The sequence below is a fragment of the Intestinibacillus massiliensis genome (genome assembly GCF_900155735.1).
Taxonomy (GTDB): domain Bacteria; phylum Bacillota; class Clostridia; order Oscillospirales; family Butyricicoccaceae; genus Intestinibacillus; species Intestinibacillus massiliensis.
Genome location: NZ_LT707050.1, coordinates 1 through 173465 on the forward strand (window position 1 = coordinate 1; position 173465 = coordinate 173465).

Genomic DNA, 173465 nt, shown 5'->3' on the forward strand with positions numbered 1-173465 from the left:
TTTTGGTTTGCTTTGCTTTACGTTGTTTAATTTACAAGGTGCAATCTTTTTCAGCCTTTCCAGCGCTTTTCTTCACCGGAGCAGCTTATTTAGTATAGCACTCAGCAGGCCGCTTGTCAAGGGCTTTTTTCAAGGCCTTTTCCACTTGCCGGCTGGCGCCGCGCCGCCTCACCGAAGCAGCTTGATTAGTATACCACCCGACCCAAGCTTTGTCAACAACTTTTGACCTTATCTTTCAGGTTCACAAGCGATGCCCTTCCGGGCGCCACTGTTCCCCCTTGCAGGTGGTGTTTTTATATTTTATCCGCTTTCCGCCCGTTTGTCAACCTCTTTTTCCTTTCTCCTTGCCCCTTTTTCCCTTCTGTGCTATAATAATCGGGCAAATGACACCGATTAAAGGAAGGGGGCTATCCCATTGCCTATTAAAATTGCCAACAGCCTGCCTGCGCGCGCCGTCCTTGAAAGCGAAAACATCTTCGTTATGACCGAATACCGCGCCCTCCACCAGGACATACGGCCGCTGCGCCTCGCCATGCTCAACCTCATGCCCACCAAGATCGTCACCGAGACCCAGATCCTCCGCTGCCTGTCCAACACCCCCCTGCAGATCGAGGTCGACCTCATCCAGACCTCCAGCTACACATCCACCCACACGCCGGAGGACCACCTGCTTACCTTTTATAAGACCTTTGACGAGATCCGGGGCAATAAGTACGACGGCTTCATTATCACCGGCGCGCCGGTCGAAAAGATGGCCTTCGAGGACGTCGACTACTGGGCCGAGCTTTGCAGCATCATGGACTGGACCCGCACCAACGTCCATTCCACCCTGCACATCTGCTGGGGCGCGCAGGCCGCGCTTTACCACCATTACGGCATCCCCAAGTACCTGCTCCCCGAAAAAATCTCCGGCGTATTCGGCCACCGCGTCCTGAAGCCCCGCGAAAACCTGTTCCGCGGCTTTGACGACGTGTTCCGCGCGCCGCATTCCCGCCACACCGAGACCCGCGCCGACGACGTGCGCGCCAACCCCGAACTCACCGTGCTCGCCGAGTCCGACGAGGCCGGCCTTTACATCGCCGAGGCGCGGCAAGGGCGGCAGATCTTCGTCATGGGGCACAGCGAGTATGACGCCGATACCCTCAAATCCGAGTATTTCCGCGACCTGGGCAAGGGTATGGACCCCCATATCCCAAGCCATTACTTTACCGACGACGACCCTATGAAGCCACCTGTCGTCTCCTGGCGCTCCCATGGCCAGCTGCTTTATACCAATTGGCTTAACCATTACGTGTACCAGACAACCCCCTACGATTTGGCGCGGATGTAAGTGGAATCAGCCTAGTTTTACGCCATTTTCCCTATTTTATCTGCTTTAATGATCAAAATTATTCCGTTTTTCACATCATTGATCATCTGGTTGAAAACCTTGTGAAAACCGTATCTTACCGTAATTTACCGCTGTTTATCACAAAAATGGTGTACTAATTGGAGTACGGGCATTTATAATTGGAGTACAGAACGATGGTGCTTTAATGATGCATATTGCGCTCGTGCATAGAAAAGACAGGCTGAAGGGCGACCCTAATAGTTTGGAAGTTTGGCGGCAACCGCATGATACAAAAAGTATCATGCGGTTGTTTTTTACGCGTACTCGGGTGACAAGTCGATTTCTCCGATAATTATAGATCAATACGTTGGGCGCGACAGCCGCTACATTTGTCAGGACACAGCTAACTATTGAAACACCTCCTATGCGAAAATGTTCTCATACTAAGATACATTTTACGCTTATTCGGCTTTTACTTGGCTTATTGAGGAAGAAAAATGGGACAACTTTTTACACTGCCCTATTTTTAAATTATAAGAATAATGCAACAGCACAATATACAAGTAAAAGCGCCATAGCTAAATTAACAGCTTTCGTATGTTTAGAGAAATATTTGCAAAAAAATGAACCAAATAAAGCCCAGATAAATGAACCTGACGCGCCGATGACAGCCAGCAATAATGTGAAACCAACTATTGCAACTGTTGAGTGGAAAACAGGAAGGATATAAAGCGTCATGGCGGTGATTGCATAAATATATATTTTCGGATTGACAAATTGTAGGAGCAATCCTGATAAAAAGCTGGCTTCCTTCCCACTGTCTGCGTTTATATGTACAGAGCTTTTCCAAACTTTCCAGGCTAGGTACAGCATATAGACGGCTCCAAGGCTATGCATTATAATTTTAACTTTTGGCAGAGCTGCATACAGCGTCGCACTGAATATTGCACAGATAGACATGACGATGATAAACCCGGCCAGAATACCCATGTTGAAACGCATGCTGCGCCGAAATCCAAGCCGTGCCGCATTGCTCATTGACAGTAAGTTATTTGCCCCAGGTGTATAGGCTGTTATAAAACAGTAAATTAAAAAATCAAATAAATGAAACAATATGATCTCTCCTAATCTAAACGAACGATTGACTATTTTAAAAAAGAAACATGGCGGCTTATAAAGATAATCAGGATAATAATTGGGGGGCTTGCTTATGTATTTCCTTGAAAAATTGGGGGGTAAGACATTCCTTTGCTCAAAATGTTTTTTAATAAAAATTATCCCCTTCCGACCTATAGAATAGAAGAAAAATGTTCTTGTTTCTTTTTGCGGTACTCTCTTTCTTTCTTAAAATGCCCCTCCGGGTATAGTTCAAAGTCAATATTGTGCAACATGCTAACTACCAGAATCATTTTTAATCGCACTTCTCTTTACAAATCCGAGTTCAAACCGTATAATAATACAAAACGAACGTTATATCGCACTGTGCGATATAATAATACATCCTGTTCGTTATATTGTCAATAGAGGGAGGAGAATATTTTTGGATTCGATGAATCAGACTGTTGCAAAAAATATCAGACGGCTTCGAGAAAAGAATAGGCTAAGTATGGATGAACTTTCAAAGCTAAGCGGTGTCAGTAAAAGTATGCTTGCACAAATTGAACGCGGAGAAGGAAACCCCACCATTTCAACCCTGTGGAAAATATCTAACGGAATGAAAGTCCCTTTTGACGCGTTAACCGTTCGAGATAAAATTCCATATGAGATCGTCAAAATATCAGAGTTGCAGCCGTTGTTAGAAGATAAGGGTAAGGTCAAAAACTACTCTATTTTTCCGGATGATGAAAACCGGCGCTTTGCAATTTATTATTTAGAATTAAGCGAAGGCAGCTATTGGGAGTCCGAACCTCACTTAAGTGGAACAACCGAGTTTATAACAATATTTTCTGGAACAATAGAAATTAATGTGGATGGAAATCAATTTATAGTAGGGGTAAGTGATAGCATACGTTTTAAGGCTGACACTGTCCATTCTTATAAAAATATTGGAACTGAAACTGCGGTTCTGCATATGATTTTGTCTAATCCATAAATAGAATATAGAAAATGAGTAGCTGATAACATGGATAATCATCTGTTGGATTTCCCAAGCCTGTCATAAGCCTCGAAAATCAGCAAGCAATCAAACTCGCTGAACAAATTCATACGCTTCCCCAAACCAATTTTAATTTCTTGCATGATGCATGGAAAAATATTGTCGGTTCGGATTACTCTTGGATACATGATTACGGAAGCATTATTGCTGGAATGCCAAAGGTGGCATCTTTTGATAACCATAGCCGTATTACGTTGTGGGTGCATAATGCTTCACGCTGAGCCAACTGTGGATGGGTACTAATTTTGAGCACTCCGCTTATATATAGTTAAGCAAGGCTGACTGTGTAAAGCTTATTTTGGTGGTGTATACCTTTTTGGGGAACCTAAGCCAGGAAAATCTTGCACTATAAATAACTTATCCCCTTACTTATGCCATTAAGAGAAGTGATGGGATAAGATTGACCGTATTTTTAACAGGATAGGCGTTCGACTGTGGAATTTATTTTGCCGCATTCGATGAATGCGCCGGGATACTGGGTGATATATCCCACAAACTTTTGGTGGTTTGCAACGCCATGCCAGCCTCATACGGTCAAGCAGCATACCGTACAGTAACTTAGCATCTGTGGAAACACGATTAAATTTCAGATTTATTATGACTTTAAGTAAATATTTTTAAATTTAAGGTCTTGGTCTTTATCAGGAGCCGCCTACCGCCTATCCCTGTTCCATATTTGTGGGAATGGAAAAGCTAAATAAAGCAAAGATGCTGACATTCCATCATAAGCCATCCCAGCATGAAGAAGTGGCTTTTATTTATGCACCGGGCACTTGTAGCATTTCAGCACCACAAATGGCTGGATAACCATGCTTGTATTAGGTTTTCTGGATAAATACAAGGGGCAGGGTATTGCTAACACCCTGCCCCTGAACCTTTATATTATTATGTGTTCCTACTATTAATTATTTATTCGCGGTAACTACTGTCACACAGCCGGTCTTACCATCCACCATCTTAACACTGTTGCCGTCAGTATTCGCAGGAGTACCAGAAATCACAACATCTTTTAGCGCGCTTTCAGTAACGCTGCCATCCGCGCTGTTTACAAGCAGGACATTGCCTTTGCCAACCTTCCTGTCGGCGGAAAGCGTAACGTTGTATTCAGCAGAGTCATCGCCCGCAACCGGCGTCACGTTACCGGTCTTTCCGTCTACCATCAGGATGCTTCCCGCAGGTGTATTTGTAGCGTCACCAGGGATAACAATCGTATCTGTTGCCACTGCAGCAAAAGCCGGGACAGCCGATACGGCGGCGATCATCAGGGAAGCGAGCGTGGTTTTAATCATTTTGTTCATAATATTTTTCCTCTCTTAACTTACATTTCTTTGTTCATTGTTTCAATTGCCAAACGGCTTTTACCGTAACGTGTCGTGTAAAACGCATGGGGCTTTTGTCGGTATAACGAACCCGCTGTGCGTCCTGCGCATTCCTTTTAAAGCCTCCTTTCCTTGTTTCTATTAACAGTATAGCAAGCCCTTAATAAAGAACTGGTTAAGAAATACGCATTTTTTGAATTTTTAGCTGAAAAAAATCCACGTAGCTGCGGCTACGTGGATTTTGTAAACCATGAGGGAACCGTATCCATCGGGATTACCGGCAGCGTTACCGTAAAGGCCGTTTCCCCATTGCAGCTGCGGGCAGAAACACTGCCCCCATGCCTATGGACAATTTCAGAAACGATAGCCAGACCGAGCCCTGCGCCTTCCGCCCCTGCACGGGAACCGTCCACACGGTAAAAGGGCTTAAAAATATCATCCAGCTTATCAGTTGGTATGCCAATACCGTTGTCCCGGATGGTAACGGCATATCGTTTCCCATCAGACTGTGCAGATATATCAATTGTCCCACCCGTAATACTATATTTCACCGCGTTTTCAACCAGATTGGAAAAAGCGCGGGTTAGCATCACACTATTTGCGACAGTGCGGAAACCGCATGGATGATGGATCGCTACCAGGCCTTTTTCGTGGATACGGGATGCCAGTTCCGCGATGATCCCAGCAAACATTTTGTCAAAATCCACGGTATCGTTAAAGTCGTAACCGCGCTGCGCCGTCATTGCAAAAAGGTTGTCTACCAGCTTGGCCATGCGCCTCGTCTGACGCTCCATCACGCAAATTGTTTTTTCATAAGCTTCCTGGCCGGGGCATGCGTCAAGGCGTAACACATCGAGATTTGTTTTCATAACTGCAAGCGGTGTTTTCAGTTCATGCGCGGCGTCGGAAGAAAACCTCTTTTGGTCGGAAAAAGCTTTATCGAGCCGCGCCAGCATGCGGTTAAAGGAAACCGCCAAACTGCCGATCTCGTCATGGGGGAAAGAGCCCTCAATCCGTTGGGAAAGCTCGTTCTCTGTCATCCCATCGATTTCATTGCTAAAAATACGAAGCGGTTTCAGCGCCCGGCCAAGCAAAAAATAGGTTGAAAACCCGCCTCCGCAAATAACCGCAGCCATCATCCAGAGGCTAAGGGCATTAAAATCTGCGCGAGCCTTGGCGACTAATACGGAACCTGCATCGCCGTCAGGAAATGTGTCCGGCACCATATACAGTTCAGGCGCGCTATTGGATGAGTCAGTCGTTTTCCCCTCCCCGTTTGGTAAATTGCTTGTGAGCGGGATCACAAAAGCCTGGTTGGCATTAAAAATGGCCAGTGCAGTCAGTAGCGTACAGACACAGGTGAGCAATATAACAACATAAAGCGTTAAACGGACGCGGATCGGAAGCCGGTTCAAGATTTGACCCCGCTTTGGCTGGATGCGCGTTGTTCTTGTGTTTGGATACAATACCCAGCGCCCCGCACATTTATAATAATTTCCTGCCTGCTGAACGCCCCCAGTTTTTTCCGCAACGCGCTTACATGCACTTTAACGGCATTGGAAAAAAAGCTATCGTCACTGTCCCATACATGTTCGATAAGCTCTTCTGTGCTAACCACCCTGCCACGATTGAGCAGCAAGTATTCAAGTATCGCAAATTCCTTCGGCGTCAGGGCAATGGGATCGTTTTGCTCTGTGCAAACAGTATGCTTCAATGTATCAAATCGGAAGCAGCCAAAACACAGGATGGTATTATTCTGCATGAACTCCCGGCGCAGCAAAGAACGGATCCGGGCTTCCAGTTCGCCAAAGTCAAAGGGCTTTACAAGGTAATCGTTTGCGCCCAAATCCAGCCCCTCTATCCGTTGCCCATAGTCGCTGCGGGCAGACAGGATCAATACTTTTTGCTGGAGGTCATGTTCGCGTATTTTTTTAAGCAAAGCGAGCCCATCCATGCCAGGCAAATTTAAATCCAGCAGTATCAGGTCGTAATGGTTGACAAACGCAAGTTCATATCCTTCGTTGCCGTCTGATGCCGCATCTATTAAATAGCCTTTTTTCGTGAGCCCCTCGCAAAGTGCGTTGCGCAGGTCGCCCTCGTCTTCAACAATCAATAACTTCATAAATGACCCCTTCTTCGCATCCAATGTAGCGGTGGCTGTGTATTAAAAAGTATTATATGCAATTTTGCGGGAAAGTTCAAATCCGCACTATTGTTATCATATCGATAGGCCAAATCTGGGCATAGTTGCCCATCTAGCGGGATACTTTTATTCTGCTGGCAGCACCAGTATGAAAGCGTATGTCTCTCCATCCGACTTCAAGGATATTAATAACCGTTCTCCTTCCTTTAACTCGTTTAAGCGGTACTCATTTCCCAACATATCGCCAATGTCCAAATCATCAGGGATCGTGAGCGTCCTGCTTTCTCCCGTATATTCAAAATCGATATCAGGTAGCTTGATGGATGCCTCGTCACTAGGGGATGGCACATCGCCATGCCCTGTTTCCGCCTCGTCTTTTTCGGTATCTTCTAGAAATACAATCTCAGGTGACGGCTGCCCTGCATTAGATTCCCCCGGATTTTCCGCCTCAAGATAATACTGCGGTGTTTTAGAGATGTTGAGCGTCAGCTGATTGCCCTCCACAGCGGCTACGCTTCCAAAAATCAAGGCGTCATCGGGAGATGTCATATCCTTGAGCTGCCTTTCATGCGCAGGGGCAGAACCGGCGGCGCACGCTGCGAGGGATGCTACGAGCAAGCCCGCGAGGATGGTTACTATCGGCTTTTTCATGAGATGTAATTCCTTTCTTTGATGAAACTTGGGTTGATGCATATTGTATAGGCTTAGTCATCATTATAGTATCAATGAAATTAAGATACGGTTAAGATGAATTTCTGCATCCTAAAATGAAACACCCTGCTAAAGCAAAAACAGCCCCTCCAGCCTATGATGGCCGGAGGGGCTGTTAATGTATATACGGAAACAGATAGACCCGATGAGCGGCAATATCTCGAGCGGAAAGACTTCCCATCCAGCTAGGCCGCAGCCGGTGCCGACCCAGCGCGTGACGATGCACTACAGTATGTGGCCAGGATCGGCGGCAGGACGAAGGCTGTCTGGCGACGTGAGGATGGGACTTGGTTTGTGGAGATGAGAGAATTACTAACATCTGCCCGTGCAAATAGCTCCTGGAGTAAGGTGGAATTACTTAAAGCAAATTCAAAACCTATTTCAAGGTCATTCGACAGCCATATATCAAAAGCGCCTGGTGCATTTAATGCTGTTTCAACCAATGCTTATCTTTGAGGATCAGCTTGTCTGCAATCCGGTCTTCTTTGAGTTGGTTTTGAATGACTCTGCTATTGTTTTCGCATTCTTATCCGCAGTATCAACGTAGTACCTCCCCCCCCCCCCCGGCACCAAAATTGCCGGTTTCCATATTTGTAGTTTTAGTTCGCATGCCGCACGAAAATGATCAAGCTGCTTTTTCCTTTAAGAACTCCAACGAAACTGGAAACGCTCATTTTGAGTGGAATTTCCGAGAGCATGTGAATGTGATCCAGGCATACTTCTTCCTCTATCATGGTGATTTGCTTCCAATTGTATAGTTCCCCCGCAATATCTTTCCTATCTCTGATCTGTTTTCCCCATAAAATACCTTACCGTGGTACTTCGAGGCAAAGACGATATGATATTTGCAGTTCCAACTTGTATGTGCTAAACTATTTGTGTCATTGGTATTCACGTCTGATGTCCTCCTTTTGATACTTTAGTGCAGTTGGCAGACCGCATCTTTATTGTATCAAAAGGAGCTTTTTCATATGGAACGCTAAAGCTTTTGGGAACTCCCCGGCACAGCCGGGCGTTTTCAAGTACAAAAAGCCACGGGATATCTCGGTATCCTGTGGCTTTTCTGTTTGCTACCTGTCGCAGATGGGTGAAGTACGTATTAGGATTTGCCTTTAACCCAGCGTCCGCGCTTTTGCCTTCGCTTTTCTGAATTCGGCAGGGATATCTTCCTCGGACAGGGTATCATGGATGCTGCAAGATCCCGCTTCCTTGGCGGTTTCATAATACCAGCATTTATAGTCCAACATCGCGAGCGTTTCCTGCATTTGGGCAATTTGTTCCTGTACAATTGCCCTCTGCTTTTTTATAAGCTCCAGGCGCAGGTCAATCGTGCCGTCACCCTGCATACACCAATCCATAAACAGTTTGATTTCCTTGATCGGCAGGCCTGCTTTTTTTAGGCACTCAATAATAGACAGCCAAGAAAAGTCTTTTTCCTGAAACATACGAATGCCGCCGCTGGAACGCTCCACAAAAGGCAAAAGGCCTTCCTTATCATAATATCGCAATGTAGATGGCGCCACGTGAAGTTTCTCGGCCATTTCCCCCACAGTATAAAACATGATGATCCCCATCCTAAATTTTTTCAGTTTAGGCATTGACTTAAACCTAACTTCAAGTTGTATAGTTTAATTAAGCTTATAAGGAAGTCTAGCATGCGAAAAAAACAAAGTCAATATGGAGGATACAAAATGGATTTTAATGTGTACCTGCCCACACGGGTTTTATTTGGTGCAGGACGGTTAAACGGCCTGCATACGCAAAGCCTGCCCGGGCACAAGGCAATGGTGGTCATTTCAGACGGCAAATCTGCCCGCGCAAACGGTGCGCTGACGCGCACGGAAGAACAACTGCATATGGCGGGTGTGGAAACGGTACTATTTGACAAAGTGGGCGCGAACCCGCTTAAAACGGTTGTCGAAGAAGGCGCTGCTTTCGCACGGGCAAACGCCTGTGATTTTGTAGTTGCATTGGGCGGCGGAAGTGTAATGGACGCTGCCAAGGTTATGGCCATGTATGCGCCGCAGCCCGGCGAGCTATGGGATTATGTGGCGGGTGCAACAGGAAAAAACAAGCCCCTTGCCCACGCCCCCCTACCGGTCGTTGCGATTACCACCACAGCAGGGACCGGATCGGAAGTCGACCAATGGGGTGTTGTTACCAATCCGGAAACCCATGAGAAAATCGGTTGCGGGGGCATGGACAGCCTGTTCCCGGTGCTGGCTGTGGTCGATGCGGAACTGATGACGACCGTGCCTCCTAAGCTTACGGCTTATCAAGGTTTTGATACGCTGTTCCATGCGGTGGAAGGTTATATTTCTGCTTTTGCAAACCCTATGAGCGATATGGTGCAAGCCGCCTCCATCACACGGGTGGGCAAGTATTTGGCGCGCGCCGTGCACAAAGGGGATGACATGGAAGCACGCGAGAATATGGCGTTTGCAAATACGTTATCCGGCTGGTCGATGGTGACCGGCTCCTGCACCAGCGAGCATTCCATGGAACACGCCCTGAGCGCTTATCATCCCGGGCTTCCCCATGGCGCCGGCCTGATTATGATTTCAAAAGCGTACTTTACCCATTTTATTAACAAACACGCCTGCGATGGCCGGTTCGTGGAGTTGGCGCAAATGCTCGGTATGACGGAGGCCAAAGAGCCGATGGACTTCATCAAGGCGCTGGGCAAGCTGCAAAAAGACTGTGGTGTGGACAACTTGAAGATGAGCGATTACGGCATCAAAAAGGAAGAATGTATGCTGCTGGCGCAGAATGCCCGCGCAACTATGGGAGGCTTGTTTGCCTGCGACCGCGTGCCGCTGACGGATGAGGAATGTGCGGCAATCTATGAAAAATCCTATTGCTAAGGAGATGGAATTGTGAAAACCCTAGTACTCTATTATTCCTATGGCGGAAACACGCGTAGCGTTGCCCAGCGTATTGGGCAGGCTCTTGGCTGCGATATAGCTGAAATTCTAACGGCAACACCTTATACCGGCAGTTACGACGCAATTGTAAGCCAGGGGCAACGAGAAGTGGATACTGGATATGAGCCGCCCATCCAAATGCTGAACAAAAACGTAAAAGATTATGATACGGTAATTTTAGGAACGCCTGTGTGGTGGTATACCTCTGCGCCGGCTGTAAAAACAGCCTTATCCACTTATGACTGGCATGGTAAGACGGTCTATCCTTTTGCCACCAACGGCGGGTGGATCGGCCACACGTTCCGGGATATTGAGAAAGCCTGTACAGGGGCAACGGTCAAAAAAGGATTGGATATCCGCTTCAGCGAAGATCAAATGCTGACGCCGGCGGCAGATATTGACCGCTGGGTCCAGCGGGTCAAGGAGGATTGAAGCATGGAAAGGCCTTATATCTTTTGCCATATGATGACCTCGCTGGACGGGAAAATCATGGGGAATTATATGGACGCACCGGAAAGCGGCTCTGCCGGGGATGCCTTCTACAATATCGCCTTTGGCAAAGAACAGAACTATCATCATCAGGGCTGGCTGTCCGGTAGGGTAACCACGGATGATAATTTTACACTATATCGCAAGCCTGCATTGGATGGGAACGCACCCAGTGTGCCCGATGGCGATTTTGTCGCGGAAAAAGCGCCCATGTACTATGTTTCGATTGACCCATCCGGCAGGCTTGGATGGGAAAGCAATTCCCTGACCTATGTCGATACCACCGCCCATGTGCTGGAAGTGTTATCGGGGCAGGCGTCCAATGCATACAAAGCGTTTTTGCGCAAGCTAGGGATTTCCTATATCATCGCCGGAACGGAAACTTTGGACTATAGCGTAGCGCTTTCCAAGCTCAAAAAGCTATTTGGCATTGAAACTTTGATGCTGGGCGGGGGCGGGGTGCTGAACTGGTCTTTTATCCAAGCGGGGATGTGTGACGAAGTGAGCGTTGTGGTTGCGCCGTGTGCGGATGGTTCCACTGAAACGCCTACATTATTTCAGGCAAAAGACGGATTAAGTACAGATACGCCGGTCGGATTCACGTTAAAAAGCGCGGATGTACTGGATGGAAGTGCGGTGTGGCTGCGTTATCTGGTCAAGTGACCGCCGTGAAATATATAGGAGGATATAAGATGGATAAACAGACAGCGGGCAAGGATGCCTTAGGGGGATTCGCCCCTGAATTCGCAGCGCTTAATGATGACGTGCTGTTTGGAGAGGTTTGGAGCCGCGAAGTTCAACTTTCGCTACGTGACCGGAGCCTGATTACCGTAACGGCACTTATGAGCATGGGGCTTGTGGATTCCTCGTTCCAGTATCACCTGGCAACCGCCAAAAAGAATGGGGTCACAAAATCGGAGATCGCAGAGGCCTTGACACACCTTGCCTTTTACGCCGGATGGCCCAAGGCGTGGGCAGCCTTCCGCATGGCAAAAGAGGTTTGGTTGGAAGAAGGCAATACTGGGACTAGTGACAAAGCAGAATACGAAAAGGGGCTGCCCTTCCCTATCGGGCAACCGAACGACGCGTTTGCACAGTATTTTGTTGGGCAAAGTTACTTGGCGCCGCTTTCCACCTCCCAGGTGGGGATTTTTAACGTGACCTTCGAACCGGGGTGCCGCAACAATTGGCATACGCACCACGCAAAGAGCGGAGGCGGCCAGATTCTAGCCTGTATCGGTGGACGCGGTTATTATCAGGAATGGGGCAAACCTGCGCGGGTGCTAACCCCCGGTGATATTGTTAATATCCCAGCAGGAGTCAAGCACTGGCATGGAGCGGCACCGGATAGCTGGTTTTCCCATCTCGCGGTCGAAGTTCCTGGTGAAGCGGCCACAAATGAGTGGCAGGAACCGGTAACAGATGAAGAATACCAAAATCTATAACTGATACAAAACCTATGCAGGGAAAAAACGCCGCCAAAGGGAAACATTCTTCTTGGCGGCGTTCCTTATTAACCTTCGTACAACTCCTTAACCGCTACAATGAATCTTTTGGTAGCGGCGGTCGGCGCATTTGCATAAATCAGCCCATATGGCATCGTGTAGTTTGTTTCCAGCGGGATCGTCACAAGGTTGGTGTGGATGTCAGCATAGACGAGCTGGATAATCAGCACATAAGGATTGAGTGTATACAGCGTAAAGGTATCCACCCCATAATACCCGGAATCAACAATTTGCGCGGTCGGATATTTCGCCGTCACCTTTGCTTGGAACGCATCTATTTCAGCAGATACGTTTTGAATGGGCATAACAATGTAAAGCGCGTCATGGTGGAAGCCGTCCGGTGGGGTAAAAAAGTCGCGCATATCATTTCCATCTCCCCCGGCATAATTGTGACGCCGTTGGCTCTTGACGATTTTAACGGTCCGCGTGAGAATTTCTATAAGAATATGTTCGCAAAATGTCCTGCAGGACGTCCTTGTACGGCTGACGAGGTGGCAAACGTCGCGGAACTACTGATGGGCGGCAAAGGCGCTTTTATTACAGGGGCAGATTTTCTGATCGATGGCGGTGCAACCGCAAGTTTCTTTTACGGTTCGCTGAAACCGTAGGAATTAAATGCTAGGAAGATTGATATACCTCGATGCTTGACGCCCTACGCCGGGAGTCGGACTAACTTAGCGCTTTCATCAAACAAAGCCATGTTTACAAAGGTTTCAACCTATGAATGTAAGCAGCACCGTACAACTGCGATATAAATTATTAGCTGCTGTTTGGCCACCCTTTGCTATTCAAAATTAAAGAAGCCGCCCCATAAACAGGGCGGCAACTCCATAAAAGGTGTGTCAATGACATTGTAGCGCAAGGCAACTGCATATCTTGTCGTATCCGGTCGTATTTGCTTTCTTTAAATCACTGTTTATAGCACATCAGCCTCCAACCGGTCGCACAAGGTATCGGCAAAACGGACGGTATGCCAAAGGCTGCGATCCCCAATTACGGCCAGCCGGTATTTTGCACGTGTGACCGCGACGTTTAATATATTTGGCTTTTGGCCAACCCAGTCGGCAGCCAGCTTGCCTTGCCCTCCATCGCATCCCAGCACCAAAATCACTTCGTCCGCTTCTTTCCCTTGGAACGTATGCACCGTCCCGCAAGAAGCATCCAACCATGCGTGCACGTCTTTTTCCTGCCCCTCCGGCAGCAACGGTTTCAGGCAGGCTGTAAGCTGTGCTTTCAAGGAACGGATTACCGTTTTAAACGGTGAAATCACAAACACATCCGGGAGCCTGCCCGTCCGTGTCACTGCATTGGCGATGATTTCACACACTTTGTCATTTTGCGCCTGTACGGTATGGTCTTTGCCCCCGTTTTCCGCCCCTCTAATATCAAGCCAGACGGAATGCTGGAACAACAGGCCGTCCGCCGTTTCCGGCGCCCTGGATTTGCAGAACATCCGGTTGTTATAAGCGATCTCGTTGGAGATGGAGAACATCGGGTCAATACACCTGCGGTGCATCACCAGCGGGCATCCAAGCCATAAGGCTTCCCCGTTGCAGATGCGCTCCCCGCCATACGGATTGATGGCGTCAGCGAGGTTCTGCACCGAGAGCGATGGCACGCGGTACGCCCCAGGGATCTCATACTCGTCGGCAAAACGCTTCGCCAGTTCCCGTGGGATCGTGACCACAGGCTCCACTTGCAGCGGGTCGCCGACGACAACGGCGCGCTGCGTACGGAGTACCGCCCCCAGCGCGGATTGCGGCACCGCCTGCCCCGCTTCATCAATGATGAGCAAGCCGAGTTCACGCGGAGAAACGCCTTCCAGAAAGGCCTGCACCGAAGCAAAGGTCGTCGAAATGACAGGCACAATCAAAAACAGCGTGTTGAGCAGCGCCGCATAGCTTGCTGCCTTGTCGCGCAGGGTAAACTTCCCGTCCCAAAGGCTGTTCAGGCGGTACAAGTTCTTTTCTACCGGTTCGCAGTTCAGGACAAACGCTTTATGGAGCTGCAGCGCCTGATAAAAAAGCGCTTCGCGCAGCGCGTCGTATTCGCGGTTTGTCCAGGGGCAGGCTTCCTGGGAGGCTGCGTTGCCCGCAATCCCCTCCCAAAAAGCTTCATCCGCATAATTTTCCCCAAACAGCACGCGGTCTTCTTCCAGCGCCTGCCGTTTCTCCGTCCAATCCAGCTCCGTGCGGACCGCCTCGGCTTCCAATGTTTGCAGCTTATGCGTTTCCTGTTCCAACGCAGCCGTTTCCTTTGCGAAAGCGACTTTATGATCCGACAGCGCCATGGATAGCTTCTGTACTTCTTCCCGCGCCTGTTTCAAGCGCGCCAGGACGGGGTCTTTCGGGAAAAGAGCCGGAAGCAGCCGTTTCAGCCATGACAGGGATTTTTTCAGCACCCCGATACTGTCCGTTTGCGCTGCCAGCAAACGTTCCGTGTGCAAACAGTCCTGTTCCGCCCTACGGTAGCTCTCCTGCCGCTGTTCCAGGCAGCTTTGCTGCGCCTGCACCGCCGCCTTGGCCTGCAGGTATGCGCGTTCCACCGGCTCGTATTGCGCCCGGCGCGCCTGCGCTTCCTGAATCTTATTCCGGTAATCTGCAACTGCGCCATATGCTGCTGAAAAATCGCGCCTTGCCTGCTCCCAGGAGGGCTTTGCGCCGCTGAAATGCGTGTGCAAATTGCAGCCCTTATTCCAAAATGCCGCTTCTTTAAAACCCTTGAGGTTGCCCTGTTTGCCAAGCCTTGCCGAAATAAGCCCCCATGCAGGTTCGCCAAGCAACCCGGACGCAACATCAGAGAAATACAGTTCCTTCCCCTTTTGCAGCCCGAATAAGCCGGTCAGCCCGTCGCCGACCGGTTTTGGCAGTTCCTGTGAAATATTCTCCACCGCGCCGTTATTGTTGGACGCGACCAAAATACCGAAACGCGACAAAGCAGGGTCGGGCGCATAAAAATACTTCGAAAACTCATCCGGCGGGTCGGAAAAATCCGTCTTTCGAAATGCGTTTTCCGGTTTTTCATAAGTCGAAAGCAGCGCGGCGCGTTCTACGATATTCGCTGCAATGATTTCCTTAAGCAGCGTGGTCTTCCCGGTGCCCGGCGGGCCGTTTACGGAAAAAACGTCCTGATTGCCGAGCGCGAGGTTAATCGCCAATTGCTGCATCAGCGAAGGGCTGTGCACAGACGGCCACTTCCCCATAGGGAAACGCTCGGCCGTAAGCCAGCTTTTCATGCGCGGCACGTCGACGTCTATGTGTACGCGCGCCGCATCCCCCTCGTTTTGCATTGCCTGCGCAAACCGCGCCACATGCGGCGCGTCCGCCTCCATCACCCGGGCAATATCTTTTAAGTAAAAGCTGCCGAACAGTTCCGTCGACGGGTCGATGGACGGCTCCGGTTCGCCCGGGCGGCGTTTGTAGCGTTTGCGCCGCGCCCAGTAGCAGGGGCGGTGCAACATGCCGTTGTCAAGCCCCAGCTTTTTCATGATCCGCTCCAGGACGCTCGCCAGCGAGCTGATGGAATCAATCGTGCCGCGTTCCATCAGCTCCGTGTCCGCAAGCTCCTGAAAGGTCTTCCATTCGGAAACCGGGAGTGCCACACGGAAATCGCCCTCCGCGAGCATCCGGCACAGCGCCCATACGAACGTGGATACGGCGAACGAACCGGGCACATATGCGCCGTCCTCATCCAGCTTGACCGCGCAAACGCAGGTAAAGGAAGTATCCTTTTCAATCTCGTCCGGCGTGTCAAGCTGCAGCTTCCCGATCAGCGTTTCAATGAGTTCCTGGCAAGAAAGCCGTCCCAGATAGATATCGTAATAGGTTTTATATTGCGGGTCGGGCGGCGTACGCCCCCAAGGCACGCCCCCCTTGGATAAATCAATATCCGTTTTCATATCGACCGGCCACGCCGGGCTGAAAAACTCCAATTGGTACCAATATTGCAGCAGTTTGCGATACATGGCTGATTCCCCTCATACTTTGCGAAAATCGGCTGCCCGGCCGGCGGCAAACCGGCCATATACAGCATGCTTTGACATTATATCACAAATTATAATGCTTTCCCACCTCTTTACCCTTGATTTGCAGATAAGAATATAAAAAGACACGGCACATTGTGCCGTGTCTTTTTATGGAGGTACCACCCAGAATCGAACTGGGGATCAGGGAGTTGCAGTCCCACGCCTTACCGCTTGGCTATGGTACCATATGGAGCGGCTGACGAGGCTCGAACTCGCTACCTCCACCTTGGCAAGGTGGCGCTCTACCAGATGAGCTACAGCCGCATATTGTATGCCGTCCAGCAACGGGAATCACAAAAGGAAATGGTGCCTCCGGGCGGAATCGAACCACCGACACGGGGATTTTCAGTCCCCTGCTCTACCGACTGAGCTACAGAGGCAAATGGTGCATGGCAGGTGTATCGCCTACTGAAATCACTCTCAGCGACGAATGTTATTATATAACAACACCTGCCATATTGTCAAGGCCTTTTCCAATCTTTTTTCCAGCCGCCTAACCAATCTTACAAACCAGGTTGATCAGGACCGGCACGAACGCGGAACACAGCATGCCGTTGATGACCGCGATAAGCGCCACATCCTCACCGCCATACCGGATCAGGACAGGCAGCGTGGTATCCTCGCTCGTCGCCCCTGCAAGCGCGATTGCCGCAAAGGCGTTGGTACGGCGCATAAGGAGGGGGATCAGGCAAAACGCCAGCACCTCGCGCAGCAGGCTGGACAAGAACGCAACCGTCCCGGCCGGCGCGCCCAGCAGTTCCGTCACCATAATCCCGCTTAAACTGTACCAGCCCATCCCGCCCGCAATGGCGGCGCCGGTCTGCAGACTGTGCCCTAGGATCGGCGCGCATGCGAACCCGCCAAGCAGGGAGCCGATGGTGACGCCGATCGGGATTGCAACAACCCTGATATTATACTGCTTGATTTTGCGCAGCATCAGCTTATTTGCACCCACGCTGATGCCGACGGAAAACATCAGGGCATATAAAAGCAGGTCAGACGCAGCGGAGACGCTTTCAGACGCCCCGGCCGGAAGCAACAGCGCGCCGCATAAAATCCCCAGGATCAGTGCGGCGATCGCGGCAATGATCATTGTTTTTTCTCCCCCAAAAAGATTTTAGACAATATGTAAACGGCCAGCACGGCGCCCGCGCCCGGTATGACGGCATACAGGAAGCTGGAAACCCCTGCCGTGCGCAAATCCTGCAAAAACGACGGCCGTGCGCCAAACGATACGCCCATCGTAAAGAGCAGCAGCACCGTAATGGTAATTTGCAGGATGGTGTTGGCGCGCAGCCATTTTACGGGCAGCAGCTTCGCCCCTACCAGCATCCCGAGCAGCATTATGACGGTATAACTCATGCCTGTCCCCAAAAATCTATTGAAGTACCGCGTAAAATCATGTAGAATAGGTTTATTATAGCGGTCTAATTTAATAGTATAATAGATTTTTGCTCCGCTGACAAGAGGCATCTAGTGGGAGGTATTTATGGATACCCTTCTGGCATTGGATCACGCGATCCTATCCTATATCGCACTCCATTTTCAAAACGGCCTATTAACGGCCGTCATGCGTTTCTGTTCCGCGCTCGGTAACCTGGGCGCTGTTTGGATTGTCCTGACGCTTTTCCTGCTGGCGCGCCGCAAAACACGCCGCTGCGGGATCATCATGGCGGCCGCCCTCCTGGCCGGCGTACTGCTCGGCGAGGGGCTGCTCAAGCATCTGATCAGCCGTCCGCGCCCGTTCTTGCAATTTGACGACCTGACGCCGCTCATCCCGCCGCCGCAAAGCTTTTCCTTCCCTTCTGGGCATTCGCTTTCCAGCTTTGCCGCGGCTACGGCGCTTTTTTCCTTTTACCGGAAGCCCGGTATTTGCGCGTTTGCGCTGGCGGCTGCCATCGCATTTTCCCGCCTGTACCTCTGCGTACACTTCCCGACAGACGTATTCGCCGGCCTTATCCTCGGGATTACCGTCGGTTTGGCCGCCTATTTCATCGGGAACCGTGTCCTCGACCGGCTGCATTACGCCAGGCTTCGCTAATTCAGGTATCGCAAAAGGAGATTCTCTATGAATCCGTATAAAAAACTGATGTCCAATACCGCAATCTTCGCAATTGGTACGTTCAGCTCCAAATTACTCGTATTTTTCATGACACGGTATTATACCGCCGTGCTCACCGCGGACGATTTCGGCCTCAGCAATACGATTACCATGGCCAGCAATATCCTGCTGCCGATCGCGTCCGTTACGATTACAGACGCCGTAATCCGTTTCGGCCTGGACAAAAGCAACAATAAGCACGAGGTATTTTCGACCGGGCTTTTCGCGATCCTGATCGGTTTTGTCATAACGCTGCCGTTTGCCCCCCTTGTCAATATGGTCGGGTATTTGGGCGACTACACCGCCCTGATGTACGCCTACGTGTTTGCGGCAAACCTGCAGTCCCTGTGCGGCCAGTGCGTGCGTACGCGCGGCCATGTCAAACTATATGCTTTTGACGGGATTTTCCGCACCATATCGACCATTATATTAAATATCATTTTCCTATCCGCATTCCATCTGGGTATTACGGGCTATGTACTATCCGTCATTTGCGCCAACTTCTTGTCCATCCTGTTCCTGACGGCGATCGACGGACTGTACCGTTTTATCCATATCCGCGCGCTGAACCGCTCCACGATTGTAAATATGCTGCGGTACAGCATCCCCTTGATCCCCAGCAAAATCTGCGTTTATATCTACAGCTCCGCGGACAGTTTTTTTATCCTGTATATGGTCGGCAAGCGCGCCAACGGCCTTTATAACACGGCACATAAAATACCGACGCTGTTAATCCTGGTATCCGGTATTTTTATCGAAGCGATGCAGATATCCGCCTTCAGCAGCGACAACCGCAAGGAACAGGAGAAGTTTTTCACCCGCGTCGGCAACGTCTATCAGGCGCTGATCTTTATGTTTGCATCCGGGATTATTATGACCTCTAAACTCTCCATGTCCATCATCGCCGCCCCCTCTTATTATGAAGGCTGGCGCTTTATCCCCTTGCTGATCTTTGCGTCCGCATTCGCCTGTTTGTCGAACTTCCAGAATATCATCTATGGCGTCGTCAAAAAGAGCGTCAGCTCGCTGACGACGACCCTCTTTGGCGCCGGGATGAATATCTTACTAAACTTCATTTTTGTGCCTAAGTGGGGTGCGAACGGCGCCGCTTTTGCCACCTTGATCTCCTATATCGCCATGTTCCTTGTCCGCGCGGTGCATACAAGGCGCTATCTGGCCGTCCACTGGAATATCCCGCGCTTTTTCGGGACATTCCTCCTTTTATGCCTGCAAAGTGCCCTGATGCTTCATGAAGGCACATTCTGGATCCCGGTGCAGATCCTTTTATTCTTGCTGATTACCCTCATCGGCGCAAAGGATATCCTTGCCGGACTTAGTAAAGTATTGAAAAGAGGATAATTTTTTATTGACATTAACCTCCCCATATGATATTCTAATTGGGCGAGGTAAATCCGGGTGTAGCGCAGTTGGTAGCGTGCTTGACTGGGGGTCAAGAGGCCGCAGGTTCAAGTCCTGTCACTCGGACCAAAAATAGAAAGACCGTCGACTTTTGTCGGCGGTCTTTTGCTATGACTGTATTCATATAGGTTTCCTTCGTTTACATTTTACCAAGCACTATTATTTGGATTTACAGTAAAAACGAGGTGCAATTTTGGATTTTTACCACACAATTATTATGATATAAAAGAAAAGAGGGATTTATTTGTTAGATAATCTCGTTCTTGCATACCGTAGTGAATTTTACGATTGGAACTTAAAAGAAACTGTTCAATTTTATAAGAGGAATAAAAAATTTCTTTGCGGATTCATTGTTTTCATACTCATTACTATACCTACAATAATATACAGCCTAATAAACAGAACTATTGTACCAACGCTTGCTCTTATATTCATAGAACTAATTCTAGGTATCGCTAGTGACCGGTTGATGGTAAAGCATCATCGGCAAATCATTTCTAAAAAGAAAGAACATATAAAAACTGTAAAACTTTTTTTGAAAACTGCAATTCCTGATAAAGATTTGTATTCTAAAAAGCAAGTCGAGGAATTGATAGGCCGGTTATCAATTCGTATAGATACTGGTGCTCCATTCAATAAGTTCAAATCGAATCTCATTAGTTTTGCAAAGGTTATCGTTTTCCCAATTATTACATATATTGCAGGGATGTATTCTACAAATATCCGTGAACATGAATTTACTGCGGTTATTGCTTGGACTATTAATATCATTCTTATCATTGGATTGGTCTATATAGCATGTGGTATGCTATCTCAGGCAGTACAAAAAATCACTTGCCGGAATTATGATGCGGCAATAGCGTTGAGAGAAGATTTGCTAGACATTAAGCTTCTATTTTTTGAACAATAAGTAGCATTAAAACCCGTCTTCCATTTATTACAAACCATCAATATAATTGGCTTTCTCCAAGCCCTATAAATTCAATCGGCCAAAATAAAAAGACCGTCGACAAAAGTCGTCGGTCTTTTGTTATTCCTTGCTTCATGCAAAATTTTGACCTCAAAGATTTAAACGCCCATAACAAACATAAAATCTTACTTTCAATTCATTATTCAAAATGTGGCATGTGCAGCGAAAGAAAATGCTGCCCATCCCGCCGCTCTCGCCTTCGCCCCCCTGTTATGTAATCCATTCCTCCATGGGTTTTACCGTCTCGCTACAGACATGCCCACACGCATCTTCCCCCTTTCCGGCATCCATGCTATAATTTTTATAGCATTTTCAAATTTGTATGGCGGGCATCCCGGATCGCTTGTACGATTCCCAACATGGCCTGTCATAGTGAATGCTGTCAAATTAACATAGAGGGAGGGCGTGCAGCATGCCGCGAATATTTTTGGTTGAAGACGACCAGGCAATCGCCAAAAACCTTGTACTCTTGCTCCGCGCAGAGAAATTCACCGTCACCCATGCCGCTACGCGGGGCGAAGCCCTTGCCGCGCTTGACGGGAACCAATTTGACCTCGCGCTGGTCGATATCGCATTACCCGACGGGAACGGCTTTACCGTATGTACGGAAATCAAGGAATCATGCAAGATCCCCGTGATTTTCCTGACTGCTTCCGGCGATGAGGCGAGCATTGTCACTGGCCTGAACATCGGCGCGGACGACTATATCACAAAGCCGTTCCGCTCGCGTGAATTAATTGCGCGGATTAATGCCGCCCTGCGGAAAAGCGGCCGCGCCCCATCGGCGTTTACCGTTGCCGGCCTTACGGTCGATACAGCCAGCGGCGTTGTGAAAAAACACGGTCGCGAGGTGTTCCTATCTGCTTTGGAATACCGCTTGCTGTTGACGTTTCTTAATAACCCCAAAAGCATCCTCACACGCGGGAAGCTACTTGACGAGCTGTGGGATGCGGCCGGCGAGTTTGTCAATGACAATACGCTCACCGTGTATATCAAACGCCTGCGGGAAAAGATAGAGGACGAACCCGCACGCCCGAAGATCATATTGACCGTACGCGGCACCGGATACCGACTGGGGGATGGAAATGCTCCGGAATAAGGAATTTCGCCTATTTGCAATCATATTTGGACTACTTGCAGCCGTCTCCACTGCGCTCGGTTTTGCGCTCAGCGCGGAAGCCGGTATCCTCTGCCTTGCTTCCGCCGCTGCCTATGGCGCAGCCTTTGTGGTTTTTACCGCTGCGCGGTATCAAAACATTGCAAAGCTTTCGCATCAAATCGACCTTGTCCTTCACGATGAAAACCGCCTGTCTATCGACGGGCTGGATGAGGGCGAGCTTTCCATCCTACACAGCGAAATCACCAAGCTGATGCTGCGCATCCGCGAACAGAACGACGCGCTGAAACAGGATAAAGTGCACCTGGCAGACTCCTTGGCCGATATCGCCCACCAATTGCGTACGCCGCTCACGTCCGCAAACCTCATCCTATCGTTTCTGGAAAACGGCCTAGATGAAGATAAGCGCAAAGCCTTCGTGCGCGAAACAGAAGGACTGCTGATGCGGATGGACTGGCTGATCACTTCCCTGCTCAAGCTGTCCCGCCTGGACGCCGGGGTCATCACGTTTCAGACCGAGCCCATCCCGGCGGACGACCTTATCCATACTGCCCTGCGCCCGCTTCTGATCCCAATGGAGCTGCACAACATCAGCTTGCAAATAAACGCACCGCAAGGGATCCATCTCTTGTGTGATCCCGGCTGGCTTTCGGAAGCACTGCAAAATATTTTGAAAAACTGCATGGAAAGCGCGGGAGATAACGGCTCGATCCAAATTGCATGTACGCAAAACCCGCTTTTCACCGAAATACGCATTACGGACAATGGATCGGGCTTCCGGGAAGAAGAGTTGCCCTGCCTCTTCGACCGGTTTTACCGTGGCAACAGCGCAAATGCGACGGGCTATGGGATCGGGCTTGCGCTCAGCAAGACCATCATCACAAGGCAGGGCGGTACGGTCACCGCGAAAAACCACCCGCAGGGCGGTGCGGTATTCGCCATCCGTTTCCCAAAGTGACGGATCTCTCACCTGAAAGTCACCGTGCTGTATGGTTTAAGGCTCTATTATAATAAGTAGCCGGCCAACGCAAAAGGAGGACTACAAAATGGAGCTATTGAGAATTGAAAACCTATGTAAGGTATACGGCAAGGGTGAGAGCCAAGTGACCGCGCTCGACCATGTTTCGCTGGCCATCGAAAAGGGCGAGTTCACCGCGATCATCGGCTCTTCCGGTTCCGGTAAATCCACGTTGCTGCACATAATCGGCGGCGTGGACATTCCGACCAGCGGCAAGGTCTATCTGGACGGGCAAGACGTTTACGCGCAGGGCAACGAAAAGCTGGCGATTTTCCGCCGGCGGCAGGTCGGGCTGATTTATCAGTTCCATAACCTCATCCCCACGCTGGATGTGGTGGAAAACATAACCTTGCCGATCCTGATGGACAAGCGGAAAGTCAACGAGGAACGGTTAAACGAACTGCTGGAGCTGCTCGGCTTGCAAGACCGCAGGACGCATCTGCCCAACCAGCTTTCGGGCGGGCAGCAGCAGCGCGTTTCCATCGGCCGCGCACTAATGAACGCCCCGGCCGTCATGCTGGCCGATGAACCCACAGGGAGCCTGGATAGCCGGAACGGGCATGAAATCGTCAACCTGCTCAAACGCAGCAACAAAAAATACGGGCAGACGCTAATCGTTGTGACGCATGATGAAAACATCGCCCTGCAGGCCGACCGTATCATCGGCATCGCGGACGGCAAGGTGGTGCGGGACGACCGGGTGGTGCGGCCATGAATATTTTTCACAAAGTCGCGCTGCAAAGCTTGCGGAAAAACCGTACCCGCACGGCTGTCACAATCGTCGGCGTGATCCTGTCGGCCGCTATGATTACGGCCGTCATCACCTTCGGGGTTTCCCTGCTGCACTATATGGCGCAGGGCGCGGCGCAGAAATACGGCGATTGGCACGTCGCGTTTTTGGATGCCGATCCCGCTTTCGCACAGGAACAGGCGGACAACGAGGCGGTAGCCGGCACGGCAACCTTTGAGAACATAGGCTATGCGCCGCTTTCAGACGGAGACGCCCCTGACAAGCCCTATCTCTTTATCGCCGGGTTTCATGAAAAAACCTTTGATACCCTGCCCATCACGCTGCTTTCCGGCAGGCTCCCTGAAAACAGCGGGGAGCTTCTTGTCTCAGGACGCGCCGCAGCGGAAGGCGGCGTGTCCTACGCAGTGGGCGATACGGTTTCCTTTTCCGTGGGCGACCGTGTATACGGGGACAGGGAACTTGGCCAAGGCGACCCGTACACCCCTGGGGTGGAAACATTTGTGCCGCAAGAGGTGAAGGCATACACAATTGTGGGGATTTGCGCGACGCCGGTTTTTGAAGGGGACGCCGCCCCTGGGTATACCATGATTACAAGGTCGGACGGCGCAGCCGCCATGGACAGCCTCAGCGTATTCGTTACGCTGAAAAACCCGCGCAGGGTCCATGCTTACGCGATGAGCGCGGCAGGCGCCCATGCGTACCTGCTGAACCATGACGTCCTGCGTATCATGGGGCTATCCGACGATCCCGCCGACAAGGTATTCAATGCGCTTTTATATGCGTTCGGCGGCATTGTCATCGCCATTATCATGATCGGGTCTATTCTTCTGATCTATAATTCGTTCAGCATCTCGCTAAACGAACGGATGCGGCAAATCGGCCTCCTTGCATCCGTAGGCGCCACGGCAAAGCAGTTGCGGAACTCCGTGCTCTTTGAAGGGCTTTGCATCGGTATCGTCGGCATCCCGTTCGGCGTGCTTGCGGGCCTCGGCAGTATCGGGCTTGTAATCGCCTTTGCGGCCAACAACTTCAGTACGATCTTCCATTTCGGCGTTCCCTTAACCTTGCACCTATCCGTTTCTGCCATTTTAGGCGCGGCGGTGATCAGCTTGGTTACGATCCTGATTTCCGCTTATATCCCCGCCAAGAAAGCTGCCGGCACGCCGGTGATGGAATGTATCCGCCAGACAAATGCAATAAAGGTGGAACCCAAAGCCATTAAAACGCCGCGGCTGGCACAGCGCATTTACGGCCTGGAAGGGGTTCTTGCGCTGAAAAACTTTAAGCGGGACAAAAAACGGTATCGCAACATTATCCTTTCGCTTATTTTAAGCATCGTACTGTTTCTCTCTACCAGCGCCCTGGTCATGGATTTAAAGCGCATGTCGGAACAGGCGGACGTGGTCACCGATTATGACATCGGGTTCGGCGTGCAGGATATGGACAACGGTGAAATGCTGGCGCTGTACAACCGGCTCAAAACCGTGGAGGGCGTCACCCAAAGCTCATACCAGGCCGATCTGGAGTATACCTGCGCCGTGCCCGCGGATGCGCTTTCAAACGCCTACTGGGAAACCGCAGGGACACGCCAGGCGGACGTGGCAGAACTGTCCATGGTAGCCCAATTCCTCGACGATAACACCTATCTGGGAATCCTTGGCGGGCTTGGCCTTCCTGCCGAGGAGTATACGGGACAAAACGCAAAAATAATCGCCGTTGCCAAAATCCAAGACCGCGCAAACCAGGCGGAAGGGATGCATGGGCTTCCCGACTTGTTTGCCAACAATTCTGCGGATGTAACCCTCATCCCCCACACAAACGGGGAACTGAATATGGCGGCGGCGCAAAACGCAAATATCACCTGTGTTGAAACGGTCCCGCCTGATACGCCCCCATCTACGGCAAACGTCCCCCAGCAGCCATACTTTTTACAGGTAATGCTCCCTTATTCACGCATAGGGGAGTTCATCCCTCCAAACGGGCTGGTAGATACCAGGGTCAAGGGGTTCACCTTCCAGTCAAGCGACCCACCGCAGTCGATGGCTGCCATCAAAACAGTTATTCAGGACGCAGGGGTCTCCTCTGCCTATTTGCTGCTCAACACCTCCGAACTGCTCGAGGAAAACCGCAGTTATATCTTCGTTGCAAACCTGTTTGCCTATACGTTTATCCTAATGATCTCGCTGATTGCAGTCGCCAATGTATTTAATACGATCTCTACGAATATCAAGCTGCGCCGCCGCGAACTCGCCATGCTCCGTTCGGTAGGGATGTCCGACCGCGATTTTAACAAAATGATGTGCTTTGAGTGTGTATTCTACGGCGTCAAGGCATTGCTTTACGGGCTTCCCCTGGCCGTGGTTTGCGCTTGGTTTATCCACAGCAGTATGGTCACTGGCCAGGTCGGTTTTACGCTGCCGTGGGGCAGCATCGGTATCAGCATACTCGGTGTGTTCCTGGTGATATTCATTACGATGCTGTACGCCGTCGGCAAAATTCGTAAGGAAAACATTATCGACGCGCTGCGCGACGATATGGCCTAAGCCCTATGATCCCGGTATTTTTATCTTATCTCCCCAAGCCCCGCTCCGGCGGGGCTTTTTGCTGTTTCCTGGATTTTATCGTGAACCATCCAAGTTCATGTGATAAAATAAAGATATCGTATGGGGGGCGCCTGCAAATTTGCACCAGCCCGCAACATGTGCACCAGGCAGGAGGGAAAATATGCAATATATCAATCATTATGCATCGCCGCTTGGCGGCATTACGCTGGGGAGCGACGGTGAAGCGCTGCTCGGGCTGTGGTTTGACGGCCAGAAATATTTCCCGGACATACTGCCAAAGGAATGGAAAAGCGCAGAACTCCCCATATTCCAACAAACAAAACGCTGGTTGGATATCTATTTCGGAGGGGATATCCCAAGGTTTACGCCGCCCTTGCGCATGCATGGTTCTGCCTTACGGCAATGCGTCTGGAAAGCCCTGCTGGAAATCCCCTACGGGCAAACCGTGACCTATGGCGAAATTGCAGGCCGCGTGGCCAAGGGATACGGCCTTGGAAGCATATCAGCACAGGCCGTCGGGGGTGCTGTGGGGCACAATGCAATTTCCATCATCATCCCCTGCCATAGGGTCGTTGGCGCCAATGGCAGCTTGACCGGTTATGCCGGCGGCATCACAAAGAAAGTAGGGCTGCTAAAGCTGGAAAAGGCAAATATGGACAAGCTTTTTGTGCCAAAGGAAGGCACTGCGTTATAAAATCCTGGTGGGCAAAAGTATACAGCAAAACGTCTCCTGGGGCTGTATTAATCTGATTTATATATGTTTTCCAAGAAGAAGCCTCCCGGGTCATGGCATATTCGGGAGGCTTCCTTTTATCCTTGCCAGCCACGCTGATATGTACGCTGCCGGAGGAAAAGGCGGCGCCCCGTTGGCTCACCGGTAAACCGCTTCCCATTATCCATCACTTACAGCGCGCCTGATCGCAGCCAGCAACCTTTGGCGCGCTTCCGCCGCATCTTGCACGGCTTCTTCACCAGCTAGGTAGCGTAACGCATCGTTCCATTCCGCCAAAGACGCGTCTTGGTATGCAATGGCCTCCAAGGCTCGCACCAGGAGCAACGGTTCCTGCGCCTTCATGTGCCTGAGGTCGGACAGGTAACTGCAGCCCGTCCTATAGGCCAGCACATCGAGCAAAGACAATTTTACCAGCAAAGCAATATCCCTCCCATTTTACCGTAGTAGTCAAAATCAACATTTTGTATACAGCCGCATTGCACAAAATAACTTAACTGCACGGTAAAATGGTTGCCTTACCAGACTTATATGTAGGTTTTAAGCATATGCGCGCACCAATCCAAGGCCGCTGAAAAACGCTTCCGCCCGGCCTTGGATTGGTGCGCCGTAATTTAGGAAACAGCTTGTTTTCCAGCGCGGCACATGCTATAATTTTTACAGAATATGTAGACACAAGCGCCATATCTTCGCGGCTTTTGCGTCGAAATGTTGATTTTGTCTACGATATAAGCCCCAGCTGATCAAGCTGCTGCGCCTGTTCTTTGAATGACGTAATGAGATAAATGCGGGTGGTCTCGATCGAAGAATGCCCCAGGACATCTGCAAGCCGCGCGATATCCCTGCACGCCCGGTAATAGGATACGGCAAACAAATGGCGCAGGTTGTGCGGAAAAACCTTGGACAGGCCGACGCCCGCATATTTGCACAGCCGTTTCATTTCCGTCCAAATCTGCCGCCGTGACAAGCCGTTTCCGCTCCTGGTGAGAAAAATCCCGCCGGGGGCGATTTTATTTTGCTTCACATATTTCAGCAGCTTTCGGCACAGCTTGGCGGGTAGGATAATCGTGCGCACCTTTCCTTTCAGCGAGATTTCCGCACGTCCCCTTTGTGCCGCTTCCACGGTGATATATTTTACCTCGCTCACCCGGATGCCGGTCGCGCAAATGGTTTCCATGAGCAGCGCAAGCCTGTCCTGTCCGCGTTTCCGCGCGGTCGCGAGCAACAGGCTGTATTCCTCACGGGTCAGCTCCTGCTTTGCGTCGCGGAACAAGCGCCGCTGCACGCGCAGATACTTGACGTTGCATTCTTTCCAGCCGGCATATGCAAAAAAGCAGTGCACCGCAGCAAGCATGGAATTGACCGTTACCGGCGCATATCCCTTGTCGCATAGAGCTGCTTTCCATTCCGTTACAGCGGCTTTGTCAACGCCCTTCCCGCAAAGCCACGCAGCAAAAGCTTTTACATCCCGCAGGTATTTTTCAATGGTACCCTCGCTTCGCTCCTCCGCCCGCAAGAAAGTTTCAAAGCCTGCAATTTGACTGCGCGTGATTATCTGGTATTCCATCCAACGCCCTCCATCTCGTAAATTCATAGCATTATTTTACCGTATGCACGGCCTGTCCATACATCCGGGCCGTTTCATGGATGCGTAAATTTATATCGCGCAGCCGGAGCCTGTACGCAGGGAGATGTATGTGGTGCAAACAAAGGAACACCCGCCTGCAAGCGTTGCCTTGCAGGCGGGTGCCTATTTGGGTAGGGGAATATCTGAAAAGGAGGGGGAACAACTGCTCCTTGTATGTAGCCAGTATAACAAAACGGCCATGGGCTGTTGTAAACAAGCTTTCAACAAATGGTGAATATTGCGTAAAATACCTAGCCGTCCCCGCACGTCCCGCCGTCTTTTGCATTGCCGGGGGTTTTGGAGATGCCCAAAATATCACGGAGGGACAAAACCGCATGCGTCTGCCCCTCCGCAATGCCAAAAGCCGCCCTGCGTTCCGGATGCGCCCGGAGCAGGAGCTCGATCCCGCGCCCGACATTTTGCAGCATCTGTGCACTGTAAGCCTCCCACTGTGCCTGATCCATCAGCAGGTTCCCATCGTAATCCCTTACCGGCACGACCGTGCCGTCCGGCAGCTCCATCGCGCTGCATCCCCGCAACGGCGTTTTTCCCATAAGCTCACCCCCTGCAGCAAACTTATGCGCCCATGGCTGTCCGTTATTGATGCAGCCGCCGTATCCACGGTATAATTTTTTAAAGCGGAAATTATTAATATTTATGAACGCTGTCCCATATGCCTTGCATTTCCCCTCTCGGCATATTAAAATAGCAGAAACCACTTTTATTCAGATATGGAGGACCCTGCTTGTGAATGTCCGCCCCCGTTTTAAATTCCAACACGCCGCGGGTTCCTATGCCGCCGTTTTTGTAATCGGGCTGTTTGCCGGCCTGATCACAAGGCTTACAGACCTCCTCCCTTCTGACACCATATGGGGATGGGGCTCCATTGCAACGCTTTTTGGCTTTTGGATTGTATCCGCAACCCTGCTTACTTACTTCAGTTCTTCCAACCGGAACGCCGGGCTGAACGTGTCCCTTTATTTATTCTCCATGAGCCTCAGCTTTTATGTATTGCAATACGCATTCGGCCTATTTTCCGCCCGGTTTGATAACGGCGGGTTCAAAACCAACCTATTTATCCTGTATGCCGCCTTATCCGCCGTCTGCGGGCTGGTTTGCTATGTTTTATATGCGTGGAATAACGGCAAACGGTATAGCAGCGTGCTGTACGCGCTTCCGGCAGGCGGGCTGGCCGCAGAAACGTTAGGCGTCGGTGTCTACTTGGCAAACCAAAAAACTTTTTTGTTCCAGTTCCTGTTTGACCTTATCAGTTTGCTTTTGATTGGCCTGTGGTTCGGCCACAAAGCCCGTCATCGTGCGGTTTACGGTGTCACGTTGGTTTTGTCCGCTGTGCTCGAATATCTGTTTTTCTATCGACCATTTTTATAAACGAAGCAACGCAGGGGAAAGCCCCCGGCCGGTGTGATGCCGGCCGGGGGCTTCCCCTTGCTTTATTTTATGCCGGGCGTCCGTATCCCCGGCTCGGATGCAGCGGCTGCTTAACGCATTTTGATATCGTCCGGTTGCCGACCCTGCCAATAATACCGAAGCGCCTCCCCGATAAACCTTGACGCCCCCGCCCCATACCGCGCATCCATGGCTTTTATTATATCCGCGTTATGGAGATACCCGTCGGTCAGTACCGTCCAGTAGTTTTCGCCTATTTTCATGGCCGGGCGGTCCTGATCATCAAGCAGGTGCATCATTTCATCAATAATCCCCTGTATTTCCTGTGAATGGGCGTCCTTTGAAACATCCTGCAGCAATTCTTCCATCAGCTCCTGGTTCTTTTCGACATACCCCTTCTCTTTGATCCGTTCCATCTTTTCAATATTTTCTGAAAAATGGCTCAGATTTTCCTTCATATCCGCAACATATTGCTCGACGCTCCCGTGGTAACGGATCGCAGACTCTATCAGCGTGTCCTCGTGATCCTTCATCCGCCGGAGGAGCGCATCGAACGCCTCCAAACTGCCCCATTGTTTGATGACGGCCTCCGCATTCTCATTTTTAAACTGTTCCATGATCTGATAATACCCGTCCAAATTAAACGCCTGAAAGCCCATGCAGGCCTCGCCCCTTTCCAGTTTACCAAGCAAATCCAGCAGCCTGTCCAGCCTGTCACGCTTTGCCGTCAGCAAAGCCTTTTGCTCCTTAAAGGCTTGCAATTTGTCAAATCCCGGATCTTCCATGATCCTTTTGATGTCCTTAAGCGGAAAATCCAGCTCTTTAAAAAACAGCACCTGCTGCAGGACATACAAAGACGCGTCATCATATAGCCGGTATCCCGCGTCTGTGACCTTGGTCGGTTTAAACACCCCGATCTCATCATAATACTGTAATGTGCGCACGCTGATCCCTGTCAGCCCTGCGACCTCTTTGATTGTCCTCAACCCATCCGCCTCCATTTTCTGTCCGCTATCACATGCAGCGCTTTGCCTTGTCCGCCTATCTTTATCTTACAATATCACGCAGCGTGAGGGTCAACTGGTTTCTGCCGGAAACTATCATCAATTTTATGAAGCCGCTATGCTGCCGGCAGACGCGCGGAGTGCAAAAAGAGCCGCCCCGCCGGGACGGCTCTTTGCGGTTATTGCGTATCCGTACCTTGCTGCACAGGACGGTAGAACAGCAGCTCACGCAGCGGGATCGCCGGGCTATACAGGTACCCCTGGAATACCGTGCAACCTAATTCCAGCAAGGTACTGCGGAGCGCTTCGTTCTCTACGCACTCTGCAATGACCGTAAACCCAAGGTTGCGCCCCAGCGAGATAATAGACCCCGCAATATCATAGGAGCGCCTGTTTTCCTGTACCTGGCGCACCAGGCTCCCATCCAGCTTGACGTAATGGAACCGGTTGCTGCGCAGGTAGTTCAGAGAGGTCTGTCCCATGCTGAAATCGTCGATTGCCAGACGGATACCATCCCCGTTCAGGCGGTCGATATTTGCTGTAATATTGGGCAGGTTGGTCAGCGAAGTTTCTTCCGTCACTTCAAGCACGAGGTTTTCACACACATCGTACCCTTTGGCAAGCTGGATCAAGCGTTCCGTCCAATCCGGATCGTTGAGCTGTTGGGCGACAATGTTTGCGGCAATATGGATTTGGGGATCTATTTGCTGCCGGATGGCCAAAATATCCCGGCAGACCGTGTCCAGAATGCACCATGTCAGCTTTTCATAGCACCCATCTTCCTGTGCCAGGGAAATAACCAGCGGGGGGTAAAGCGTTTTTTGGTCGTACTGCCAGCGCAGCAGGGCTTCAGCCCCGTTTACCTTGCCGTTTATATCCACCTGGGGCTGGTAAAACACCGGTATCCGGCCTGCGCTTATATCCGTGCGAAGTTGGCCGACCACACCTTTGGCGATAATGCCGAGGCTATCGTTCCGATCCAGATAACGCGGACGCTGTGCATTTTGCTCATGCCGGCGGAAATGCTCCGTCAGTTCCTGGAGTAAAAAATCCTCCCGTCCTTCCTGCAAGCGCTCCGACAAACGGACAAATGGGATATAGAGCAGCGTGCCCAAAACCACAGCGGCCAATTGTACGATGACGCCTTTCCAAGAACCGGTCGCCAGATACCCGCTGAAAAATACCGGCGTCGTCCAGTTTACCGATTGCTGCACAACAGGCATCCAACCTGCCGCAACCGCCCCGTATGCCAAAAGCATGGACATCACCGGCGTCAGGATAAACGGCACGATATAGACCGGGTTCAACACGATCGGGAGGCCAAAGACCAGGATTTCGTTAATATTAAAAAGCGCCAGCGGCGCCGCGGAATAGGCAAGCTGCCGGTTGTTCTTCTGGCGCGACACCAGCAGCAGCGCCAGGAGCAGGCACAGCGTGGAACCGCTGCCGCCGATTACCGCAAAATTGTCCAAAAAGGACTTCGTAATCACCGTTGAAGAGGCACCGCCGGCAAAAACCGTCTGCGCTACTGGGTCGAGCGCATTGCCGCCGTGGATACCAAACACCCACAAAAAATCGAGCAGTACTAGGAAGACAATGCCGTTTTCAGGCTCATGCTGCAGGCCGCCGAATGCACGGAACAGCACGCCGCTGATCAGGTCGTTCAGGTTACCGACATGGAAGGCCTGCTGCAACAGAAGGTTCGCCACTGCAAACAGCGTTACACAGACCGCCATTGGGAAAATAGCAGTGATAGAGCTGCGGAAATGGATATCGTTCCCGGCGGCATAGGAACGGTACCGCCGGTAAATAAACAAATCAAGCAGGAAAAACAGGCGCGTTGCCAGGATGGAGCATACGATTGCGGTAAACACGCCGATCGTCCCGAAACAGGATAGCGTCAACGCCCCTCCCTCTCCGCCGAAGGAAGCGATAAAGCAGGCGCACGCCGCGACCATAGACATCATCCGCAGGGACAAATTCTTCCCCGCAAAGGATGCGGAATAAAAATAGCTGATTGAGAGGGTCAGGTAAAGGGAAATAAAACCCGTGGTCGAGTCGATCATAAACGTCAGTAGCCGGGACAGCATACCTCCGGAAAATGCAGCAAGGAAGCCCTGGTATGCGGGCACGGGGAAATTCAGCAAGAGCAGCGCAAAGGAGCCTGTCAGCACCACCGGGATGACAAGCAGGAACCCCTTTTTAATCGCGCTAAGCATCGCGTTATTTTCCATTGCGTAAAGCAGTTTGCGGATATGGACAAGCATGGCCGCACCTCCCCCAGTTACATACCATTGTAACACGATATGCTATCAGAAAAAAGGGAATCTACAATATTTCTGCTAGTATATGGCTGGATTAACTTGGTAAACCGTGACGGCGGATCGGCGCCGGAAGGCCGGGCAGGGGAGCCCCCCTGCCCGGCCTTCCAATGGGTTATATTGAAAATACCTGCATCTGCTTCGCCATCATTCGATTTCGCCATAAACCCCATATATATAGGGTGCCGATGGGTCGGTGGTAACCTCTCCGGTCAGCCGGGGGCCTTGGCGGCCTTCTTCATAACTGACGGCCAGCTTGCCGGTTTTGAGGTGCAGGGTCTGCGTCTGCGTCGTGTCGTCGGTAAAGGTAACCGTGACGGTCATGGTTGCGCCGTCAAATTGATCGATTTGCCCATGCCATGCGGCCTGCATATCGTCCGACGGGTTCTGCCCTGTTTTGGCCGGCGCCCATAGCCCGTAGCTTATGTCCGGGTCATATGCTTCTGTAAAACTGCTTTCCAGCTTAAAGCACAGGTCTGCATACCAGGTATCCACCTCTTCCGACGGGCCGTCCCCGTATACCATAACCTGCGATGCGCCTTCCGTCCTGGAATCGGTGCGGCCAAGCATGGCTGTAATATCTTTTTCCGCAATGGGAATTGTACTGGCACGGTACAGCCCGCCCTTGTCGATGGAAGCGCTGACCGACTTGATGTTGTCGCCGGTAATACGGAACAGGCAGCCGGAAAAGAAACCATTTTCCGGATCGTCTGAACCCGCGCCGCTGTCGAACACAATGCGGCTGCCCTGCGGCTCGATCATTTCCCTGGTCTCCGCCGCGTAGGCGACCAAGCCGAATGAATGCGCAAGCGCATCCACCGGGGAGCGCGTATCCGTCCCCTCCGGCGAAAGCAGCTTCACGCCGCCAAGCACCACGGCCAGCGCGCAGGCGGCTGCCAGCGACCGCCGCACCCACGAAAACCTATGGCGCGGCGCAGGCCTTTTTTGCGATCCTCCGGCTTCCCCTTCCTGCCGCAGCGCCCGCGCGGCGGCAAGCGTCCGTTCCTTCCATTCAGAAGGCGCCTTTACGTCCTGCAGCTTCTGAAAATCTTTCCGGTTGTTCATCGTCGTTTCCCTCCAACTCGAGTTTCAAATGTTTGCGTGCGCGGTACAGCCTCGTACGCACGGTCGCCGCACGGCAGCCGACCATCCCGGCAATCTCCCCGGTCGTATAGCCTTCTACATAATGCAGATAGACCGGGGCGCGCAGGTCGTCCGGCAGCGCCGCAACCGCGTTCCACAACTCGGCACACGCGTCATTTTCCGGCATCGCGGCCTCTGGCAGCCCTTCCAGCGGCGCCGTCCGCTTATACCATGCGCTCCGCCGCAAGTCCCTGCACCGGCTGAGCGTTACGCGTAGCAGCCAGGCCTTTAAATGCCCGCCACTGGTGAAATCGGTCGTATCGCGAAGCAGCCGGAGAAAGACTTCCTGGAACACATCCTCCGCGTCCGCGTGCGACCGCATCTGGCACATGGCAAGGCGGAATACCGCATCGCCAAAGCGCTCCATCGCGTCGCACAAAAACGCATCCGAGCGAAGTGTGTGATTCACAGTGACCATCTCCTTTCATAGATAACACGATACGGCAAGCCGGATTGTTCTGGGAATAACGAAAATTTATTGCAAAAATGCCTTACGAATGGGAAGGCGGTCATTTGGGGGCGATCGCGAACAGCTTCCGCAGCACGGGAACCCTTCTCGCGGCTTCATAGCTTAAGAGCGTCAGTATAAAACCCAGCGGCAAGATCAGTGCAAGCTGCCCGGCAACGCTGCGGACACGCGGGCCGATATAGAAGGCCAGCAATACGATCCACGGCAGGTGGAAAATATAGATCGGAAAGGACGCTTTTATGAAATAAGCACTAAGCGCGTTATAAAAATCCAGGTACCGCCTGCCAAGCCCTAACAGCGCCAGTATCCCAAACCAGCCCGCCATCTGGAACAGCCCGTCATGGATCAGCCCCGCCGGCGAAGCGCACAGCAGCAGCGTTGCCGCGCCCCACAGCACGCACAATTGCCGCCGTTTCGCTTCCAGCCCCTGCTGCACCGTTTCACTCGACAGTACCGTCGCCCCCAGGGTAAAAAGGGCGAAATACCTGCCCAGGCTTTTACCGTTCAAATTCAGGATAGCATCCGCCAGCCAGACGGCGGCAAACAGCAGATACACCGGTAAAAGGCCGCGGAAGGCCTTCCCCCGCCTTTTCCTCCATACAAGCACCAAGGGAAGCGCCGCAAGGGAAATCACAAACAGGTAGGCCAGGAACCAGAGGTGCACCGGGGTAAAGCCCCCATGATATCCCACCAAGTCCGTTATCGTAAAGAACAGGCGGTACTGCGCAAAATAGCCGCCCGTATAGCCGTTGTGAAAGCGTTCTGCAAAATACGTCAGGGACGGCGCCACCAGGACAATGCCCGCCAGCAGCGGTATAAGCAGTTTGGAAACCCGTTCCTTCACATACTGTGCCGGCGTGCGCTTTTCCAGCGAATAGACCATACTGATTCCCGCGAGGGCAAACAGCAGCGGCATAAACCATGGCTGGCATATCTTCACCAGCAGGCTAAGCGGTCCCGATTCCGCAAGACGGACATAATAGTCCTCCCCCCAGTTATTATATAGCGTAAATGTGTGATACGGAAATAACAGCAAAATCCCCATCCACCTCAGGTTGTCGATATCGTTCCTTCTCGCCATGCCAGTACCCTCCTCTGCAATAATTGAACTGTTCATTTAATTTTGCTGCAAAAAGATACGGGGACTGCGCCCCGTATGCTTTACCCGTTTCGCCGGTATGCGCTGAGCAGGTTGTCCAGACAGACCTCTTTGGCGGCATCCAGCGGGATATCCTTTTGTACTTCAAACGCATCGTGCATCGCATGCATGCCCCACCAGGCCAATGTTTCTATCATAAGCTGTGTAGTCAGTTCCGGATATTTGATTGCCCGGATCTCCCCAAGGGTTTCATACAGCCTGATATACGCCAGCATTTGTCCGAAAAACTTTTTTCGGTATTCCTGATAATACGCGCCAAGCTTGCCCATGTCCCCGATGTTCTTCTCCAGGATCAGGCAGCCTGTTCCATAGCGCGCAATCGTGTCAAATGCATCAGAGACCATTTGACAAAATGGATAGCCCCGCGCCTGCCTCTCCAGCGGCGCGCCAAAGCCGCGGCAGCTTTCCTCCAAAACCGCTATTACCTCGTCTTCCAATCCCCAAAACAGTTCCTCCGTAATCGGATATGAAAAATCGCGGCCGATAAATTCGCGGTCGATCGTGCCTTTCAGTATAAAATCCAACAGCTCTTTTTTGCCTTTAAAATACACGTAAAGCATTCCGGTGGAAAGGCCGATTTGCTTCGCAATGTCCTTCATCTGCGTCCTGACATAGCCTTTATTGATGAACAACGCGCTTGCGGCGTCAAAAATCATATGCAGCCGGTTTTCCATGCAACCGCCCTCCCTGACTGAACCATTCATTTAATCCTATTATACCGGATTCACAGCATCCGTCAAGGAAAATATTATTGAAAGGGACGACCGCCCCCCAATGACAGGCCCCCGCCTTCCGTGCGGGAAGGCGGGGGCCTGTGTAGCGTTTCTTATGGGCTCCCGTTAGGACGCGCCGAGGTATTCTTCCAAGCAAATCCCCTTTTCCATGATTTCCTGCGCCGCTTCCCGCCCGACAAACCGGTAATGCCAAGGCTCGAAGCCGACGCCGGTCAGTTCGCTTTTATCCGTAGGGTACCGCAGGATAAATCCATATTCCGCGCAGTGCGCCATCAGCCATTTCTGAACCGCGGTATGCTGTTGCGCTTCATCCAGGAGCTGGTAATCCTCCGCAACGATATCCACGGCGAGTCCGGACTGGTGTTCGCTTGTGCCCGGCCGCGCTACCCATTGTGCGGCCTGTTCCTCCGCAGCCTGCCTGCCGTAACCTTCCGCAAGATAGGACCGTACCTTCTTTTCATACAGGGCGGCCTGTTTTTCCGCCGGCCGGAACGACGAGCAGATCAGCGGCTTTAATCCCTCTTCCCGGGCGGCGTCCATCATCTTCTGCAGCGCCGGATATACCCGGCTGTCGATGTGTTGTCCATTGCGCAGCTTGGTCAATTCCGGCTCCGCAAAACCATCAGGCAGCGGGTGGCGTCCATTGACCAGCAGCAGTTTCCAATCCCCGGTATCCGGTTTTGCAGAAGCTTGCACCGGTGCCGTGAATGCGTGTACGTTGGATACAGGCGCCGGCGTCCATGACCGGCCGGCGAGAAAACCGCCGGCCAGCAGCGTCGCAGACAGCAAAATTATCAATACGGGAAAGGGGCTGCGTTTTTTCTTCTGCGGGCGCGAAGCCGCAGTAAATCCGGTATAGGCCATAGGGTCACTTCCTTTTCCTTGTTTTCCTATCCCTAATGGTATACTGCAATTCCATCAATCCCGCTGCATTTTTGCATCAAACCAGCATCTTTTTTTATTGCTACCTAACCTTAACAGCGTTAGTCGCCGCGGTATTGTTACTCCATACACTATCCGGCAGGATCAGCAGCATATGCATCATATCTTCTGTATAGGTCAGGGAATACCACACCGGCGGCTCGCCGGAGAGCTGGTACCATAGGCTATTGCCGGCTTCTTGCACAACAGCCGGTTCTGCAGGTTCAAACCCAAGGGATGCAAAGTATTTTTCGCCGGCCTGTTGCAGCGGGAGCGCATATTTGCCCATATGCGGGTCCATAAACACAAACTGGCAGACCTTTCCTGTCTTTTCATCAACCATACACCAAAAATTCGATTTCCCATTCCCATATATGCAGGAAATGTTTAAGAAACTGGCCCCGCTCCCCGTCGCGCCGTCCTGATAGATGACACGCTCTGCTGCGCTGACCGCCCAGCCGTTTTCCAGCAACTCCCGCGGTAAAACGCCGGCATCCGTCAAATTGGCAATTGCCGCCTCCATGGCCTCATGGGGGTTGGCCTCGCCCGTGCCCGGCCTTATTTCCTGTACGGCGGTAACCACCGTTGACTCCGGATACCAGCTACGGCATATCAGGGCGATGCGGTTTTGCAAATCGGTATCCATCCCGGGGAACCCGCTGTCAACAAGCAGTTCGTCCGCATGCACCTGGCTGAACAGCGCCTGGTCGCGAAGGTGGGAAACCTGTTGCGGGAACACGGCGGCCGACAAGGCCAGCAGGCAGGTCAGCACAGGAAGCAGCCATTTATTGATCCGTTTCATCCGCTGCTTCCCCCTTCAAAAATACACTGACCCGTGTCCCCTTGCCCAGCTCGCTGGCAAAGCGGAGTTGTCCGCCGTGAATTGCAACGATACGGCGGCACACCGCAAGCCCCAGCCCTGCGCCGCCTTGTGCCCGGGATCGGGATTTGTCAACCATATAAAAGGCGTCCGTAATACGGTCCAGCTCCTCCGGCGGGATACCCTTGCCGTTGTCGATGACGCTGATACAGTAGCCGCCCGGCTGCAGCTTCCCCTCAAGCAGGATGACGCCGCCGGTTTCCATCGCTTTCCGCGCGTTATCCAGCAGGTTGAGGCACACGGTTTCAATTAAATCCGGCTCTATCGGGATTGCCGCGGGTTCCGCCCGGAGCAGCAGGCGGATATTTTGCCCGCCCAGCACAGGCTTCATCGCCCCGGCCACACGGGTCAAAAAGCCTTCCATGGGCACAGCATGCAGTACAAAATCCTGCTTTTCCAGCACAATCATATCCATCAGCTTGCGGGAGAGCGCCTCCAGGCGCCGCCCCTCGCTAAAAATATAATCCGCGCTCTGCTGCACCTGTTCCGGCATGACCGCGCGGGAGCGCAGCAGGTCTGCATACCCGATGATCGAGGTCAGCGGCGTTTTGGTCTCATGCGCAAAACTGTTTAAAAATTCCTCCTGCCGCTGCGCCGCTTCCCGAAGCTGGTATACCTGCGCTTCCAGTTGCTCCGTCATCGTATTGAAGTCGGCGGACAGGTGGCCAAGCTCGTCATCGCTATCTACGCGGACGCGCTGATGAAGCTGCCCTGCGGCCATGCGGCGGCTAGCATTGGATAAGCGACGCAAAGGGCGCAGCATCAGGGCAGTCAGCAGCAGCGATGTCAGCGCCGTGGCGAGGATCAGCCCTCCCATCAGATATAGGAAAGTGCGGTACTGCTCTTGCCGCATGACGAACAAAGAGGATACGTCCCGGCAATTTTCCAGATATAGCGTTCCCGATGTCAGGACAAGCGGGCTGACCGCGTGCAGGTAAAAGCGCCCCTGGATTGGCACCAGTTCCCAGCCCTTTTTCCCATCCGGCAGTTTACCGACCGCCGAGGCGTCTACGGGGATTACGCCGCTGCCGGAAACGCGCTCGCCATTGCCGCCGCTTAGGCGGAAAGCAATCACGCCGTGTCCGGTTGTAATTTTAAGGTTGTCCGCCGCGCGGGTAATCTCGCCCTGGTCCAGCAAATATTTATTCGCCAGTTCCCGGCCGAGCGTATATCGAAGCAAATCGTTTTCTTCATATACCGCCGTAACCTCACGCTCCAAGCCCGTGCGGAATTGCGAGTCGATCAGGTAAAAGCCGCCCGCCCCGCAGGCCAGCGAGGTGATGACCACCGTGCTGCAAAACAGCTTCCAGAACAGGCGCACAATTATACCTCCAGTCGGTATCCCACTTTGTATACCGCAACCAGCCTGTTTTCCAGCCCCAATTTTTTGCGCATACGCTGGATATGCAGGTCGACGGTACGGCTGTCGCCCATATACGCATCGCCCCACACCCGCTCGTAAATGCGGTCGCGATACAGCGCGATGTTTTTGTTTTGCGCGAACAACAGCAGCAGGTCGTATTCCTTTGCCGTCAAGGCCACCGGCGCGCCCGCCCGCTTTACGACATGGGACGCGGTATCAATTTCAATATCGGGCGGCAGGCTGATGATCCGCCCCGTTTTCCCGCACCTGCGCAGCACGGTTTCCACCCGCGCCAGCAGCTCCATCAGTTCAAACGGTTTTGTGATGTAATCCTCCGCACCGAGCCGCAGGCCGCGTACCCGATCCTCCAAACCGCCCTTGGCCGTAAGGAAAATGACCGGCACATCCAGCGTGCGGCAGTATTCCAACAGCTCGTAGCCGTCGGCTTGTGGAAGCATAATATCCAGTAGCGCAAGGTCGAACGGCTGGGACTCCAGCAGGTCTGCAGCATGTGCGCCGTCCTGCGCCCAGGTGCAGCGGTATCCGGCGCCGGACAGCGCCGTTTGCAGCAGGTTCGCGATCGGCGCCTCGTCTTCTGCAATGAGAATATGGTTCATGTACTTCCCTCCGCTGCCATTATGCATCCGTTCCCCATCATTTTTGCATCATGCCTGGGCGCAGCCGTCCTCGGCCTTGCATAGTTTTTTCAATTGTAACATACGCCGTATAATCCGACAACCGGAACCGCTTCCCTGCATAAAAGTGCCAGCCCCGTAGCGCCACCCTTATGGGGAGGAAATTTTACAGGCGTTTTTGCAAAATCATCAGGATAACGAATTGACATCCCCTGTCCGCAGGATTACACTGATACCGCAAGTTACTTTGACGTAAAGGAGATTGGAAATGGATATCGGCATCAGGGAATATACGGATCAGGATATCCCGGAGGCAATCCGGATTTGGAACAGCGTTGTGGAGGATGGGGTGGCGTTCCCGCAAATGGATGTATTATCGCCGCAGTCTGGGGAACAGTTCTTTTCCGGGCAGTCCTACACCGGCGTCGCGTTTGACCAGGCGGGTGGCGAAATCGTCGGCATGTATATCCTACATCCCAATAACGTCGGCCGGTGCGGGCATATCTGCAACGCCAGTTACGCGGTCAAGCCCGGCCTGCGCGGCCAGCGGATCGGTGAAAAGCTGGTGCGGCACTGCATGCAGACCGCCAAGGGGCTGGGGTTTAAAATCCTGCAGTTCAACGCAGTCGTCAAAACCAACGCCCCCGCTTTGCGTCTCTACAAAAAGCTCGGTTTTATCCAGCTCGGCGTAATCCCCAACGGCTTCCTGATGAAAGACGGCCATTACGAGGACATCATCCCGCATTACCGCGCCTTATAACACAAAAGCCCCGCCGTAGGTTCACGGCGGGGCTTGTCTGTATTTTTACGGCGCATTGCGCCCACCGGCCATGCCTGTGTTTTCGCTGGCCGGGAACCGCTTACCCGTTAGTGGTCTGCGTCTAAAAACCTTTGGATTTCCTGCAGCATCGCCGGGATGTTGAGCGGTTTTGCCAGGTGGCTATCCATACCGGCCGCCCTGGCCGCCTTAATATCCTCCGCAAACGCATCCGCCGTCATAGCGAAGATGGGGATTTGCGCCGCGTCCGGCCGCGGCAGGCGCCTGATCCTGCGCGTTGCTTCATAACCGTCCATCACGGGCATATGGACGTCCATCAGGATGAGGTCAAAATAGCCCGGTGCGGCGTGCGCAAACCGGCCGACGCATTCTTGCCCGTTGCCAGCCACTTCGACCTGGGCGCCGACGTTCTCCAGGAGTTCCTTAGCAATCTCCTGGTTCAGCGCGTTATCCTCCGCTATTAAAATCCGTTTCCCGGCAAGGTTGACCGTACGATCCTGTTCTTCCGTGGGCAAGGCGTCATGCAGGACATATTGCCGCATGCACTGGTACAGCGTCGACCGGAAGAACGGTTTTGCCAGGAACCCGTCCGCCCCCGCCCCTACTGCTTTGGGCGCAATCCGCGCCCAGTCATAGGTGGCGACAATGAGGGCTGGCGGCTTTTCCCCGCCTTGCGCGCGGAACGCCTGCAGTGCTTGCAAGCCGTCCATGTCCGGCAGCTCCCAATCTGTCAGGATCGCGTCATATCGCTGCCCGTTTTGTACAGCTGCCGCTAGCATCCGTATCGCATCCGCGCCACAGCAGGCTATATCCGCATACGCTCCCAGGGAGTTTAAAAATCCTGCTGCCGAGCGGCAGGTCGCGGTGTCGTCACACACGACTAAAATACGCATCGGCGGCAGCGATAGCGCCTGGGGCGCTCCATCCGGCGCGAGCTGGAGGTCAAGATCCACGGTAAAGGCCGTGCCCTTGGAAGGCTCGCTTTCCACGGCAACCGTCCCTTCCATCATATCGACGATCATTTTTGTAATCGCCATACCAAGCCCCGTGCCCTCGGTCTTGTTGACCCGGCTGTCCTGCTCGCGGGTAAAGGCATGAAAAATATCTTTAAGGAACTCCGGCTGCATCCCGATACCGTTGTCCTCCACGCGGAAGGTAAAGTGCGCATACCCTTCGCGGGTGGATGCGCTTTCGGTAATGTCTGCGTTGATGGCACCGCCCTCCGGCGTGTATTTCACGGCGTTCGACAGCAGGTTGAGCAGCACCTGATTGAGACGGAGCATGTCAAAGCAAAGCGTCTCGTGCTCCACATCGTGCAGGCGGATTGTAAAACGCTGCCCTTTTTGCCACGCGGCCGGTTGGATGATATTGGATATTTCTGTCGTGAGTGTAACGAGGGAATTGGCCTCGTTGCACAGCGTCATTTTGCCGCTTTCAATCTTGGACATGTCCAGGATGTCGTTGATCAGCCCTACGAGAAGCTGGCTGGATAAGCCTATGTTCTTCAGATACCCCCGCACCTTTTCCGGTTCGTTAGCATGGTCGGCAGCCAGCTTGGTCATCCCGATAATTGCGTTCATGGGCGTGCGGATATCATGGGACATGTTGGAAAGGAAACGGCTCTTGGCGATATTTGCGCTTTCGGCCGCTTTCCGCGCCTCCTCTTCCGCCCAAAGCACACGGCGCATGGAACGCCGGTACACCAGGACAAAAGCCGTCAGCACGAAGACGCTGGCTAAAATACAAACCATCATCGCCCGTGAATGCTGCACAATGTCATTCGCCTGCTCCATGATCACGCAGTTTGGGATAATGGACACGACATACCAGCCGGCTGCGTTTTCCAGCGGCACATAACAAAATACATAATCTTCGTTTTGATACCGGAAACGAGCCACCCCCCGCTTGCCGGTTTGAAGCGCTTCCCGGAAAGTATCGACCTGGCGGGCGTCGTTCCCCTGCAAATCGATGATATCAAACAGGTTTTGGAACGTCCGGTTGCTGTTGCGGTGCTGGGAGCGGATCAGGATATCGCCCGCCTGGTCCACGACATAGGAAAAGCCGGTGTTGTTATAAAACGACAGTGAAAAACGGTCGGCAAGCTCCGCAAGCGGCTGTGTTTTCTGTACATAGCCCTGTTTCCCGTCGGCAAAGGAAAAGCGCTCATAACAGCCTATCGTCCATACGCCCGAACGGCCATCTAAAAACGGTTGACGCATGCCTTTGCCTTCCAGCTTACGGAAAATATCAAGCTGTTCCGCCCCGAGCGCGTGCCCTTTGTCCAGCAAATTGGTGTAAACGATACCGTCGTCCAAATCCACGCAAATATAGGACGCCCCATTTTTGTCATATTGCCGTATCCTCTCGTGCAGCACCTCCCTGTCCTGGGAGCTTTCCTCGCCCAAGTCGGCGGAGAGCAAATGCAGCGTTTCCATATCCTTTTCCATGTAGGTATCCAGCGCATGGCGTCCCTGCGCGGTGACCTCCAGGATATCCAGTACCGTGCGGTTCCACAGCGCGTCCTGCACGCTGCTAATATAATACAGCCCCCCTGCCAGGATGACGGCCGCCGACAGGAGCACCGGGAGGATCACTTTCCACTTTCGCTTGAAATTCATTGGATGTTCCCCTCAATCTCCGCGGACTTCCACGCACTTAGCAAGCCTCGCATCTGAGAGACCGCCGCTTGCGTACCGTCGCCCTCCAGCATCCCGACAATGCATTGCCGCGTAATATCCCAAATCGGATATTTTAAATTATCATCCGACCCAAGCACGCTGCGCCCGTTTGTCAAATACGGGCCGATCGACTGGATCGCCCGGTCCCCCGCCAACCGGTTTTCCTTCAATGGGCTGAAGGAGCTTTGGCTCTCCACAAATTCCCACATAACGTCTTTGTGGGTCATGTATTCCACAAACTGCTTTGCTTCCTCAAGGTGCGGGCTGTCTGCATTGACGCTTACCCGGGTATCCACATTGATGACCAGTACGCTGCCATCCTCAAAAATCGGATAAGGGCGTACCTCAAACGCAAACGCCGGCTGCAAGTCCCGCAGGCGCGTTACCGCCCATGCCCCGGTCAGCATGAATGGTTGTCCCCCTTCAGCAAACTGCACGAGGTCGTCTTTTGTTTTTTCCGTATTTAATGCCGTCCCCGGATCGACCCAGCCGCGCTTTACCATCTGTTCTACCAGCGCAAACCCCGGCCGGAGCGCCTCTGCCAAATCCGAGCTGCCGTCGTTAAACGCCCCGATCCTTTCCGCCGCATCCCCCTCCCGGTAAATCGGGAACAGCGCCCTGGCGATCGCGACGGTCTTGAGGGAAATATCGTTATTGGCGACGATCGGCGTAATCCCTTCGGACACGAAATAATTGCAAACCGCCTCGAGCTCTTCCAAATTTTCCGGCACCTTTTGATGGTGCGCCTTTAAAAGGTCCGTGTTGCAGTACAGGCCGAAGGCGGAAATCGAAGTGGGTACATAATCGACCGTCCCGTCTGCATACATCTGGCTTTTCGCCAGGTCGCTGAAATCATCCAGCGTGGACAGCCCGGAGAGGTCCGCCAGCTTCCCCTGCCGGCCAAGCTCCAATACCCGTTCATGGTCTACCATGAAAATATCGTCGCCGTTGCCTGTCGCAATCCTTTTTTCCAGCACCGAAAAATATTCCGTTCCCTTGATCCCATCATACGATATCGAAACCCCCGGGTACGCATCCATATAGCTGTGGAGCGTATCCTCGATCGCCGCGACGTTGAGCGCCTCATACTTATAGCCGAACATCGTCAGCCTGATTTCCGGTTCATGCTCTTCCGTGTTATTGTCAAATACGATATTTTGCGCAGAACCGCACCCGGCCAGTACTGCAAGGAGCAGGGAGCATGCAGCAAAAGCCGTCCACCGCTTTTTTCGTCGTTCCATTCCCTTCCCCCTTTACGCATTAAACATATCCCCCTGCTTAAAACCACGCATCCGCTGCGCCAACCCGTTTTCATGCTTTATTTATTATAGCATGATCGACCAAGAATACAAGCGACATAAAAGGCTTGATCCTACCGCCTACGTCATAAAAACCAGTTTATCAGCAACAAACATGCACATATGGCAAAAAGCCCTGCAGCAGTAGCAACTGCTGCAGGGCCCCGTTACAGGCATAAGGTGCGTGTCCACGCTGGATAGGTTACCGCTTGTATCAATTTTAAATCCACTAAGCCGCATGCCGGCCGGTAAACCTCCTTGGGAATTACAGTTTTTCGATCTGCTCAATCACCCTTTGGCTGATGATCATGTCCGCGGGTGTCATCGTATCCTTAAGCTGGCGCAGGTTCGACGAGCCGATCACCGCGTAGCCGTCTACGGCGTTATTCGCAATATAAGCCACACAAAGCGCCGCCGCCGAGCTGCCCAGCTCCTTGTAGGTTTCCGTTACCCTTTCGCGGCGGCGTTGCCAGTTTCCCTCTGCCAGGCCGCGCTCCATGTAGGCCGCCCTTGCGGGCGGCTTTTGTCATTCTGCAAGCGTTATGAATCTCGTGCCGTTGTAGTCGATCCAACTACAGCCGTCTTCGGACTCAAACTTGCGGACGCCGAACAGCGAATTAAAGGTTTTCGTGTTCAGCATCACCGCGTCGTAACTGACGTCCGCTACGATCCCCTGCGCCTGCATCTGCGCAAGACGCTGCTGCATCCTGCACAGTTCCTCAATGATGTCCATGCTTTCACCTCCTTTCGGAAGTAGCATGCCGCAGGAGAAGAATTTGCATCCGCCGGAAATGCGGATACAATCACAGCAAGCCCAAACCGTTAACAAAGATTTACAGGGTTTGCCTGGTTGTGGTATAATGATACGGACTAAATTTTTAACAGGGATAGAAGGAAATCATGATGAAACAAAAAAGATTGCTGGCCGCCGCCTTGGCGGGTATCCTGGCCTTATCGCTGGCCGCGTGCGGCTCATCCCCGGCGCCTGATGAGGGCACGGCCTCGCCTGCCGATACAGCGGATACAAACGAACCGGCGCACGGCGCAGACAGCGCCGCCGTCCCCATCGGCTCCTCCCCCGTCTGGGAAACCACAGTGTACGAGGACGAATACCTCCGGTATGAAATCCCCGCAAACTGGGTCAAGGACGCCAATAACTCCAATGACGAGCATTTATTCGCCTTTTTTACCCCGGCCGACCCTGCAACCGACCGGCCGTCCAATGTCAATCTTGCAATAAACAGCCTGGAGAACAAGAGTAAAGATTTTGACTATAGCGACCCCGCCGTACAGTCCGATTTTCACGAGTATTTGAACTCCGAAGCGGGTTCCGGCCTCCCGGATGAGGCGGCCGACGGCAATTTTACGGTTTACAAGTCTGATAAAGGCTATGCCTATGCGCTGGGCTTCGACCGTATGGCCGATGAAAACACCAAAGTGCACCAGACGCTTTACAGCGTGATGGGGCTTGATTACGCCATCACCATCTGGGCGACCGACTGGGACGATGGCTGTTCCCCGACAGTCGAAGAGGTCGCGCAGCACATTTGCGCAACGATCGAGCTGAAATGACCCGCTTGATGATAACGCGCGACAAAAGCCCGCTGACCGGCAGATACCGGCCAGCGGGCTTTTCATATGATATTACGCGTCCCCTTTCCCATGCTTTTTTCGGAAGGGGCTTCATCCATCCCCTTTGCAAGCCATTCAGGAAACCGGCCATACCTCTATCCACAGCAAACACAAATCAGTTACAAATATTTGATAGTTTTGTCAGTTGCATTCATTCTTGAAACCGTTTAAAATAATTTTAATAGGGTGCGCATAGGCTGGGGATCATGCGCACAAATAAAACGCTGCTCTGAAGCAGGGGGAAATAACTATGCTCCGACATAAAACGGTACCGCTTATATTTCTGCTGGCATGCCTAACCATGGTATGCGTACACGCGGAAGACGCGTCCGAATGGGATTTGTCAAATGGCGATTGCGTCATAGACTCCGGCGGCACGTACCGCGTGTGGCAGTCATCTGGCAGTACAGAACATACCATTTCAGTCGACACAACCGACGCGGTGACGCTGATTTTGGATGGCGTGTATATCTCGTCTTCCGACGCCAGCCCCATCTCCACCACGGGCGGTGATCTGGAATTACAACTCATCGGGGAAAACCGGCTTGCCGTGGAAGGTTCCTCTACCCAATCGGTTTATGGGATATACATCCCGGAAGACCGGGCGTCGGCGCTATCGGTTGTGCCCGCCGAAACAGGCGCATCCCTGCAAATCGATGTTTTATCCAACCGCGCGTCTGCCGGCGAGCCGGTCTGCGCGGGCATCTTCTGCCGCAATTTTAGCAATTCTGCCGACCTCAGCATTACCGTTACCGGCAGTGCGTCGAGCAGCAGCGAATTATCCGGTATTTGCTGTAACGGCGGCGATTTTACTTCCTTTTACAACGAAGGAACCCTGTCCATCATGGTACGTTCTGACCCGACAAGATATGCGTTTAAGTACGCGGCCGGTGTGGCGGGACAATTTGCATCCTTTATTAACGAGGGGACGCTTCGCGTCACCGCATGGAACGCCAACAAAGACGCCTATGGGCTATCCTGCACAATGCAGGATGACGGCTCTTTTTCCAACCGCGGCCGGATTGACATAGACGTCACAGCGTTAGGCGGTACCGGTGCAGAATATATGGGAAGCGACGGTTTCTCCAATAACGCTACCGGGATCGACTTAGGCTGCAACGGCGCTGTAACGCTTGAAAATACAGGCAACATGCACATAGTCACAACCAACCATGGGGATGGGGAAAATAATCACCTCGAATATGCCAGCGCGATCTCGCTGGTGGGAGGCGATGAACCGGCTTTTATTATAAATGACGGGACCATGGACTTAAGCGCCACCTGCGGCTATAGCTATGGTATTTATGCGGAAAATTTCAATGCACCGGCAATCGTCCAAAACAATGGCATTATGGATATTTATGTGACGACACGCGGCCAGTATAATGGCAATAAGCAAGAGCCGCATGATGACTGGGATCTTGCCACCGGCATTGGCATCCTGCTGGCTTTCCCAAATTATGACCAACCGCTGCTGATTTTGGGCGACGGTTCCACCCTCAATATTACCGCCGAACCGGAGGCTGGCTGTACCATCGACCCCAGCCATGTGCGGGCCGTGGTCGCGAAGCAATACTATTCGGATAATCCGATTACCGCCCCCATGCAGATTGAGCTTGCAGATACCTTGTCTGTTCGCCGCGGCGGGGCGCTTCTGCAGCAGTTTCCAACGGAACCAGATGATTTTGGCTGCTATTATTTGACAACTTTTAGTGAGGATGGCGAGCGCTATGCGCCTTCGTTGCAGGTGGCAGCCCCCTATACCAGCATCACGCTCATGTTGGACGGCCACCCCTACACAAAGCAGCAGGTAGCCTTGGATGCCGCCCCGGACGCTGGCTCCCCAGCGCTTGCAATCCCCGAGGCAAAGGGGTTATACCGCGCCCTTGTCCAACCCGGCACGTATTATATCTACGTAAACGGCGACTGCGTCAATCCGGACGCCCCGCTGGCCGTCCCACTGGCCGGGGCGGATGCGGTCATCCAATACTACACCGTATCCTTTGACTTAAACGGTGCGGAAGGCACGGCTCCGGGGAAACAGGTTGTACTGAGCGGCCGCCCCGCTGCAATGCCGCCCGCGCCCAGCCGCAGCGGATACCGCTTCCTCGGCTGGAAAACTGCGGCGTCCGGCGGCAACGATTTTGCCTTTAACCGCGGCGTTACTGGCACGTCCACAGCATACGCCGCTTGGGAAAAAGAGGGCGGCGCACCACCAAGCGATTCCCAAATCGGCGGTTCCAGCGGAGGAGGCTCCGGCGGGGGCGCGCCCAGCAACATCCAAACCGAAACTACCAAAAACCCGGACGGTTCCACCACCACGGTTACCACGGATCAGAAAACCGGCGCAATAACCGTGACCACCAAAACGCCGGACGGCACGACAAAGAAGGTGGAAACATCCAAGGACGGCACAAAGACTGTCACAGAGGAACGCAAGGACGGGACAAAGGTCAAATCTGTCGTCACCCCGGACAGCACCACCGTATCGGTCTCCGTACCGCAAGGCACGGCGTCCGCCAAGGTCACCCTCCCTGCCGACAACATAACCCCAGGCACCGTCGCTGTGCTGATCAAGGAAGACGGCACCCGGGAAATCATAAAGGGCTGCCTGCCGGCTGCGGACGGTGTCGCCGTAACCCTGTCCGGCAATGCGACGCTTGAGGTCATCGACAATAGCAAAAGCTTTGTAGACGTGGAGCAAGACGCATGGTACGCACCGGCCGTCCAGTTCACCGCTGCGCGTGAAATCCTGCAAGGCACCGATCAGGACACCTTTACCCCCGCCCTGCCGACGACCCGTTCCATGGTCGTCACGATGCTCCACCGCCTTGCGGGCGAGCCGGACGCCGCCGGCGTCCAGTTCGCCGATGTCGCCGCGCAGGACTGGTATGCCGGTGCAGTTGCGTGGGCGACAGAGCGCGGTGTTGTAACCGGCGTCAACGAAAAGGAATTTGCGCCGGAACAGCCTGTATCCCGCCAAGAACTTGCCGTCATGCTGTATCGCTATGGCAACTTAAACCAAACGGATGGCGGTATCACAGCCCCCGCCGACCTTTCCGGTTTCCTGGATGCCGCACAAGTTGACGCATATGCCCGACCGGCGATTGAATGGGCAATCTCCCATAAGATCTTGAACGGCCAGCCTGACGGCTCCTTGTCCCCGCACGCGCCCGCCAGCCGTGCGGAGGTCGCAACCATGCTTATGCGTTTTATGGAGAATGCCAACGGATAAAAGACGCCCCCGACCAGCTTCCTGCCGGCCGGGGGCGCCCTTTATTCCCGCTTCACGATCCACCACGTATGCTCGTGCGCGACCTGTTTGCCCTTCATATACCGCCATGCAGCTTCAGAAGATGGAAATTTCCTCGCATAATCCGGTAAAAATAAAGCAACGCGGTAGTTATACAGATACTTAACCGTCCCGTTGACGTCCAGTTGGATGTAATACATAGATTAACACCTCCGGATATAATATAAATCTGAAGGTAGGAAATCTGACAAAATTTTAACTATTTCAATATTTTGTGTCTGCGCACTTTTCCCATGCGGCATAGGCTGCAATTGGCTGTGATACACCCCCCAGCAATCCTGGTAAATTGTTACCAGATCAGCATTTACTTCACTCTATCTGTATGTTATAGTGAAAAAAAGTTGATGCGCAAATACGGATCAAAATTCAAATCTTCCACCTTCGGCCGTGCAGGGAGGTGCCCTCATGAAACGTCTTCCACAAGCGTGTGTGTTTCTCTTTCTCAGCTTTGTCCTGTATCTTTGCGCCATCCCGCTGCTTCACCACATCGGGCCGCTTGACCTCGGACGCATGGAAGCCGAACTGGCTGCGAAGCCGGTAGACTACACACCGAAGCAGGCGCTCGCTGACCGCTACTGCGTTGTCACGAGACAAAACGACCAATATCACGTTGCAAATGAAGCCCTGTTATACCGGTTTATCGAAAAAACCCAGAATGGTGATCCCGCCGTCCTGAAGCAGGCGCATTTTTATGATGATGCAGCCACCCTTACCTATTGCCACTATGACGGCGAATGGTATTATTTATCGATCCGCGATCTTTACCCATTAGATGGGACCTCCCGCTGCCAAAACCGCAAATATAAAAACCTATTTGTTCTTGAAGAACCCGGAAAATCTTTCCGCGTCATCTTATGCAGCGAAGACGAGCTAACGATTGAAAAATTACGGCGCAGCAGCGCCAGCAGTTCCCTCAAAGATAAATTCAGTTTTTATCCCTTATATTTTGTTTTCGGTTCTTAAAAGGGCGCGGGATTACCGCGCCCTTTTCCCTGCCTACCCAAGCGCGACATCCATAACCATCATCAGCAGGAACCCGCCCATAACGCCCAGCGTACCGATGTTAGAGTGTTCCCCCAGATGCGCTTCCGGGATCAGTTCCTCGACAACCACATACATCATCGCGCCGGCGGCAAAAGAAAGAAGCCACGGCATCAGCGGCTGTATCTGTGAGGCGGCAAGCACCGTCAAAATGCCAAACACCGGCTCTACCAGCCCCGACAGGCTGCCGCAGATAAACGCCTTTGCCCTGCCCATCCCCTCTTCCCGCAGCGGCAGCGAAATTGCCGCCCCTTCGGGGAAGTTTTGGATGCCGATACCGATCGCGAGCGCCAACGCGGCAGAATAAAGCGCCGGGTCGTTCCCATGCTGCGCGGCAAGGGCGAACGACAGCCCGACCGCCATCCCCTCCGGGATATTGTGCAGCGTTACGGCAAACACCAGCAGCGTCGTGCGTTTTACGTGTGCTTTCAGACCTTCTGTTTTCTGCGCCCCCGGATGCAGGTGCGGCAGCAGGCCGTCCATCGCAATTAAGAAGCCCACGCCCAGGACAAACCCACCGGCCGCGGGGATCCATCCCGCCATGCCCGCAGCCTCCGCCTCTTCAATCGCGGGCATGAGTAGCGACCAGATGGATGCGGCAATCATCACGCCTGCCGCAAACCCCAAAAAGATATGTTGCGCCAAGGCAGTCGCCTTTTTCCGGAAGAAAAAGACCACCGCCGCGCCCAGCGTCGTCATCAGGAACGTAAACCCTGTGCCGCCGGCTGCCCATAAAACAGGTTGCATTTATAACCGCCTTTCCCATCCACAAAATGCGGATATTTGAAAATCCTGCACCGCCATTTGTTTGCATATGCTAACTTCAAGTTTACTACATCCGCCATCCCCTGTCAATCCCCCTGCACGCGGCGCTGTCCCGGCAATGGTCGGACGCCCTTTTGTTCACGGCAGGTATTGCTGTGGGCTTTCGTGCCCATACCTTAAAAAGGCCGGTTTGCATCGGCAAACCGGCCTTTTCCCCTTATATTTTACGCAGTCAATCCTGCTGTGCCAGCGCGATTTCACGCAGCTTGTAATGCATCAGCTTGCCCGTCGCAGTATGCGGCAGTTCCTTGACAAATTGATAGGAACGCGGGCGCTTGTAGGAAGAAAGCATTGGATGGTGCGCGCAATATTCCTTCAGTTCTTCCGCCGTCAGGCTATCGTCCGAAGCCACGATATAGGCCGCCACGCTCTCGCCGCGCAGGCGGTCGGGGATGCCGATCACGCCGCTCTCCGTCACCTTGGGATGCTCGTTCAAAATGGCTTCGATCTGCGTCGGATAGATATTTTCGCCCGCCGACACGATCATATCGTCCTTACGGCCGGCAACGGTGATGAATTCATTTTCATCCCAGGTGCCGAGATCGCCCGTGTATAGGTAACCCTTATAAAACTTTTGCGCGGTCATTTCCGGATTGTTGAAGTAGCAATAAGCGGACTTCGCCGGGGACTTGATGATAATTTCGCCAACTGCCTCGTTGTCCTTCGCCACCAGCTCGTCCGGCTCGGCATGGCCGTCCTCGCAGGCGCGCACGACGCGGACTTCGTCGTCCGTGCAGGACTGTCCCGCGCTGCCCGCCATCTCCGGCAGGTTGTAGGGGCGCAGGAAGGTGTTCCAAAAGCTCTCCGTTGTGCCGTAGCCGTTAAAAATATTGGGGGTCAGCAGCTTGAGGTACTTCTCACACGCGGCCTTTTCAAACGGCGCGCCCATGGTAACAATGCCGCGAAGCGCCGACAGGTCGGCCGGGCTTCCCTCCTGGGCGCGCGCCAGCATGGCGATAATGGTCGGCACGCCGATCAGGAAAGTGACCTTGTACTCCTCCGCATACTGCAGCGCGCGGCGCGGGCTGAAATCGCGCAGGATAATAAGCTCGCCGCCCGCGTACAGCGTCGGGTTCGGGCCGCCCGAATGCAGGCCGCCGCGGTGGAACCACGGCGTCATATTCATCGTGCGGTCGGTCGAATTCAGCGGGAAATGCATCATGACGTCGTGCGCGGACAGCACCTCGTTGACGTTATTCATAGGGACGCCCTTCGGGCGGTTGGTCGTGCCGGAGGTATAGAGGCGCGTCACCTCGTCATAGATATGGGGCTTGTCCGCACGCACCGGATCCGTATCCGGCATGCCCGCGATATAGTCGCGGTACGCGGTCTCGCCTTCGCCCGCGACCGCCTCATCGTGCAGGTCGACGACAATAATGCGCTCGGGCTTGTATGTGGCAAGATCCAGCGCCTGCCGCGCCATTTCGCCGAACTCCGCATCATATACAAAAACCTTCGGATGGCTGTCGTCAATGATCAGCGCAAGCTCGCCGGGCGCCTGCCGGTAGTTGACCGGGCAGTTCACCGCGCCCACCTTCTGTGCCGCCAAATAGCTGAACACAAATTCCGCGGAATTGAGCAGCATATACATGATCACGTCGTTCTTTTTCACGCCGTCCCCCTGCAATGCATGCGCCAGACGGTTTACGTCCGCATTCAGGCTGCGGTAGGTCCAGCGGCGCCCGGTCAGCGGGCAAAGCATCGCCGGGTGCCCCGCGAAGCGCGCAACATTGCGCATAAAGCCGTTTAAATAGGTGAACTCATGCTCAAAGGTCTCTTTGAACATCGTGACGTCATACGTGTAATCCAATGCTATTCTCCTCTCCTGTGCCCGTTTACTGCTATTTTTTCCTACGGGCTATCCTTTATACGTTGAAACGATAATGCTGGAATTTTGGCCGCCAAAGCCCAGGGAATTGGACATTGCAGCGGAAATATCCGCATGGCGCGCCTGATTCGGCACATAATCCAGGTCACACAGCGGGTCGGGCGTTTCCAGGTGCAGCGTCGGCGGAAGGATATGCTCCCGCAGCGCCTGGATGCAGGCGATCACTTCCGTGATGCCGCCGGCGCCCATCAGGTGCCCCGTTGAGCTCTTGGTGGCGCTGACCGGGGGCGCGTCCTTCGCTTCCCCAAAAACGCTCTTGACCGCTTGGGTCTCCGCACGGTCGCCGAGCAGGGTCGACGTGCCATGCGCGTTGATATATCCGATTTCCGAGGGTTCCATGCCCGCGCGTTGCAGGGCGCGGCGCATACAGGCCGCGGCGCCCTGGCCGTTCGGTTCCGGCGCGGTGACATGGTACCCGTCGTTTGTGTTGGCATAGCCCGCCAGCACGGCCTTGATCGCCGCGCCGCGCGCCAGCGCGTGTTCCTCGGTCTCGATGAGCAGCGCGCCGCCGCCCTCGCCAATGACAAACCCGTCGCGATCCGCGTCAAACGGCCTGCATGCTCCCTCCGGGTCGTCGTTCCGGCGGGACAGCGCCTTGGCCTGCGCCAGCCCTGCGACCACGACCGGGCACAGGATCGACTCGCCGCCGACCGCGAGCACTGCATCGGCCTCCCCCGAGCGAAGCAGCATCGCCGCCGTCATAATCGCGTCGCCGCCCGCCGAGCACGCCGTGTTGAGCGTAAGGCTAGGCCCGTGGATGCCATGCGCTATGGCGATCTGCGCCGCCGCGACGTTGCCGATGACCATCGGCACAAAGCGCGGGCCGACCCGGCGGGGGCCGCCCGTGCTGAACTGTTCCTGCGTATGCGCGACGGTCGTGATGCCGTCCATTGCGGTGCCCATCACGATGCCGATGCGCGCCGCCTCCGGTTCAATGTTGAGGCCGCTGTCGCGCAGCGCCTCTTCCGCCGCCACATACGAATATTGCATGAACGGGTCGGTCGAACGCACCAGGGACTTGGGCATATACGCCGCCGGGTCAAAATCCCGCACCTCCGCGGCGATCTGCACCGGCAGGCCGGACGCGTCGAACCGCGTGATCCTGCCAACGCCGCATACGCCGTTTACAAGGCTGTCCCAATATGCCTGTACGCCGATACCGACCGGCGTTACCGCACCCATTCCGGTAATTACCAGTTTCTTATCCTGCATTTCCTAGTACCCCAATTCTTAAATAAAGAAACAAAAGTCTCCATTGTTTATTGTATAATGTTGGCCGTGTTCTGTCAACTCCGCCGCCGTGTTTTTTCGCCCGTCAGCCGTGCAAACCGCAGAATAAACCGTCAATTTAACGCCTTATTGGTGCTTTTCCGACAGATAAAGGCCCTCCAGGTTTCCCTGGAGGGCCTTAACTTTTATTGCGGCTTACGCATGGATTCCAGGATACCGTCCACCAGCGTATCCATATCCGGCGCATTGTTTTCATTCATTGCGGAGGCAAGCGAAACCTTTTCGTCCAGCACCTCCATATCGCGCATCCCCTCGACAAATTCGCGCATCAGCGCGCCCGAACGGCATGCCCAGGAGCCGTTTTCGATGATGGCAAACGTGCGCTTTTGCAGGTTGAGCGCCTTCATATCCATCAGGTAGCTGTGCATCGGCGGATAAATCCCGAGGTTATACGTCACGGACGCCAGCACGACATGGCTTAGCCGAAAGGTTTCGGAGATCAGCTGTGAAACATGCGTGCTCGACACGTCGTACATCACGACATTCGTCATCCCCCGCTCGCACAGCTTGGAGGCGAGCAGCGCCGCTGCGGCTTCCGTGTTGCCGTACATCGAGGCGTAGGCGATCATGACGCCTTGCTCCTCCGGCTCATACCTGCTCCACTTATCGTATTTATCGAGGAAATACCCCAGGCCGCTGCGCCAAACCGGGCCGTGCAGCGGGCAGATCATTTTGATCTGATCCAGGATGCCGCCGGCCTTTTTCAGCAGGGACTGCACATGCGGGCCGTATTTCCCGACGATATTGGTATAATACCGGCGCGCGTCGTCGATCCAGTCCCGGTCAAAATTGACCTCGTCGTTAAACAGCTTGCCGTCCAGCGCGCCGAAGGAGCCGAAGGCGTCGGCAGAAAACAGCACGCCGTTTGTCGTATCAAACGTGACCATCGCTTCCGGCCAGTGCACCATCGGCGCGGCGATAAACGTCACCGTGTGCTTGCCGAAGCAGCGCGTGTCTCCTTCGGCGACCTGCTCGATATGCCCGTCGACCGTAAAGCCGAACTGCCGCATAAACAGGAACGCTTTTTCCGTGCTGATGATTTTTACCTCGGGGTAACGCAGGATGATTTCCTCGATGGACGCGCCGTGGTCAGGCTCCATATGGTTGACGACAAGATAGTCCAGCGGGCGGCCGGCCAGCAGCGTTTCCACGTTTTCGATAAATTGCCGGCCGATAGACCAGTCCACCGTGTCGAACAGCACGGTCTTTTCGTCGAGTAGCAAATAGGCGTTATAGCTGACCCCGCGCGGGATCGGATGGATATTTTCAAACAGGGCAAGCCTGTGGTCGTTTCCGCCCACCCAATAGAGGTCGTCGGTCACCTTTCTTACGCAATACATATTATATCCTCCTTATCATCAAGAAGCCGTTAAACCTCTATAAACTGCGCCTTTTCCTCGCCGCAGTCCGGGCAGATCCACTCGTCCGGCAGCTTTTCAAACAGCGTGCCCGGGACGATTTCCCCCTCCGGGTCGCCCTCCGCGGGATCGTATTCATAGCCGCAGCCACTGCATACATAACGCGGGTAGCTGGGCTTCGGCGGCTTGGCACGCTTCATCTTCTTCATCGGCGGGGCGGGCTGCTTGGGCTCGCCGTTATCGAGCGCCTTGGTGAGCAGGGGCAGGATCTCCATCAGGTCGCCAACGATGCCGTAATCACAGTTCTTGAAAATCGGCGCGTTGGGGTTATTATTGATCGCGACGATCGTCGTCGCGTCGCGGATGCCCTTAAGATGCTGCCCTGCACCGGAAATGCCGCAGGCGATGTAAAGGTTCCCGTTAAATTTTTGCCCCGACATGCCCACGTACCGGTTCAGCGGGACATATTTAAGCGTTTCCGCCACAGGGCGGGACGAACCGACCGCCGCCCCTGCCTGGACGGCCAGCGCCTCGATCAGCTTCATGTTTTTCTTTTCGCCGATACCCTTGCCCGCGCTGACGACGCGTTCCGCCTGGGTAATCGGCGTGTCAAGCGGGATGCCGACGGTGAAGTCGTAGCCGTCCTTCTTGAGCGCCTCCACAAGCGCGTCCACGCGCTCCTGCGCCGAACCTTCCTTAAGGACCTGCTTTTTGCGCGCGCCGGTGATCGGGCCGGCCTTACGCGGCGCTGCGCTTTCCTTCGGCGGCTTGCCGATGATGTGCGCGGCAATTACGACGCGCTGGATTTCGTTCGTACCTTCATAGATTGTGCAAATTTTTGCATCGCGATACGCACGCTCGACTTCCATGCCCTTCAGGTAGCCGTTGCCGCCAAAGATCTGGAGCGCCTCATTGACAATTTCCAGGCAAATGTCCGACGTATACTGCTTTGCCATCGCCGCCTCCATGGAATACGGCTCGTGGTGCTCCTTCAGTTCGGCGGCGCTGTATACCAGCATGCGCGCGGCGCGCAGCTTGGTCGCCATGTCCGCCAGCTTGAACGAAATCACCTGCTGGAACGCAATCGGCTTGCCGAACTGTTCGCGTTCCTTGGCGTATTCCAGCGCGTGCTCATATGCTCCCTGCGCGATCCCGAGTGCCTGGGAAGCAATCCCGATCCGCCCGCCGTCGAGCGTCGCCATAGCGATTTTAAAGCCGTCGCCCTCCTTGCCGAGCAGGTTCTCCTTGGGCACTTTAACGTCGTTAAAGATCAGCTCTGCCGTCGCCGAAGAACGTATGCCCATTTTATCGTAATGGTCGCCGAACGTGAACCCGTCCCAGCCCTTTTCAACGATAAAGGCGCTGATCCCGCGCGTGCCGATCCCCGGCGTCGTCACCGCGAATACCACGTATGTATCCGCAACGCCGCCGTTTGTAATAAAGATTTTGCCGCCGTTGAGCAGGTAGTGATCCCCTTTGTCCTCGGCTACCGTTTCGGTGCCGCCCGCGTCAGAGCCTGCGTTCGGCTCGGTCAGGCCAAACGCGCCGATCTTTTCCCCCTTTGCAAGCGGTACCAGGTATTTCTTTTTCTGCTCCTCCGTACCGAACGCGGCGATCGGGTAGCTGCCCAGAGACACATGCGCCGACAAGATAACGCCAGTACCGCCGTCCACGCGGGACAGCTCTTCCACGGCAATCGCATAACTCAGCACATCAAGCCCTGCGCCGCCATATTCCTTTGGATATGGGATCCCCATCATCCCCATTGCGGCAAGCTTCTGTACAGCCTCCGCCGGGAACTGGTTCTCCTGATCCAGCAAAAACGCAATCGGCTTCACCTCGGTTTCCGCAAACTCGCGGATTTTCGCACGCAGCGCTTCATGGGCTTCCGTCGTCTGATAATACATGAAATTGCCTCCTTTATCTATTTTGAGCTGTAAAATTTGTTGTCATACCGCCCCGCCATTTAACCGAGGCGTGCCGGTGCAATCGCTATAAGAACCGTTCCTTTTATCGATATTTAAAGTATACTATTTTAGTATTGTTAAGTCAAACACCTTTCCCCATCCGCAATGGAGAAAACCACGCCCCGATTTTGCGCACTATCCCTAAAAACGATCCATTTAAAAATTTATTCTGCCAGGCTACAGGCAATTCCATACCCAGGCAGCCGCATAAGGCCTGTATATTTTCCTTTCCCTCCCTGCATCTGCAAAATTTCTTAAAAAGATGTTGACTTTTTACCTAAAATCCGATATACTAAAAAAGCTGCAAGTCAAGGCAGCCAGGAAAAATCCATATTCCGAGGTGTGGCTCAGCTTGGTAGAGCGCTTCGTTCGGGACGAAGAGGCCGCAGGTTCAAATCCTGTCACCTCGACCATGATCAAGGCCGTCGTATTTGACGGCCTTGATCTTTTTTCTTTTCTTTTCATCCATTTACTCACTTATGCTGCCCCATCTGATAGGAAAGTCCTATAACGCCACTCGCGTTCAAGGTGCGGATAATAAAACTTCTTGATCCCACTCAACCTTCCCGATATATTATAAAACAATTCAATTTTCTGACGATATGGCTCCACGCTCCCGCCTGCCGGCATTTAATTGCAGTACCCCCGTAATTTTATTACGGCATTTGTTGACTTGACTCTCCAATATGGGTATAATACTAGTGAAAGCAGGTGAACACAATGTTAAAGCTGTTCGAGGTCACGGGCTTTAAAAATTTTGAAAATACCATTCATTTGGACTTTTCCGACATCCGTGATTACAAATTCAACAATTCCTGTATCGCCAATGGATTGCTCAGCAAGCTGATCATTTATGGTAAAAACTCTGCTGGCAAGTCCAATCTGGGCCTGGCCCTTTTTGATATTGTCTCACACCTGACGACAAACAATGTGACGCCGGGCTTGTATGACTATTATTTGAATGTCAACAACAAGACTGGTTACGCGGAGTTTCATTATGTTTTCACGTTTGACAGCGGCGAGGTGGATTACCGATACCGTAAAAATGACAAGCAGACGCTTGTTTACGAATCCGTCGCCATTAACGGCAAGCGTCTCTTCACTTACGATTACGAGGACAAGCGCGGTGATTTAGCTGGCCTTGAGACATTGACCACGACGTTGAATCTCACCTTTCGCGGTACGGATTCTATTCTGAAATACGCCATCGCCAATTCGGCCCTGTCGGAGAATCATCCGCTTTATCAGATGCAGCGGTTTGTATCCCATATGCTCTGGTTCCGCAGCTTGGATGAGAATCGCTACATTGGCTATAAGTCAAACAGCAAAGATTATACCGATTTTATCTTTGAAGGCGATATGGTGAAAGAGCTGGAGTCTTTTCTGCACAAAGCTGGAATTCAGGAAAATTTGATTGCGAAAAAAGATGTTGATGGAACAAAACGTTTATATTTTGATACAAAAACACCGTTGCCGTTTTTTAAGGTGGCATCCAGCGGCACGAAAGCCCTTTACACTTTTTTTTATTGGAGCAAGACTGCTGCAGACGTCTCCTTGATGTTTATTGATGAATTTGACGCTTTTTATCATTATGAACTGGCTGAAACGCTTGTTGAACTTTTAGAGCACCAGCCCGGTTTCCAGGCCGTGCTCACTTCCCATAATACAAACCTGCTCTCCAATCGCATCATGCGTCCGGACTGTTACTTCATTCTGACCGGGGATGGACTCACGTCATTTGCCAATGCCACGGATCGGGAGCTCCGAGAAGGACACAATCTGGAGAAACTCTATATGAGCGGTGAATTCAATGGCTGAAGAGAAGCGGAAGATTTTTGTGTTGGTGGAGGGAGCAAAGACAGACGTTGCTTTGATGGAGCGATTGCTCTCTATTTATCAGATTGATTTCAAATATGAGATTGTCTCCTACTGTACGAATATCTACACGCTTTATAAGGAGATGTTCGAGGACAACGATCCTGATGATATGGATTTGCTCCAGCTGCTAAAATCACGTGAATCTGATTTGGTGAAAAAGAAGTTATTTGACGCATCCTACTCTGATATTTTTCTGATTTTTGATCTTGACCCGCATGATTCTGGGTTTACCCCAGAGAAGATCAGTCGCATGGCAATGTACTTTGTGGAATCTTCTGATGTGGGAAAGCTGTACATCAATTACCCAATGGTGGAGGCATTTTATCACATGACATCCATTCCGGATCCGAACTTTGACACTTACTATGCGACCCTGAATGAACTGCTTGCGGGAACATATAAGGCGCGTGTAAATCAGGAAAACCGAAATCACGATTATCGTAAATTTGCCGCAACAAAAGAAGAGTGCAATATTGTTATCGGGCAAAACATAAGCAAGGCGCGGTGGCTTGCCGGCAGTGATTCAGGGGCCGGCTTGCTTCCCTCTCAGGCTGGAATACTCGCTGCCCAATTAAATTCCCTTCAAAACGACAGACGTATTGCCGTGCTCAGCACATGCGTATTTTTTATTCCGGAGTATAATCCAAAATTAATACACTAATTTAGAATACATAAAGCAGCGGCTGGGCTCAAACTTATTGTTTGGGCTTAGCCTTTTTCGATTTTAAAGGATTGCCTTTGGGGTGGAAATGCTGTTGTCCTCATCATGGGGGTTGTCGCTTTTGGAAATGCGGCAGTAAAGCGCGGTAATTTGAGTGTATGTCATATGATCTCATTCTTTCAAAGGTGCTCTCATTGTACAGGAAGAATGGGATGTATGCGTATCCAATATTGAAATCAACATGCCATTTGTGAATGAGCACAATAACACCAAGTAGCTGTTTTGGTGTAAATACCGCTTGCTGAATACCCACAAACCATTGATATTACTTGGTTTCATGCGTAAATCCTATAAGACCACTCGCACCATAAAAACATAAAAAGGCCGCTGACTTCCGTCAGCGGCCTTTTTATGCCTGTATATAATCTTGCAATGATTTTAAGAGGGGCGCCGGCAAAAGCCGGCGCCCCTTTGGCGTTCTCGATCGATATCTTGATCCAGCCTTAAATAAACAGGTTGGTGTCCGACTGTTCCGCTGCGCCGAGGAATGTAGCAACGCCGCCGACCTCCACGCCGTCGATCAATTCTTCCTGCCGAATGCCCATCACGTCCATCGACATTTGGCACGCGATTACGCGTACGCCGTTCTGGATGGCCTGCTGCATCAGTTCTTCGAGCGACTGTACGTTTTTCTTGCGCATGACGGAGCGGATCATTTTCGCGCCCATGCCGCCCATGTTCATCCGGGAGAGCCCCAGCTTACGGCTGCCGCGCGGCATCATCTTGCCAAACATCTTCTCAATTAAATTCTTTTCCGTGCGTACTTTTTCGCCGCGGCGCAGGATGTTGAGACCCCAGAAGGTAAAGAACAGCGTCACCTTCCGCCCCATTGCCGCCGCGCCGTTTGCAATAATAAACGTCGCGATCGCCTTATCCAGATCCCCGCTGAAAACGACCATAGTCTTATCGTTCCCGCCGCTGTTTTGCGGCACGGCGCAGCTATCGCCCTTCTGCATCATAACCGTATAGACGCCCTTGTCCCGCTGCTTACCCACTACCCGGTTGCCGGTGCGCTCGCACCAAGCCCCCGCATCCGATACAAAAGCCGGGTCGGTCGCACGCACGCACAAGCAGTCCCCTGTTTTCAGCTTTGCCATCGCTTCGGATACCTTCATGATCGGCCCCGGGCATTGCAGCCCGCAGGCGTCTACTTCAATGGCCACCTTTATTTCCTGACTTACAGCCGGTTTTGGCACGCCAATGCAATCCGTTTTGGCACAAGGCTGTTCCCGCACGGGTTCTTCGTGTACCATGCGGTAAGTCTTATAGCCGCCGCTCAGATTATACGCCTCGTACCCGCGTTGGAGCAAAATACGCTGCGCAACATATCCCCGCTGACCCACGGAGCAGTAAACGTAGACCGGCTTCCCCTGCGGCACCTCAGCCAGCCTGCCGCGCAGTTCATCCAGCGGGATATGGACGGAGCCGGGCAGTTCCCCGGTCATCCGCTCTTCCGCCGTCCGGATGTCGAGCAGCGTCACAGCCTTGCGGTCAAGCGCGTCGACGTCCTCGGCATACACCACCGGCATGTCGCCGCGCAGGATATTGGCCGCGGTGAAACCCAGCATGTTGACCGGATCCTTTGCGGACGAGAACGGCGGCGCATAGCCCAGTTCCAGTTCTTCCAGGTCGTAAACCGTGCCGCCGAGCCGGATAGCCGCCGCCAGCACGTCGATGCGCTTATCGGCCCCTTCACTGCCGACCGCCTGCGCGCCCAGCAGCTTGCCGTCCGGCGCAAAGAGCAGCTTCATACTGAGCGGCGTGGCACCGGGATAGTACGAGGCATGGCTGGATGGGTGGATATAAGTTTTATGGTATGGCAGGCCAAGCTGCTTGAGCTGCTTTTCATTCAGGCCAGTTGCCGCCGCAGCCAGGTCAAACACCTTGAGCACGGCGCTACCCTGTACGCCCTTGAAGCGTACAGGGGTACCCCCCAGCATGTTTTCCGCGGCGATCCGCCCCTGTTTGCTGGCAGGGCCGGCCAGCGGGAGCAAAGTCTCCTGGCCGCTGACGATATGGCGCACGCTGACTGCGTCACCCACCGCGTAGATATCCGGGTCGCTGGTCGCCAGCGTATCGTCGACCTGGATGCTGCCGCCCAGCCCAAGCATCAGACCTGCATCCTTCGCAAGCTTGCTTTCCGGCGCGACGCCGATGCTCAGCAGCACCAGATCCGCAGGGAGCGCGCTGCCGTCCGACAGGCAGACGTGCAGTACGTCCCCGCGCCGTTCAAACCGCTCTACGCCAACGCCAAGCCGCAGATTCACGCCGTTTTCCGTCAGGTGCCCATGCAGGATTGCAGCCATTTCCGGATCAAGCGGCGCGACGACCTGCTTTAAAAACTCGACAACAGTGACCTCTATCCCACGTTCCCGCAGGTTTTCCGCCATCTCCACGCCGATGAAGCCCCCGCCAACTACCACCGCGCGCTGGGGCGACTGTTCACCGATATACCGGTCGATCGCAAGGGTGTCCGGCACGGTACGCAGGGTGTAGATTTCCGGCGCGTCCACGCCGTTCAGGCGCGGGTGCTTGGGTTCCGCCCCGGGCGATAGCAAAAGCTTATCGTAGCCTTCTTCGTAGGTGTGCCCAGCTTCAAGATCGCGCACCGTTACGACCTTGCGCGACCGGTCGATCCCGACCACTTCGCTTTTTGTGCGCACGTCAATGGCAAAACGGGCGCGCAGCAGCTCCGGTTTCGTCACAACGAGTTGTTCCTGATCCCGGATTGTGCGGCCAATATAGTAGGGTAAACCGCAGTTTGCATAGGAAATAAACGGCCCCTTTTCAAAAAGGATGATTTCTGCCTGTTCGTCCAGGCGGCGCAGCCTGGTGGCCGCGCTCGCGCCGCCCGCCACCCCGCCGACAATCAATACTTTCATGCTGTTCCCTGCTTTCTCTTAGGATATTTTTATGATACGCCCCTTTCCCCGCCCCGTCTGTGTGAAAGTCACATTCGGCACGCCGCCCTCCTTGCAGCCTTTTGTGCTTGCGCCCGGCATGCAAACATGTTATGCTGTAAACAGGGCTGTAATGGCAGCCAAATTGCACAAAAAAGGAGTGAAAAAAGTGGACGCTTGCGGACGAAGTACGAAAACAGGCAGCGATATCCCTTTGCAGGGCGGAAACCGCAAGGCGGCGCTTATTTTCGCCTGCAGCTAAAAACCCCCGCGGCGCTTGCCCGCATCCGGATATCCTGCATGGAGGCCTCAAGGGGCTTCCATGCACTTTTTGGCCTGTTTACGTCTTCCCGGCTGTACCCAAAAAGACAGGAGGGATGACCCATGGAACAGGAATACAATTATGAGACACTGCTCACGCTGCTCGAAAACCGTTCATACGGCGAGTTACGTCGCCTTTTGGCCGAGGAAAACGAGGTCGATATCGCCGATTTCATCGAGCGCGTGCCGCGGCATCTGGCCGTCGTGGCCTTCCGCACCCTGCCCAAGGAATTAGGTGCCGAGGTATTTTCCAACCTGCCGCCCGATACGCAGCAGCTTATCATTGGCGCAATTACGGACGCAGAACTGTCCCAAATTGTCGAAGATCTGTTCGTGGACGATGCGGTCGACATGCTGGAAGAACTCCCGGCGAACGTGGTCAAGCGCGTCCTCAAAAACGCGCACCCGGAGACCCGGCGGCGGATCAACCAGTTTTTGCATTACCCCGAAAACTCCGCGGGCAGCATTATGACGGCGGAATTCATCGACCTGCGCAAAAGCATGACCGTGCGCGAGGCCATCGCCCGCATCCGCCGGATCGCGGAGGACTGCGAGCAGATCTACACCTGTTATGTGATCGACGACTGCCGCGTGCTGGAGGGCGTCATCACGCTCAAGGAGCTTCTGCTGGCACGCGACGACGCCGAGCTTGAAACCATGATGGAGCGGGACGTTATCACCGCCCTCACAACCGAGGACCGTGAAGAGGCCGTACAGGCCATCATGAAGTATGACCTGCTCGCACTGCCGGTCGTCGATCACGAAAACCGGCTCGTCGGCATCGTGACCGCGGACGACGTAATGGACGTTATGGAGGAAGAGGCGACCGAGGACTTTGAAAAGATGGCGGCGATGTCCCCCTCGGAGCGCCCCTATCTCAAAACAGGCGTGTTCACGCTTGCGCGCAAACGCATCGTGTGGCTGCTGGTGCTCATGGTTTCCGGCATGGTGACCGGCGGCATCCTTGGCCGGTACGAGGCTGCTTTTGCCACGATGCCGCTGCTCGTCACCTTTATCCCCATGCTGACCGATACGGGCGGCAACGCCGGCAGCCAGAGCAGCACCCTGGTGATCCGCGGCATGGCGGTTGGCGAAATCGCGTCCGCCGATTTCCTGCGGGTATTTTGGAAAGAGCTGCGGGTCAGCCTGCTGGTCGGCGCAGTGCTCAGTGCGGTCAATTTTATCCGCCTGATCCTGACGTACCCCGGCAACGAACTGATCGCCCTCACGGTTGCTTGCGCCCTCTTTGCAACGGTCGCGATGGCCAAAACGATTGGCGGCATCCTGCCGATGGTTGCCAAAGTGCTCCATGCCGACCCGGCTATTATGGCGGCGCCGCTCATTACCACCATTGTGGATGCATTTTCACTCGTCATTTATTTTTCCGTGGCACAGTCGCTGCTCCATTTTTAACAGGAAAGAAGGCCGCCGCGTCCCTGCAGGGACGCGGCGGCCTTTTGCATTCCCAATTATAGCTGCCCATTTTGAATCTGGGCATAAAAATCTTCAATCCCATACAAATCCACAAGCTGCGGCAGGATGGAGTCCCGGAACTTGCCCATATCCTGCTCGAGCAGCGCATTGATTATTTCAAAATGCATCTGCGACTGCTTTTCACAGGCGTCCCCGTCCCGGTAGCGCTCCGCCAGGACAAGCCCCGCCTGCAAAAACAGCTTGCGCAGGAACGGCATCATGACGCTGTTTTTGCCGATCGCCGCCATTTCCATGTAAAACCGTGTGTTTGCGCCGATGCGGGTTTCCAGGTCGTCGCTGCGCATGTCGGCCCGGCATTCCTGTGCAAGCTTTTGCAGCGCCAGGAATTCCGCCGCCGAGCCGTTGTGCATGGCCAGTTTGGCCGTGATCCATCCAAACAAAAGCTGCAATTCCCCGATCTGATGGACGGACTCCTCCGTCAGGGTGACGACCTCTACCCCTTTATTGGGGACGATGCTGACGATCCCATCCAGTTCGAGCTGCTTGAGCGCCTGGTGGACAGGCGTCCGGCTCGTCCCGCAGGCCTCCGCGATCTGCATTTCATTGATCCGCTCGCCCTGCGCCAGCCTGCCGGAAAAAATCTGCTGGACGATATAGCGGTAGACCGGTTCGCTCCGGCCGCTGAGCACCTTGCTTCTTGGCATATCTACACCTCACTCCTCGGATACCTACACCTCATAGCTTTGCATCCCGCCCGAACCCGCTCTAAACACGGAACAGATGGAAGAAATTCGGCGGATACTCCTGATCCAGCTTGTAAAACTGGAAGAAATGCTCCTCAATCAGTGTGTAGATGGACGCCAGGTTGCGTTCTTTCAAATATTTCACAAGCTGCCGGTGGTACTCCACCAGCCGCTGGTTTTCCTCATCTGAAAATGTGGAATTCACCTGGATCAGACGGATCCGGAGGCAAAGTTCCCGCTGGAATTTATACAGCAAGGGGTTTTTTGTGCATTTGGTAAAAGACAGATGGAACTCGGCGTCGGTCTCGATCTGGCGGAACACATCGCCTGACCGCTGCGCCTCTTCGCAGGCGTCTGCAAGCTTTGCGAGCTTGTTAAAGTCGGCCATACTGCCATGGTAGAGCGCAAGCTTTGCCGACATCATTTCCAGCGCGATGCGCATCTCGCCCATATGGCGCACATCGTCCTCCGAAAACAGCATAACCTCCGAATACCGCTGCGGGTAAATCCGCACCAGCCCGTCGTTTGCCAGCTGGTTGATCGCCTCTTTGATCGGGGTGCGGCTGATATGAAGCACGTCCGCCAGCTTTTGTTCCGCGATGCGGTCGCCCGGCTTCATTTCACCCGATAAAATCAGGTTTTTTAAATATTCGTAAACAGGCTGGCTGGCGTTAAAGCCCTGTTTGCCTTTCAATCCACATTCCCCTCTCCGATGGAAATCATAGTAAGTATATATTTTACACCTCAAAGCCTTGAAGGGCAACACTTTTTAGGCGGGCACCCAAAGAAGCAGGCACAAATGCACACATTTCCCGAAGTGCATTTGTGCCTGGCCCGCATCCATATACCGTTATTTCACATCAGGCAGCAGATCCGGATGGATCAGCGCGGGCTGTGTCGCAACGTCGGAAATATTGCCCGTCTGGCGCGTCGGCGGATAGAGTTTAAACCGCAGGTACGATTCCGACAGATACAGCGCCTGCACAGGGTTATGCCCCAGCACGCGGTCCTTCACCACAAGGTACGTGACGGGCAGGTTGCAGTTCTTGAGGAATAACGTATCGTGCCCGACGCACAGCCCCATGACGACAGCAAGCTCGCAGCCTGCGTTTTCCAGGAACTTGGCCTGCCCGATCGGGTTGCACGAGCCTTCCCACTCCTTATTGATCTGGTACTGCTCGTGCCCCAGCTCCTTTTTGGAGAATGTCCCGGCCTTGCAGCTCACCGTGTCCACCTTAAAACCGTTTGCCGTAAAAATCTTATAAGCGATACCCGCCTCCTGCTTAAGCCCAATACAGTGCGCGATGCCGATATGGTGGATGCCAAGGTTGGTGGCGAACTCCATAATCTCTTCCACGCGGGTGCGTTTGCAATAGCCTTCATATTCGGTCTGCACCGCGGCGTCGGCGATCTTTTTGTCCTCGCCAACGTACTGCGCCTTCGACCATTCCACCATATCGGTCTCCCTGCAAGGGCAATTATTCGGCAGCCCGGCCTGCTTTTCCGTGTTGCACGGGGTCTTTTTTGTACATAAACCGCAGCAATATGACATAATAAGCCTCCTATTTTTTCAGTGATGTTTGCAATTCCCGCCTTACGCGCGCTTCTTTTTAAAAAGGCGTTCCAGCGTTTTGTCCTTTTTCAGCGCGTCCACATAGACCGCGAATAAGATGATCAGCCCTTTGACAACGAGCTGCCAGTAATAGGACAGGTGCATCAGGTTCATGCCGTTATTGAGCACGCCGATGATGAGCGCGCCGATGATGGTGCCGCCAATCCTGCCCACGCCGCCGCTCATGCTTGTGCCGCCGAGTACGACCGCCGCAATCGCGTCCAGCTCCTGGCCGTCGCCCGCGGTCGGCTGCGCGCCGGAAAGGCGCGACGCCATGATAATGCCGGACACCGCCGCCAGCAGGCCGCAGATCGTGTAAACCGCGATTTCAACCTTGGCGATCTTGATGCCGGAAAACTTCGCCGCCTGCCGGTTACCGCCGACGCCGTATACATGCCTGCCGAACATGGTTTTGTTCAGCAGCACCGAGCACAGCACCATGGTGACCAGCATGATGATGACTGGGATCGGGATAATCCCTACATAGCCGTTGCCGATCTGGTTGAAGGCCTCCGCGTCAAACCGCGTCGGCTTGCCGCCGGTAAAGATATACGCAATGCCCCGGCCGATCGTCATCATCGCCAGCGTAACGATGAAGGGCGGCAGCTTGGCCATCGCCACAATCGTACCTGTGATAAAGCCAAAGAGCGCGCCGACCGCGAGGCCGACCAGGACGCCCAGCCAGAGCGGGCAGCCGTTCACAATGAGGATGACGCTGGAACAGCCGGACACCGCAATGATCGAGCCTACCGACAGGTCGATGCCGCCTAGCAGGATGACCAGCGTCATGCCAAACGCCACGATCGCGTTCATGGAGATCTGGCGCAGCACGTTGATCATGTTGACCCGGGTCAGGAACGCCGGGGAATTGATGGTGAAAATCACGCACAGCACGAGTAGCGCGATCAGGATGCCGGAGTTTTCACGCAAGTACTGTATTGCCGTGGCCTGCCGCCATCCGGCCTTTTTTGGTTCAAGATGCATCGTCTTTCCTCCCGCCTGTCGCCAGGATAATAATATTTTCCTGCGTCATTTCGTGGCCCGCAAGCTGTCCCGCAATGCGCCCCTCGTACATGACCATAATACGGTTGGACATGTTGATTACCTCGGGCAGTTCGGAGGAAATCATGATGATGGACACCCCCTCGGACGCCAGCATACTCATAATGTCGTATATCTCTTTCTTTGCGCCGACGTCGATCCCCCTCGTCGGCTCGTCCAGGATCAAAACGTCCGGCTTTGTCGCAAGGGCTTTCGCCAGCACCACCTTTTGCTGGTTGCCGCCGGACAGGTTCTGTACGGCCTGCTCCGCCGACGGGGTCTTGATGCGCAGTTTGCGGATGTACTCCGCAACCGTGCCCCGCTCCTGCTTTTTATCGTGCCGCAGGCCGCGGTACAGCTTGTCCAGGACGCCGAACACGATGTTGAAGCCCACGCTCTGGATCAGCACCAAGCCCTGCACCTTGCGGTCCTCCGGCACCAGGTTGATGCCGTATGAGAGCGCGCTTTGCACATTCGGGACGGTGATTTTGCTTCCGCGGTAATAGATTTCGCCGCTTTGCATGCGGTCCACGCCGAAGATCGTGCGCATCAGCTCCGTCCGCCCCGAGCCTACCAGGCCGTAAAAGCCGAGGATTTCCCCCTTGCGCAGATGGAAGCTGCAATCGACAACCTGTTTTCCGCAGTTGATATTCCGCGCCTCGAGGAGCGTTTCTCCCACCTCGTTATCCAGCGCCGCAAACATGTCGTTCATTTCACGCCCGATCAGCATTGTGACTAGGTCGTGGTAATTGGCTTCCCGCACCGGCAGCGACCCGATAAACTGCCCGTCCCGGAGCACCGTGATGGTATCCGCAATTTCAAAAATCTCCTCCATGCGGTGCGAGATGTAGATGATGCCGACGCCTTTGTCCCGCAGCGTGCGGATGGCTTCAAACAGCTTCTGGATTTCCCGGTCGGTCAGCGTGTCCGTCGGCTCGTCCATGACGATGATCCGGGCGTCCGCAGACAGCGCCTTGGCAAGCTCTACCATCTGCTGCTGCGCCACGGTCAGGCCGCCCAGCGAATCCCGCGCGCCGATTTGGATGCCGAACGTCGACAGCAGGCGGTCGGCCTCGTCGTTCATTTCCTTATCGTTGCAAAACAGCGCTTTTTTCTTTTCCTGCCCCAGGAAAATATTCTGCGCCACGGTCATGTTGTCGCAAAGGCACAGCTCCTGATGTACAATGCTGATCCCTTCCCGCTTGGAATTGTCGACGCTGGAAATATCCGCGGGCTTGCCGTCAATCCATACCTCGCCGGAATCCGCCACGTAAATCCCGCCCAGGATTTTGATGAGCGTGGATTTGCCCGCGCCGTTTTCGCCCAGCAGCGCGTGCACCTCGCCCCTCCGGACGGTGATCCCCACATGGTCCAGCGCTTTCACGCCCGGAAAGGTCTTGCAGATATCCTTCATTTCAAGCAGTGCAGCGTCCATACGCTACCCCCTTTCCATGTGATCCTTTTTCAGGCGGCACGGGCGCGCCCGGCGCCGCCTTCCCTCGTCCGTATGTCGCTTATTCCATATATTCGTCCGCGATATCCTGGTCGATGAACAGGCTTTCGATCAGGATTTCCTTGTCGACCTTTTCACCGGACAGCAGCTTGCACGCGGTCTCGCCCGCAATTTCTCCCATCTTTACCGGGAATTGCGCGGACGTGCCGACGATCTTGCCTTCGCTGGCCAGCCGGATGCCGTCCGCCGAGCCGTCGATGCCGTAAATGCGGATATCGTCCCGCCCTGCGCCGACGCATGCGTTATAGGCGCCTTGCGCCGTCAGGTCGTTGTAGCAGAAAATATCGGTGATCTCCGGGTTGGACTGCAGATAGTTCTCTACCAGCGGGAGCGCGTCCTCCACGGTCGGCAGGCAGTCTTCGCGGATGACGACCTTCATGTCGGGCTTTTCGTCCACAACGGAGAAGAAGCCTTCCATCCTCTTGCGCACCGCCTCGGAAACCGACAGGTCGATAACCGCGACAGTGGCCTTACCGCCGGTCTCTTCCACCATTTTGTCCGCAAGCAGCTTGCCGGCGGAGAAGTTGTCGGTCGCCACGGTGCAAGTGACAAGGTCTGCGTCCTCCGCGGGGATATCCAGGATGAACGCGGGGATATTGGCGTCCTTACATGCGAGCAGCGCGGTCTTGATACCCTTGCTGTCGACCGGCGCGATCATAATGACGTCGCATCCCTGCGCAATCATATCCTCCACATCGCTGATCTGCTTGCTGCCGTCATTCTGCGCGTCGATTTCCACAAGCGTATGCCCAAGGGGTTCGAGCGCGTTCCGCAGCCCCTCCCCCCAGTTGACAAAGTGTGGGTTGTTGGAATCCATATTGCTGTAGCCGATGGTATACTTTGGCGCGCCGGGGTCGCCCGCCGCGCTGTCGCCCTTACCGCAGGCGGTGAAAAGCACCATACATACCAGTACCAGCGCGGATAATCTAACCAGTTTCTTATTCATTGTTTTTCCTCCATTATTGCCTCACGTTTCAGTGGGCGGTTCGTCAGCTGGAGTGTGGGGACGGATTGCGCCGGCCTGCCCGCTTACCAGGCCTTCTTATAAAGGGCTACATAATCCGCATGGGTCGGGATGCGCGGGTTATTAAAGGTATTGCCGTCCTTGAGCGCAAGCTCCGCATACTCGGACAGCTTGGATTCATCCATGCCCTTGATTTCGGATAGGCGCGGGATGCCAATGTCCTTGGACAGGCGCGCGACGGCGGCGCAAACCTTATCGGCTATTTCCACCGTGCTAAGGCCGTCGGTATAGATGCCCATCGCCTTGGCAAGCATCGGGTACTTTTCAAGGCGCGCCACCATGTTGTACTCCATCACATACGGCAGCATCATCGCGTTGCCGACCCCGTGCGGGACATTGAGTTGGCCGCCGAGGATATGGGACAGCGCATGCGCCGCGCCAAGCCCGACCTGCTGGAAGCCCCAGCCCGCGATCACGTTGCCGAGCAGCACCGCACCGCGCGCCTCTAGGTTGCCGCCGTTCGCCACCGACTGGCGCAGGTTCCCGTAAATCAGTTCCACCGCCTTGATATTGATGAGGTCTGAAAAAATATTGGCGTTTTTGCTCAGGATGCCCTCGATCGCGTGCGTCAGCGCGTCCATACCGGTCGCCGCGGCCAGGCTGCCCGGCATGCTGGCCGTCATCACCGGGTCGACCAGCGCGACCTTTGCGAACGTGCCGGTGCCGGCGTCGCACAGGCTCATCTTCCAGTGGCGCTCCGTATCGGTGATGACCGCATAGGGCGTGACCGAGCTGCCGGTGCCGGCCGTCGTCGGGATCGTAATCAGCGGATCCATCGGGATCGGCGCAGGGTGCGTATTTTCACGATCTTGGTCATATTCCCGCACATGGCCGCCGTTTTTGAGCACCATGCCGATAGCCTTTGCGCTGTCGATGGAGCTGCCGCCGCCGACCGCGATAAAAGAGTCGCAGTGCGCCGCCTGATAGCGGTCGATGCCCTCGTGCACGATGACGTCCGTCGGGTTCCCTACGATTTTGTCATAAACTTCGTAGGAAAAGCCTTCCGCTGCCAGGCTGTCCGTAATCGTTTCAAGCAGGCCAGCGCCAATCACGCCTTTATCCGTAACAATGAATGGCTTGCTGCACTGCAGCTTCCGCAGTTCCTTGCCGACGCCCCTCGCGGCCCCCACGCCGTATTCTACCCGTACCGGCATTACATAGCTGAAACTCTTTAACATACCTTGCTCACGCTCACTTTCTATACCATTTTTAAGATACCTGACAAAACATTTACGGATTCCGTTTTGCTTGCGGTTGCGGAAACACGTGATCCCCCATATGCTTTGGCTTGCCGGATTTCATTATTACTTTTCATTTATAATAATCTATTTAATTTTATAATGCAATCTTATTTTAATAATATTTCTGCACAAATTTCATCAAAATATTTTGTAATATCCATTAATCAGCAGTATTTCAGAACTTTTTAAAGCCCTATCCTTCAATCTCTGCGTATATCCGTGAAATCTTTCACAATTCGCGGTGATTTGCATTATACTTTTATTAATTAAATTATATATTTTATTATTGCATTATAAAATGATTTGCAGTATACTGCAGTCAAACAAAGCACCGCCCCTCAGCATGGCCATAGCATCCCGGCAGCCGGACGCATCATTATTTACTTTATCCCCTTTCCCCGACAACCTGCTTTTAATAATGGAGGTATTTAGGACAATGAAAATGATCATCAATGGAAAGCGTGTCGACGCGGCCAGCGGCGAAACCGTAGAAGTATTGAACCCGGCCACCGGCGAGGTGCTGGATACCGTCCCGGTCGCCACCCAGGCCGACATTGAAGCCGCGCTTGACGCCGCCCGGCAGGGGCAAAAGGTATGGGCCAAGGTGCCGATATATGAACGCATCGCCATTCTCAAGCGGTTCCGCGCCTTGCTGGAGCGGGACGCGCTGGCGGTCAGCACCATGCTCACCCGCGAACTGGGCAAGCCGCTCACCCAAAGCACCAGTGAAACCGCATGCACCCTCAATATCATCGACAATTTCTGCGAATGCGCCCGCACGCTCGGCGGCGAAACCTACGTGCCGAATAACTTTTCGCACAGTACGGGTGGCGACCTTGTAATGACCGTGCGCGAGCCGATTGGCGTGGTCGCCTGTATCCTGCCCTTTAACTACCCGATCGAACTGTTCGTGCAGAAGGTCGTACCCGCCCTGTTGATGGGCAACGCTGTCGTAATCAAACCGGCGACCGATACCCCGCTTGCCAACATCCGGATGGCGGAACTGCTCCTGGAGGCCGGCGTTGCGCCCGAGGCGGTGCAGCTCGTGACCGGCAGCGGCGCCCGGATCGGCAAATGGCTATGCGAAAGCCCCAAGATCGACTGTATCAGCCTGACGGGCAGCACCGCCGTCGGTATCGAAACCGCGCGCAATGCGGCGGCCCATTTGCACGAAGTCGGCCTGGAACTCGGCGGCAACGACCCGCTTATCATTTTCGATGACTGCGACCTCGACCAGGCCGTGGCGGAAGCTGTCGGCGGACGCTTTGCAAATTCCGGCCAGACCTGCTGCGCCTCCAAGCGTTTTATCGTCCAGAACTCCATCAAGGAAGCTTTTACAGAAAAGCTGGTACAGGCGGTCTCTCAGCTCGTCGTAGGCGACCCCTTTGATGAAAAAACCTCTTACGGCCCCATGGTCAACCCGCGCGCGCTGCAGGACGTCATGGCACAGATCAAGCTGACCGTCGAACAGGGCGCAAAGCTGCTCTGCGGCGGCGAGGTTGTCAACAACGGCGTGAGCGTTGCGCCGACGGTGCTGGGCGACGTGACCCGCGAAATGAGCATCGCCAATGAGATGGAGATCTTCGGGCCTGTCTGGCCTGTGATTGGGTTTGACACCGAGGAGGAAGCCGTCGAGCTGGCCAACCATACGCCGTACGGCCTGTCCAGCGGCATCATCACGAAGGACATTTTCCGTGCGCTCCGCATGGCGCGCCAGATCGACGCAGGCGGCGTAGTGCTGAACGGCGCGGGGCTTTACCGCACGCCGGAACAGCCCTTCGGCGGGTATAAGTCCACCGGCATCGGCCAGGAGGGCGGCGCGCATACGCTGCTGTCCATGTCGCTCAACAAGACCCTCATCCTAAAGGGTGCTTTCTCATAACGTTCCCCTTCTTCTCTCCTTACAGCCGGGCGGGCGGTGCGTAACACTGCCGTCCGCCCGCAAACCAAACAACTTTTACAGCGCAATAAAAGCGACTATGATTTAAAATATCGGTACAAGCAATTAAAAACAGCGGCAAGCCAGGGAGGCTGCCGCTGTTTTCCTATGGCCGTCATCCATATCCGGATGGGTGTGATATCCTTTTCCCCCTTTGGGCGGTCGGCCGCCCCCTATGTGAGGGATTAATTTATAAACTGGCTAAATGCGCCGGCATGATATTTAACGGAACAAAAAGGCTGATGCACCGTAATATGAAACTGTGACATGCAATGCACGGGCTGGCTCTTGCGCGCGCAGATAGGGGAATATAAAAGCCCTTATCGGTATTCGCCCGCTTGCGAAGGGCAACGCTACTTGCCTTACAAAAAATGCACCTTGACTGCCTCCCCCCGCATATGTTAGAGTATAGATATCTCTTTGCACTGCATCGCGCCCTTTGGGGCGCGGATAATAGCGGTACAAACTGAGCAGGCGATGGGCTTAGTGATTAAGGCTCGTGAGGCCGGGCCGTTTTTGGCAGCGGATGCTGTGCATCCGCGGGACAGTATGTGTGTTCCGCGGGTGTATTTTTTTACACTTTGGCGGGGCACACACGCTGGAATGGAGTGCCATAGAGCTATCTCAGAATACTGGAGGTAACGAGTATGGAACAACATACCAACGAACAAATAGCAATGCGTGTATCTCTAATCACAGTTGTCCAGAACATGGTATTAAGCATATTCAAACTGGCCGCCGGCCTGCTTGCCCATTCAGGCGCCATGATTTCAGATGCGGTCCACTCGGCATCCGATGTGATGACCACATTCGTAGTCATGGCGGGGGTCAAGCTGGCAAACAAGGCATCCGATAAGGAACATCCATTTGGCCACGAACGTCTGGAGTGTGTGGCGGCAATCATCCTGTCCGTTATGTTAGGGCTGACCGGCCTAGCCATTGGATGGACCGGGATCGGGAAGATCCGGGCGGGCGGATCTTCCCTGGCGGTGCCTGGCGGCCTGGCGCTGGTTGCCGCCATCGTTTCCATCATTGTAAAAGAAACCATGTATTGGTATACCCGTGCGGCCGCAAAGAAAACAGGGTCTGGCGCGCTCATGGCGGACGCTTGGCACCACCGCTCCGATGCACTATCTTCCGTTGGCAGCTTTATCGGGATTTTGGGCGCCCGTATGGGCTTGCCGATCCTCGACCCCATCGCCAGCGTGGTAATATGCATCTTCATCGTCAAGGCGGCCGTAGATATCTTTCGGGATGCCATTTCCAAGATGACCGACCGTTCCTGCGATGATGCGACGATACAGGCGCTGCGGGATACCGTGCTCGCAAATGAGCAGGTATTGCGTATCGACCGTCTGAACACCCGTATCTTTGGGGACAAATTTTATGTGGAATTGGAAATTGGGATCTATGCCAACCTATCACTCTCAGAGGCCCACGATATTGCCGAGCATGTCCACGATGCGGTGGAACAGGATTTCCCAAAAGTCAAACACTGTATGGTTCATGTGAATCCTGCTGAGGAACATGTTGAAGCGATGACATAATACAAATTGGTTCTGCGCATCTTAAGTGGTGTCAGGCGCGATACAAATTGCCGCCGGAAGGAGACTGAAAAGCATGTCGAAAAAGAGCAAAGCCATTGCCTTCATCCTGCTCTCTGCATTCGGCTTTGCGCTGATGAACGCATTTGTCCGGCTGGCCGGGGATCTGCCCTTCACGCAAAAATCTTTTTTCCGGAATTGTATTGCAATGATTGCAGCCGCGATCGTACTGAAGCGCGAAGGCGTGGGCTTCCGCTGGCAGAAGGGCAATTTGCCCCTGCTCCTGATGCGCTCGGCCTGCGGTACGCTTGGCATCTTTTGCAACTTTTACGCGATCGACCATCTGCTGCTTGCGGACGCCAACATATTAAATAAGATGTCGCCGTTTTTCGCCATCCTGTTTTCACTTTTCCTGCTCAAGGAACGCGCCAATTTGGTACAGTATGCCGCCGTGCTGCTCGCGTTTGGCGGCAGTATGCTGATCATCAAGCCGGGCTTTTCCGCCGCTGTCTTCCCCGCGCTGGTGGGGCTGCTGGGCGGCGTTGCGGCGGGCGCGGCCTATACGGCGGTGCGCGCGCTGAGCAAGAAGAATGAATCCGGCGCGCGCATCGTATTCTTTTTCTCCGCGTTTTCCACGCTGGTGACGCTGCCCTTCCTGCTGTTTGATTTCCATCCCATGACGGCCGGGCAGGTGCTCTGCCTGCTGGCCGCCGGGCTTTCCGCCACGCTCGGTCAGTTTGGCGTCACCCTAGCGTACGCGCATGCGCCGGCGAAGGAAATTTCCGTATTCGACTATTCGCAGACGCTGTTTGCCGCGCTTTTGGGGTTTATGCTTTTCGGGCAGGTGCCCGACTGGATGAGCGTTGCCGGGTATATCGTGATCTGCGGTATTTCCGTCGCCATGTTCTTCTACAACCGCTCGCTGGAAAGCCGTGAACAGGTACAGGAGCAGCTTTGAGACGAAAAAACAGGCCGTGCCTATGTGGCACGGCCTGTTTTTTTATCCTGGCAGGACGCGTTGCAGCTCGTCCAGGGTCGCCATGACCGCGCCCTTTTTCTGCACGGTCAGGGAGGCGTAATACGCGGAAAATTGTAAGTACGATGCCAGTTGTTCGCGGGACAGCGCTTCCAGGCCGTCCGCGCGCACGCCGTCGCGTGTGAGCTGGTACAGGAAGGAGCCGATAAACGAGTCCCCGGCGCCCGTCGTATCCACGACCGGGACGGGCACGGGATCGGCAAACGCTTCGGCATGCGGCGTATAGACCGCCGACCCCGCCGCGCCTTTCGTAACGAGCAGCATCCGGCAACGCCCCCGGAACAGCAGGCTTGCGGCTTCGCGCTCGTCCGTACATCCGGTAACAAAGGCCAATTCGTCGTCCGACAGCTTCACAAGGTCGGCTTCGGGCAGGAACGCGCGGATCGCCGCCTGGCAATCCTCCGGGCGCTCCCAGAGCGGCAGGCGCACGTTGGGATCAAACGAGACCAGCGCGCCCGCCTGCTGCGCCAATGCGATCGCGCGCCGGTGCGCTGCCCGTACCGGCCAGTCGACCAGGTCGACCGAACAGAAGTGCAGCGCCGCGCAGCCGTCAAACATCCCCGGCACGATCTGCGACTCCTCCAGAAAAAGGTCGGCCGACGGATTGCGAAAAAAGGAGAACTCCCGGTTGCCGGTTGCATCCAGGGACACGAACGCAAGGCCGGTATTCGCGCGCCCGGTACGGAATACATAGGACGTGTCCACGCCGTTATCCCGCAGCACATGCAGGATGTGCGTCCCAAACGCGTCCTCGCCTACCTGGGAGACCATTGCGGCCTGCCCGCCCAGCCGCGCCACCGCAGCGGCGACGTTTGCCGGCGCGCCGCCCGCGACGCGCTCGAAATGGGTCACCTCGTCCAGCCGGCAGCCCTTTTGCTGCGGTACGAAGTCTATTAACAGTTCGCCGATCGCGACGACCTTCTTCATCGTGTCCCCTCCAAAATATACCTTTCAATCGCGCGCGCCACGCCGCAGGCCGTATAGCCGTCCGTCACGGCGTCTGCCGCCGCGCGGATGTGCGCGGCCGCGTCCCCCATGGCGACGCCCAGCCCGGCCATTTGCAGCATCGTCAAATCGTTGTCGCTGTCGCCGACCGCCATCACTTCATCCAGACCCATGCCAAGCTGCGCGGCCAGCGCCGCCAGCGCGCGCCCCTTGTGCACGCCTTTCCGGTTGACCTCCACGTTTTTAAGCGCCCCGCCGTACATGACGGACGGCGCAAGCTCAAATAGCCCCGTCTGCGCCAGCGCATCCTGCATCCGGTCGACCATATCAGGGTCGCTGTGGTACAGGATCGCCTTGATGAACGGTTCCGGCTCGCGCCCCAGCAGCGCCTGCCACGCCGCCGGCGCGCCGATAAACAGCCCCGGGTCGCACAGGGCTTCATCGACCGGATGGCCGCGCCCGCGCAGGGATGCGACAAACTTCCGGAACTCCCACCCATAATACAGCTTGTCCGCCGTATACAGGCACGGGTCGGCCTCAAAATCGCTGCAAATTTGCAAAATCGTATCGCATTGCGTGCGTTCGAGCGGCGCGGTATACACCGGCGCGCCACCGTCAAGCGGCCGCACATCCGCGCCGTTCGCCGTCACCGCCCAATCGGCCGGGGCGGCCAGCATGGCGCTGAAACGCCGTGCATCGGCCGCGTTCCGCCCCGTGCAAAGCGCGACCTGTACGCCCAGCCCCTGCGCCGTGCGCACGGCGCGGGCGTTTTCCTCCGGCACGCGGCTGTTTTCATCCAGCAGCGTGCCGTCCAGGTCAAGGGCGAGCAATTTATACTTTGGCATCGATATCCCTACTTTATCTTTGGATTTTGAGCGCGTCCAGTTCCCACAGCGCCGTTTCCCCGCCGCCCGTGACGGCGACGCCGCGCGCCGCTAAATCCGGATAGTACCGCGTGGACAGTACGGCTTCGCCGCCGTTAACAAAGACCTCCAGCGACGAGGTATCGGCCAGTATGCGGAGCGCGCGCACGTCCCCCACATTTGCAGTGCGGACGGTACGCCCCGCGCCGCCACGCGGCAACGACAAGGCCAGCCGCCCTTTTCCCCATTCTATCACGGCGCTGTCCCGGATGACAAGCCTGCCGTCGCCCTTTGGCCGGTGCTCCAAATCAAAGCAGCAGGCTTCCTCCGGCTCGGCAGGCCGCACACGCAGCGCTTCCAGCTCACGCGCCGGGTTGCGCAGCAGCTTTTCCCCGCGCCGCGTCAGCTCGCACGGCACGGTCAGCCCATGCTGCCAGCCGAAAGGGACGGTCGGGTTTTCGTAATCCGCGTCCGGCATGCCCATCCAGCCAAGCATCAGGCGGCGCGTGCCGTCCAGGAAGGTCTGCGGGGCGTAGAAATCAAAACCGCAGTCCAATTCGGTATAGCCGCCGAGGGCGTATTCGCCCCAGAAGTCGCCGTACAGCGGGAAATACCCACAGGAATAGACGTTTTGGAAGCGGTCCCCCTGCCGTGCAACGCCCTGCGGCGAACAAACCAGGAACCACTGCCCCTCCAGGCAGAACAAGTCGGGGCACTCCCACATGTAACCGAACGGTTCCGGCGTGGCCAGCGTGTTAATATGCGTCCAGCGGCGCTTATCCGGCGATGCAAAGACCAAAAGCTCGCCCCGGCCGTTCAGCGTGCGTGCGCCCTGTACCATATAATATGCCCCATCCTGCGCCCATACCTTGGGGTCGCGCACATGGCAGGTCAGGCCGGGCGGGTAATCGGCATTCGTCATGAGCAGCTCATTGCTCTCCACCGTCACGCCGTCGCGCGATATAGCGAGTGCCGTATTGTGCCCGCGCCCGGTTTTGATATAGTCGTGCGCGCCCGGCTGTTTGACGTTGCCGGTGTAGTACAGGTAGAGGACGCCGTCTTCCACCAGCGCGGAACCGGAATATACGCCGTGCACGTCCCACGGCTGATCCGGGTAGAGCATCGGCGGCAACTGTTCCCAGCACAGCAGGTCGCGGCTGCGGTAATGCCCCCAGCATTTGACCCCGCCGGTGGGGTCAAACGGGCCGTACTGATAGAACACGTGATACCATCCGCCGCATTTACACAGGCCGTTCGGGTCGTTCATCCAGCCGGCCGGCGGCATCAGATGGAAGCGGAGGCGGTAGGGGTCCTCCGCCGCGCGGCTATGCCGCTCCGCCTGCTCCACCAGCCGCGCCAAGTCGCGGTGCATTGCGTTCATTGCTTCTTCCTCCCTGCCCGTTCAGCGTGTCAGCGTCAGCAGCGCGCCCTGTCCGGCTTCCACCGCGCCGGACACGCCCTGTATCCCAGCAAAATCGTCCGGATTGGTCACGATTACGGGCGTGATGGCCTTGTAACCCGCCTGTTCGATCGCGGCAATATCAAATTCCAGCAACAGGTCGCCGGGTTTCACGCGTTGCCCCTCGGCGGCGTGGCCGGTATAGTGTTTGCCGCCCAGGTTCACCGTGTCGATGCCGACATGGATCAGCAGTTCCGCGCCGTTGTCGCACAGGAGGCCGACCGCGTGCCCCATGACGACGGTGACCGTGGCCTCGCACGGCGCGACGACCTTCCCTTCGCGCGGCCGCACGGCCACGCCTTTGCCGAGCACCTCGCCCGAGAACGCATCGTCCCCCGTTTCCGACAGCGGCACGGCCTCGCCGCTGACCGGCGACGGCACCACAAGGCCGCCGGAGGGCAGCGGCGCAGGCTCCGGATCTTCCGCAGGCGCGTCAGGCTTTGCCGGCTGTTCCTCCGGGATCCCCATGACCCATGCCAAGGCAAACGAAACGCCGAGCGCAATCAGCATGGCGATGATATACTGTACCGGGCGGTGCAGGTGCAGCAGAATACCGAAAATACCGGTTACGCCCGTGCCGGTCGCGCCAAGGTGCACAATCGAGGCATACAGCGCGCCGCACGCGCCGCCGAGCGAACCCGCAATAAACGGACGCAAAAACCGCAGGTTGACGCCAAAAATCGCAGGCTCCGTGATACCCATAAAGGCGGAAAGCGAAGCGGGCAGCGCCATGCTTTTGAGCTTCCTGTTGCGGGTCTTGAGCGCGACCGCCAGCGCCGCGCCGCCCTGCCCGACATTCGCCGCCGAGGCGAGCGGCAGCCAGAAGGTCAGCCCGTATGCGCCAAGCTGCCCGAGGTCGATGACCGTATACATATGGTGGATGCCGGACACCACCGTGGTGGCGTAAACGCTGCCCACAATGAAGGTGCCGATGCCGAACGGGATGGCGAGCAGCCACTGGATCCCGTTAATGATATTGTTTTCCACAAAGGTAAACACCGGACCGATGGCGGCCAGCGTCAGGTAGCCGGTGACGAACACCGAAACGAGCGGCGTAACAAACAGGTCAAGCATGGCGGGCACGACCTTGTGCAGCCGTTTTTCGATCTGGCACATGACCCACACCGCGATAATCACCGGGATGACATGCCCCTGGTATGCGACCAGCGGCACGTCGTACAGGCCGAAGAATACCGACTGCATGTTGTGCACGCCTTCGGTCGCCACCGTCCACGCATTCTGCAAATCAGGATGCAGCATGATCATGCCGATGACCGCGCCGAGAAACGGGTTGCCGCCGAAGACCTTGGCCGCCGAAAAGGCGATCAGGATCGGCAGGAACACATAGGCCACGTTGGAAAACAGCTTGGCGAATACAAACAGCGAACTGCCTGTATCCAGCGCAAGGTAGCCGTTGTTTACCATAAAATTGAGCGCTTCCATAATCCCCATCAGGAAGCCGGAAGCCACAATCGCCGGGATGATCGGTACAAAGATGTCGCCCAGGGTTTTGATGGCGCGCTGGAACCAGTTGCCCTTGCGGGCGGCCTGCGCCTTCGCTTCATCCTTGCTGACCGCCGCCGCGCCCGACAGCGCAATAAACGCGTCGTACACCTTGTTGACCGTGCCCGTGCCAAAGATCACCTGCAGCTGCCCCTGCGCTTCAAACACGCCCTGCACGCCGCCGGCATCCTCAAGCGCGTGCTTGTCCACCTTGCCATTATCCGCGATGACAAGCCGCAGGCGCGTGGCGCAATGCGCCGCCGAAACCACATTATCCTTGCCGCCGATGCAGCGAAGCACCTCGGCCGCCGTTTTCTGATAATCCATGCCCTTTACCGCCTCTCCTGAAACTTCAATGACTTATTTTATGAAATCGATTTCATTTTTTACGATCTTATTATAAGCTTTTGTCAAACGAATGTAAATCCACATACCTCAACAAAGTTCAGCGCCTGTTTTTGCGCATATCACCCAATAGGCGGGTTTAGTATGCCCAGGAAAACGAAAAAAAGCCGCCCGCTTTTGAAAGCGGACGGCTTTGCCTATTTTCAAACGGAATCACGTTTGCAGATTTCGTACCCCAGCATCAGTTGCTTTGTGCGGTCGATCCCCTGCGTGATGATCTCGAGCAGGGCGCGCGCCGCCTCCTCGCCGCTGGTCTGATAATAATAGTGCGCCGTGGTCAGGCGCGGACGCACCAGCTCGCTCAGGCGCGAGTGGCCGATCCCGACGATGGCCACGTCCTCCGGCACGCGACGGCCCAATGCCTCCAGACGGTTCAGTGCGCCGATCGCAATGGAATCGGTTGCACAAAACAGCGCGTCGATCGACGGCTCGCGCGCCAACAGGCGGCCTGCCGCCGCATATCCGCCTTCTATGGAAAAATCGCTCTGCTCCATCCAGCCATCCACGGCGGTCAGGCCCGCCTGCGCAAGCGCTTCCTGGTACCCCGCGCGCCGCGCCGCGCCCGCCGCCTTGTCGCGCGGCGTAACGCCGATATAGCCGACCGTGCGCCGGCCGCTTTCCAGCAGCAGCGCGGTCATTGCGCGCGCCGCGCCGCAATCGTTGTGATAGACGCAAGTCACGCCGTCCATCTGCTGGCCTGCCAGCACCACAGGCACGCTGCATGCGCGCAGCGCCTTCCGATGCGCGGCGGATAAAATTGTCGCGACCAGGATCACCCCGTCGACATTGCCCGTGCGGAACACCTCCAGGTATTCCAGTTCCTTTTCCACGCGGTTATCAGTGGTCGCGAGCAAAAGGCGGTAGCCCTGCTCTTCCAGCACCAAGGATATCCCCGCAACCACACGGCTGATAGACTCGGAATCAATGCGCGGCACGATCACGCCGATCGTGCGGCTTTTTCCCGTACGCAGCGTCTGCGCCTGCTGGGATGGCACATAGCCGGTCTCCTCGATCACGCGGCGGATGGCTTCCCGTTTTTCCGACGACACATACCCGTTGTTTAAATACCGCGAGACCGCCGCTTTGGATACCTTGGCACGCGCCGCGATTTCTGCAATCGTCATAACCATTTCCACCTTCCGCTTTGTTTTTCCCATTTTAACACGCGAAAGCGCCCTGCGTCAACCGTGCGATCCCGTTCTATTTTCAAGGATTGCTTCCCTTAGCCAAATCAGCCTGTCCCGCTTCTTCCTCCTCGTACGGCGCGCCCGCGCGTCGTCCCGTCAAAAGGAGCCCGGCGCACAGGGCGGTAAACGGCGCTACCGTTACAAGGCCAAAGGAACCGATGACGGTGTGAATCAGCTCGGCCGCGACGTATTTATAGTTTAGAATATTGTACAGCGGCGTACCCTGCGCCATAAACACCATTAGCAGCGCAATATAGCCGCCGGAATAGGCTAGCAGCAGCGTAGTCGTCATCGTGCCCATGGCGGCGCGGCCAACATTCAGGCCGCTCTTTACCGCTTCCCACGGCTTTATCCCGGGCTTTTTATCCACCACCTCCTGCACCGCGGAGGTGATATCCACGGACAAATCCATCACCGCGCCGGAAGCGCCCAGGAAAATCGACGCCATGAATATCCGGGTCAGGTTCAGATCCTGATAGCCGGCGTACAGCAGGCTTTCGGAATAGGACATCACCGCCCCGTGGATTTGGAACAGGTCGGTAAACAGCGCCCCCAAAATGCAGGTGACCAGGATCCCCAGGAAGGAGCCTGACACGGCGGCCGCGCACCGGCGGTCAAAACCGTACACTAGGGCGATAATCAGGAACGTCAGCAAAAGCGCCACGGCCAGCCCTACCCAGATGGGGTTCCACCCCTTGAGGTACAGCGGAATGAGGAGCTTCCACAAAGCAAGCACCGTCAGGGCAAAGGAAACGATCGCCCTGACCCCTGTGCGCCCGGCAAAGAGGATCAGGAACGCCATGAAACCGATGGCCATCACCACTTCCCAGTGCAGGCGGTAATGGTCGGTCATGGTCACATTGGTGATGGAGCCCCCACTGTAACTGACGACCACCATCGCCTTGTCGCCTACGGCAAATACCTTGTCCTGTTCCAGCGAGCCGTTGAGCATGTTGACTCCCGTCACGGTCTGGCCTTTGAATTTACCGCCCAGCAGTTCCAGAGTACAGGCCTGTTCCCCGGAGCGCACAAGCCCGGTGTCTATAATCGCAGAATCGTCCACCGCTAACACCAAAGCGGAACAGCGGTCTGCTTCCCGGTACTGTACCGCATCCTCATAGCCGGTAGGCAGCGCCAGAAGGATGCCGATCAGCACTGCGCAGACCAGCACCGGGGCGAAATACGCCAATTGTTGCCGGGTGAAAATTTGTCTCATGGATGAATCGCTCCTTTAAAAAAGTGGATAACGCAAGCCGCCCCCGGCCGTTTGGCGCAGGGGCGGCGCTCGTATGCTATATTCCCGGTCGAAGGATGCAGAATTACTTGACGTTCAGCATCTTTGCCAGCTTATTGTAGATCTCCGTATTGTCGTAGTACCCATTAAACATCCCGGCATTGACGCCCTCCGCCAATACGGCTACCGGCAGGCCGGTATGGGAGTACGAAGTGAAGCTGATACCGGACTTATTGTTCAGGATATGCGTGATCGTAACAGTCAGCGGCTCATACGTACCGTAGAGCACATATTCCTGCTGTTCGTACTTGCTTGCCGCGGTGCCGTTGATGCTCTTTTCATACGCGGCCTTGAGCTGCGACAGTTCATAGTCGGTAAGCACCAGCTTGTCGTCCGCCGCGCCTTGCTTTTTAAGGCCGAACAGTTTCTCGACGTCCTTCAGCACGTTTTCAAAAGAGGTCTTTTTCTCCTTATACGCAGCGACATAATCACTGTCGAACTTTGCAAAGGAAATCGTCTGGTTTTTGAGCAGGGTTAAATAGGTGTCATAGTCCGTGCCCGCAAAGCCGATGGTTAGGCCGCCGGTTTCATGGTCGCCGGTCACAAGGATGAGGGTTTCGTCTGCATGCTCCTTGGCAAAGTCGATCGCCACCTGTACGGCGTCGGCCAGCGCCTGGGTGTCATGGATGGAGGATGCCGCGTCGTTGGCGTGGCAAGCCCAGTCGATCTTGCCGCCCTCGCACATCATGAAAAACCCCTTGTCGTTGTCCAGCACATCGATGCCCTTTTCGACGTAATCGGCCAGGGACCACATCCCCTCCGTACGATCCAACTCGTACGCCATCGCGTCCGCATCGGCCAGGTTTTCGTCGATCAGGATGACCTTGCCGTCCGCAGCGGATACCTTCTCGGCCTCAGCCTGGGTGGTAACCACCTTATAGTTTGCCTTGCTTGCGAGATCGTACAGGTTCTCCTTGTCCCCGTCCGCGCCGGTGGGCTTCAAGAGGCCGCCGCCGGCAAAGTACTCAAAGCCGGAATTGACAAGCTCCTGGCCGATTTCATAGTAATTGGAACGGCTGGCCTGATGGGCATAAAAAGCGGCCGGGGTTGCGTGGTTGAGGTTGACCGAGGAAATAACGCCCACCTTCATCCCCAACTGCTTATGGATCTTTTCGGAAATGGCCTCATAAGGCACCGCACCGGTCTCGTCCACATTGATGGAACCGGAATAGGTCTTGTGGCCGGTGGAAATCGAGGTCGCGGTCGAGGCGGAATCCGGCGCAAAGGAATTGGAATCATAGGTTACTGCGGAACCGGCCACCTCAAAATTCATAAAGTTAAGGTAGCTGGGGCCGTCCAGCTTCGCGCCCTTGTTATCATCCAGGCTGGGTTGCGCCTGGAAATAGTCATTGTCCTTCAGCGCGCCTAAATAGTCGGCTGTAGACTGGATTTGGGGATAACTCATACCGTCGCCAATGAAAAGGAACACATACTTCGGCGCCTTCACCGCGCCTGTGGCAGCGGCCGTGTTGGATGCGAGGACGGCGCTGCTCGCCTGGGTGGCCGCCCCGCTATCTGCATTACCCGTGGAGCAGCCGGCAAATAGCGGTACCGCCATTGCCAATGCCAAAACTGATGCCAAAACCTTTTTCATACCTTTTTTCCTCCTGATAATTTGCGTTCTTAATCCTGAACAACTTTCATTTTATCGTGCAATTATCAAGTCTGTTACCGATGTTTTGAAAAAACGATGTAAAATGATTGCCATTTAAAAAGGCGCCATATAAAGAAACAGCCGCCCCAAAGGGACGGCAGGACAAACGGTTGCAGCGCCTACATGCTTCAAGAGGGCATGAAAAATCCAAAGGGGAAGGGCGATCACGCTTTTCCCCACCTTGTGCGGTTTTAAGCAAAAAAATAACCCGGACCCCTTTCCAATCGGAAAAGGGTCCGAGTTATTGAACTCTGGTGGAGACACGCGGGCTCGAACCGCGGACCTCTCGCGTGTGAGGCGAACGCTCTGACCAGCTGAGCTATGTCTCCGTGTGTTACTTTATTATTGTAACACATTTTTCCCAATTTGCAAGAGGTAATTTTGGATCATTTGCTGCATCCATCAGGAGCGTTTAATAATCACAAACGGCGTCGCGCCGCGGCTCTTGACCTGATGGTTGTACGCAATCGCAATCAGGATTCCCGCGACAAAGCCCGCCACGCCGGCCAGCGCCGCCACGCCTTCCCCCTGCCCCAGCACACGCGCGGCTGCGTAGAGCGCGATGAACAGGATCAGCGGGACTGCGTATACCATGATGGCGGCACGGAATACCGCCTTATTATCGCCCTCGATCGTAACCGTTTCCCCGACCTGCGCCCCTGCACGGTTGACCGCGCTGGCCTGGATGCGCTCTGTCGGCGCGCCGCAGCCGCCGCAGGAGGCGCAGTCGTGCCCGCAAGCGCTCTGGCGCTGGACTTCGATTTCGGCAAGGCCGCCCGGCAGCAGCTTCTTAACCACAGCTTTTTGCGTCATATCTATTTATCTACCTTTCTCTGCTCTAAAACGGTGCAAATTCACTCATAATGCGGTGTGCCACGCGGATACCGTCCACCGCGGCGGACATGATGCCGCCTGCATAGCCCGCGCCCTCGCCGCACGGCAGTAGCCCCGGCATGCTGACGCTGCCCAGATCCTCGCCGCGCTTTATGCGAACCGGGGAGGATGTCCGTGTTTCCGGTGCCGTAAGCACCGCGTCGGCTGCGGCAAAGCCGTGCATCCGCCGGTCGAACGCGCGCAAGCCTGTCCGCATTTTTTCCGTGATGAACGCAGGCAGGCATGGGTCGATCCTGCCCGGCACAACGCCGCGCGGATAAGTCGGCAGCACCCCGCCCAGCCGTGTGGTCGGACGGCCTTCCAGGAAATCCCCGACACGCTGGCACGGCGCGCCCGCGCCGCCTGCCAGGCGGTATGCCGCGCCTTCAATCCCTCGCTGGAAAGCGATGCCCGCGAGCGCCCCGCCTTCCGCAAAGTCTGCGGGGTCAACCGAGACCACAATTGCCGCATTGGCATTGCGCCCGTCGCGCGCATGGTAGCTCATGCCGTTCGTTACGGCGGTATCCGGCTCGCTCTGCGCGGCGACCACATGCCCGCCCGGGCACATGCAGAAGGAATAGCACGCCCGTCCGCCCTCGCGGTAAGACAGGGTGTATTCCGCGGGCGGCAACGCCGGATGGCCGGCAAATTTGCCGTACAGCATCCGGTCGACATCAGCCTGGAGGTGCTCGATGCGCGCGCCGACGGAAAAGGGCTTCGGCTCCAAATACACGCCCGCATCCCGCAGCATAAAAAACGTATCGCGGGCGCTGTGCCCAATCGCAAGGACGGCGCGCTCGCATGCGATATGCTGCCCATCTACAAATATCCCGGCAAGGGCGCCGTTACGCCCAGCCTCGATTGCCGTCAAGGGCGCGCGGAACCGGACGTCGCCGCCAAGGGCGGTGATCCGCCCCCGCATGGAGCGCACCACGTCCTTGAGGATATCCGTGCCGATATGGGGCTTTGCCTGCCGCAGGATCTCCGCCGGCGCGCCATGCCCCACAAACGTCTGCAGCACGGTTTCACACAGCGGGTCGTTGATGCGCGTGGTCAGCTTGCCATCGGAATACGCGCCCGCGCCGCCCTCGCCAAACTGGATGTTGCTCTCCGGGTCGAGCGCACCGCCGGCAAAGAATGCCTGCACCGCGCCGTCGCGCACGCCGATTTCGTCCCCACGCTCAAAAACCAGGGGATTGTAGCCGTATTGCGCGAGCGTATAGGCGGCAAACAGCCCGGCAGGCCCTGTGCCGATCACCACCGGGCGGTGCGGCAGGGGTCTGTCCCCGAATACCGGGGCGGCCTCCTGCGGCGCTTTCCAGCGCACGGACGGCGATGCGATCTGCGCCACCAACGCCTCTTCCCCGTCAATCCCATCCACACAGATGGTGTAGACCTTCGTGACCTTGCCATGCCGCGCGTCGATGGACTGCCGGTAAATCGCAGCTTCGCCGCCCTGCAGCCCATATTGGGAACGCGCCAGGCCGATGGCCTCGCTTTCCAGCCTGTCAAATGGCAACCGGATGCCTGAAATCAAAATACTCACGTTTCCGGTTCCCCCGCCTGTGCATCGCTGCCGTTATCCCCGCCGTCGGTGGTATCCGTCTCCGCTGGGGCAGAGATCGTTACCGCGGCCTGCAGCGAGTCTTCGCCGATCACCGTTATGCCGGAATTCTCCGGCAGCTCCACCTGCACGGGCATCATATGCGTGCCAATCCCATAGACCGAGGAGTCATAGGTAATGCTGACCTTGATATCGGCCGGGTCGAGCGCGGTGAGCGCGCTGTTCTTGCCGCTCAGGGTAATCTCAATCGCTTCCGCCGCAAGATCTGCAGCCGGCTTGGCCTCCGCCGGGCTTGTGTCGATCAGGTCGACGTCGCTGATTTTGACCATCTTGGAGGAAACGCCGTCGATCTGCAGCGTGACGGCCGCGGTCGCAGGCTGCCCCTCCATGAGCTTGACGCCGCTTGGCAGCTTGATTTCCATGTTGATCCGCGCGCCGGTCTGGACGCGTCCCAAGTCGATTTCGCCGAGCTTGATGGACTTCACCTTGCCGACCGCGCTTTCCGTACCGTAAATCTGCACCGTCTCCGGTTCAATTTTGACCTTTGCCATGTCCTCCGTGATATCCGCGCTCGGCCGGAGGCCCACCTCAAGCGGCACGGATGCAAACTTGTAAACCGGCACCGTCACGCGCACCTTGTCGACGTCGTACGACAGGTGCGGCGAGTTGACCTCCGCGCCGTTTCCGTCCAGCAGGACAAAGCCGCAGTTCATATTCTGCGTTTTGCTCAGCCCGTCCGCCTTGAGCGCCAGCCGCGCGGTGGAAACCGTTTTCAAAATACTCGCCGGGCCGTCTACGCGCACGGCCTGCGCGCCGACCTCGGGCGTTCCATACAGGTACCCGTCCGCCGCCGTACCGAATTCACTCGGCAGGGAAACCGGGACGTCCTTGTAGGTGACCTCGTCAATCGTCAGGCGCACGCGCCCCGTCCGGTATGTGTCGTTGATGGAAACCTGCGCGCTGTCCGGCAGGCGGATGGTATAGCGCAGCTCGTGCTCCCCCGCCGTATCGATATCGGAGACATCGACGATGACGCGCACCTGCTCGACCCGCTTTTGCAGGCTCGAAATATCGGACGCTTTGCCTTCGGCGGAAAAGGTGATGCTGGCCTCCTGTCCGTCGATCACGGAAAGGTTATGCTTTTCCATCAGTACGTCTTCCCCAACCAGCTCGATGCTGCCGGGCACAGTTTTGAAGTTATGGTTGCGGATCGGATCCTTGTCGGTCATCGCCACGCCCCAAAGCAGGATGGCGAGGGCGACCGCAAGCGTGCGCATGGGCAGGTCGGTTTTTTTGAAAAAATTCTTCACTTTTCCTTCGACCTCCACTTTTTCAGCCCGCGCTTCCCGCTTTTTGTATCCTCCTCCGCTGGCAACAGTTCGGCGCGCAGCACCTTTTCTAGCGTTTCCGGCGCAAGGTGGCGCTTGAGCATGCCGCCGATCGCAACGGAAATCGAACCTGTTTCCTCAGAGACGACGACCAGCACGCTGTCGGAGACTTCGCTCATGCCGACAGCGGCGCGGTGCCGCGTCCCAAGCTCCTTGCTCAGCGTCTGGTTGCCGGACAACGGCAGTACGCAGCCGGCCGCCAGGATCCGCCCCTCCCGTACGATCATCGCGCCGTCATGCAGCGGGGACTTCGGGTAAAATATGTTCTTAATCAGTTCCGCAGATGGCGCGGCGTCGACATACGTCCCGTTTTTGACGATCTCGCCGAGTTTTTCCGAACGCTCGAACACGATGAGCGCGCCGGTACGCGTCCAGGACATGGCCTCGCATGCCGCGGTGGTCTGCACGATGCAGGTCTCCACCTCGCCCTCTTCGTGTTCCCGTGTGGAGGCGATCAGCCCGGACACCATCTTGCCCTTGCCAAGCTGCTCCAGCATCCTTCGCAGCTCCGGCTGGAAAATGACAACCAGCGCAATGACGCCCCAGGTGATCGCCTGGTCCATCACGTAGCTGATCGTATTGAACCGCAGGACTTTGGCGAACTGCGTCAAGACCAAAATAATAAAAACGCCCTTGATCAGACGTTCCGCGCTGGTATCCTTGAGCAGCTTCATAACCTTGTAGATTAAGAACGCCACAATTAAGATATCAATTGCATCCGTAATTGACGCCGTCCTGATATAGTCCAGCATCTTATCCAAATAATCCATGCACTACACCCAACCATAGTATTTCGGCAGCCCGCCCCCGGCGAACTGCCGCTTCCTGTCCTTTTGACGATACATATTTATATTAGCATATGGCACAGCCCATGTGAATAGCTTTCACAGACTTTTCATTTTTCCTTCATAATTTCTTTTTGACAATGTCGGCGTATTCTTGCGTAAACCGCTCCACTTCCCCCATCGTATTGAAATATCCGACCGAAGCGCGCACCGTGCCGCTAGCCAGCGTGCCCGCGCTGCGGTGGGCGAGCGGCGAGCAGTGCAGCCCCGCGCGCACGCAGATGCCGCGTGCCGCGAGCGCTTCCGCCAACCCCTCACAGGCGAAGTCCGCGCGCCGGAACGACAGCACGCCGCACTGCGCGCGTTCGTCGTCCGCCGCAAACACCTCAGTGCCCGGCACGCCGCGCAGGCCTTGCGCGAGCGCATGCAATAATTTACGTTCGCGCCGGAGGATCGTATCCTGCTCCACGCGTAAAATAAAGCGTACGCCCTCCGCAAGCCCGGCGATACCCGGCGCGTTAAGGGTGCCGCTTTCAAAGCGGTCGGGCAGGAAATCCGGCTGCCGGATGTCGCTCGACACGCTGCCTGTACCGCCCTGGAGCAGCGGCGCGCGCAGTTCGTCGGACAGCGCAAGCAGGACGCCCGTGCCTTGCGGCCCATAAAGCGCCTTGTGGCCGGGCATGCAGACCGCCGCCAGGCTGGTATAGCGCGACACGTCGATATCCAGGATGCCCGCAGACTGCGAAGCGTCCAGGATCATCGGGATCCCGTGCGCGGTGAGCAGCGCGTCCAGCGCGGCAAGCGGCGCGACCGCCCCAAACACGTTGGAGACATGGTTTACGATAAACAGGTTTGCCCCCAGCCCAATCGCCTTTTCGGCCGCAGTTACCATGGCCGCGCCATCAAACAGCGGGCTTTCCAGCACAATGTATTCCGTGCCCCGCTCGGTCAGCGGCCGCACGACGGAGTTGTGCTCGTAACCAGTGACCGCGGCGCAGGTATCCGTGCGGCACAGGGCGTGTATCGCAAGGTTCAGCGCGTAGGTCGCATTATAAGTGAAAATCACGCGCGTGCAGTCGTCCAGCCGGAACAGCCGCGCGACCGCCTCGCGGCAATCATAAATTAGTTGCCCGGCATGCATGGCCGGACGGTGCCCGCTCCGCCCCGCGCCCGCCGCCGTGCGCATGGCAGCGGAAACCGCCCAATACACCTGCTTTGGCTTCACAAGGGTCGTCGCCGCATTGTCAAAATAAATCATCGCGTCCTCCTCCCTGCCGGTTAATCTTCCAGAATGTGCACTTTACAGGGGACAAAATTCTTTTCCTGCAGCCGTCTCTGCGCCGCGTCGAGTTCGGAACAGTCGATCCGGACGGCGTAGGAGCAGGAGCTGGTACGGTCCTGGCGTGGCGGGCGCGTCATGGCCCCGCGGATTCCCGCGCCTTCCAGCAGACGGTAAGCGGCGAACGCCTCGGTCTGCGAACGGCATACGATTAAAGCTTTATGCATTATGGTCACCATCCATTTTTCAGTCTTTTCCATCCTATGCATTTTGCACGGGAAACGCGCGCAAGCTCCTGGTATCCTTGCAAAAAAAAATGCTGTGTGATATCCTTAAATTGAAAATAAATTAATTTTATGGGGTGTTTCCATGAACCAGCAGACTTTGCGGCTGCGCGCCGCTTCGCTTTCCGTGTTGCGCAACATCGGCGACCTGCCGCTTTACCGGCATTATACAGGCGTCTTTTCCAGCTTAAACGGCGACATTAGCCGCTTTGCTGAAGCTTACGGCGCACTTTGCGATATGGTATACCGCACGGGGGACGTCGGCCGGGCGCTGGCGGACGCCGTGCATTTTGATATGAACGCGCTGACCGCGCTGGTGCCGTCGCCCGCGCCGGCTTTCTTGCTGGACGCGGCCACGCGCGACCTGGAAACGCTCCAGGCCGTCGCCGCGCTCGATGGCGAGGCCCTGCTTTCCTATGCGCGCGAAGCCTTCCCCGGCTGCGGCGCGTTCCTGGACGGCCTGCCGCGGTTCCCTGCGGGCTCGCCGCTCCCGGTGTCCGACGGCGCGGCGCTTTATGCGTATTACCATGCAGAAGGGTATGGCCCCTTCGCGCAGGGCACGGCGTTTTCCGTCGGTGCGGACGCATGCATCTCACCGATTTTCCATGCCGACCCGATCCGCCTGACCGACCTCAAAGGCTACGAGCGCCAGAAAAAATCCATCATCGATAATACGCTGTCCTTCCTGGAGGGCAAAAATGCAAACAATATTTTGCTGTACGGCGACAAGGGCACCGGCAAATCCTCCACCGTCAAGGCCGTGGCCAACGAATTTGCCCCTCTCGGCCTCAAAATCATTGAACTGCCTCTCTCCCGGATCACCGCGTTCCCCTCGCTCTGCACGCAGGTCTCGCAAAGCCCCTTCCATTTTATTGTATTCCTGGACGACCTGTCCTTTAACCAGGAGGATGAAAACTTCACCGCACTCAAGGCCTTTATTGAGGGCGGCATCACCGGCAAGCCTGAAAACCTCCTGATTTATGCGACATCCAACCGCCGCCATCTGGTCAACGAGCGCTTCTCCGACCGCCAGGGCGACGATATCCACATCCGCGACACGCTGGAGACCATCACCTCGCTCTCCGACCGTTTTGGCCTGGAGATCACTTTCTCCGTACCGGATAAGGACGACTACCTTGTTATTGTAGACCAGCTCGCGGACGAGCAGCAGCTCGATATCCCGCGCGGCGAGCTCCATCTGCTAGCAGAGCGTTTCGCCCTGCGCAAGAACGGGCGCTCCCCCCGTACGGCGCGCCAATTCATCAGCTACCAGGTAACACAGCTCCGCGAGGCGGATTCCTGACGCATTTCCCCCTTTAATTTACGCGTTTTTTGATGTTTTGTACGTTTATTCCACCCAATTCGGATTATTAAGCAATTATTTATTTTTCGTTAAGAATTAAGCAAGAACTGTATGATATCCTAAGTACAGTTAAAAAGAGAAGAGTGATGATATGAAGATATTGATAACTACCGACACCTATGCCCCCTCGGTCAATGGCGTGGTAACCTCGATCCGCAGCCTGTGCGCCGCGCTGTCTTCGCTCGGACATGAAGTACGCATCCTGACCCTGGCGCCCAAAGCCGAACGGTCTTATCAGGAGGATAACGTCTATTACCTGCGCTCCTTCCGGTGCGCGGTCTACCCGGACGCCCGCCTGACGATTGCCTTCCGCGACCCGCTGCTCCGCAAAATCGAAGAGTGGTCGCCGGATATTATCCATTCGCAGACCGAGTTCAGCGCATTCTTCTGCGCACGGCACCTGGCGCGCCGGTTGGGTATCCCGCTGGTACACACGTACCATACGTTATATGAAGATTATACCTGCTACTTCAGCCCGAGCAAGACGATCGGCGCGCAGGCCATCCGCTCCTTTACGCGGCTGGTCTCCCGGTCGGTCACCGTGCTCTGCGCCCCTTCGGTCAAGGTGCAGCAAACGCTTATGCGTTACCGCGTGCACGCCCCGATCTCCGTACTGCCGACCGGCATCGACCTCTCCCGTTTCGGACATGCCCTCCCCGCCCAAAAGCGCGAGGCCCTGCTCCACGGGCTGGACCTGCCGCAGGATGCGCAGGTCATCCTCTCCCTCGGCCGCATTGCCGAGGAAAAGAATTACGACGTGCTGCTGCAAAATGTCGCGCCCGTACTCCGCGAACGGGAAAACACCTATTTCCTCGTGGTCGGCGACGGCCCTTACCGAGAGGAGCTCGAAAAACAGGTCGATTTCCTTGGCCTGCGGGACAAGGTCCGCTTTTCCGGCATGGTAGCGCCGGGGGACGTCCCGGCGTACTATATGCTGGGCGACGTATTCGTCTGCGCCTCCACCAGCGAAACCCAGGGGCTGACCTATCTGGAAGCGATGGCCAGCGGCCTGCCGCAGGTCGTCCAGAAGGACGATTGCTTGCTCGGCGTGGTAAACGACGGCGAAAACGGTTTCCAGTACACCAGCCCGGAAGAATGCGCAAACCGCCTGCGCACGCTGCTCGACGACGACGCATACCGCGGTATGCTGTCCGAAAACGCCAAGGCGGGCGCCCATAGCTTCGGTATGGAGGTCTTTGGTGAACGCGCGGAGTCCTGCTACCGTGCGCTGCTCTCTTCCGCTGTGCCTGCGCGCAGCGCCGTGCTCTGTGAATGAGGTAACCCGAATGGAAAACATCAAAAATATGAAAAAGCCCCTCCTGCCGCGCCGCGGCGTGCCCTCCGACATGATCCTGCATATCGTTTCAACCGGTGGGCTGATCGCGACCATTGTCCTGGTGCTGGTCGGCTGGCGGTATGGTATTTTCGACTCCCAGGCGACGTTTTCAAACTTTATGATGCAGCTTGGCTGGCTGGCCATCCCGGCGTTTATCGCCATCCAGGCCGTGCAGGTCATTATCCCGATCCTGCCCGCGGCCATCGGCTGCAGCGTAGGCGTCATCGTATTCGGCCCGGTCTGGGGCTTCGTCTACAACTATGTCGGCATCTGCATCGGTTCCATTATCGCGTTCCTGCTGGCGCGCAGCTACGGCCTGCCGCTGGTGCGCCGCATGGTGCCGCAAAAGCAGTATGAAAAGTATAATGGCTGGCTGACCCGCGGCAAGGCGTTCGACCGGTTCTTCGCCATCGCCATCTTCGCGCCCGTCGCGCCGGATGACCTGCTGTGCTACCTGGCCGGGCTGACCCCGATGTCCCTGCGCAAGTTTACCGCCATCATCCTGCTCGGCAAGCCGTTCGCCATCTTCCTGTACAGTGCGGGGCTGACCGCCCTGGTCACCTTCTTCTGGCACTAAAGAAAGGGAATCTATATGAAAATACTGCTTTATTCCGGCCATCTGAACTGGATCTATAAAAGCGGCGTGGGCCGCGCGCTCCGCCACCAGCGCCGCGCGCTCGAGGATGCCGGCGTGCCCTACACCACCGACCCGAAGGACGATTATGATATCGTGCATATCAATACCATTTTCCCGTCCTCTTACCTGCTCGCAAAGCGCGCGCACCGCAAGGGCAAGCGCGTCGTATATCACGCGCATTCCACGCAGGAGGATTTCCGCAATTCGTTTTTGTTTTCCAACCAGGTCGCGCCGCTTTTTAAAAAGTGGATTTCAGCCTGCTACCGCACGGGCGACCTCATCCTGACCCCTACCCCGTATTCGAAGTCCCTGCTGGAGGGCTACGGGCTTGACCGCCCGATCGTCAGCGTTTCAAACGGCATCGACCTTTCCTATTTCGACCGCGCACAGGCAGACGGCGCGCGTTTCAGGGAAAAATACGGCATCAAGGACGGGGAAAAGGTGATTATTTCCGTCGGCCTGTTCCTGGAGCGCAAGGGCATCCTGGAATTTGTCGATATGGCAAAGCGCCTGCCGCAGTACCGCTTTATCTGGTTCGGCGAAACCGACCTCAAGACCGTGCCGGCGGCCGTGCGGCGCGCGGTGCGCACCCAGCTCCCCAACCTGACGTTTGCAGGCTATGTAGAGAGCGATGCGCTGCGGGACGCCTATGCGGGCTGCGACTTGTACTGGTTCCCGACGCATGAGGAGACCGAAGGCATCGTCCTGCTGGAAGCGTTCGCCATGCGCGCGCCGACGCTTATCCGCGCCATCCCGATTTACGAGGGCTGGCTGCGCCATGGTGCAAACATCTACAAGAGCAGCACGCAGGAGGGGTTCCAAAAGCTGATCGGCGACATCGTTGAAAAGCGTGTCCCCAACCTTACCGGGGCGGCTTACGAAGTCGCACAGGAGCGCTCGATCCATGAGATCGGCCGCCAGCTCCGCCGGCAGTATGAGTCCCTGCTGACCCAGTCCCAGCCGCAGCGCCTGCCTGTACTCGGTACATCAAACCCCTGAAAAACATATAAAAAAGCCTGTGGCGTAATTGCCACAGGCTTTTTTATATACCGTCAAACAGGGATATCTGCGGGTCTTCCACCCGTTGCAGCCGTTCCTGCATGGGCTTTGTATAGCTGTTGGAGAGGCCGTACTGCTTGCGCAGGGCGTTGAACATTTCATAAAAACCGTTTTTGTAATGCCGCTCCGCACCGCCGGTCTTATAAAGCGTGACCATTTCCGCATGGAGCGCCGGGAACTCACGCTGTACAAATGAAAGGAACGCCTGGCGCGTCTCCCCGCGCAGGTACATCATCCCGGGCAGGACATAATGTACACGGCAATCCCGCGCATTTTGCAGCAGCGCGTCCATGTTTTCGCGGCTGTCCGTCAGGTGCGGGATGATCGGCATCAGGTGCAGCCCGACCGAGGCGCGCGTTTCCCGGAAGGCGCGCAGCACCTCGAAACGCTTTGCGGAGGGCGCCGCGCCCGGCTCCAGCTTGCTGCGGAGCCCCTCGTCCATCGTGGTGATGGTCTCCGCAATATTGACATAGGTGATATGCGACAGCTCGTCGATCAGGTCGTAATCCCGCAGCACGAGCGCGGATTTGGTCGAAATAATCGCGGGCGTCTTGTAGCGGATGAGCAGGCGCAGGATCTCCGGCATCAGGCGGTACTGTGCCTCGGCGGGCTGGTAACTGTCTGTCACCCCGCCGATATTGACCACTTCGCGCTGCCAGTCCGGCGCGCTGAGCTGCCGCTCAAGCTGCTCGGCGATATTTGTTTTTACATAGATATCGCGGTAAAAGTCCGTGCCGTCCCCCACATATTTATGCGAGCCGAGGGCATAGCAGTAGCAGCAGCCATGCGCGCAGCCGCGGTAAATGTTGAGATCCCATCGGTAAGGCGTTTTGCGCTTCAGCCGGTTGCAGGCCGACTGGCACGTGATTTCGTGATATTGTCCCATCTGCGCGCCCCTTATTTCGGCTCGATCAGGCAGACGGCATGGGCGGCAATGCCCTGCCCCGCGCCGGTAAAGCCGAGGCCTTCTTCCGTCGTCGCCTTGACGCTGACCTGTCCCGGTTGCACGCCCATCGCTGCGGCCAGGTTTTCGCGGATTTGCGCGATATGCGGCGCGAGTTTCGGCGCCTGCGCCAAAACCGTGGCGTCGAGGTTGCCGAGCCGCCAGCCATGCGCATCGAGCACACGGGTTACCTCGCGCAGCAGCGCGATGCTGTCCGCGCCTGCAAAGCGTGGGTCGCTATCCGGGAACAGGTGGCCGATATCGCCAAGCGCGGCCGCGCCGAGCAGCGCATCCATGACCGCGTGGGTGAGCACGTCCGCATCGCTGTGCCCCAGCAGGCCGGTTTCGTGCGGGATGTCCACGCCGCCGATGATGCAGCGGCGGCCGGGCACCAGCCTATGTACGTCATATCCGTGGCCAATCCTCATCTGTCCGTCCTCTCCGCCAGGATCGCTTCCCCCATTGCAATGTCCTCCGGCGTGGTAATCTTGATATTTTCATAGCTGCCTGCCGTGGCGCGCACATCCACGCCGAGCGCCTCAGCCGCCGCGCAGTCGTCCGTCAGCGTGCGGCCCGCGCGGACCGCCTCGTCCAGCGCCTGCTCGATCAGGTTCCAGCGGAACACCTGCGGCGTCTGCACCGCCGCCACGGTCTCGCGCGGGATGTCGGCCATGATCCGGCCGTCCTCCACGCGCTTGATGCTGTCCTTGAGCGGCACCACGGGCGCGGCCGCCCCGTACTGCCTCGCCGCCTCTACGGCCTCGCAGATGATGCCGGCCGTGACCAGGGGGCGCGCCCCGTCATGGATCGCCACCAGCTCGGTGTCCTCCGGGCACGCCCTGACGCCCGCGAGCACGGAGTCGGCGCGCGTCTCGCCGCCGCGCACGATATTCGTCACCTTGGAAAAGCCGTAGGTGCGCACCAGCTTGCCGTACGGCACGATATCCTGCTCCCGGCAGGTAATAATGATCTCATCGACCTGGCTGCAACGCTCAAACACCGCAAGCGTGCGCGCCAGCACGGGTACGTCGAGCAAGGGCAGCAGCAGCTTGTCCTCCCCGCCCATCCGGCGGGACGAACCCGCCGCCGGGATCACGGCGCATACGCGCCCGCGCGGTTCCTGCCTGTTCTTTTTCAGAAAATCAAACATCTTCATCATCCTATCCGATAAGAACAGCCCTGTCTACACGATTATAAACAGAGCCGTTTGTCCAGTATTTCTTCAATCCTGCCGGGTTCGTCCGCAAGCGCGAGCGCAAGTTCGGAAACCAGGATACGCTGCGCGGAGCCCAGCATCTTCTTTTCGCCAGTGGACAGGCCGCGTTCGCCGTTCCGCCGCATCAGGTTCTTGACCACCTTGGCGACCTCATGGATATCGCCGCTGCGGATGCGGAGCATATTTTCACGGTAGCGCCGGTTCCAGCACTTGTCCTCGTCCTGGCCGATCTCCCCCATAAAACCGATCAGTTCCTGTGCATCTGCGCGGGAACAGACCGGTCGCAAGCCGATTTCCTCGCTATTTTTGACCGGTACAAATAAAACCACATCGTCCAGAATCAGCTTCAGGGCATAGTACTGCACGGACTCGCCGTCAATCTTACGGTCGACAATTTCCTCGATTACGCCCGCCCCGTGCATGGGATGGACCACCTGGTCGCCTGGAGAAAACATCTGCATCACCCCGCTGTTCACAACTATGCGATTTTCCACTATATGTTTTCATTGTATCCCCTTTTGCCCTTTTTTGCAAGTTTTTTTGCTGCAATAAAAGTAAACAGCCCATTCCAAGCACGCCTACGCCGTAACCGGCCGCTGCCAGTGCCGCCCCAGCCGCTGCCAGCACCGCAGCCGCCGCCACAGACACCGCCCTGCACAGCCGTCCCCCTGCCGCGCCGAGCGGCGAAAGCGCGCAAGCGAGCATCGTCCCGCCGTCCAGCGGCGCCACCGGCAGCAGGTTAAACAGGCCGAGCAACACGTTGGCGCCCGCAAAGGCGTAAGCCTGCGCGCCCGCCGCGAGCGCCGCCGCGGCAAAACTTGCCGCAGGCCCTGCCGCCGCGATGCATAGCCGCTTTGCCGGGCGGTCGGCCGCCCGGTAGCGCATGACTGCGCCTGCCGCGCTGAGCTGTAAGCACAAAAACCGCCCCCCGCACAGCCGCAGCACCAGGTAATGACCGGCCTCATGCGCCGCCGCGGCGCACAGGAACAGCAGCAGCACGCCGTTTGCATCCAACAGGAGCAGCGCGGCGAGCAGCAGCCAGAACGAGTCCTGGACGATTACCGCGGGCGCTGCTGCGTCAATACGTGACATAATGCAGCGGGTTGAGCGCCTTGCCGTCCCGCCAGACCTCAAGGTGCAGGTGGTTGCCGGTCGCGTTGCCGGTCGCGCCGACCTGCGCGATCTCCTGCCCGGCTGATACGGCGTCGCCCTTCTTTGCAATCAGCTTGCTGCAATGGGCGTACAGGGTGGAAAAGCCGTCCGCATGGTCGACAATTATATAATTGCCATAGCTGCCGTCCCCGGTTTCGCGCACGGTACCGTCTGCGAGCGCGCCGATCGGCGTACCTTCGGGCGCGGCGAGGTCAAGGCCGAAGTGGAAGCTGGCCTTGCCGTTAATGGGGTGCGTCCGCTGGCCAAACGTCGAACTGAGCGTCGCTTCCACCGGCTGCACATGCGCAAAGCCCATGACATAGGCGGTTTCGTCCGCGGTTTTGGGGAAGAGCGTCTGTTCGCGGTCTTCCAAATCCTCCGCGAAGCCGCCCGCCTCGACATAATCGGGGGCGGGGTCGGCGGGCGCGGCGGCATCCTGCCCTGCATCGTCCTGCGCCGCATCCCCAGCGGCTTCCGGCGCGGCCTTCGGCACCTTTGCCCCCGGTGAAAATACCGCTTTCATGATATCGTGCCCGCCGAACACCTCGAGCAGGGCGTCCCCGTCCGCAAGGCGGCCTGCAGCCTCCATCACTTGCCCCACGTCCGCCCCGCCGCGCAGGATGCCCGCCGCCTGCCGGCGCAAGTCCTGTGCCGCGTCAAAATCGGCGTATTTCAGCAGCACCGACGCCAAAAAGACCACAATGCAAAGCAGGAGCTTGATATCGTTCTTCGTGACCGGCTTGCCCGGCGGCCGCCCCGGGCGGCCTTTCTGTTTTACCGTCATGTTGATTCCGTCCTCCATTTTCCCATGCGTGCCCCGTGGAACAATAAATCCCCCGAACGGACAGATTCGGAGGATTTATCGGGGCGCGCGGCGCTACAGGATGATGCAGATCAGGCCGCCGCTGCCTTCGTTGATGATTTTGGTCAGGGTCTCCTGGATTTTTCCGCGCGCCTCCTCCGGCATGCGGCCGAGCTTATTGTTCAGCCCCTCCCCAACCAGCTCGCTGAGCGATTTGCCGAAAATATTGCTCTGCCAAATGCGCTCCGGCTCCTCGTCGAACTCGCTTAGCAGGTAATGTACCAGTTCCTCCGACTGCTTTTCGCTGCCCACAATCGGCGACACCTCGGTCTGGATATCCGCCCGGATGAGGTGGATGGACGGCGCGGACGCGCGCAGCTTGACGCCGTAACGCCCGCCCTGCTTGACGATCTCGGGTTCCTCCAGCGTCAGTTCGTCAAGCGACGGCATGACGATCCCGTAGCCCGTGGCGCGCACCTGCTCGAGCGCGCCCTGCACCCGCTCGTACTGCCGTTTGGTCTCCGACAGCTCCGCCAGGATCGGGATCAGGTCGGCCTCGTCCCGGATATTCACGCCGGTCTGTTCCCCGACGATTTTATAAAAGACCTCGTTTGGCACGTCAACGTGCAGCCGTACATTGCCGCTGCCGAGGTTCATATCGCTGACCGCGGACGCGGCGACATATTCATTTTCCCCAATGGCCTTGGCCGCGGACTGCATGTCGCGCATCTTGGAAATCGAAACCGCCGCCTCGCGGATCGCGCCGTAAATCGCGTTCTGCACCGGGTGCCCCTGCGGGAGCGCGCCGACGAAACGCGGCAGCTCCACGCCAATTTCGCGCACCGGGAACTCATACAGCACGTTGCTGATGATATCCGCGATATCGCGCGTTTCCAGCGCCATACAGTCGACCGCCAGCGCCTCCACACCGTGCTTTTGGCGCAGCTCATCGCGCACGGCCTGCGCCGCTTCGCCGTCCGGCTCGCGCGAGTTGACCAGCGCCAGGAACGGCTTGCCGAGGTTTTGCAGCTCCCGGATCACGCGATCCTCCGCGTCGACATAACTTCCACGCGGGATGTCGGTAATCGTGCCGTCCGTCGTGATGACGAGGCCGATCGTCGAGTGCTCGGAAATGACCTTCTTGGTGCCGATCTCAGCCGCCTGGCTCATCGGGATGGGGTCGTCGCTCCACGGCGTGGACACCATGCGCGGGACGTCGTCCTCCATGCTGCCGAGCGCGCCGTCCACCAGGTAGCCGACGCAGTCAACCAGCCGCACGCGGCAGCTCCCGCCGCCGGGCGTTGAGATTTCCGCCGCCTCTTCCGGCACAAATTTGGGTTCCGCCGTCATGATCGTGCGGCCGGAACCGGATTGCGGCAATTCGTCCTTGGCGCGCTCCCGCTTGTAGACGTTGTCGATGCCGGGCAGCACCATCGTTTCCATAAACCGTTTGATAAAGGTCGATTTGCCGGTGCGCACCGGGCCGACGACGCCGATATAGATATCGCCGCCCGTGCGCCGGCCGATATCCTCATACAGGCTCTTATTGTCCATTTTCGTCCCTCCTTACCCCTCTACTTTTCACAAATTGGGATGAGCAGCATCTGCCCGCACGCACTGGCCGCGTCCTCGGGCAGGCTGTTCGCCCCGCGGATCGCCTGTACCGTCGTGCGGTAGCTCTTGGCGATATCCCAAAGCGGTTCCTCGCCGTTGACGTACCGCAGCACCAGCGTCACCGCGCCCATGCCGCTATCCGCCGCGGGCTCGCCCGCCTCGACCGCTGTAATATCGTTCACCATGCATTCCGTGCGCTGCAGCAGGCCGCCGCCCACGCCGATGCGCAGCGCGGCGCCGTCGCCGTTCGGCGAGGCTGTGACCGTAAGCGTTACGTCCTGCGCCGCCAGCTGCTCACTAGCCTGCGCCAGCTTGACCGGCACCGTCAGCGTGCGGCCGGCGCTGTACAGCCCGCCGTCGTCCGATGTGTAGAGCAGGCGGACATACATCGTGACGCGCATGGTCTCCGGATCCTCCTGCTGTACGCCGTGGCACACTGCGGACGCGTCGACCACCTGCGCGATCCGCATGCCGAGCGGCATGGACTCCTCCGCATTGCCCGCCAGCGCGCCCTGCGGCCGCATCCCGAGGATGCGCACCGGCTGTGCCTGCACCTCAAGCGGGCGGGTCGTCTGGTACAGGTCGCGGATCGTGCGGAGCTGCTGCTCCTGCTCGCTGCACAGCAGCGCGCAAGCGCCGACGCCGACCGAAAGCACCCCGGCGTCGTGCAGTTCGCAGTCCAGGTTCTTGACCGCAAAGCGCACGCGCAGCGGCTGCCCCTCTTCGAGTCCGTCCATTTCGAAAATCTGGGTGAACGGGACCATCTGTTCCATGGTGCGCAGGCCGTCCGGCTGGAGCAGCAGGCTGTGCAGCACCGCGTCCCCCTTGACGACCGCCTTGCCATGCATCGTGCGGCAGTCGCCGAGACGCATCGTGCACTGTGTATGGAGCAGCTTCGCATCCCCCGCACCGGCCAGTTCAATGTCGTCGAGCACCGTGAAATCCCGGTTCTGCACCGTGGCCGGCAGGCATACCGTATGGGTCTCATGCAGGATTTCGAGCGGCAGCTCGCCGCCGTCGACGTCGCCGGTCAGTTCCAGCGCGCGCCGGTCGTAGGCGTCGGTCTCAAAACACAGCCGCGCGGTCACGCTGACCTTGCGGGAATTGACCGCGCGCGCATCGACCGAAACCACCTGGCAGCGCACGAAGCATACGCTGTCCGCGGTCAGCCCCTTCCCCTCTTCAATGTGGGCAAAGCTCAGCGGTACGACCAGCTCGCGGTACGCTTCCTCCCCCTCGGGCTGGTACAGCACCGACGCCCTGACCGTGCCGGACACGAGCACCCGGTCGTTTTGCGGCGACTCGTCCTTAATCACGGCATTCCCCGTCGCACAGATGATACGTGCGATATCGGGATAGGCGTCGGGCACGATCGCATCCGTGCTTTCCTCGTAGACCGAGGTGCGGTCCAGCGTCAGATCATAGAACTGTATGGTGTTTCTGATAAGCTCCATAACGGCACACTCCTCCTTTTTGACTGCTTCTATCCCCAGTATATTGTCCGCGGCGGGACAATATGAGAAAAGCCTGTAAAAAAGGATGCCCGCGCAGGCAAAAAGCGGAGACGCCCGTCTCCGCTTTCCCACAGTCAGTTTTCTTCCGGCTTGCCGATTTTAAACAGCTTGCGCAGGATACCGTTTAAGTATTTCGGGCTCTTCCAAACGACGACTTTCACTTATCCCACCTCCTCCAAATGAACTGGGGCTTTTGCACTCATTGCCGCAGGAGCAGCACGCCCACGGCAATCAGCAGCGTCCCTAAAACCCATACGGTGCACCATGACGGCAGCAGGCCGCCGATCAGGACGCCAAGCCCGAGGGCCGCTGCCGCCAAACCGATCGCTCCCGGAAAGCATCCCATGGCATCACGCTCCTATCCCAGTATAAGCGCGCGCCCCCGGATGGGTGCAAGAATCTTTGCGCCGCCCCGCGACACCCAATATTTAGTGGCATTTTCTTGTCAACCCCACAACAGGTATCTTTTTGCTTTTCTACAGGATATCGTAATTTGGCATTTTGGGGCGCTTTCTTTTGTATGGTTTGTTCCTATCGCAACCCCTATGGAAGTGATATAATGGGAAAGCATTTCAGATAAGAGGAGGGTCGATATGATCTATGTGATAAAGAAGGATAACACGCGCGAGGAGTTCAACGTCCAAAAGGTCGTTGCCGCCGTTAATAAGTCGGCGTACCGTGCGCTTGTCGAATTTACGCCCGAGGAAATCGGTTTTATCTGCGGCTATGTCGAGGATACCGTACGGCAAATGAAGGTCAGCGAGGTCAAAATCGCGCAGATGCACAATATCGTCGAGGCCGCGCTCGAAGCGGTGCGGCCGGAGGTCGCCAAGAGCTACCGCGACTACCGCAACTACAAGCAGGACTTCGTCGGCATGCTGGACAGCGTCTATAAAAAAAGCCAGTCGATCATGTACATCGGCGACAAGGAGAATTCCAATACGGATTCCGCCCTTGTCTCCACCAAGCGCAGCCTGATCTTCAACCAGCTCAACAAGGAGCTGTACCAGAAGTTCTTCATGACGACCGAGGAACTGCAGGCCTGCCGCGACGGCTATATCTACATCCACGACATGTCCGCCCGCCGCGATACGATGAACTGCTGCCTGTTTGACGTCGGCAACGTGCTGCGCGGCGGGTTTGAGATGGGCAACCTGTGGTATAACGAGCCGAAAACGCTGAACGTTGCGTTCGACGTAATCGGCGACATCGTGCTCTCGGCGGCGAGCCAGCAGTACGGCGGCTTTACCGTGCCGGGCGTGGACAAGCTGCTCGAGCCTTACGCGGAGCGCAGCTATGCGATGCTGACCGAAAAATACGCCCGCCTCGGCCTGTCCCCGGAGGCCGTCGAGCGCGAGGTCATGGCGGATATCCTGAACGACTTCGAGCAGGGCTTCCAGGGCTGGGAGTACAAGTTTAACACCGTCGCCTCCAGCCGCGGCGATTACCCCTTCATCACGATGACCATGGGCACCGGCGCCGGGCGCTTTGCCAAGCTTGCCTCCATCACGATGCTGAATGTGCGCCGCAAGGGCCAGGGCAAGAAGGGGCAAAAAAAACCCGTCCTCTTCCCCAAGATCGTTTTCCTGTATGATGAAAACCTGCACGGCCCCGGCAAACCGCTGGAGGACGTGTTTGAGGCCGGCATCCTGTGTTCCTCCAAGGCCATGTACCCGGACTGGCTCAGCCTGACGGGCGAGGGCTACGTCCCCTCGATGTACAAACAGTACGGCGAGATCATCAGCCCGATGGGCTGCCGCGCCTTCCTGTCCCCCTGGTATGAGCGGGGCGGTATGAAGCCCGCGGACGAAAACGACCGCCCGGTCTTTGTCGGCCGGTGGAACATCGGCGCGGTTTCACTGCACCTGCCGATGATCCTGGCCAAGGCGCGGCAGGAAAACCGCCCCTTCCACGAGGTGCTCGACTATTACCTGGAGCTGATCCGCAAGCTGCATATCCGCACCTATGCCTACCTGGGCGAGATGCGCGCCTCCACCAACCCGCTGGCCTACTGCGAGGGCGGCTTTTACGGCGGCCGCCTCGGCCTGCATGAGAAAATCAAGCCGATCCTGAAAACCGCGACCGCCTCCTTCGGCATCACGGCTCTCAATGAATTGCAGCAGCTTTATAACGGCAAATCCCTGGTGGAGGACGGCGCTTTTGCGCTTGAAACGCTGCAGTATATCAACGACAAGGTCGCGCAGTTTAAGGAGGAGGACGGCAACCTGTACGCCATCTACGGCACGCCGGCCGAAAGCCTTTGCGGCTTGCAGGTGCAGCAGTTCCGCGAGAAATACGGAATTGTCGAGGGCGTGTCCGACCGTGAATACGTGTCGAACAGCTTCCACTGCCATGTAGCCGAGGAAATCACGCCGGTCGAGAAGCAGGACTTTGAAAACCGCTTCTGGAACCTGTGCAACGGCGGGAAGATCCAGTATGTAAAGTACCCGATTGATTATAACCTGGACGCCATCCGCACGCTGGTGCGCCGCGCGATGCGGCTCGGCTTTTACGAGGGCGTCAACCTGTCGCTGTCCTATTGCGACGATTGCGGCCACGAGGAGCTGGAAATGGACGTATGCCCCAAGTGCGGCAGCCACAACCTGACCAAGATCGACCGCATGAACGGCTACCTGTCCTACTCCCGCGTCAAGGGGGATACCCGCCTGAACGAAGCCAAGATGGCGGAAATTGCAGAAAGAAAGAGCATGTGAGATGCGATACCACAACATTACAAAAGACGATATGAAAAATGGGGACGGCCTGCGCGCCGTCCTCTGGCTTGCCGGCTGCGAGCACGCCTGTCCCGGCTGCCACAACCCGGTGACCTGGGATGCGGCCGGCGGCCTGCCGTTCGACCAGGCGGCGCGGGACGAGCTGTTTGCCGAGCTTTCCAAGGACTACGTGGCGGGCGTGACCTTCTCGGGCGGCGACCCGCTGCACCCGCAGAACCGCGACGGCGTCGCGGCCCTGTCCCGCGAAATCCGCGCGCGTTTCCCCGGTAAGACCATCTGGCTATATACCGGCTACCTGTGGGAGGCCTGCCGCGGCCTGGAAGCCGTGCGGCTTGCCGATGTACTCGTCGACGGGCCGTTTCTCCGGGAACAGGCGGTTTCCACCCTGCACTGGCGCGGCAGCGCAAACCAGCGCATTATTGACGTGCGGCGCACGCTGGCGGAAAATCAGCTTGTGCTGCATGCGGAATAGGAGTATAATCTGACATGGAACGAATTGCAAAATTTCACAAGGTGAGCCTGCCGCAGTTCCTCGCGGACTGGACTGAAACCTTCGGCGGCGCCGAGGACGAGGCGCGCGCGGCGTATGACGGCGTACGCCTGCCCGTGCGGGCGACCGCCGGCTCCGCCGGATATGATTTCTTCGCCCCCAAAACGCTGACGCTCGCGCCCGGCGAAACCGTCAAGGTGCCGACCGGCGTGCGCGCGCAGATGCAAAACGGCTGGGTGCTGCAGATTTTCCCGCGCTCCGGGCTGGGGTTTAAATACCGCCTGCAAATGGACAACACCGTCGGCATCATCGACAGCGACTATTTCGGCGCGCAGAACGAGGGGCACATCTTCATCAAGATGACCAACTGCACAAACAGCGGGAAAACCGTTGAAATCCCCTGCGGCAGCGGCTTTGCGCAGGGCGTTTTCCTGCCCTTCGGCATCACGGAGGACGACGGGGCGGGCGCCCAGCGGCGCGGCGGCTTCGGCAGCACCACCTGACCTTTGTAAATTCCAAATACATTACATATATACGGAGGATTTACACCATGAATACCGCAGATTGCATCCTGTCCCGCCGCAGCGTCCGTGCTTTCCAGGACAAGCCCGTCCCGCACGCGCTGTTTGAGGAAATCGTCGGCCTTGCGGCATACGCGCCTTCCTGGAAAAACACCCAGATCACGCGATACATCGCGATCGAGGACAAGGCCATGATCGCCGAGATTGCGGAAAAGTACGCCCCGTTCAACGCGCACGTGCTTTCCACCTGCCCCCTGCTGGTTGCGGCGACCGTCATCAAAAAGCGTTCCGGCTACGAGCGCGACGGCTCCTTCACGACCGACCGTGGCGACGGCTGGCAGATGTTTGATTGCGGTATCGCCTGCCAGACGCTGAGCCTTGCGGCGCACGACAACGGCCTGGGCGCTGTCATCATGGGGGTTTTCGACCGGCCGGCGCTCGAAAAGTACCTTGCGGTACCGGACGACCGCGAACTGGTTGCGCTGGTTGCCATGGGCTATCCGGCGGAAGAACCCGCGGCGCCGCGCCGTAAGCCGGTGGAAGAACTCCTTTCCTGGCGGTAAAACCGTATAAAAAAGCCCCGGAAGCTATTGCTTCCGGGGCTTTTATCATGTCATTTTTTCAAGCTTTTGCAGGATTTCTTCAAAAGACGCCGGGCGCGGGGCGGTAAACGACAGTTCCTCCCCGGTCGCCGGGTGGGTCAGCGTCAGCCGCCATGCATGCAGGCATTGCCCGCCGATTCCCGCGAAACGGTCCTTGGGCTGCCCGTATAGCGGGTCGCCGATGATCGGGTGCCCGATCGCCGCCATATGCACGCGGATTTGATGCGTCCGCCCGGTCTCCAGTTCAAAACGCAGATGCGTGTAGCCGGGATAGCGCGCAACCACCGTAAAGTGCGTGACCGCCTCCCGCCCGTCCGGCACGACGGCCATCTTCTTGCGGTCGGTCCGGTGGCGGCCGACCGGCTTGTCGACCGTGCCGGCGTCCTCACGCACGGTACCGCATACGATCGCCTCGTACTCCCGGCGCACCGCGTGCCGCTGGATCTGCGCGGCCAGGTGCTGGTGCGCGCGGTCGTTCTTTGCGACGACCAGCAGGCCGCTCGTGTCCTTGTCGATACGGTGCACGATGCCGGGGCGCAATTCGCCGTTGATGCCGGAAAGCCGCCCGCCGCAGTGGAACATGAGGGCGTTGACCAGCGTGCCGTCCCAGTTCCCCGCCGCCGGGTGCACGACCATGCCGCGCGCCTTGTTCACCACAATGATATCCGCATCCTCATAAACGATGTCGAGCGGCAGATCCTGCGGCACAAGGCCAAGCTCCCGCACAGGCGGGCAATCGACGGCCAGCGTTTCCCCGCCGCGGATTTTATAATTCTTTTTGACCGGCACGCCGTCCGCCGTCACATGCCCTTCGGCCAGCAGCTTTTGCACCGCGGAGCGCGTGGGCGCATCCTCCTGCGCGCTCAAATAGCTGTCCACACGCATGCCCGCGTCCTGCGCCCCTGGGATGTAAATACGCTGTTCCATTACTTCTTTACCGCCTTGTCGTGCTGGAAAAGCAGGTAATAGGCGAACAGCACCCCGCCGACGCAAACGAAAATATCCGCGACGTTAAATACCGGGAAATGGATCAGCCGGAAATCGAACAGGTCGACGACAAAATGCCGGAAGATACGGTCGAGCAGGTTGCCGACCGCGCCGCCCGCGACGATGTACAGCGACCAGCGGCCGAGCGCGCTGCGCACCAGCCCCCGCCGTACGGCGATCACGATTGCGCACAGGATCGCAATTGTCAGCAGCACAAACAGCCAAATCTGGTTTTGCAGCACGCTGAACGCCGCGCCGCGGTTCTCGACATAGGTCAGGTGGAAGACGTTTTCAATCAGCGGGATCGTGTGCCCGGGCGCGGCCTGCAGTGCCGTTACCGCCCAATATTTCACCAGCTGATCCGCCGCGACCATCAGAATAATTGCTATAATAGCGACCATAAGCCCCTTCTCCTTCATAAGTAAAAGGGCAGGCGGTATGCCTGCCCTTTTTTACGTGATATCAGCCGACCACGCTGGCGCAGCGGGCGCACAGCTCCGGATGCTTGGCATTTTCGCCGATGGTTTTGGATATCTTCCAGCAGCGCAGGCACTTGTTGCCCGCTGCGCGTACGACCTTGATCGAAACGCCCGGCCAGCCTTCTTCCGTGTAGCCTTCGCCCTCGCCGGCAACCAGTTCCAGCTTGGAAACGATGCACAGGTCGGCGAGGTCTTCGCCGAAGTCCGGGGCTTCCGGCATATAGACGGTCACTGCGGCCTCAAGCGGCTTGCCGATGACCTTCTCATTGCGCGCCGCCTCAAGCGCCTTGTTGACCCAGTCGCGGAGCTGGATGATCTTCGCCCACTTCTCGGCCTGCGCCTCCGCGAACGCCCAACCCTCGCAGGCCGCGGGCATTGCATTCAGCGCGGCGTTGCGCAGGTCGTCCCCGTCGCGGTGCGGCATGGCCTGCCAGATTTCATCCGCGGTGAAGCACAGGATGGGAGACAGCATGCGGACGAGCGCGTCCAGGATGAGATAAATCGTCGTTTGCGCGCTGCGGCGGCCAAGGCCGTCGGCGGCGTCGCAGTACAGGCGGTCCTTGATGACGTCCAGATAGAAGTTGGACATATCGACCACGCAGAAATTATGGATTGCGTGGAATACGGTGTGGAACTCATAGGCGTCATAGCCGCGGCGTACCTTGGCGGTCAGCTCGTTCAGCTTCATCAGCGCCCAGCGATCAAGCTCGGGCAGACGATCGTATGCGACCATATCGGCCTTGGGGTCGAACCCCGCGAGGTTGCCCAGGATATAGCGCGCGGTATTGCGGATCTTCAGGTAGTTCTGGGACAGGTGCTTGAGCATGTCCTTGGAAATACGCATGTCCTGGCGGTAATCCGCGGACGCGACCCACAGGCGCATGACGTCCGCGCCGTACTCCTTCAGAATATCGTCCGGCGCGATGCCGTTGCCGAGGGACTTGGACATCTTCTGCCGCTCTTCGTCCACGATCATGCCGTGCGTGATGACCGTCTTGTACGGCGCAACGCCCTTGGTCGCGATCGAGGTCAACATGGAGGACTGGAACCAGCCGCGGTACTGGTCGTTGCCTTCCAGATAGACGTCGGCCGGGAACTGCAGGTACGGGCGGCCGTCCAGCACTGCCGCGTGGCTGGAGCCGGAGTCAAACCATACGTCCATGGTGTCAGTTTCCTTCTCAAACCCGCTGCAGCCGCATTCGCAGCGCACATCGGCCGGCAGGATATCGGCGGCGTCCAGCTCGTACCAGGCATTGGAACCCTTCTCGGCGAACAGCTTTGCGACTGCCTCGATCGTTTCCTCGTTGACAAGCGGCTTGCCGCAGTCCTTACAGTAAAAAATCGGGATCGGCACGCCCCAGACGCGCTGGCGGGAGATACACCAATCCGAACGCTCCTGAATCATGGACACCATGCGTTCCTCGCCCCAGCCGGGCAGCCAGGTGATCTCACGGCAGGCCTTGACCGCGTCGTCCTTGAGCGCGTCGATCGAGCAGAACCACTGCTCGGTGGTGCGGAAGATGATCGGATTTTTGCAGCGCCAGCAGTGCGGGTAGGAGTGGACGATGTCCTCGACCGCGAGCAGCGCATTGCATGCCTTGAGGTCGTCAAGGATCACCGGCGTGGTCTTGTCATAGTACATGCCCGCGTACTTGCCCGCGTCCTCGGTCGCATAGCCCTTGCCGTCGACCGGCACGATGATCGGGATATCGTACTGCTGGCAGACAATATAGTCGTCCGCGCCGAAGCCCGGCGCCGTGTGGACGCAGCCGGTACCGGCGTCCAGCGTGACATGGTCGCCGCAGATGACGACGGAGTCGCGATCCATGATCGGGTGCCGCGTCTTCATCATCTCGAGGTCGGAACCCATCAGCGTGCCGAGTACCTCCCAGGAAGCGATGCCCGCAGCCTTCATGACCGCTTCGGTCAGTTCCTTGGCGAGGACGTAAACGTCGCCGCCCGGCACCTTGACCAGGTCGTATTCAAAAACAGGGTTGACCGAGATCGCCAGGTTGCCCGGCAGGGTCCAGGTCGTGGTTGTCCAGATGACGAAATATACGTTGTCAAGAGAGCCGGTGATTGCGGACAGCTTGCCGCCTTTGTCGTCGGTCACGGCGAACTTGACATAGATCGAACTGCAAGGCTCGTCCTGGTACTCGATTTCCGCCTCCGCGAGCGCTGTCTCGTCGTGCGGGCACCAGTAAACCGGCTTCATACCCTTATAGATATAGCCCTTCTTGGCCATCTCGCCGAAAACGCGGATCTGCGCGGCCTCGTAGCCGTGCGTCAGCGTCAGGTACGGGTCGTCCCACTCGCCCACTACGCCGAGGCGCTTGAACTGCGTGCGCTGGGTGTCGACATGGTTGTGCGCGAATTCCTCGCACTTGGAGCGGAATTCCGCAACCGAGACCTTGTCGCGGTCCATGCCGTACGCCTTGATCGCCTGGCGCTCGATCGGCAGGCCGTGCGTATCCCAGCCCGGCACATACGGGGCTTTAAAGCCCGCCATGTTCTTATAGCGGACAATGAAATCCTTGAGGATCTTGTTGAGCGCATGGCCCATATGGAGGTTGCCGTTGGCATACGGGGGGCCGTCGTGCAGAATGAAGAGCGGCTTGCCCTCGTTCTTTTCCATCATTGTTTCATAAAGCTTTTGTGCTTCCCAGCCCTCCAGGAAGCCCGGCTCCCGCTTGGGCAGCCCTGCCCGCATCGGGAATTCGGTCTTCGGAAGGTTGACCGTGCTGTTGTAATCCTGCGGCATCGTACCGTTTCCGTCCTTTCGTGTTGACAAATCTATCAATTAATCTATTTATTTATCGTTTTCCGGCGAATAGTCGGAGCCGAATTTAAGGTCGCCGAAGCTGAACTTCGCCGTAGCGTCGTCCGGCTGCTTGTCGCGGCCGGACTTCGCGGGGGAAGCGTCGTCGCTCAGCGTAACTTCCATCATCTTGACCTTCATGCCGCCCTCTTCGGCGGGCTGCTGATCCATGAATTTGCGGATATCCTCCGGGATGGTATATTCCTTTTCCGGCTTGTCCGCAGGCGCGCCCAGCTTGGAAAAATCCCGGGTGGTTTCCTGCGGCACGGCAGCGGGCTCAGCCGCCTGCGCGGCATCCTGCGGCTGCAGTTCCTTGGACGCTGAAAAAGAGACCAGATCCTTGAGTTCGCCCTCAAAGAAAGCGGTCATCCGGGCGATAAAGTCGGCGCACTGCTGCCTTGCGGCCTCGTGCTTCTGCGCCTCCGCCTGGATCCTGGTACGGTAAGCCGCAAGCTCGGCTTCGGATTCGTCCCGCGCTGTGGCGATGAGCTGCTCCGCCTCGAGCTTCGCCTTGTCGATCGTCTCCTGCGCAATGCTCTGCGCGGAAACCAGGGCGCGGCGCATCCCGTCTTCGACGCTGCGGTATTCCTCGATTTTATCGACAAGCACCTTCATTTTGGATTTGAGCGCGGCGTTTTCCTTTTGCAGCGCGGCATAATCCTCCGTCATCTGCTCGACAAATTCGTCGACTGATTTCATATCATAGCCGCCAAAAACGGCCTTTTCAAAGCTCATCGCCTGAATTTCCTGCACCGTCAGCATATTTATCCTCCGTTTTCAGTTAGCCTGTCCCCGCAGGGACGCATTATACGGTAAAATGGCCGGGGGAATTCCCCCCGGCCACTGATCTGTCCTTTACACAGCCCTTAACAGTATTCCCAGGATAATTTCCAGCGCGAAAAACGCGCACAAAAACGAAATATCAATTGGCATCATCCGGATCGCGTCAAACCGGTTCAGCAGGTTGCGGAACGGCATGATCAGCGGTTCGGTTACCATATACAGGAACTCGGACAGCTTTGACCCGTGCGACTGCGGGAACCACGACAGGACCGCGCGGGCAAGCAGCAAAAATTCGAGCAGCCGTACGACAGACACGGCGATACTTCTGATCAGCAGAATCAATTTTTAAAATCCCTCTCCGTGTACTTAGAAATACAGGCCGTTGTTCTCCAGCTCGTCGATCAGGTCGCCCAGGATGTCGACGTTATACGGCGTGATAATATAGGTGCTGTTCGCAACCTTCTTGATCTTGCCCTCGTTTGCGTAGGCTACGCCGCTCAGGAAGTCGACCAGGCGGCGCGCAACGTCCTTATTCGTCTGCTCCAGGTTGAGCACGACCGTGCGCTTGTCCTTCAGGTGATCCGCGATCTCTGCGGCGTTCTCAAAACGGTCTGGCTTGACCAGCACGACGGCGAGCTGCGTCGTCGCATTGATGTTGACAACCTTATTATTCTTCCGCGCGGTATCCGCGGTATAGCCAAGGGATTCCTCCGGCGCGGCGGCGGTATGCTGCTTGGGGACAAATTCCTCAAAATCGTCCTCTGCGTCCTCGCCCTTGACCCAGTCGATAAAAGATTTGATCGAACCCATTTTTTCTATTTCCTCCTTATGGATACTTGCTTTTTTGCTTCTTGGCAATCATGCGAAGCCCTTAATAGTGGCGGGGGCCGAAGATCGCGCTGCCGACCCGTACCATATTAGAACCGCAGGCAATCGCAGCCGTAAAATCGCCGCTCATACCCATAGACAAAAAATCCATATTTACATTATCGTATTTTTTTGCCGCCATGTCAATAAATAGTTGTCGCATTCTATCGAAATAGCGGGTATTTTTGTCGGATTCGTCCGCAACGGGAGGGATCGCCATCAATCCGCGGATGCGGACGGAAGGATTTTCCTGCAATATGGCGGCCGTTTCGTCCAGCGCGTCCGGGTCAAGGCCGCTTTTGGCCGCCTCCCGCCCGATATTGACCTCGAGCAGGATGTCCTGGCATACGCCGCGTTTTTCCGCCTCCCGCGCAATGGCCTGGCCAAGCTTTAGCGAGCCGACCGACTGGATCAGCGCCGTTTTGCCGATCAGGTACTTGACTTTGTTCGTCTGCAGCGTGCCGATAAAATGCAGCGGCTTGTCCCCATAGGCGCCCGCCTCATACTTATCCAGCAGTTCCTGCACACGGTTTTCCCCTGCCGCGTCGATCCCATGCCGCAGCGCCTCGCGCACCCGTTCGGCATCGTTCATCTTGGTCGCGGCAACGAGCTGGATTTCCTCCGGCCGCCGCCCGGCGCGCAGCGCGGCTTCGGCCATCTGCTCCCGCACCCGGCGGATATTTTCTGCAATCTGTGTTCTTTCCTGCTCCGTCATTTCTTCACAACCTTCTTATCCTGAAGCGCACGGCCCTTTATAATAATGCTGTCCTGGACAACAATGCCGGTCTGGCTGCTGCTGCCCTGCTCGATGACGTAAAAAGTGTCCCCCTCGTACAGCGGGGTAATTTCCCGGAACATGCTGGCCGACCCGCTCAGCGTGTAGACGCCCAGCTTGCCGTCCTCCATCCGGATGGCCTCCTTCGGCACCTTGATGCCGGTATAGCTGGCGCGGATGATATCGACCACCTGCCGCCGCATGGAGACCAGTTCGCTGCTGATGCGGTTGCTTTTAAAGATCAGCAGCGTTTGCGTGCCGTCCTCGGAAACGCGCGCGGCATATACGCTGGCCGGCACATCCTCCGTCACCTGGGTGAAACGCAGGGAAACGCGCGAACCCGCGCGCAGGCCTGCCGCATCCGAAGTGGGCACGAGGGCGGCAAAATACCAGTCAAAGCCTTCGATTACCTTGCCGAGCGCCGTTCCGGGATTTTCCGGCTCGGACGCGATCTTCTGCGCAAAGACATCCGCGGTCATGTCCGGCAATTCGCTCGCCTTTAGGATATTTTCATACCCGTCCACCGTTTCGCTAAAAAAGCCGTCGTACGGCGAGGAAATGACCTTTGTCCGCGTGACGATCGACTGCTGCAGGCGCTCGCGCTGCTGGGCGAGCGCGTCTACCTGCGCCTGGAGCGCCGCCGGGTCCTGCCCGCCGGCGCCGCGCCGCAGTACAAGCTGCCGCAGGTCGCCCGTTTCCTCCTCCAGGCCGCTGACCATGCCGTTCTTGGCCTTGCCCGCGATCGCCTGCATGTCCATCGTAATCAGCTGGTCGAGCTTCGCCGTGTCCGCAAGGTCGGACGCCGCCGTAACCGCCGATTGCAAAAGCGTGATCTGTTCGGTGAGCGACTTGACCTGGCGGCTGGTCTCCAGGGCGCTTTCATCGGTGTATTCCACCGCGAGCCGCGCGCCCGTGTAGACCTTCTCGCCGCTATGTACCGTGTGCTCCACGGTCTCCCCCGTCGTCCCCGCGACCACGGCCTCATTCCGCACGAAATAGCCGGTCACCGTGACCGCGTCGTCCACCGTCACGCGCGTCGCGTTCACGGTTTCCACGCCGTCCGTCAGTACGGAGACGGCCTGTCCGACAAAATATAACGCCACAACGACGCCGACCACTACGATCATGCGCGCGCCGGGCGACCTTTTTTTCTTTTTAATATGTTGGCCGCTGTTTTTTGCCATAGCCCCTCATGCCTTATTCCGTCCGCGCGCGCTCCTCCCGCCTTGCGCCCAGATCCAGCCGCCGCTGGGGGACGAGGGTGGAAATCGCGTGCTTGTAAATCATCTGCTGCTTCCCATCCGATTCGAGCAGCACAATAAAACTGTCAAAACCGCGCACAATGCCGCGGAGCTGGAAGCCATTCGTCAAAAAGACCGTGATAGTCTGCCCCTGCTGGCGCGCGCTGTTTAAAAAAGCATCCTGTAAGTTAAGTTCGTTCCGCACTGTGATTCCTCCATAATATTCCAAATTATGGAACTATCATAACCCTTGTGCGGACAAATATTCTGTCGCTTCCTGTAATACGCGCGAAAATTCTGTATCCTCATTATAGTATATCCAGTGGATCCTGTCATCTTTTTTCAGCCAGGTCATCTGGCGTTTCGCATAATTGCGCGTGCGCCGCTTGAGCACTTCGATACAGTCTTCCAGGCTGTCGCGCCCCTCCAGGTAGCTAACCAGCTCCTTGTAGCCAATCGCCTGCCCGGCCGTGCCGGCCAGCCGGCCGGCCTCATACAGCGCGCGCGTTTCCTCCAGCAGGCCGTCCGCCGCCATCTGGTCTACGCGGCGGTTGATGCGGCTGTACAAGGTTTCGCGCGACGCGGGGCAGACGCCGAGCATCACGGCATGGTATTTGGGGGACGGGCGCTTGTTCCGCGCGTTGAGCGCCCCGATCGTCATGCCGGTCTGCTCATAGACCTCGAGCGCGCGGATGACGCGTTTCAAATTGTTGGGGTGCAGCCGCGCCGCGCTTTCCGGGTCGACCTGCCGCAGCAGCCCATGCACATACTCCGTACCGTGCTCCGCCGCAAGCGCCTCGTATTTGCGCCGCGCGGCAGTGTCGGCCTCGTCCCCAGAAAAGGTGTTGCACTCGATCAGCGCGTCCATATACAGCCCCGTGCCCCCGGCGACGACCGGAACCTTGCCGCGCGCAAGCAGCGCCTGCGCGCACGCGTCCGCAAGCTCGACATAGCGCGCGACCGAAAAATGCTCGCCCGGGTCAGCCACGTCGATCAGGTGGTGCGGCACACCGCCGCGCTCCTCCATGGCCGGCTTGGCCGTGCCGATGTCCATGCCGCGGTAAATCTGCATGGAGTCCGCCGAGATAATCTCCGTCCCGCGCTGCCGGGCGAGCGCGACCGAAAGCGCGGTCTTGCCGCTCGCGGTCGGCCCCGCGATACAAATGAGTTGATTCGGGTTTTGCAACCGTACGTCCTCCTTGCCGCTTATTTTACTGATTGACCCTTTTAAAGAGCTTATCCAGCTCATAGCGCGTCAGCCGCACGGTGACCGGGCGGCCGTGCGGACAGCAGGTCACTTCCGGGTCGCCGAGCACGCGGTCGCACACGCTTTGCAGCTCGGCCATGCTCGAATGGCTGCCCGCCTTAATCGCCGCCTTGCACGCGACCATATGGATAAGGTCGTCCAGGCGGTCGGTGACCGGCGCGCGGCTGGTCAGCAGCTTTTCCGCAATTTCCGCCAACGTACCGGGGATATCCGCGCTGTCCAGATAGGACGGTGCGGCGCGCACGGCAAAGCTGTCCGCGCCAAACGGCTCGATGTCAAACCCGGCCGCGCGCACCTCTTCGATATGTTCCTGCACCGCCCCGGCCTGCGCGGCGTGCAGTTCCGCCACAACCGGCGCGAGGAGCTGCTGCACGGGCAGCTGTTCCGTCTGCCGCAGGCGGTTGAAGATCATGCGCTCNGTATTCTTGCAGGCAATGTATACCGCTTCGAAAATCTGCTTTTCCTGCGCGAATTTGACCTCGGTCTTGGCCGGATGGACGTTGACGTCCACCATATGCAACGGCAGGGACAGGAACAGCGCACAGCAGGGGTACTTGCCCGTGATAATCTTGTTGCGGTAGGCTTCCTCCAGCGCGGCCTGCATAACCTTGCTTTTTATGTAGCGGTTATTGACAAAGAAATGCTGCATGGAGCGGTTCGGGCGCGGGCTGTGCGGCTTGGTGATGTAGCCCCAGACGCGCACGCCCCCCCGTTCAAACGGTTCGATTTCCAGCATCACTTCGGTCAGCTCCCGGCCGAACACGCCAAACACCGGGGTCATCAGGTTGCCGTTGCCCGCGGTTGCAAACACCTGCTTGCCGTCGCGGATCAGCGTAAAGGCGATTTCCGGATGGGAAAGCGCCGCATGCTGCACGACCCCCATCACATATCCCGCCTCGGTAAAATCCTTTTTGAGGAACTTCATGCGCGCCGGGGTGTTAAAGAACAGGTCGCGGATGACGAGCGTGGTGCCCTCCGGGCAACCGGCCTCCTCCTGCTCCGTGATCTGACCGGCCTCCAGGTGCAGGTGCGTCCCGGCAAGCGCACCGCGCTGCTTTGTGAGCAGGTCGATACGGGAAACCGACGCGATGGCCGCGAGCGCCTCCCCGCGGAACCCAAGCGTGCCGATCGCCGCAAGGTCTTCCTCCGTACGCAGCTTGCTCGTCGCGTGGCGGCGGAAGGCGACCGGCGCGTCCTCCGGCGCAATGCCGCAGCCGTCGTCCGCGATACGCAAATAGGTCACGCCGCCGTTTTCTATTTCGACCGTAATACGGGCAGCGCCCGCATCGATCGCGTTTTCCACCAGCTCCTTTGCCACCGAGGCGGGCCGCTCCACGACCTCGCCCGCAGCAATCAAATCGGCCAGGTGGGAGGATAGCTCATGAATAACCGCCAATCTGCGTGCTCCTTTCACCGTCCATCTTCTCGCCCAGTAACCAAACCATGCCGCGAAATCCTAATCCGTCACGAAAGCAGTTTCTTGAGTTCATACAGCGCGTTCATCGCCTCGATGGGCGTCATGGTATCGACATTCAGCGCGCGCAGGCGGTCGGCCACCTGGTTGCCGCCCAGGTCGGTCATGGTGACCTGCGGCGCCTCGTCCGTGTCGTCCGTCAGTGCGCGCACCTCGATCTTGGGCGCGTCACGCTCGAGGTCCTCCAGGATGCGCTTGGCGCGGCGGATTACCGCGCCCGGCACGCCCGCAAGCTTCGCCACCTCGATACCATAGCTGTCGTCCGCGCCGCCGCGTACGATCTTGCGCAGGAATGTGATGTCGTCGCCGCGCTTCTTGACCGCGATATTATAGTTTTTGACACCGTCCACCAGTTCTTCGAGTGCGGTCAGCTCGTGGTAATGGGTGGCGAACAGCGTGCGCGCGCCAATCTTCTTTTTATCCGCGGCATACTCGACCACGGCGCGCGCGATCGACATACCGTCATATGTGGAAGTGCCACGCCCGATTTCATCCAGGATGAGCAGGCTGTTCTTCGTCGCATTCTTCAGGATATCGGCCACCTCGGTCATCTCGACCATAAAGGTCGACTGCCCGCTCGCCAGGTCGTCCGACGCGCCGACGCGCGTAAACACACGGTCGACCACGCCGATATGCGCCGACGCCGCCGGGACGTAGGAACCCATCTGCGCCAGGATCGCAATCAGCGCCACCTGGCGCATGTAGGTGGATTTGCCCGCCATGTTGGGGCCGGTGATGATGGCCACCCGGTTGTCCGCGCCGTCCAGCACCGTGTCGTTCGGGATGAACAGGTTGCCCTCGAGCATGCGTTCTACCACAGGATGGCGGCCGTCGCGGATATCGACGCGCCCGGAAAAGTCCACATCCGGGCAAACATAGTGATAATCCTGCGCGACCTCGGCCAACGCGCACAGCACGTCCAGATTGGACAGCGCCTGCGCGGTGCGCTGCACGCGGTGCACCTGCTCCGCCGTCTTTTCCCGCAGCTCGCAGAACAGCTCGTATTCGAGCGCGGTCAGCTTATCCTGCGCGCCGAGCACGGTATTTTCGTATTTTTTCAGTTCTTCCGTAATGTAGCGTTCACAGTTTGCAAGCGTCTGCTTGCGGATGTAATCCTCCGGCACAAGATCGGAATTCGCGCGTGAGACCTCAATATAGTAGCCGAATACGCGGTTGTACCCGATTTTCAGCCCCTTGATGCCCGTGCGCTCGCGCTCGCGCTGCTCGATCTCGGCGATCTTGCCCTTGCCGCCCGAGGACAGCTCGCGCAGCTCGTCGACCTGCGCGCTGTAGCCCGGCCGGATGAAGCCGCCCTCCCGCACGGAGACCGGCGGTTCCTCGACCAGGGCGGCGTCGATCAGCATGCGCACGTCCTGCAGCAGGTCGATGCGCCCGGTCAGCTCGCGCAGGAGCGCGCCGCCGAACAGCCCCGCCGCCTGCCGCACCGCAGGGAGGCGCTCCATCGTGCAGAACAGGGCGCGCAGGTCGCGGCAATTCGCCGTGCCGTACACGATGCGGCCAATCAGGCGCTCCATATCAAAAATCTTTTTCAGCTCGTCCGTCAGCGCGCTGCGCGCCACGATATCGGACAGCAGCGCGCCGATCGCATCCTGCCGTTTTTTAATGTAAATGGGGTTCAGCAGGGGTTTTTCCACCCACTGGCGCAGCAAGCGCGCGCCCATCGCCGTCCTGGTGCGGTCGAGCACCCAGAGCAGCGTGCCCCGCTTTTCCTTGGTGCGCATGGTCTCGCAAAGTTCCAGGTTACGGCGCGCGGTCAGGTCAAGCTCCATATACTGCGACTGGCGGTACACCTCGAGCGTATTGAGGTTTGCAAGGCTGCTTTTCTGCGTTTCCGTCAGGTACGCCAGCAGTCCCCCAAGGCTCTGCACCAAAACCGGCTGCCCGGCAAGCCCCGCCGCGTCAAAGTCCTCCGTCCCGAACCGCTCCTCGATGCGGCTGCGCGCGGCCGACGGCTCGAAAGCGTCCTCCGGCATGGGTTCAATGTTGCACGCGAGCCGCTCGCGCAGGAAGGACAGCATCTCCTCGTTGGCGGCGGCTGCGCCGCCGACCAGCGCCTCGCGCGGCACAAAACGCCCAAGCTCGGACAACAGTTCCCGCTGCATCTCGCGCCCGGCCAGCGCGGTCGCGAAGACCTCGCCCGTCGAGATATCCGCGAAGCACAGGCCGGCGTCCTCCGCCGTCTGGTAAATGCAGGCGAGGAAGTTGTTCCGGCTTTCGTCCAGCATGGAGGCTTCAATGACCGTACCGGGCGTAATCATGCGCACGATTTCACGCTTGACCAGCCCTTTGGCGCTTTTGGGATCCTCCATCTGTTCGCAGATGGCGACCTTATACCCCTTGCGCACCAGCCGTGCGATGTAGGCTTCCGCACTGTGGTACGGCACGCCGCACATCGGCGCGCGTTCCTCCTGCCCGCAGTCGCGGCCGGTCAGCGTCAGTTCGAGTTCCTTGGACGCAAGCTTGGCGTCCTCAAAAAACATCTCGTAAAAGTCGCCCAGGCGGTAAAACAGGATATAGTCCTTATACTGGTTTTTGATTTCAAAATACTGCCGCATCATGGGCGTCAGTTCGGCCATTTGTCCCCTCTTCTCTCTATCTATGCTTCCTGCTGCCGCCCGTACAGGCTGCGCAGCGCGGCCTTTTCGATGACAATATCGGCAAACTCGCCGACCTTAAGACGTTCCCCCGCGCAATAGACCAGCAGGTTGCCGTCCGTGCGCGCGGTATAGGGGTATTCCGCGTGGCGGCTTTCGCCGTCCACCAGCACGCGCAGGCGCTTGCCCTGATAGGCCAGCATACGCGGCTCCGCGCACTGGTCCTGCAGCGCGAGCAGGCGCTCGAACCGCGCCTGCTTTTCCGCCTGCGGCGTTGGGTCGTCATAGTCCGCGGCGGGCGTGCCGCTGCGTTTGGAATACTGGAAGGTATACAGCATATCGAAGCCGGTATCCCGCACCACGCGGAGCGTGCCTTCAAAGTCCTCCGCCGTTTCGCCGGGGAAGCCCACGATGATGTCGCTCGATACGACCAGCCCCGGCATCCGGCTGCGCGCATACGCGATGAGCGCCTGATACTGCTCCGCCGTATAGCCGCGGTTCATGCGCCGCAGCACCGTGTCGCTGCCCGACTGGAACGGCAGGTGGAGCTGCTTTGCGACTTTGCCGCACTGCGCCATCGTGTCGAACAGCTTGTGGGACGCATCCTTCGGGTGGCTCGTCATAAAGCGCAGCAGGAAGTCCCCCTCCACCCCGTTCAGGCGGCGCAGCAGGTCGGAGAAGTCGATCTCCAGATCCAGATCCTTGCCATAGGAATTGACGTTCTGCCCCAGCAGCGTGATATCGCGGTAACCCGCCGCGACCAGCTCGCGCAGTTCCGCCTCGATCGCCTCGGGGCGGCGGCTGCGTTCCCGGCCGCGCACATAGGGCACGATGCAGTAGGTGCAGAAGTTATTGCAGCCATACATGATGGACAGCCAGGCGTGCGCCTTGCCGTCTCGCAGGACGGGCAGCCCCTCCGCGATCTCGCCTTCCGCGTCGCCCGAAATATCAAACACGCGGCGGTCGCCCGTCAGTGTGCGGTAAAGCAGCTCGGGGAAACGCCAGAGCGCGTGCGTCCCGAACACGAGGTCGACCTGCGGGTAGCTCTTCTTGACCTTCTCCGCCATGTGCTCCTGCTGCACCATGCAGCCGCAAAGGGCGATTGTCAGCCCCGGCTTCTGTTTCTTCAGGTGCGCCAGCGCGCCGACATTGCCGAGCACGCGGTTTTCCGCATTTTCGCGCACCGCACAGGTGTTGAGCACGATCACGTCGGCCTGCTTCGCATCTTCGGTCATTTCATAGCCCATATCCCGCAGCATTCCCGCGATTTTCTGTGTATCCGCCTCATTCTGCTGGCATCCGTAGGTATGTGTAAAGGCTTTGCACTTTTCACCGTTTTTCTCTGTTTTATCCCGGTTCATGTGCCCGATAAAGTCGATAAAATCCATTTGACGCCGAATTTGCTCCTCCGGCACCACGCGTGCTTTGGTCATGAATCCCCTTGCTCCTTCTGTGTTTAGCGGAACGGCCGCATGTCTTCCGTGTACACGCAAAGCCTGTGATAGGCCGCGTCCTCAATTTTATACTGCGGCAGATACTGTTTGATTGCTTTTGTGATATATTCTGGGCTGAGGTTGTTGTTTCCCGCCGCTGTAACAGTATTTACCTTTACAGTATTTCCCTCGGTTTCAACGGTCAAACCGCGCATCAGCTCGCGCATATTGACGAGTTTTTCGCCGCGTTTGGAACGCTTGAGGATTTCCACCGTATCACGTTCAAAGAGCGCGCGCACGTCCGCTGCAAAGTCCTCCGGAACGCCCGCTGCGAAGCGGTAGGTGACGAGGTACCGGGAATATGCGATCTCCGCAACCTTCATGCCGCCGTCCGACAGCGGATAGATTTCAATGGCGCGCAGCCCTTCCGGGAACGCGCTGTTCACCGCGCCGACCGCGCCCTCCGGCACGGTCTCCGACAGCAGGTTAAAGTCCAGGAATTCGCATTCGCCGGAAAAACCTGTCGAGAGCGGCAGCGCGACCGATACGTATGCGTGCTGGTTGAAGCCCTCCGTAAACCACAGCGGCATTTGGCAGCGTGCCATCGCGCGCTGCATGGCCTGCATCAGGTCGAGGTGGGAAATGTACTTGGCGCGGCCTTCCTTGGCAAATTTCATGCGGGCCTTAAACACAGCACTTCCCCCCTTCCAGCAGCGCGTTGGCGCCGCAGCCGGCGCACTTGGTCTTGCAGTCCGGCGTGGGAACCGCGTCGCGCGAGCGCTCCCACTCGCGCTTTAAATGCGCCTTCGTCGTGCCGCAGCCGATATGGTCCCAGGGGAACAGCTCGTCGAGCGGGCGCTGGCGGGCGGAGTAAAAGAGCGGGTCGAGGCCGCAGGCAGCGAAGGCTTCCAGCCATTTGTCCAGGCTGAAAAGCTGATCCCAGCCGTCGAACACGCAGCCGTTTTTCCAGGCTGTATAGATAACCTTACCCTGGCGGCGGTCGCCGCGTGCGATCGCGCCCTCCAGCACCGAGGTCTTCGCATCGTGCCAATTGTAGGTCACGTTTTTGGTCTTCATAATCTTCTTCATATAGTCCTGCTTGCCTGCCAGCATGGGCAGGGTGTTCTGCGCGTCCCACTGGAACGGCGTCTGCGGCTTGGGCACAAAGCACGAAGCCGAAGCCGTCACCTTGACGCCGCGCGCGCGGTTGGCTGTGGTCATGCGCCAGGTATAGGCGACCTTTTTGCAAATTTCCGCGATGCCGTCGAGATCCTCCGAGGTCTCGGTCGGCAGGCCGATCATGAAATACAGCTTAATATTGTTCCAGCCGCCGCGGAACGCGATTTCGCAGGCGTTCAGCAGGTCTTCTTCCTCGAGGTTTTTATTGATGACGTCGCGCAGGCGTTTGCTGCCCGCCTCCATCGCAAAGGTCAGCCCGCTTTTGCGCACCTTTTGCACGCGCTCCATCAGCTCCACGTTAAAGCTGTCCGCGCGCAGGGACGGCAGCGAAAGGCTGATATGGTTCGGCTCGCAGTAATTGAGCATGCTGTCCGTCAGCTCGCTCAAACATCCGTAATCGCTCGTGGACAGCGACGAAAGCGAGATCTCCTCGTAGCCGGAGTGCTTCAGGATGGCTTCCGCCTGCTTTTGCAGCACCTCGGGCGATTTGGTGCGCAGCGGGCGGTATGTATGGCCCGCCTGGCAGAAGCGGCAGCCGCGCGGGCAGCCGCGGAACAGCTCGATCATCGCGCGGTCAAACACAATATCGGTCGAGGGGACGACAAAATAATCCGGATAATACATCGTATCCAGATCCTTGACGATACGCTTCTGTACGAATGCGGGCGCGCCGTCGCGCGGCTCGACCGCCGCGATCGTGCCGTCGCCATGGTAAGAGACCTCGTACAGCGTCGGGGCGTACATGCCCGGGATATGCGCGGCCTTTTTCAGGAAATCGTGTTTCGACCAGCCGCCGCGCACCGCTTCCCGGAACAGCGTCGTCAGGTCGAGCATAATCTCTTCGCCGTCGCCGATCATGAAAAGGTCGACAAAGTCGCAAAGCGGTTCCGGGTTATAGGCGCACGGCCCACCCGCCACGACGAGGTTTTTAAGCCCCCCGCGCTCGGCTGCAAGCACCGGTACGCCGCCCAGATCCAGCATGTTAAGGATGTTGGTAAACGACAGCTCATATTGCAGTGTAAACCCGATGATATCAAACTGATGCAGCGGGTCGCCGCTCTCCAGCCCGTAAAGCGCGATATCCGCCTCCCGCATCTCCTTTTCCATATCCACCCACGGGGCGAACACCCGCTCGCACCAGACGCCTTCCTGGTCGTTGAGCAGGCCATACAGGATGCGGGAACCGAGGTGGGACATGCCGACCTCGTATACGTCCGGGAAGCAGAACGCAAACCGCAGGTCCACCGCCCCTTTATCTTTTATGACGGAACCCCACTCGCCGCCCACGTAACGCGCGGGTTTTTGGACATTGGGCAGGATCCGTTCCAATTTCGAATGCAGCATGACATTCCTCCTGATTCTTATACCGAATTATTATACCATAAAAAACGTTTGATTGACACGATAAATTTTGTTCCCGATACAAAAAGCAAGCCCTGTGCGGGATGCGGCGTTCCTCCCCGGATATGGAAAATAAGCACAAACCATCATTTGTTTTTATAGTGCTTCTTGTGCAGGTATGATATAATGGATGCACAACAGGTACTAATAGGAGGCGAAGTAAATGGCAAAATACAAATGCTCGGTCTGCGGTTATGTATTTGACGACGCGCGCGCGCCGTTTGACAGCCTGGAGCGCTGCCCGATTTGCGGGCATCCCCGCGATGTCTTCCAGCGGCAGGACGAGCCGGGGACGGCCGCCCCGGTCTCGGAGGATGGGCTTATATACGACGGCGCCTATGCCCGACGCGACCCCGATTGCCGGCATATGGACAGCATCCATGAAATGGCGCAGACCGGCCGGCCGATCATCGCAGCGATGGGGACGCAGCTCCCGGTGCCGGGGTGGGACGATATCCTGCTGCTCGGCGCACAGCTCAATCCCCTCCCGCTTGACGAGCATGCGCCCGTCAGCACGCGCACCGTGATCGGCAAGCACGCCAAGCAGCCGATGGTGCTTGAAAGCCCGGTTTATATCTCGCATATGTCGTTCGGCGCGCTGTCAAAGGAAGTCAAAATCGCACTGGCGAAAGGCAGCGCCATGGCCAAAACCGCGATGTGCAGCGGCGAGGGCGGTATCCTGCCAGAAGAGCGCGACGCGGCCTACAAATATATTTTTGAGTATGTGCCCAACCTGTACAGCGTGACGCCGGGAAACCTGCGCCGTGCGGACGCGATCGAAATCAAGATCGGCCAGGGCACCAAGCCCGGCATGGGCGGCCATCTCCCCGGCGGCAAGGTCACGCCGGAAATCGCGGCGATCCGCGGCAAGCCGCTGGGGCAGGACGTCATCAGCCCTTCCCGCTTCCCCGGCGTGGACAGCAAGGAAGATTTGCGCAACCTGGTGACCCAGCTCCGCTATGCCTCCGAAGGCCGCCCGATCGGCATCAAAATCGCGGCGGGCAGGATTGAGAAGGATCTCGAATACTGCGTCTTCGCGGAACCCGACTTTATCACGATCGACGGGCGCGGCGGCGCGACGGGCGCAAGCCCCCAGCTTGTCCGGGACGCGACGAGCGTGCCCACCATCTATGCGCTGCACCGCGCGAAGAAATACCTGCGCGAACGCGGCGCCCCGATCGACCTTGTGATCACGGGCGGCCTGCGCGTGTCCCCGGATTTCGCCAAAGCGCTCGCCATGGGCGCGGACGCGGTCGCGATCGCTTCCGCCGCCCTGATCGCCGCAGCCTGCCAGCAATACCGCATCTGCGGCACTGGCAAGTGCCCCGTCGGCGTTGCAACGCAGGACCCCGCGTTGCGGGCGCGCCTCAAAATCGACCAGAGCGCCCAGCGTGTGGCGAATTTCCTGAATTGCTCGAACGAGGAACTGAAGACCTTCGCCCGCATCACGGCGCATGACGATGTGCACGCCCTGTCGGTGGACGACCTGTGCACGGTATCGGACGAGATCGCAAACCATACCGATATCCCGCACGCTTGACTGAGCCGTATACATACCCCACCGCTCGCTGGGTATCCTAAGGTATATGCGTCCCCACGGCTACAGGTATTTTGCAAGCCATGTATTGACAGCCTGCGGGGGCTGTGCTAGTCTGTGAATATAAAAACAGCACACGCAATCTCCCCCGCGGTTTATCCAAAGGGAACCCCCTTTCATAATGTTAGCCCCATATAGTATGGCCTGCCCTCCCGGCAGGCGGCGTTTGACGAAAAGGAGTGATTTTATGGATTACAGCGCAATGTCACAGGTCCGCAAATCGGTCAGGGCCTTTTGGGATACCCCCGTCCCCGCACTGACAGTGGATGAAATTGAAACGTATTTTGGCCGCTGCAAACGGCTCGTCCCTTCCATTGACGTACAGATGCGCATTTTTGAGCGCGATGTGAAAGAAAAGCTGGAAGGCACCGCCGGCTACCAGGGCTTTATGATCGGCGCGCCTTGCTATATGGTGATCCTGTCCGACGAAGCCGACCATTATATTGAAAATGCAGGCTTTATTGCTGAGGACATGATCCTCAAAATGACGGAACTGGAACTGAGTAGCTGCTGGATCACCTTCAGCGACGGCGAAGAGGTCAAAAAGGCGCTGGGCATCGAATCGGGCAAGCGCATCGGCGCGATCGTCGCATTCGGCTACGGCCAGCGCACCTCGAAGAAAATCCGCCTCAACATCAAGAGCATGTCGAATATCGATATCAATGTGGAGCGCGAGTACTACTCCCCCAAGCTCAGCATCGACGAGCTGGTGCACATCCAGAAATGGGGCGGCAAATCCACGATCGAGGATATTGGCGACACGGACAGCGCTCTCTGGCGGGCGCTCTATGCGGCCAGCCTGTCCCCGAGCTATCTGAACCGCCAGCCTTACGGCTTTATCCTCGACAACGGCAAGGTCATCCTGGTCGTCAAAAAGGACGAGCACACGGACGAAGTCAACGAGAAGCTCAACATCGGCATTGTGATGCTGCATTTTTCGGGCGTGATCTCCCAAATGCTGTTCAACGTGGACTGGCATTGGGGCGCGCCGGAGCAGGATCTCGGCCTGCCGGCGGACTGCAGCGCAGTCGCCTATTGCCTGGTCTGACGCCGCTGGGCGCAGGCCGGTAAAACAATAAGAAACGGGAGGGACGCCCCAAAGGGTGTCCCTCCCGTTTCTTATTTTCTCTCACAAACCGTCCTTATATGGGCAGCAGGCTGCCGGCCGCGCCCGCGATCAGGCGCTCGGAGCGCAGGACTAGCGCCTGTTTTTCCATCCGCATCCCTGTATCAAGCCAGCGTTTGATCAGTCCGATCATCCCATAGGTCACAAAGCTGAAAAAACAGCCAAGCGCCTCGTCCGTAGCCGCGGGATAGCCCGTGTGGATCAGGTCGGTGCCGCTTTCGCGGATAAGCTGCTGGAACTTCGTCGTAAAGTCGGTCGAGGCGCGGTTCTGGAACAGGCTGCGGCAAATCTCGGCATTCGCCGCAATATAATCGGTAATAGAGGTCAGCAGCCCGTGCAGGTTTTGCAGGTTGCCGCTCGCGCGGTAAGCATCCAGCATCTGCTGGAAATCCAGCAGCGTTTCATTTTCCAGGCGTTCGAGCAGGTCGTAGATGCCCGTATAGTGCATATAAAAGGTGCCGCGGTTGATATCGACCCGGTCGGTGATGTCCTTGACCGTGATATCCTTAAAGTCCTTTTCCTGCATCAGTTCCGCCAGCCCTTGCTTCAGCATGCGGTGGGTGCGCCGCACGCGCCTGTCCTCCCTTGGCTCCGTCATCCCTCTCGCCTCCCCGCTTTCACAACATGTCAAATTGCCTTTCACAATATTAGACAATTCGCTGTATTCCTTATCAGTATGGGAAAATATTTTGTGTAAACCGCTTGCATTCTTCCTTGTAAGGTATTATAATCCAAACAAAGAAGAAAATCAACACATTATCGGATAACGGAGGAAAAGATGAAAAACAAAGTCTTTGACCGTTTACTGACAGTTGCCGTAAAAAAGCGTAAATGGATCGAAAAAATATTCTTTATATTGACGATCGCCTGCCTGCTTTGTTATCCGTTCGTTGGTGTAAATTATGATTTAAGTGAATATTTGCCCGAATCCGCGCCAACCCGCCAGGCGCTGGACGTCATGGAGCGCGAGTTCGGCTATCCCGGCATGGCGCGCATCATGGTGAAGGATGTGTCGATGTCCGAGGCCAAGCAGCTCCGCAAAAAAATATCCAAGGTCGAGGGCGTGGATCTCGTCGTCGGGCCGGACGCCATGACCGACGTGTACATGGGCGAAGGGTTCGTCCAGAACGACCTGACCGATGAATTCTACAAGGACGGCAACGCGGTCTTTGAAATCATGTTCAAGGGCGGCGATTCCGACAAGGAGACCCATCAGGCGCTGGACGAAATCTATGAAATCACCGGTGACAGCCGCAGCTGCTTTTCCGGCAGCGCGGTGTCCAGCAAATCCCGCCAGGAGACGATCACACGTGAAATCGCGATCGCAATGGTTATTTCCATCGTCATCATCTTCGCGATCCTGACGCTCACGACGACTTCATGGTTTGAGCCGATCCTGTTTATTTCCATCATGCTCGTCGCAATCATCCTCAATATGGGTTCCAACCTGATGTTTGGGTCGATCTCCTTTTTCACGTTCTCCACCGCGGCAATCCTGCAGCTTGCGGTTTCCATGGACTACTCCATCTTCCTGCTGCACACCTTTACCGCGTATAAGCAGCAGGGCATCCCGCTGGAACAGGCCATGGTACTGGCGTTGCGGGAAGCGTGCAAATCCATCCTGGCCAGCGGCGCGACCACGATCGTGGGCTTCCTTGCGATCGCGCTGATGGAATTTTCCATCGGCAAAGACGTGGGATTCGTGCTGACCAAGGGCATCCTGTGTTCGCTTGCGTCCGTGCTGCTGCTCATGCCGGCGCTTATCCTACGCTTCAACGGCAAAATTGAAAAAACGGCGCACCGGCCGTTCCTTCCGAAGTTCGACAAATTTTCCCGCGCCATGCATAAGATCCGCTGGCCGGTACTTGTCTTTGCGCTGCTCATGGCGGTGCCCTGTTACTTCGGGCAGGGGCTGAACGCCTTTTACTACGGCGACGAAGCGCTCGGCGCCGGCCCCGGCACACGCTACCACGAGGATACGCAGCAGATTGATGCGGTGTTCGGCAAATCAAACGTCGTGCTGGCGATCGTCCCGCGGCAATCCAACGTACGCGAGCATGCGCTTACCACCGCGCTCGGCGACCTCGATTTTACGAACTATGCGCTTTCGCTGGCCGGCGTCCTGCCCAAGGGCATCCCGGAGGATTTCCTCCCGCCCGACCTGGTGGAAAAGCTACATACCGACCAGTATGCCCGCGTGCTGATCTCCATGAAGACCGCGCAGGAAAGCGCCTACGCCTTCGATTGCAATCAAAAGCTGACCGACGTTGTAAAGCGGTACTACCCCGAGGACTCCTATGTCATCGGCATGACCGCCACGACGATCGACATCCGCGACATCCTGACGCACGACTACAACCGGGTATCCATCCTGTCGCTGATCGGCGTCGCCATCGTGGTGCTCCTGACCTTCCGCTCCGTGCTCGTGCCGGTGTTCGTCATCATCCCGATCGAAATCGCGATTTACCTCAATATGACGATCCCGTACCTGATTGGCGACAGCATGGTCTATATCGGCTACATTATTGTCAGCTGCCTACAGCTGGGCGCGACCATCGACTATTCCATCCTGATGACGAACAACTATCTGGATGCGCGCAAAACCTACGAACGGCATGAAGCCGCCGAACGGGCGATCAGCCGCAGCGCGCTGTCGATCCTCACATCCGGCTCGATCCTCACGGTGGTCGGCTACCTGCTGTACTTCACCTCCTCCATCCAAGCGATCTCCCAGGTCGGCCGGCTGGTGGGGCGCGGCGCACTACTGTCCATGCTGCTTGTACTGTCGCTGCTCCCGGCGCTGCTCAGTGCGTTCGACCAGCAGATCCACCGGCAGCAGAACCGCCGCACGATCCGCCGCGCGAAGCACCGCAAACGCCTGGATGACCTGCAGGTGCCGGAAGGGAACACCGGGATGCACCTTCCGAAGCTTGGCGAGCTGCACAAGCTGCCAAAGCTTCCCGATTTGGCAAAACAAGCGGAAAAGAAGCATCATGACGAATCGAAAGGAGGCCTTTCGCGTGAAACCAAGGAAGAGGACGCCGTCGGCAAGAAGTAATGCCGCAAAGCGTATCGCGGCTTCGGCGCTAGCGGTATGCGTATCGCTTTCGCCGTTCCTGTCGGCAGCAGGCGCGCTCGAACCCTCCCATTCCGAGGCGCTTTATGTGACGCTTTCGCCGGACGGCACGCCGCAGGAGAGCAGCATCGTCAAGACCTACCTGCGCAACGGCGCCGACTCGGTCACCGATTACGGCGACTACGATGAGATTATCAATATGACGGATTATACCGAGCCTGACCGCGGCGACGGCTCCGTGACCTTCCACTTTACGGACGATACGCCCGCGCGCTTTTACTTCGAGGGCAAGACGTCCGCGCCGGTATCCGGGTTGCCCTGGTCGCTCAAAATCGGCTATAAGCTTAACGGCGTACCCAAAGAGGCGGCGGAGCTTGCAGGCCAGCAAGGGCTGGTGGAAATCACGGTCGACGCAACCCCGAACCCGGGCGCAGACCCCTATTTCCGGAACAATATGATCCTGCAGGCGGCTACCATCATTGATGCGGACGACGCGCTTTCCATCGAAGCGCCGGGCGCGCAAGTACAGTCGATCGGCAGCATGACCGCCGTCGTCTTTATGGCGCTGCCTGGGGAAACGCAGACCTTTACGCTGCGCATCGGTTCAGACGATTTTTCCTTCAGCGGCCTGTATTTCCTGATGGTGCCCGCCACCCTCTCGCAGCTTGACCAGATTGCCGACCTGCGCGAGGTCAAGGATAAGGTGGAGGATTCCGGGGAAGCGATCAACGACAGCCTGGATGTACTGCTCAGCACGATGGGCGCCATGCAGGGCAGCCTGTACGCCACGTCTTACGGCCTGGACGCGCTCGACCAGGCGCGCCGCATCATCGCATCCGGCAAAGGCGGGGTATACGATAGCGCGGACAGCGCGCTGGCCAGCCTGGATGCGGTCAACGCCGCGCTCGAACCGGTAAACGGCCACCTGTCCGTGGCGCAGAATGCGCTGGACGATACCAAAAAACAGATGGACGCAATGGTGCAAACAGCGCTCGGCCTAAAAAGCCAGTTATCCGATACGCGGCATAGTATTGAAAAGACGCAGAAGGATGTAGAAAAGCTGCAGGATATGCTCAAAGATCTCAAGAAGCAGGACGGCTACCGCAAGGACGTGGCGGACGACCTCGGCGACGACCTGCGCGTCCTCGGCGACCAGTTCGACGTGCTGAGCTGGAGCCTTGACAGCCTGCGAAAATACCTCGGCAGCCCGCCGGAAATCTCCGACGTGGGCAGCGTCAACCTGGATGACCTCGTCGTAGATGGCCAGACCGTCGGCCAGATCAAAATTGCCGTCGCGGCGCTCCAGCAGGCCTATGCGCAGGCTTATGCACAGGCACAGGCGCAGGCCGGCGATGCCTTTGATGAAACCGCGTTTAACGCAGGGTTTGCCGATTCGCTTTCCCCGGAACAGAAAAAGCTATGGGGTATGATGCAGGACGGTTCCCTGGAGCAGCAGCTCAAGGACGCGCAGGAACAGGTCGGCACGGTCAACGGCGTGATCGGGGGCGTAAACTCCAAGCTTGACGAGGTCAACGGCATTGTCGGCGACCTGTACGGCCCGCTTGCCAGCGTGGTATCCAGCCTCAGCAACGTCTGTGAACTGCTTGGGCAGGACGACAAGCACAGCATCACCCAGCGGCTCTGGGAGCTGAACGACACGCTGAACAGCTATCTGGATGTTGTGGCGAAGTACAACGGCGATATTTCCGACCTTGCCGGCCAGCTGAACGAAATGGGCACGGTCGCCTCGCAGGTTACGGACATTGCAGACGACCTGCTCGACCAGCTCGACGGCCTGGATAAAATCCTGAACGATTACGAGCCGGACGCACAGCAGGCGCTGGAGGATGCAAAAACCTTCACAGACGCGGCCAGGGGCGGTATCACCGATGCAACCGCATTCCTGACACGCTTCCGCGACCTGTTGGAAAAGGGCGGCAAGCAGCTCAACACCGGCACGGAAAAAACGCTGGACGGCCTGATCGACGCCCTCAACCAAGCGGCCGACGGGCTTGGGCAGACCGGCGTGATCCAAAATGCGAAGGATACGGTCAAGGATTTGATCGACGACGAATGGGATAGCCATACCGGCGAAGACAACAACCTTCTCAATATGGATGCGGGAGCAACCCCGATCTCTTTTACCTCCGCGCGGAACCCCGCCCCCACCAGCCTGCAAGTCATCCTGCGCACGGACGCCATCAAGGTGGACGACGACAAGGATGCGGTATCCCGGGACGAGGACTTCCATGCGGAAGGCAATTTCCTGACGCGGCTGGGCAATGTCCTCAAGGAAATCTGGCGCGCCATTTGCAGCCTGTTTGATTGATGGTAAGGCACATTAAAAAAGCCCCCGGATGCAAATGACTGCATCCGGGGGCTTTTTATAAGTCGTCAATTTAACGCAAAAGACAAGGGAGGCCGCCGTAACCCAGCGCCTCCCTTACTGGCTATTTGAAATTATTGCTGCAACAGCGTATCGAGCAGAAGCACCTTATCGATGTTGCCCTCCACCTTCATCTTGCTTTCCGCGATGGCCACGGAAGCCTTGAGCTTGCCGCTCAGGATTTTATCCAGGTTGGTCATCGTCACGGAAATAGCGGCATCCTTATCAATGTATTCATAAGGCATCACGGAGAGCACGCCATCCAGAATCTCAATATAAAAGACGCCACCGACCTTGCCGGTTAAATTAACCTGTACGGCCAGCTTGCCTTCCGTACCGCTAAAATCCTTATTGTTAAGCTTGGTGTAGACCTTGTCCATAATTTGCTCAACCGTCATGTTCTAAGCTCCTCTCATGATGACTCATGGTGTTTTCTTTATTATCGCGCAGTTGGCAGGAAATTGCAATGCCTTTTGAAGTTTTTTTTACCAATTCTACGACTTTGTCGTGAATTGATGCCTGCATTTCGGGCATGTGACATGAATCTTCCCTTTTCCGCGCGGCACACGCAGGGTCGCTTTGCAAGATGGGCACTTCAGGTACTTGTGGAATTTCCGGTCCTGGAACTGTGCGGACTTATTGCGGAACTTCGCGGACAGCGGTCCCCAGAACTTCAAAAATTTCTGGTTTTCCGCATAGCGCGCCTGGATGTTCCGCGAAAACATACGGAAATAACACAGGAGCAGCAGCGCCAAACCGAACAGCATAAAAATCCGCCATCTGGTCAGCCAATTGAGCACAACCAGAAGCAGGCACAAAACCAAAAACGCATTGTTGAGCTGATCGCCGCCATAGCGGCCAACCATCAGCCTGCGCAGCCAATTAAGCATATGATTCCCTTCTCAACCTACTATTGCTGTCTTATCCCGGCGGTTACGCCCGGACGTCCCCCTTGCGGCGGCCGACCGTATTCCGAAGCACGCCGATTCCCGGGATCTCAATTTCCACCGTGTCGCCGATCTGCATCGCGCCGATCCCTGCGGGCGTGCCGGTCGAAACGATATCGCCCGGCTCCAGCGTCATGCATTCGGTGATGTAGGCGAGCAGCGCCGGGATATCCCACAGGAACTGCTTCGTATCCCCCTGCTGGCGCACCTCGCCGTTCAGCCTCGTGATCACCGGCACGTCCCAGTAATTGAGGTCGCTCTCGATGCAAGGCCCGATCGGCGCGAAGCCGTCGTAGCTTTTGGCGCGCGTCCACTGCCCGTCCTTCTGCTGCACGTCGCGGGCGGTCACGTCGTTTAAGATGGTGAAGCCGCAGATATAACGGTCGGCATTCTGGGGCTTGATGCGCGTTGCGGTGCGGCCGATCACGACCGCCAGCTCGCCCTCATAGTCCAGCCGTCCCACCGTGTTCGGATACGGGATCTCGGCTTCCGGGTCGTTGACGCAGGTCGAGGGCTTAAGGAACAGGATCGGTTGATCCGGCACCTCCATGCCCAGTTCCGCCGCGTGGTCCGCGTAATTCTTGCCCACGCACACGATCTTCCCCGGCGCCGCCGGCGCACGGAATTTGGCCTTCGACGCCTTGAGCTCAGTGCCGAGATAGCTCCAGCCCTCATAGGGCGCGCCGTCGATCAGGCGGACATACTTGCCCTCCAGCACGCCCCACTGGTATTCGTCGTCCAGAAGAATCCTTACAAATTTCATGTCATTCCCCTACCTGCGTCAAAATCTTTTCCAGCACCTCGTCCCGGCCGTCGCCCTTCTCAGCGGAAAACGGCACGACCGCGACCTCTTCGGGCAGCATGAGCGTCTGGCGGATAAGCCGTAAGCTGGCTTCGCGCTCGCTCTTTTTTATTTTGTCGAGCTTGTTTGCGATGACGGTAAACGGCACGCCGGTACCCAGGAACCAGTCGGTCATGACCTTATCCTCCGCCGTGGGCTTGTGGCGGATATCGACGATCTGGAACCCCATAGTGATGCCCGCGTCCGCAAAATACTCCTCAATCAGCTCGCCCCAGCGCTGTTTCTCCGCCTTGGATACCTTGGCATAGCCGTAGCCCGGCAGGTCGACAAAGTAGGCGCGTTCATCGATCATAAAGAAGTTGATGTGTACGGTCTTGCCCGGCTGCCCGCCGACGCGCGCGAAGTTCTTGCGGTTCAGCAGCCGGTTGATGACCGACGATTTACCGACGTTTGATTTGCCTGCAAATACAATCTGCGGCAGCCCGTCGTGCGGGCAATCGTCCATTTTTACGGCGGATCGGATAAACTCCGCCCGGTGCAAATTCAGCATGTTCACCTTTTGTCTTTCATTCTTATTGTCGGATGGCGGTCGCCGCCGGGGCGGTCGCCTGTGGGATGGGCAGCGCATCCTTTTCCCCCTGCCCCGCCGGTTCCAGTTTCTTGGCCGCGCGGCGCGAGAAATCAATTGCGTGCTCCATGACGGTATCCATGTGCTCGGCAAGGATAAATTTGACGTTGTCGCGCACGACCGGTTCGATCTCCTGCAGGTCGGATTCGTTTTCCTTGGGGATGATGACGGTTTTCATCTTTGCGCGGTACGCCGCCATCGTCTTTTCGCGCAGGCCGCCGATCGGCAGCACACGGCCGCGCAGCGTGACCTCGCCGGTCATCGCGACGTTGCCGTACACCGGCGCGTCAGTCAGCGCGGACACGATCGCCGTCGCCATGGTGATGCCTGCGGAGGGGCCGTCCTTAGGGATCGCCGCCTCGGGGAAGTGGATATGCAGGTCGGTATTCTTATAGAACATCGGGTCGATATCCAGCGTCCGCGCGCGCGACCGCACATAGGTGACCGCCGCCTGGGCGCTTTCCTTCATCACCGTGCCGAGGTTGCCGGTGATTTCGATCTTGCCGGTGCCCTCGATGGCCGAAACCTCGACCTGCAGCATCTCGCCGCCCACGCTCGTCCAGGCAAGGCCGTTTACGATGCCGACCTCGTCGCGGCCGGACACGATGTCATCCTTGTACCGCGCCACGCCGAGCACCTTTTCCATGTTTTCGGCCGTAACGGTCAGCTTTGTGGCTTCGCCGTCCGCGACCTGCTTGGCCGTGCGGCGGCACAGCTTGGCAAGCACCTGCTCCAGCGCGCGGACGCCCGCCTCGCGGGTGTAGCCCATGATGATATCATGCAGCACCGTATCATCCACGGACAGGTTTGTCTTTTTGAGGCCGTGCTTTTTCATCTGCTTCGGGAGCAGGTGCCGCTTGGCGATCTGGAGCTTTTCCTCCTCGGTATAGCTGGAAAGCTCGATGACCTCCATGCGGTCGAGCAGCGGGCGCGGCACCGTGCCGAGGTCGTTCGCCGTCGTCACGAACAGCACGTCCGACAGGTCGAACGGCAGCTCGAGATAATGGTCGCGGAACGCAAAGTTCTGCTCGCTGTCCAGCACCTCCAGCATGGCGGAAGCCGGGTCGCCCCGGAAATCGTTGCCCATCTTATCAATCTCGTCAAGCAGCATCAGCGGGTTGCGGCTGCCGGCCTGGCGCATCGCCGCCATGATACGGCCGGGCATCGCCCCGATATAGGTCTTGCGGTGGCCGCGGATATCCGCCTCATCGCGCATACCGCCAAGCGACAGGCGCACGTATTTGCGCCCCATGGACTCGGCGATTGATTTTGCAATCGAGGTTTTGCCGACGCCCGGGGGGCCGACAAGGCACAATACCTGCCCCTTGAGATCCGGCGCAAGCGCCTTCACCGCGATAAATTCAAGGATACGCTCCTTGACCTTTTCCAGGCCGTAATGGTCGCGGTCGAGCACCTTGCGGGCACGCTCGAGGTTTAGTTTGTCCTTTGTCTCCTTACCCCAGGGCAATTCAATGCAGCTATCGAGGTATGTACGGATTACCGCACCTTCCGCCGTCGCGCCGCCCATCTTCGCCATGCGGTCGACTTCACGCAGCAGCTTGTCTTCAATTTCCTGCGGCAGCTTAAGCGCCTGTACCTTTTCGCGGTACTCTTCCGCCTCCGCCGCAGCATCCTGCTCGCCCAGCTCGCTCTGGATTACCTTGATCTGCTCGCGCAGGTAATAGTCGCGCTGGTTTTTATCGATCTGGGTTTTCAGCTCGTCCTGGATTTCGTTTTCCAGCTTTAAAATTTCGACTTCGTCGGTCAGCAGCCGGATCACGCTGGTCAGTCGGCGGATCGGGTCGAGTTCCTCCAGGATATCCTGTTTGACGTCGTAATCCACCGCCATGTTCTGCGCGATAAAGTCGGCCAGGTAGCCCGGCTGTCCGCCGGAGGCGACAGTGACTACGACATCGTTGGAAACGCGCTGCGCAAGCTGCGCATATTGGTCAAACCGGTCCTGCACCGTGCGGATGAGCGCCTGTTCGCGGCGTTCCGGCGCGGTCACCGGTTCGTCGTGCAGCACCTCGACCTGCGCGAACAGGCAGGCAGGGTCGCCCTCGCCCTGGATAAACTCGTGCGCCATCGCGCGTGCGCGCCCTTCCACCAGTACGCGGATATTGTCGCCGGGCAGCCGCAGGATCTGTTTGACGATGCAGATCGTACCGACCTGGTATAGGTCGCCAGGACCCGGTTCGTCGAGCTTCAGCTCCTGCTGCGCGGTCAGGAACAGGACCTGGCCATCCTTCATCGCCGCTTCCAGCGCCTTAATCGACATGGCGCGGCCTACGTCAAAATGAATCAGCATTTCCGGGAATGCCGTCAGCCCGCGCAGCGGCAGGACAGGCAGCAGCCGGATCGCTTTTTCTTCATTATTTGGCATATTTTCAACTCCTCATGCAGGGGTTTGCTTCTTTCAAAAGCCCATTTGTTTTAGTATAGTATAATCCGACTTTTTTTGCAAGCGGAATCCTATCCCAAAATAGGCAAAAGGGGCGCGGTAAATCGGTACCGACGCCCCAAATTCCCCAATATTCAGAACTTTTAACCAGCAAATTCTGTCGGCTGCGGTTTCTCGCCGCGCTTCTTGCCGCGCACGATCTCAGGCTCCCCCGCCCTGTCGATCACAGCCTTCGTCACCCGTACCTTTTCAATGGCCTCGTCGGACGGGATTTCATACATAATGTTCGTCATCACGTCCTCCAGCACGCCGCGCAGGCCGCGCGCGCCGGTTTTGCGCTCGGTTGCGATCTGCGCCACGCGGACAAGCGCCTCGCGGTCAAACGCAAGCTCCACGCCGTCCAGCTCAAACAGCTTCTTATACTGCTTGACGAGCGCGTTTTTCGGCTCTGTCAGGATGCGCACAAGCGCTTCCTCATCCAGATTATCCAGCGCGACAATCGCGGGCAGGCGGCCGATCAGCTCAGGGATCAGGCCGTATTTCATCAGGTCATGCGGCTCGATCTGTGCGAGCAGCGCGGAAATATCCTTTTCCTCGCGGCTGTGCACCTGCGCGCCGAAACCGACCCCCTGCTTGCCCGTACGGTTCTGGATGATCTTTTCGATCCCGTCGAACGCGCCGCCGCAGATAAACAGGATGTTCGTGGTGTCGACCTGGATAAAGTCCTGGTGCGGATGCTTGCGCCCGCCCTGCGGGGGGACGTTCGCCGTCGTGCCTTCCAGCATCTTCAGCAGCGCCTGCTGTACGCCCTCACCCGAAACGTCGCGGGTGATCGAGGGGTTTTCGCTTTTGCGCGCGATCTTGTCGATCTCGTCGACATAGATGATGCCGCGCTCCGCCAGCTCGACGTCGAAATCCGCGGCCTGGATCAGGCGCAGCAGGATGTTTTCCACATCCTCGCCCACGTAACCCGCCTCGGTCAGCGTCGTCGCGTCCGCGATGGCAAACGGCACCTTGAGCGTCTTGGCCAGGGTCTGCGCAAGCAGCGTCTTGCCGGAACCGGACGGCCCCAGCATCAGGATGTTGCTCTTCTGCAGTTCCACGTCGTCGCCGCCCATGAAAATGCGCTTATAGTGGTTATAGACGGCGACGCACAGCGCCACCTTCGCCTTATCCTGCCCGATGACATATTGGTCGAGCGTCTCTTTCAGTTCCTTGGGCGTGGGCAGTTCGGTCATATCCTCCGGCGCGGCGTCCTCGTAGTCCTGTGCGGGTACGGATGGATGGTGGATGCCAAAATCCTCCTCGAGGATGCTGCTGCACACATTGATGCACTCGTCGCAGATATAAACGCCGGGGCCTGCGATCAGCTTGCGCACCTTATCCTGCGTTTTCCCGCAGAAGGAGCATTTCAGCCCTCTTGTATCGTCCTTGTTCGGCATAATTCACCTCAGAAATGGTCTGTGTTGCAAACGGACAAACCATCGGGGCGGATTTTCGCCCCGATGGTCGTCCCGGTATATTTATCTCTTATCAAATACCTTATCGATCAGGCCGTACTCTACAGCCTCCGCCGCGCCCATGAAATTATCACGGTCTGTATCGCGTTCGATAATTTCAAGCGGCTTGCCGGTGTTTTCCGCCAGGATACGGTTCAGCTTGTCGCGCGTCTTGAGGATCCAGTCCGTGTGGATCTTCATATCGGAAGCCTGCCCCTGCGCGCCGCCCATCGGCTGATGGATCATGATCTCGCTGTTCGGCAGCGCATAGCGCTTGCCCTTGGCGCCGGCCGCGAGCAGGAATGCGCCCATGGAAGCGGCCATACCGATGCAGATGGTCGATACGTCAGGCTTAATGTAATTCATCGTGTCGTAAATCGCCATACCCGCCGTAACGGAACCGCCAGGGCTGTTGATATAGAACGAAATGTCCTTATCCGGATCCTGCGCCTCCAGGTAAAGCAGCTGCGCGACCACCAGCGAGGCCGTCACGTCGTTGACTTCCTCGGACAGGATGATAATACGGTCGTTCAGCAGACGGGAGTAAATATCATACGAACGCTCGCCGCCCCTATTGGTCGGCTCGATGACCATTGGTACCAGACTCATAATACAATATCTCCTTTCGATATCTTCCAGCGTACAGAAGATATGTATCGGTATCTTCCCTTTTTATGCCCCGCGGATTACGCCTGCTCTTCAGACCCTTCCGCGTCGGCCTTCTTCTTCGCCTTCTTCTTTGCCTTTGCGGTCTCCTTGACCAGGTCGAGCGCCTTGGTCAGGCGCAGGTCGCTGCGGAGCGCGTCCGCGGCAACCGCCTTCTTGACCTTCTCGACCTCGAGGCCGTAATTTTCAGCCATCTTGCCGTACTCTTCTTCCAGCGTCGCATCGTCGATCTCGATATGCTCCTGCTCGGCGATCTTCTGCAGCGCAAGGCGTACCTTGACCTGGCGCTCCGCCTGGTCGCGGAACAGCTTACGGAAGGACGCCATGTCCATGCCGTTCATCTGGACATACTGCTCGATGCCCATGCCCTGCATCTGCATGCGGTAAGCGAAATCCTGTACGATATTGTCGGTCTGCGCCTCAAACATCGCCTCCGGGATATCCGCCTGCATGCCGCCGACCAGCGCGTCGAGGAGCTGCTCCTCAAAGTTATGGTCGACTTCCTGCTGGCGCGTCTCGGTCAGCTTGTCCTTCAGTTCCTTCTTCAGGTCGTCCAGCGTCTCGCAGCTCTCGGATACGTCCTTGGCGAACTCATCGTCGATCTTCGGCATGACGGTTTCCTGCACCGTATGCACCTTGCACTTGAATACCGCCGGCTTGCCCTTCAGTTCTTCCGCATGGTATTCCTCCGGGAAGCTGACGTTTACGTCAAGCTCGTCGCCCGCCTTAGCGCCGACAAGCTGATCCTCGAAGCCCGGGATAAAGGAGCCGGAGCCCAGGGTCAGGCTGTAGTTCTCGCCCTTGCCGCCCTCGAACGCCGCGCCGTCGACAAAGCCCTCGAAGTCGATGACGACCGTGTCGCCGTCCTTAGCCGCGCGCTCAACGGTCTCGGTGCGTGCGACGCGCTGCGCCATACGCTCCAGCTCCGCCTTGACGTCCGCAACCAGGACCTTTACCTCGTCCTTCTCCGCCGTCAGGCCCTTGTACTCGCCCAGGGTGACTTCCGGCTCGACCGGTACCTTGGCAACGAAAACGAAACCGCCCTCTTCGGGGATTTCCTTCATTTCAATATCGCCCATGCCGACCGGCTTGATGCCAGCCTCTGCAACCGCCTTATCATATGCGTCGGGATAGCAGGCGTTCACCGCGTCCTCAAAGAACACGCCTTCGCCGTACAGCTTCTCGATGAGGTGACGGGGCGCCTTGCCCTTTCGGAAGCCCGGAACGGTGATCTTGTTGCGGTTCTTTTTAAATGCAGCCTGCTTGCCGGCCTCGAGTTCATCCGCGGAAACCGCGATCGTCAGCTCGACAATGCTCTTTTCCTGCTTTTCAACGTTTTTCAGTTCCATTATAATTTTTTCCTCCTAAAATTATATCCAATCTATTCTATCAGATGATCCATAAAAATGCTATAGGTTTTTTCTACTTTTTCAGCAAAACCGGGGCAAAATCCACGTGATCGCCCGAAACCAGCGTAAATTCAATGCCGCAATGGCGGCCTTCGACCGCGTAACGCAGGCTGTCGGAATGCAGGTGCCCGTAAACGCAGCGGGACACGCCGTATCCCTGCATCAAGCCGATGATCTCATCGCAGCGGAAATTTGCGTAAATCGGCGGGTAATGCAGGAAACAGATGGTTTCCGCCGGGTTTTGCTGCTGCGCGGCCTTGAGCGAGGTTTCCAGGCGGAGCAGCTCGCGCCGGAAGATCTTCTCGTCATGGCTCTCCTTGAAATCCTCTTCAAAGAACCACCCGCGTGTGCCGCACAGCGCGGTATCCCCATAAAAGAAGCAGTTATTGAACAGGAACTCCACGTTTTCAATGCCGTTTTCCGCAAGGAATGCGTTCATTTTGCGCACGGTGTTCCACCACAGGTCGTGGTTGCCCTTGAGGATGATCTTCCGCCCCGGCAGGCCGCCCAGGAACAGGAAATCCTCCCGCGCCTCGGCAAAGTCGATGCCCCAGGAAATATCCCCGCCGATGACGACCGTATCCCCCGGCTGCACGACGGCCAGCCAGTTTTTTTCAATTTTGTCCATGTAGCCCTGCCAGCGCCCGCCGAAAATATCCATCGGCTTCTCGACGCCGTGCGACAGGTGCAGGTCCGCTATGGTATAGAGCGCCATCCCCCGCCGCCTTACAGGTCGCGCAGCAGGCCGGTCGTAGACAGGATATCATCCTTATCCACCACCATGTCGAAGCGCGGCTCCTTGCCTGCAAGCGCAGCCAGCGGCGCGGGCGCCGGTACGCCGGTCATCCCCGAAAGCTGGCCGAGCAGGCCTACGCCGTCGGTGTCCACCGTGCCGCCCAGCGCCTCGATGACGCTCTGGCAGAACTTAAACGGCGACGCGGTCGACGCGATGACGGCCGGCGTGCAGTCGCCCGTGCGGGCGCGGTAATCCTCGTACACTTTGACGGCGACGGCGGTATGCGTATCGCACAGGTAATGCTCCTGCTGGAACAGGCGGCGGATGGTTTCGGCGGTCGCGGCGTCATCCGCACAGCCCGCGTCGAATTCCGCCTCCACGCGGGCGAACAGCTCGCGCGCCAGCGTATACTTGCCGGACGAGGACAGGGACGCCATCATTTCGGCAACCGCCTTGTCATTCTGCCCGGAAACATAGAACAGTAAACGTTCCAAATTGGAAGAAATCAGGATGTCCATGGACGGCGACGCGGTCGTATAGAAATCGCGGTTGCGGTCGTAGGTGCCGCCCTTTTTGAAGAAGTCCGTCAGCACATTGTTCTGGTTGGACGCGCAGATAAACTTATTGACCGGCAGTCCCATCTGCTTGGCAAAGTACGCCGCCAGGATGTTTCCGAAATTGCCGGTCGGCACACAGACGTTGATCGGATCGCCCATCTTGACTTCGCCGCGGTTTACCAGGTCGCAATACGCGGAAATATAGTAGGCGATCTGCGGCGCAAGGCGCCCCCAGTTGATCGAGTTCGCGGACGAGAGCGTCAGCCCCTCTCGGTCCAGCTTGTCCAGGGTGCCCTTGTCGGTAAAGATACGCTTGACCGCGCTCTGCGCGTCGTCAAAATTCCCGCGGATTGCACAGACGGCGACGTTCGCGCCCTCCTGCGTGACCATTTGCAGCTTCTGGATCGTGCTGACGCCGTCGACCGGGTAGTAGACCATGATCTTGGTGCCCGGCACGTCCGCGAAGCCGTCGAGCGCGGCCTTGCCGGTGTCGCCCGAGGTCGCGACCAGGATGCAGGCCGTGCGGGTCTCGCCGGTCTTGCGCAGCGACGCCGTCAGCAGGTGGGGCAGCATCTGCAGCGCCATATCCTTGAACGCACAGGTCGGCCCGTGCCACAGCTCCAGCATGTATTTGCCGTCCGCCAGCTTTACGACCGGCGCGGTGTCCGCCCCGCCGAACTTTTCATCGGCATAGGCTTTGTCCGCGAAGCCCTTCAGCTCTTCCGCGGTGAAATCGGTCAGGTACTTGCCCAGGACAAAGGCGGCGCGCGCCTTGTAGTCCATGCCGGTAAGCGCCTGCCACTCCCCGCTGCTGAGCCGCGGGAACTCGGTCGGGCAGAACAGGCCGCCATCCGGCGCAATGCCCGTGGCGATCGCCTTGGCTGCGCTGACGCGCAGGCTTCTGTCTCGTGTGCTTACGTACTCCATTTCTATCCTCCAGGTCTATAAATTTCTATGCAAAAAAGCGGCCATATTTTCATAAAAGATGCCGTTTACAGTAGATTCCTTGTAATTGCGCCGCAAAAGCGCCTCCGCGATTAGTGGCAGGTCCGCGACGGTATCAATGCCCTGCGGCAGTACGTCGCAGCCGTCCAGGTCCGCGCCCAGCGCCAGGTGCGCTTCGCCGCCGCGCGCGCAGAAGTGTTCGATGTGGCGCACCACGTCGTCCGGGGTGCATGCGCCGCCCTCCTTGACGAAATCGCCATATATATTGATGCCGGCCATGCCGCCCGCCTGCACAAGCGCGTCGAACTGCGCGTCGGTCAGGTTGCGGAAATGGCCGCACACCGCGCGGCTGTTGGAATGGCTTGCAACAAACGGCTTGGTGCTGGTTTCCGCCACATCCCAGAAGCCCGCTTCCGACAGATGCGACACGTCCGGGAGCATGCCATAGGCATTGAGCTGCCGGATAAGCGCCTTGCCGGCCGGTTTCAGGCCGCGCCGCTGGTCGAGCTTGGCCGGCGTGCCGTAATCGTTTTCATAGTTCCATGTGATCGTGACAATGCGCACGCCCGCGTCACGGGCCTTTTCCACGGCGCCCTCATAGCACAGCAGATCCGCCCCCTCGATGCCGAGGAAGGCCGCCGCCTTGCCCTGCGCCACCGCAGCGTCAAACCCGGCCGCGGAACAGCAGGGCGTCAGCCAGTCCGCGTTCGCCGCGAATTCCTCGCGCGCGGTACGCAGCATCGTGTCCAGGCGTTTTTCCGGCGGTACATCCAGCAGGCAGCGCCGCCCGGGCGTGACCGCCGGGTAGCCCGGCTCCCGCGCGCCGCAAAAAAGCGCGAACACCTGCGCGTAATGCGTATAGCCCGCCGCCTTCGCCTTGTCGATGGCGAGGCCGTTTTCCCGCAGGTGCTTCCCGGTTTCATAGCACTCATACAGGGTGTCGCAATGCATGTCAAACAGCTTCAAAAAGGTCGCCCCCTCATGCTTCAAACGCATTTTCCCAATAGCGGATTTCCGACGGCTCGGCAGCCCCTGCCGGCCAGTAGACCTCCGCGACGTCAAACCGGGGCTGGAGCGCGCACGGGTGCGCCGCCAGATACTGCGTTGCCGCAAGCAGCAGCCTGCGCTGCTTCTGCGGCGTAACAAACTCCCGCGCCTCGGCAAAGCGGCTGTCCGCGCGGGTCTTGACCTCAACAAAGGCCAGGACGCCGTCCCGCTGCGCGACCAGGTCGATCTCCCCCTCGCGCACACGGAAATTGCGCGCCAGCACGGTATAGCCCCGCCGCCCGAGGTAAGCCGCGGCGGCTTCCTCGCCGCGCTGCCCGGTCTCCCCGCGCGCCCTCAAGGGGTTTCCCCGCGGGACGCAAAGTATTTTTTCAAAAAGCTCATGCGGTGGATCGGGCTTGGGCCGTAGGCGTCCAGCGCGGCATAATGCGCCTTTGTGCCGTAGGCCTTGTGTTTTTCAAAGCCGTACTGCGGGTATTGTGCCGCCATTTCGCACATGAAGCGGTCCCTCGTCACCTTGGCGAGCACCGACGCGGCCGCGATGGACGGCACCTTGGCGTCGCCCCCGACCACGCATGTAAACGGGATTTCCAGCCCCTTGGAGCGGTTGCCGTCCACGAGCGCAAAGTCCGCGGGCTGCGGCAGCCCAGCGACCGCGTTTTTCATGGCGAGAAAGGTCGCGTTTAAAATATTGATCTCATCAATAACCTTCTCGTCGACCGCCGCGACGCTGAATGCAACGGCCTTTTCACAGATCACGTCGTACAGCGCTTCGCGCTTTTTTTCCGTCAGCTTCTTGCTGTCGTCAAGCCCGTCGATCTCTACATGATATGGCAGGATGACCGCCGCTGCCACAACCGGCCCGGCCAGCGGCCCGCGCCCGGCTTCGTCGATCCCGCAGACCGCGCGGAACCCCTGCGCCATGGCGCGCGCCTCGTATTCCCAGCCTGCCGTCATGCGTAATCCTCCGGGGTTTCCAGCGTAATGCGGCCAAGCACGCCGCCGCGGTACTCGTCCAGCAGCACGCGCGCCATGCGCTCGGTATCAATTTCCCCGCCCGAAATCAGGAAGCCGCGCTTTTTGCCGGCCTGCTGCAGCAGTCCATAGCCAGGGAAATCGCTTTCCGCCGCCGCTGTANCAGCAGCACGCGCGCCATGCGCTCGGTATCAATTTCCCCGCCCGAAATCAGGAAGCCGCGCTTTTTGCCGGCCTGCTGCAGCAGTCCATAGCCAGGGAAATCGCTTTCCGCCGCCGCTGTAAGGTCGACCTTATAGCGCGCCGCCAATGCCTCCGGCGCATGCTGCGACAGCAGTTCCATTAGCTTGCAGGCCAGGGTCTCGACGTCCAGGATATCGTCCTTGACCGCGCCGGTGCACGCCAGCAGGATACCGGTGCGCTCGTCGTCAAATTTCGGCCAGAGGATGCCCGGCGTGTCGAGCAGGTCGATGCCGTCGCCCACGCGGAACCACTGGCTGCCGCGCGTCACGCCCGGCTTGTCCGCCGCTTTGGCGGATTTACGCCCCAGGATACGGTTGATAAAGGTCGATTTCCCGACGTTCGGGATGCCGACCACCATGACGCGGACGGCGCGGCCGGTCTGCCCCTTCTCCACCCACTGGGCGATCTTATCGTGCAGCACCTCGCGGGCGGCCGCGGCAAAGCGCGCGGTGCCCTGCCCGGAGCGGCTGTCCGTTTCGATCACCGCCCAGCCCTTCGCGCGGAAAAACTGCATCCAGCGGCGCGTGGTTTCCGGGTCGGCCAGGTCGATGCGGTTTAAGATGACCATGCGCGGTTTGCCCGCCGCCAGCTCGTCCATATCCGGGTTGCGCGACACCATCGGGATGCGCGCGTCCACGATTTCACAGACAAGGTCGATATTTTTGATGTTCTCCTGCATCTGCCGGCGCGTCTTGGTCATATGGCCGGGGTACCATTGGATATTCACGAAATCCCTCCGATCCGGTCGAGCGGCAGGACACGCACCAGCACGTGGCCCAGGATATAGCGCTCGTCCACCATGCCGAGCGACGCGACGCGGCTGTCCGAGCTGTGGTTGCGGTTATCGCCCATAACGAATACGCAGCCCTCCGGCACGGTCTGCGGGAAAATCATGTCCCCCGAAAGCAGCGGCGCTGTGGTTTCCGGGTTGACGTAAGGCTCGTCGAGCACCTCGCCGTTCACCGAAACCTCCATGGTGGAAAAATTGATGTCGATCGTGTCGCCCGCCGTGGCGATGACGCGCTTGACGATCGGCCCGTCGATGAAACTGCTCTTGGTGAGCACGACGATATCGCCCTTTTCCGGCGTATAGAAGAGGTTGCTCATAAACACCTTGTCGCGGTCGTGCAGCGTGGGGTACATGGACGAGCCGTCCACGCCGATCAGGCGCACGACGAAGGTAAACAGCAGGATGATCACGGTCAGCGAAATGACCAGCGCTTCCCCCCACTCAAAAAACTCACTTTTATACCGTCCCGGCTTTTCTGCCGCCTGGCCGGCCTCTTGCTCCTCATACATAACGGTTTTGCCTCCTGTCTGGGCGCATACGGCCCAGGGTTATTATGAAACGGCGCCGATACTTTTAACCGGCAGCACACGCGCCAACACATGGCCGAGCACATAGCGGGTATCCACCATGCCGATGCTCACGTCGCGGCTGTCCGTGCTCTTGTTGCGGTTGTCGCCCATGACAAAAATGCAGCCCTCCGGTACGGTCTGCGGGAAGCTCATGGTAAGCTGCTCATGGGTGGGCTCGTTAATATACGGCTCGTTAAGCTTCTCGCCGTTGACAAACACTTCCCCGGCTGTGAAATCGATATCCACCGTGTCGCCCCCGGTCGCAATGACGCGCTTGACGATGGGCTGCCCGTCCTGGAAGCTTTTCTTCGCCAGCACCACGACGTCGCCCTTTTGCGGGTCGTGGTACAGCAGGTTGTTGAGCAGGATCACCTTGTCCCTGTCCTGCAGGGTGGGCACCATCGACGAGCCGTCCACGCCGATCAGGCGCACGGCAAAGGTAAACAGCAGCACGATCACGGTCAGCGAAATGACCAGCGCCTCGCCCCATTCGAAAAATTCACTTTTAAAGCGGCCTGCACGGTCACCCTGCGCGGCGGCGCCGTACGCGCCGGACGCATTCCCTTGTTCACGCAAAGCCATTTCCTCCATTTTCGATTGTCATACAGTTTTTATTATAGCTTTTGTCCCGGTTCAGCGCAACAATAAGTTTCCTATTCCCCGTATTTTTGTAGGGGCGTTCAAAAAAGCGGGCCCCCGAAGGGACCCGCATGGGTTTGTTGCAGCCTATCCCAACGCCAGGCGCACCAGCGCGATCAGCGCCAGATGGGCGGGATATACCGCGTAAAAGAAATATTTATGCACTTTGGGGCGCACCTGCGTATGGCAGAAGATTAGGGGCAAGGCCAGCAGCGCGAACGCCTGCCGGTCAAACGTCCAGCCGAGCAGGGTCACCGTCCCCCAGCCCGGCGCGGACGGCCAAAGGCAGGGCAGCCAGAAAAGCGTATACAACGCCGCGCCAAGCTTCGGCCGGTTGCGGCAGCAGTAAAAGATCAGCATCAGGATTACGCCGTTGCCGCTATAGTCAAAATTAAACCAGAAAACCGTAAACACCGCGAGCGCAAACAGCCACCATTTCTTTTCCTTGAACCCCCACAGCGCCAGCAGGCTGAGGAAGAGGGTGAAAAAGATATTAAACTGCCCGATATTTTCCCAAAAGCCATACGGATGGAAGGCAAGTACGTAAAACGGCTGCGATACCAGCGCAAAAACGCCGAGGCGCAGCAGGTACCGGCCGATATCGCGCGTATAGAGCAGCCCGACTGTCATACAATAGCAGAATATCGGGAACGCAAGCCGGCCGGCCACACGGAAAACCGCCATATCCGGGAAAAACGCGCCGCCGATATGGTCGATAACCATGGATATCACGGCGATCAGCTTGAGGAAGTTGGTGTCCAGGTTTGTCTGTAGTTTGGCTTCCTGCATTTATGCTTCCCCTTGCCCCGCGGGCGCACCGTGCATTTCCGACTCCACCCCCGCGTGGCGCTTGAGGTACCGCACACAGAAGAACATGCCGAGCGGGAACAGCACCGCAATCAGCAGGCCGAGGCGCAGCCCATTCGAGGCGCGGTCAGCCACAAAGCCGACCATCCACGGGCCGATCGAGGAGCCCGCGTCCCCCGCGCCTGAAACGAGCGCGAACATCGTCGCACCCGCAAGCGGGTAGGTCTCCGCCGCGATCGTCACACAGCCCGGCCACATGACGCTGACGCCCAGGCCGCACAGTGCGCAGGCCAGCACGCTTACGACCGGGTTGCCCGAAAGCGCCGCCGCCGCATAACAGGCGGCGCACAGCACCGAACCCGCCAGCATCGCGCGGTAGAGGTTGAACTTTGCACCGAGCTTGCCGTATATGGCGCGCCCAACGCCCATCATGCAAGCAAACATACACACGCCCGCGACGTCGCCAACCACCTTGGGCAGGCCTGCGGCGGTCTCGAGGAAGCTGGAAGCCCACTGCCCCATCGTGACCTCGATCGCACCGTTCAGCAGCATCGCGGCCATGCAGACCAGGAAAAAGCGGCGGGACAGCAGCGTTTTAAGCCGGGTGCGCCGGTGTTCCTCCACTGCCGGGGCGAGCGGCACGCGGGTAAAATTGACCGCGTTTAGGATCGGGAAAATACTCCAGACCACTGGGATGACGAACCACAGCTTCGCGCCGAGCAGGAACACCAGCAGCGTGGTGACCAGCACGACGACAATATGCCCCCAGGCATAAAAAGAATGCATAAAGCTCAGGACGCGCGCCTTTTCCTCCCCGGGGATGCCGCTGATCACCGGGTTTAAAAGCAGTTCCAGTAGGCCGCCGCCCGCGGAAAACAGCACCGTGCCGAGCAGCAGCCCGGCATACACGTGGCTGCCGAACAGGAACGGCGACGCGGCGAACATCAACAGGCCGAAGCCCGCGCACAAATGCCCTCCGACGATAAACGGGCGGATGCCCCAGCGGTCGACCGGGCGGCCGCACAGCATATCCACGGTGAACTGCGTGATGAAATTGATGAGCACCAGCCGCCCCATCTGCTCAAACGTCAGGCCGTATTGCGACATCAGCGGCACAAACAGGATCGGTGTGACATTTAAGATGACCGCTTGGACAAAATTCCCTGTATAACAGGCCAGGATTGTTCTACGGTAAGACATTCCCCTATCCCCTCTTGCTGTCAATTTGTTTGCATATACAAAAAAGGGGAACCGGATGGGTTCCCCTTTTGCGTCTGCCGAAAAAATGTTTTAGATCTTCTCTGCAACCTTGGCGGCCTTGCCGACACGGTCACGCAGATAGTACAGCTTCGCGCGGCGTACACGGCCGTTGCGGACTACCTCGAACTTGGCAATGTTCGGGGAATGTACCGGGAAGGTCTTCTCCACGCCTACGCCGTAGGAAATACGGCGGACGGTGACGCTCCGGTTGATACCGCTGTGCTTCATCGCGATGATGGTGCCTTCGAACACCTGAATTCTCTCGCGGTTGCCTTCCTTGATCTTTGCATGAACCTTAACGGTGTCGCCGATCTGCAGGTTGGGCAGGTCGGACTTGATCTGCTGCTCGGAAAGAGCCTTGACTAAATCCATGTTTTGTCTTCCTTTCATCATAGACATTCATGCCCTATCAACTGCCGATAAGCAGAGGAATGCCCGTAAACTCGCAATTTATTGTAACACAGGGATCCAGCCAATGCAAGTATTTTCTTCGTCTTTTGGCAAATTATTTGGCGTTTTCCCGTTTGCCGTTGGCAGTACGGGTAAAATAGAGTATACTACAAACGATAAGCCATTGTAAAGGAGTCAACCGACTATGTGGGCCTACCAAAGCGTTTTTTATCAAATCTATCCGCTCGGCTTCTGCGGCGCGCCGAAAACAAACGACGGCGTCACGGAACCCCGTATCAAAAAGGCGGGGGCGTGGGCGCCCCACCTGAAAAAGCTGGGGGTAAACGCCGTTTATTTCTCCCCGGTCTTCCAGTCCGACAGCCACGGCTATGACACGCGGGACTTCCGTCAGGTCGACTGCCGCCTGGGCGGCAACAAGGATTTTGCCGCCGTCTGCCGCCGTCTGCACCGCAACGGCATCCGCGTCGTGCTGGACGGCGTGTTCAACCATGTCGGCCGCGGCTTTTGGGCCTTTGAGGACGTGCGCCAGAAAAAATGGGATTCCCCGTATAAGGATTGGTTCCATATTTCCTTTGACGGCAACTCGCCCTATGACGACGGCTTCTGGTATGAGGGCTGGGAAGGGCATTACGAGCTAGTCAAGCTCAACCTGCAGAACGAGGCCGTCGTGCAGCACATTTTCGACTGCATCCGCGGCTGGGTCGAGGAATTCGAGATCGACGGGCTGCGCCTGGACGTCGCGTACCTGCTCGACCAGAATTTTATCCGCCGCCTGCGCGCCTTCTGCGACAGCCTCAAGCCGGATTTCTTCCTGGTAGGCGAGCTGATGCACGGGGACTACAACCAGTTCGTCGGGGACGGCCTGCTGGATTCCTGCACGAACTATGAATGCTACAAGGGGCTGTACTCCAGCTTCAACAGCATGAACCTGTTTGAGATCACCCATTCCCTCCTGCGGCAGTTCGGCCCGGAAAACTGGACCCTATATAAAGGTAAGCACCTGCTGTGCTTTGTGGACAATCACGACGTGTCGCGCATCGCCTCCACGCTGACCAATCCCGCGCACCTGCCGCTGATCTACGCCCTGCTGTTCGGCATGCCCGGCATCCCCTGCGTCTATTACGGCAGCGAATGGGGCGCGGAAGGACTTAAAACGCCGGGTTCCGACGATAACCTGCGGCCGGGCTTTGAAAAGCCGGAATGGAACGGCCTGTGCAAGTGGATTGCCAAGCTCGCCAAGGCGCACCGCGAAAGCGACGCGCTGATAAACGGTGACTTCAGCACGGTTGTGCTGACCAACAAACAGGTGATCTTCCAGCGCCGCACCGAAAAGGAGCGCGTGCTTGTGGCGATCAACGCGGACAGCGAACCCTATACCGCGCACTTTGACGCGCAGGCCGGCTGCGCCGTCGACCTGATCACCGGCGCGCCGCACGATTTCGGCGGCGGCAGCGAGCTTCCGCCTTATTCCGCGTTTTTCTGGAAAACCGAATAAACCTGCTGGAACCGGACGGGCGGCAGGGACATAGGCTGTGTTACCGAATGTTTACGGAGGCGCACTATGGACCTGTTGCTCGTCTTTTTTATGTCTTTTGACACGCTGACGGCGTGTATTGCGTGCGGCGCACGCCAGATCGACATCCCGTTCCGCTCCAAGGCCGTCATCGCGGCGGTTGGGACGCTGTGCCTGGCGCTTTCCTTCCTGCTGTCCGGGCTGCTGTCCGCCGTATTGCCGCCGGAACTTTTTAAAACCATCGGCTGCGCCGCGCTCGTCGTCATCGCGCTGTTCTGCCTGTTTGACGAAGCGTTCCGCCGCCTGTCAGACCGGCTTGCCGCGCGCTGCAACCCGCTGCGCTTCCATCTGCGCGACCTGTGCTTCGTCCTGGAGGTCTATGCGGAAAACACCCGCGCCGACCGCGACCGCTCGGGCATCCTATCCGTACCGGAAGCCGCGATGCTTGCCTTGCCGCTTTCGCTCGACTCCCTGCTGACCGGCCTGTCGATCGGCGCGTCGCCGGTCAAGGCGCTGCTGCTGCTCGCCTTTTCGTTCCTGTGCGGGATCGCGGCCGCAACCGCAGGACGCCTGCTCGGGCAGCGCCTGCGGCACGCCGCCGGCCAAAGCGCGTCCATGTTCAGCGGCCTTGTGCTGCTGGCCATAGCCGCCTTCAAATGGTTTGTATGACCCCCCTACATAAAGCTGGATTTTATACCGCAAATACGCTATGATGGAGAAAAAGCAAAGGCGGTAAAGGAATGTCGAAACGCATTTTCTGTTATGGCGACTCCAATACTTACGGCTTTGACCCGCGCTCGTATTTCGGTTCCCGGATGCCGGAAACCCGCCGGTGGACCGGCCTCTTACAGGCCGGAGGCGCGTGGGACATCCTGCCATTCGGCGAAAACGGCCGCGAAATCCCGCATACGGAGGCGGCCTTCCGTGAACTGGATGCGCTCCTCCGATCCTCGCCGGGACCGGACTGCTTTGCCGTGATGCTGGGGACGAACGACCTGTTCCAAATGCCACAGCCGTCCGCGCAAGCCATCGCCGCGCGGATGGAGCGCCTGCTCCACTGGGTACGCGCACATCCGGCTGCGAAGGACGCTGCCCTCCTCCTGGTCGCGCCGCCGGTGGTGGACGTCCCTACTTGCACGCAGATATGCCGGGAATCCGCCGCACTCGGTGCGGCTTACTGCGGCCTGGCCCGCCGGCTGGGCATCTATTTTGCCGACGCGGGCGCATGGGGCATCCCGACCGCCTGCGACGGCGTCCATTTTTCCGAGGAAGGGCACGCGGTTTTCGCGCGCCGCATGTCGGCGTGCCTACATGGGATTTTCACAGAGCAGCGCTAAATGGCAAAGCGCCCGCTCCCGCTTTTATACGGGGGGCGGGCGCTTGTTGTTTGAAAGGCCAAAGGTTGCCAAGCCCTTACGCAAGCTTCCGGCGCTGCGTACAATCACATCGCCCGGCATAATATCGAATGCCCGGTAAATCCGCCCCGTGCCCCGCAGAGCACGGTTTGCGCGCAGGCTTCCAACGGCATACACATCCCCTTAGCAAAAATTACGGCTCTTTTATACCCGTAAAATTGCCTTTACCCCATCTTTGCAGAGAAAGGGGTATAACAAAGATGGAAGAAAGGCGATATAAAAAATGTTACGGTATTTTGCTCAAACCCATCCGGTACGGCTGCGCCGCTCTTTTAAGGCTACCCGGCCATCCCAGAGAAAGCTTTGGGGATCCCGCCGTTTTTTCGCTGCGTCGCAACGCTAGTGCTGTCCTCGGCTGGGCTTGTAGCGGCTGTCACCGCAATTGCCGCCGCCGTGGCAGCCCCCATTGCGCTGCTTTTCGGGTTCCCCCTTTAACCACCGCTGCCAAAAGGGAAAGGGGCAGTGGCTTTCCACCGCCCCTTATTTTTGTGCCCGGCTCCATATCAGGATTCCTATTTTGCCGCGGCGCCCATATGGGGTTACCGCAAAAGCGGCAGGCTGCCCGTCAGCTTATTCACCAGCTTTTTCGCGCCGCAAATACCGATGCCGAAATAGGTATACTCGTCCTCCGCTGTGTGCGCCGCTTTTTCGATAAATTCGTCGTAGACGTTGCAGCCCTGCGCCACATCTGAAAAATCCACGACGGTCAGCCCGGAAAATTCCGGCTGGTAAAGCTGCGCGCGGATTGCCCGGAGTTTTTCCTGATCGGCTTTCAGGATCGGTACCGGGATCTGTATGATGCCCTTGTGCGTTTTGCCGCTGCGGTCGCACACGTCCGGCCCCACCGTTTCCGGAACCTGTTTGCCCAGTGTAATCCCGAGGATGCCCGCCGTATTGGCCAGGATGCCGAGCGGCAGCGCCTCATCCATCACCATGACGCATTTGTTATTTTGAAGTTCCATATACTTTTTACCCCTTTTTAATGGTTCTGTTTTCCGATAAGAACAGGCCGGCCAAAGTCAGCAGGATGCCAACCACGGCCGCGGCGCCCAGCTTTTCGTGCAGGATCACAGCCGAGGTGACCGCCGTTATGACCGGCACCATATAAATGTAAACGCTCGTACGGACGGAACCCAGGATTTTGACCGCAAAATTCCACGTGACAAAGCACAGCGCGGACGCGCCCAAGCCCAGGAACAGCAGGTTCAAAATGACGCTTGCACTGTACATCTGCGCGGGTTCCACGCGGAAACCCATGACGGCCAGCACCGGCAGCATGAAAACCAACCCGTAAAAAAAGGTGCGCCGCGTCGTCTGGATCGTGTTATACCCAAACCCGCTGATTTTCTTCGTAATGGTGAAGAATGCAGCCCAGATGACCGCCGCCATGACCGCCAGAATATCCCCCAGCGGGTTAAGCCGCAGGGCCGCTTCGCTCCCAAAGCTGATCATGCAGATGCCCGCGACGGCAACCAGCAGCCCGACAAAAAAACGTGCCGTCGGCCGCCTGTCATGCAGGAACAGGCAAGAAAAAATAGCCGTAAAAAACGGAGCGATGGAAATGATCACCCCCACGTTCGAGGCCAGCGTGTAGGTCAGCGCAATGTTTTCAAACAAATAGTACAGGGTCACGCCGCAAAGCCCCGCGGCCGCAAAATACCATTCCTGCCTGCGCTCCGCGACCCGCAGCCTGCGCGGGCACACGCACCACAGCGCAAGATACCCCACTGCGAAGCGGATAAACAGGATTTCTATCGGCGTAAATACCCGCAGCAGCACCTTGGTGGAAATAAACGTGGTTCCCCAGATCAGTATCGTGACCAGGGCGGCGATATGGCCGGAAGCGGTCTTATGCATTGCCCGGCCGCCCCTTTCCCGCCTCGCCGCAGGATGACGGCTCGGTAAATATTCTCTGATACTGTTTGGGGGTTAGCCCGATGAATTCCTTAAAGAAATTCGTAAAATGGCTCTGGTCTGCAAACCCGGCCATGCTGGCCGCATCGACCGGCGCGATCCCCTGCTCCAGGAATTTTTTTGCCTGATCCAGCCGGATCGTCTGCAGGTAGCGGTACGGCGAAACGCCCACCTGTTTTGTAAAGGCGCGCAGCAAATAGGATTTTCCGAAGTCCGTCATCGTGAGCAGGTCGTCAAGCGTGATATTTTCGGAAAAATGGGCCTCCATATAGTCACAGAGTGTCTGGATCTTTTGGTTGGGGGCGGATTGGCCGGCTTCGCCCAACGGGGCGGCATAATCCTGCAGCACCTGTTCCAGCAGGAAAAAAAGCGCTTCCTCCTTTTCCATTTTGGGCGCGCCGGAAACGATCGACCGGTACAGGCCTCCCACCGACTGCGCGATTTCGCTCTGGTACACGACATTCTGCGTAAAACGCGGCGCATACGCCTCCCCTGTGATGTCCCCGACCAGCTTTACCATCCTGTCCGGTGTGATATTGGCCGCACGGTAATCCAGCAGTTCGCCGTTAATCGGCGCGCAGTAGTGGTTATCCCGCGGGTTGAATAAGATTAAGTCCCCCGCGGACAGGTCGTACTCCTGCCCCCTGCACCAGAGATGGCGGCATCCGCCTTCCACAAAACCGATTACGTAATATTCATGGAAATGGTTTGGGAACTTCTGCACGATACCGCTCAGGTTATAAATTTCAATATCCAAATCGCGGTCATAGTACACATGCCGCTGTTCCTGTTCCTGCAACATATAATAGGCCTCCTCCCAAGCTTGTTTTATTTTAACATGGAAGCGCCCCTTTTTCTTGCATGATATGACACCCTTTTGCCGCTGCGGCTTAAAATTTTTTCCAGCATAGCCAGATTGCGCAAAAGAATGCGGCGTAACACGAAAGCGCTACGCCGCTGATCCCCCGGCCGGCAAGGCCGGAATTGGGCTTGCTTTTTATCCGTTCAGCTTATCCAGGACGCCCTCCACGTCCATGCCGTGTTTCGCGCAGGCGTCCGCCAGCGATTCCATCCGGGCAGACGGGCAGCCCAGGCAATGCATCCCGTATTCCATCAAAACCTGCGCGGCTTCCGGCTTCCCCTCAAGGATTTCGCCGACCCGCATATCCGCCGTGAGCGCAGGGGCGGCAGCTTCCCCGAAAAACAGCGCCATGTCGTCCTCCACCGTGCCAATCCCGGCGATCCCGAAGTTTTCCACCAGCACCTTGGCCACATTAGGCGACAGGAAGGCGGGCAGCGTGGGACCCAGGTGGATGTCCTTTATGCCGAGGTGCAGCAGGGCAAGCAGGACGATGACCGCTTTTTGCTCATACCAGGCGATGTTATAAATGATCGGCAGGTCGTTGATATCGTCCAGCCCAAAAGCCTCTTGCAGCTTGCATGCGATCACGGCCAACGAATAGGAATCGTTGCACTGCCCAGCGTCCAGCACACGCGGGATGCCGCTGATCTCGCCCAGGCCGAGCTTGTTGTATTTATACTTCGCACAACCGGCCGTCAGGATGACGGTATCCTTTGGCAGTGCCTTGGCAAAGTTGGTATAATACTCCCTGGACTTTGCGCGGCCGTCGCACCCCGCCATGACGACAAATTTTTTGATCGCACCGGACTTTACCGCATCCACCACCTTGTCGGCCAGCGCCAGCACCTGGTTGTGCGCAAAACCGCCGATAATCTCGCCGCGCTCCAGCTCGGCAGGCGGCGCGCAGTGCTTGGCGCGCTCAATCAGGATAGAAAAGTCCTTCTCTTCGCCGGCGCCGCCGGGGATATGCTTGCAGCCCGGATAGCCCGCCGCACCGGTGGTGTACAAGCGATCCTTATAGTTGTCCTCCGGGGGTACGATACAGTTCGTCGTCATGAGGATCGGGCCGTGAAAGCGTGCGAACTCCTCCTTTTGCTTCCACCATGCATTGCCGTAATTGCCAACGAAATGCTCATACTTTTTAAACGCCGGATAATAATGCGCGGGCAGCATCTCGCAGTGGGTATAGATGTCCACGCCCGTGCCCTCGGTCTGCTGAAGCAGCATCTCAAGATCGCGCAGGTCGTGGCCGGAAATCAGGATGCCCGGACGCGTCCCCACGCCGATATTGACCTTTGTAACTTCCGGGTTGCCATAGGCGGAGGTGTTGGCCTTGTCCAGCAGCGCCATCCCGCGCACGCCGTACTTGCCGGTCTCCAGCGTCAGCGCGACCAGGTCGTCTGCCGTCAGGGAATCGTCAAGCGTCGCAGCGAGCGCCCGCTGTAAAAACGCGTCCACTTCCGCGTCCTCCTGCAGCAGGGCGCCCGCGTGCCTGCTGTACGCCGAAAGCCCCTTGAGGCCGTAAGTGATCAACGCGCGCAGGCTGCGGATGTCCTCGTCCTTGGTCGCAAGCACGCCAACCCGCGCCGCCTTGCCCGCAAACGCCGCGCGGCCATGCGCGTCCCAGCGGGCGGCTTCCGGCAGGCTTCCCGCATGGGATACCTGTCCCAACAGCGCGCGCTTTTGCGCCAGGGTATCAAGAATACGGCCTATCGCCGCATCCTCGTCAAAGTTGGCATTGGTGATCGTGAGAAACAGGTTGAACGTAATCAGGCGGTTGACCTCCGACGGGACCGTTTTCCCTTCCGCCCGCAGTTGGGTTGTGACGGCGGACAGCCCCTTGGTCACATAGACCAGGAGATCCTGCATCGCCGCAACCTCCGGCTTCTTGCCGCAAACGCCCATTTGCGTGCAGCCGGTGCAGCCCGCGGTTTCCTGACACTGATCACAAAACATTTTATTTTCCATATATAACTTCCTTCCTAGCCGTCTTGGTTCCCTTTACTGGCTCTATCCTAACAGCGCGGGCAAAAAAAGTCCGTAACATATGTTACGGACTTAAAAAATTAGAACATTTGCTGCAGCGCCCCAAGGTCTGCGATGAAAACGCCCTGCCTGCCTACCCGTACCAGCCCGTCGTCCTGCATTTTCATCAGTTCACGCGACAGGGATGGGCGCGCAACGTTCAGGTAATCCGCGAGCGCTTCGCGCCCCATGGAAAGCGTCCCCCGGCCATCCGCCCCGCAATGGCACAGCAGCATCTTCGCAATTTTCTGGCGCAGGGTCGCGCAGGAAAGGATTTGCAGCTTCTGATTGAGGTAATATGCCTTTTGCGCGAAAATAGACAGCATATTCGCCACCAGCTTTGCGTGGTATTCGCAAGCGTTCCCACAGGTGCGGTAAAAATACTGCTCGGGGATTTGCAGCACGGCGGAAGGCGCCAATGCCTGCGCATAGTGCTCGTACGCCTTGTGGTTTAAAAACGCGAAAACCTCCCCAAACAACTCCCCCGGCTGGTCGAAGGTAGCTACTATGCTGCGCCTGCCGTCGTTGGAATCGTTGCACACCGCCACAGCGCCTGCGACAAGCACGGAAACGCTTTCCGGCATATCGCCCTGGCAAAAAACCAGCGCATCCTTCTCATAGCGGGTTACCTGTGCCTTGCTGCATGCCAGGCATCCCCTTATGTCGTCCTCCGCCATGCCACGGAACAACGGACTGCCTTTTAAAACCTCAACCATGCCTGCACCTCCGATCCTCTGCATGCTTATCATACCCGTCCCTATCATACCCTATTTGCCGCCGGATGGGAACTGCGCGATAGGATTTCGTCCGTGCATAGGCAAAGGCTCCCCCTCCCGGATATCCTGGTTGCATATACCGGCTGCCAGCTCGCTGCGCGTCTCTAATTTAGCATCCCTGCCGCAAGCTTCTGGTAACAATTGTTACAGGAAGCCGCCCTGTTTTGCAGCCGATCGGCAACATCTCCTAAATTACACCAAAATCATGCTTTTTAATACGGCGGGCTGCCGGAATCCCTTGACTTCATCCGCGGCTTGATTTAGTATGTAGTTAGAAAAAAGCTGTCTTACGGGAAGTTGTGGCCTGCCCTGCCGGCAACCCCGCTTCCTCCGTAAGAACCATGGTTGCCATACAATTACTGTAACATCCGCATAGTGAAAGTGAGGAAAAGCATGTACTGCACCCGTAATTTATCGGATTCTGTTTATTGGGTCGGCGGCTGCGACCGCCGCCTGTCCTTATTTGAAAACCTTTTCCCGATCCCGCGCGGGATCACCTATAACTCTTATCTCATCCTGGACGAAAAGACGGCGCTGATCGACACGGTGGACGCCTCTGTCTCCCGCCAGTTCCTCGAAAACATCCTGCATACGCTGGATGGGCGTGCACTCGATTACCTGGTGGTCAACCATATGGAGCCTGACCATTGCGCCAATCTCGAGGAACTGATGCTGCGGTTCCCCAGCCTCAAGCTGGTGGGCAACGCCAAAACCTTTGGGCTGATGCAGCAGTTCTATGACTTTGACCTTTCGGAGCGCATGGTGACTGTGAAGGAAGGCGATACCCTCTCGCTCGGCAGCCATACCCTGCGCTTCTATTTCGCCCCTATGGTGCATTGGCCGGAGGTCATGATGACCTATGAGGAGACTGAAAAGCTGCTTTTCTCGGCGGACGCTTTCGGCAGCTTCGGCGCCGTCAACGGCAACCTGTTTAACGACGAGGTGCGTTTTGAGCAGGAATGGCTGGACGACGCCCGCCGGTATTACGGCAACATCGTAGGCAAATACGGCGCGCAGGTGCAAGCGGCGCTCAAGAAGCTCCCCGGGCAGGAAATCCGGATGATCTGCCCGCTGCACGGGCTGGTATGGCGCAGCAACCTGGATTGCCTGCTGCAAAAATACGACCTGTGGAGCCGGTACGAGCCGGAAGAGCAGACCGTCGCGCTGCTGTACGGCTCGATGTACGGCGATACGGAAAATGCGGTCAATATCCTGGCGTGCGGCCTGGCGGATGCAGGCGTCAAGCACATCGCCGTCCATGACATTTCCAGCACCCATGTTTCCGCGCTGGTCTCCGAAGTCTTCCGGTGCAGCCACCTGGTGCTCGCCGCGCCGACCTACAACGGCGGCATCTATCCGGCGATGCTCAATTTCCTCCACGACATGAAGGCGCTGAACCTGCAAAACCGGACGGTCGCCCTGCTGGAAAACGGCTCCTGGGCGCCGACCGCTGCAAAGCAGACGCGTGCGCTGCTGGACGAGCTGAAAAATATCCAGGTACTGGAGCCGGTCGTCACCGTCAAATCCGCCCTCAAGGGGGACACGCTTTCCCAGCTTTCCCAGCTCAAGGACAGCATTTTGGCTTCCCTTGCCGGCTAAACCATTCCGAACCATCCTAAACAGCCCGTGTACTTGATGTACACGGGCTGTTTTCCGTATGCGGATGCTTTATAAAAAACGGGCTTTTGCCGCACATCCCGGCAAAAGCCCGTTTCTAATATTAGTTGTTGTGCTTATCAGGCTTAAAACCCTTCAAACGCCGGGTTCGGGGTACGCGAAATATCGCCGAAGGAGCCGTAGCCCGGCATCGGGTAGGCGAGGAATTCGCGCCCGTTGCGGATATTCTCCATACCTTCCAGCGACCTCATGACGTCTTCCATCGGCAGGGTCAGGATCATTTCATCATGCGGCAGGCCGCCGAAGACGCGCTCGCCGTTGCTGCCGATCGCAAGGCCGGGTTCCCCGGTCGTCACGGTATGCATCCAGGAATCGCTGCATGTGGATTCGCCGAGGAAGGTGAAGGTGCGCTTTTTATATTCCACATTGACCGACGCCGTCAGGATCCAAAAGGCCTGTTCCGGGTTGACGTACATCAGGCAGCAGTCCGGGTCTTCAATGATCCCGGATTCGAGCGGCGCGACGGCAAAGCCCTCATGCCGCGTCTCCCCCCAATCGGTCATCGCCTTATGGTGCGCCTGCGCGGAGCCCAGGTTCTGGCTCCAGCGGTCGAGGTAAGGCTCGGCGGAGTACCATTTTTCATCGCGCGCGGCAAAACCGTTGGCCGCACGGCAATAATTCGTGTTGAAATTCTCGCTCGTGATTGCGACCGCGGAGCCAAGCGCCACCGCCTGCCCTACCGCGAGGCATGGCGTGCACAAATTTTCCGGGTGCGCAAGCCCCGGCACCGCCAGCATGTCTTCCTTCTTTTTGTAATATTTGAGGACGATCGGCAGCGTGCGCAGACGGTAATGCTTCATCAGGCGGTCGTGGATGTCCTTCCAGTTATACTTGCCCATATGTAATTGCCTCCATTTTTAAAGTTCCTGGTATCCGCCGGAGAAACTGGCAGCCTCCCCGGCGGATACCGGTAAGAGAAGAAGGATGTGAGGGGCTCCGAAGGGGTTCCGGTTGCGGAACCGGCACCCGTACGACTTATGCGAGATAGTCGGCGGCATTATCGGCGGTGATCGCCTCAAAGGGGATCATGACCGATTTGTCATAGGTTTCGCCGCCAATCAGGCCGAGGGCGACCTCTACGGCCTTGCTGCCCTGGCCTTCGGCATTCTGGAAAACCGTCATATCATAGGTGCCGTCAATGATCGCCTGTACCGCGTCCTGGTCGCCGTCCACGCCGCAAATCAGGATATCATCCTTTTTCCCGGCGGACATGACGGCCTGCATCGCGCCAAGCCCCATCGCGTCGTTCTGCGCGATGATGATCGTGATGTCGGGGTAGGTCTGCATCCAGTCTTCCGCAATGCGCATGCCTTCGTCGATCTGCGCTTTGCCGTCGTCTTCCGCCACGACGACCGCGTCCGGGCATACGTCCAGCAGGGATTGTTTCAGCCCCTGCGTGCGGCCAATTTCCGCTGAGCAGCCCATCGGCACATGCAGCAAGCCGATTTTGCACTTGCCACCGGTCTTTTCCTTGACCCAGTCGCCCTGGATCGTGCCCGCGTCCACATCGTCCGAACCGACGTACACGTCGTATGCGTTTTCATCGTCCACGAGCATATTGACGCAGACGAGCGGGATGCCCGTGTCCTTAACGGCCTGTGCGCCCGGCAGTACGCCCGCCGAATCGACCGCGCACAGGATGATTGCGTCGTACCCGCTCGCGATCGCGCTTTCGATCTGGTCGAGCTGGGTGCTGACGTCGTTATCCGCGTTGAAGGTATCGGCCTTTACGCCAATGTCCTTGGCCTTTGCCTCAATGGCGTCGCGCAGGGACGCCTGAAAAGTGTTATTTGCCTGTGCGAGGAAGCAGATGCGTGTATTGCCGGACGAAGCGCTGCCGCCATCCCCCTGCGCAGCATCGCCGCCCGCGTCAGTACCGCCGCCGGAACAGGCGCATAGCAGGAAGCTGGCGCAGCACAGCATGGCGACGAGCGATAATAGCTTCTTTTTCATGGTTATTCCCTCCATATGCCATAATGTTTGATGGCAGCGCCGCGCGCCAAACCGCGCCGCAAGCTGCCGTTTTCCTTTTTTCCAAGACAGCCACCGGTTGTGCCAGTCTTGCCGCATCGCAGGGGTGGGCAATGTGCTATACCGGGCATAATCAATGCCGATTTTGCGAATGCAGAACGGGAGCGATCCCCTTACGCGGCACGGGACGTCCGCCACGCCAATCTGCAATGGCCGCTATTTTTTATTGGCGCGGGTATCGAGCAGCACCGCAACAAAGATAATGGCCCCCTTGATGACCATCTGCGGGTAAGTCGTTACGCCAAGCAGGTTCATACCGTTGCTGATGAGCCCGAGGATAAGCGCGCCCAAGACCGTACCGCTGATCCGGCTGACGCCGCCGCTAAGCGAGCAGCCGCCGATGACCGCGGCCGCAATCGCGTCCATCTCAAACCCTTCGCCGGCGGCCGGCATGGCCGAACCGACGCGGAAGGTCAGTACGATACCCGCGACGCCTGCAAGCAGGCCACACAAGGTATGGGAAAGCACGCGCGTTTTGAAGACATTAATGCCGGAAAGCGCCGCGGCCTCTTCGTTGCCGCCGATAAAGTACACATACCGGCCGAATTTGGTCTGCCGCATGAGCACCGCTACCAGCACGGCGACCGCCGCCATGATATACACCGGCACCGGGACGCCGAGGAAGTATCCCTGTCCGATAAACAGATAGCTTTTGGGGAAGCCTGTGACCGGGAAGCCCTCGCAGAACATATAGCTCAGGCCGCGCGCCGCCTGCATCATCGCCAGGGTGACGATAAAGGACGGGATTTTAAACGCCGCGATCGCAAGGCCGTTCACACAGCCGAACGCCGCGCCGACAAGCACGCCAATCAGCAGCGCCGCTATGCCCGGCACACCCGCCTTGGCGCTCAGCGCCACGACTACGCCTGCCACGCCGACGACCGAACCCACTGAAAGGTCGAAACTGCCGGTGGTCATGACGACCGTCATGCCGACCGCGAGGATGGCGTTAACCGCGATCTGCTTCAGTAAGTTCGTCAAATTTGTATACGTAAAGAATGCGTCCGGCCGCACGGCCGACATGACGATGAACAGGGCGATAAAAATAAACAGGATCTTATTGTCCCCTACAAACCGTTTCAAACGGCTGTTGCCCTTGGGTTTCGCCGCAGCTTCCAAATTATGCTCCCTCCTTCACGGTGTTGGTGGCCAGTGCCATAACGTTTTCCTGGGTTGCCTCCGCGCGTGACAGCACGCCGCGGACGCGCCCCCCATGTACAACCATGATGCGGTCCGACATCCCGAGCACCTCCGGCAGTTCGGAGGAAATCATGATAACCGCCATGCCTTTGCAGGCCAGCTCCGAAATGAGGCGGTGGATTTCGGACTTTGCGCCCACGTCGATGCCGCGGGTCGGCTCGTCCAGGATCAGTACCTTCGGCGCCGTCAGCAGCCAGCGTGCAAGCACGATCTTTTGCTGGTTGCCGCCGCTCAGCGACCGGACGGCCTGCTCCGGGTCGGCCAGGCGGATGGACAGCGCATGGATCATCTCCCGCACCTCCTCCATCTCCTTTTTCTTATTCAGGAAAGCGGATGGGGAGGTGCGTTTCAGATTCGTCACCGAAATATTTTCCTTGCAGGAGCGGCACAGGGACAAGCCGGTCAGCTTGCGGTCCTCTGTGACCATGGCCAACCCGTGCCTGATCGCGTCCCGCGGGTTGCGGATCGCCACCCGCTCGCCGTCAATATAGATTTCCCCGCCGTCAACCGGCATGCCGCCGAAAAGCGCCGTCATGATTTCCGAGCGCCCCGCGCCCATCAGCCCGGCCACCCCGAGGATTTCGCCGCGATGTACCGCAAACGACACATCCTCAAAAAGCCCCTTGCGGGTCAGCCCCTGTACGCGCAGCACGGTTTCGCCGATTTGCGCCTCCTGTTTGGGGAACAGCTCGCTCAGCTCGCGCCCGACCATGAGGGAAATGAGCTTCTTTTCGTCAATCTCGGAGATCGGGTGGGCGCTGACGTAGCTGCCGTCGCGCAGTACGGTGACTGCATCGGAGATTTCAAACAGTTCATCCAGCTTATGCGTGATCATGATGACCGAAACGCCCTTGTCCCGCAGCGTCCGGATGATGGAAAACAGCATGCCGACTTCCTCCTCCGTCAGCGCCGAGGTCGGCTCGTCCATAATGATCAAGTCCGCGTTATACGAAATCGCGCGGGCAATTTCGACCATCTGCATCTGCGCCACGCTCAAATGGCCTACTTTTTCGGAGGGGTCGATGATGATGCGCAGTTCCGCAAGGAGTTTTGCGGCGTCCTCGCGCAGCGCCTTATAATTTACAAAACCGTGCGACGCGGGTTCGCGCCCGATCCAGATATTTTCGGCAACCGTCATGTTGTCCGCGAGGCTGATCTCCTGATGGATCATGGAGATGCCGGCCTGCAGCGCGTCCATCGGCTTTTGCGGGCGGAAAGCCTTGCCCTTAAACGTCATTTCACCGGCGTCCGGTGCGTGCACGCCCAGGATGATTTTCATGAGCGTGGACTTGCCCGCGCCGTTTTCACCGATCAGCGCGTGCACTTCCCCGCGCCGGATGGTAAGCTGCGCATCCCGCAGCGCGTAAACGCCGCTAAATGTTTTGGAGATGCCGCGCATCTCCAGGATCACGTCGTCCAATGCAGTACCCCCTTCCTCCGTCCCCCGGCGTTTGCCAAGGGACGCGTCTGTTATTCCGGATGTTTTAAATCCTGTCCAGCCGGCGCACGGCGACCGGTTTGCCTTCCTTGAGCGACTGTGTCGCGGCCAGGCCGATCAGGATCGGCTGCAGGCCGTCCCAGCCGCCCACAGCCGTCGGCTTGCCCCCGTTCACCGCGTCGACGAACGCCTGCACCTCAGTTGCGTAAGCCAGTTCATAGCGGACGCGGAACGGGCGGATCGGGTTGCCGCTCACCATGCAGTCCGGCGTGTAATAGTCGACCGAGGTGTCGGTATCGTTGCGGGCGGCCAGGCAGCCCTTGGATCCAAAGACCTCGACGCGCTGGTCGTGCCCGTAGACCGCCTGTCGGCTGTTGTCAATCACGCCGAGCGCGCCGTTTGCAAACTTGAGGGAAACGATGGCCGTATCCACGTCGCCCGCCTCGCCGATCGCCGGGTCGACGAGCACCGCGCCCTGCGCGTAAACCTCGGCGACCTCGCTACCGGACAGGAAGCGCGCCATGTCAAAGTCGTGGATCATCATATCCAGGAAAATACCGCCGGAAACCTTGATGTAGGGGATCGGAGGGGGCGCGGGGTCGCGGGACGTGATTTTAACGACCTGCACATCCCCGACCTTGCCGTCTTGCACCATTGCACGGATTTTGCCGAAGTTATGGTCAAAGCGGCGGTTAAAACCGATTTGCAGCTTGACACCGCATTCTTTGACGACGCGCAGCGCCTCGACGATTTTATCGATATCATAGCTGATCGGCTTTTCACAGAAGATCTGCTTGCCGGCGCGCGCAGCTTCCATGATAATCTGCGTGTGCGTATCGGTCGAGGAGCAGATAAAGACTGCGTCAACCGCCGGATCCGCGAGCACCTCGTGATAGTCCTTGACGACCTTGCCGATCCCCAGGCCGTTTGCCCAGGCGATGGTCTCGCCGTTCGCATAAACCTCAGCGACCACGGTGATCTTGGCGCCAGTGACATGCTTTGTCAGGATTTCCCCATGGATGCGGCCGATCCTGCCTGCACCAATAAGCCCTATGTTCATGAAAACACCTCCATAAAAATTTTGTTTCCTGTTGTTTTATATAAATTGTGTGCGAACACAATTTATTGCAAGAGAATTGTTCTATCCCTGCCAATTCATCATCAATTCGCATAAAATTATCTTTATATCTTCATTCATCTTATATAAGTACATAATTACTTTATTGTGTGCGCACACATAAATTAACAAAAAAACTCTTACTTTAAATATTCAACATTTTCCGCGTTGATGATGTTGAGCGCAGTGTATTGATACCGGCGCTCCGGGATTCGCCGGGACATCAGCATGTCCCCTAAAATCATCAGCGGGCGGTATCCTTGCGCGTACAAATCCTGCTCGATCGTAAAATCCACGACGCCTTCCCGCAGGAGCTGGCAAATAGTATCGGTCACATCGTGGCAAACGACGCGGATCTTACCGGCCAGCCCCATCCGCCGGAGCACTTCCGCACACGCGGTAACACTGCGGTTGGCCATATAAATAAAGCGGATATTGGGGTTTGCAGCAAGCGCATCGTAGACTTTATCAAATGTGATTGTGTACTCATTGTAGCATTCTATAATGTGGAAACGCTCCCTTGGAACGCCGATCTCATCGAAGCGCTGCAAAAAACCATCCACACGCGCCTTATGTCCACTATATTCGTAGTTCCCGAGCACAACAAGGGTCTCTTCCCCATCGCGCAGGTACTTCGACAGGATCTCCGCCGCGACGCGGCCGCTCCGCAGCGTTTCCTGTCCAACAAAGCAAATTCGTTTGGAATCGGCAATATCGGAATTGAAGGTCACGACCGGGATGTGCTGCTCATGCAGATCGTTGATCTTCTCCCGGATCAGCACGCTGTTCTCCGCGCAGAGCGCGATGCCGTTTACATGGGACCTTTGCAGGGCGTCCAAAATATCCAGGCATTGTTTATGGTTGCGCTGGTCGTATATATACGGTTGGACAGAGACGCCGAAATCAGAAAGGTTTTCCTCCGCATCCGCGATACCGTGTTCGATATCACGGCGGAAATACCCGCTCCATGACGGGAATACAATCGCAAGCTGCTTATAATTATCGCGGTAAGCCAGCGCACGGGCGGCCTTGTTCGGCTGATAATCCAACTCCTGGATCACTTTTTCCACCCGTTCGCGTACCTCGGGTTTGACGTTCGGCCGGTTATGCAGCACCCGGTCTACCGTGCCTGCGGACACGCCCGCCTTTTCCGCGATCATTTTAATCGTGATTTTCATAACGTCCCCTAAAAACAAACTATTTTTGGTGCTGTGTCTGAACACAGTTTCTTTATAACAAATAATTTGCAACATGTCAATCATGTAAAAAACGGACAGGGCGCGTTGCCCTGCCCGTCCCAAGCGATTTATCGGCTTTTTGTGAAAAAACGCCTTGCGTTTTTGTGGATTACAATCAAGCAGTTTATCGATTTTCGCCGATAAACCCGAAATTGTGTTTAGCAGGTTTCACAATTTTCTGCTATTTTGAATTTTTCTGTGTGATTTCTGTGCCTTTTGTATTTTTACACAGTATGCAGCCAAAATCAGATATCATACCCAACGCCCTTCAGGTACTCAACGCTTGCGCGCACCTCGCGCAAGCTGTTGTCCGCGTCGCGCGGGTCGCGTTCCTGCTCGATCGTAATATAGCCATTATACCCAATCTCCTGCAACACGTCCGAGACCGCCTTGTAGTCGATGATGCCCTTGCCGATCGGGCACATGGAACCCTCATGGCAGCCGTCAAAGAAGCGGATATGGCGGCTCAGGACGTCCTCATAGACCTTTTCGTCGATGTCCTTAAAATGTACGTAATCCAGGCGGTCCTTGTATTTGCGCAGCCATTCGACCGGGTCAAGCCCCGCATAACGCAGATGGCCGGTATCCAGGCAGAAGCCTGCAAGCTCGTTCGGGATTTCAGCCGCCAGCCGGTCGATTTCGTCTCCAAATTCAATATAACCGCCGCAGTGCGGGTGCAGCACCGGGCGCACGCCATAGCTGTTTGCTTTTTCACACAAGCCCTTGAAGTGGGAAATGAGCTGGTGCCAGCCTTTTTCATCCAGGCGCGGCGCACGGCCGGGATGGCCTGCCGCATAGTCGCGCTCGTCGTGCCCCCAGTCCATAACGGTCATATACGGGGTCGCCCAACGCTGCCCCGGCTCGCGCGGCAACGGCGGGAGCTTGGTAATCAGGGAGCAAATATCTTCCACCTGTTTCAGCAGGTTCGGGTAGTTTTCCTCGCTCAGCACATCGTCAAAAATCGTGCCAGCAACGATAGCGATCTGGTTTCTGTTAAGTTCCTCGGTCACGCGCGGGATATCGATTGGGATATAGCCGTAAGGCCCCAGTTCGATGGCGCGGTAACCGGCCTCGTGCGCCTCCCGGAGTACGCGCTCCCAGGATGGGATATACGGGTTATTGACGTCATCCACGCCCCAGCAGCAAGGCGCACCGCAAATTTTGATTCCCATGTTTTTACCCCTTTCCGCTTATACCTCGTCTACCTTGACCCAACATCCTTCACGTGCGGACTTCTCCATCGCGGCGCACACGCGCTCGACATAGTAGCCATACGGGATATCAATATCCAGCGGCTTGCCGTCCGCGACCGCCTGCAGGACGGAATGCGCCTGGATGCCCATCACGTCCGCGTAGGAGATGCCAAGCCCGTTGAGCTGGGAAAAGTTCTTATATTCCCCATGCAGCGTATTGCCGTCCACAGTCGTAAAGCCGGCGTTTGCCGCGTCCCCGACCTTGGCGTATCGCAGCTCGTTCAGGCGCTGCACATCGTACTGGATTACGCCCTTGGTGCCCTGGATTTCATATGCCATGGCGCAGGGTTTCGCCGCACTGATACGGCTGGAGGACATTTGGCCGATGCGGCCGTTTTCATATTTTAGCAGGATGTAAATCTGATCATCGGTATCCACGTCGGCCGGCGCGCCGCCCGCCTTTTCCGGGCGCTGCTTAAAGGCCGTATCCCAAACCGCACAAACCTCGGTGATCTTGCCCATCGTGCTGCCGACCAGCATATCCGACAGGCTGACCAAGTGGCTGGTCAGGTCGCCGAGCGCGCCGGTACCCGCAAACTTTGCATATTGGCGCCAGGTCATCGGGGTGGATGGATCCGCGCAGTACGAGCAGTCAAACGCCCCGCGGAAGGTTACGATTTCACCGAGGTCGCCGCGCGCAATCATTTCCTTTGCATGCACCTGCACCGGGCAGCGGCGATAAATAAAGTCGACCAGGCTGATTACGCCTGCCTTTACCACCGCCTCGCTAATTTTCCGGCTCTCTTCCGCGCTGGTGGACAACGGCTTTTCGCAAACGATATGCTTACCTGCCTGCGCAGCCGCAATCGCCACTTCCGCATGGGTAAAGTTCGGGGTCGTGATCACCACCAGGTCGACGTCCGGGTCGTTCACCACATCGTGCCAATCGGTCACCGCCTTGCGGAAACCAAACGTATCCTGCGCCTTCTTTGCCGCGGCCTCGATCGGGTCTGCTACCGCTTCAAAAACGGGCACGACCTCCGTGCCATATGCTTTCCGTACGTTATAAAAACCGGAGGCAAAAAATGTACCCATCCAGCCCGCGCCAATCAGGCCGATTCGAATTTCCTTCATTGTCGAAAACTCCTTTTTAATAGATTTACAGCAATATGCGCTTTTCGTAAGCGCTTACGTTCCATGGCTGCATCATATCACGGTTACATATAAATGTCAACGATTTAAAGTTATAATTTTGCGTCTTGTTTTTGTATATTTTTATTTTAAAGCTGTATTTACTCAAAATTATCTTCCTGGAGCATATTTTCGCATCCTCTATTTATCTAGAAATCCGTAATCGATTACGGGCATGCCGCGCTTCCGCATTCAACGGCAACATCCCCCGTTATCATTACCTAGCTGTGTTGCGGATCAGCCGTTCCGGATAAAGCAGCACTTTCTGCGGGCTGACACTATGCCATGTCCAGGATCATTTTTGCAGCCAGCGCACCTATTTTGCCTCACAGGCCGCGCGATCGTCGTCAAATTGATCTGCGGCAGCGACGACGGCTGGTCGTTGTGAAAGCCAGTCAGGCGGAGCTGCCCGGGCACTTTGATCCCCTGCTCCGTTAGGGATAAAAATGCCATTCCCTGATACCCATTGGGGATGGTGTAATCTCCCATACCAGATATATGGCTCTGGAAAGCCCAAGCCCTGCGCTGTAACCTGTGCGATCGTGTGTGTCTGCTGCGACGCAAGGCTTTGCGCAATGGCGTTTGGGCGGTACCCGGCCTCCTCCATCATCTGTAGGATGTGCTTGCGCGTTTCCGCATGGATCCCTGGGGGGAGTGATTGCGCGGGATACCGTGCCCGAGAAGCAACCCGCGATATTGGCAATATCCCGTATTGTAATCGCTTACGAATATATTTGCAATGGATTCCCGTATTTTTCTGGTTCTTACAAAAAATTTGCCGTTATTTTGTATACAATTTTGGCGAAATCCGCTTGAAAACTGAATGATTTATTGATATCCTAAATTCACAGATAGAAAGCGCTTACGTTCCATCCCCTACCAACCTGTGGCTCTTATGCCACAACTTGAAAGAGAAGAAAAGGAGTGTATCCCCGTGAAACGATTCTTATCCGCATTGTTAGCCGCCGCAATGGCCTCCACCCTCCTGCTTTCCGGCTGCAGTTCCGCCGACGGGCAGAAGGACAGCGGCGCGGATGCCGGCAGCAGCAAGCCCGCCGCCAGCACGCAGCAGGACAGCGGGAAAACCTACAAGATCGGCATGACGTTTTCCTACCGCGCGGAGTTCTTCACCCGCATGGAAACCGCGCAGCACAAGATGGCGGATGAACTCGGCAACGTCGAGATGACCGTGTTTGACGCGAATAACGATATCCAGCAGCAGATCAGCCACGTGCAGACCTGCGCGACCGACGGCTACGACGCGATGATCGTCAACCTCGTCGACTCCAACAGCACGCAGGAAGTCATCAACGCCGCGGGCGACATGCCGATCGTGTTCGTCAACCGCCTGCCGGACGAGTCCCTGCTCGTCGACAACCGGTACGTCTACGTCGGCTCGGACGAAAACCAGGCCGGCCAGCTCCAGGCCGAGTATATCGAAAGCATCTTCCCGGACAAAAAGGAGCTCGACGTGGTCATGCTCATGGGCGTGCTCGGCATCCCGACGCAGGTGCTGCGCACGAACTCGGTCAAGGACAAGCTGACCGAGGACGGCTGGAAGCTCAACATGGTGTTCGAGGACGCATGCGACTGGGACCGCGCCAAGGCGATGGACAAGATGCAGCAGTTCCTGGGCACCGGCAAAACCTATGACGTCATCATCGCCA

At 56.9% G+C, this 173465-nt stretch carries 155 protein-coding genes, 6 tRNA genes, 3 pseudogenes and 1 riboswitch; of the genes and pseudogenes, 47 read left to right on the plus strand and 117 right to left on the minus strand.

Annotated elements, in window-relative coordinates; translation table 11 throughout:
* Both CZ203_RS14970 and metA read left to right on the plus strand, forming a co-directional pair.
* Nucleotides 1-226, plus strand: a 226-nt coding sequence (locus tag CZ203_RS14970; RefSeq protein WP_207651256.1) for a hypothetical protein, incomplete at its 5' end; no start/stop codon positions are given.
* 189 nt (nt 227-415) lie between these two features.
* Complete coding sequence (gene metA, locus CZ203_RS02290) at nt 416-1330, plus strand: homoserine O-acetyltransferase MetA (protein ID WP_087064488.1); 915 nt, start codon at nt 416-418, stop codon at nt 1328-1330.
* Nucleotides 1331-1861: 531 nt separating this feature from the next.
* Here the strand turns inward: metA and CZ203_RS02295 are convergent.
* Complete coding sequence (locus CZ203_RS02295; RefSeq protein WP_087064490.1) at nt 1862-2443, minus strand: LysE family transporter; 582 nt, start codon at nt 2441-2443, stop codon at nt 1862-1864.
* 436 nt (nt 2444-2879) lie between these two features.
* On the opposite strand from CZ203_RS02295, the gene CZ203_RS02300 reads away from it, so the two are divergent.
* Nucleotides 2880-3422 carry a helix-turn-helix domain-containing protein gene (locus CZ203_RS02300; protein ID WP_407927697.1) on the plus strand — a complete coding sequence of 181 codons (543 nt, stop codon included), beginning with the start codon at nt 2880-2882 and terminating at the stop codon, nt 3420-3422.
* A gap of 968 nt (nt 3423-4390) precedes the next feature.
* On the opposite strand, the gene CZ203_RS02305 is transcribed toward CZ203_RS02300, so the two are convergent.
* From CZ203_RS02305 to CZ203_RS02320, 4 genes are all read right to left on the minus strand, one after another.
* Nucleotides 4391-4783 (minus strand): hypothetical protein, encoded by a 393-nt coding sequence (locus CZ203_RS02305; protein WP_087064494.1) that lies wholly within the window; start codon nt 4781-4783, stop codon nt 4391-4393.
* 251 nt (nt 4784-5034) lie between these two features.
* A complete protein-coding gene (locus tag CZ203_RS02310; RefSeq protein ID WP_087064495.1) occupies nt 5035-6219 on the minus strand; it encodes a sensor histidine kinase in 1185 nt (394 codons plus the stop codon).
* Nucleotides 6216-6926, minus strand: a complete 711-nt coding sequence (locus CZ203_RS02315; protein ID WP_087064506.1) for a response regulator transcription factor — start codon at nt 6924-6926, stop codon at nt 6216-6218. Before CZ203_RS02315 ends, CZ203_RS02310 begins: the two co-directional genes overlap by 4 nt.
* 147 nt (nt 6927-7073) lie before the next feature.
* On the minus strand, nt 7074-7598 hold the full coding sequence (locus CZ203_RS02320) for a hypothetical protein (RefSeq protein ID WP_087064508.1): 525 nt from the start codon (nt 7596-7598) through the stop codon (nt 7074-7076).
* Nucleotides 7599-7952: 354 nt separating this feature from the next.
* Here CZ203_RS02320 and CZ203_RS14860 point away from each other — a divergent pair, with 354 nt between their 5' ends.
* Complete coding sequence (locus CZ203_RS14860) at nt 7953-8114, plus strand: hypothetical protein (protein ID WP_207651257.1); 162 nt, start codon at nt 7953-7955, stop codon at nt 8112-8114.
* On the opposite strand, the pseudogene tnpA reads toward CZ203_RS14860, so the two are convergent.
* Both tnpA and CZ203_RS02330 read right to left on the minus strand, forming a co-directional pair.
* Nucleotides 8083-8553 (minus strand): annotated as a pseudogene (tnpA, locus tag CZ203_RS02325) (IS200/IS605 family transposase). The gene CZ203_RS14860 and the pseudogene tnpA sit on opposite strands and share 32 nt — an antisense overlap.
* 217 nt (nt 8554-8770) lie before the next feature.
* On the minus strand, nt 8771-9220 hold the full coding sequence (locus tag CZ203_RS02330) for a MerR family transcriptional regulator (RefSeq protein WP_087064509.1): 450 nt from the start codon (nt 9218-9220) through the stop codon (nt 8771-8773).
* A 129-nt stretch (nt 9221-9349) separates the two neighbouring features.
* On the opposite strand from CZ203_RS02330, the gene CZ203_RS02335 reads away from it, so the two are divergent.
* From CZ203_RS02335 to CZ203_RS02350, 4 genes are read left to right on the plus strand one after another with little or no spacing between them, the layout of a single operon-like run.
* Nucleotides 9350-10522: an iron-containing alcohol dehydrogenase gene (locus tag CZ203_RS02335; protein ID WP_087064510.1), complete on the plus strand. Its 1173-nt coding sequence runs from the start codon at nt 9350-9352 to the stop codon at nt 10520-10522.
* A gap of 12 nt (nt 10523-10534) precedes the next feature.
* The gene (locus CZ203_RS02340; protein ID WP_200809414.1) at nt 10535-11014 is read left to right on the plus strand and encodes a flavodoxin; all 480 of its coding nucleotides are present in this window, start codon (nt 10535-10537) and stop codon (nt 11012-11014) included.
* 3 nt (nt 11015-11017) lie between these two features.
* Nucleotides 11018-11734, plus strand: a complete 717-nt coding sequence (locus CZ203_RS02345; RefSeq protein ID WP_087064514.1) for a dihydrofolate reductase family protein — start codon at nt 11018-11020, stop codon at nt 11732-11734.
* Nucleotides 11735-11763: 29 nt separating this feature from the next.
* Nucleotides 11764-12516, plus strand: a complete 753-nt coding sequence (locus CZ203_RS02350; RefSeq protein WP_087064516.1) for a carboxymuconolactone decarboxylase family protein — start codon at nt 11764-11766, stop codon at nt 12514-12516.
* Nucleotides 12517-12584: 68 nt separating this feature from the next.
* Here the strand turns inward: CZ203_RS02350 and CZ203_RS14145 are convergent, their stop codons facing one another.
* Nucleotides 12585-12938: a hypothetical protein gene (locus CZ203_RS14145; protein WP_207651258.1), complete on the minus strand. Its 354-nt coding sequence runs from the start codon at nt 12936-12938 to the stop codon at nt 12585-12587.
* Here CZ203_RS14145 and CZ203_RS14150 point away from each other — a divergent pair.
* Nucleotides 12885-13184 (plus strand): annotated as a pseudogene (locus CZ203_RS14150) (SDR family oxidoreductase); the annotation flags it as partial. The gene CZ203_RS14145 and the pseudogene CZ203_RS14150 sit on opposite strands and share 54 nt — an antisense overlap.
* Nucleotides 13185-13492: 308 nt before the next feature.
* Here the strand turns inward: CZ203_RS14150 and CZ203_RS02360 are convergent.
* The 6 genes from CZ203_RS02360 to CZ203_RS02385 form a co-directional block, all read right to left on the minus strand.
* Complete coding sequence (locus tag CZ203_RS02360) at nt 13493-16540, minus strand: DEAD/DEAH box helicase (protein ID WP_087064519.1); 3048 nt, start codon at nt 16538-16540, stop codon at nt 13493-13495.
* Nucleotides 16541-16711: 171 nt separating this feature from the next.
* A tRNA-Cys gene (locus tag CZ203_RS02365) sits at nt 16712-16785 on the minus strand.
* Nucleotides 16786-16788: 3 nt separating this feature from the next.
* Nucleotides 16789-16864 (minus strand) — tRNA-Gly (locus tag CZ203_RS02370).
* 40 nt (nt 16865-16904) lie between these two features.
* Nucleotides 16905-16980, minus strand: a tRNA-Phe gene (locus CZ203_RS02375).
* Between the two features lie 113 nt (nt 16981-17093).
* A complete protein-coding gene (locus tag CZ203_RS02380) occupies nt 17094-17693 on the minus strand; it encodes a lysine exporter LysO family protein (protein WP_087064522.1) in 600 nt (199 codons plus the stop codon).
* Nucleotides 17690-17962, minus strand: coding sequence for a hypothetical protein (locus CZ203_RS02385; RefSeq protein ID WP_087064523.1), 273 nt, complete (start codon nt 17960-17962; stop codon nt 17690-17692). Before CZ203_RS02385 ends, CZ203_RS02380 begins: the two co-directional genes overlap by 4 nt.
* A gap of 127 nt (nt 17963-18089) precedes the next feature.
* On the opposite strand from CZ203_RS02385, the gene CZ203_RS02390 reads away from it, so the two are divergent.
* The 9 genes from CZ203_RS02390 (at nt 18090) to CZ203_RS02430 (ending at nt 27234) form a co-directional block, all read left to right on the plus strand.
* Nucleotides 18090-18641, plus strand: coding sequence for a phosphatase PAP2 family protein (locus tag CZ203_RS02390; protein ID WP_087064525.1), 552 nt, complete (start codon nt 18090-18092; stop codon nt 18639-18641).
* 27 nt (nt 18642-18668) lie between these two features.
* Nucleotides 18669-20060, plus strand: a complete 1392-nt coding sequence (locus CZ203_RS02395) for an oligosaccharide flippase family protein (RefSeq protein ID WP_087064527.1) — start codon at nt 18669-18671, stop codon at nt 20058-20060.
* Nucleotides 20061-20113: 53 nt separating this feature from the next.
* A tRNA-Pro gene (locus CZ203_RS02400) sits at nt 20114-20189 on the plus strand.
* Nucleotides 20190-20364: 175 nt separating this feature from the next.
* Nucleotides 20365-21030: a hypothetical protein gene (locus tag CZ203_RS02405; protein ID WP_087064529.1), complete on the plus strand. Its 666-nt coding sequence runs from the start codon at nt 20365-20367 to the stop codon at nt 21028-21030.
* Between the two features lie 472 nt (nt 21031-21502).
* A complete protein-coding gene (locus tag CZ203_RS02410) occupies nt 21503-22189 on the plus strand; it encodes a response regulator transcription factor (protein WP_087064531.1) in 687 nt (228 codons plus the stop codon).
* The gene (locus CZ203_RS02415) at nt 22176-23165 is read left to right on the plus strand and encodes a sensor histidine kinase (RefSeq protein WP_087064533.1); all 990 of its coding nucleotides are present in this window, start codon (nt 22176-22178) and stop codon (nt 23163-23165) included. Before CZ203_RS02410 ends, CZ203_RS02415 begins: the two co-directional genes overlap by 14 nt.
* A gap of 88 nt (nt 23166-23253) precedes the next feature.
* Complete coding sequence (locus tag CZ203_RS02420) at nt 23254-23940, plus strand: ABC transporter ATP-binding protein (protein ID WP_087064534.1); 687 nt, start codon at nt 23254-23256, stop codon at nt 23938-23940.
* The gene (locus CZ203_RS02425) at nt 23937-26519 is read left to right on the plus strand and encodes an ABC transporter permease (RefSeq protein WP_087064536.1); all 2583 of its coding nucleotides are present in this window, start codon (nt 23937-23939) and stop codon (nt 26517-26519) included. The genes CZ203_RS02420 and CZ203_RS02425 overlap by 4 nt, the downstream gene beginning before the upstream one ends.
* Nucleotides 26520-26700: 181 nt before the next feature.
* Nucleotides 26701-27234, plus strand: coding sequence for a methylated-DNA--[protein]-cysteine S-methyltransferase (locus CZ203_RS02430; protein ID WP_087064538.1), 534 nt, complete (start codon nt 26701-26703; stop codon nt 27232-27234).
* Between the two features lie 198 nt (nt 27235-27432).
* Here the strand turns inward: CZ203_RS02430 and CZ203_RS02435 are convergent, their stop codons facing one another.
* The 3 genes from CZ203_RS02435 to CZ203_RS02445 all read right to left on the minus strand — a co-directional run bounded on the left by CZ203_RS02435 (nt 27433) and on the right by CZ203_RS02445 (nt 29451).
* On the minus strand, nt 27433-27690 hold the full coding sequence (locus tag CZ203_RS02435) for a hypothetical protein (RefSeq protein ID WP_087064540.1): 258 nt from the start codon (nt 27688-27690) through the stop codon (nt 27433-27435).
* Nucleotides 27691-27991: 301 nt separating this feature from the next.
* On the minus strand, nt 27992-28837 hold the full coding sequence (locus tag CZ203_RS02440) for a tyrosine-type recombinase/integrase (RefSeq protein ID WP_087064542.1): 846 nt from the start codon (nt 28835-28837) through the stop codon (nt 27992-27994).
* 311 nt (nt 28838-29148) lie between these two features.
* A complete protein-coding gene (locus CZ203_RS02445) occupies nt 29149-29451 on the minus strand; it encodes a hypothetical protein (protein ID WP_087064544.1) in 303 nt (100 codons plus the stop codon).
* A gap of 193 nt (nt 29452-29644) precedes the next feature.
* Between CZ203_RS02445 and CZ203_RS02450 the strand changes: the two genes are divergently transcribed.
* Nucleotides 29645-30286 carry a hypothetical protein gene (locus CZ203_RS02450; protein WP_087064545.1) on the plus strand — a complete coding sequence of 214 codons (642 nt, stop codon included), beginning with the start codon at nt 29645-29647 and terminating at the stop codon, nt 30284-30286.
* A gap of 110 nt (nt 30287-30396) precedes the next feature.
* Here the strand turns inward: CZ203_RS02450 and CZ203_RS02455 are convergent, their stop codons facing one another.
* From CZ203_RS02455 to CZ203_RS02500, 10 genes are all read right to left on the minus strand, one after another.
* Nucleotides 30397-31290, minus strand: coding sequence for a MerR family transcriptional regulator (locus tag CZ203_RS02455; protein WP_087064547.1), 894 nt, complete (start codon nt 31288-31290; stop codon nt 30397-30399).
* A gap of 197 nt (nt 31291-31487) precedes the next feature.
* Nucleotides 31488-33575, minus strand: coding sequence for a PTS sugar transporter subunit IIC/EAL domain-containing protein (locus tag CZ203_RS02460; protein WP_087064549.1), 2088 nt, complete (start codon nt 33573-33575; stop codon nt 31488-31490).
* A 201-nt stretch (nt 33576-33776) separates the two neighbouring features.
* The gene (locus CZ203_RS02465; RefSeq protein ID WP_087064551.1) at nt 33777-34694 is read right to left on the minus strand and encodes a hypothetical protein; all 918 of its coding nucleotides are present in this window, start codon (nt 34692-34694) and stop codon (nt 33777-33779) included.
* The gene (locus tag CZ203_RS02470) at nt 34642-35181 is read right to left on the minus strand and encodes an RNA polymerase sigma factor (RefSeq protein ID WP_087064553.1); all 540 of its coding nucleotides are present in this window, start codon (nt 35179-35181) and stop codon (nt 34642-34644) included. Before CZ203_RS02470 ends, CZ203_RS02465 begins: the two co-directional genes overlap by 53 nt.
* 100 nt (nt 35182-35281) lie before the next feature.
* A complete protein-coding gene (locus tag CZ203_RS02475; RefSeq protein ID WP_159456324.1) occupies nt 35282-36322 on the minus strand; it encodes an acyltransferase family protein in 1041 nt (346 codons plus the stop codon).
* Between the two features lie 80 nt (nt 36323-36402).
* Complete coding sequence (locus tag CZ203_RS02480; protein ID WP_087064557.1) at nt 36403-37074, minus strand: TetR/AcrR family transcriptional regulator; 672 nt, start codon at nt 37072-37074, stop codon at nt 36403-36405.
* A gap of 165 nt (nt 37075-37239) precedes the next feature.
* Nucleotides 37240-37998 (minus strand): M15 family metallopeptidase, encoded by a 759-nt coding sequence (locus CZ203_RS02485; RefSeq protein WP_087064559.1) that lies wholly within the window; start codon nt 37996-37998, stop codon nt 37240-37242.
* A 100-nt stretch (nt 37999-38098) separates the two neighbouring features.
* Entirely contained in the window at nt 38099-38857 is a 759-nt protein-coding gene (locus CZ203_RS02490) for a hypothetical protein (RefSeq protein WP_087064561.1), read from the minus strand.
* The gene (locus tag CZ203_RS02495; RefSeq protein ID WP_087064563.1) at nt 38841-40256 is read right to left on the minus strand and encodes a sensor histidine kinase; all 1416 of its coding nucleotides are present in this window, start codon (nt 40254-40256) and stop codon (nt 38841-38843) included. Before CZ203_RS02495 ends, CZ203_RS02490 begins: the two co-directional genes overlap by 17 nt.
* A 2-nt stretch (nt 40257-40258) precedes the next feature.
* Nucleotides 40259-40915, minus strand: coding sequence for a response regulator transcription factor (locus tag CZ203_RS02500; RefSeq protein WP_087064564.1), 657 nt, complete (start codon nt 40913-40915; stop codon nt 40259-40261).
* Between the two features lie 286 nt (nt 40916-41201).
* On the opposite strand from CZ203_RS02500, the gene CZ203_RS02505 reads away from it, so the two are divergent.
* Nucleotides 41202-41693: a GNAT family N-acetyltransferase gene (locus tag CZ203_RS02505; protein ID WP_087064566.1), complete on the plus strand. Its 492-nt coding sequence runs from the start codon at nt 41202-41204 to the stop codon at nt 41691-41693.
* A 107-nt stretch (nt 41694-41800) separates the two neighbouring features.
* On the opposite strand, the gene CZ203_RS02510 is transcribed toward CZ203_RS02505, so the two are convergent.
* The 4 genes from CZ203_RS02510 to CZ203_RS02525 form a co-directional block, all read right to left on the minus strand.
* Nucleotides 41801-44329 carry a response regulator gene (locus CZ203_RS02510; RefSeq protein WP_087064579.1) on the minus strand — a complete coding sequence of 843 codons (2529 nt, stop codon included), beginning with the start codon at nt 44327-44329 and terminating at the stop codon, nt 41801-41803.
* The gene (locus CZ203_RS02515; protein WP_087064580.1) at nt 44326-45630 is read right to left on the minus strand and encodes an ABC transporter substrate-binding protein; all 1305 of its coding nucleotides are present in this window, start codon (nt 45628-45630) and stop codon (nt 44326-44328) included. Before CZ203_RS02515 ends, CZ203_RS02510 begins: the two co-directional genes overlap by 4 nt.
* 322 nt (nt 45631-45952) lie before the next feature.
* On the minus strand, nt 45953-46186 hold the full coding sequence (locus CZ203_RS02520) for an aldo/keto reductase (RefSeq protein ID WP_087064582.1): 234 nt from the start codon (nt 46184-46186) through the stop codon (nt 45953-45955).
* Between the two features lie 27 nt (nt 46187-46213).
* Nucleotides 46214-46420, minus strand: coding sequence for a hypothetical protein (locus CZ203_RS02525; protein ID WP_087064585.1), 207 nt, complete (start codon nt 46418-46420; stop codon nt 46214-46216).
* Nucleotides 46421-46590: 170 nt separating this feature from the next.
* On the opposite strand from CZ203_RS02525, the gene CZ203_RS02530 reads away from it, so the two are divergent.
* Together CZ203_RS02530 and CZ203_RS02535 are read left to right on the plus strand one after the other, a co-directional pair.
* Nucleotides 46591-47259: a hypothetical protein gene (locus CZ203_RS02530; RefSeq protein WP_087064586.1), complete on the plus strand. Its 669-nt coding sequence runs from the start codon at nt 46591-46593 to the stop codon at nt 47257-47259.
* 310 nt (nt 47260-47569) lie between these two features.
* Nucleotides 47570-50554: an S-layer homology domain-containing protein gene (locus CZ203_RS02535; RefSeq protein WP_087064588.1), complete on the plus strand. Its 2985-nt coding sequence runs from the start codon at nt 47570-47572 to the stop codon at nt 50552-50554.
* A 41-nt stretch (nt 50555-50595) separates the two neighbouring features.
* On the opposite strand, the gene CZ203_RS14450 is transcribed toward CZ203_RS02535, so the two are convergent.
* Nucleotides 50596-50772, minus strand: a complete 177-nt coding sequence (locus CZ203_RS14450; RefSeq protein ID WP_159456325.1) for a hypothetical protein — start codon at nt 50770-50772, stop codon at nt 50596-50598.
* A gap of 265 nt (nt 50773-51037) precedes the next feature.
* Between CZ203_RS14450 and CZ203_RS02540 the strand changes: the two genes are divergently transcribed.
* A complete protein-coding gene (locus tag CZ203_RS02540; protein ID WP_087064590.1) occupies nt 51038-51595 on the plus strand; it encodes a hypothetical protein in 558 nt (185 codons plus the stop codon).
* 33 nt (nt 51596-51628) lie between these two features.
* On the opposite strand, the gene CZ203_RS02545 is transcribed toward CZ203_RS02540, so the two are convergent.
* The 5 genes from CZ203_RS02545 to CZ203_RS15330 form a co-directional block, all read right to left on the minus strand.
* The gene (locus CZ203_RS02545) at nt 51629-52420 is read right to left on the minus strand and encodes a ZIP family metal transporter (protein WP_087064592.1); all 792 of its coding nucleotides are present in this window, start codon (nt 52418-52420) and stop codon (nt 51629-51631) included.
* A 250-nt stretch (nt 52421-52670) separates the two neighbouring features.
* Nucleotides 52671-54308 carry a class I adenylate-forming enzyme family protein gene (locus tag CZ203_RS02550; RefSeq protein ID WP_087064594.1) on the minus strand — a complete coding sequence of 546 codons (1638 nt, stop codon included), beginning with the start codon at nt 54306-54308 and terminating at the stop codon, nt 52671-52673.
* Nucleotides 54309-54356: 48 nt separating this feature from the next.
* Nucleotides 54357-55598 (minus strand): beta-ketoacyl-ACP synthase II, encoded by a 1242-nt coding sequence (gene fabF, locus CZ203_RS02555; RefSeq protein WP_087064595.1) that lies wholly within the window; start codon nt 55596-55598, stop codon nt 54357-54359.
* Nucleotides 55599-55801: 203 nt separating this feature from the next.
* The gene (locus tag CZ203_RS02560) at nt 55802-57016 is read right to left on the minus strand and encodes an FprA family A-type flavoprotein (protein ID WP_087064597.1); all 1215 of its coding nucleotides are present in this window, start codon (nt 57014-57016) and stop codon (nt 55802-55804) included.
* A gap of 29 nt (nt 57017-57045) precedes the next feature.
* Nucleotides 57046-58941, minus strand: a complete 1896-nt coding sequence (locus CZ203_RS15330) for an acyl-CoA dehydrogenase family protein (protein WP_087064598.1) — start codon at nt 58939-58941, stop codon at nt 57046-57048.
* 396 nt (nt 58942-59337) lie between these two features.
* On the opposite strand from CZ203_RS15330, the gene CZ203_RS02570 reads away from it, so the two are divergent.
* The 3 genes from CZ203_RS02570 to CZ203_RS02580 all read left to right on the plus strand — a co-directional run bounded on the left by CZ203_RS02570 (nt 59338) and on the right by CZ203_RS02580 (nt 61540).
* Nucleotides 59338-59414: transfer RNA gene (locus CZ203_RS02570), tRNA-Pro, on the plus strand.
* 307 nt (nt 59415-59721) lie between these two features.
* Nucleotides 59722-60819, plus strand: coding sequence for an ATP-binding protein (locus CZ203_RS02575; RefSeq protein WP_087064599.1), 1098 nt, complete (start codon nt 59722-59724; stop codon nt 60817-60819).
* Nucleotides 60812-61540, plus strand: coding sequence for a hypothetical protein (locus tag CZ203_RS02580; RefSeq protein WP_087064601.1), 729 nt, complete (start codon nt 60812-60814; stop codon nt 61538-61540). The genes CZ203_RS02575 and CZ203_RS02580 overlap by 8 nt, the downstream gene beginning before the upstream one ends.
* A 503-nt stretch (nt 61541-62043) precedes the next feature.
* On the opposite strand, the gene CZ203_RS02585 is transcribed toward CZ203_RS02580, so the two are convergent.
* Nucleotides 62044-64482 (minus strand): DsrE/DsrF/DrsH-like family protein, encoded by a 2439-nt coding sequence (locus tag CZ203_RS02585; protein WP_087064603.1) that lies wholly within the window; start codon nt 64480-64482, stop codon nt 62044-62046.
* 402 nt (nt 64483-64884) lie between these two features.
* Here CZ203_RS02585 and mgtE point away from each other — a divergent pair, with 402 nt between their 5' ends.
* The gene (mgtE, locus tag CZ203_RS02590; protein ID WP_087064605.1) at nt 64885-66234 is read left to right on the plus strand and encodes a magnesium transporter; all 1350 of its coding nucleotides are present in this window, start codon (nt 64885-64887) and stop codon (nt 66232-66234) included.
* A 56-nt stretch (nt 66235-66290) separates the two neighbouring features.
* Here the strand turns inward: mgtE and CZ203_RS02595 are convergent, their stop codons facing one another.
* The 7 genes from CZ203_RS02595 to CZ203_RS02625 form a co-directional block, all read right to left on the minus strand.
* Nucleotides 66291-66959 carry a GntR family transcriptional regulator gene (locus CZ203_RS02595; protein ID WP_087064607.1) on the minus strand — a complete coding sequence of 223 codons (669 nt, stop codon included), beginning with the start codon at nt 66957-66959 and terminating at the stop codon, nt 66291-66293.
* A 61-nt stretch (nt 66960-67020) separates the two neighbouring features.
* Nucleotides 67021-67692, minus strand: coding sequence for a GntR family transcriptional regulator (locus CZ203_RS02600; RefSeq protein ID WP_087064609.1), 672 nt, complete (start codon nt 67690-67692; stop codon nt 67021-67023).
* Nucleotides 67693-67848: 156 nt separating this feature from the next.
* A complete protein-coding gene (locus CZ203_RS02605; protein ID WP_087064610.1) occupies nt 67849-68550 on the minus strand; it encodes a DUF1847 domain-containing protein in 702 nt (233 codons plus the stop codon).
* A 42-nt stretch (nt 68551-68592) separates the two neighbouring features.
* Entirely contained in the window at nt 68593-69594 is a 1002-nt protein-coding gene (locus tag CZ203_RS02610; RefSeq protein ID WP_087064612.1) for an ABC transporter permease, read from the minus strand.
* Nucleotides 69584-71086, minus strand: a complete 1503-nt coding sequence (locus CZ203_RS02615) for a sugar ABC transporter ATP-binding protein (protein WP_087064614.1) — start codon at nt 71084-71086, stop codon at nt 69584-69586. The genes CZ203_RS02610 and CZ203_RS02615 overlap by 11 nt, the downstream gene beginning before the upstream one ends.
* Nucleotides 71087-71165: 79 nt before the next feature.
* Nucleotides 71166-72110, minus strand: a complete 945-nt coding sequence (locus tag CZ203_RS02620) for a substrate-binding domain-containing protein (protein ID WP_087064615.1) — start codon at nt 72108-72110, stop codon at nt 71166-71168.
* 83 nt (nt 72111-72193) lie between these two features.
* A complete protein-coding gene (locus tag CZ203_RS02625; RefSeq protein WP_087064617.1) occupies nt 72194-73366 on the minus strand; it encodes an iron-containing alcohol dehydrogenase in 1173 nt (390 codons plus the stop codon).
* Nucleotides 73367-73865: 499 nt separating this feature from the next.
* Here CZ203_RS02625 and CZ203_RS02630 point away from each other — a divergent pair, with 499 nt between their 5' ends.
* From CZ203_RS02630 to CZ203_RS02640, 3 genes are all read left to right on the plus strand, one after another.
* Nucleotides 73866-75311, plus strand: coding sequence for an aldehyde dehydrogenase family protein (locus CZ203_RS02630; RefSeq protein ID WP_087064618.1), 1446 nt, complete (start codon nt 73866-73868; stop codon nt 75309-75311).
* Between the two features lie 513 nt (nt 75312-75824).
* A riboswitch (NiCo riboswitch) is annotated at nt 75825-75918 on the plus strand.
* Between the two features lie 97 nt (nt 75919-76015).
* Entirely contained in the window at nt 76016-76915 is a 900-nt protein-coding gene (locus CZ203_RS02635; protein WP_087064620.1) for a cation diffusion facilitator family transporter, read from the plus strand.
* 73 nt (nt 76916-76988) lie between these two features.
* The gene (locus CZ203_RS02640) at nt 76989-77870 is read left to right on the plus strand and encodes a DMT family transporter (RefSeq protein WP_087064621.1); all 882 of its coding nucleotides are present in this window, start codon (nt 76989-76991) and stop codon (nt 77868-77870) included.
* 42 nt (nt 77871-77912) lie between these two features.
* Here CZ203_RS02640 and CZ203_RS02645 read toward each other — a convergent pair whose 3' ends face one another.
* The 14 genes from CZ203_RS02645 to CZ203_RS02710 all read right to left on the minus strand — a co-directional run bounded on the left by CZ203_RS02645 (nt 77913) and on the right by CZ203_RS02710 (nt 93374).
* Complete coding sequence (locus CZ203_RS02645; protein ID WP_087064623.1) at nt 77913-78875, minus strand: carbohydrate kinase family protein; 963 nt, start codon at nt 78873-78875, stop codon at nt 77913-77915.
* Nucleotides 78872-79738 carry a Cof-type HAD-IIB family hydrolase gene (locus CZ203_RS02650; RefSeq protein WP_087064625.1) on the minus strand — a complete coding sequence of 289 codons (867 nt, stop codon included), beginning with the start codon at nt 79736-79738 and terminating at the stop codon, nt 78872-78874. Before CZ203_RS02650 ends, CZ203_RS02645 begins: the two co-directional genes overlap by 4 nt.
* A gap of 13 nt (nt 79739-79751) precedes the next feature.
* Complete coding sequence (locus CZ203_RS15060) at nt 79752-81137, minus strand: glycoside hydrolase family 32 protein (RefSeq protein ID WP_087064627.1); 1386 nt, start codon at nt 81135-81137, stop codon at nt 79752-79754.
* 21 nt (nt 81138-81158) lie between these two features.
* On the minus strand, nt 81159-83045 hold the full coding sequence (locus CZ203_RS02660; protein ID WP_087064628.1) for a PTS beta-glucoside transporter subunit IIBCA: 1887 nt from the start codon (nt 83043-83045) through the stop codon (nt 81159-81161).
* 221 nt (nt 83046-83266) lie between these two features.
* The gene (locus CZ203_RS02665) at nt 83267-84247 is read right to left on the minus strand and encodes a LacI family DNA-binding transcriptional regulator (protein ID WP_087064630.1); all 981 of its coding nucleotides are present in this window, start codon (nt 84245-84247) and stop codon (nt 83267-83269) included.
* 82 nt (nt 84248-84329) lie between these two features.
* Nucleotides 84330-85526 (minus strand): YibE/F family protein, encoded by a 1197-nt coding sequence (locus tag CZ203_RS02670; RefSeq protein WP_087064632.1) that lies wholly within the window; start codon nt 85524-85526, stop codon nt 84330-84332.
* A 103-nt stretch (nt 85527-85629) separates the two neighbouring features.
* Entirely contained in the window at nt 85630-87198 is a 1569-nt protein-coding gene (locus tag CZ203_RS02675) for an alkaline phosphatase (protein ID WP_087064634.1), read from the minus strand.
* Nucleotides 87199-87510: 312 nt separating this feature from the next.
* Nucleotides 87511-87587 (minus strand) — tRNA-Val (locus CZ203_RS02680).
* A gap of 73 nt (nt 87588-87660) precedes the next feature.
* Nucleotides 87661-88071, minus strand: a complete 411-nt coding sequence (locus CZ203_RS02685; RefSeq protein ID WP_087064635.1) for a SoxR reducing system RseC family protein — start codon at nt 88069-88071, stop codon at nt 87661-87663.
* Between the two features lie 25 nt (nt 88072-88096).
* Nucleotides 88097-89677, minus strand: coding sequence for an NAD(P)/FAD-dependent oxidoreductase (locus CZ203_RS02690; protein WP_087064636.1), 1581 nt, complete (start codon nt 89675-89677; stop codon nt 88097-88099).
* Entirely contained in the window at nt 89674-91005 is a 1332-nt protein-coding gene (locus CZ203_RS02695) for a CdaR family protein (RefSeq protein ID WP_087064638.1), read from the minus strand. The genes CZ203_RS02690 and CZ203_RS02695 overlap by 4 nt, the downstream gene beginning before the upstream one ends.
* Nucleotides 91002-91853: a diadenylate cyclase CdaA gene (cdaA, locus tag CZ203_RS02700; protein ID WP_087064640.1), complete on the minus strand. Its 852-nt coding sequence runs from the start codon at nt 91851-91853 to the stop codon at nt 91002-91004. Before cdaA ends, CZ203_RS02695 begins: the two co-directional genes overlap by 4 nt.
* A gap of 136 nt (nt 91854-91989) precedes the next feature.
* Nucleotides 91990-93126, minus strand: coding sequence for an aminotransferase class V-fold PLP-dependent enzyme (locus CZ203_RS02705; protein ID WP_087064642.1), 1137 nt, complete (start codon nt 93124-93126; stop codon nt 91990-91992).
* A gap of 20 nt (nt 93127-93146) precedes the next feature.
* Nucleotides 93147-93374, minus strand: coding sequence for a DUF3343 domain-containing protein (locus CZ203_RS02710; protein ID WP_159456326.1), 228 nt, complete (start codon nt 93372-93374; stop codon nt 93147-93149).
* 142 nt (nt 93375-93516) lie between these two features.
* Between CZ203_RS02710 and CZ203_RS02715 the strand changes: the two genes are divergently transcribed.
* The 4 genes from CZ203_RS02715 to CZ203_RS02730 all read left to right on the plus strand — a co-directional run bounded on the left by CZ203_RS02715 (nt 93517) and on the right by CZ203_RS02730 (nt 97766).
* Nucleotides 93517-94734 (plus strand): ATP-binding protein, encoded by a 1218-nt coding sequence (locus CZ203_RS02715; RefSeq protein WP_087064646.1) that lies wholly within the window; start codon nt 93517-93519, stop codon nt 94732-94734.
* A 151-nt stretch (nt 94735-94885) separates the two neighbouring features.
* Complete coding sequence (locus CZ203_RS02720; RefSeq protein ID WP_087064648.1) at nt 94886-96070, plus strand: glycosyltransferase family 4 protein; 1185 nt, start codon at nt 94886-94888, stop codon at nt 96068-96070.
* A 10-nt stretch (nt 96071-96080) separates the two neighbouring features.
* Nucleotides 96081-96707, plus strand: a complete 627-nt coding sequence (locus CZ203_RS02725; RefSeq protein WP_227104353.1) for a TVP38/TMEM64 family protein — start codon at nt 96081-96083, stop codon at nt 96705-96707.
* Between the two features lie 15 nt (nt 96708-96722).
* On the plus strand, nt 96723-97766 hold the full coding sequence (locus CZ203_RS02730) for a glycosyltransferase (RefSeq protein WP_087064650.1): 1044 nt from the start codon (nt 96723-96725) through the stop codon (nt 97764-97766).
* Between the two features lie 43 nt (nt 97767-97809).
* On the opposite strand, the gene CZ203_RS02735 is transcribed toward CZ203_RS02730, so the two are convergent.
* The 9 genes from CZ203_RS02735 to CZ203_RS14455 all read right to left on the minus strand — a co-directional run bounded on the left by CZ203_RS02735 (nt 97810) and on the right by CZ203_RS14455 (nt 105413).
* Nucleotides 97810-98712: an SPL family radical SAM protein gene (locus CZ203_RS02735; RefSeq protein WP_087064652.1), complete on the minus strand. Its 903-nt coding sequence runs from the start codon at nt 98710-98712 to the stop codon at nt 97810-97812.
* 11 nt (nt 98713-98723) lie between these two features.
* Nucleotides 98724-99197 (minus strand): 2-C-methyl-D-erythritol 2,4-cyclodiphosphate synthase, encoded by a 474-nt coding sequence (ispF, locus tag CZ203_RS02740; RefSeq protein WP_087064654.1) that lies wholly within the window; start codon nt 99195-99197, stop codon nt 98724-98726.
* Entirely contained in the window at nt 99194-99919 is a 726-nt protein-coding gene (ispD, locus tag CZ203_RS02745) for a 2-C-methyl-D-erythritol 4-phosphate cytidylyltransferase (RefSeq protein WP_087064656.1), read from the minus strand. Before ispD ends, ispF begins: the two co-directional genes overlap by 4 nt.
* Before the next feature lie 41 nt (nt 99920-99960).
* Nucleotides 99961-100407 carry a CarD family transcriptional regulator gene (locus tag CZ203_RS02750; protein WP_235847446.1) on the minus strand — a complete coding sequence of 149 codons (447 nt, stop codon included), beginning with the start codon at nt 100405-100407 and terminating at the stop codon, nt 99961-99963.
* A complete protein-coding gene (locus CZ203_RS14155) occupies nt 100367-101077 on the minus strand; it encodes a hypothetical protein (protein WP_143436093.1) in 711 nt (236 codons plus the stop codon). The genes CZ203_RS02750 and CZ203_RS14155 overlap by 41 nt, the downstream gene beginning before the upstream one ends.
* Entirely contained in the window at nt 101064-101921 is an 858-nt protein-coding gene (locus tag CZ203_RS02755; RefSeq protein ID WP_159456327.1) for a M23 family metallopeptidase, read from the minus strand. The genes CZ203_RS14155 and CZ203_RS02755 overlap by 14 nt, the downstream gene beginning before the upstream one ends.
* A 93-nt stretch (nt 101922-102014) precedes the next feature.
* Nucleotides 102015-103493, minus strand: coding sequence for a stage IV sporulation protein A (gene spoIVA / locus CZ203_RS02760; protein WP_087064658.1), 1479 nt, complete (start codon nt 103491-103493; stop codon nt 102015-102017).
* Between the two features lie 20 nt (nt 103494-103513).
* Nucleotides 103514-105007, minus strand: coding sequence for a DUF3794 and LysM peptidoglycan-binding domain-containing protein (locus tag CZ203_RS02765; protein ID WP_087064659.1), 1494 nt, complete (start codon nt 105005-105007; stop codon nt 103514-103516).
* A 259-nt stretch (nt 105008-105266) separates the two neighbouring features.
* Nucleotides 105267-105413 carry a hypothetical protein gene (locus CZ203_RS14455; RefSeq protein WP_159456328.1) on the minus strand — a complete coding sequence of 49 codons (147 nt, stop codon included), beginning with the start codon at nt 105411-105413 and terminating at the stop codon, nt 105267-105269.
* Between the two features lie 247 nt (nt 105414-105660).
* Here CZ203_RS14455 and nrdD point away from each other — a divergent pair, with 247 nt between their 5' ends.
* From nrdD to CZ203_RS02785, 4 genes are read left to right on the plus strand one after another with little or no spacing between them, the layout of a single operon-like run.
* Nucleotides 105661-107781 (plus strand): anaerobic ribonucleoside-triphosphate reductase, encoded by a 2121-nt coding sequence (gene nrdD / locus CZ203_RS02770; RefSeq protein WP_087064660.1) that lies wholly within the window; start codon nt 105661-105663, stop codon nt 107779-107781.
* A gap of 1 nt (nt 107782) precedes the next feature.
* Nucleotides 107783-108274, plus strand: a complete 492-nt coding sequence (gene nrdG, locus CZ203_RS02775) for an anaerobic ribonucleoside-triphosphate reductase activating protein (RefSeq protein ID WP_087064661.1) — start codon at nt 107783-107785, stop codon at nt 108272-108274.
* Between the two features lie 14 nt (nt 108275-108288).
* Nucleotides 108289-108795, plus strand: coding sequence for a dCTP deaminase/dUTPase family protein (locus CZ203_RS02780; protein ID WP_087064662.1), 507 nt, complete (start codon nt 108289-108291; stop codon nt 108793-108795).
* 47 nt (nt 108796-108842) lie between these two features.
* Nucleotides 108843-109376, plus strand: coding sequence for a nitroreductase family protein (locus CZ203_RS02785; RefSeq protein ID WP_087064663.1), 534 nt, complete (start codon nt 108843-108845; stop codon nt 109374-109376).
* Between the two features lie 45 nt (nt 109377-109421).
* Here CZ203_RS02785 and CZ203_RS02790 read toward each other — a convergent pair whose 3' ends face one another.
* The 15 genes from CZ203_RS02790 to CZ203_RS02860 form a co-directional block, all read right to left on the minus strand.
* Nucleotides 109422-110342, minus strand: a complete 921-nt coding sequence (locus CZ203_RS02790; RefSeq protein ID WP_087064664.1) for an RluA family pseudouridine synthase — start codon at nt 110340-110342, stop codon at nt 109422-109424.
* The gene (gene lspA / locus CZ203_RS02795; protein WP_087064665.1) at nt 110342-110803 is read right to left on the minus strand and encodes a signal peptidase II; all 462 of its coding nucleotides are present in this window, start codon (nt 110801-110803) and stop codon (nt 110342-110344) included. Before lspA ends, CZ203_RS02790 begins: the two co-directional genes overlap by 1 nt.
* 61 nt (nt 110804-110864) lie before the next feature.
* Nucleotides 110865-113642: an isoleucine--tRNA ligase gene (ileS, locus tag CZ203_RS02800; protein WP_087064666.1), complete on the minus strand. Its 2778-nt coding sequence runs from the start codon at nt 113640-113642 to the stop codon at nt 110865-110867.
* A gap of 48 nt (nt 113643-113690) precedes the next feature.
* Nucleotides 113691-114461, minus strand: coding sequence for a DivIVA domain-containing protein (locus tag CZ203_RS02805; RefSeq protein ID WP_087064667.1), 771 nt, complete (start codon nt 114459-114461; stop codon nt 113691-113693).
* 93 nt (nt 114462-114554) lie between these two features.
* Nucleotides 114555-114797 carry a YggT family protein gene (locus tag CZ203_RS02810; RefSeq protein WP_159456329.1) on the minus strand — a complete coding sequence of 81 codons (243 nt, stop codon included), beginning with the start codon at nt 114795-114797 and terminating at the stop codon, nt 114555-114557.
* A 51-nt stretch (nt 114798-114848) separates the two neighbouring features.
* Nucleotides 114849-115292 carry a cell division protein SepF gene (locus tag CZ203_RS02815; protein WP_087064669.1) on the minus strand — a complete coding sequence of 148 codons (444 nt, stop codon included), beginning with the start codon at nt 115290-115292 and terminating at the stop codon, nt 114849-114851.
* Between the two features lie 61 nt (nt 115293-115353).
* A complete protein-coding gene (locus CZ203_RS02820) occupies nt 115354-116064 on the minus strand; it encodes a YggS family pyridoxal phosphate-dependent enzyme (RefSeq protein ID WP_087064670.1) in 711 nt (236 codons plus the stop codon).
* The gene (locus CZ203_RS02825; RefSeq protein WP_087064671.1) at nt 116061-117308 is read right to left on the minus strand and encodes an HlyD family efflux transporter periplasmic adaptor subunit; all 1248 of its coding nucleotides are present in this window, start codon (nt 117306-117308) and stop codon (nt 116061-116063) included. Before CZ203_RS02825 ends, CZ203_RS02820 begins: the two co-directional genes overlap by 4 nt.
* Nucleotides 117309-117321: 13 nt before the next feature.
* Nucleotides 117322-117570: an RNA chaperone Hfq gene (gene hfq, locus CZ203_RS02830; RefSeq protein ID WP_087064672.1), complete on the minus strand. Its 249-nt coding sequence runs from the start codon at nt 117568-117570 to the stop codon at nt 117322-117324.
* A 36-nt stretch (nt 117571-117606) separates the two neighbouring features.
* Nucleotides 117607-118551, minus strand: a complete 945-nt coding sequence (miaA, locus tag CZ203_RS02835; RefSeq protein ID WP_235847447.1) for a tRNA (adenosine(37)-N6)-dimethylallyltransferase MiaA — start codon at nt 118549-118551, stop codon at nt 117607-117609.
* A gap of 25 nt (nt 118552-118576) precedes the next feature.
* The gene (mutL, locus tag CZ203_RS02840) at nt 118577-120046 is read right to left on the minus strand and encodes a DNA mismatch repair endonuclease MutL (protein WP_456236178.1); all 1470 of its coding nucleotides are present in this window, start codon (nt 120044-120046) and stop codon (nt 118577-118579) included.
* A gap of 50 nt (nt 120047-120096) precedes the next feature.
* The gene (gene mutS, locus CZ203_RS02845; RefSeq protein WP_087064675.1) at nt 120097-122703 is read right to left on the minus strand and encodes a DNA mismatch repair protein MutS; all 2607 of its coding nucleotides are present in this window, start codon (nt 122701-122703) and stop codon (nt 120097-120099) included.
* A 20-nt stretch (nt 122704-122723) separates the two neighbouring features.
* Nucleotides 122724-124154 carry a tRNA (N6-isopentenyl adenosine(37)-C2)-methylthiotransferase MiaB gene (gene miaB / locus CZ203_RS02850; RefSeq protein WP_087064676.1) on the minus strand — a complete coding sequence of 477 codons (1431 nt, stop codon included), beginning with the start codon at nt 124152-124154 and terminating at the stop codon, nt 122724-122726.
* Between the two features lie 23 nt (nt 124155-124177).
* Complete coding sequence (locus tag CZ203_RS02855) at nt 124178-124846, minus strand: TIGR03936 family radical SAM-associated protein (protein WP_087064677.1); 669 nt, start codon at nt 124844-124846, stop codon at nt 124178-124180.
* A complete protein-coding gene (locus tag CZ203_RS02860; protein WP_087064678.1) occupies nt 124839-126677 on the minus strand; it encodes a TIGR03960 family B12-binding radical SAM protein in 1839 nt (612 codons plus the stop codon). The genes CZ203_RS02855 and CZ203_RS02860 overlap by 8 nt, the downstream gene beginning before the upstream one ends.
* A gap of 220 nt (nt 126678-126897) precedes the next feature.
* Between CZ203_RS02860 and CZ203_RS02865 the strand changes: the two genes are divergently transcribed.
* Nucleotides 126898-128274, plus strand: a complete 1377-nt coding sequence (locus CZ203_RS02865; protein ID WP_087064679.1) for a glutamate synthase-related protein — start codon at nt 126898-126900, stop codon at nt 128272-128274.
* 244 nt (nt 128275-128518) lie between these two features.
* Nucleotides 128519-129379, plus strand: a complete 861-nt coding sequence (locus CZ203_RS02870) for a nitroreductase family protein (RefSeq protein WP_159456331.1) — start codon at nt 128519-128521, stop codon at nt 129377-129379.
* 94 nt (nt 129380-129473) lie between these two features.
* Here CZ203_RS02870 and CZ203_RS02875 read toward each other — a convergent pair whose 3' ends face one another.
* Complete coding sequence (locus CZ203_RS02875; protein WP_087064681.1) at nt 129474-130055, minus strand: TetR/AcrR family transcriptional regulator; 582 nt, start codon at nt 130053-130055, stop codon at nt 129474-129476.
* A gap of 180 nt (nt 130056-130235) precedes the next feature.
* On the opposite strand from CZ203_RS02875, the gene CZ203_RS02880 reads away from it, so the two are divergent.
* Entirely contained in the window at nt 130236-132515 is a 2280-nt protein-coding gene (locus CZ203_RS02880; protein WP_087064682.1) for an efflux RND transporter permease subunit, read from the plus strand.
* Complete coding sequence (locus CZ203_RS02885) at nt 132478-134862, plus strand: hypothetical protein (protein ID WP_087064683.1); 2385 nt, start codon at nt 132478-132480, stop codon at nt 134860-134862. Before CZ203_RS02880 ends, CZ203_RS02885 begins: the two co-directional genes overlap by 38 nt.
* A 131-nt stretch (nt 134863-134993) precedes the next feature.
* Here the strand turns inward: CZ203_RS02885 and CZ203_RS02890 are convergent, their stop codons facing one another.
* From CZ203_RS02890 to rplS, 20 genes and pseudogenes are all read right to left on the minus strand, one after another.
* Entirely contained in the window at nt 134994-135317 is a 324-nt protein-coding gene (locus CZ203_RS02890; protein WP_087064684.1) for an SCP2 sterol-binding domain-containing protein, read from the minus strand.
* Nucleotides 135318-135413: 96 nt separating this feature from the next.
* Entirely contained in the window at nt 135414-135809 is a 396-nt protein-coding gene (locus CZ203_RS02895) for a zinc ribbon domain-containing protein (RefSeq protein WP_087064685.1), read from the minus strand.
* 43 nt (nt 135810-135852) lie between these two features.
* Nucleotides 135853-136629 (minus strand): fumarylacetoacetate hydrolase family protein, encoded by a 777-nt coding sequence (locus CZ203_RS02900; RefSeq protein WP_087064686.1) that lies wholly within the window; start codon nt 136627-136629, stop codon nt 135853-135855.
* Between the two features lies 1 nt (nt 136630).
* A complete protein-coding gene (gene yihA / locus CZ203_RS02905) occupies nt 136631-137218 on the minus strand; it encodes a ribosome biogenesis GTP-binding protein YihA/YsxC (RefSeq protein WP_087064687.1) in 588 nt (195 codons plus the stop codon).
* A 22-nt stretch (nt 137219-137240) separates the two neighbouring features.
* The gene (gene lon / locus CZ203_RS02910) at nt 137241-139679 is read right to left on the minus strand and encodes an endopeptidase La (protein ID WP_087064688.1); all 2439 of its coding nucleotides are present in this window, start codon (nt 139677-139679) and stop codon (nt 137241-137243) included.
* 161 nt (nt 139680-139840) lie between these two features.
* A complete protein-coding gene (gene clpX, locus CZ203_RS02915; RefSeq protein ID WP_087064689.1) occupies nt 139841-141139 on the minus strand; it encodes an ATP-dependent Clp protease ATP-binding subunit ClpX in 1299 nt (432 codons plus the stop codon).
* Between the two features lie 81 nt (nt 141140-141220).
* Nucleotides 141221-141805, minus strand: a complete 585-nt coding sequence (gene clpP / locus CZ203_RS02920) for an ATP-dependent Clp endopeptidase proteolytic subunit ClpP (protein WP_087064690.1) — start codon at nt 141803-141805, stop codon at nt 141221-141223.
* Nucleotides 141806-141882: 77 nt separating this feature from the next.
* Entirely contained in the window at nt 141883-143211 is a 1329-nt protein-coding gene (tig, locus tag CZ203_RS02925) for a trigger factor (RefSeq protein ID WP_087064691.1), read from the minus strand.
* A 73-nt stretch (nt 143212-143284) separates the two neighbouring features.
* Nucleotides 143285-143986, minus strand: a complete 702-nt coding sequence (locus CZ203_RS02930; RefSeq protein ID WP_087064692.1) for a metallophosphoesterase — start codon at nt 143984-143986, stop codon at nt 143285-143287.
* 11 nt (nt 143987-143997) lie between these two features.
* Nucleotides 143998-145491 (minus strand): threonine synthase, encoded by a 1494-nt coding sequence (gene thrC / locus CZ203_RS02935; protein ID WP_087064693.1) that lies wholly within the window; start codon nt 145489-145491, stop codon nt 143998-144000.
* A gap of 15 nt (nt 145492-145506) precedes the next feature.
* Nucleotides 145507-146475: a dipeptidase gene (locus CZ203_RS02940; protein ID WP_159456332.1), complete on the minus strand. Its 969-nt coding sequence runs from the start codon at nt 146473-146475 to the stop codon at nt 145507-145509.
* Between the two features lie 13 nt (nt 146476-146488).
* Nucleotides 146489-146854 (minus strand): YraN family protein, encoded by a 366-nt coding sequence (locus CZ203_RS02945; protein WP_087064695.1) that lies wholly within the window; start codon nt 146852-146854, stop codon nt 146489-146491.
* Nucleotides 146851-147471, minus strand: a complete 621-nt coding sequence (locus tag CZ203_RS02950) for a ribonuclease HII (protein ID WP_087064696.1) — start codon at nt 147469-147471, stop codon at nt 146851-146853. Before CZ203_RS02950 ends, CZ203_RS02945 begins: the two co-directional genes overlap by 4 nt.
* Nucleotides 147468-147632 (minus strand): annotated as a pseudogene (locus CZ203_RS15065) (ribosome biogenesis GTPase YlqF); the annotation flags it as partial. The pseudogene CZ203_RS15065 and the gene CZ203_RS02950, both read right to left, overlap by 4 nt.
* On the minus strand, nt 147578-148432 hold the full coding sequence (ylqF, locus tag CZ203_RS02955) for a ribosome biogenesis GTPase YlqF (RefSeq protein ID WP_456236179.1): 855 nt from the start codon (nt 148430-148432) through the stop codon (nt 147578-147580). The pseudogene CZ203_RS15065 and the gene ylqF, both read right to left, overlap by 55 nt.
* A gap of 23 nt (nt 148433-148455) precedes the next feature.
* On the minus strand, nt 148456-149031 hold the full coding sequence (lepB, locus tag CZ203_RS02960; RefSeq protein ID WP_087064698.1) for a signal peptidase I: 576 nt from the start codon (nt 149029-149031) through the stop codon (nt 148456-148458).
* 42 nt (nt 149032-149073) lie between these two features.
* On the minus strand, nt 149074-149667 hold the full coding sequence (gene lepB, locus CZ203_RS02965; protein WP_235847448.1) for a signal peptidase I: 594 nt from the start codon (nt 149665-149667) through the stop codon (nt 149074-149076).
* 150 nt (nt 149668-149817) lie between these two features.
* Complete coding sequence (locus CZ203_RS02970; protein WP_087064700.1) at nt 149818-150519, minus strand: TraX family protein; 702 nt, start codon at nt 150517-150519, stop codon at nt 149818-149820.
* On the minus strand, nt 150520-151737 hold the full coding sequence (locus CZ203_RS02975) for an MFS transporter (protein WP_087064701.1): 1218 nt from the start codon (nt 151735-151737) through the stop codon (nt 150520-150522).
* A 90-nt stretch (nt 151738-151827) separates the two neighbouring features.
* On the minus strand, nt 151828-152169 hold the full coding sequence (rplS, locus tag CZ203_RS02980; RefSeq protein ID WP_087064702.1) for a 50S ribosomal protein L19: 342 nt from the start codon (nt 152167-152169) through the stop codon (nt 151828-151830).
* Nucleotides 152170-152392: 223 nt separating this feature from the next.
* Between rplS and CZ203_RS02985 the strand changes: the two genes are divergently transcribed.
* From CZ203_RS02985 to CZ203_RS02995, 3 genes are all read left to right on the plus strand, one after another.
* Entirely contained in the window at nt 152393-153703 is a 1311-nt protein-coding gene (locus tag CZ203_RS02985; RefSeq protein ID WP_087064703.1) for an alpha-amylase family glycosyl hydrolase, read from the plus strand.
* 66 nt (nt 153704-153769) lie between these two features.
* Nucleotides 153770-154390: a manganese efflux pump gene (locus tag CZ203_RS02990; RefSeq protein ID WP_087064704.1), complete on the plus strand. Its 621-nt coding sequence runs from the start codon at nt 153770-153772 to the stop codon at nt 154388-154390.
* A 71-nt stretch (nt 154391-154461) separates the two neighbouring features.
* Nucleotides 154462-155058: a GDSL-type esterase/lipase family protein gene (locus tag CZ203_RS02995; RefSeq protein WP_087064705.1), complete on the plus strand. Its 597-nt coding sequence runs from the start codon at nt 154462-154464 to the stop codon at nt 155056-155058.
* 617 nt (nt 155059-155675) lie between these two features.
* On the opposite strand, the gene CZ203_RS03000 is transcribed toward CZ203_RS02995, so the two are convergent.
* The 5 genes from CZ203_RS03000 to CZ203_RS03020 form a co-directional block, all read right to left on the minus strand.
* A complete protein-coding gene (locus tag CZ203_RS03000; RefSeq protein WP_087064706.1) occupies nt 155676-156098 on the minus strand; it encodes a DUF2000 domain-containing protein in 423 nt (140 codons plus the stop codon).
* A gap of 7 nt (nt 156099-156105) precedes the next feature.
* Nucleotides 156106-156993 (minus strand): DMT family transporter, encoded by an 888-nt coding sequence (locus CZ203_RS03005; protein WP_087064707.1) that lies wholly within the window; start codon nt 156991-156993, stop codon nt 156106-156108.
* Nucleotides 156986-157852: a helix-turn-helix domain-containing protein gene (locus CZ203_RS03010; protein ID WP_087064708.1), complete on the minus strand. Its 867-nt coding sequence runs from the start codon at nt 157850-157852 to the stop codon at nt 156986-156988. Before CZ203_RS03010 ends, CZ203_RS03005 begins: the two co-directional genes overlap by 8 nt.
* A 195-nt stretch (nt 157853-158047) precedes the next feature.
* Nucleotides 158048-159880, minus strand: a complete 1833-nt coding sequence (gene hcp / locus CZ203_RS03015; protein ID WP_087064709.1) for a hydroxylamine reductase — start codon at nt 159878-159880, stop codon at nt 158048-158050.
* 98 nt (nt 159881-159978) lie between these two features.
* The gene (locus tag CZ203_RS03020; protein ID WP_087064710.1) at nt 159979-160653 is read right to left on the minus strand and encodes a Crp/Fnr family transcriptional regulator; all 675 of its coding nucleotides are present in this window, start codon (nt 160651-160653) and stop codon (nt 159979-159981) included.
* Between the two features lie 453 nt (nt 160654-161106).
* On the opposite strand from CZ203_RS03020, the gene CZ203_RS03025 reads away from it, so the two are divergent.
* Complete coding sequence (locus CZ203_RS03025) at nt 161107-162312, plus strand: FprA family A-type flavoprotein (RefSeq protein ID WP_087064711.1); 1206 nt, start codon at nt 161107-161109, stop codon at nt 162310-162312.
* A 143-nt stretch (nt 162313-162455) separates the two neighbouring features.
* Here CZ203_RS03025 and CZ203_RS03030 read toward each other — a convergent pair whose 3' ends face one another.
* The 8 genes from CZ203_RS03030 to CZ203_RS03065 form a co-directional block, all read right to left on the minus strand.
* A complete protein-coding gene (locus CZ203_RS03030; RefSeq protein ID WP_087064712.1) occupies nt 162456-163229 on the minus strand; it encodes a DUF169 domain-containing protein in 774 nt (257 codons plus the stop codon).
* Nucleotides 163230-163365: 136 nt separating this feature from the next.
* A complete protein-coding gene (locus CZ203_RS03035; protein WP_159456333.1) occupies nt 163366-164343 on the minus strand; it encodes a substrate-binding domain-containing protein in 978 nt (325 codons plus the stop codon).
* 234 nt (nt 164344-164577) lie between these two features.
* Nucleotides 164578-165540 (minus strand): ABC transporter permease, encoded by a 963-nt coding sequence (locus CZ203_RS03040; RefSeq protein WP_087064714.1) that lies wholly within the window; start codon nt 165538-165540, stop codon nt 164578-164580.
* 1 nt (nt 165541) lies between these two features.
* Complete coding sequence (locus CZ203_RS03045) at nt 165542-167032, minus strand: sugar ABC transporter ATP-binding protein (RefSeq protein ID WP_328588142.1); 1491 nt, start codon at nt 167030-167032, stop codon at nt 165542-165544.
* 73 nt (nt 167033-167105) lie between these two features.
* Nucleotides 167106-168119, minus strand: coding sequence for an inositol 2-dehydrogenase (gene iolG, locus CZ203_RS03050; protein ID WP_087064716.1), 1014 nt, complete (start codon nt 168117-168119; stop codon nt 167106-167108).
* Nucleotides 168120-168316: 197 nt separating this feature from the next.
* A complete protein-coding gene (locus CZ203_RS03055) occupies nt 168317-169354 on the minus strand; it encodes a LacI family DNA-binding transcriptional regulator (protein WP_159456334.1) in 1038 nt (345 codons plus the stop codon).
* Between the two features lie 305 nt (nt 169355-169659).
* A complete protein-coding gene (locus tag CZ203_RS03060) occupies nt 169660-170586 on the minus strand; it encodes a sugar phosphate isomerase/epimerase family protein (RefSeq protein ID WP_087064718.1) in 927 nt (308 codons plus the stop codon).
* Nucleotides 170587-170604: 18 nt separating this feature from the next.
* Entirely contained in the window at nt 170605-171741 is a 1137-nt protein-coding gene (locus CZ203_RS03065; protein ID WP_087064719.1) for a Gfo/Idh/MocA family protein, read from the minus strand.
* Between the two features lie 991 nt (nt 171742-172732).
* Between CZ203_RS03065 and CZ203_RS03070 the strand changes: the two genes are divergently transcribed.
* Nucleotides 172733-173465: sugar ABC transporter substrate-binding protein (locus CZ203_RS03070; RefSeq protein ID WP_159456335.1), on the plus strand; the 733-nt coding region annotated here is incomplete at its 3' end.

Coding starts and splice junctions, on each gene's coding strand:
- CZ203_RS02300 (WP_407927697.1), top strand. CDS start 2,880: ATGAATCAGACTGTTGCAAAAAATATCAGACGGCTTCGAGAAAAGAAT.
- CZ203_RS02305 (WP_087064494.1), bottom strand. CDS start 4,783: ATGAACAAAATGATTAAAACCACGCTCGCTTCCCTGATGATCGCCGCC.
- CZ203_RS02315 (WP_087064506.1), bottom strand. CDS start 6,926: ATGAAGTTATTGATTGTTGAAGACGAGGGCGACCTGCGCAACGCACTT.
- CZ203_RS02320 (WP_087064508.1), bottom strand. CDS start 7,598: ATGAAAAAGCCGATAGTAACCATCCTCGCGGGCTTGCTCGTAGCATCC.
- CZ203_RS02330 (WP_087064509.1), bottom strand. CDS start 9,220: ATGTTTTATACTGTGGGGGAAATGGCCGAGAAACTTCACGTGGCGCCA.
- CZ203_RS02335 (WP_087064510.1), top strand. CDS start 9,350: ATGGATTTTAATGTGTACCTGCCCACACGGGTTTTATTTGGTGCAGGA.
- CZ203_RS02345 (WP_087064514.1), top strand. CDS start 11,018: ATGGAAAGGCCTTATATCTTTTGCCATATGATGACCTCGCTGGACGGG.
- CZ203_RS02350 (WP_087064516.1), top strand. CDS start 11,764: ATGGATAAACAGACAGCGGGCAAGGATGCCTTAGGGGGATTCGCCCCT.
- CZ203_RS14145 (WP_207651258.1), bottom strand. CDS start 12,938: ATGCGCGACTTTTTTACCCCACCGGACGGCTTCCACCATGACGCGCTT.
- CZ203_RS02360 (WP_087064519.1), bottom strand. CDS start 16,540: ATGTATCGCAAACTGCTGCAATATTGGTACCAATTGGAGTTTTTCAGC.
- CZ203_RS02380 (WP_087064522.1), bottom strand. CDS start 17,693: ATGATCATTGCCGCGATCGCCGCACTGATCCTGGGGATTTTATGCGGC.
- CZ203_RS02385 (WP_087064523.1), bottom strand. CDS start 17,962: ATGAGTTATACCGTCATAATGCTGCTCGGGATGCTGGTAGGGGCGAAG.
- CZ203_RS02390 (WP_087064525.1), top strand. CDS start 18,090: ATGGATACCCTTCTGGCATTGGATCACGCGATCCTATCCTATATCGCA.
- CZ203_RS02395 (WP_087064527.1), top strand. CDS start 18,669: ATGAATCCGTATAAAAAACTGATGTCCAATACCGCAATCTTCGCAATT.
- CZ203_RS02410 (WP_087064531.1), top strand. CDS start 21,503: ATGCCGCGAATATTTTTGGTTGAAGACGACCAGGCAATCGCCAAAAAC.
- CZ203_RS02415 (WP_087064533.1), top strand. CDS start 22,176: ATGCTCCGGAATAAGGAATTTCGCCTATTTGCAATCATATTTGGACTA.
- CZ203_RS02420 (WP_087064534.1), top strand. CDS start 23,254: ATGGAGCTATTGAGAATTGAAAACCTATGTAAGGTATACGGCAAGGGT.
- CZ203_RS02425 (WP_087064536.1), top strand. CDS start 23,937: ATGAATATTTTTCACAAAGTCGCGCTGCAAAGCTTGCGGAAAAACCGT.
- CZ203_RS02430 (WP_087064538.1), top strand. CDS start 26,701: ATGCAATATATCAATCATTATGCATCGCCGCTTGGCGGCATTACGCTG.
- CZ203_RS02440 (WP_087064542.1), bottom strand. CDS start 28,837: ATGGAATACCAGATAATCACGCGCAGTCAAATTGCAGGCTTTGAAACT.
- CZ203_RS02445 (WP_087064544.1), bottom strand. CDS start 29,451: ATGGGAAAAACGCCGTTGCGGGGATGCAGCGCGATGGAGCTGCCGGAC.
- CZ203_RS02460 (WP_087064549.1), bottom strand. CDS start 33,575: ATGCTTGTCCATATCCGCAAACTGCTTTACGCAATGGAAAATAACGCG.
- CZ203_RS02465 (WP_087064551.1), bottom strand. CDS start 34,694: ATGAACAACCGGAAAGATTTTCAGAAGCTGCAGGACGTAAAGGCGCCT.
- CZ203_RS02475 (WP_159456324.1), bottom strand. CDS start 36,322: ATGGCGAGAAGGAACGATATCGACAACCTGAGGTGGATGGGGATTTTG.
- CZ203_RS02480 (WP_087064557.1), bottom strand. CDS start 37,074: ATGGAAAACCGGCTGCATATGATTTTTGACGCCGCAAGCGCGTTGTTC.
- CZ203_RS02485 (WP_087064559.1), bottom strand. CDS start 37,998: ATGGCCTATACCGGATTTACTGCGGCTTCGCGCCCGCAGAAGAAAAAA.
- CZ203_RS02490 (WP_087064561.1), bottom strand. CDS start 38,857: ATGAAACGGATCAATAAATGGCTGCTTCCTGTGCTGACCTGCCTGCTG.
- CZ203_RS02500 (WP_087064564.1), bottom strand. CDS start 40,915: ATGAACCATATTCTCATTGCAGAAGACGAGGCGCCGATCGCGAACCTG.
- CZ203_RS02505 (WP_087064566.1), top strand. CDS start 41,202: ATGGATATCGGCATCAGGGAATATACGGATCAGGATATCCCGGAGGCA.
- CZ203_RS02510 (WP_087064579.1), bottom strand. CDS start 44,329: ATGAATTTCAAGCGAAAGTGGAAAGTGATCCTCCCGGTGCTCCTGTCG.
- CZ203_RS02515 (WP_087064580.1), bottom strand. CDS start 45,630: ATGGAACGACGAAAAAAGCGGTGGACGGCTTTTGCTGCATGCTCCCTG.
- CZ203_RS02520 (WP_087064582.1), bottom strand. CDS start 46,186: ATGGAGCGCGGCCTGGCAGAGGGAAACTGGCAACGCCGCCGCGAAAGG.
- CZ203_RS02525 (WP_087064585.1), bottom strand. CDS start 46,420: ATGGACATCATTGAGGAACTGTGCAGGATGCAGCAGCGTCTTGCGCAG.
- CZ203_RS02530 (WP_087064586.1), top strand. CDS start 46,591: ATGAAACAAAAAAGATTGCTGGCCGCCGCCTTGGCGGGTATCCTGGCC.
- CZ203_RS02535 (WP_087064588.1), top strand. CDS start 47,570: ATGCTCCGACATAAAACGGTACCGCTTATATTTCTGCTGGCATGCCTA.
- CZ203_RS14450 (WP_159456325.1), bottom strand. CDS start 50,772: ATGTATTACATCCAACTGGACGTCAACGGGACGGTTAAGTATCTGTAT.
- CZ203_RS02540 (WP_087064590.1), top strand. CDS start 51,038: ATGAAACGTCTTCCACAAGCGTGTGTGTTTCTCTTTCTCAGCTTTGTC.
- CZ203_RS02545 (WP_087064592.1), bottom strand. CDS start 52,420: ATGCAACCTGTTTTATGGGCAGCCGGCGGCACAGGGTTTACGTTCCTG.
- fabF (WP_087064595.1), bottom strand. CDS start 55,598: ATGCAGGATAAGAAACTGGTAATTACCGGAATGGGTGCGGTAACGCCG.
- CZ203_RS02560 (WP_087064597.1), bottom strand. CDS start 57,016: ATGTATTGCGTAAGAAAGGTGACCGACGACCTCTATTGGGTGGGCGGA.
- CZ203_RS15330 (WP_087064598.1), bottom strand. CDS start 58,941: ATGTATTATCAGACGACGGAAGCCCATGAAGCGCTGCGTGCGAAAATC.
- CZ203_RS02575 (WP_087064599.1), top strand. CDS start 59,722: ATGTTAAAGCTGTTCGAGGTCACGGGCTTTAAAAATTTTGAAAATACC.
- CZ203_RS02580 (WP_087064601.1), top strand. CDS start 60,812: ATGGCTGAAGAGAAGCGGAAGATTTTTGTGTTGGTGGAGGGAGCAAAG.
- CZ203_RS02585 (WP_087064603.1), bottom strand. CDS start 64,482: ATGAAAGTATTGATTGTCGGCGGGGTGGCGGGCGGCGCGAGCGCGGCC.
- mgtE (WP_087064605.1), top strand. CDS start 64,885: ATGGAACAGGAATACAATTATGAGACACTGCTCACGCTGCTCGAAAAC.
- CZ203_RS02595 (WP_087064607.1), bottom strand. CDS start 66,959: ATGCCAAGAAGCAAGGTGCTCAGCGGCCGGAGCGAACCGGTCTACCGC.
- CZ203_RS02605 (WP_087064610.1), bottom strand. CDS start 68,550: ATGTCATATTGCTGCGGTTTATGTACAAAAAAGACCCCGTGCAACACG.
- CZ203_RS02610 (WP_087064612.1), bottom strand. CDS start 69,594: ATGCATCTTGAACCAAAAAAGGCCGGATGGCGGCAGGCCACGGCAATA.
- CZ203_RS02615 (WP_087064614.1), bottom strand. CDS start 71,086: ATGGACGCTGCACTGCTTGAAATGAAGGATATCTGCAAGACCTTTCCG.
- CZ203_RS02620 (WP_087064615.1), bottom strand. CDS start 72,110: ATGAATAAGAAACTGGTTAGATTATCCGCGCTGGTACTGGTATGTATG.
- CZ203_RS02625 (WP_087064617.1), bottom strand. CDS start 73,366: ATGTTAAAGAGTTTCAGCTATGTAATGCCGGTACGGGTAGAATACGGC.
- CZ203_RS02630 (WP_087064618.1), top strand. CDS start 73,866: ATGAAAATGATCATCAATGGAAAGCGTGTCGACGCGGCCAGCGGCGAA.
- CZ203_RS02635 (WP_087064620.1), top strand. CDS start 76,016: ATGGAACAACATACCAACGAACAAATAGCAATGCGTGTATCTCTAATC.
- CZ203_RS02640 (WP_087064621.1), top strand. CDS start 76,989: ATGTCGAAAAAGAGCAAAGCCATTGCCTTCATCCTGCTCTCTGCATTC.
- CZ203_RS02645 (WP_087064623.1), bottom strand. CDS start 78,875: ATGAAGAAGGTCGTCGCGATCGGCGAACTGTTAATAGACTTCGTACCG.
- CZ203_RS02650 (WP_087064625.1), bottom strand. CDS start 79,738: ATGCCAAAGTATAAATTGCTCGCCCTTGACCTGGACGGCACGCTGCTG.
- CZ203_RS15060 (WP_087064627.1), bottom strand. CDS start 81,137: ATGAACGCAATGCACCGCGACTTGGCGCGGCTGGTGGAGCAGGCGGAG.
- CZ203_RS02660 (WP_087064628.1), bottom strand. CDS start 83,045: ATGGATTATCAGAAAACGGCGGCCGAGGTGCTTCGCTGCATCGGCGGC.
- CZ203_RS02665 (WP_087064630.1), bottom strand. CDS start 84,247: ATGACGATTGCAGAAATCGCGGCGCGTGCCAAGGTATCCAAAGCGGCG.
- CZ203_RS02670 (WP_087064632.1), bottom strand. CDS start 85,526: ATGAGACAAATTTTCACCCGGCAACAATTGGCGTATTTCGCCCCGGTG.
- CZ203_RS02675 (WP_087064634.1), bottom strand. CDS start 87,198: ATGAAAAAGGTTTTGGCATCAGTTTTGGCATTGGCAATGGCGGTACCG.
- CZ203_RS02685 (WP_087064635.1), bottom strand. CDS start 88,071: ATGACGCAAAAAGCTGTGGTTAAGAAGCTGCTGCCGGGCGGCCTTGCC.
- cdaA (WP_087064640.1), bottom strand. CDS start 91,853: ATGGATTATTTGGATAAGATGCTGGACTATATCAGGACGGCGTCAATT.
- CZ203_RS02705 (WP_087064642.1), bottom strand. CDS start 93,126: ATGATTTATTTTGACAATGCGGCGACGACCCTTGTGAAGCCAAAGCAG.
- CZ203_RS02710 (WP_159456326.1), bottom strand. CDS start 93,374: ATGCATAAAGCTTTAATCGTATGCCGTTCGCAGACCGAGGCGTTCGCC.
- CZ203_RS02715 (WP_087064646.1), top strand. CDS start 93,517: ATGAACCAGCAGACTTTGCGGCTGCGCGCCGCTTCGCTTTCCGTGTTG.
- CZ203_RS02720 (WP_087064648.1), top strand. CDS start 94,886: ATGAAGATATTGATAACTACCGACACCTATGCCCCCTCGGTCAATGGC.
- CZ203_RS02725 (WP_227104353.1), top strand. CDS start 96,081: ATGGAAAACATCAAAAATATGAAAAAGCCCCTCCTGCCGCGCCGCGGC.
- CZ203_RS02730 (WP_087064650.1), top strand. CDS start 96,723: ATGAAAATACTGCTTTATTCCGGCCATCTGAACTGGATCTATAAAAGC.
- CZ203_RS02735 (WP_087064652.1), bottom strand. CDS start 98,712: ATGGGACAATATCACGAAATCACGTGCCAGTCGGCCTGCAACCGGCTG.
- ispF (WP_087064654.1), bottom strand. CDS start 99,197: ATGAGGATTGGCCACGGATATGACGTACATAGGCTGGTGCCCGGCCGC.
- ispD (WP_087064656.1), bottom strand. CDS start 99,919: ATGTTTGATTTTCTGAAAAAGAACAGGCAGGAACCGCGCGGGCGCGTA.
- CZ203_RS02750 (WP_235847446.1), bottom strand. CDS start 100,407: ATGCACGGGGCGGGCGTAATCGAGGAAATTGTCGACCGTAAGATTGAC.
- CZ203_RS14155 (WP_143436093.1), bottom strand. CDS start 101,077: ATGTCACGTATTGACGCAGCAGCGCCCGCGGTAATCGTCCAGGACTCG.
- CZ203_RS02755 (WP_159456327.1), bottom strand. CDS start 101,921: ATGACGGTAAAACAGAAAGGCCGCCCGGGGCGGCCGCCGGGCAAGCCG.
- spoIVA (WP_087064658.1), bottom strand. CDS start 103,493: ATGGACAATAAGAGCCTGTATGAGGATATCGGCCGGCGCACGGGCGGC.
- CZ203_RS02765 (WP_087064659.1), bottom strand. CDS start 105,007: ATGGAGCTTATCAGAAACACCATACAGTTCTATGATCTGACGCTGGAC.
- CZ203_RS14455 (WP_159456328.1), bottom strand. CDS start 105,413: ATGGGATGCTTTCCGGGAGCGATCGGTTTGGCGGCAGCGGCCCTCGGG.
- nrdD (WP_087064660.1), top strand. CDS start 105,661: ATGATCTATGTGATAAAGAAGGATAACACGCGCGAGGAGTTCAACGTC.
- nrdG (WP_087064661.1), top strand. CDS start 107,783: ATGCGATACCACAACATTACAAAAGACGATATGAAAAATGGGGACGGC.
- CZ203_RS02780 (WP_087064662.1), top strand. CDS start 108,289: ATGGAACGAATTGCAAAATTTCACAAGGTGAGCCTGCCGCAGTTCCTC.
- CZ203_RS02785 (WP_087064663.1), top strand. CDS start 108,843: ATGAATACCGCAGATTGCATCCTGTCCCGCCGCAGCGTCCGTGCTTTC.
- CZ203_RS02790 (WP_087064664.1), bottom strand. CDS start 110,342: ATGGAACAGCGTATTTACATCCCAGGGGCGCAGGACGCGGGCATGCGT.
- lspA (WP_087064665.1), bottom strand. CDS start 110,803: ATGGTCGCTATTATAGCAATTATTCTGATGGTCGCGGCGGATCAGCTG.
- ileS (WP_087064666.1), bottom strand. CDS start 113,642: ATGCCGCAGGATTACAACAGCACGGTCAACCTTCCGAAGACCGAATTC.
- CZ203_RS02805 (WP_087064667.1), bottom strand. CDS start 114,461: ATGCTGACGGTGCAGGAAATTCAGGCGATGAGCTTTGAAAAGGCCGTT.
- CZ203_RS02815 (WP_087064669.1), bottom strand. CDS start 115,292: ATGGGTTCGATCAAATCTTTTATCGACTGGGTCAAGGGCGAGGACGCA.
- CZ203_RS02820 (WP_087064670.1), bottom strand. CDS start 116,064: ATGACGGAGCAGGAAAGAACACAGATTGCAGAAAATATCCGCCGGGTG.
- CZ203_RS02825 (WP_087064671.1), bottom strand. CDS start 117,308: ATGGCAAAAAACAGCGGCCAACATATTAAAAAGAAAAAAAGGTCGCCC.
- mutS (WP_087064675.1), bottom strand. CDS start 122,703: ATGGCCGAACTGACGCCCATGATGCGGCAGTATTTTGAAATCAAAAAC.
- miaB (WP_087064676.1), bottom strand. CDS start 124,154: ATGACCAAAGCACGCGTGGTGCCGGAGGAGCAAATTCGGCGTCAAATG.
- CZ203_RS02860 (WP_087064678.1), bottom strand. CDS start 126,677: ATGCTGCATTCGAAATTGGAACGGATCCTGCCCAATGTCCAAAAACCC.
- CZ203_RS02865 (WP_087064679.1), top strand. CDS start 126,898: ATGGCAAAATACAAATGCTCGGTCTGCGGTTATGTATTTGACGACGCG.
- CZ203_RS02870 (WP_159456331.1), top strand. CDS start 128,519: ATGGATTACAGCGCAATGTCACAGGTCCGCAAATCGGTCAGGGCCTTT.
- CZ203_RS02875 (WP_087064681.1), bottom strand. CDS start 130,055: ATGACGGAGCCAAGGGAGGACAGGCGCGTGCGGCGCACCCACCGCATG.
- CZ203_RS02880 (WP_087064682.1), top strand. CDS start 130,236: ATGAAAAACAAAGTCTTTGACCGTTTACTGACAGTTGCCGTAAAAAAG.
- CZ203_RS02890 (WP_087064684.1), bottom strand. CDS start 135,317: ATGACGGTTGAGCAAATTATGGACAAGGTCTACACCAAGCTTAACAAT.
- CZ203_RS02895 (WP_087064685.1), bottom strand. CDS start 135,809: ATGCTTAATTGGCTGCGCAGGCTGATGGTTGGCCGCTATGGCGGCGAT.
- CZ203_RS02900 (WP_087064686.1), bottom strand. CDS start 136,629: ATGAAATTTGTAAGGATTCTTCTGGACGACGAATACCAGTGGGGCGTG.
- yihA (WP_087064687.1), bottom strand. CDS start 137,218: ATGCTGAATTTGCACCGGGCGGAGTTTATCCGATCCGCCGTAAAAATG.
- lon (WP_087064688.1), bottom strand. CDS start 139,679: ATGCCAAATAATGAAGAAAAAGCGATCCGGCTGCTGCCTGTCCTGCCG.
- clpX (WP_087064689.1), bottom strand. CDS start 141,139: ATGCCGAACAAGGACGATACAAGAGGGCTGAAATGCTCCTTCTGCGGG.
- clpP (WP_087064690.1), bottom strand. CDS start 141,805: ATGAGTCTGGTACCAATGGTCATCGAGCCGACCAATAGGGGCGGCGAG.
- tig (WP_087064691.1), bottom strand. CDS start 143,211: ATGGAACTGAAAAACGTTGAAAAGCAGGAAAAGAGCATTGTCGAGCTG.
- CZ203_RS02930 (WP_087064692.1), bottom strand. CDS start 143,986: ATGGCGCTCTATACCATAGCGGACCTGCACCTGTCGCACGGCGTCGAG.
- thrC (WP_087064693.1), bottom strand. CDS start 145,491: ATGGAGTACGTAAGCACACGAGACAGAAGCCTGCGCGTCAGCGCAGCC.
- CZ203_RS02950 (WP_087064696.1), bottom strand. CDS start 147,471: ATGACGGCAGGCTGGGAATACGAGGCGCGCGCCATGGCGCAGGGGTTC.
- lepB (WP_087064698.1), bottom strand. CDS start 149,031: ATGTATGAGGAGCAAGAGGCCGGCCAGGCGGCAGAAAAGCCGGGACGG.
- CZ203_RS02970 (WP_087064700.1), bottom strand. CDS start 150,519: ATGCAGGAAGCCAAACTACAGACAAACCTGGACACCAACTTCCTCAAG.
- CZ203_RS02975 (WP_087064701.1), bottom strand. CDS start 151,737: ATGTCTTACCGTAGAACAATCCTGGCCTGTTATACAGGGAATTTTGTC.
- rplS (WP_087064702.1), bottom strand. CDS start 152,169: ATGGATTTAGTCAAGGCTCTTTCCGAGCAGCAGATCAAGTCCGACCTG.
- CZ203_RS02985 (WP_087064703.1), top strand. CDS start 152,393: ATGTGGGCCTACCAAAGCGTTTTTTATCAAATCTATCCGCTCGGCTTC.
- CZ203_RS02990 (WP_087064704.1), top strand. CDS start 153,770: ATGGACCTGTTGCTCGTCTTTTTTATGTCTTTTGACACGCTGACGGCG.
- CZ203_RS02995 (WP_087064705.1), top strand. CDS start 154,462: ATGTCGAAACGCATTTTCTGTTATGGCGACTCCAATACTTACGGCTTT.
- CZ203_RS03000 (WP_087064706.1), bottom strand. CDS start 156,098: ATGGAACTTCAAAATAACAAATGCGTCATGGTGATGGATGAGGCGCTG.
- CZ203_RS03005 (WP_087064707.1), bottom strand. CDS start 156,993: ATGCATAAGACCGCTTCCGGCCATATCGCCGCCCTGGTCACGATACTG.
- CZ203_RS03010 (WP_087064708.1), bottom strand. CDS start 157,852: ATGTTGCAGGAACAGGAACAGCGGCATGTGTACTATGACCGCGATTTG.
- hcp (WP_087064709.1), bottom strand. CDS start 159,880: ATGGAAAATAAAATGTTTTGTGATCAGTGTCAGGAAACCGCGGGCTGC.
- CZ203_RS03020 (WP_087064710.1), bottom strand. CDS start 160,653: ATGGTTGAGGTTTTAAAAGGCAGTCCGTTGTTCCGTGGCATGGCGGAG.
- CZ203_RS03025 (WP_087064711.1), top strand. CDS start 161,107: ATGTACTGCACCCGTAATTTATCGGATTCTGTTTATTGGGTCGGCGGC.
- CZ203_RS03030 (WP_087064712.1), bottom strand. CDS start 163,229: ATGGGCAAGTATAACTGGAAGGACATCCACGACCGCCTGATGAAGCAT.
- CZ203_RS03035 (WP_159456333.1), bottom strand. CDS start 164,343: ATGAAAAAGAAGCTATTATCGCTCGTCGCCATGCTGTGCTGCGCCAGC.
- iolG (WP_087064716.1), bottom strand. CDS start 168,119: ATGAACATAGGGCTTATTGGTGCAGGCAGGATCGGCCGCATCCATGGG.
- CZ203_RS03055 (WP_159456334.1), bottom strand. CDS start 169,354: ATGAAAATCACGATTAAAATGATCGCGGAAAAGGCGGGCGTGTCCGCA.
- CZ203_RS03060 (WP_087064718.1), bottom strand. CDS start 170,586: ATGGGAATCAAAATTTGCGGTGCGCCTTGCTGCTGGGGCGTGGATGAC.
- CZ203_RS03065 (WP_087064719.1), bottom strand. CDS start 171,741: ATGAAGGAAATTCGAATCGGCCTGATTGGCGCGGGCTGGATGGGTACA.